At 63.0% G+C, this 230,686-nt stretch carries 199 protein-coding genes, 2 tRNA genes and 2 pseudogenes (2 of these 203 running past the window's edge); 109 read left to right on the top strand and 94 right to left on the bottom strand.

What is annotated here, in order from left to right:
• Window positions 1-857: the 5' portion of a UDP-glucose/GDP-mannose dehydrogenase family protein gene (locus J3A64_RS12330; protein ID WP_210064409.1), read on the bottom strand. The gene continues 529 nt to the left of window position 1, outside the view; the window shows 857 of its 1,386 coding nt (coding positions 1-857); it begins with the start codon at window positions 855-857; its stop codon lies off the left edge, out of view.
• Window positions 854-2,023, bottom strand: coding sequence for a glycosyltransferase family 1 protein (locus J3A64_RS12325; RefSeq protein ID WP_210064408.1), 1,170 nt, complete (start codon window positions 2,021-2,023; stop codon window positions 854-856). The genes J3A64_RS12330 and J3A64_RS12325 overlap by 4 nt, the downstream gene beginning before the upstream one ends.
• 230 nt (window positions 2,024-2,253) lie before the next feature.
• Here J3A64_RS12325 and J3A64_RS12320 point away from each other — a divergent pair, with 230 nt between their 5' ends.
• Window positions 2,254-2,859: a VCBS repeat-containing protein gene (locus J3A64_RS12320; protein ID WP_210064407.1), complete on the top strand. Its 606-nt coding sequence runs from the start codon at window positions 2,254-2,256 to the stop codon at window positions 2,857-2,859.
• A 58-nt stretch (window positions 2,860-2,917) separates the two neighbouring features.
• A pseudogene (locus tag J3A64_RS24125) lies at window positions 2,918-3,034 on the top strand (hypothetical protein); the annotation flags it as partial.
• Window positions 3,035-3,354: 320 nt separating this feature from the next.
• On the opposite strand, the gene J3A64_RS12315 reads toward J3A64_RS24125, so the two are convergent.
• Together J3A64_RS12315 and J3A64_RS23705 are read right to left on the bottom strand one after the other, a co-directional pair.
• Window positions 3,355-6,972, bottom strand: coding sequence for an SIR2 family protein (locus J3A64_RS12315; RefSeq protein WP_210064406.1), 3,618 nt, complete (start codon window positions 6,970-6,972; stop codon window positions 3,355-3,357).
• Window positions 6,973-7,077: 105 nt separating this feature from the next.
• Window positions 7,078-7,575 carry a MerR family transcriptional regulator gene (locus J3A64_RS23705; RefSeq protein ID WP_286176291.1) on the bottom strand — a complete coding sequence of 166 codons (498 nt, stop codon included), beginning with the start codon at window positions 7,573-7,575 and terminating at the stop codon, window positions 7,078-7,080.
• Between the two features lie 153 nt (window positions 7,576-7,728).
• On the opposite strand from J3A64_RS23705, the gene J3A64_RS12305 reads away from it, so the two are divergent.
• The 5 genes from J3A64_RS12305 (at window position 7,729) to J3A64_RS12285 (ending at window position 12,125) form a co-directional block, all read left to right on the top strand.
• Window positions 7,729-8,151 carry an Hsp20/alpha crystallin family protein gene (locus J3A64_RS12305; protein WP_011773920.1) on the top strand — a complete coding sequence of 141 codons (423 nt, stop codon included), beginning with the start codon at window positions 7,729-7,731 and terminating at the stop codon, window positions 8,149-8,151.
• Window positions 8,152-8,283: 132 nt separating this feature from the next.
• Complete coding sequence (locus J3A64_RS12300) at window positions 8,284-8,760, top strand: J domain-containing protein (protein WP_210064405.1); 477 nt, start codon at window positions 8,284-8,286, stop codon at window positions 8,758-8,760.
• Window positions 8,757-9,134: a hypothetical protein gene (locus J3A64_RS12295; protein ID WP_011773922.1), complete on the top strand. Its 378-nt coding sequence runs from the start codon at window positions 8,757-8,759 to the stop codon at window positions 9,132-9,134. The genes J3A64_RS12300 and J3A64_RS12295 overlap by 4 nt, the downstream gene beginning before the upstream one ends.
• A 147-nt stretch (window positions 9,135-9,281) precedes the next feature.
• Entirely contained in the window at window positions 9,282-10,319 is a 1,038-nt protein-coding gene (locus J3A64_RS12290) for a VOC family protein (protein ID WP_210064404.1), read from the top strand.
• Window positions 10,320-10,793: 474 nt separating this feature from the next.
• Window positions 10,794-12,125 carry a DUF6350 family protein gene (locus tag J3A64_RS12285; RefSeq protein ID WP_210064403.1) on the top strand — a complete coding sequence of 444 codons (1,332 nt, stop codon included), beginning with the start codon at window positions 10,794-10,796 and terminating at the stop codon, window positions 12,123-12,125.
• Window positions 12,126-12,178: 53 nt separating this feature from the next.
• Here the strand turns inward: J3A64_RS12285 and J3A64_RS12280 are convergent, their stop codons facing one another.
• Window positions 12,179-12,628: a hypothetical protein gene (locus J3A64_RS12280; protein ID WP_210064402.1), complete on the bottom strand. Its 450-nt coding sequence runs from the start codon at window positions 12,626-12,628 to the stop codon at window positions 12,179-12,181.
• A gap of 11 nt (window positions 12,629-12,639) precedes the next feature.
• Between J3A64_RS12280 and purN the strand changes: the two genes are divergently transcribed.
• On the top strand, window positions 12,640-13,209 hold the full coding sequence (gene purN / locus J3A64_RS12275; RefSeq protein WP_014921038.1) for a phosphoribosylglycinamide formyltransferase: 570 nt from the start codon (window positions 12,640-12,642) through the stop codon (window positions 13,207-13,209).
• A 57-nt stretch (window positions 13,210-13,266) separates the two neighbouring features.
• Here purN and J3A64_RS12270 read toward each other — a convergent pair whose 3' ends face one another.
• Genes J3A64_RS12270 through J3A64_RS12260 form a run of 3 tightly spaced genes read right to left on the bottom strand, consistent with a single transcriptional unit; the run spans window position 13,267 to window position 16,552 of the window.
• Window positions 13,267-14,619, bottom strand: coding sequence for an MFS transporter (locus J3A64_RS12270; RefSeq protein ID WP_210064401.1), 1,353 nt, complete (start codon window positions 14,617-14,619; stop codon window positions 13,267-13,269).
• Between the two features lie 51 nt (window positions 14,620-14,670).
• Entirely contained in the window at window positions 14,671-15,630 is a 960-nt protein-coding gene (murQ, locus tag J3A64_RS12265) for an N-acetylmuramic acid 6-phosphate etherase (RefSeq protein ID WP_210064400.1), read from the bottom strand.
• Window positions 15,605-16,552, bottom strand: a complete 948-nt coding sequence (locus J3A64_RS12260; protein WP_210064399.1) for an N-acetylglucosamine kinase — start codon at window positions 16,550-16,552, stop codon at window positions 15,605-15,607. The genes murQ and J3A64_RS12260 overlap by 26 nt, the downstream gene beginning before the upstream one ends.
• Window positions 16,553-16,828: 276 nt before the next feature.
• Between J3A64_RS12260 and J3A64_RS12255 the strand changes: the two genes are divergently transcribed.
• Window positions 16,829-17,803, top strand: a complete 975-nt coding sequence (locus tag J3A64_RS12255; RefSeq protein ID WP_210064398.1) for an endonuclease domain-containing protein — start codon at window positions 16,829-16,831, stop codon at window positions 17,801-17,803.
• Window positions 17,804-18,089: 286 nt separating this feature from the next.
• Complete coding sequence (purH, locus tag J3A64_RS12250; RefSeq protein WP_011773931.1) at window positions 18,090-19,760, top strand: bifunctional phosphoribosylaminoimidazolecarboxamide formyltransferase/IMP cyclohydrolase; 1,671 nt, start codon at window positions 18,090-18,092, stop codon at window positions 19,758-19,760.
• Window positions 19,761-19,858: 98 nt separating this feature from the next.
• Here the strand turns inward: purH and J3A64_RS12245 are convergent, their stop codons facing one another.
• The 3 genes from J3A64_RS12245 to J3A64_RS12235 all read right to left on the bottom strand — a co-directional run bounded on the left by J3A64_RS12245 (window position 19,859) and on the right by J3A64_RS12235 (window position 22,961).
• Window positions 19,859-20,968, bottom strand: a complete 1,110-nt coding sequence (locus J3A64_RS12245; RefSeq protein ID WP_210064397.1) for a serine protease — start codon at window positions 20,966-20,968, stop codon at window positions 19,859-19,861.
• A gap of 134 nt (window positions 20,969-21,102) precedes the next feature.
• Window positions 21,103-22,062: a hypothetical protein gene (locus tag J3A64_RS12240; protein WP_051025057.1), complete on the bottom strand. Its 960-nt coding sequence runs from the start codon at window positions 22,060-22,062 to the stop codon at window positions 21,103-21,105.
• A 332-nt stretch (window positions 22,063-22,394) separates the two neighbouring features.
• Window positions 22,395-22,961: a cysteine hydrolase family protein gene (locus J3A64_RS12235; RefSeq protein ID WP_286176288.1), complete on the bottom strand. Its 567-nt coding sequence runs from the start codon at window positions 22,959-22,961 to the stop codon at window positions 22,395-22,397.
• A gap of 154 nt (window positions 22,962-23,115) precedes the next feature.
• On the opposite strand from J3A64_RS12235, the gene J3A64_RS12230 reads away from it, so the two are divergent.
• Together J3A64_RS12230 and J3A64_RS12225 are read left to right on the top strand one after the other, a co-directional pair.
• Window positions 23,116-24,093, top strand: coding sequence for a GlxA family transcriptional regulator (locus J3A64_RS12230; protein WP_014921047.1), 978 nt, complete (start codon window positions 23,116-23,118; stop codon window positions 24,091-24,093).
• Window positions 24,094-24,336: 243 nt separating this feature from the next.
• Complete coding sequence (locus J3A64_RS12225) at window positions 24,337-26,556, top strand: NADP-dependent isocitrate dehydrogenase (protein ID WP_210064395.1); 2,220 nt, start codon at window positions 24,337-24,339, stop codon at window positions 26,554-26,556.
• Window positions 26,557-26,619: 63 nt separating this feature from the next.
• On the opposite strand, the gene J3A64_RS12220 is transcribed toward J3A64_RS12225, so the two are convergent.
• The 5 genes from J3A64_RS12220 to J3A64_RS12200 form a co-directional block, all read right to left on the bottom strand.
• Entirely contained in the window at window positions 26,620-27,729 is a 1,110-nt protein-coding gene (locus J3A64_RS12220; protein WP_014921049.1) for an FAD-dependent oxidoreductase, read from the bottom strand.
• A gap of 91 nt (window positions 27,730-27,820) precedes the next feature.
• On the bottom strand, window positions 27,821-28,675 hold the full coding sequence (phnE, locus tag J3A64_RS12215) for a phosphonate ABC transporter, permease protein PhnE (protein WP_210064394.1): 855 nt from the start codon (window positions 28,673-28,675) through the stop codon (window positions 27,821-27,823).
• Entirely contained in the window at window positions 28,672-29,478 is an 807-nt protein-coding gene (locus J3A64_RS12210; protein ID WP_210064393.1) for a phosphonate ABC transporter ATP-binding protein, read from the bottom strand. Before J3A64_RS12210 ends, phnE begins: the two co-directional genes overlap by 4 nt.
• The gene (locus J3A64_RS12205; protein WP_210064392.1) at window positions 29,478-30,392 is read right to left on the bottom strand and encodes a phosphate/phosphite/phosphonate ABC transporter substrate-binding protein; all 915 of its coding nucleotides are present in this window, start codon (window positions 30,390-30,392) and stop codon (window positions 29,478-29,480) included. The genes J3A64_RS12210 and J3A64_RS12205 overlap by 1 nt, the downstream gene beginning before the upstream one ends.
• A gap of 42 nt (window positions 30,393-30,434) precedes the next feature.
• Entirely contained in the window at window positions 30,435-31,652 is a 1,218-nt protein-coding gene (locus tag J3A64_RS12200; protein WP_307807190.1) for a TIGR03364 family FAD-dependent oxidoreductase, read from the bottom strand.
• A 163-nt stretch (window positions 31,653-31,815) separates the two neighbouring features.
• Between J3A64_RS12200 and J3A64_RS12195 the strand changes: the two genes are divergently transcribed.
• The 3 genes from J3A64_RS12195 to J3A64_RS12185 are packed head-to-tail and all read left to right on the top strand — an operon-like array spanning window position 31,816 to window position 33,741.
• Window positions 31,816-32,583, top strand: a complete 768-nt coding sequence (locus tag J3A64_RS12195; RefSeq protein ID WP_011773940.1) for a GntR family transcriptional regulator — start codon at window positions 31,816-31,818, stop codon at window positions 32,581-32,583.
• Window positions 32,580-33,251, top strand: a complete 672-nt coding sequence (locus tag J3A64_RS12190) for a phosphonatase-like hydrolase (RefSeq protein ID WP_011773941.1) — start codon at window positions 32,580-32,582, stop codon at window positions 33,249-33,251. The genes J3A64_RS12195 and J3A64_RS12190 overlap by 4 nt, the downstream gene beginning before the upstream one ends.
• A gap of 49 nt (window positions 33,252-33,300) precedes the next feature.
• On the top strand, window positions 33,301-33,741 hold the full coding sequence (locus J3A64_RS12185) for a DoxX family protein (RefSeq protein WP_014921055.1): 441 nt from the start codon (window positions 33,301-33,303) through the stop codon (window positions 33,739-33,741).
• Between the two features lie 65 nt (window positions 33,742-33,806).
• On the opposite strand, the gene J3A64_RS12180 is transcribed toward J3A64_RS12185, so the two are convergent.
• On the bottom strand, window positions 33,807-34,877 hold the full coding sequence (locus tag J3A64_RS12180; RefSeq protein WP_210064390.1) for a Gfo/Idh/MocA family protein: 1,071 nt from the start codon (window positions 34,875-34,877) through the stop codon (window positions 33,807-33,809).
• A 24-nt stretch (window positions 34,878-34,901) separates the two neighbouring features.
• Here J3A64_RS12180 and J3A64_RS23965 point away from each other — a divergent pair, with 24 nt between their 5' ends.
• The gene (locus tag J3A64_RS23965) at window positions 34,902-35,105 is read left to right on the top strand and encodes an ABC transporter permease (protein WP_210064389.1); all 204 of its coding nucleotides are present in this window, start codon (window positions 34,902-34,904) and stop codon (window positions 35,103-35,105) included.
• Here J3A64_RS23965 and J3A64_RS12170 read toward each other — a convergent pair.
• The 6 genes from J3A64_RS12170 to J3A64_RS12145 all read right to left on the bottom strand — a co-directional run bounded on the left by J3A64_RS12170 (window position 35,083) and on the right by J3A64_RS12145 (window position 42,750).
• On the bottom strand, window positions 35,083-35,775 hold the full coding sequence (locus J3A64_RS12170; RefSeq protein WP_011773943.1) for an ABC transporter ATP-binding protein: 693 nt from the start codon (window positions 35,773-35,775) through the stop codon (window positions 35,083-35,085). The genes J3A64_RS23965 and J3A64_RS12170 overlap by 23 nt on opposite strands.
• A gap of 2 nt (window positions 35,776-35,777) precedes the next feature.
• Complete coding sequence (locus J3A64_RS12165; protein ID WP_210064388.1) at window positions 35,778-37,235, bottom strand: ABC transporter permease; 1,458 nt, start codon at window positions 37,233-37,235, stop codon at window positions 35,778-35,780.
• A gap of 172 nt (window positions 37,236-37,407) precedes the next feature.
• Entirely contained in the window at window positions 37,408-38,505 is a 1,098-nt protein-coding gene (locus J3A64_RS12160; protein WP_014921058.1) for a sugar-binding protein, read from the bottom strand.
• A gap of 54 nt (window positions 38,506-38,559) precedes the next feature.
• Window positions 38,560-39,828 carry a multiple monosaccharide ABC transporter permease gene (gene mmsB / locus J3A64_RS12155; protein WP_011773946.1) on the bottom strand — a complete coding sequence of 423 codons (1,269 nt, stop codon included), beginning with the start codon at window positions 39,826-39,828 and terminating at the stop codon, window positions 38,560-38,562.
• A gap of 44 nt (window positions 39,829-39,872) precedes the next feature.
• Entirely contained in the window at window positions 39,873-41,429 is a 1,557-nt protein-coding gene (mmsA, locus tag J3A64_RS12150; protein ID WP_011773947.1) for a multiple monosaccharide ABC transporter ATP-binding protein, read from the bottom strand.
• A gap of 130 nt (window positions 41,430-41,559) precedes the next feature.
• Window positions 41,560-42,750, bottom strand: coding sequence for an ROK family transcriptional regulator (locus J3A64_RS12145; RefSeq protein WP_011773948.1), 1,191 nt, complete (start codon window positions 42,748-42,750; stop codon window positions 41,560-41,562).
• A 311-nt stretch (window positions 42,751-43,061) separates the two neighbouring features.
• On the opposite strand from J3A64_RS12145, the gene J3A64_RS12140 reads away from it, so the two are divergent.
• Window positions 43,062-43,868, top strand: coding sequence for a carbon-nitrogen hydrolase family protein (locus J3A64_RS12140; protein WP_043471074.1), 807 nt, complete (start codon window positions 43,062-43,064; stop codon window positions 43,866-43,868).
• Here the strand turns inward: J3A64_RS12140 and J3A64_RS12135 are convergent.
• Window positions 43,865-45,478: a PucR family transcriptional regulator gene (locus tag J3A64_RS12135; RefSeq protein WP_210064387.1), complete on the bottom strand. Its 1,614-nt coding sequence runs from the start codon at window positions 45,476-45,478 to the stop codon at window positions 43,865-43,867. The two genes, J3A64_RS12140 and J3A64_RS12135, sit on opposite strands and share 4 nt — an antisense overlap.
• A complete protein-coding gene (gene alr / locus J3A64_RS12130) occupies window positions 45,468-46,700 on the bottom strand; it encodes an alanine racemase (protein WP_286176285.1) in 1,233 nt (410 codons plus the stop codon). The genes J3A64_RS12135 and alr overlap by 11 nt, the downstream gene beginning before the upstream one ends.
• 194 nt (window positions 46,701-46,894) lie before the next feature.
• On the opposite strand from alr, the gene J3A64_RS12125 reads away from it, so the two are divergent.
• Both J3A64_RS12125 and J3A64_RS12120 read left to right on the top strand, forming a co-directional pair.
• Window positions 46,895-48,325 carry an amino acid permease gene (locus J3A64_RS12125; protein WP_286176722.1) on the top strand — a complete coding sequence of 477 codons (1,431 nt, stop codon included), beginning with the start codon at window positions 46,895-46,897 and terminating at the stop codon, window positions 48,323-48,325.
• Window positions 48,322-50,028 (top strand): NAD(P)/FAD-dependent oxidoreductase, encoded by a 1,707-nt coding sequence (locus J3A64_RS12120; RefSeq protein ID WP_210064385.1) that lies wholly within the window; start codon window positions 48,322-48,324, stop codon window positions 50,026-50,028. Before J3A64_RS12125 ends, J3A64_RS12120 begins: the two co-directional genes overlap by 4 nt.
• Window positions 50,029-50,137: 109 nt before the next feature.
• Here J3A64_RS12120 and J3A64_RS12115 read toward each other — a convergent pair whose 3' ends face one another.
• The 5 genes from J3A64_RS12115 to purU all read right to left on the bottom strand — a co-directional run bounded on the left by J3A64_RS12115 (window position 50,138) and on the right by purU (window position 53,475).
• Entirely contained in the window at window positions 50,138-50,851 is a 714-nt protein-coding gene (locus J3A64_RS12115; RefSeq protein WP_210064384.1) for a hypothetical protein, read from the bottom strand.
• Window positions 50,848-51,231: a PadR family transcriptional regulator gene (locus tag J3A64_RS12110; protein ID WP_210064383.1), complete on the bottom strand. Its 384-nt coding sequence runs from the start codon at window positions 51,229-51,231 to the stop codon at window positions 50,848-50,850. The genes J3A64_RS12115 and J3A64_RS12110 overlap by 4 nt, the downstream gene beginning before the upstream one ends.
• A 110-nt stretch (window positions 51,232-51,341) precedes the next feature.
• A complete protein-coding gene (locus J3A64_RS12105; protein WP_210064382.1) occupies window positions 51,342-51,863 on the bottom strand; it encodes a gamma carbonic anhydrase family protein in 522 nt (173 codons plus the stop codon).
• A gap of 73 nt (window positions 51,864-51,936) precedes the next feature.
• Window positions 51,937-52,602 carry a class I SAM-dependent methyltransferase gene (locus tag J3A64_RS12100; protein WP_210064381.1) on the bottom strand — a complete coding sequence of 222 codons (666 nt, stop codon included), beginning with the start codon at window positions 52,600-52,602 and terminating at the stop codon, window positions 51,937-51,939.
• Between the two features lie 21 nt (window positions 52,603-52,623).
• Window positions 52,624-53,475 (bottom strand): formyltetrahydrofolate deformylase, encoded by an 852-nt coding sequence (purU, locus tag J3A64_RS12095; protein WP_014921066.1) that lies wholly within the window; start codon window positions 53,473-53,475, stop codon window positions 52,624-52,626.
• A 237-nt stretch (window positions 53,476-53,712) separates the two neighbouring features.
• Here purU and glyA point away from each other — a divergent pair, with 237 nt between their 5' ends.
• The 5 genes from glyA to J3A64_RS12070 all read left to right on the top strand — a co-directional run bounded on the left by glyA (window position 53,713) and on the right by J3A64_RS12070 (window position 58,899).
• Window positions 53,713-55,005, top strand: coding sequence for a serine hydroxymethyltransferase (gene glyA, locus J3A64_RS12090; RefSeq protein ID WP_014921067.1), 1,293 nt, complete (start codon window positions 53,713-53,715; stop codon window positions 55,003-55,005).
• 155 nt (window positions 55,006-55,160) lie between these two features.
• On the top strand, window positions 55,161-56,054 hold the full coding sequence (locus J3A64_RS12085) for a bifunctional methylenetetrahydrofolate dehydrogenase/methenyltetrahydrofolate cyclohydrolase (RefSeq protein WP_210064380.1): 894 nt from the start codon (window positions 55,161-55,163) through the stop codon (window positions 56,052-56,054).
• 238 nt (window positions 56,055-56,292) lie between these two features.
• Complete coding sequence (locus tag J3A64_RS12080; protein WP_043805892.1) at window positions 56,293-57,222, top strand: ABC transporter ATP-binding protein; 930 nt, start codon at window positions 56,293-56,295, stop codon at window positions 57,220-57,222.
• Window positions 57,215-58,069, top strand: coding sequence for an ABC transporter permease (locus tag J3A64_RS12075; protein ID WP_210064379.1), 855 nt, complete (start codon window positions 57,215-57,217; stop codon window positions 58,067-58,069). The genes J3A64_RS12080 and J3A64_RS12075 overlap by 8 nt, the downstream gene beginning before the upstream one ends.
• Complete coding sequence (locus J3A64_RS12070) at window positions 58,066-58,899, top strand: ABC transporter permease (RefSeq protein WP_011773963.1); 834 nt, start codon at window positions 58,066-58,068, stop codon at window positions 58,897-58,899. Before J3A64_RS12075 ends, J3A64_RS12070 begins: the two co-directional genes overlap by 4 nt.
• A gap of 27 nt (window positions 58,900-58,926) precedes the next feature.
• On the opposite strand, the gene J3A64_RS12065 is transcribed toward J3A64_RS12070, so the two are convergent.
• On the bottom strand, window positions 58,927-60,252 hold the full coding sequence (locus J3A64_RS12065; RefSeq protein ID WP_014921071.1) for an MFS transporter: 1,326 nt from the start codon (window positions 60,250-60,252) through the stop codon (window positions 58,927-58,929).
• Between the two features lie 40 nt (window positions 60,253-60,292).
• The gene (locus J3A64_RS12060; RefSeq protein ID WP_210064378.1) at window positions 60,293-61,372 is read right to left on the bottom strand and encodes a C45 family peptidase; all 1,080 of its coding nucleotides are present in this window, start codon (window positions 61,370-61,372) and stop codon (window positions 60,293-60,295) included.
• Between the two features lie 166 nt (window positions 61,373-61,538).
• On the opposite strand from J3A64_RS12060, the gene J3A64_RS12055 reads away from it, so the two are divergent.
• From J3A64_RS12055 to J3A64_RS12025, 7 genes are all read left to right on the top strand, one after another.
• Window positions 61,539-62,576 (top strand): LacI family DNA-binding transcriptional regulator, encoded by a 1,038-nt coding sequence (locus tag J3A64_RS12055; protein ID WP_210064377.1) that lies wholly within the window; start codon window positions 61,539-61,541, stop codon window positions 62,574-62,576.
• Between the two features lie 80 nt (window positions 62,577-62,656).
• Entirely contained in the window at window positions 62,657-63,223 is a 567-nt protein-coding gene (locus J3A64_RS12050; protein WP_014921074.1) for a hypothetical protein, read from the top strand.
• A 10-nt stretch (window positions 63,224-63,233) separates the two neighbouring features.
• Window positions 63,234-64,067 (top strand): exodeoxyribonuclease III, encoded by an 834-nt coding sequence (locus J3A64_RS12045; RefSeq protein ID WP_011773968.1) that lies wholly within the window; start codon window positions 63,234-63,236, stop codon window positions 64,065-64,067.
• 20 nt (window positions 64,068-64,087) lie between these two features.
• Window positions 64,088-65,212, top strand: a complete 1,125-nt coding sequence (gene trpS, locus J3A64_RS12040) for a tryptophan--tRNA ligase (RefSeq protein ID WP_011773969.1) — start codon at window positions 64,088-64,090, stop codon at window positions 65,210-65,212.
• Window positions 65,213-65,216: 4 nt separating this feature from the next.
• Window positions 65,217-65,894 (top strand): 2'-5' RNA ligase family protein, encoded by a 678-nt coding sequence (locus J3A64_RS12035; RefSeq protein WP_014921075.1) that lies wholly within the window; start codon window positions 65,217-65,219, stop codon window positions 65,892-65,894.
• An 85-nt stretch (window positions 65,895-65,979) separates the two neighbouring features.
• Window positions 65,980-66,906 (top strand): YihY/virulence factor BrkB family protein, encoded by a 927-nt coding sequence (locus J3A64_RS12030; protein ID WP_210066128.1) that lies wholly within the window; start codon window positions 65,980-65,982, stop codon window positions 66,904-66,906.
• 13 nt (window positions 66,907-66,919) lie between these two features.
• Window positions 66,920-67,072 carry a hypothetical protein gene (locus J3A64_RS12025; RefSeq protein ID WP_167532107.1) on the top strand — a complete coding sequence of 51 codons (153 nt, stop codon included), beginning with the start codon at window positions 66,920-66,922 and terminating at the stop codon, window positions 67,070-67,072.
• 28 nt (window positions 67,073-67,100) lie between these two features.
• Here J3A64_RS12025 and J3A64_RS12020 read toward each other — a convergent pair whose 3' ends face one another.
• Entirely contained in the window at window positions 67,101-69,323 is a 2,223-nt protein-coding gene (locus tag J3A64_RS12020) for a hypothetical protein (RefSeq protein WP_210064376.1), read from the bottom strand.
• A gap of 131 nt (window positions 69,324-69,454) precedes the next feature.
• Window positions 69,455-70,417 carry a glycoside hydrolase family 43 protein gene (locus tag J3A64_RS12015; protein WP_210064375.1) on the bottom strand — a complete coding sequence of 321 codons (963 nt, stop codon included), beginning with the start codon at window positions 70,415-70,417 and terminating at the stop codon, window positions 69,455-69,457.
• Between the two features lie 108 nt (window positions 70,418-70,525).
• On the opposite strand from J3A64_RS12015, the gene J3A64_RS12010 reads away from it, so the two are divergent.
• On the top strand, window positions 70,526-71,827 hold the full coding sequence (locus tag J3A64_RS12010) for an ABC transporter substrate-binding protein (RefSeq protein WP_210064374.1): 1,302 nt from the start codon (window positions 70,526-70,528) through the stop codon (window positions 71,825-71,827).
• Window positions 71,828-71,855: 28 nt separating this feature from the next.
• On the opposite strand, the gene J3A64_RS12005 is transcribed toward J3A64_RS12010, so the two are convergent.
• The 5 genes from J3A64_RS12005 to sdhC all read right to left on the bottom strand — a co-directional run bounded on the left by J3A64_RS12005 (window position 71,856) and on the right by sdhC (window position 76,306).
• Window positions 71,856-72,632, bottom strand: coding sequence for a carboxylesterase (locus J3A64_RS12005; protein WP_043805897.1), 777 nt, complete (start codon window positions 72,630-72,632; stop codon window positions 71,856-71,858).
• A 131-nt stretch (window positions 72,633-72,763) separates the two neighbouring features.
• Window positions 72,764-73,546, bottom strand: coding sequence for a succinate dehydrogenase iron-sulfur subunit (locus J3A64_RS12000; RefSeq protein WP_011773975.1), 783 nt, complete (start codon window positions 73,544-73,546; stop codon window positions 72,764-72,766).
• Window positions 73,546-75,345 carry a succinate dehydrogenase flavoprotein subunit gene (sdhA, locus tag J3A64_RS11995; RefSeq protein WP_014921081.1) on the bottom strand — a complete coding sequence of 600 codons (1,800 nt, stop codon included), beginning with the start codon at window positions 75,343-75,345 and terminating at the stop codon, window positions 73,546-73,548. The genes J3A64_RS12000 and sdhA overlap by 1 nt, the downstream gene beginning before the upstream one ends.
• A 100-nt stretch (window positions 75,346-75,445) precedes the next feature.
• Window positions 75,446-75,922: a succinate dehydrogenase hydrophobic membrane anchor subunit gene (locus J3A64_RS11990; protein WP_011773977.1), complete on the bottom strand. Its 477-nt coding sequence runs from the start codon at window positions 75,920-75,922 to the stop codon at window positions 75,446-75,448.
• 3 nt (window positions 75,923-75,925) lie between these two features.
• On the bottom strand, window positions 75,926-76,306 hold the full coding sequence (gene sdhC, locus J3A64_RS11985; protein WP_011773978.1) for a succinate dehydrogenase, cytochrome b556 subunit: 381 nt from the start codon (window positions 76,304-76,306) through the stop codon (window positions 75,926-75,928).
• A gap of 253 nt (window positions 76,307-76,559) precedes the next feature.
• Between sdhC and J3A64_RS11980 the strand changes: the two genes are divergently transcribed.
• From J3A64_RS11980 to J3A64_RS11860, 25 genes are all read left to right on the top strand, one after another.
• Window positions 76,560-77,693: a sugar phosphate nucleotidyltransferase gene (locus tag J3A64_RS11980; protein WP_210064373.1), complete on the top strand. Its 1,134-nt coding sequence runs from the start codon at window positions 76,560-76,562 to the stop codon at window positions 77,691-77,693.
• 110 nt (window positions 77,694-77,803) lie between these two features.
• Complete coding sequence (locus J3A64_RS11975) at window positions 77,804-79,009, top strand: amidohydrolase (RefSeq protein ID WP_011773980.1); 1,206 nt, start codon at window positions 77,804-77,806, stop codon at window positions 79,007-79,009.
• Between the two features lie 121 nt (window positions 79,010-79,130).
• Complete coding sequence (locus J3A64_RS11970) at window positions 79,131-79,565, top strand: MarR family winged helix-turn-helix transcriptional regulator (RefSeq protein WP_210064372.1); 435 nt, start codon at window positions 79,131-79,133, stop codon at window positions 79,563-79,565.
• Window positions 79,566-79,617: 52 nt separating this feature from the next.
• The gene (locus tag J3A64_RS11965; protein WP_210064371.1) at window positions 79,618-80,049 is read left to right on the top strand and encodes an organic hydroperoxide resistance protein; all 432 of its coding nucleotides are present in this window, start codon (window positions 79,618-79,620) and stop codon (window positions 80,047-80,049) included.
• A complete protein-coding gene (locus J3A64_RS11960; RefSeq protein WP_210064370.1) occupies window positions 80,046-81,068 on the top strand; it encodes an NADP-dependent oxidoreductase in 1,023 nt (340 codons plus the stop codon). Before J3A64_RS11965 ends, J3A64_RS11960 begins: the two co-directional genes overlap by 4 nt.
• A gap of 113 nt (window positions 81,069-81,181) precedes the next feature.
• Window positions 81,182-82,420, top strand: coding sequence for a BMP family protein (locus J3A64_RS11955; RefSeq protein ID WP_011773984.1), 1,239 nt, complete (start codon window positions 81,182-81,184; stop codon window positions 82,418-82,420).
• 117 nt (window positions 82,421-82,537) lie between these two features.
• Complete coding sequence (locus J3A64_RS11950) at window positions 82,538-84,055, top strand: ABC transporter ATP-binding protein (RefSeq protein ID WP_011773985.1); 1,518 nt, start codon at window positions 82,538-82,540, stop codon at window positions 84,053-84,055.
• Complete coding sequence (locus J3A64_RS11945; protein ID WP_014921087.1) at window positions 84,048-85,394, top strand: ABC transporter permease; 1,347 nt, start codon at window positions 84,048-84,050, stop codon at window positions 85,392-85,394. Before J3A64_RS11950 ends, J3A64_RS11945 begins: the two co-directional genes overlap by 8 nt.
• Complete coding sequence (locus J3A64_RS11940; protein WP_210064369.1) at window positions 85,391-86,680, top strand: ABC transporter permease; 1,290 nt, start codon at window positions 85,391-85,393, stop codon at window positions 86,678-86,680. The genes J3A64_RS11945 and J3A64_RS11940 overlap by 4 nt, the downstream gene beginning before the upstream one ends.
• A gap of 2 nt (window positions 86,681-86,682) precedes the next feature.
• Window positions 86,683-87,087, top strand: coding sequence for a cytidine deaminase (locus J3A64_RS11935; RefSeq protein WP_014921089.1), 405 nt, complete (start codon window positions 86,683-86,685; stop codon window positions 87,085-87,087).
• Entirely contained in the window at window positions 87,084-88,394 is a 1,311-nt protein-coding gene (locus tag J3A64_RS11930) for a thymidine phosphorylase (protein ID WP_210064368.1), read from the top strand. The genes J3A64_RS11935 and J3A64_RS11930 overlap by 4 nt, the downstream gene beginning before the upstream one ends.
• Before the next feature lie 89 nt (window positions 88,395-88,483).
• A complete protein-coding gene (locus J3A64_RS11925; protein WP_011773990.1) occupies window positions 88,484-89,134 on the top strand; it encodes a DedA family protein in 651 nt (216 codons plus the stop codon).
• Window positions 89,135-89,326: 192 nt separating this feature from the next.
• Window positions 89,327-90,019: a DedA family protein gene (locus tag J3A64_RS11920; protein WP_011773991.1), complete on the top strand. Its 693-nt coding sequence runs from the start codon at window positions 89,327-89,329 to the stop codon at window positions 90,017-90,019.
• Window positions 90,020-90,047: 28 nt separating this feature from the next.
• Window positions 90,048-91,190, top strand: a complete 1,143-nt coding sequence (locus J3A64_RS11915) for an adenosine deaminase (RefSeq protein WP_011773992.1) — start codon at window positions 90,048-90,050, stop codon at window positions 91,188-91,190.
• Entirely contained in the window at window positions 91,168-91,848 is a 681-nt protein-coding gene (locus J3A64_RS11910; protein ID WP_210064367.1) for a MazG nucleotide pyrophosphohydrolase domain-containing protein, read from the top strand. Before J3A64_RS11915 ends, J3A64_RS11910 begins: the two co-directional genes overlap by 23 nt.
• A gap of 116 nt (window positions 91,849-91,964) precedes the next feature.
• Complete coding sequence (gene eno, locus J3A64_RS11905; protein ID WP_011773994.1) at window positions 91,965-93,245, top strand: phosphopyruvate hydratase; 1,281 nt, start codon at window positions 91,965-91,967, stop codon at window positions 93,243-93,245.
• A gap of 132 nt (window positions 93,246-93,377) precedes the next feature.
• On the top strand, window positions 93,378-94,148 hold the full coding sequence (locus J3A64_RS11900) for a septum formation initiator family protein (protein WP_210064366.1): 771 nt from the start codon (window positions 93,378-93,380) through the stop codon (window positions 94,146-94,148).
• A gap of 68 nt (window positions 94,149-94,216) precedes the next feature.
• Window positions 94,217-94,900 carry a DUF501 domain-containing protein gene (locus J3A64_RS11895; RefSeq protein ID WP_187329930.1) on the top strand — a complete coding sequence of 228 codons (684 nt, stop codon included), beginning with the start codon at window positions 94,217-94,219 and terminating at the stop codon, window positions 94,898-94,900.
• Window positions 94,897-95,865, top strand: coding sequence for a Ppx/GppA phosphatase family protein (locus J3A64_RS11890; RefSeq protein WP_210064365.1), 969 nt, complete (start codon window positions 94,897-94,899; stop codon window positions 95,863-95,865). The genes J3A64_RS11895 and J3A64_RS11890 overlap by 4 nt, the downstream gene beginning before the upstream one ends.
• Window positions 95,862-97,268, top strand: coding sequence for a S8 family serine peptidase (locus J3A64_RS11885; RefSeq protein ID WP_210064364.1), 1,407 nt, complete (start codon window positions 95,862-95,864; stop codon window positions 97,266-97,268). The genes J3A64_RS11890 and J3A64_RS11885 overlap by 4 nt, the downstream gene beginning before the upstream one ends.
• Window positions 97,269-97,306: 38 nt before the next feature.
• Window positions 97,307-98,761 carry an NAD(P)/FAD-dependent oxidoreductase gene (locus tag J3A64_RS11880; protein WP_011773999.1) on the top strand — a complete coding sequence of 485 codons (1,455 nt, stop codon included), beginning with the start codon at window positions 97,307-97,309 and terminating at the stop codon, window positions 98,759-98,761.
• A gap of 103 nt (window positions 98,762-98,864) precedes the next feature.
• Window positions 98,865-99,785 carry an N-acetyltransferase gene (locus J3A64_RS11875; protein ID WP_011774000.1) on the top strand — a complete coding sequence of 307 codons (921 nt, stop codon included), beginning with the start codon at window positions 98,865-98,867 and terminating at the stop codon, window positions 99,783-99,785.
• Between the two features lie 21 nt (window positions 99,786-99,806).
• Window positions 99,807-99,880, top strand: a tRNA-Leu gene (locus J3A64_RS11870).
• Window positions 99,881-100,103: 223 nt separating this feature from the next.
• Window positions 100,104-101,459: an ABC transporter substrate-binding protein gene (locus tag J3A64_RS11865; RefSeq protein ID WP_014921096.1), complete on the top strand. Its 1,356-nt coding sequence runs from the start codon at window positions 100,104-100,106 to the stop codon at window positions 101,457-101,459.
• Between the two features lie 112 nt (window positions 101,460-101,571).
• Window positions 101,572-102,510: a lipid kinase gene (locus tag J3A64_RS11860; protein ID WP_210064363.1), complete on the top strand. Its 939-nt coding sequence runs from the start codon at window positions 101,572-101,574 to the stop codon at window positions 102,508-102,510.
• A gap of 79 nt (window positions 102,511-102,589) precedes the next feature.
• Here J3A64_RS11860 and J3A64_RS11855 read toward each other — a convergent pair whose 3' ends face one another.
• Genes J3A64_RS11855 through J3A64_RS11840 form a run of 4 tightly spaced genes read right to left on the bottom strand, consistent with a single transcriptional unit; the run spans window position 102,590 to window position 106,721 of the window.
• Entirely contained in the window at window positions 102,590-103,360 is a 771-nt protein-coding gene (locus J3A64_RS11855) for an ABC transporter ATP-binding protein (protein ID WP_144647612.1), read from the bottom strand.
• Window positions 103,357-104,349: an ABC transporter ATP-binding protein gene (locus J3A64_RS11850; RefSeq protein WP_210064362.1), complete on the bottom strand. Its 993-nt coding sequence runs from the start codon at window positions 104,347-104,349 to the stop codon at window positions 103,357-103,359. The genes J3A64_RS11855 and J3A64_RS11850 overlap by 4 nt, the downstream gene beginning before the upstream one ends.
• Window positions 104,346-105,314: a branched-chain amino acid ABC transporter permease gene (locus J3A64_RS11845; protein ID WP_011774005.1), complete on the bottom strand. Its 969-nt coding sequence runs from the start codon at window positions 105,312-105,314 to the stop codon at window positions 104,346-104,348. The genes J3A64_RS11850 and J3A64_RS11845 overlap by 4 nt, the downstream gene beginning before the upstream one ends.
• A gap of 9 nt (window positions 105,315-105,323) precedes the next feature.
• Window positions 105,324-106,721 carry a branched-chain amino acid ABC transporter permease gene (locus tag J3A64_RS11840; RefSeq protein WP_014921099.1) on the bottom strand — a complete coding sequence of 466 codons (1,398 nt, stop codon included), beginning with the start codon at window positions 106,719-106,721 and terminating at the stop codon, window positions 105,324-105,326.
• 342 nt (window positions 106,722-107,063) lie between these two features.
• Here J3A64_RS11840 and J3A64_RS11835 point away from each other — a divergent pair, with 342 nt between their 5' ends.
• Window positions 107,064-107,975 carry a Bax inhibitor-1/YccA family protein gene (locus J3A64_RS11835; protein ID WP_210064361.1) on the top strand — a complete coding sequence of 304 codons (912 nt, stop codon included), beginning with the start codon at window positions 107,064-107,066 and terminating at the stop codon, window positions 107,973-107,975.
• A 132-nt stretch (window positions 107,976-108,107) separates the two neighbouring features.
• Here the strand turns inward: J3A64_RS11835 and J3A64_RS11830 are convergent, their stop codons facing one another.
• The 3 genes from J3A64_RS11830 to galT form a co-directional block, all read right to left on the bottom strand.
• Window positions 108,108-109,346, bottom strand: coding sequence for an acetyl-CoA C-acetyltransferase (locus J3A64_RS11830; protein ID WP_210064360.1), 1,239 nt, complete (start codon window positions 109,344-109,346; stop codon window positions 108,108-108,110).
• A gap of 63 nt (window positions 109,347-109,409) precedes the next feature.
• A complete protein-coding gene (gene galK, locus J3A64_RS11825; RefSeq protein ID WP_011774009.1) occupies window positions 109,410-110,570 on the bottom strand; it encodes a galactokinase in 1,161 nt (386 codons plus the stop codon).
• Window positions 110,567-111,718, bottom strand: coding sequence for a galactose-1-phosphate uridylyltransferase (gene galT, locus J3A64_RS11820; protein WP_043805900.1), 1,152 nt, complete (start codon window positions 111,716-111,718; stop codon window positions 110,567-110,569). Before galT ends, galK begins: the two co-directional genes overlap by 4 nt.
• Before the next feature lie 80 nt (window positions 111,719-111,798).
• Here galT and J3A64_RS11815 point away from each other — a divergent pair, with 80 nt between their 5' ends.
• The 4 genes from J3A64_RS11815 (at window position 111,799) to J3A64_RS11800 (ending at window position 116,002) form a co-directional block, all read left to right on the top strand.
• On the top strand, window positions 111,799-112,767 hold the full coding sequence (locus J3A64_RS11815) for an aldose 1-epimerase family protein (protein ID WP_011774011.1): 969 nt from the start codon (window positions 111,799-111,801) through the stop codon (window positions 112,765-112,767).
• Between the two features lie 83 nt (window positions 112,768-112,850).
• Window positions 112,851-114,131 (top strand): AI-2E family transporter, encoded by a 1,281-nt coding sequence (locus J3A64_RS11810; RefSeq protein WP_011774012.1) that lies wholly within the window; start codon window positions 112,851-112,853, stop codon window positions 114,129-114,131.
• Between the two features lie 3 nt (window positions 114,132-114,134).
• Window positions 114,135-115,373, top strand: a complete 1,239-nt coding sequence (gene ilvA / locus J3A64_RS11805; protein ID WP_011774013.1) for a threonine ammonia-lyase — start codon at window positions 114,135-114,137, stop codon at window positions 115,371-115,373.
• Window positions 115,374-115,387: 14 nt separating this feature from the next.
• Complete coding sequence (locus J3A64_RS11800; RefSeq protein WP_011774014.1) at window positions 115,388-116,002, top strand: rhomboid family intramembrane serine protease; 615 nt, start codon at window positions 115,388-115,390, stop codon at window positions 116,000-116,002.
• A gap of 92 nt (window positions 116,003-116,094) precedes the next feature.
• Here J3A64_RS11800 and greA read toward each other — a convergent pair whose 3' ends face one another.
• Together greA and J3A64_RS11790 are read right to left on the bottom strand one after the other, a co-directional pair.
• Window positions 116,095-116,589 (bottom strand): transcription elongation factor GreA, encoded by a 495-nt coding sequence (greA, locus tag J3A64_RS11795; RefSeq protein ID WP_011774015.1) that lies wholly within the window; start codon window positions 116,587-116,589, stop codon window positions 116,095-116,097.
• A gap of 152 nt (window positions 116,590-116,741) precedes the next feature.
• Window positions 116,742-117,200 (bottom strand): DUF4307 domain-containing protein, encoded by a 459-nt coding sequence (locus J3A64_RS11790; protein ID WP_011774016.1) that lies wholly within the window; start codon window positions 117,198-117,200, stop codon window positions 116,742-116,744.
• A gap of 76 nt (window positions 117,201-117,276) precedes the next feature.
• On the opposite strand from J3A64_RS11790, the gene mca reads away from it, so the two are divergent.
• From mca to J3A64_RS11775, 3 genes are all read left to right on the top strand, one after another.
• On the top strand, window positions 117,277-118,182 hold the full coding sequence (mca, locus tag J3A64_RS11785) for a mycothiol conjugate amidase Mca (protein WP_043469917.1): 906 nt from the start codon (window positions 117,277-117,279) through the stop codon (window positions 118,180-118,182).
• Between the two features lie 106 nt (window positions 118,183-118,288).
• Window positions 118,289-118,597, top strand: coding sequence for a hypothetical protein (locus J3A64_RS11780; protein ID WP_210064359.1), 309 nt, complete (start codon window positions 118,289-118,291; stop codon window positions 118,595-118,597).
• Window positions 118,575-120,824, top strand: coding sequence for a thioredoxin domain-containing protein (locus J3A64_RS11775; RefSeq protein WP_286176276.1), 2,250 nt, complete (start codon window positions 118,575-118,577; stop codon window positions 120,822-120,824). The genes J3A64_RS11780 and J3A64_RS11775 overlap by 23 nt, the downstream gene beginning before the upstream one ends.
• 15 nt (window positions 120,825-120,839) lie before the next feature.
• Here J3A64_RS11775 and J3A64_RS11770 read toward each other — a convergent pair whose 3' ends face one another.
• Window positions 120,840-121,481 (bottom strand): hemolysin III family protein, encoded by a 642-nt coding sequence (locus J3A64_RS11770; protein ID WP_011774020.1) that lies wholly within the window; start codon window positions 121,479-121,481, stop codon window positions 120,840-120,842.
• A gap of 107 nt (window positions 121,482-121,588) precedes the next feature.
• On the opposite strand from J3A64_RS11770, the gene J3A64_RS11765 reads away from it, so the two are divergent.
• Together J3A64_RS11765 and J3A64_RS11760 are read left to right on the top strand one after the other, a co-directional pair.
• The gene (locus J3A64_RS11765; protein WP_011774021.1) at window positions 121,589-122,395 is read left to right on the top strand and encodes an isoprenyl transferase; all 807 of its coding nucleotides are present in this window, start codon (window positions 121,589-121,591) and stop codon (window positions 122,393-122,395) included.
• Between the two features lie 238 nt (window positions 122,396-122,633).
• A complete protein-coding gene (locus J3A64_RS11760) occupies window positions 122,634-124,028 on the top strand; it encodes a PhoH family protein (protein WP_210064358.1) in 1,395 nt (464 codons plus the stop codon).
• 106 nt (window positions 124,029-124,134) lie between these two features.
• Here J3A64_RS11760 and J3A64_RS11755 read toward each other — a convergent pair whose 3' ends face one another.
• Both J3A64_RS11755 and J3A64_RS11750 read right to left on the bottom strand, forming a co-directional pair.
• On the bottom strand, window positions 124,135-124,788 hold the full coding sequence (locus tag J3A64_RS11755) for a GNAT family N-acetyltransferase (protein ID WP_210064357.1): 654 nt from the start codon (window positions 124,786-124,788) through the stop codon (window positions 124,135-124,137).
• Window positions 124,789-124,820: 32 nt separating this feature from the next.
• Window positions 124,821-125,582, bottom strand: a complete 762-nt coding sequence (locus J3A64_RS11750; protein WP_051024918.1) for a hypothetical protein — start codon at window positions 125,580-125,582, stop codon at window positions 124,821-124,823.
• Between the two features lie 61 nt (window positions 125,583-125,643).
• Between J3A64_RS11750 and J3A64_RS11745 the strand changes: the two genes are divergently transcribed.
• The 3 genes from J3A64_RS11745 (at window position 125,644) to J3A64_RS11735 (ending at window position 127,347) form a co-directional block, all read left to right on the top strand.
• Complete coding sequence (locus J3A64_RS11745; RefSeq protein ID WP_014921108.1) at window positions 125,644-126,195, top strand: prepilin peptidase; 552 nt, start codon at window positions 125,644-125,646, stop codon at window positions 126,193-126,195.
• A gap of 353 nt (window positions 126,196-126,548) precedes the next feature.
• Entirely contained in the window at window positions 126,549-126,866 is a 318-nt protein-coding gene (locus J3A64_RS11740) for an META domain-containing protein (protein ID WP_014921109.1), read from the top strand.
• A gap of 4 nt (window positions 126,867-126,870) precedes the next feature.
• Complete coding sequence (locus tag J3A64_RS11735; RefSeq protein ID WP_011774026.1) at window positions 126,871-127,347, top strand: NUDIX domain-containing protein; 477 nt, start codon at window positions 126,871-126,873, stop codon at window positions 127,345-127,347.
• Window positions 127,348-127,349: 2 nt separating this feature from the next.
• Here J3A64_RS11735 and J3A64_RS11730 read toward each other — a convergent pair whose 3' ends face one another.
• The 5 genes from J3A64_RS11730 to J3A64_RS11710 form a co-directional block, all read right to left on the bottom strand.
• Window positions 127,350-129,020: an MDR family MFS transporter gene (locus J3A64_RS11730; RefSeq protein WP_014921110.1), complete on the bottom strand. Its 1,671-nt coding sequence runs from the start codon at window positions 129,018-129,020 to the stop codon at window positions 127,350-127,352.
• Window positions 129,017-129,703, bottom strand: a complete 687-nt coding sequence (locus J3A64_RS11725) for a TetR/AcrR family transcriptional regulator (RefSeq protein WP_210064356.1) — start codon at window positions 129,701-129,703, stop codon at window positions 129,017-129,019. The genes J3A64_RS11730 and J3A64_RS11725 overlap by 4 nt, the downstream gene beginning before the upstream one ends.
• A 130-nt stretch (window positions 129,704-129,833) precedes the next feature.
• The gene (locus J3A64_RS11720) at window positions 129,834-131,261 is read right to left on the bottom strand and encodes a class II fumarate hydratase (RefSeq protein WP_011774028.1); all 1,428 of its coding nucleotides are present in this window, start codon (window positions 131,259-131,261) and stop codon (window positions 129,834-129,836) included.
• 87 nt (window positions 131,262-131,348) lie between these two features.
• Window positions 131,349-131,963, bottom strand: coding sequence for a carbonic anhydrase (locus J3A64_RS11715; protein ID WP_011774029.1), 615 nt, complete (start codon window positions 131,961-131,963; stop codon window positions 131,349-131,351).
• 70 nt (window positions 131,964-132,033) lie between these two features.
• Window positions 132,034-132,735, bottom strand: coding sequence for a DUF4245 domain-containing protein (locus J3A64_RS11710; RefSeq protein WP_307807189.1), 702 nt, complete (start codon window positions 132,733-132,735; stop codon window positions 132,034-132,036).
• 200 nt (window positions 132,736-132,935) lie between these two features.
• Between J3A64_RS11710 and glpX the strand changes: the two genes are divergently transcribed.
• On the top strand, window positions 132,936-133,958 hold the full coding sequence (gene glpX, locus J3A64_RS11705) for a class II fructose-bisphosphatase (protein WP_011774031.1): 1,023 nt from the start codon (window positions 132,936-132,938) through the stop codon (window positions 133,956-133,958).
• A 300-nt stretch (window positions 133,959-134,258) separates the two neighbouring features.
• On the opposite strand, the gene J3A64_RS11700 is transcribed toward glpX, so the two are convergent.
• From J3A64_RS11700 to J3A64_RS11680, 5 genes are read right to left on the bottom strand one after another with little or no spacing between them, the layout of a single operon-like run.
• Window positions 134,259-135,194, bottom strand: coding sequence for a peptidoglycan bridge formation glycyltransferase FemA/FemB family protein (locus tag J3A64_RS11700; protein ID WP_210064354.1), 936 nt, complete (start codon window positions 135,192-135,194; stop codon window positions 134,259-134,261).
• 3 nt (window positions 135,195-135,197) lie between these two features.
• A complete protein-coding gene (gene manA, locus J3A64_RS11695) occupies window positions 135,198-136,448 on the bottom strand; it encodes a mannose-6-phosphate isomerase, class I (protein WP_210064353.1) in 1,251 nt (416 codons plus the stop codon).
• 50 nt (window positions 136,449-136,498) lie between these two features.
• Window positions 136,499-138,121, bottom strand: coding sequence for an LCP family protein (locus J3A64_RS11690; protein WP_014921114.1), 1,623 nt, complete (start codon window positions 138,119-138,121; stop codon window positions 136,499-136,501).
• 14 nt (window positions 138,122-138,135) lie between these two features.
• A complete protein-coding gene (gene purE / locus J3A64_RS11685; protein WP_011774035.1) occupies window positions 138,136-138,699 on the bottom strand; it encodes a 5-(carboxyamino)imidazole ribonucleotide mutase in 564 nt (187 codons plus the stop codon).
• Window positions 138,696-139,883, bottom strand: coding sequence for a 5-(carboxyamino)imidazole ribonucleotide synthase (locus J3A64_RS11680; protein ID WP_014921115.1), 1,188 nt, complete (start codon window positions 139,881-139,883; stop codon window positions 138,696-138,698). The genes purE and J3A64_RS11680 overlap by 4 nt, the downstream gene beginning before the upstream one ends.
• Window positions 139,884-140,085: 202 nt before the next feature.
• Here J3A64_RS11680 and J3A64_RS11675 point away from each other — a divergent pair, with 202 nt between their 5' ends.
• Entirely contained in the window at window positions 140,086-140,655 is a 570-nt protein-coding gene (locus tag J3A64_RS11675) for a GtrA family protein (RefSeq protein WP_011774037.1), read from the top strand.
• A gap of 16 nt (window positions 140,656-140,671) precedes the next feature.
• Here J3A64_RS11675 and J3A64_RS11670 read toward each other — a convergent pair whose 3' ends face one another.
• Window positions 140,672-141,367 (bottom strand): TIGR03089 family protein, encoded by a 696-nt coding sequence (locus J3A64_RS11670; protein ID WP_011774038.1) that lies wholly within the window; start codon window positions 141,365-141,367, stop codon window positions 140,672-140,674.
• Between the two features lie 377 nt (window positions 141,368-141,744).
• On the opposite strand from J3A64_RS11670, the gene J3A64_RS11665 reads away from it, so the two are divergent.
• Genes J3A64_RS11665 through J3A64_RS11655 form a run of 3 tightly spaced genes read left to right on the top strand, consistent with a single transcriptional unit; the run spans window position 141,745 to window position 147,306 of the window.
• On the top strand, window positions 141,745-142,287 hold the full coding sequence (locus J3A64_RS11665) for a WhiB family transcriptional regulator (RefSeq protein ID WP_014921116.1): 543 nt from the start codon (window positions 141,745-141,747) through the stop codon (window positions 142,285-142,287).
• Window positions 142,288-142,298: 11 nt separating this feature from the next.
• Window positions 142,299-145,658 (top strand): glycosyltransferase family 2 protein, encoded by a 3,360-nt coding sequence (locus J3A64_RS11660; RefSeq protein WP_210064352.1) that lies wholly within the window; start codon window positions 142,299-142,301, stop codon window positions 145,656-145,658.
• Window positions 145,651-147,306 (top strand): DUF5719 family protein, encoded by a 1,656-nt coding sequence (locus J3A64_RS11655; protein WP_210064351.1) that lies wholly within the window; start codon window positions 145,651-145,653, stop codon window positions 147,304-147,306. Before J3A64_RS11660 ends, J3A64_RS11655 begins: the two co-directional genes overlap by 8 nt.
• A 5-nt stretch (window positions 147,307-147,311) precedes the next feature.
• On the opposite strand, the gene J3A64_RS11650 is transcribed toward J3A64_RS11655, so the two are convergent.
• Window positions 147,312-147,830 carry a metallopeptidase family protein gene (locus tag J3A64_RS11650; protein ID WP_011774042.1) on the bottom strand — a complete coding sequence of 173 codons (519 nt, stop codon included), beginning with the start codon at window positions 147,828-147,830 and terminating at the stop codon, window positions 147,312-147,314.
• A 120-nt stretch (window positions 147,831-147,950) separates the two neighbouring features.
• On the opposite strand from J3A64_RS11650, the gene J3A64_RS11645 reads away from it, so the two are divergent.
• The 5 genes from J3A64_RS11645 (at window position 147,951) to J3A64_RS11625 (ending at window position 152,607) form a co-directional block, all read left to right on the top strand.
• On the top strand, window positions 147,951-148,349 hold the full coding sequence (locus J3A64_RS11645) for a DUF3499 domain-containing protein (RefSeq protein ID WP_011774043.1): 399 nt from the start codon (window positions 147,951-147,953) through the stop codon (window positions 148,347-148,349).
• Between the two features lie 145 nt (window positions 148,350-148,494).
• A complete protein-coding gene (locus J3A64_RS11640; protein WP_011774044.1) occupies window positions 148,495-148,713 on the top strand; it encodes a Trm112 family protein in 219 nt (72 codons plus the stop codon).
• A 45-nt stretch (window positions 148,714-148,758) separates the two neighbouring features.
• Window positions 148,759-150,237, top strand: a complete 1,479-nt coding sequence (ahcY, locus tag J3A64_RS11635; RefSeq protein WP_011774045.1) for an adenosylhomocysteinase — start codon at window positions 148,759-148,761, stop codon at window positions 150,235-150,237.
• A 140-nt stretch (window positions 150,238-150,377) separates the two neighbouring features.
• A complete protein-coding gene (locus tag J3A64_RS11630; protein WP_238324555.1) occupies window positions 150,378-151,598 on the top strand; it encodes an Ig-like domain-containing protein in 1,221 nt (406 codons plus the stop codon).
• A gap of 187 nt (window positions 151,599-151,785) precedes the next feature.
• Entirely contained in the window at window positions 151,786-152,607 is an 822-nt protein-coding gene (locus tag J3A64_RS11625) for a pentapeptide repeat-containing protein (protein WP_210064350.1), read from the top strand.
• Window positions 152,608-152,705: 98 nt separating this feature from the next.
• Here the strand turns inward: J3A64_RS11625 and J3A64_RS11620 are convergent, their stop codons facing one another.
• Window positions 152,706-153,512, bottom strand: a complete 807-nt coding sequence (locus tag J3A64_RS11620) for an RDD family protein (RefSeq protein ID WP_011774049.1) — start codon at window positions 153,510-153,512, stop codon at window positions 152,706-152,708.
• Window positions 153,513-153,617: 105 nt separating this feature from the next.
• Between J3A64_RS11620 and J3A64_RS11615 the strand changes: the two genes are divergently transcribed.
• Both J3A64_RS11615 and J3A64_RS11610 read left to right on the top strand, forming a co-directional pair.
• Complete coding sequence (locus tag J3A64_RS11615; protein ID WP_014921121.1) at window positions 153,618-154,613, top strand: stage II sporulation protein M; 996 nt, start codon at window positions 153,618-153,620, stop codon at window positions 154,611-154,613.
• Between the two features lie 139 nt (window positions 154,614-154,752).
• Window positions 154,753-155,928 (top strand): TIGR01906 family membrane protein, encoded by a 1,176-nt coding sequence (locus tag J3A64_RS11610; RefSeq protein WP_210064349.1) that lies wholly within the window; start codon window positions 154,753-154,755, stop codon window positions 155,926-155,928.
• Here the strand turns inward: J3A64_RS11610 and J3A64_RS11605 are convergent.
• The 3 genes from J3A64_RS11605 to J3A64_RS11595 all read right to left on the bottom strand — a co-directional run bounded on the left by J3A64_RS11605 (window position 155,918) and on the right by J3A64_RS11595 (window position 160,233).
• Window positions 155,918-156,415, bottom strand: coding sequence for a hypothetical protein (locus J3A64_RS11605; protein WP_210064348.1), 498 nt, complete (start codon window positions 156,413-156,415; stop codon window positions 155,918-155,920). The genes J3A64_RS11610 and J3A64_RS11605 overlap by 11 nt on opposite strands.
• Before the next feature lie 157 nt (window positions 156,416-156,572).
• A complete protein-coding gene (locus J3A64_RS11600; RefSeq protein WP_210064347.1) occupies window positions 156,573-158,405 on the bottom strand; it encodes a long-chain fatty acid--CoA ligase in 1,833 nt (610 codons plus the stop codon).
• Window positions 158,406-158,415: 10 nt separating this feature from the next.
• A complete protein-coding gene (locus J3A64_RS11595; RefSeq protein ID WP_210064346.1) occupies window positions 158,416-160,233 on the bottom strand; it encodes a dolichyl-phosphate-mannose--protein mannosyltransferase in 1,818 nt (605 codons plus the stop codon).
• Between the two features lie 112 nt (window positions 160,234-160,345).
• Here J3A64_RS11595 and rsmI point away from each other — a divergent pair, with 112 nt between their 5' ends.
• Together rsmI and J3A64_RS11585 are read left to right on the top strand one after the other, a co-directional pair.
• On the top strand, window positions 160,346-161,215 hold the full coding sequence (gene rsmI / locus J3A64_RS11590; protein ID WP_187329952.1) for a 16S rRNA (cytidine(1402)-2'-O)-methyltransferase: 870 nt from the start codon (window positions 160,346-160,348) through the stop codon (window positions 161,213-161,215).
• A 160-nt stretch (window positions 161,216-161,375) separates the two neighbouring features.
• On the top strand, window positions 161,376-162,857 hold the full coding sequence (locus tag J3A64_RS11585; RefSeq protein WP_011774060.1) for an NAD-dependent succinate-semialdehyde dehydrogenase: 1,482 nt from the start codon (window positions 161,376-161,378) through the stop codon (window positions 162,855-162,857).
• A 114-nt stretch (window positions 162,858-162,971) separates the two neighbouring features.
• Here the strand turns inward: J3A64_RS11585 and J3A64_RS11580 are convergent, their stop codons facing one another.
• From J3A64_RS11580 to J3A64_RS11570, 3 genes are read right to left on the bottom strand one after another with little or no spacing between them, the layout of a single operon-like run.
• Entirely contained in the window at window positions 162,972-165,458 is a 2,487-nt protein-coding gene (locus J3A64_RS11580; protein ID WP_210064345.1) for a DUF3488 and transglutaminase-like domain-containing protein, read from the bottom strand.
• Window positions 165,455-166,927, bottom strand: coding sequence for a DUF58 domain-containing protein (locus J3A64_RS11575; RefSeq protein ID WP_210064344.1), 1,473 nt, complete (start codon window positions 166,925-166,927; stop codon window positions 165,455-165,457). Before J3A64_RS11575 ends, J3A64_RS11580 begins: the two co-directional genes overlap by 4 nt.
• A gap of 13 nt (window positions 166,928-166,940) precedes the next feature.
• Entirely contained in the window at window positions 166,941-168,029 is a 1,089-nt protein-coding gene (locus J3A64_RS11570; protein WP_011774063.1) for a MoxR family ATPase, read from the bottom strand.
• Window positions 168,030-168,226: 197 nt separating this feature from the next.
• Here J3A64_RS11570 and J3A64_RS11565 point away from each other — a divergent pair, with 197 nt between their 5' ends.
• From J3A64_RS11565 to J3A64_RS11545, 5 genes are all read left to right on the top strand, one after another.
• Window positions 168,227-169,123, top strand: a complete 897-nt coding sequence (locus J3A64_RS11565) for a TatD family hydrolase (protein ID WP_011774064.1) — start codon at window positions 168,227-168,229, stop codon at window positions 169,121-169,123.
• A 291-nt stretch (window positions 169,124-169,414) separates the two neighbouring features.
• A complete protein-coding gene (locus J3A64_RS11560) occupies window positions 169,415-170,578 on the top strand; it encodes a resuscitation-promoting factor (protein WP_014921133.1) in 1,164 nt (387 codons plus the stop codon).
• Between the two features lie 26 nt (window positions 170,579-170,604).
• A complete protein-coding gene (rsmA, locus tag J3A64_RS11555) occupies window positions 170,605-171,486 on the top strand; it encodes a 16S rRNA (adenine(1518)-N(6)/adenine(1519)-N(6))-dimethyltransferase RsmA (RefSeq protein ID WP_014921134.1) in 882 nt (293 codons plus the stop codon).
• Window positions 171,483-172,475: a 4-(cytidine 5'-diphospho)-2-C-methyl-D-erythritol kinase gene (locus J3A64_RS11550; protein WP_014921135.1), complete on the top strand. Its 993-nt coding sequence runs from the start codon at window positions 171,483-171,485 to the stop codon at window positions 172,473-172,475. Before rsmA ends, J3A64_RS11550 begins: the two co-directional genes overlap by 4 nt.
• A gap of 35 nt (window positions 172,476-172,510) precedes the next feature.
• Entirely contained in the window at window positions 172,511-174,331 is a 1,821-nt protein-coding gene (locus J3A64_RS11545; protein ID WP_011774068.1) for an ABC-F family ATP-binding cassette domain-containing protein, read from the top strand.
• Between the two features lie 238 nt (window positions 174,332-174,569).
• On the opposite strand, the gene J3A64_RS11540 is transcribed toward J3A64_RS11545, so the two are convergent.
• Both J3A64_RS11540 and J3A64_RS11535 read right to left on the bottom strand, forming a co-directional pair.
• On the bottom strand, window positions 174,570-174,986 hold the full coding sequence (locus tag J3A64_RS11540; protein ID WP_043805919.1) for a VOC family protein: 417 nt from the start codon (window positions 174,984-174,986) through the stop codon (window positions 174,570-174,572).
• A 425-nt stretch (window positions 174,987-175,411) separates the two neighbouring features.
• Window positions 175,412-176,011 (bottom strand): TetR/AcrR family transcriptional regulator, encoded by a 600-nt coding sequence (locus tag J3A64_RS11535; RefSeq protein ID WP_014921137.1) that lies wholly within the window; start codon window positions 176,009-176,011, stop codon window positions 175,412-175,414.
• A gap of 288 nt (window positions 176,012-176,299) precedes the next feature.
• On the opposite strand from J3A64_RS11535, the gene J3A64_RS11530 reads away from it, so the two are divergent.
• The 10 genes from J3A64_RS11530 (at window position 176,300) to sufU (ending at window position 191,025) form a co-directional block, all read left to right on the top strand.
• Window positions 176,300-176,371, top strand: a tRNA-Gln gene (locus tag J3A64_RS11530).
• Window positions 176,372-176,494: 123 nt separating this feature from the next.
• Window positions 176,495-177,988: a bifunctional UDP-N-acetylglucosamine diphosphorylase/glucosamine-1-phosphate N-acetyltransferase GlmU gene (gene glmU / locus J3A64_RS11525; RefSeq protein WP_043469936.1), complete on the top strand. Its 1,494-nt coding sequence runs from the start codon at window positions 176,495-176,497 to the stop codon at window positions 177,986-177,988.
• Window positions 177,985-178,965, top strand: coding sequence for a ribose-phosphate diphosphokinase (locus tag J3A64_RS11520; RefSeq protein WP_011774071.1), 981 nt, complete (start codon window positions 177,985-177,987; stop codon window positions 178,963-178,965). Before glmU ends, J3A64_RS11520 begins: the two co-directional genes overlap by 4 nt.
• 319 nt (window positions 178,966-179,284) lie before the next feature.
• Window positions 179,285-179,860, top strand: a complete 576-nt coding sequence (locus J3A64_RS11515; protein ID WP_011774072.1) for a 50S ribosomal protein L25/general stress protein Ctc — start codon at window positions 179,285-179,287, stop codon at window positions 179,858-179,860.
• Window positions 179,861-179,979: 119 nt separating this feature from the next.
• Entirely contained in the window at window positions 179,980-180,564 is a 585-nt protein-coding gene (gene pth / locus J3A64_RS11510) for an aminoacyl-tRNA hydrolase (protein ID WP_210064343.1), read from the top strand.
• A 141-nt stretch (window positions 180,565-180,705) separates the two neighbouring features.
• The gene (locus J3A64_RS11505; protein WP_286176266.1) at window positions 180,706-183,438 is read left to right on the top strand and encodes a LuxR C-terminal-related transcriptional regulator; all 2,733 of its coding nucleotides are present in this window, start codon (window positions 180,706-180,708) and stop codon (window positions 183,436-183,438) included.
• A gap of 41 nt (window positions 183,439-183,479) precedes the next feature.
• Window positions 183,480-186,140 carry an AAA family ATPase gene (locus tag J3A64_RS11500; RefSeq protein ID WP_210064341.1) on the top strand — a complete coding sequence of 887 codons (2,661 nt, stop codon included), beginning with the start codon at window positions 183,480-183,482 and terminating at the stop codon, window positions 186,138-186,140.
• Between the two features lie 472 nt (window positions 186,141-186,612).
• A complete protein-coding gene (locus J3A64_RS11495) occupies window positions 186,613-189,090 on the top strand; it encodes an ATP-binding protein (RefSeq protein WP_210064340.1) in 2,478 nt (825 codons plus the stop codon).
• 88 nt (window positions 189,091-189,178) lie between these two features.
• Window positions 189,179-190,504 (top strand): cysteine desulfurase, encoded by a 1,326-nt coding sequence (locus J3A64_RS11490; protein WP_210064339.1) that lies wholly within the window; start codon window positions 189,179-189,181, stop codon window positions 190,502-190,504.
• A gap of 68 nt (window positions 190,505-190,572) precedes the next feature.
• Complete coding sequence (gene sufU / locus J3A64_RS11485; RefSeq protein WP_011774078.1) at window positions 190,573-191,025, top strand: Fe-S cluster assembly sulfur transfer protein SufU; 453 nt, start codon at window positions 190,573-190,575, stop codon at window positions 191,023-191,025.
• Between the two features lie 22 nt (window positions 191,026-191,047).
• On the opposite strand, the gene nhaA is transcribed toward sufU, so the two are convergent.
• The 4 genes from nhaA to J3A64_RS11465 form a co-directional block, all read right to left on the bottom strand.
• Window positions 191,048-192,367 carry a Na+/H+ antiporter NhaA gene (nhaA, locus tag J3A64_RS11480; protein WP_210064338.1) on the bottom strand — a complete coding sequence of 440 codons (1,320 nt, stop codon included), beginning with the start codon at window positions 192,365-192,367 and terminating at the stop codon, window positions 191,048-191,050.
• Window positions 192,368-192,516: 149 nt separating this feature from the next.
• Window positions 192,517-192,738: an SCO4848 family membrane protein gene (locus J3A64_RS11475; protein WP_210064337.1), complete on the bottom strand. Its 222-nt coding sequence runs from the start codon at window positions 192,736-192,738 to the stop codon at window positions 192,517-192,519.
• Window position 192,739: 1 nt separating this feature from the next.
• The gene (locus J3A64_RS11470) at window positions 192,740-193,237 is read right to left on the bottom strand and encodes a DUF2505 domain-containing protein (protein ID WP_011774081.1); all 498 of its coding nucleotides are present in this window, start codon (window positions 193,235-193,237) and stop codon (window positions 192,740-192,742) included.
• A 47-nt stretch (window positions 193,238-193,284) separates the two neighbouring features.
• Window positions 193,285-194,880, bottom strand: a complete 1,596-nt coding sequence (locus J3A64_RS11465) for an SDR family oxidoreductase (protein ID WP_210064336.1) — start codon at window positions 194,878-194,880, stop codon at window positions 193,285-193,287.
• A gap of 41 nt (window positions 194,881-194,921) precedes the next feature.
• On the opposite strand from J3A64_RS11465, the gene mfd reads away from it, so the two are divergent.
• Window positions 194,922-198,554 (top strand): transcription-repair coupling factor, encoded by a 3,633-nt coding sequence (gene mfd, locus J3A64_RS11460; RefSeq protein ID WP_210064335.1) that lies wholly within the window; start codon window positions 194,922-194,924, stop codon window positions 198,552-198,554.
• A gap of 4 nt (window positions 198,555-198,558) precedes the next feature.
• Entirely contained in the window at window positions 198,559-199,368 is an 810-nt protein-coding gene (locus J3A64_RS11455) for a metal-dependent hydrolase (protein ID WP_014921147.1), read from the top strand.
• 98 nt (window positions 199,369-199,466) lie between these two features.
• Here the strand turns inward: J3A64_RS11455 and J3A64_RS11450 are convergent, their stop codons facing one another.
• The 4 genes from J3A64_RS11450 to J3A64_RS11435 form a co-directional block, all read right to left on the bottom strand.
• Window positions 199,467-199,694, bottom strand: coding sequence for a hypothetical protein (locus tag J3A64_RS11450; protein ID WP_011774085.1), 228 nt, complete (start codon window positions 199,692-199,694; stop codon window positions 199,467-199,469).
• 53 nt (window positions 199,695-199,747) lie between these two features.
• Window positions 199,748-200,449, bottom strand: coding sequence for a deoxyribose-phosphate aldolase (gene deoC, locus J3A64_RS11445; RefSeq protein ID WP_011774086.1), 702 nt, complete (start codon window positions 200,447-200,449; stop codon window positions 199,748-199,750).
• Between the two features lie 115 nt (window positions 200,450-200,564).
• Complete coding sequence (locus J3A64_RS11440; protein WP_210064334.1) at window positions 200,565-201,446, bottom strand: FAD-dependent oxidoreductase; 882 nt, start codon at window positions 201,444-201,446, stop codon at window positions 200,565-200,567.
• A gap of 182 nt (window positions 201,447-201,628) precedes the next feature.
• Complete coding sequence (locus J3A64_RS11435) at window positions 201,629-202,060, bottom strand: hypothetical protein (RefSeq protein ID WP_011774088.1); 432 nt, start codon at window positions 202,058-202,060, stop codon at window positions 201,629-201,631.
• Between the two features lie 109 nt (window positions 202,061-202,169).
• On the opposite strand from J3A64_RS11435, the gene J3A64_RS11430 reads away from it, so the two are divergent.
• The gene (locus J3A64_RS11430) at window positions 202,170-202,766 is read left to right on the top strand and encodes a dihydrofolate reductase family protein (RefSeq protein ID WP_210064333.1); all 597 of its coding nucleotides are present in this window, start codon (window positions 202,170-202,172) and stop codon (window positions 202,764-202,766) included.
• A gap of 63 nt (window positions 202,767-202,829) precedes the next feature.
• Complete coding sequence (locus J3A64_RS11425; RefSeq protein ID WP_011774093.1) at window positions 202,830-203,261, top strand: LexA family transcriptional regulator; 432 nt, start codon at window positions 202,830-202,832, stop codon at window positions 203,259-203,261.
• Here the strand turns inward: J3A64_RS11425 and J3A64_RS11420 are convergent.
• Window positions 203,258-204,268, bottom strand: coding sequence for a LacI family DNA-binding transcriptional regulator (locus J3A64_RS11420; RefSeq protein WP_014921154.1), 1,011 nt, complete (start codon window positions 204,266-204,268; stop codon window positions 203,258-203,260). The two genes, J3A64_RS11425 and J3A64_RS11420, sit on opposite strands and share 4 nt — an antisense overlap.
• Window positions 204,269-204,411: 143 nt before the next feature.
• Here J3A64_RS11420 and J3A64_RS11415 point away from each other — a divergent pair, with 143 nt between their 5' ends.
• The 3 genes from J3A64_RS11415 to J3A64_RS11405 all read left to right on the top strand — a co-directional run bounded on the left by J3A64_RS11415 (window position 204,412) and on the right by J3A64_RS11405 (window position 207,759).
• The gene (locus J3A64_RS11415; RefSeq protein WP_011774095.1) at window positions 204,412-205,878 is read left to right on the top strand and encodes a sugar porter family MFS transporter; all 1,467 of its coding nucleotides are present in this window, start codon (window positions 204,412-204,414) and stop codon (window positions 205,876-205,878) included.
• A 163-nt stretch (window positions 205,879-206,041) separates the two neighbouring features.
• Window positions 206,042-206,218 (top strand): sigma factor-like helix-turn-helix DNA-binding protein, encoded by a 177-nt coding sequence (locus J3A64_RS24120; RefSeq protein ID WP_374100546.1) that lies wholly within the window; start codon window positions 206,042-206,044, stop codon window positions 206,216-206,218.
• Window positions 206,219-206,460: 242 nt separating this feature from the next.
• Entirely contained in the window at window positions 206,461-207,759 is a 1,299-nt protein-coding gene (locus J3A64_RS11405) for a Y-family DNA polymerase (protein WP_014921160.1), read from the top strand.
• 13 nt (window positions 207,760-207,772) lie between these two features.
• On the opposite strand, the gene J3A64_RS11400 is transcribed toward J3A64_RS11405, so the two are convergent.
• Genes J3A64_RS11400 through nirB form a run of 3 tightly spaced genes read right to left on the bottom strand, consistent with a single transcriptional unit; the run spans window position 207,773 to window position 212,617 of the window.
• On the bottom strand, window positions 207,773-208,930 hold the full coding sequence (locus J3A64_RS11400) for a uroporphyrinogen-III synthase (RefSeq protein ID WP_014921161.1): 1,158 nt from the start codon (window positions 208,928-208,930) through the stop codon (window positions 207,773-207,775).
• Between the two features lie 12 nt (window positions 208,931-208,942).
• Entirely contained in the window at window positions 208,943-209,977 is a 1,035-nt protein-coding gene (gene cobA / locus J3A64_RS11395; RefSeq protein ID WP_210064331.1) for a uroporphyrinogen-III C-methyltransferase, read from the bottom strand.
• A 9-nt stretch (window positions 209,978-209,986) separates the two neighbouring features.
• Entirely contained in the window at window positions 209,987-212,617 is a 2,631-nt protein-coding gene (nirB, locus tag J3A64_RS11390) for a nitrite reductase large subunit NirB (RefSeq protein ID WP_014921163.1), read from the bottom strand.
• Window positions 212,618-212,898: 281 nt separating this feature from the next.
• Between nirB and nirD the strand changes: the two genes are divergently transcribed.
• A complete protein-coding gene (gene nirD, locus J3A64_RS11385; protein ID WP_210064330.1) occupies window positions 212,899-213,261 on the top strand; it encodes a nitrite reductase small subunit NirD in 363 nt (120 codons plus the stop codon).
• Window positions 213,262-213,266: 5 nt separating this feature from the next.
• Here nirD and J3A64_RS11380 read toward each other — a convergent pair whose 3' ends face one another.
• From J3A64_RS11380 to J3A64_RS11365, 5 genes are all read right to left on the bottom strand, one after another.
• Window positions 213,267-215,012, bottom strand: a complete 1,746-nt coding sequence (locus tag J3A64_RS11380; protein WP_210064329.1) for a phospho-sugar mutase — start codon at window positions 215,010-215,012, stop codon at window positions 213,267-213,269.
• A gap of 101 nt (window positions 215,013-215,113) precedes the next feature.
• Window positions 215,114-216,727, bottom strand: a complete 1,614-nt coding sequence (locus tag J3A64_RS11375) for a glycoside hydrolase family 32 protein (protein WP_286176263.1) — start codon at window positions 216,725-216,727, stop codon at window positions 215,114-215,116.
• A 94-nt stretch (window positions 216,728-216,821) separates the two neighbouring features.
• Window positions 216,822-218,420: a glycoside hydrolase family 68 protein gene (locus tag J3A64_RS11370; protein ID WP_014921167.1), complete on the bottom strand. Its 1,599-nt coding sequence runs from the start codon at window positions 218,418-218,420 to the stop codon at window positions 216,822-216,824.
• A gap of 75 nt (window positions 218,421-218,495) precedes the next feature.
• Entirely contained in the window at window positions 218,496-218,627 is a 132-nt protein-coding gene (locus tag J3A64_RS23695) for a hypothetical protein (protein WP_272941667.1), read from the bottom strand.
• Between the two features lie 252 nt (window positions 218,628-218,879).
• Window positions 218,880-219,680, bottom strand: a complete 801-nt coding sequence (locus tag J3A64_RS11365; RefSeq protein WP_014921168.1) for a purine-nucleoside phosphorylase — start codon at window positions 219,678-219,680, stop codon at window positions 218,880-218,882.
• A gap of 121 nt (window positions 219,681-219,801) precedes the next feature.
• Here J3A64_RS11365 and J3A64_RS11360 point away from each other — a divergent pair, with 121 nt between their 5' ends.
• Window positions 219,802-221,211 carry an NAD(P)H-quinone dehydrogenase gene (locus tag J3A64_RS11360; RefSeq protein WP_011774125.1) on the top strand — a complete coding sequence of 470 codons (1,410 nt, stop codon included), beginning with the start codon at window positions 219,802-219,804 and terminating at the stop codon, window positions 221,209-221,211.
• Between the two features lie 95 nt (window positions 221,212-221,306).
• On the opposite strand, the gene J3A64_RS11355 is transcribed toward J3A64_RS11360, so the two are convergent.
• The 4 genes from J3A64_RS11355 to J3A64_RS11340 all read right to left on the bottom strand — a co-directional run bounded on the left by J3A64_RS11355 (window position 221,307) and on the right by J3A64_RS11340 (window position 227,330).
• Window positions 221,307-222,038, bottom strand: a complete 732-nt coding sequence (locus tag J3A64_RS11355) for an MBL fold metallo-hydrolase (protein WP_011774126.1) — start codon at window positions 222,036-222,038, stop codon at window positions 221,307-221,309.
• Window positions 222,039-222,156: 118 nt separating this feature from the next.
• Window positions 222,157-223,722: an FAD-dependent oxidoreductase gene (locus J3A64_RS11350; RefSeq protein WP_014921172.1), complete on the bottom strand. Its 1,566-nt coding sequence runs from the start codon at window positions 223,720-223,722 to the stop codon at window positions 222,157-222,159.
• Window positions 223,719-225,917, bottom strand: a complete 2,199-nt coding sequence (locus J3A64_RS11345) for a molybdopterin oxidoreductase family protein (protein ID WP_210064327.1) — start codon at window positions 225,915-225,917, stop codon at window positions 223,719-223,721. Before J3A64_RS11345 ends, J3A64_RS11350 begins: the two co-directional genes overlap by 4 nt.
• Window positions 225,918-227,330, bottom strand: coding sequence for an MFS transporter (locus J3A64_RS11340; RefSeq protein WP_011774129.1), 1,413 nt, complete (start codon window positions 227,328-227,330; stop codon window positions 225,918-225,920). It lies immediately after the preceding gene.
• A gap of 292 nt (window positions 227,331-227,622) precedes the next feature.
• Between J3A64_RS11340 and J3A64_RS11335 the strand changes: the two are divergent.
• Window positions 227,623-229,031 (top strand): annotated as a pseudogene (locus J3A64_RS11335) (MFS transporter).
• A 69-nt stretch (window positions 229,032-229,100) separates the two neighbouring features.
• Here the strand turns inward: J3A64_RS11335 and J3A64_RS11330 are convergent.
• Window positions 229,101-230,686, bottom strand: partial view of a biotin carboxylase N-terminal domain-containing protein gene (locus J3A64_RS11330; RefSeq protein ID WP_014921175.1) — the 3' portion only. The gene runs 286 nt beyond the window's last position; the window shows 1,586 of its 1,872 coding nt (coding positions 287-1,872); its start codon lies off the right edge, out of view; it ends in the stop codon at window positions 229,101-229,103.

The following is a 230,686-nucleotide window of genomic DNA, read 5'->3' as shown; positions in this document are numbered from 1 at the left end:
ACGGACGGCACAGAGAGTTCGCGCGCCTGGGCACGGAAAGAGCGGATGTCCTTGGGCAGGCAGCCGCCGCCGAAGCCGAGCCCGGCATGCAGGTACCGGTTGCCGATGCGCGGATCCAGGCCCATCGCCTCGCTCAGCTCGCTCACGTCAGCGCCGGACGCGTCGCACAGCTCAGCCATCGCATTGATGAAGCTGACCTTTGTGGCCAGGAAGGCGTTCGACGCCGACTTGATCAGCTCCGCCGTCGCAAAATTGCAGACCAGACGCGGGATGCCGGCGCAGATCAGCGGCTCGTACACGGAGTCCAACACGGCGGTAACGGGGGCTCCGGCGGCGGCGCCCTTGCCGCCGGGAACGCCATAAACCAGGCGATCGGGAACCAGGGAATCCTTGACGGCCGTGCCCTGGCGCAGGAACTCAGGGTTCCAGCCGAGCAGCACGTCCGAGCGTCGGGCCAGAACCGCGCGGAGCGTTTCCACCGTGCCAACCGGCACCGTTGATTTACCGACGACGGCGGCACCCTTGGCCAGGTGCGGCAGGAGGCTCTTCGTAGCGCCCATGAGGTAGGAGAGGTCGGCTGTATCGGATGTCTTGGACTGCGGGGTACCGACGCAAAGGAAGTGCACCTGGGCATCGGAAGCAGCGGCGAAGTCCGTGGTGAAAACGAGGCGGCCCGTGGTGCGGCCGTCTTTGAGGAGCTCGTCCAGACCGGGCTCGTGGAAGGGCGCCATCGCCTTGTTGAGCTGCTCAACCTTGGAAGAGTCGACGTCGATGCCCACCACGGTGTGGCCCATCGAAGCGAGCGTCGCTGCATGGACAGCGCCGAGGTAGCCGCAACCGATCACGGAGATCTTCATGAGGAGGGTCCTTTGCTGGAGGTGAATTCGCTGGGCCCGGTTGTTCCGCTGGGCACGCCGGAGATGACTTCGTAGTAGTGGCGCACCAGATCCGCGCTGAGGACAGGCCATGTCCGCCCCTGGACCGAAGCGGTTGCTGCCGTTGCGAACGCCCGGCGCTTGGCGTCGTCGCCAATCAGGTCCTGCACATAACCGCGCAGCTGGGCAAGGTTTCCGGGCTCATACAGCCAGCCCGTGCGCGAATTCTCCACGAGATCCAAGGGGCCGCCACGGCCGGTCGCCACCACGGGAACGCCCGATGCCATGGCTTCCTGGATGGTCTGGCAGAAGGTTTCGAACTCGCCTGGATGGACAAAGAGGTCAAAGCTCGCGACGGCCTGCGCCAGTGCCTCGCCGCCGAGGAAACCGGCAAAGTGGGCGTTCGGCAGGGCCGCTTGCAGTGCTTCCCGTTGCGGGCCATCGCCAACGCTGACCAGCTTGGTGTTCGGCAAATCGGCCAGCACAGCGAGATCCTCAACCTGCTTTTCAACAGCGAGACGGCCGACGTAGCCGATGATGCGGTGACCATCCGGCGCTACCGATCTGCGCCACGCCGTCGAGCGTTTTGCGGGGTTGAAGCGCGCCGTATCCACACCGCGACGCCACATATCCACGCGCAGGATGCCGCGCCCGCGCAACTGGTTCAGCGCGAACGTAGACGGCACAAGGGTTCGGGTGGCCAGAAGGTGGATGTTGTCCACACGGTTCCAGGCCCAGTTCTCCAGGAACGGCACGCCATAGCGGGCTGCGTAGCTGGGGACCTCTGTTTGGTAGATCGCGACGGTGGGGATGCCCAGCTGATGGGCGGCCTGCACGGCGCGCCAGCCGAGGACGAACGGGGAAGCGAGGTGAACAACGTCGGGGGAGAAATCGGCAAGGATTCGCTTGACCCGATTCACACCACCCAACGCAACCCGCACATTCGTGTAACCGGCCAGCGGCACCGAAGGAAGCCGGTGCACATACGCACCCTTCTCGACGCTCGAAACATCAGTGTCCGACGTCGACGGCGCGATCACCATCACCTCATCTCCGCGCTCCTGCAGATGCTCCAGCACCCGCAGTATCGAATGGGTTACCCCATTCATCAGTGGCAGGAATGATTCGGCGACGATTGCGATCCTCACGCCTACAACGGTGGTCGCGGTGGTTGGCTTTGTGGGTTCGAACGGGTGGCTTGTGGGGGAAGAATTGGTTAACAGGTGGGGGTCTGTTGTCGCAGCACTGTGATCAATGGCACCACGGACAAGGTCACGGTCTCGGTTCCAACCGACAACAAGGTGGGAAAATTGGCCGTGAACCCTATAACCAAAACCGTCTAGGTGGCGGCGGACAGCACCTCTCTCTTGACGCCTTTGTGAAAGTCAACAACGCCTCAACGCTCACTCAGGTCGCCGAGCAGCGGACCCCTACCCGAATCCGGGACATAGTGGTCAACTCCGCAAGCAACAAGGCCTACGCGCTCTTGGGCGGCAGGGAAGTGAATGTTGTTGAGGGGATCAACACCGCAACGGCCGTCTTCTCCGGGCAGGAGCCTGTTGATGCGGCGGTCAACCCCACCACTGGCCGGGAATGCCTCTCCAACAGCAACAGTGCCTCGGTGTCCGTGATCGTCGGCTCTGTTTCAGCGCCTGTCAGGAATGACTTCAACGGTGATTCGTTCCCCGATGTCCTGGCTCACGATTTCTCCGGTGTTCTTTGGCTGTACCCGGGCAACGGACCCGGCGGCTGGCTTCAGCGTGGCCAAGTGGGGCAGGGCTGGAACGCCATGACCGCCATGATTGCGCCCGGCGACTTCAACGGGGACTCGAAAGCCGACCTGGTGGCACGCGATTCCGCGGGGACCATGTGGCTGTACCTGGGTAACGGGAAGGCGGTTGGTTCTCGCGCATCCAAGTGGGGTAGGGATGGGAGGCATGAGCGCAATCGAACCCATCAACTTCTTCGGCGACGGCTTTGGTGACGTTGTGGGGCGCGACCGTGTCAGTACGCTGTGGCTTTATCTGTGACGGCAAGGGTGGATGTTGCCCCGCATGTGGGTGGGCTCGGGCTGGGCAGAGATGTCCGATAGTACCGTTGTCGGCGACTTAAACGGCGACGGCGTGACCGATCTGGCAGCCCGCGACAGTGCAGGTGCCCTGTGGCTCTACCGCCCATGGGAAGCAGCGGCTGGCTGCCTCGGCAGCAATCGGGCAGGGCTGGAACGCAATGGATGCCCTACTTGGCCCTGGCGACTTCGACGGCGACTGACGCGAGGACATCTTGGCGCGGAACTCAGCCGACGAGCTCTGGCTGTTCTCCGGCGAAGGCGGATACGCATTGCCATCAGCGAAGCGTGTGGGCACGGGCTGGGGCGGTATCACGGCGGTTCTGTAATCAAGTCGCTAAACACAGCCCCAGCACTATCGTGCAAAGTAGCTTAACGAGACCATGTGGGTCCGTGATGCCCACACGGTCATTAGAGCAACAGTTCTCCTTTTTTATCCACGTACCTCCGGTCGTTCCTACGGCCCGAATCCCGGAGTATTTCAAGAAGCTCCAGTCGCACTCGAGGCGCTAAATCCTCCAACAATAGTGGCAGAAGCTTCTCTGAAACTAGCTTTTCAGATGCCGTCCCAAGAATATTGGGAATGAAGGAAAAGCGATTGTCCTTGCCGAGATCGCTGATAAGCCAATCAACAGTCTCAGCGGGTACCTGATCGAGTGTGAATCCGGGAACCTTTGCCAGAACTTCATGCGCGACCAACCTGCGAACTTCGGAACGACCAGTTCCCAAAATCTCGATGAGCTGGCTTCGACCATCGTCATCGACCATATGCGAGGTGATCATGGCCGCATTTTGCCTCTTTTCCCATTGATCCCAGCCCCAGTCAGAAACGCGGTCCAGAAATTCCCGGAGGTTTGGGATTGAGGGACGTTGCATCGCAGGAGCCTCCGAAAAATCGTGAAAGCTAGCAGTCTCGGCTACTGCCGCTGACAACTCAAAATCGACACCGTAAACAAGATGAACGAACAAATCTTCGTTACCGGTCCAGTCCACCTCACAGCTGCCTAAAAGATCCAACGCCTTCTGACTCCACGAAGAATTACCACTAGGCAAGTCCTGCAGCGTCTTCATGAAGCCGATTCGGTCACCGCGAATATGCTGCCAAGTAGCAACTTCTAGTGCATCGTCACAATCGTTCAGCGAAGGTAAATGATTCGACCACATCGGGACTAATTCGACGATCCTGCAAATGCACCTGCGCGCCCACTTATCTTCGAAATTTGAGAGCAATTCTGCAGCGAGAAGCTCATTGTGGAGGAGTTCAAGAGACTTCGCGGCAGGCGTGTGATACATCAATTGTAGGTAGAGCGAGAACTGAGCCCCACGTACTTTGCGTACCACCGCTTCCACAAGAAACTTCAGGGCTTGGGTAGAACTGTCCGAGCTGCAGCGATCTACGACAATTCTGTCGGTGATGGTCGTTGACCGGTCCAAACACTCGTTTGCACAAATGACATCTACAATAGGAACTTCCCGCAGAACCATAGAGACGGCAGAGACAACCGCCGTGAGCTCATCATCCTCAGGAAAGATGCCTTCTTCTGTGGGGGTGATGGAACTAGCCTCGCTTAGGAAGGAGAGAGCTTCATCCTCGGATAGTGAATCGGAAATGTTCCCTAAGAACTGGGTGAGGTAGTTATAATCTAAGCACGTAGAAATTTGTTTTTTGAGAATAGCTTGATCTTCCGAGTTGCCCAAACACCATATTTTTCCTGCCGCCAAACCCCCTATCGAATCGCCCGATTTAGCTACTTCCCAGAGTTGGGGTAGCGAATCCTGGGTGACTAATAGTCCCCCGAATTCGCCAATAAGGTATAGCGGGTCGGTCCTGTCGGTCGACTCATTTTTCTTCACTAGAATCTGGAGTGCATGGTTTGTCCAAGTCACTCTGTCTGTTTCTATGTAGTTAAGACTACGCAAACCCATCCTTGTATCGACCTCGAAGATACGCTCCATTAGCTTTTCAGCATCGTCTTGTTGCAAGAAGCCAAGAGTCAATAAGAGGGCTTGGTCCCACCTCCGCTTACCGAAACAAGCTTCAGGCGCTGAGGCATCAGATGCGTAGAGGCTTGAAAGGCGATGAGCAGCGAAGTACTCCGGCAGGGAATGGTGGAAAAAGATGACTCTTTTTCGCGGCAGTGCGATTAGTATCTGCTCTTTGAGGAGCCAAGAAACAAGCTGACTAGCGGATACCTGCAAGGGTAGGGACCTTTTCAGCTGCACATGAAGGTCGGTGACGCTGAGTGTTAGGTCTCCTGACTCAATCATCTGATGACCCACAAATGATAGAATTTCTTCAAGTTTAATTACCGTGTTTAGTTGGCGTGAAGCGCGTTCTGAGTAGTGTTCCATCAATTGGGCGTACACATCATGAACATTTGTTATCTTGTTTGGGTCGATAGCCCCTTGCATGAACTGCTGGAAGAACATCGGTCGCTGAAAGACCTGCACAATGCTTGCATTCCGGTAGGTCGAGTCTGGTGCCCGCTTCTTGAGTTGTTCTATAACATACTCTTCGTGGATTGACTCGAGATGCGCACTGGGAAGACCGAGATCCTTAAGATCACTTGCGAATCGGGTCGTAATGACAATTGTGTTATCACCAGCCGCATCAATGAGGCTACGAATGTCTTCAGCAGCTCTCCCGCTTTCCAAGTGATGGGCTGGAATTTCATTATATGCATCTAGAAATATGGCAAGTCGCCCAGCATCGTAAAGCAGTCTGAAAGAAAGATCGTTTGGAAGGGTAGCTTCCAAATACTCCATTATGTCGCCGTCATACTGGTTCAGGGGTGCATAAACGGGGATCTGTGTGTCGCTAACTGTCGCAGCAGAATCCAAACAGACGTCTTCAAGGGCTTTGGCCCTCATGGTTACTGCCTTCTCGACTGCAAACGTTTTTCCTGCACCGGGAGCTCCGTCCATGATGCACTTTCCCGAGAAGCTTGAAAGAGCCTCCGGGGCGACTCGGCCGTGTAAACCCCGGAGAGGATCGGGGGACTCAAGGTTCCTGTCGCAGGTCAGGGTGATGGGGAGGGTCTCTTCAGGGGGGGTTCTGGCGTCGCCGCGGTAGCGGCTGCGAAGTAGCCGAGCATGTCTAGCCAGGGCAAGTGCGTCGTCACCCTTCGGCACTTCGTCATTCGGAGCTCCCGCATGGGAAGTTCCTTGCATTGAAGAAGTCTTCGCGGTTGTGAGGCGAGTTCCTACCTCTTCAAGCAAGCGCAAAAGGGGCTTGTGACGATCACCTGTGTTTTTTGCACCGGTATCCGTTTCGTAAGAGACAAGGTGAATACCGTAGTTGCGACGCCAATAGTCCTGTTCATCGCCGGTAACATCAGGCATTATCGCGTAGTGATCCTGCGGCGAGCCGCCAAAGTCCGACGCGATACTTTCCTTCAGGAGAAGGAAATCTGGGTCACGAAGTCCGAAGCCGATATATATAACAGGTCGGCTCGCTAGGAGCATGCGGTAGGCATTGAATACGTTGCTCCTTAAATTCTTGAGGTTGCTGTAGTCTTCGCGGGTTAATACAACTTTGGCAGTGTCTCCAATATCACCGTGTGGCTTGAAGATAAAGCGTGCTGCTCTGGCCTGCAGTAGATTGGCTACTTCCCAATCTTGAGAAGGTGTAACAACGTCAAAAACTTCTCCTGAACGGTGACGGCGGAGAGCTTGTTCAACAAGCGTGTCATAATTTGTAGTCATGTAGCAGGAGTTGCCCCACGACATGATGAGCTCATGAATTTCTGACGGCTCCGCTGATCGGCAGGCCTCCCGTAGGAATTCTGTTTTTTGCTGCTGAGTAAGCTTATCAAGTCCGTAACTGGCGGCTTGAAGAAGGTCGTTGTTATATAACTCGCGTTTTACCAGGTCGGTCGACTGGTTCAGGTAGTCGAGTCGGGCAATGAGCTGCTCAATCAGCTGGCGCCATGTAGGAAGCCCGGACCATACCGATATTCCAGAACCGACGAATATCACTGTTTCAGGTCTGCTCGCAACGTCCACTAGTGCGGGACTTAGATTTGCCATGTCTCACTTCTTCCGTGCGCCGTCGTGATCTCCGGGCGAGTGCACGACACTCCATCCTCTATTGACTACTGTCGAAGTAGCAACGTGGTTCTCGCCGCCGGTCGTTCAGTCGTTTGCAGTGTCCGTGAACATTTCCGGGCTTTCCCGGTATGTGCCAGGCCCAGCGGCTTGAACCTCAGCCCCACCCCGCGCCCGCTTCAGGTCCTTCCGCAGCCCCCGGTTGTCCTCTCGTAGCCCGCGGTTGTCGTCAGCCAACCCCTTGTTGTCTTCCGTCAGCCCCCGGTTCTCAGCCTCTAACTCCAGCACCAGCTTCACGCCGGCCAGGTTCAGCCCCTCATCCAACAGCACCCCGATCCTGCGCAGCGTCGCAAGGTCACTTTCGCTGTAGCGGCGCGTGCCGCCGTCGGTCCTGTCCGGGGTGAGCAGGCCCTTGCGCTCGTATTGCCGGATGTTCTGCTGCCCTGTGCCTACGAGCTCCGCAGCTACCGAGATCGCGTAGACGCCGCGCGCACCCAGGCCCGCGCCAGAGGTGCCGTCCGCACCAGAAGCCGCCAGTCCGCCGTCGTACTCTTCAGCGGCAGTCTGACCATCCGAAGCTGCCATCAAGAACCTCCAAAAATCCTCCAGAAAACTACTTGCATCCACTCTCTCACCGGTGCTATAAAAAATCTATACCAGCCATCACAGATCGAGCAGGATCGAGCAGGCTGGTACGAACAACAGAATCAGCATCAAGACCAAAGGAGTGAGAACCAAATGCTGATGCGCACTGACCCGTTCCGCGAATTCGACAGGCTCGCCCAACAGGTTTTTGGCACAACAGCACGCCCGGCCGGAATGCCGATGGATGCATGGCAGGAGGACGGACAATTCGTTGTTGCCTTCGATCTGCCAGGGGTGGATCCCCAGACCGTTGACCTGGACGTCGAACGCAACGTCCTCACGGTCAAGGCCGAACGCAAGTCGCCCGCGGGAGAGAACACCGAAATGATCGCCGCCGAGCGCCCCCAAGGCGTCTTCAGCCGCCAACTCATCCTTGGTGACACCTTGGATACCGACGGCGTCCAGGCCAGCTACGACGCCGGGGTACTCACACTCCGCATCCCCGTCGCCGAAAAGGCCAAGCCGCGGCGCATCGAGATCCAATCCAATGGGCAGAGGCAGGAAATCAACGCCTAATCCCGTCCGCCCTGCCGGAAGGCTCACCCGGGGTGGCCAACCGGCAGGGCGCCAGCCGGGAACAACGGAGGCGGCCGCATCGGAATAGTTGGGCGCAGGCCTCGCGCCACGTCACAGCGTTTTTTAGCGCACATGAAAGCGACCCCCGCCCGTCGTCTCCCGATTGATGGCCCCCGGTCCAGGCCGGGGGCCATCGCCAACCCGCAGCAGGAAACCGGAACAGCATTGAGCACCCAACCTGACCACTACGCCACTCTCCACGTGTCGCCGGACGCGACGGCCCGGGAGATCACCCGCGCCTACCGCACGCTGCTACGGACCCACCACCCGGACACACGCCAAAAGGTCGACGACGGCGACACCACCTCCGCGGCCGACCTCCAGGAACTGCACGCCATCATGCAGGCGTACGTCGTTTTGTCGGACCCAGGGAAGCGGGCGGCATACGACAGTGCGCGGCGGACGCCCGGCGGCACGGGCGGAACGCCGCTGAAAGTGCGCTTCCACCGGTCTGAGCCTGGGGCTTCGGGACCCGAACAGTCCCCGCTTTCGTTTGGACCAGCACGCTGGGAACCATCGCCCTTAAGAACCCGAAGGAGAAATTCATGAGCGCTTGGCGTCCGTACGACGGCCACATCATCCCCGCGTTCTACGAACGGTTCGAGAAACGCTGGGGGAGAGGGACGGCCCCGTTCCTGGATCCCGAAGTCCACGAACAGCCCATGCCCCGCGCCCAGTGGATCAACCCGGACACCGGGGCTGCGGTGGCTGTCGTGCCGATTTGGACCGATGACCCCGAGCACCGCTCCTTCGGTGTGTTCTACCTGCCGCCCGCCGGCGATATCTGGATGCTCCGCCCCGGCCCCACAACGTTTATGGAACCCAGCAGCGGAGCCAGCCGCGAGCAAGTGACGCTCCGCAACGACGCCTTCAAGAAGGCCGTCAACCATGCCAAGGAGTTCATCTACGGTCCGCAGCTATAGCAGGGTAGGCGCGAGGGGTTGGATCTCGACCGAAAGCGAGCTCCAAAGTCCCGAGATCCCGCCCCTCGACGGGAGTAAAGCGGACGCATCCTGACCTCAACCAGTCGTAGCCTGAAACCACTGAACCCCCACCACGAGGACACGGACATGACTGCGGCAAACCCGAGCATCAGTACAGTTCCCACAGGCTACTCCAGCATCAGCCCCTGGCTTATCACCCGGGACACCAACGCCCTCTTCGAGTTCATCACGGCAGCGTTCGGAGCGGAGGAGATCGACCGCGTCGTCGGTGAGGACGGCAGCATTGGGCACGCGGAGGCGCGGATTGGCGACTCAGTAGTCCTCGCTTTCGACAGCCGACCGCATTGGCCCGCAACGCCGTCGTACCTCCGCCTCTACACGCACGACGCCGATGCCGCCTTCCACGCCGCCCTCGCGGCGGGCGCAACCATCGTTTCGGTCCTCGACAACAGCGCTTGGGGTGACAGAGGCGCCCGCATCCAGGACCCGCTGGGGAACGTCTGGTGGATCATGTCGCACATGGAGGACGTGTCGGACGACGAAGCCGCCAGCCGTTGGGAGGCTCCCGAGTACACGGCGGGCATGGAATACGCAGTGGAGTCCCTCCGCCGGCACATGACGGGCCAACCCGATGCGCCGGTCCCGGACGAGGTCAAGGCAATGGCCCCGCTGGTCCGGGCCGACGGAATCCGTGCCGTTCCGGCAGGGTACCGATCAGTGGAACCGTGGATCATTACGCGCAGCACTCCCGAGCTCCTCGACTTCATCACTGCTGCTTTCGGCGCCCAGGAAGCGTTTCGCGTGCCCATGGAGGACGGCTCTATTGGGCACGCTGAGGCGAAAATCGGTGACTCGAACGTCCTGGCCTTCGACTCGCGCCCTGACTGGCCTCCGACTCCGGCTTTCCTCCGCGTTTACGTCGACGACGGCGATGCCACCTTCGCTGCCGCACTCGCCGCCGGTGCCACGGCGGTTACGAACATGACCGAAATGTTCTGGGGCGAAGAAGTGGGCCGGGTTCGCGATCCGCTGGGGAATCTCTGGTGGATCCACAGCCGCGTTGCTGAGCTCACTGGGGAAGAGGCCTATGCCCGCGCTGGGGATCCGAAGTTCGTGAAAGCCATGGAGTACGTGTCGGGCGTGGACTTCTTCGCGAGGGGTTAGCTCTCGGCACTAAGGCGGCCACCCGCTGTCGAGCATTAACCCTTGTCGCCGAGGGGCGAGCTCTCGGCAGTAAGTTGGCCTCAAAGTGCTGAGAGCTAACCCCTCGGCGCGGGATCCAACCCCTCAAAGTGCTGAGAGCTAACCCCTCGGCGAGGGAACTAAGGGCGAGCACACAAAAGAAGGCTGGTGCAGCCTATGGAGAGAATCCAAGGCGGCTGCACCAGCTGCTAGTACGACTTTCTGTTGTTAGTTGTGACACCTATCCATTGGCCGCTCCTAGTTCCCGGCTTCGATTGTTTCCGGGCCTTTCAAAGTCTGCGCAGGGCTGGGCGGAGCTGAGGAGGTCATTGAGGGCTCCGTCCCGGGAGAACACCTCCAATTTTACGGCGGCCCATGGCAAAAAGCGCTGGAATTCGCGGTATTTCAGGGGCGCCTGCCGGGGGAGTGCTGCGCACCGTGGCACGATAGATCACGATGAAACTGCGCGCTGATCAGACCGGAAACCGTGGCCTCCCGATGCCCCTTTGGCTGCAGGGTGGTTTGGAAGCGGCTCAGGCAGCGTTCATTTCAGCCATTGTTGTGGTCCTGCCCCTGGTGGGGGTGTGGGCCACCGACGGGTTCCAGAACCGGAACGTAGACGCCTTGGCGCGCTTGGCCGGGCAAGCCTGGCTGTTGATCCACGGTGTCCCGTTGGAACTGGCGCACGTCAACCTCGGCACTGCGGCCCAACCCGGTTCGGGTTTGCTGTCGCTCATTCCGCTCGGCCTGACGCTTATACCGTTCCTGCTCGCATGGCGGGCGGGCCGCCGACTTGCCCGGGCCTCGTACACAGACCAGCTGTGGCAGGCGTTCCTTGGCGCGTTCGTGGTCTATGCAGCATTCGGCACGGCGACCGGCTTCGTCTGCCGAACCCCGGAGGTTGTCATCAACCTTTGGTTCGCTATGACCATTCCGCTGATCTCGTTCGGCCTCGGCATGATCGTGGGCGCCCGACGTGAGGCGGGCTCGTGGAGCCGCCTGATCGGCGTCGACGCCGTCGCCTGGCTCGCGAAGACCAGCCAGCATTCCCGGTGGGCGGGCTCGTATGTGGGCTCGGCGTTGAAGGCTGGCTTCGTAGCGACGATGGCTGCCGTCTGCTTGGCCGCACTGCTCCTGGCCGTGACCATCGTGTGGCATTGGACGGACATTATCGCCGTCTACGAAGGTATCCAAGCCGGTGCCTTGGGCGGAGCCGTACTCACCATCGCGCAGCTCGGCTTCCTGCCCAACCTGGTCATTTTTGCCCTGTCCTGGTCCACCGGCGCCGGATTCTCGCTCGGTATCGGTTCCACCGCGGGTCCGCTGGGCACCGCGGTGGGACCACTTCCAGCCGTACCGGTCCTTGGCGCACTTCCTGCAGGACAGCTCGAGTTCGGTGCAATGGCCCTCGCGCTGCCCGTCGTCGCCGGGATCCTGGCGGGCTGGTGGTTCCTGCGCGAAGGCGAGAACCACTTTGACGAGTGGCTTTCCATCAAGATCAAAGCCCGCTGGTTCACAGCCACCGTTTCCACACTGTTCCTGGGCGCGTTCATTGGCGCCGTTGCCGGGCTTCTTGCCGGGGCCTTGGCATGGATCGCGCGCGGTTCCGCCGGCATTGGACGGCTCACGGAAATCGGACCCCACCCGCTGTGGACGGCGGTCTGGCTGGCCGCCGAAGTGGGCATCGGCGTCGTGATTGGTTACGCAGTGGGGCCGTGGCTGGAACGCCGCCAGAAGCTCCGCGAAGCGAATCTCGACGAAGCAGCGTACGACGACGAACACGCCTGAGCGGGTTCGTTCAGCTCGCGCTGAGGTGCCGCAGCGGTGTTATCGCAACGGTGTTACCGCATCGGTCCCGGCATCGAGTTCTCGAGCTGCGTGAGGCACTGTGTCTTGGCGGACTCCGTGAGCGCCGAGCGTGAGCAGTCCTGGTAGGTGCTGACTTGGTTGAAGAAGAGCGCGGACGTCAGGATCAGGAGGCACATGACGGCCGTGACAACCAGGCCCGAGATGGTGCCGAAAAGCATCAGCTTCGGGTGCTTGTGCTTGAGCGTCCGTACTAAAACGACGATGCCCAACACCAAGCCTGCAAGTGTCAGGATGGCGCTCAACCACACATAATTCACGTTCAGGGAGAACACGAAGAACGCGCCCAAAGCCGTCAAAAGGAAAGCGCGGAAAAGGTTCTGGGTCACGCCGAGGGCGGACTTTTCGGCCTCGGAGCGGGGTTGCTGGCTCGGCCTGGGACCGACGTCGGGATTCATGTTTTCCAGCCTACGCGAGCCGCCCATAAGCTAGTGCAATGCGCATTGTTGTCCTCGTCTCCGGTACCGGTTCAAATCTTCAGGCAGTCATCGACGCCGTGAAGTCGGGTGAACTGGATGTCGAGATCGCTGCTGTGGGCGCCGATCGGCCCGATACGTACGGTGTGGAGCGCTCCGACGAGGCCGGCATTGAGACCTTCGTGGTCAACTTCAACTCTTTCGAAACCCGCGCCGAGTGGGATTCCGCCTTGCGCGACAAGGTCCTGTCCTATAAGCCCGACGTGGTGGTTTCTTCCGGTTTCATGAGGATCGTCAGCGAGGACTTCATCAACGCTTTCGGTGGCAAGTACGTCAACACCCACCCCGCGCTGCTACCGTCGTTCCCGGGCGCCCACGGAGTGCGCGACGCAATCGCGTACGGCGTGAAGGTCACCGGGTGCACCGTCCACTGGGCCGACGCCGGCGTGGACACAGGCCCCATCATTGCCCAGGAAGCCGTGACCGTTCTTCCCGAGGACTCAGAAGAAACCCTCCACGAGCGCATCAAGGTAGTGGAGCGCCGCCTCCTGGTCCAGACCCTGGCGGACCTCGCCGCGGCACCTAACTAGCTGGCATTAGTGGGTGTTCCCAGGGCTGGGAACAACCACTAATGCGGCTCAGTTGGGTTAGGAGAGTTCGCGCTGCTTCGTTTCCGGGGCGAAGAACGCCATCCACAGCACGGACAGCAGCACCAGACCACCGGCCATAGCGAACGACTGCGCCAACCCGAACTCCGGCCAGAAGAACGAGGCAAACACCAGCGGACCTAAGCCTGCCCCGATGCGGGAGAACGTCGAAGCCCAGCCGAAGCCGGAACCGCGAAGTTCAGTGGGATATAGCTCGGACACGTACGCATAAAGCACCGGGATGGCCACCTGGACCACGAAGCCGAACACCAGCAGCCAGAACACAGCAGCCGACGGCACATCCACCACAAAGGCCACGATCACAAGAGTCAAGGCGGACAGTGGGCCGGTGATGGCCAGGATCCACTTGCGGCCCACACGCTCCACCAGCAGCGCTGCCACCACCACGCCTAAAAGTCCGACGGCGGCCATGCTCGCCGTCGTGACGAACGCCTTGTACTCCTCGAATCCGGCACCGATGAGGATCCGGGGCATCCACGTCAGGGACAAGTAATAGACCAACAGAATGCTGAAGAACAGGGCCCAGGCCGCCGTGGTGATCTTCCAGTTGAACTGCCAAATCCGGCGCAACTGGGCCCACGCGCTGCCGGGGGAGAGGCGCGGCGCGGCCTGCGGTTCGGGCAGGCTGTACGCGCGGGGCTCGGCGCCGGTGGCCTCGACCAAACCGTCGATCACCGCCGCAGCTTCAGCACGGCGGCCCGCACGGATCAGGAACAGCGGCGACTCCGGAACCGAACGTCGAACCCAGAAGACCAACAACGCGGGCAGCACCATGATCAGCATGGTGAGCCGCCAGTCGCCAAAAACGGCAACCAGTCCGGCGGAGATGAATCCACAGAGCGCGGCGCCGATCGGCCACCACCCATCCATGGCCGTGAGCACCTTGCCCCTTTGCTTGCGGGGCGTGAACTCACCCACCAGCGCATAATCCACGGGAATGCAGCCCCCCAGGCCGAAGCCGGCCATGAAGCGGAAGAGGCAGAACCACACGATGTCCGGGGCGAATGCACCCAGAACCGTGAAGATGCTGAAAATCAGGAGGGTGGCAGTGAACGCCTTCTTGCGCCCGATGGTGTCCGCGATGGTTCCCCATGCGAATGCACCCACCGCCATGCCGATCAGGTTGGCCGTGCCGATCCACGCGGCATCAGCCGGTTGCAGCGACCAGTGCTTGGACAGCAGCGGAATCAGGATGCCGTTGAGCGTCACATCCCAGGCGTCGAACATGAAGCCGAGCCCGCCGATCAGGAAAATCCTGCCTTGGACTTTCCACCGCCATGGCAATTCCTGCACAACTTGTTCGCCGCTGGGCACGGCTGTGTATGTATTCATTTGCCCTCCTGCAAGCAACTTTATGCGCTGGGGCGAGCACCGCCGTCCGCGTTACTTCTGGTTCTCGATGGCCCTCCGCAGGAAACCGCCGGCTTCTTCCAAAGCGCCCTTGGCCTGACCAGCCTCGATGCCTGTCAGGAGCACCAAAATGGCCGCTTTAACCGAACCACTCACAGAGTCCAAAGCCGTGGCAGCTTCCTGGGCGGACACGCCGGTGGCGTGCTGAACCGTCCGTTGTGAGCGCGCCAGCAGCTTCTCGTTTGTGGCACGCAGATCCACCATGAGGTTCCCGTACGTCTTGCCGAGCTTGACCATCACCAACGTGCTGATCATGTTGAGGACAAGTTTCTGGGCCGTGCCGGAGTTCAGCCTGGTGGAACCTGCGATGAACTCCGGACCCACAACCACCTCAATCGCGGCATCCGCCAGATGACTCACCGCCGAGCCCTTGTTGCACGCCAGCGACGCCGTAAACGCGCCCCGCTTCCGTGCTTCTTCCAGCGCACCGATCACGTAAGGCGTCCGGCCCGAGGCTGTAATACCCACGACGGCGTCGGCTTCGGTCACGTTGATATCGTGCAGGTCGCGTGCGCCCGCCGTAGCGTTGTCTTCCGCGTACTCCACCGGCTTCTGGATGGCCTGTACACCGCCGGCAATAAGTCCGACGACGAGTCCCGGCGGGGTGCCGAACGTCGGCGGGCACTCGCTCGCGTCGAGCACACCCAGACGTCCGGCCGTTCCGGCTCCCACATACAAAAGGCGGCCCCCGCGCTGGAGTCGCTTCGCAACGGCGTCGACCGTTTGAACAATGGCGGGACTCGCGGCCTCAACGGCAGCATGTACTCCTGCACTGTGGGCAAGCATGGCGGCAACGAGTTCTTCGGTGCCCAGGATGTCCAGATTGTCCAACCCCTCGGCTGTGGCCTCGGTCTGCAATCCGGCGAGTTCCGTGCGCAGGCCCGCGAGTTTGTCCGCGTCAGTGGGGCTAGTCGGGCCAGTTTGTTCCGTCACGGTGGATGTACCTTTCCTGGATGAGCCCGCGGCGCGTCGCAGCGAGGGCAGCACCGTCCAAGCCATCGCCGAGCGGGGCCACCACCTCAATCCCAGCCGAAGCGAGGGACTTCCGCAAGAGCGCCGCGAAGAAGTCCGATCCCACCACACCACCCAGCATCGCCACGCGGGGTGTGCCGCCCTCGTCGCCGCCGGATGCAAGCTTCACCGTGTGGGTCAGGATGCGGCAAGCCTCGCCGATGATGTCATGTGCGACGGCGTCACCCGCCTCCGCTGCGTGCAGAACCAGCGGCGCGAAGCGGGCCATTGCCCGGTAGGGGTTCTCGTTCGCGGCGAGCCACCCGGGAAGCATTTCCGCCGAGTCCACCAGAGCGCCAGCCGCGGCTGACAACGACGTAGCAGGGCCGCCGTCGTGCGCTTCAAGAACTGCCTGGAGTCCCTGCTGACCGATCCATCGACCGCTGCCGCGATCACCAAGGTAGGGTCCCCAGCCGTCAGCCCGGTGCAGCACACCGGCCTCATCGAAGCGGAAGGCCACGGCACCTGTGCCCACGATCAGCGTGGTACCGGGGGCGCCTTGGAGCGCGCCGAGTTGGGCGGCCGTGGCATCGGAGAGGACCGCCGCAGGCACGCTGAACCTTTGAGCCAACATGGTGGCGAGTTCCTGCGACTTCTCCGCGGATGCTTCGACGCCTGCCACGGCCGCACCAACGCTGGTGATCGCACCGACGGGAAGCCCTGGCGGCAACAAGCTGACCGTCTCGAGGAGGAGTTCGAACGCGAGGGTAGGCCCGTTATCCACGTGCACCCCGGGGAAACCATGCTGGTCGGCGGCACCCAGCAACTCCGTACCGCTGCGCAACTCTACGCGGCAACGGCTCTTCCCTACATCGGCAGCAAGAACAACCTCGGTGGCTTCCATGGATCAACCCTATGTTGCGAGGCCTGATCTGCAGGGTATGGCTTGCGTTTAGCGTGCGGAGCGGGCCTCTCAGTGGGTGGGCTCTCTGTTGCGAGGCCTGATCCGCAGGGTATGGCTTGCGCTTAGCGTGCGGAGCGGGCCTCTCAGTGGGTGGGCTCTCTGTTGCGAGGCCTGATCCGCAGGGTATGGCTTGCGCTAAGCGTGCGGAGCGGGCCTCGCAACGCGCGCGCAACTTCTGTGGAGGAATAGTCGCAGCGCCTCTCAGGGGCCAAATCTGTGGATAACGCAACGCCGCTGACCGTTTCCGGCAAGCATGGTCCCATGCGGAAACCCATGCCACTGCCGTCGGAGATCGACCCGGAAGGCTTCCTTGTCAGCGATGCGTACGCGGCTGGCGTGCCACGCGGGAGGCTGCAATCGGCAAGTCTCGTCACACCCAGCCGCGGAATCCGGGTGAGCCGGAGCGATAGCCCCAACGTGCCGCTACTTGCACGGCTGCACACGGCCGTCACTCCCAGATGCGCGGCCAGCCACGTGACCTCTGCGCTCCTCTGGTCGATCCCGCTTCCGATATATCTGGAGGAGGAGGCCAAGAACGGCGTTATTCATGTGACGCGACGACACGAAATTGGGCGGGTCAAGCGTCGCGGTGTGGTCGGGCATCGGGCTCCGCTCTTGGCCAGGGATGTTCACGTGGTTAACGGGATCCAACTGACTTCGCCGGAGTGGACCTGGATGGATCTGGCGCGGCACATGGGGCGGTCTTCGCTTGTGGCCGCCGGAGACTTTCTGTTGGCCCGGGAGAATCCGTTGTCCTCGATCGAGGCGATCCAGGAAGTCATTGACCGACGACCCAAGGTCAAGGGAATCAGGATGGCCCGGGAGATTCTGCCGCTGCTGCGCGTTGGGGTCGACTCTCCGCAGGAATCCCGGCTGCGGTTGAAAATCGTCGACGCCGGACTGCCGGAGCCAGCGGTCACACAGCCCGTCTTCGATGAACACGGTAGGTACATATCCACGCCGGACCTCCAGTACAAGGAGTACAAAATTGCCATGGAGTATGAGGGTGACCATCATCGCTCCGACCCCGTGCAGTGGGGTAAGGACATCGAACGTGACGACCGGCTTCGAGCTATGGGCTGGATCGTGCTCAGATTCTCCGATGTCCAGATGAAAGGTGGATGGGCTAACGCTGAACGTAAGGTGCGCGACGCGTTGGTGTCGCGCGGGTGGCGAGGCCCGGCGTCGTAATTCGCGCACGGCTGTGGGTGCAGAGCGGGCCTCGCAACGCAGGGGCGCAATTTGTGGGGCCTGGTGTGCAGGGAATGGGGTGGGTTGTGGGTGCAGAGCGGGCCTCGCAACGCTGGGGCGCAATTTGTGGGGCCTGGTGTGCAGGGAATGGGGTGGGTTGAGGGTGCAGAGCGGGCCTCGCAACGCAGGGGCCACGAGGACGTAAAACCGGGGCGGCAACGAAACACGATAAACTCTCCGTATCCCACCACCCGCGACATCTACGCGAACTAAGACGGAGACTTTTGTGAGCTTGACGCAGCTTGACCGTGTTCCCATCCGCCGTGCACTGATCTCGGTTTACGACAAGACGGGACTGGAGGAGCTCGCGAAGGGCCTGCATGCAGCAGGCGTCGCCATTGTTTCCACCGGCTCCACCGCCAAGAAGATCGCCGCCGCAGGCATCCCGGTGAAGGAAGTCGAAGAAGTCACCGGCTCCCCGGAAATGCTGGACGGCCGCGTCAAGACCCTGCACCCGCGCGTGCACGGCGGCATCCTGGCCGACCGCCGCGTCCCGGCCCACATGGACACCCTGGCCGGTATGGAGATCGAAACGTTCGACCTCGTGGTGGTGAACCTGTACCCGTTCGTCGAGACCGTGAAGTCCGGCGCAGCACAGGATGACGTCGTTGAGCAGATCGACATCGGAGGCCCCGCCATGGTGCGTTCGGCTGCGAAGAACCACGCCGCCGTCGCCATCGTCACGGACCCCAACTTCTACGGCGCAGTAGTCGACGCCGCCGCTCACGGCGGTTTCGACCTGAACACCCGCCGCCGCCTTGCCGCCAAGGCCTTCGCGCACACCGCGAGCTACGACAACGCTGTTGCTTCATGGACTGCCAGCCAGTTCCTGGACGAAGACGGCGACGGCATCATCGACTGGCCCGCCTACGCCGGCCTGTCCCTGGAACGCTCAGAGGTCCTCCGTTACGGCGAAAACCCGCACCAGCAGGCCGCACTGTACGTGGACAAGGCTGCCCCCGCCGGTATCGCCCAGGCCGACCAGTTGCACGGCAAGGCCATGAGTTACAACAACTTCGTCGACGCCGATGCCGCCCTCCGCGCTGCCTTCGACTTCGCGGAGCCCGCGGTCGCGATCATCAAGCACGCCAACCCGTGCGGCGTAGCTGTTGGTTCCGCCGACGCTGCAGACCCGATCGCCGATGCCCACGCCAAGGCCCACGCCTGCGACCCCGTCTCCGCTTTCGGTGGCGTGATCGCCGCGAACCGCACCGTCACTGCAGGCATGGCCCGCACGGTCGCCGACATCTTCACCGAGGTTGTCATCGCCCCGGACTTCGAGCCCGAAGCCGTGGAGATCCTCTCCAAGAAGAAGAACATCCGCCTCCTCGCCCTGCCCGAGGGCTACGGCCGCTACCCCTCCGAGATGCGCCAGGTTTCCGGTGGCGTCCTTGTCCAGATGAGCGACAAGGTGGACGCCGACGGCGACAACCCCGCCAACTGGACCCTCGCAGCCGGCGAAGCCGCCGACGACGCAACCCTCGCGGACCTCGCCTTCGCATGGACTGCTTGCCGCGCTGCCAAGTCGAACGCCATCCTGATCGCCAACCACGGTGCAGCCGTGGGCATCGGCATGGGCCAGGTCAACCGCCTGGACTCCTGCCGCCTGGCCGTCGAGCGCGCCAACACGCTGGGCGTGAAGGTGGAGTCCGACGTCGAAGGTGCGGGCGGCGCGTCAAACGCCAGCGGCGGCGACGCACCTGAGCGTGCACGCGGTGCCGTTGCTTCCTCGGACGCGTTCTTCCCGTTCGCTGATGGCCTGCAGATCCTGATCGACGCAGGCGTCCGCGCCGTCGTCCAGCCGGGCGGTTCCGTCCGTGACGAGGAAGTCATCGCCGCAGCCAACGCTGCCGGCATCACGATGTACTTCACGGGCGCACGCCACTTCTTCCACTAGAAGAGGTAGCCCGACGGGCCCAAGCACCACAACGCAACGGCGGCCGCCCCCGGTAGGGGACGGCCGCCGTCGTATTTAACAGGGACTTGCTGTTTCGGTTATGAAGCCGCCGCAGCAGTGTTGTACGTGGACTGGATCACGGTGCCCCAGTACGGGCCGTACATGGAGGTGGAGTTGCTGCCGTATCCGTAGCTGTTCACGGAGTTCTGGTAGCCGGAGGAGCTGGTGCCGATGAACCACGGACCGCCCGAGGAACCACCGGTCATGTTGCAAGGGATGCCCTGGCTGTTGAACTGCGGGTTGTAGGGATCGTTGGTGGCGGTGCCGGAGCAGCTCTTGAGCGATTCGCCGTTGAAGGGCGAGCCTGCCGGGTAGCCAAAGGCCTTGTAGCTCAGGCCGCGGGCGGCATTGAACTGGACGCCTGAGGAACCAACCACGTCGGCAAGCTTCTGGCCGTTGAGGGTGTTCATGACGGCGAAGGCGGTGTCGTACTGCATGTTGCCGTTGGAGGCCCACTGGGTGGGGGCGTACAGCGCCTTTGCCGTCCACTTCCCGTAGGGTGCTGCACCGTTGAGGTAGGCGGGAACGAAGACGAAGTTGGTGGCGTAAGCGCCGGGGCCTTCGTTGAGGCAGTGTCCGGCGGTAGACACGGTGCTCTTGTTGGCTGCGGTGACGGAGTTGCCTGAGCAGACGTAGTTGGAGCCGCCCAGGGTGAAGAAGATCTTGCCGATGTGCTTGACCGGCGTTTCGCTCTGGTTCACCTTCCGATCGATGGTTTTGGAGTCGGTTGCTGCCGGCTGTCCGGCGATGCTGCTGATGGCGCCCGGGGCTTCAGTGACCGGGGCTTTGCCGAGGTTGAGGAGCTTGCCGCGTTCCAGTGCTTTGGCGGCTAGGATTTCGCCGGACTTGGCATTCTTCATGCGTTCGGGTGTCCAGTAGTCTGCAGCGCCGGCGTCCGACACTACATGGCTGCTGACCGCAGCGCCGCTGGAGTCTGTGGTGTTTACCGGAGCCGCGTTGGCGCTGGTGGTTCCAACCAGCGCCAGGATTGCGGCAGCGGACAGACTCAGCAGGCTTGTGGCCAGGGTCTTGGTTTTTGTCACGTTGTTCCTACCTATCGAGGGAGTGAGGCGGCCAGTGATGGCGACCGCCGACTGACGTGATTGAAGGTACCCAACGTATGACAAGTTTGTAAAGAGATGTTTCATAGTTTGTGATAATTGGCTGTCACTTCTTGTCGAGTGGCAGCGTTGCGTGGTGACACGAGCTCACCTCACGGGGCCAGGCCACTCCTCGTGGAGGTGGCCCGGCCCCAGCGATTCAGTTGGTCACTGACCGCCGACTATTTCTTGACCGGGCAGATGCCCTTGGTGGTGGTGTTGTAACCCGGCAGGGCAGGTTTTGCGGGAGTGCCTGTTCCCAGTTGAGCAAGAATCTCTTCCGAGAGTAGGTCTTGCTTGCCCTTGAGGGCGTCTGCAACGGTGGGGTCCTGCGAAAAGACGAGCTCGGCGGCAATGTTGTCTTGAACGATTCGCGCCAGGTTATCCAATGCCACTGCCACGGGATCGGCGGGCGTTTCCAGTCCCGGAAGGTCAATGAGATGTGTATCTATTTTGGCCGGATTCATAAGATCCTTGATGATGATGGTGTTCTGGTTCAGCTCAGCGGTTGTCCATTGCGATAGCACCACGGTGTACAAATCGGCCCAAGCTGATTCGCCAAGTTTTCGGCGCCACGTCCCCATCACATCCCTGACGCCCGCGATTTGAGCCTCTGAGGCATATTTCATGTTCACCCGAATGTCTGGGTAAACGCTGCTGGCGAATATCTGGAACGAAGCGACGTTGAAATTCTTATTCTTCACTGAATCGGAAATGAACTCCATGCCTCGAGTGAGGATGTTGTGGCACGATTTTTGCAGCTCCGGCACGAGACCGGCTGCGGGTAGTGCTTTCCGAGCGGTCTCGAGTTTGGATCCAAAGTCTTGAAGCGGGAGGATCCAGTTTCTGGAATGGTCGTCGTTAAAAGCAACCAACTTGAGGTCATGCGCGTCGATACGGGCTCCATTGGCAACTTTAGGGACATTGTCGGTGAGGTATGAGGCGACAATGGAGTAGCAGCCGAGGGGAACGTGGGCGATCGATTTCGCCAATTCGAATACCTGGGGGACGGGCTCAACGGACTCCCGTACTCCATTCGTGATGAGTGTAAATTTTCCCCCAGTTGCATTGTTTTGCACAACAATCACCGGCGACAGGTGCTTGATGAGGTCCGCCTTCAAAGCAGCGTAGTTGGATCTCATCCCGGCATTGACAGCCAGGATCGCTTGCTTTGCGTTGAGGCTCGGAGCTCCGGCGATCGTAGGCGTAGCCCTCGCCTGGGACAGCGGCACAGCGGAGGTGATTAGGGCTGTTGCCCCAATGCCGGAGGCGCCTCGGATGAAGCCTCTGCGTGTAGTCATGTGAATCTTCTTCCTGATTCAAGGCACATGGTGTGCCTTGGGATTCTTGGCGCTGATAGGCACCGGAAGATTGCGGGGACACTCTCCGGAGTTCTGTGGTTGGAATCGGCGGGCAACTGGGGAGTGGCAGGGCGCTTGGAGGGGCGCCCTGCCGGCCGCCTGGTTGTGGGACCTTAGGTCAGTTCCTCCTGGGTGGCAACTACCACACCATAAAGATCGGAAATCGTGGCCAACGCCGAATAGTGGACTTGGCACGCGGCCAGTTCGGTGCCGGCGACAGGCAGCGAACGGGTTGCGCTTGCGTCGGCAACGACGGTGGGTTGATTGCCTCGCAGAAATGCACCCTGAGCGGTGTATGCGACGCACATGTGGGTCATGAATCCTGCAATAATCAGACTCTCCCGCCTGGCAGCATCAACATGCTCGGCCAGGTCCGTGTCCAGGAAAGCGTTAGGTGCCTTTTTCACGACGACCGGCTCACCTTCGATCGGAGCTACCTTCGGATGGATTTGACCAATCTCATTCCGAATGTCATAAGGCGTTCCATCTCCGCCGTCGTTAATGACGTGAATAACCTTCGAACCGGCCTTTCGAGCACGTTTAAGCAATTCGGCGGCTTTCTCCAAGGCGTTTTCCCAGCCATCCAACTCCATCACACCAGTGGTGTAGGTGTTCTGATAATCGATAAGAATTAGCGTCGAATCGCCAAGTTGTGCTGGTGTTTCATCCAACCCGTTCAACTGGCGGAGCGTAGTTCTCGGCATCATTTTCTCCCTAATCTGCAGAATGCATCCAATAAATGGACCATTTGATAGGCTAACTTCGCACGCAACACCTCTGCAATGACGCCTAACATGCAAAAACCGACATGGCAGTTGAGCCGAAAGAAACCTGGTGATCAAGAAGCTGGTAGTTATCGTCCTATTCGACAACGTCGATCTGCTCGACGTCACGGGGCCACCCGAAGTCTTTGCACTTGCCAAACGGGAGAACGATGAGGCAGCCAGCTATGAAGTAGTCCTGGCCGCTGAAACGTTGGTGCCGGTGACCACGGGGGCAGGTGTCAGAGTGGTCCCGGATGTCACTTTCGAGGACTTGGGCAGGAGGCGTATTCAAACGCTGATCGTCCCTGGCGCCGTTGAATTCGACACCAACCGCCAAATCCGTCCGGTCGTCCACGCGGCTGTTGTAGATCGGGTGAAGCAGCTCACCGGGCGGGCCGATCGCGTGGCGTCGATCTGCGTTGGTGCGCATATCCTGGCCGCAGCGGGGCTGTTGGACGGCATACGTGCAACTACGCACTGGTCCACGGCAGAGCAGCTTGCTGCAGAGCATCCTTTGGTGGATGTGGATCCAGATCCGATTTTCATCCGCCAAGGCAGAGTGTGGACCGGTGCCGGAATCAGCGCCTGCCTGGATCTGACCCTTGCCCTCATAGCCGAAGACCTGGGGGAGGAAACCGCTTTAAGAGTTGCTCGCCAGCTTGTCATGTATCTGAAACGCCCTAGTGGGCAGAGCCAGTTCAGCGTTCCGTTGGCAAGGACCTCCACCAATAGGCGTATCGAGGACCTCCGCCATTACATCCTGCGCAACGTTGCCCAGACTCTCACCATCGGGAAGCTCGCGGACATCGCCAATATCAGCGAGAGGCAGGTGACCCGAATCTTCAAGAACGAACTCGGCATGACACCCCATAGCTACATCGAGTCCGTCAGGGTGGAAGTGGCGCGCGGCTACCTTGAATCCACCGATGCGACGTTGGAGCGAATCGCTTCGGTCTGCGGCCTCGGCTCGATCGATACCCTGGTCCGAGCTTTTCGACGACGCCTCAACACGACACCTACCGAGTACAGGCTCAGATTCCAGACGTAGTAGCAGAGCACGTTGAGGGGATATCGGCCTGCCGGACCCTACGCGGAAACCACCCGTGCCAGGAAAAGCCGCCGGCGCACGACGTCGGCAGGCAGCGGCGGCGGTCAGGCCGCCGTCGGGCGTAAATCGCTTTCCCGGACGGTAACGCAGAGAGTGATCCCGGACACGAAGAGCCGTCAAAACGGTCTACTCGGGTAAGTTAGAGATGTTGAAATCTGCAGACTTTCAGGGAGAACCCCACCAATGGCCAAGATTATCTATACCCACACAGACGAAGCGCCGATGCTGGCAACTTACTCATTCCTGCCGATTGTTGAAGCGTATGCCTCGACCGCAGGAGTAGAGGTGGAGACCCGCGATATTTCGCTGGCCGGCCGCATCATCGCCGTCTTCGGTGATTTCCTGACAGAAGAACAGCGCACGGGCAACGCGCTTGCTGAACTTGGTGAACTGGCAAAGCAGCCGGAAGCCAACATCATCAAGCTGCCCAACATCAGCGCCTCCGTGCCGCAGCTCAAGGCTGCCATCGCCGAACTCCAGGCCCAGGGCTACGCCCTCCCGGACTACCCGGACAACCCCTCCTCGGACACCGAGACGGATATCCGCTCGCGTTACGACAAGATCAAGGGTTCCGCCGTTAACCCGGTGCTGCGTGAAGGCAACTCGGACCGCCGCGCACCACTGTCGGTGAAGAACTACGCCCGTCAGAACCCGCACTCCATGGGTGCCTGGTCCGCTGATTCGAAGACCAACGTTGCCACCATGGGCGAGAACGACTTCCGCTCCAACGAGAAGTCCGTTGTCCTCAAGGCCGACGATTCCCTGAGCATCCAGTTGGTCCGCGAAGACGGCACCACCAAGGTCCTCAAGAAGGACTTCCCCGTACTGGCCGGCGAGGTTGTGGACGCTACCGTCCTCCGCGCCGACGCCCTGGATGAGTTCCTCAAGGCCCAGGTTGCCCGTGCGAAGGAAGAGGGCGTTCTCTTCTCCGCACACCTGAAGGCCACCATGATGAAGGTCTCGGACCCCATCATTTTCGGCCACGTGGTCAAGGCATACTTCTCCGAGCTGTTCGACACCTACGGCAAGCAGCTCGCAGCCGCAGGCATCAGCCCGAACAACGGCCTCGCTGCCATCCTCAGCGGCTTGGAAGACCTGCCCGAGGACGTCCGCGATGGCGTCAAGGCAGCCATCACCAAGGGCCTCGAAGACGGTCCCGCGCTGGCCATGGTGGACTCTGACAAGGGCATCACCAGCTTGCACGTTCCGTCGGACATCATTGTTGACGCCTCCATGCCTGCCATGATCCGTTCGTCCGGCCACATGTGGGGCCCGGACGGCAAGGAAGCCGACACCCTGGCGGTGATCCCGGACAGCTCCTACGCCGGTATCTACCAGGTTGTGCTGGACGACTGCCGTGCCAACGGCGCATTCGATCCCACCACCATGGGCACTGTTCCCAACGTGGGCCTCATGGCACAGGCAGCCGAAGAATACGGCAGCCACGACAAGACCTTCGAGATCCAGGCAGCCGGCACCGTTCAGCTGGTGGACAGCAAGGGCAACGTCCTCACCGAACACCAGGTCTTCCCGGGCGACATCTGGCGCGCATGCCAGACCAAGGATGTCCCGGTCCGCGACTGGGTCAAGCTGGCCGTCACCCGTGCCCGCGCTTCCCAGACCCCGGCTGTGTTCTGGCTGGACGAGACCCGCGCCCACGACGCCAACCTCATCGCCAAGGTCAACGAGTACCTCAAGGACCACGACACCGAGGGCCTGGAGATCAAGATCCTTTCCCCGGTTGAAGCCACGGCCTTCACGCTGGAGCGCATCCGCAAGGGTGAGGACACCATCTCCGTCACCGGTAACGTGCTCCGCGACTACCTCACGGACCTGTTCCCGATCCTCGAGCTCGGTACCAGCGCCAAGATGCTCTCCATCGTTCCGCTGATCAACGGTGGCGGCCTCTTCGAGACCGGCGCCGGTGGCTCCGCTCCCAAGCACGTCCAGCAGCTGGTCAAGGAAAACCACCTCCGCTGGGACAGCCTGGGCGAGTTCCTTGCTTTGGCCGTCAGCTTCGAGCACCTTGCCACCACCACCGGCAACGCCCGCGCACAGGTCCTCGCTGACACGCTGGACCGCGCCACGGGTACGTTCCTGCTGGAAAACAAGTCCCCGCGCCGCAGCGTCGGCGAGCTGGACAACCGCGGCAGCCACTTCTACCTGGCCACGTACTGGGCCCAGGAACTGGCCAAGCAGACCGAAGACGCCGAGTTGGCCAAGGACTTCGCGGCAATCGCTGAAGCCCTGACCTCCAACGAAGAGGCAATCGTCGGCGAGCTGGCCGCAGTCCAGGGTACCGCCGTCGACCTGGGCGGTTACTACCGTCCGGACGCTGCCAAGGCCGCTGAGATCATGCGCCCGTCGGCTACGTTCAACAAGGTCCTCGCGACCCTGAAGTAGTCCTGGTATAACGCAACAGGCCCGCAGGCATTGCCTGCGGGCCTGTTGCTTTTAAGCGAGGATTCAGCGTTCCGCGTGGAACCGCTCAGGTGCCACGCCGCCGTCGACGATGTCCTTCAGCACCCGGCCGATTGCCGGTGTGAACTTGAAGCCGTGGCCCGAGAAGCCGGCACCCACAACCAACGGACCGAAGTGGTCCAGCACAAAGTCCTCGTTGGGCGTGGTGGTGTAGGTGCAGCTGATGGGAACCGCGGTGGAAGGGTCGACGCCGGGAAGCCACTCTTCTGCGTACCGCACCAAAGCTTCCATCTGGTGGGGGATGGGCTCGAACGTGCGCTCGTCCGGATCCATGACGGGGCCGACGCCGTGCCAGCCGGCCTTCACGCCTTCGCCGGGAGTGAGCATGCCGTAAACGGGGCTGTACCAGTACTCGTACGCTTCGTTGTTCGGATCGGGGTCCGGGCTGTGGTTGAAGCTCGGCCACACCAACGTGTTGTCCCTGGGAGTGAAGTGGGCAGGCTGTTCCTGGGTGACCACCAAAGCCGGGAGATCAGTGAGCTTGCCGATGAGCTTGGGTGTCCAGGCGCCGGCCGTGACCACCACGCGGCTGGCCGTGTACTCCGTCTCCTCCGTCACCACCACCGCTGATTCGCCGCCGGTGACACGAATGTCCCGGACCGGCGTCGAGTACTTGAAAACAGCACCGTGCGCTTCCGCTGATTTCCGCAGCGCCACCAGGGCGTCAGCCGAGCGGATCCGCCCGGAGCCTGGCACGAAGAGGACGTCGGTAGCGAAGTTCATGCCCAGCCAGCGGTTGGCGGCTTCATCAGGGGAGATGAAGTAGCTCTCGATACCGCGTGCCTCGTGGGCTTCCCGCACTTGCTGTAAGCGGGGGACGTTGCCGTGGTTCACCAGCCCCACCATGTCCAGGAGCGGGGCGCCGTGCTCGGCCGCGAGTTCGTCCCAGAGCGTCTTGGACTCTGCCAGCAGGTCCAGGTAATCGGCCTCGGCGTAAGCGGTGTTGAAGTTGCGGGTGGCGCCGTGGGAGGCGCCGATGTGGTGCCCGGCCTCGAACTGCTCCAACAGAACCACTGAGCGACCAGCCCGGGCGAGTTGCCACGCGGCAGCCGATCCCATGGCTCCTCCGCCAACAACTACGACGTCAACCTGCATGCCTGCTCCATCCACAAAGTCCGCGACTCCAACCGGGGCCCCGAAGAGGGCCACCTCCCATTCTGCCCCCTAGTTGCGTTAGCTACGGACGTTACGCAGCCAAGCGCCTGCGGATCCACGCGGAGAACTGGTCCACCACGATGATCAGCACCAGCACGATCAGGATGTGCGTGAGCATGGAGTCGAACTGGAACGACTTGATGGACTGGTTGATCAGCAGGCCAATGCCGCCGGCGCCCACCAGCCCAAGCACCAGCGAGGACCGTACGTTGACGTCGAAGCGGTAGAGCAGCAGGCCAACAAATTGCGGAACCACCATGGGCAGCGTTGCGTTGGCCACCTGCTGGATCCGGTTGGCGCCGGCGGTCCGGAGTGCCTCTTGGGGTCCGGCGTCGATCTCCTCCATCGATTCCGCCCACAGCTTCCCCATCACACCCGTGTTGTGGCAGATCAGGGCGAGCACGCCCGCGAACGGACCAAGCCCGACGGCGGTGACGAAGATCAGCGCGAACACAATGTCCGGCACGGCGCGGAAAAACGACAGGATGGCGCGTGCTGCCTGGTAAACGAGCCGGTGCGGGCTGGTGTTCTCTGCTGCCAGCGCAGCCAGGAGCAGGGCGAACGGCACGGACAACGTAGTCCCCAGGAGGCCGATCCACAACGTCACCAGTGTGGCTTCGAGCCCGGGTTTGAGGGTTTTCTCCCAGCTGAGGTCCGGCGGGAACGCGTCGCCGACGAACGCGGCCATGCCCTGCCAGCCATCAACCAAAAGTTCGGGTTTGAAGTCCGTCCCTTCGATGGCCACGGCGTGAAGTCCGACGACGGCGGCAGCCACTGCCGCCGTCGTGACCCACCGCAGCGGCTTCTTCGGGCGGACCAGTGCCACTCGGGTTTGGGCCGAAGAGCCCCGTCGCGCGACGGCCGGGGTCAAGGTGTGGGGTGTCATGCTGCCTGGGTCCTGTCTGAAACGATCGCGTCTGAAGCGATCCTGTCCGGGGCGTACAAGGTATCGAGGTGGTCCGCCGTGACCTCTGCGGAGGGGAGGTCGAAGGTCATGGAGCCTTGGAGCAGGCCGATGGACCTGTCCGCGTACCGAAGTGCGAGGTCGGGCAGGTGCAGCACAGCGGCCACGGCCAGTCCTTCCGAATGCGCGAGTTCCCGCAGCAGCGACATGACTTGCTCGGCAGCGTGCGGATCCAATGCGGACACCGGTTCGTCGGCGAGTACGACGTCGGCCCGCTGGCAAAGTGCCCGGGCTACGGCCACGCGCTGCTGCTGACCGCCGGACAAACGGCCGACACGGTCGAATGCGCGGTCCGCGAGGCCGACCCGGTCCAGGCAGTCGAGGGCTTCCTGTTGAACGTCGGCGGGGAACAGCAGTGGACTGAGTGAGCGGACGGTGGGGATCCGCGACAGTGCGCCGGCGCAGACGTTGTCCAAGGCCGTGCGGCGGGGGACCAAATGGATCTTCTGGAAGATCATGGCCATCCGCTGCCTCGTCTGCTGCAGTTCACGGCCCTGCAGGTTCTCCAGCGCGGCGCCATCGATGCTGATGCTGCCGGCGTCCGGGGAAGTGATGCCCATGACGCAGCGCAGGGTGGTGGACTTGCCGGAACCGTTAGCGCCCAGGAAAGCCACCACCTCACCGGCTGCAACGGAGAAGTCGACGCCCTGCAGCACGGTCCGTCCGTTGAAGGATTTGCGCAAGCCTTGGACGGAGAGAAGCGGGCCCTGCCCGACGCGAGGCATTACAGGTCCTTCTCGGTGAGGCCCATGGTCTCGGCGAGCTCGAACAACGGCGTGTAGTTGTCCTTGGTGACCTCGAGCAAGGGACCCGGAGGGGTGACGTCCAGGAACTCGCCCACCTTGGCTACGTCGGCGGGAACCAGGCTCAGGAACGCGTCCTTCACGGCGGCTTTGAACGCGGGATCGGCGTCTCCGCGAACGGTGATGGGGTCGTTGGGGATCGGGTTGGACGTCCAGACCTGACGGAAGTCGTCCGGCTTGAACGTTCCGGCGGCAATGGCCGTGGCGAGCGTCTGCGAGTTGATCTGGGCCGCGTCCACCTTGCCGTTGGTCAGGGCCAGCAGGGCCTCGGGATGGCCGCCGGTGTAGTCCATCTTGATGTCGGCATCGGCAATTCCGGCTTCACGGAGGCCGAAGCGCGGCAGGACGTCACCGGACGTCGAACCAACGCTACCCAAAGCCAGCGACTTGCCCTTGAGGTCGCCGATGGCCTGGATGGGGCTGTCCTTCGGCACCCAGATCCCCGCGGTGTAGCTGCTGAGTTCCTTCTCTGCCGTGCCGAAGGAAACCAGCGGCTCAGCACCGGCCTTAGCGTCGGCGAACACGTAGCCCAGCGGGCCGAACTGACCGAGGTCCAGCTTGCCGTTGCGCATGGCCAGGACCTCGGCGGCGTAGTCCTCAACCACCTGGACACTCACCGGGCATTCGAGCTTCTTGGACAGGGCCGCGGCCAGGACATCGTAGGCGGGCTTGAGCTTGGCAGGGTCCTCGTAGGGCTCGATGCCGAACTTGATCTCACCGTTGGGGCAGGTGGCCGACGTCGCCTCGGGAGAGGACTGGGCGGCGCCGCCGCATGCCGTCAGCGCCAGAACGGTGGCGAGGGCAAGCGCGGAACCGGTGAAGAGCGTGGTTTTCATGGGAATCCTTATGCGAAGGGGATTGGAGGGGAGAAGGGGAAATCAGTACAAGCGCGAAACGTTGCGGTGTGCCAGGCCGAATGAAAGGGTCATGCCGACGCCGGAGGTCACCGAGACCACGGTGACGCCGGGCTGGATGTCACGGACCAGGATGGGAGCCACGTCAGACGACGCGTAGACGCCCTGCCAGCGCTGGATGATCTCCAGCGGCTCGCCGATCCTGTCCGTGATTTCGGCGTTGAGGGTGGTGGTCACCGCTTCGTCCAGGAACGGATCGGCGGTGCGGTGGTAGTGGTGCGAGTCGCCCAGAATGACGGTGCCGTCCGGCCGCTGGGTGAACATGACGTTGGCGCCGATCTCCAGCAGTTCGGGCTGGTTCTCCAACACCTCGGAGTGGAGCGCGGCAGCTGCGGGCATATCCGTGAACGCCGGGTACCGGAGCATGGACGTGGCCGTGAGGACAGCAGGTGCGAACTCGACGCCGGCAGGCTTGGCCGCGAGTGACATCTGCAGCGCGCACCGCTGGATCCGGTGTTCCTTGGCAAGGTCCGGAAACAGGTAATCGACGTCGTGGCCGACGCACACGAACACTTGTTTGGCACTGAGCTCGCCGCGCGACGTCCGGACGGTCACGCCTGCAGGACTCTGGCTGAAGCCCAGCGCCGCTGTGTTCCAGTGAAGTTCGACGCCGGGTTGCTGGCTGAGCCATTCGGCCAGCGTTGCGACGGTGGTGCGGGGGTCGACGCGGAGGTCATCCCGTAGGAAGGCGCCACCTACCAGACCGGGCCATGCTGCGCCTGAAGTACCGCCGTCGTCGTGCGCTTCTTCAGTCACGGAAGCCGACGAGCCCAACCGTTCCCGCGTCGCGGCGGGGGAGAGCAGCTCAACCTGTCCCGGTTCGCGCACCGCGGAGAGCTCACGCAAGACCTTCATTTCGGCCTCGGTGCGGGCGAGGACCACGGCCCCGGCTTCGGAGGCCCAAAACCCGGCACGTTCAGCGAACTCGAGCCAGTACTTCCGGGAGGTCTGGGCGAGCTCGTACAGTTCACCGGACTGGGCTGTGATGCAGCAGTGGCCGAAGTTACGAACCGAGGCGCCTGCGGCGTGGTGGTCGCGCTCAATGATGGTGACGGTCAGGCCATTGGCAACAGCGTGCGCGGCATGCGCCAGGCCAACAATTCCAGCGCCGACAATTACGACGTCGGTGGGTTGGCCCGGGCTGTTGTTGATGGGTGTGGGGGAGGTGCTTGGGTTGTTCACACCATTGAGACTGGTGGGCGGATCGAAAGGAATCAAGCTGAATCGGGACTTGTATATACAAGTTAACCTGAACTTAATGTCTGTTCATTTGAGTTCACTTCAAGTTCATCTCAGGGCCCTCAAAAACGGCGTTCTCATGCTGTGGGACTTGTATTATCAACTTGTGAGCACACAGCAGAACGCACCCCTCCACGTCCGTCTCAGTGAGGAATTCATGCGCCGGATCACCGATGGTGACTGGCCGCCGGGTTTCCAGCTGCCCAGCGAGGCGGAGCTGTGCCGCGAGTTCGGGACCTCGCGCGGACCGATTCGCCAGGCGCTCGCCTTCCTGCGTTCCGAGGGCGCGGTAACGGGTGGGCGGGGGCGTCCCCCCATGGTGCGGAGGTCCGTGCCGTCGCAGTCGTTCTCCACCTTCAACTCCTTCACGGAATGGGCCATCGGGATCGGCAAGACGCCCGGTCAACGCACGCTGGAGGTCGCACGCCGCGAAGCCAGCCCGGAAGCCGCCGAGGCACTCGGGCTGGTGCCGGGAACCACCGTGGTGGAGGTCCTTCGCGTCCGCTACCTGGACGAGGCTCCGGCCATGATCGAACGGACCACGTTCATCCTGGATGTGGGGCGAAAGCTCTTCGACTTCGACACCGACTCCGGGTCCATCTTCGCGTTCCTCAAGGAGCAAGGCGTGGACCTGCACAGTGCGCGGCACACCATCGACGCCGTCGCAGCCAGTGACGAGGACGCCGAACTGTTGGAGCAGCCCGAAGGCACTCCGCTCCTGCGCGAACGCCGTATCACCCGTTCCGGCGACGGGCAGCCCCTCGAATACTCCGAGGACCGCTACCTGCCGGCACTGACAAACTTCACCATCGACAACACCGTGGAACGCCGGGCCGCACTGGTCCGCATCCACACTGAAGGAGCCACCCCATGATCAAGCTTGTTGCCTGCGATATGGCCGGAACCACCATCGACGAACACGGCGACGTCTACGTCGCCTTGGCCCGCTGTGTGGAGGAAACCGGTGTGACCACCACGCCCGAGGCCGTGCAGGAGTGGATGGGCGCCGACAAGGTTGAGGCCATCACGGCCCTGATCCAGGCTGGTGGCGGGACTGCGGACCCGGCCACCATCAGCGCTGCGTTTGTCCGGTTCAAGGAACTGCTTGTGGAGCTCTATGACGCCAACCCGCCAGTGGCTTTGGAGGGTGTGGAAGAAGCCTTCCGCGATCTTCGGAGCAAGGGAGTCAAGGTGGCCCTGACTACCGGTTTCTCACGCGATGTGGCCGAGCCCCTCCTTGAGCGGCTGGGCTGGAGCGTCCACGACGATAACCTGCTGGACGCCGTCGTGTGTTCTGATGAAGTAGCCGCTGGCCGTCCGGCACCCCACATGATCCACCGGGCCATGGAGCTGACCGGCGTGCAGGACGTCCGCGCCGTGATCGCAGCCGGCGATACTGTGAACGACCTCGCCGCCGCCAACAACGCGGGCGTCACGGCCGTGGGTGTCCTGACCGGCAAGCTGGACCGCGAGGCCTTGGCTGCACACCCGCACCACCACATCCTTGACGGCGTGAAGGACATCCCGGCGCTGCTCTCGTAGAACACCGCCGGGTTGGCGGTGGGGACGCAGGCATGGAAGATTGGAACCCGTGAAATTCCTTCACCCGTCCCCCAAGTCCTCTGCCCGCGGAGTCACCATCCTGCGCGTGGTGTTCGGCGCGCTCCTCATGGTGCACGGCTTCCAGAAGTTCATGGCCGGGCATGCCGCCTTCGCCGCGTCCGTTGCCGCAATGGGCGTGCAGAAGCCCGAGGTTGTGGCGTGGCTGGTGATCGCCGGCGAACTGGGCCTCGGCCTGCTCTTGGTGCTTGGTGCTCTGACCCGGGTGGCCGGTTTCCTGGCGGCGATCATGTTCGCCGGGATCTGGTTCGTGACGGAAGCGGGCAAACCCCTGCTCACGGACAAGTCAGGTGTCACGGCCGAGCTCCTGATCGTTTACGTCGCCATCTCCGTAGCGTTCGTGTTCCTGGGGCCGGGTGCGTTGTCGCTAGACCGCAAGCTGGCAAGGCAACCGGCCCGCACAGGGCGTTAATACGGCTGGGTTAATTCACGACGGCGGGACGCACCACGCTCGGTGACGTCACCGCCTCGATCGGCTCACCGCGCGTCGTTCGGGTACCGGATGCCCAACTGTGACCGCACGCCGTCAAAGAGACGCATGACGTTGATGGAGTCCTCCAGCGGCATGACCGGGCTTTCTGTCAGGCCTTGCTGGATGCAGCGGGTCACTTCCCGGAGCTCGTAGGTGTAGCCGATGCCCACAACGTCAAAGTGCTCGCGCCGCGGCTCGTCCCAACCAATCCGTATCACCAGTTCGCGGGGGTTGTTCACGGAGCCAACGGTCTGCAGGAACCCGAGCCCGCCCGCCACCGTAGCGGTCCGAGGCCCGTGCGCCATCAACGACGACGTCAGTTGCGCATGTGCACCGGTGTCATAGCCAAGGGTCAAGGCGTTCTGGCTGTCCACGCCGTCCTCGTTGAGTGTGCCGATTGCGGTGACCGACTGCGGGAAGCCCAGCGTACCCAGTGCCCAGAGCAACGGGTAGACGGTGATGTCCAGGAGCGCTCCGCCGCCGTCATTGAGAGCCCAAATCCGTGCGGCGGGATCATAAGGTGCCGGGAAACCGAGGTCGGCACTGACCCACTGGATCTGCCCGAGTTCGCCGGAGGCAGCTATGGAAAAGGCCCGCTGCATGCTCGGCAGGAAACGGCTCCATACCGCTTCCATGAAGAACACCTTCTGTTCCCGGGCCAGTCTCACCAGCTCGGTGGCTTCGCGGGCGTTGATGGTGAGGGCTTTCTCGCAGAGCACGTGCTTCCCGGCCCTCAAAGCGGCCGCGGCAATCTGGAAATGTTGAGCGTGGGGCGTCGCCACATAGACCACGTCCACGTCGGGATCGTTGAAGAGACGCTGGTAGCCGGGGACGCCGTCGTCGTCCCCATAGCCCTTGGAGAAACCAAGGGTGTGGGCGAACGCATCCGCGGCAGCCTGGGTGCGGGAACTCACGGCATACAGCTCGGCATCTTCCAGCAGGGCGAGGTCCTGGGAGACGCTGTTGGCGATGTTGCCTGTGGACACCACTCCCCACCGCAGAGGCTGACCGGTGGCCGACCGGGGATCCTGGTTGGTTTGCGAGGAAAGCCAGGGCACGGCGATAGGAAGTGTCATGCCGTTCATCCTCTCATTTCCCGGTTGTCAGGACGTGGTGCGCACCCTTTTACGCCGAATGAAGGTGCAGTCCGAACGAAATGGCGGACGCGTGGCGAATACCCGGCCTTCCCCTTCGGCGCCGCACTGGTGGGCTTCGGCGCAGCAGTCCTTGTGGGCGCACTCGCCGGAGCCATCCCTGCGGTCGTGGCGGCGCGCGTCAAGGTCATCGACGCGATCCGGTTCTGACCTCCTCGCTAAGCCTGCCCTGCTGAAGCCGGAAGCAACGCTCTGTTTTCTGCGCCAGGCTGCGATCATGCGTAACCACCAGGATGGTGGTGTTGTGATCGCGGCTCAGTGAGCTCAACAATTCGATGATGTGCTCACCGGTTTGCTCATCCAGGTTTCCGGTGGGCTCATCGGCGAGGATCAGCTTGGGCTCGTTGGCCAACGCCCGGGCAATCGCCACGCGCTGCTGCTCGCCGCCGGACAAGCGGTTGGTGCGGCGCGAGTGCTTCTCCGGATCCAACTGCACCTGCTCCAACAGCTCCTTGGCCCGCTGTAAGCGCGCTGCCTTGCGGACACCGGCGAACTCCATGGGCAGCATCACGTTGTCCACGGCGCTGAGGTTCGGGATCAGGTTGAACTGCTGGAATACGAAGCCGATGTCCCGGCGGCGGTACTCGGTCAGCTTGCCGTCCGGCAGCCCCGCCAGGCTCACACCATCCACGACGACGTCTCCCGAAGTGGGCTTGTCCAGCGCACCCAGGAGGGACAACAGCGTACTCTTGCCGCTGCCGCTCTTGCCGACGATGGACGCCAGCGAGCCTTTTTCAAGCTCGAAGCTCACGCCGTTGACGGGCTTGATGGTCCGGTCACCGGACTTGAACTGACGGACCAGGTCCTTGACTACAATCACGGCTATTCTCCTCGGAGTACTTCGATGGGACGGATGCGGGCGGTCAGCAAGGCCGGGACCAACGCCCCGATGATGGCAACCGCGAACACCGCGGCGATACCTGCTGCCAGGACGCCGGGGGAGACGCTTGCGGTCACTGAGGTGAGCAACTGGGAGGCGCCGCCGAAGGGGCCACCCTGACCGCCGCCCGGCATGCCACCGCCCATACCGCCGCCACCTGGGACAGTGCCGTTCGGCATGGCCCCGGCAAGTGCGCCGCCGCGCTGGGTGGTGGGGGCCGCCGTCGTGCTGGTATTGGAACTGATGAGCGCGGAGGCGATGCCGCCGCTGGCCAGCGAAGCGATCACAGCACCCACAACGCTGCCGAGGGCAACCAAGACCAATGACTCGAGGACGAACTGCAGTCCGATGGTGCGGTTTCGGGCACCAATGGCTTTCAAGACCCCGATTTCCCGGCGGCGCTCGCGGACCAACATGACCATGATGAGCAGGATGATGATTCCGGCAGTTGCCAGGGCAGCGATGAAGGCGACCAGCGAGATGTTCTTGACGCTGTCCAGAGAGCTGACTGCGGTTTCGAGGTTGCGCTGGCCCTGGGTGACGTCGGCCTTGTCCGTGCCGAGAGCGTCCTGGACAGCGGTCTTGGTGCTGTCCACGTTTTCCATGCTGTTGACCGTGACGATCATGGTGGAGAGCTCATCCGGGGTTTCGGCCAGAGTCTGGGCTTCCGGAAGCGTCACATAGACGGCGTTGTTCCCAAAAGTGGTCCCGGCGTCAAAGATGCCCGCTACGGTGAAGGTCTTGTCCTGGATGGTGAACGTGGAGCCCACCGTCAGGCTGTTCTTCTCAGCCAGTGACGTGCCCACGAGAGCTTTGGCTTCTGCCTCGGTGTAGTCGCCCAAACCTGTGCCACTGGTGAGTTCCAGGGCCTTGCCCGTGCTGTCCACCTCTGCGCCGATGCCCGTCGCGGTGATCGGCAGCGTGCGTGCGGGCTGGGTGGTTGTGCCGGTGGTGCCGCTTGCGTTGTTCCGGTTGCCGAGCGTTCCGGCGTCGACGGCGGCCGTCAGGTTGGTGCTGACCGTCGCCTGCTGCCCTCCGGGGCCGAAGCCGCCGCCCGGGCCGGCCAGTTGGGTGGTGTCGGTGGTTGCCGTGGTTGCTGTCTGAAGACGAAGAGCCTTCGTGCCAACTACAGACGTCACATTGGCGACCGATGCCGCAGTCTCAGCGTCCGCCGTCGTGAGTGGTTCGCCGCCACCCTCGAACCCCTGGCCGCCTGCCGGGTTAACCGTCAGCGTGGTTCCCACGGAGGCATTGAGCTCCTGGACCTTGGCGCCCACGGCTTGGTTGGCCACGAGCATGGCCAACGCCAGGCCGATGGCTACGGCCAGGACGGCAACTACCGCCGCCGTTCTGATTTTGTTGCGGAAGGCATTGCCTACGCTTCGGGCAAGGACGCTCACGTTTCTCCTCTTGACCTGCAAGTTTGTTTGGCCCACTGGACGTGGGCTGCAGATTCAAGACTCGTGAGTGCTGCTGTGCGGGAAGCCAGCCGAAGCTATGCGTGGGCTGTGAAAGCGAAAGCCCCGGCCCGCCAATGGCGGACCGGGGCTTGCGGTGTAACTCGGGTATCAGTTACTTGGTGATCGGGCCAAGTACCGGATCGTCAACGTAAGCGGTCTTGACGTTCTCCAGGGTCACGATCTGTGGCGGGAGGAGGTAAGCCGGGACGGTCTTGACGCCGTTGTTGTAGGAGTCCTTGTCGTTGATTTCCAGTTCCTTGCCGGCCTGGAGGTCCTTCACCATGGTGATGGCGTGCTCAACGAGCTTGCGGGTGTCCTTGTTGATGGTGGAGTACTGCTCGCCTGCCATGATCGACTTGACGGACTCAACCTCGGAGTCCTGGCCGGTCACGACGGGGAGCGGCTTGCCGGCGGCCTTGACGGACGTCAGCACTGCACGGGCCAGGGTGTCGTTCGGGGAGAGGACGCCGTCCAAGGAAGCGGTGCCGTAGCTGCCGGTGAGCAGCGTGTCAGCGCGACGCTGGGCGTTTTCAGCCTTCCAACCCTGGGTGACAGCCTGCTCGAACGAGGTCTGGCCCGAAACTACCTTGAGGGTGCCGTCGTCGATCTTCGGCTTCAGGACGCTCATGGCGCCGTCGAAGAAGACCTTCGCGTTGGCATCATCCGGGGAGCCGGCGAAAAGCTCGACGTTGTACGGGCCGGAGGCCTTCTTGGCCTTCATACCGTCCAGCAGTGCCTGGCCCTGCAGTTCACCAACCTTGAAGTTGTCGTAGGCCACGTAGTAGTCCACGTTCTCGGTGTTCAGAAGCAGACGGTCATAGGCGATGACTGTAGCGCCGGAGTCCTTGGCCTGCTGGAGCTGCGTGCCGAGCTGCGCACCGTCGATGGCACCGACGATGATGACCTTGGCGCCCTTGGTGACCATGGCGCTGATCTGGTTCTGCTGCTCGGAAACGCCGCCGTTGGCGAACTGTACGTCAGCCTTGAAGCCGGCGCCCGTGAGGCCGTCGTTGAACAGCTTCTCCGCCAGGACCCAGTTTTCACTGGTCTTCTGCGGAAGTGCGACGCCGATCAGCGAGTCCTTGGGGAACGCTTCCCCGCCTGCTGTGCTGCTGCTTGAGCCGCTGTCAGTGCGGCCGCAGGCTGTCAGCGCCAGTGCCGCGATGGCAGCGACTGCTGCTGCCTTTCCTGCTTTACCAAACATTCGCATATCTTGGTTCACTTTCTGTGTGGGTGGGGTGGAGCGAGTCTGTCAGGAAGCGGATTACGCTTCCTTGGAGATGACCTCTTTGGTGGAGGTGGTTTCGTCGGGCTTGATCTCGTTGTTGCGCTGGAAGTTCTTCATCAGCAGCCCGGTAATGGACCGCTTGCCCTGGGACTTGTTGTAGACATCGAAGGCAACGGCTGCCAGGAGCACCAGGCCCTTGATGATCTGGGTGAGGTCGGCGCCTACGCCCAGGAGCTGGAGGCCATTGTTCAGGACGGCCATCACCAAGCCACCCACGATCGAGCCGATCACGGTACCGACGCCACCGGTAACGGCAGCGCCGCCAATGAAGACGGCTGCGATGGCGTCCAGTTCCCAACCGACGCCGTCGAACGGGCCGGAAGCGGTGGAGCGGCCCACGAAGATCATGCCTGCCAGGCCAGCCAGGACGGACATGTTCATCATGACCAGGAAGTTGACCTTCTTGGACTGCACGCCGGACAGCTCAGCTGCGTGGCGGTTGCCACCCACGGCGTAGACGTGGCGGCCGAGGACGGTCTTATCGGCGATAAAACCGTAGATGAGGACCAGGACGGCCAGAATCAGGCCCGGGATGGGGAAGGAAGTACCGGGGCGGCCCGTGGCGAACAGGTACGTGGCGTAGAGGATGGCACCGCAGATCAGGACCAGCTTGGTAACTTCAACCCAGAGCTCGGGAACGTCGGCTCCCAGCGCCTTGTTGGTGGCGCGGGCTCGCAGGGACATGATCACCACGAGCGCGGCGGCAATGATTCCGAGCAGCAAGGTGAGGTTGTTGAAGCCGGTGTTCGGTCCAATTTCAGGCAGGTATCCGGAGCCCAGGAACTGGAATTCCTTGGGGACAGGGATGGTGTTGGACTTGCCGACGAACTGGTTGAAGCCGCGGAACAAGAGCATGCCGGCCAGGGTCACGATGAAGGCGGGTATGCCCACATAGGCCACCCAGAATCCTTGCCAGGCACCGATCACTGCCCCCAGGACCAGACCGAAGAGGACACCGGCCCACCATGGGAAACCCCAATCCCGCATGGCCAGGGCCACGAAGACGCCGACGAAGGCGGCAACGGAACCCACGGAAAGGTCGATGTGGCCGGCGATGATCACCAGGACCATGCCGATGGCCAGGATCAGGATGTAAGAGTTGCCGTTGAACAGGTTGATCACATTGCCGGGGGTGAGCGTACGGCCCTCGGTGAAGATCTGGAAGAAGACGATAAGTGCCACCAGGGCGAAGATCATGCCGAACTGGCGGGTATTGCCACCAAATAGCTTCTTGAGCGCGTTCATTGTTTTGGTCCTTGTGTCAGGAAGGGGCGAGGCTGGGCCAATGGTCAGGCGGATTTGCGGGCGGAAGTCATGAGCTTCATGAGGCTTTCCTGGCTTGCTTCGTTTTTGTCCAGGACGCCGGTGATGGCGCCTTCGAAGATGGTGTAGATGCGGTCGGACAGGCCCAGGAGCTCGGGAAGCTCCGAGGAAATGACAATCACTCCCTTGCCTTGGTTGGCCAGCCTCTGGATGATGCCGTAGATCTCGTACTTGGCACCCACGTCGATTCCACGGGTGGGTTCATCCAGGATCAGGAGGTCGGGATCAGTGAACATCCACTTGGCCAGCACTACTTTTTGCTGGTTGCCGCCGGAGAGCTTGGCTACGCCTTCTTCCACCGACGGTGTCTTGGTTCGCAGTGATTTCCGGTACTCCTCGGCGACCGAGAATTCCTTGCGGGTGTCCACCACCGTGTAATTGCTGATCTTGTTCAGGGCCGCCGAAACCGTGGTGGTCTTGATGTCGTCCAGCAGGTTCAGGCCCAGGGACTTGCGGTCCTCGGTCACGTAGCCGAGGCCTGCGTCGATGGCGGCGCGAACGCTGCGGAGCTGGACCGGCTTGCCGTCTTTGTAGACCTGCCCCTTGATGAACCGACCGTAGGAATGCCCGAACAACGATCGCGCCAGTTCCGTGCGGCCTGCGCCCATCAACCCGGCGAAGCCGACGATTTCGCCGCGGCGTACGTAGAAGTTGGAACCCTTGCAAATCAGGCGGTCCTGGATCTGGGGGTGTCCCACCGTCCAGTCCTTGACCTCGAAGAAGACTTCACCGATCTTCGGCTCGTGATCCGGGAAGCGGGACTCGAGCGTCCGGCCAACCATGCCTTTGATGATGCGGTCCTCGTCCACGCCATCCCGTTTGACGTTCAGCGTCTCGATCGACTTGCCGTCACGGATGATGGTGATCTCGTCAGCGATCTGTTCGATCTCGTTGAGCTTGTGGGAAATGATGATCGAGGTGATGCCCTTGCCCTTCAGGCCAAGGATCAGGTCCAGCAGGTGCTGGGAGTCTGACTCGTTCAGCGCTGCGGTGGGCTCGTCCAGAATCAGCAGGCGAACGGATTTGTTCAACGCTTTGGCGATTTCCACCAGCTGCTGCTTGCCGACACCGATTTCCTTGATGGGGGTGTCCGGGTCTTCCCGCAGGCCTACCCGGGCCAGCAATTCAATGGAACGCTTGCGGGCTTCCGCCCAGTCAATGACGCCCCACTTGGTGGGTTCGTTGCCCAGGAAGATGTTCTCCATGATGGACAATTCCGGAATCAGCGCCAGTTCCTGGTGGATGATCACGATGCCCGCCGCTTCACTGGCGCGGATGTCCTTGAACTGCTGCGTTTCGGCCATGTACACGATGTCGCCCGTGTAACTGCCGTGGGGGTAAACGCCCGACAGTACTTTCATGAGCGTGGACTTGCCGGCGCCGTTCTCGCCGCAAATTGCGTGGATTTCGCCGGCCAGCACGCGCAAGCTCACATTCGACAAGGCCTTCACGCCTGGGAATTCCTTCGTGATCGAGCGCATCTCCAAAAGGACGGGATCACTTTGCGTGTTGAGGGATGTCATCAGCCCTTACGCCTCCAATGCATGACTTCGTTGTCGGCCCCGCAAACGGCGGAGCTGTCTGATGAAAAAGTAAACTGGATCACCTATCTTGTCGTCAAGACTTGAACACAAGATCCAGCTAACGATTTCGTTACCTACCGGTAATACCGGCATGTTGGAACACTAATGCGGCTGCGCCAAGGGCTTCTGCACGGGCCCCGAGGGAGGACATGGCCAGGTGCGTTGTCTCGCCCACCACGGGCACTGCGTGGCGCACCAGGCCCCTGCGGATAGGGTCCAGCAAAAGGTCGCCGAGGCCCGCCAAGGGGCCACCGACCACGATTACTTCCGGGTTGATCAGATTGGAAACGTTGCCGAGCGCGCGGCCAACCGCAAGTCCTGCATCGTCCACCACGCGCTGGGTCGCGGAGTCCCCGGCGAGGCAGTTGCGCACGATGTCCTGCGGCGTCAGGAGTGTCTCCTGGCCACGGCCCAACAGCTCGATCATGGTGGTGGTGGACGCTATCGTCTCGAGGCAACCCCTGTTGCCGCACCGGCACACCAAACCATGTTCATGGATGGTCGCGTGGCCGATTTCGCCTGTGATACCCACGTTGCCGTAGTAAGGAAACCCGTTGAGTATCAGGCCCGCGCCGATGCCCGAACCGATCTTGAGGAACATCAAGTTGGAGACCCCGCTGTGGGGACCCCACGTTACTTCGGACAGCGCACCCAAGTTGGCGTCGTTGTCAACAAAGACGGGGCAATTCAGGGCTTCCTCCAGCCGATGGAGGATGTCGATACCTACCCACTCGGGGAGGATGGCGCCTTGGGCGACCGTGCCGGAGCGTCGATCGATGGGGCCGGGGATGCCCGCTCCCGCACCCACAACGGCTGTGCGATCAATGCCGTTTTCCTCGAGCAGCTTTTCCAGTAACCGCACCGCCGCTGCGATGCCTTCCTCGGCCCGGTGGCCTAGCGGCAACTCAATGTAATCCTCAGCAATCACGTGATAGCCCAACGATGCGAGGACCACCCGCAGGTGGCGGCGTCCAAAGTCGATTCCGACGGCGACGGCCCCGTTGCTGTTCAGCCTCACGTTGGTTGCCCGGCGGCCGGAACTGGTGGTCGGTTCCGTGGAAACCAAGCCGGCGTCCTGCATGATTTTCACGATGTTGGAGATCGTGGCGGTGGAAAGCCCGGTCTGCCGGGAGAGCTCTGCCTGCGTGGACGGCCCGCTCAACAAGCATTCGATGATGCGTTGCTGATTCAGGTGGCGGAGCGCTGACTGCGAGCCGGGTTTTCTTGGGTGGCTCTTCGTTGAGCGCTGCGTAGCGGGCATGACAAGAAGATTGCCCCACAAGCGATGTTGTAGTCAAGAAGTGAACACAGCAAGTCAACCCTGCCCGACATACTCCAACGCAAGAATGTCTCTTAAGTACCCGTTGTGAGGCCCGATATGCACCCTAAGATCCCCCATTTGCGCGCAGAGGTGGCCTCGCAACGCAAGGGAGCGCGGGCATTGCGTCCCGATTTGGGGGCGTGCGGGTCCAATTGCCTCACCAGATGCTCGAGTCCCACGCCTACGCTGGAAGGAAAGATCCTCCCGGGCACGTGAATTTGGCACCGGGATCAGGCGAAACCAAGGTGGTAATGATGCTGCTCTCAGTCCTGCAGGCGAACGCTTCCGTCATGGACGTAGAGGCCAACCTGCGCACAATCGACGACGCCGCCCAGCGCGCCGCTCAAGCCGGGGCCGGGCTGCTCCTCACACCGGAGCTGTTCCCCGTTGGCTACGCACCGCTGCGTCTCCACGCTGAACTGGATCCGGCTACCCTCCCCGGCATCCGCGAGCGCCTGTCCGAGATCGCCCGCCGTCACAGCATCGGCCTGGTGTACAGCCTCCCGGCAGTCGCCGACCATGAGAATGCCTGGCACATCACCGCTTCCCTCCTGGATGCCGAGGGCAACGAAGTCCTCAACTACGCCAAGGTCCACCTCTTTGGCCCGGAGGAGCACAAGGCGTTCGTTGGCGCCCAAGAACCTCCCGCGGTCGTGGATTTCAACGGAATCCGTACATCGATGCTGATCTGCTACGACGTGGAGTTCCCGGAGGCGGTCCGTGCCGCCGCCACCCGTGGTGCCGAGCTCCTGTTGGTGCCAACAGCTCTTTCTGCCGGGTTCGACAACGTTCCGCAGGTCCTCATCCGCGCGCGGGCGTTGGAGAGCCAGCTCAACGTGGCGTACGCCAACCACTCCGGGCATGAGGACGTCTACACGTTCCTGGGCGGCAGCGTCGTGGCCGGACCGGACGGCTCGTTGCTTGCGGCAGCAGGGGAGTCCGCGGCCCTGCTGTTCGCCGAGGTGGGCACGGAGTCGGTCAACGCGGCACGCGAGGAAGTCCCGTACCTGCGCGAACGCCGGCCGAACCTCTATGCAGAGTGGGACAAGCGCGCCTAGTCGCGGGTCCCTTCAGCTGCAGCGCCGGCCACCAGCTCGTCCACGTACTGCAATGCGAACCACAGCTCGGCCCGGACCTGCGCTTGGTTGAGGTCCATGTCCAATAGTTCGCCGAGCACGCCGATCTGCCGCCGGACACTGTTCCTGTGAAGTCCAAGGAGTTTGGCCGAGCCGTCCCAGCTGCCGTTTTCGCTGAGCCAGCCTCGCAGGACACTCAACAGCGGGTCCCGCCGGTCCGCTTCCAGCGAGAGCACGGGTGCCAGGAGTCGTTCGGCCAGCATGGTTCCCGCTTCACGGCCCAGGAGTCCTGTGACGGACCACGTCACCTCGTCCACGCGGGCGCTCTTGCCGGTGGAGACAACGCGGCTGCGCAAAGAACCTGCCCGTTGGTATGCCGCCTGAAGGCCAAGGAGTTCCGTTGGCTCGCCGATTACCAGTCGCCAGCCCAGCTTCTCGATATCCGCAAGCAGGGAATCGTCAACCCTGAGCCGCGTAATGGCCGCGAAACCGTACTCGGTGATCTCCACGAGCTTGGTGTCGAACAGCCGCCGCCACTGGAGCACCTCGCGAACCGGGCCGTCGTCAGCCGCGCCATCAACCCGGACGCCTTGAACCACCCGCATCTGTGCCGACCGGGTGGACGACAGACTCTGGGCGAGCAGGTCCTTCAGCCCGTTGACATGTTTAGTGCCGCCTGACGCCAGCGAGTCCGGGTGCAACAGCACGGCCGTAGCCAGCTGGCTGGGTGCCAACGAGCCACTGGTCCGCTGCCTCACCAGCAACTCCAGCAGACCAACGGCCGCCTGCACCACATTGTTTTGCGCAGGAGTCAGCGGCGCGTCGGAGCCGAGGATCAGGGCGCCGAGGTTTGCATCCTTGGTGCTGCGCAACGGATGCCCGAACACCAGCGCCGATCCCGGCTGCTCAAAACCGTCCATCTCTACACGCGGACCGCTGCCTGACAGCAGCCGCTCCAGGAGCGGTGCCAACAAGGAATGTTCGACGCCGCTGCTGCCGCCGGCGTTGTGCCCGCGCGCCCGGACCCGTCCGTCAGCGCCCACCAGAACAGCCCACACGGGGACCCTCTGCACCAGGGCGGCCAGCAGTTCGTGTTCCGGCCTGGGGGAGAGTACCGCGCGCATGAGTTGGCGGTTGGTGTCCGCCAGTTGCCGGAAGACCCTCGCGTTGTCGGTTTCCAGAAGCTGGGAGAATTCCAGGCCGATCGCCGCGAACGGCACGGACTCAGGTACCTCGAACAATGTGAGGTTGTGCTTGCGGCAAGCATCCAGCAGGACGTCCGGGACGGCGTCGAAGTAGGGCCTGATGCCGAATCCCAACGCAGCCACCTTGGCATCCACCAGCCGCTGGACATAGGCATCCACCTTGGCCGCCGAGCCGCCCTCCCCAAGGAAGGGCAACCCGGCGGTGAGGAGGAACTCGCCCTCCGGCAGGTACGGCGTGGGGTCTTCGAGCTCACTCGGTTCCACCCATCGCAGCAGCGAGGAGCCGCTGCCGCCGTCGTGAAGCATTTTCAACTCCGGCGGCAGCTGCTCCAGGAACTGTTCGAGCGTGACGAAACTGAGGCGGGCGGTGGCGGGCTCAGGCGACATTGCCCGGCCCGGCGGCTGCCGGCTCCTGGTAGTCGGGGCACCGGTAAGCGGTAGTGGCGTAAGCGCGGGGGAGCCGCGGCGCGATCCTGTTGATGATTTCGTCGCCGTGGCTTCCAATCGCGGCGCCCCAGTCGTCGGCGCTCGCCGCCCCGCAGGCCGGGTCACCGAACAGCACCGCCGTGTCGCCGACGTCGATTCCCGACGCGTCCGGCCCAAGGTCCACCATGAACTGGTCCATGCAGACCTTTCCGATCACCGGGACCGTGCGCCCGCCGATGTTCACCACCGAACGGCCGCTGATGCCTTTGGGGATGCCGTCCGCGTAGCCGAGCGGGATGAGCCCGAGGTATCGCGGCTCATAGGTGATGGCCTGGTGTTCGTAGCTGACGCCGGTGCCTGCGGGGACCTTCTTGAGCATGACCAGCGGTGCGGTCACGCTGAGCGCGGGACGCAGGCCAAAGTCGGCAGGGTCCAGGTGATCGGCCGGGGCGAGTCCGTAAATTGCCAGGCCTGCGCGGACCATGTCGAAGTGGAATTCGGGCCGGTCCAGGATGTTCGCAGAGCTGGATACGTGCCTAAGTTCGGGGGCAAGTCCTGCCTGGTGCGCTTCGCGAACAGCGTCCTCGAACTCGGCGACGGCGGTGATGTTGCCGGGGTGCGCTGGTACATCGGCCCAGGCCAGGTGGGTCCAAATGCCGCGTACGCGAAGGTTCCCGTCGAGCTCTGCCTGCCGGGCCTGCGCCACGAGCTCGGCCCAGTCTTCCTTGCGCGCACCGCCGCGGCTCAGGCCGCTGTCCAGTTCCAAGTGCACGACGGCGGGACGGCCCAGGCGTTTCGCGATGCCTGCCAGCACCTCCAGTTGGCCAACGCTCCCGAGCGACACATCGATGTCGTTTTCGAGGGCTTCGCGAATGGTGGCGCTTGTCTGGGATGCCAGATACAACCAGGAAAGTATCGGCACAGTGATGCCTGCTTGGCGGAGCGCAATCGCTTCGCTGAGCTGGGCCGTTCCCAGCCAGTCCGCTCCAGCCTTGACAGCTGTGCGGGCTACTTCCACCAGTCCGTGGCCATAAGCATTTCCCTTCACCACGGCCATGAAGAATGGCGCCTCAGTGCGCTTTTTCAGGGCCTGGATGTTGTCCGAAATCGCCGACAGGTCCACGGTGACCTGCCCCGAAAGGGCTGCCGAAGCAGCCTCTTGATAGTGTGCATTACGTCTCATGGTTGAACACTATAGGTCATTTTGCACCGTGGTGAGAGGTGGCTCACATGCCAGTCTTGTGGAGGGGAAATCGAAACTACTTTGAAGGGACGTCAAGGGTGACTGTGCCTGTGAACACCAAAAACCCGGCTGCGGCCAACGGCGCCAGGCCGAGCCTGGGCGCGCAACTCCTGCGCCGCAAGCCCATTGGCCAGATGGTCAGCGAAGCCGGAAGCAGTGAAAGCGGAACGCCGCTGGTCCGCAGCTTCGGGGTCCTCCAGCTGACCATGATCAGCGTCGGTGCCACGCTCGGCACCGGCATCCTGGTCATCCTGGGCGAATCCGTGCCGCTGGCGGGACCTGCCATCTGGATCTCCTTCGTCATCGCCGGCTTGGCCGCTCTGCTCTCCGCCGTGTCCTATGCCGAAATGGCTGGACTCGTTCCGGTGGCAGGTTCCAGCTACTCCTACTCCTACGCCACCATGGGCGAGGGCATGGCCTGGATCTGCGGCTGGTGCCTGGTGCTGGAGTACGCGGTCTCGGTTGCAGCAGTTGCCGTGGGGGCCGGACAGTACGTCAACGAGACCTTGGCTGCCTTCGGTCAGTTCCTGCCGGACGCCGTGAGCCAGCCGCCGGGGGATGGCGGCGTGGTCAACGTCCCCGCGATGATCATCGTGATTCTGGCCATGGTCCTGCTGGTCCGCGGTGCACGTGAGAGTGCGTGGATCAACACTGCAATCGTGGTGATCAAGGTGGGCATCCTGCTCTTCTTCTGCGCCGTAGCGTTCACCGCGTTCAATGCCGGTAACTTCGAGCCTCTTCTCCCGATGGGTGCCGCAGGGGTATCCGCCGCAGCGTCGAGCGTTTTCTTCTCCTACATCGGCTTCGACGCCGCCTCCACCGCGGGTGAGGAAGCCAAAAACCCCAAGCGGGATCTCCCCAGGGCCATCATGCTGTCCATGGTGATCGTCACCAGCATTTATGTCCTGGTTGCCGTCGCTGCCATTGGCGCCCGGCCTTGGGGTTGGTTTGACGGTACGGAGGCTGCTCTGGTGCAGATCCTGCATGAAATCACCGGGCAGCCCTGGATTGCGCTGGTCTTCTCCATGGGTGCAGTTCTTGCCATCGCCAGCATCGTGCTGACAGTCCTCTACGGTCAGACCCGCATCATGCTCTCCATGTCCCGCGACGGCATGATGCCCAAAGTCTTTGGACGCATTTCCCGCCGAACCGGCACCCCTGTAGCTGGAACGCTGATCGTTGGCGTCGGCGTCGCCCTTGCCGCTGGCTTGGTCCCGCTGGGTGCTCTGGCCGACGCCACCAGCATCGGAACCCTGTTCGCGTTCGCGTTGGTCAACGTTGCAGTGATCTACCTGCGCCGCAACCGCCCCGATCTTGAGCGAAGCTTCAGGGTTCCCCTGTATCCGATCACTCCCATCCTGGGCACGCTGATGTGTGCCTACCTGATGATCAACCTCGGTGCCGATACCTGGATCACCTTCGGTGTCTGGATGCTCGTGGGCATCGCCATCTACTTCGGCTATGGACGCCGGAACTCCAAGGTAGCCGCGCTCAGCGAACAGGACTACCGTGAACTAACCACCAGGGCCGTGAGCCCGGAACCTGTGAAAGCAGCAAACTCATGACCATCGCCACCGAACTCCCGCTCATCGAGGAACCAGGAGCGCCCGCCGCAGCAGCCGGCGCACCGATCACCATGTTGAACCCGGACTTCCCGTTCAGCTACGACCATTACCTGGCGCACCCCAACGGGTTGGGCTCGGTCCCCGAGGAGCTCCACGGCACCGAGGTGGCCATCATCGGCGCCGGGCTGTCCGGCTTGGTTACCGCTTACGAACTCATGAAGCTTGGCCTCAAACCCGTCATCTACGAGGCCGACCAGATCGGTGGACGTCTCCGGACTGCGAGCTTCCCGTCCGCGCCCGGCGTTGTGGCGGACCTCGGCGGCATGCGCTTCCCGGTTTCCGGAAAGGCTTTCTACCACTACGTGGACCTCCTTGGCTTGGACACCAACGATTTCCCTAATCCCATGGCGCCGGCAACTTCTTCCACGGTCATTGAACTTGCGGGTAAGAAGCACTACGCCACCACTGCTGACGAGCTGCCGGAGTTCTTCCTCGAAGTGGCCGACGCCTGGAAAGCCGCAGTGAATGACGGCGCTGCTTTCGCCGAGATGCAGGAAGCCATCAAGGCCCGCGATACCAAGCGGATCAAAGAACTCTGGAACGCACTCCTGCCTGAGTTGGATGAGCAGACGTTCTACGGCTTCATTGCGGCCAGCAAGTCCTTCAAGGAGGCCGGCTTCGCTCACCGTGAAGCATTCGGGCAAGTGGGCTTCGGCACCGGTGGTTGGGATACCGACTTCCCCAACTCCATCCTCGAAATCCTCCGCGTGGTCTACACCGACGCCGACGACCAGCACCGCTCCATTAAGGGAGGAGCGCAAAGGCTCCCCGAGGCACTCTGGAACCACGCGCCGTCGGGCCTTAAGTACTGGCCGGAAGGCACCTCGCTCGCGTCCCTGCACTCCGGTTCGCCGCGCGGAGCCGTGGACAACATCCGCCGGGCGGAGAACGGCGACCTCCTGGTCCGCGAGAACTGGGGGCGCGAGGCCACGTACCAAGCCGTGGTGACCACCTGCCAGTCCTGGCTGCTGTCCACGCGCATCCACACCGAGGAAGCGCTGTTCCCAGCCGAGTTGTGGACAGCGATCGAGCGCTCGCACTACATGCAGTCGTCTAAGACCTTCGTGATGGTGGACCGGCCGTTCTGGAAGGACATCGATCCCGAGACCGGCCGCGAGGTCTTGTCCATGACCCTCACCGACCGCCTCAACCGGGCAACGTACTTGCTCGACGACGGCCCGGACAAGCCCGCTGTCATCCTCCTGTCCTACACCTGGAACGACGACGCCCTGAAATGGCTAGCGCTCACCGCCGAGGAACGCGTGAAGCTCATGCTGCACTCCTTGGAGCAGATCTACCCGGGCGTGGACATTTCAAGCCACATCATCGGGCAGCCGATCACGGTGTCCTGGGAAGCGGACCCCAACTTCATGGGCGCGTTCAAGGCCAACCTGCCCGGACACTACCGGTACCAGCAGCGCTTGTTCACGCACTTCAAGCAGGATCAGCTGGCGGAGCACCAGCGCGGAATCTTCCTCGCGGGGGACGATGTGTCCTTCACCGCCGGATGGGCTGAGGGTGCCGTGACCACGGGCCTGAACGCCGTGTGGGGAGTGGTGAACCACCTGGGTGGCGCATCCGCTGCCGGCAACCCGGGTCCGGGTGACCTGCTGGATGAGCTCGGCCCGATCTCCCTGGACTGATCTCCCCTTATACGTTGCGAGGCCCGCTCTGCACCCTAAACCCTCAGGGAGGCGGTGGGGATGCAGGGCAGGGCCTCGCATTCGTATTTATCCACGAAGGGATGTTCGCCTAGCTGAGGGCTAAGGCGAGGCCAAACATGGCCAGCGCGAATATCGGGAAAAGCCAGTTGGTGACCAGCACGCCGATCTTCTTCCGCGCTCCGGTGTTCGGCTTCGTGTCGGCAGTTGGGTCGATAATGTCGTCGTTATCCGGGCCAAGGTGCCTCATCGTGTTGACGATGGAGAGAAGAACCATGATGGCGGCGCTGCCCATGAGCCAGGGGAGAGGGTTCAGTTCCAGCCATGCATCCGCCCGGTTGGTTGGCGCTACTACTCCGGAGGCAAGCCCTGACGCTACACAAATGACAACAAGGCCTACGAGCACCCAGTGGTGCCGGACCGCTGCGGTGAGATAGAGCGGCAGGAGTGCAATGACTACGAGCGGCGTCGCAACAAGAGCTGCTTGTACCGGCGAAATCAGCATTGGCTCGGAGCGGGCCCATGGCACCACGGCCTGGTTGAAAAGCAAAAAGGCCAAGATGCCCAGCATGGATGGCCAGAGCGCCTTCCTTACCCATTCAAACTTCGGCGCACGTGGAAGTTCGAGCTCGGCCGCATAGCTGCGTGCTGGCCCGAACGCTTCCTCAGCCTGTTGACCGGTGTCTCTGAGGAGTTCCCGGACGCTTGCCACGGTGTCACCGATTGCATCCCCATGTACCTGGCGGAGTCGAAGTTCCAGGACGAGTTCGTCAAACCATTTCTTGTTGGCGGTTTCCTGCATCATGTAGTGGTCTCCTTCGTGTCCTGCCCGTCGAGGTATCGCTTGCTGAGCTCGGTGAATCGCAGCCAGTCCGCGCTGAGCCGTTTCACTTCGGTGCGCCCGCGGTCAGTCAGGGCAAAGTACTTTCGGCCCGGTCCGCCGTCCCCTGCCCGCCATTCGGTGGTGACCAGGCCAGCGGCCTCATAACGGGTGAGGAGCGGGTAGAGAGTGCCGCCCTTGATGGTGCCGAACCCGTGGCGCTCAAGTTCACTGATGATCGCGTAACCGTAGGAGGGGCCAGCGGAGAGGGCATGAAGCGAGAGGAAGCCCAGCGTCGCACGCAGCCAATCACTTGGCCAATCAGCGCCTTCCGACGTCGGCGGACCTGGATGGGAAGCTGTCATGACTACATTGTCACTCTAAGTAGTTAGCCTGTAAAGCCATGGTATGCAGCGAGGCCTGCCCTTCGACCGAACGCTCAGGTTCGGTCGAAGGGCAGGCCTCGCGATTTGCGTCAGTTTGTGTGCATCTCCCTGTGCGCCGCAGCGAGCTCCTTGTAGTGGTCCGCGTTGTGCTTGACACCCTCAAACTCTTCATCGGTAAGTTCGCGGCGGACCTTCGCGGGAACACCGGCAACGAGGGAGCGCGGGGGAATGACCGTGCCCTCCAGAACCACTGCGCCGGCAGCGATGAGCGAACCCGATCCAACTACTGCGCCGTTGAGGATGGTGGCGCTCATGCCGATCAGGCAGTCGTCCTCTATGGTGCAGCCGTGGACCACTGCGCTGTGACCCACGGAGACGCGCTCGCCGACGGTGCACGGGAAGCCGGGGTCGGCGTGGAGGACTACGTTGTCCTGGAGGTTGGACCCTGCACCCACGCTGATCGCGGCCGTATCTGCGCGGACGGAGACGCCGTAGAAAGCACTGGAGTCCTCGGCCAACGTGGCCTTGCCAATAATTGATGCCGTGGGTGCCACGAAGGCGGTGTCATGGATGGCCGGAGTATCCCCGGCGAAAGTGTAAGAAGGAGCCATGGAGCCCAGCTTAGTTCCCCATCAGGTGGCACTTCAGGCCGATATGCCGCCCCAAAACGGCCTGAAGTGCGACTCAGTTGGGCAACGGGGTGCGGAGGACCAGGAACTGGTAGTGCTGATTCCACTGACCCGCGCCGGGGCCGGACTCCACGCCCACACCTTCCGGCCAGGTCCGGAAGTGTTCCACAGCACCGTGTTCGCCAAAAATCCGCTGCACGGTTTCGTCGCTACGGCGGCTGAAGAACCGTCGCGGCTCCTCGAGGTCCTCCGGGTTGAGGACTTCGTCGTCCTCACCTGACCAAAGCCCGACGGCGATTGGCGCACCAGGTGCGGTGACCCGCACCAGTTCGCGGACGACGTCGTGAATTCGGCTGTTGGGAACATGAAGGAGAGTACTCATGGTCCACGCCGCAGAGAACACAGAAGAGGCAAAAGGCAGGTCCCGCCCGCTGGCCACCGAGGCGTCGAGCCCGGCCGAGCGCGCCAAATGAACGCTTTCCGGGGACAGGTCAACACCGGTGTAATGCAGCCCTGCGCGGACGAACTCCACGCCCTCCACCCCGGTTCCACACCCGAGTTCCAGCAATGAGTGCCGGTGCTCGGACTTCAACAGCCGGATGAACCATTCCCTGCATTCAACCCGATGCGGGGTCAATGCCCGGGTGTTCCGGACGGGAGCATGGCGGTCGTAGTAAACCGCCAGGTCAGCTTCATGGTTGGCCTCGGGGATGCCGTGCATACCCTCAGCATAGGAGCGGCGTTAGTTGAACACCACGGTCCGGGTGCCGTCGAGCAGCACGCGGTGTTCGGCATGCCACTGGACTGCTTGGGCCAGCGTACGGCCTTCGACGTCGCGGCCCATCTGCACGAACTGGGCAGCCGTGCGTGCGTGGTCAACGCGGATGACTTCCTGCTCGATGATCGGACCCTCGTCGAGGTCGGCCGTCACGTAGTGGGCAGTGGCGCCGATGATCTTCACACCGCGGGCGTGGGCCTGGTGGTACGGCTTGGCACCCTTGAACGAGGGAAGGAAAGAGTGGTGGATGTTGATGGCCTTGCCGTTCAACTCCGTGCAGAGATCGTTGGAGAGAACCTGCATGTAACGGGCCAGGACCGTCAGTTCGACGTCGTGCTCGGCGATCAGCTTCAGCAGCTCCGCCTCGGCCTGGGGCTTGGTTTCCGGCGTCACGGGGATGTGGTGGAACGGGATTCCGTAGAACTCCGCCAACGACTCGAGGTCGCGGTGGTTGGACACGATGGCCGGAACGTCGATGGGCAAGGTGCCGGTGCGCTGCTGGAACAGGAGGTCGTTGAGGCAGTGCGCGTCCTTGGAGCACAGGATGATGGTGCGGACCTTCTGGCCCACGGGGTTGATCTGCCAGGTCATGCCAAAGGATTCGGCCACCGGCCGCAGGGCAGCGGCCAGTTCGTCTTGGGAGGACGCAGTGGTTGCCTCCACGCGCATGAAGAAGTTGCCGGTGGTGGGACTTCCGTATTGTTGCGAATCGGCGATATTGCACCCGGCGTCAAGAAGTGCGCCGGCGACAGCGTGCACGATGCCGGGGCGGTCGGGGCAGGAGAGGGTCACAACAAAAGCGGTGGAGTCAGTCACACGGACAAGCCTACCGGTGCTGCCTTGTTGTACTGTTAATGGGTCGCAACTGGCGTTGGGTGGACTACCACCAGGGAGCGGCAATCACGAAGACCACGGATCGTACGCCTGGGCCGAGGGTCATGTCTTACCGTCGCACGCACGTGACCGATGCCTCCTGTCATCAAGGGGACGCGGGAATGCTGCTGCCGGTAGCCTGACCTGTAGCACCACCCGTTCCCTAGCCAGGAGATCTCCGTGACTACCACCACTTCAGCGTCTGTCAGCAACCAGTCGCTCGCCGATCTCGATCCCGAGATCGCAGCAGTCCTCAACCAGGAACTTGGCCGCCAGCGCGGCACCCTGGAAATGATTGCGTCCGAAAACTTCGCCCCCCGCGCCGTGATGGAAGCCCAGGGCTCCGTCCTGACCAACAAGTACGCCGAGGGCTACCCGGGCCGCCGCTACTACGGCGGTTGTGAATACGTCGACGTCGCTGAGCAGCTCGCCATCGACCGCGTCAAGGAACTCTTCGGCGCCGAGTACGCCAACGTCCAGCCCCACTCCGGTGCCCAGGCAAACGCTGCAGCGCTCTCCGCCATGATCACCCCGGGCGACAAGATCCTCGGCCTGTCCCTGGCACACGGCGGACACCTGACCCACGGCATGAAGCTCAACTTCTCCGGCAAGCTCTACAACGTAGCGGCTTACCAGGTTGAAGAAGACAACTTCCGCATCGACATGGACAAGCTCCGTGAGCAGGCCATCGCCGAGAAGCCGCAGGTCATCATCGCCGGCTGGTCCGCGTACCCGCGCCACCTCGACTTCGCTGCCTTCCGCTCCATCGCTGATGAGGTGGGCGCGCTCCTCTGGACGGACATGGCCCACTTCGCAGGCCTCGTTGCAGCAGGACTGCACCCGAGCCCCGTACCGCACTCCGACGTCGTCACCTCCACCGTTCACAAGACCCTCGCCGGTCCGCGTTCCGGTGTGATCCTGGGCAAGCAGGAGTGGGCCAAGAAGCTCAACTCCAGCGTCTTCCCGGGCCAGCAGGGCGGACCGCTCATGCACGTCATCGCCGCCAAGGCCGTTGCTTTCAAGATCGCCGGCAGTGAAGAGTTCAAGGAGCGTCAGGAGCGCGTCCTCGAGGGTGCCAAGATCATCGCTGACCGTCTGAACCAGTCCGACGTTGCCGAGGCCGGCGTCTCGGTCCTCACCGGCGGCACCGATGTTCACTTGGTCCTGGTTGACCTGCGCAACTCGCAGCTGGACGGCCAGCAAGCCGAAGATCTTCTGCACTCCGTGGGCATCACCGTGAACCGCAACGCTGTTCCGTTCGATCCCCGCCCGCCGATGGTCACCTCCGGTCTCCGCATCGGTACGCCTGCCCTGGCTACCCGCGGATTCGGTGCTGCTGAGTTCACCGAGGTTGCAGAGATCATCGCCACCGCGCTCAAGGCCGGTTCCTCAGCAGACGTCGAGTCGCTGCAGGCCCGCGTGGACAAGCTCGCCGCCGACTTCCCGCTGTACCCGCAGCACGAGCAGTGGTAACCCGCGCTCCCGCAGCAATCAGTAAACAAGCACAACCCGGGCATTGAACCGGGGCTGACGGGACCCGCCGCCATACCCCACGGCAGCGGGTCCTGTCTGCTTGGGCCTCCCCACGGCCCACTCACGCAGGTCACCCACCAGAAAGAGCAGATGGAATGACACAGTCCACCGCACAGATCCTCGACGGCAAGGCCACCGCCGCAGCCATCAAGGCAGAACTGACCACCCGCGTTGCAGCCTTGGCAGCCAAGGGAATCGTCCCGGGCCTGGGCACCATCCTGGTGGGATCCGACCCCGGCAGCACCTGGTACGTCGGCGGCAAGCACAAGGACTGCGCCGAAGTCGGCATCCAGTCCATCCGCCGCGACCTCCCCGAGGACATTTCCCAGGAAGAGCTCCTGAAGGTTGTTCGTGAGCTCAACGACAACCCCGAGTGCACCGGCTACATCGTCCAGCTTCCGCTGCCCAAGCACATCGACCAGGACGTCATCCTGGAAGCCATGGACCCGGACAAGGACGCCGACGGCCTGCACCCCATGAACCTTGGCCGCCTTGTGGCCAACGTCAACGGCGAAATGAAGTCCCCGCTGCCCTGCACACCCAAGGGCTGTGTGGAGTTGCTTCGCCGCCACAACATTGAACTCAAGGGCAAGCGCGTCCTGGTGGTTGGCCGCGGCGTCACCATCGGCCGCCCCATAGGCCTCCTGCTGACCCGCAAGGAAGTCAACGCCACGGTCATCCTTGCCCACACCGGAACGGCGGACCTGCCCGCGGAACTCAAGCAGGCCGACGTCGTGATTGCCGCCGCCGGCGTGCCGCATATGATCAAGGCTGAAGACCTCAAGCCGGGCGCAGTGGTGCTCGACGTCGGCGTCAGCCGCGTTGACGATGGCAACGGCAAGGCTGTTGTCACCGGAGACGTGGATCCGGCCGCTGCCGACGTCGCTGCCTGGCTGTCCCCGAACCCGGGCGGTGTGGGTCCGATGACCCGTGCCATGCTGCTCGCGAATGTGGTGGAGAGCGCTGAGCGCCAGGCGGGCATCGCGTAGGTTTCCGCGAACACAGCCGTGGCCCGTTTCGGGGCTAAGCTGCCGAAGATGCCGTGCGCACGGCATCATCGGCAGCCAAGCCCCGAAACGGCCTCGCAGCTGACGCTTTCACATATCGGTGGGCGCTACTAGTCTGCTGAGGGTGCACAATGAAGCAACCCGCTCTCCGACACCGTCTCCGACACCGTCTCCGACACCGTCACCAACACAGTCAGAATCGTCGCAAACCAGCTTCGACATGAACCGACCAACCGTTATCAGCGCGCGGAACCTCACCAAGGCCTATGGTGAACTCACCGCCGTGGACAACATTTCCTTCGACGTACCCGCCGGGGAGTCTTTCGGTCTGCTGGGACCCAACGGCGCCGGCAAATCCACCACCATGAAAATGATCGGTGGAGTCTCGCAGCGCACCTCGGGAACGCTGAACATCATGGGTTTGGACCCGGAATCCCACGGACCCGAGGTCAGGGCGCACTTGGGCGTGGTCCCGCAGCAAGACAACCTGGACGAAGAGCTCAGGGTCCGCGAGAACCTGATCGTCTACGGTCGCTACTTCGGCCTGCCCTTGAGCTACCTGCGCCCCAAAGCCGACGAACTCCTGGAGTTCGCGCAGCTGACGGACAAAGCGAACTCGAAGGTGGATGCGTTGTCCGGCGGCATGAAGCGGCGGCTCACCATCGCGCGGTCGCTTATCAACGAGCCGCGCATCCTGCTCCTTGACGAGCCCACCACCGGCCTTGATCCCCAAGCCCGCCACATCCTGTGGGACCGGCTCTTCAGGCTCAAGGAAAGCGGCGTGACGCTGATCCTCACTACGCACTACATGGATGAGGCCGAGCAACTCTGCGACCGCCTGATCGTGGTGGACAAAGGCCGCATCATGGCCGAAGGTTCGCCCGCCAACCTCATCCGCGAGCACTCGTCGCGCGAAGTACTCGAGCTCAGGTTCGGTTCCGAGCGCAACGCGACCATCGGCGTCGAACTTCAAGGCATCGGTGAGCGCCTGGAGACGCTGCCGGACCGAGTGCTCATCTACGCGCACGACGGCGAGGCCGCGCTGGAGCAGGTCACTGCCCGAGGGCTGCGGCCCATGACCTCGCTGGTGCGCCGCTCGTCGCTGGAGGACGTGTTCCTGCGGCTGACCGGCAGGAGCCTCGTTGACTGACAATCAAAGCACGACGGCGGAGCGGCCGTTGCGGGCCCACTCACCCGAGGTGTCGGCTGCCCGGGCGCGACGCTGGGGCTCGTTCTTCTATGCGGAGCAGGTGCTTCGCGTCATGCGCAACTACGGCTGGTCCGTCATCTTGTACAGCGTGGGGCAGCCGGTGGCGTACCTGTTCGCCATGGGAGTCGGGCTCGCCAGCCTGGTGGATGCCAACAGCGAGGCCGCGTTCGGAGGCGTCAGCTATCTGGAGTTCGTGGCTCCGGCCCTGTTAGTCTCCGCTGCGGTGATGACGGCGTCGGGGGAATTCTCTTACCCGATCATGGACGGCTTCAAATGGCGCCGCGTGTTCTACGGCCCGCATGCCTCGCCGTTGATTCCGCAGCAGATCGCCAGTGGCCACATCATGGCCAGTTCCCTGCGGTTCCTGCTTCAGTCGGTGGTCTACTTTGTGGTGGTGGCGCTGTTTGGCGCTTCACCGAGTCCGTGGGGTTGGGTCTCCGCCATTGTGGCCACGGTGGCTGCCCTGAGCTTTGGCCTGCCATTGATGGCCTACGCCGCGAGCATCACCCAGGACAAAGGGCAATTCGCGTTGGTGCAACGCTTCATTGTGATGCCGCTGTTCCTGTTCTCGGGGACGTTCTTCCCGCTGGATTCGTTGCCGATCGCAGTTCGCTGGATCGGCTGGATTTCACCCGTCTGGCATGGAACCGAATTGGGCCGGGTGTTCACCTACGGGATGGACCAGGACCCGTTGCTGACCATCACTCATATTGTGTTCCTGCTGGTGACGGCAGTTGTGGGCTGGGTGCTGGTGCGCCGCCAATTCGTGAAGAGGATGGGCTCATGAGTGTCCTGACAGGTGGCCATAGTGCCACGGACCTGGCCCGCGAGCGGAAGTTCGGTTCCCTGTACTCCCGTAACGCCAAGGCAGTGGTGGGCCGAGGGCTGATGGCGGCCAAGAGCAGCACCTGGCTGGTGATGGTGTCCGGGTTCTTCGAGCCGGTGCTGTTCCTGCTGGCCATGGGCGTGGGCATGGGCTCCATAGTGGGCACGGTCCAAGGGCCGGGCGGCGAGGAAATCAGCTACGCCGCGTACATCGCGCCGGCGCTCCTGGCGGTCTCCGCCATGAATGGGGCCATTTACGACTCCACCTGGAACGTTTTCTTCAAGATGAACTTCGCCAAGCTGTACCAAGGGATGCTCTACACGTCCCTGGGTCCGCTGGACGTAGCCATCGGCGAGATCTTCCTGGCTCTCCTTCGGGGCCTCCTGTACGCCACGGGTTTCACGGCAGTCATGGGGGTGATGGGCCTGCTCACCAGTTGGTGGGCCATCCTGGTCATTCCCGCCTCGGTGCTGATCGCTTTCGGCTTCGCGAGCTTCGGGATGGGCATTACCAGCTTCATGAAGACTTTCCAGCAGATGGACTGGATCAACTTCTTCCTGCTGCCCATGTTCCTGTTCAGTGCCACGTTCTACCCGCTCAGTGTGTACCCGCAGGTCATCCAATGGTTCATCCAGGCCATGCCACTGTGGCACGGCGTGGAACTCCTGCGGCAGATCAGCGTGGGCTCGTTCAGCCCGGCCACAGCTATCCATGTGGGCTATTACGTGGTGATGATCGCGCTGGGCATCATGCTGACCACGGGCAGGCTGCGCCAACTGTTCCTGAAGTAGGAACGGCCGGCGCAGCCCGCCCCGGTTCTAGGCCGTTTCGATGTCGGCCATGGTCAGCTTCGCGTGGTCGCGCAGGCCCCAGGAGCAGAGTCCCATGACTGCCAGCGCGGAGACGGTGTAAATCACGACGCCGATCGGGTCACCGTGGGTGGCGATCAGCAACGCTGTGGCCACGGTGGCTGCCGTACCGCCACCGAGTGCAGAACCAATCTGGTAGCTAGCCGAGATGGCTGAATAGCGGGAGGCAGCTGGGAACTGTTCGCCCAGGAACGCCGGCAGCGGGCCCTGCGGCACTGTGTTGAGCGCGCCACCCAACGTGAACATCAGCAGGGCAATCCATCCGGTGTGTGTCTCGATGGCCGGGAAGAACGCCACGAAGTAGATGATGAGCATCACGGAGCCGCCCACCATCACCGGCTTACGGCCAATCCTGTCCGAAAGGATCGCGGCCAGCGGCGCCGAGATGACGCTGGCCACCGCGCCCCACAGCTGGAATTGCAGTGATTCGCTCCCCGTGTAGCCGTGCTGGAGCACGTAGGACATCAGGAACACTGTGGCGATGTAGGTGAAGGTGTTGTAGCCGTAGCTCACGCCGATGGACATCAGGATTTGTCGCGGGTGCGACTTCATGACAGCGAGCAGCGGAATGCGTGGTGTCTCGCCGGTAGAGGGGCGCTCGTCCTGGGGGAGGGTCAGCCGGGCAATAAGGCCCGCGACCACCAGCAGGCCGCCGATCCAGAAGGGAACCCGCCAAGCGAAGCTGGCCACTTCACCGCCTGCAATGGCGTCGGTGAGCGAAAAGACGCCGGAACCCATCAGCACGCCCAGCCCAATGCCCATGCTTGTGAAGCTTCCCCACAGTCCTCGACGACCTGCCGGTGCTGCCTCGATTCCCACCAGGGCAGCTCCGCCCCATTCACCGCCGGCAGAGAACCCCTGAACCAGCCGCAAGGCAATGAGCAGCATGGGGGCGGCCGCACCGATCGAATCTGCACTTGGCAGGCAACCAATCAGGAAGGTGCTTCCACCCATGAGGATGAGCGTCAGGATCAGGATCTTCCGCCGTCCGAGGCGGTCGCCGAAGTGGCCCAGGACGATCCCGCCCAAGGGGCGGGCCAGGAATCCTGCGCCAAAGGAAGCGAATGCCACCAAGGTTCCGGTCAGGGGGTCAAGGTTGGGGAAGAACAGCTGTGGGAACACCAGCGCTGCTGCCAGGCCATAGATGGTGAAGTCATAAAACTCCAGTGCTGTCCCAAAGCAAGAGATGAAGAAAGTACGCGCAGCGGAGACGGGGCGCTTGGACGATGGACCTTGTGGTTCCAGCGCAACATTGGGCTGAAGGGATTGCGGCAAGGAAGTGCCTTTCGTTGGGTGTTTGTTGGAGTGATGAGGGTTAGAAGACCTGGAAGCCATCGCGTGCGGCGTCGGCAGGGTTGGCAGCGGCGTAGGTGAGGGAGCAATTGACGGCATCAATGCTGATTGTCAGCAGTGTCTGCCACTGCTCGTGCCGGGGTGCCGAGGCATCCGGATGGAAACAGACCACGGAGGACGCTCCCTCGGACGAGCAGAACTGCTTGGCCCGGTCCGCGACGCTCAGGCCCGCCAGCTCCGGCGTTACGCGCCCAAGGTGGGCCAGGCGCTGGGGCGACAACGCACCGTCGTCGATTGCGTCCTCCTCTGCGAGGACGGGATCCAGGAAGTGGTTGGTGTGGAGCAGCCAGCCGTCGCCGCCGGGATCCACGACGGCGGTGCCCGCGGGGGAGGTCTCGATGCTGACGGCCCGGCGTGGGGTGCTTCCAGCTGTGAACACTGTAAAGACCGTGGAAGCGCTGACCCTGGCCGAGGAAGCGATGGCAATGGCTTGTTCGATGCTCGACGCTTCATCCAGGATGCGGCGGGCGATCGCGTGCACCGGCACTCCGGCGGAGTCGTCGTCGCTGGAGTGGGCAAGGATGTTGAAGTGAAGGCCGAGGCCCTCACTGTTGACGCCGATCTTTCCCAGCGTCCCGAACTCCGTGAACGTCTTGGTGGTCCGTCCCCGGGAGGGGTCCAGCTCGAGCAGGAGTCCTTCCGGCGCGAGGTCGTCGTGCCAATCCCAGGTCTGCATGGTTTGCGGCGCCCCAGTGCCGGCAGGTGCGTAGACCGCCGTCGAGCATTCGTGGGAGCTGACCTTCTTAGGCGCCGCCGCCAGGATCTCAGTGCGAGCGTTGACCACACTAAGCTCCCACGTCTCGAGTCCGGCGCCGTCGGCCCAGCCTTCGGCTTCCTCTGCCAGTGCGGGACTCCAAACACGCAAGGCCTCGTGGCTCCGCTCCGCAATGTCGCGGACCTTCTTCGGGGCGACGCCGAGAGTGGTGAAGAAGTCACTGTAGAGCTTGGCGGTATTGCGCGTCTGCGCATCCCAAGTGCGGCCGATGTCCAAGCCGCGCTCGCGGGGATCGTACGCGGTTGATGTGTGGCGGTGAAGCTGCATGGGTCTCCTTGAGGGGGCCTATCCCGTTCGGGGCGAGTGGCTCCGGGATGATGTGGATCACTGGTGACGCTCAAAGTACGGAACAAAAACGTTTTTGTGTAGCTGGCTCAGAAGATTTATTCTGTTTTCTGAAACCAGTTCCCAAGGTGACGGCAGGTGTGGACGCATGGCCCGCGAACTTCAGCAGGGTGCCACCATCTGGGACGTCGCCCGCAAAGCCGGAGTGTCGATCACCACGGTGTCGCACTCGCTCAACGGCAAGGGCAACATCAGCGAGACAACCCGGGAACACGTCCGTGCCGTCGCTGCGGAGATGGGCTACGTCGCGGACGCCATGGCGCGAGGGCTGCGAAGTTCAAAGATGAATGCGATCGGACTGGTGTTTCGCTCCCTGGACAGCCTGGGCAACTACGGTCCCAATGGCGTGGACGTTTTCATGAAACTTGCAGGAGCGGCTGCGGCGGAGACGCTCAACAGGAACCTCGGACTGATGCTGGTACCCGACCTGAGCCGTGGACCCTTGCCGCCGTTCTCCATGTCCTTGGACGGCTATATCGTCTTCGCGCCGCACTTGGATGACCCCGTGGTGGCTTTGCTGGAGAAACGCGGAATTCCCTACGTCACCTGGGACCGCGACCCGGGCCGCCCCGGCTTCCGGAACTGGGTGGCACACGACGATGCAGCGTCCACGCGAACTGTCCTGGACCATCTGGCTGCGGCAGGAGCTGCATCCATTGCCTATGTTGGAGGCACAGACAGGAACGCCTGGAACTTCGATTGCGAGGCCGCCTACGTTGATTGGTGCCTGGAAACCGGCACGGAGCCCCGGATCTACCACGTACCCGAACGTGACGGCGTGGAGGGTGGCCGCGAGGTGGGCGCACGGATCCTGGCTGATGGTTTACCCGGTGCAGTGTTCTGTTTGACGGGCAGACACGCCAGTGGCGCAGCCCAGGCCCTGCAGGAACGTGGCGTCCGCATACCCGGGGAGCTGCTGGTGTGCACGGGCTCGGACTCCGAGCACTCACGGCAGCACCAGCCGCCGATTTCCGCACTCGACGTCGACATCCCGGCCGCCGCTGCTGCCCTGGTGCAGCAACTCGTTGACGTCATGGACGGTACCAAGGATCCCGCGCCGGTCCTGCTCCCCGCCCGGTTCTTGGAGCGCGACTCCACCTTGCCCCACAGGATCCCTTTCCACTAATGGATTTCTGTACAAAACTCCCTTGTTCGCCGTCCGTGGAAGCGGACAGGGCACCTTTGCGCATTTGAGAGAATGGGTTCATGCAATCTCTCGGTGACCCGCACCCGTCCACGTCCCCCGCCGGAAAAGGCCTGTTCAAGGGCTTCCGCATCGGCGGCCTGGGCATGACAGTCGTCATCATCGCCTTCCTGGTAGCCGTCATCTTCGCGGCCAACCAGAACGATGTTGTGGGCTGGGTTGTTGCTGTCGTCGCTTTCGGCTGGTTGGCCTTGGCAACGTTTGTGGTGCTGAGCATTCGCAAGGCCGCGCAGCGGGCCGGTGCCAAACTGACCGAAGCGCAAAATGCCTTCAACGCCGCAGCCGGCCGGGCGCCGTCGTCGTCCGCTGCTGACAGCGGTGGCACGCGCGTTGTTGCCGAACGCAGCAAAGCCGATGAAGTCCGCGACCTCAAGCTGGACCACTCATTCAAGATTGTCCAGGTGCAGGTCCGGGTAGTGGATCAGGAACGTGCCAAGGGTGCAACGGCGGACCAGGACACCATCAACCGCGCACTGGAAACCATCGCCATAACGGCTACGAATGCGCGGGACATGATCAAGTCTTCCGGAGGCTCGGACGAGCCCATGGCCGGCACCATCATCGACTAGAGTAGAGCGGGTGAGTACGGCATTGAAGAAGGACTTCCTTCGCATCGCATCAGTAAACGTCAATGGCCTGCGGGCTGCCTACAAGAACGGCATGGCGGAATGGCTGGAGCCTCGCGAGGTAGACATTCTCTGCCTGCAGGAAGTCCGCGCTCCTGACGACATCGTCAGGAAGCTGATCGGCGAAGGCTGGCACATCCTCCACACCGAAGCCGAGGCCAAGGGTCGTGCCGGTGTGGCCATCGCTTCCCGCGAGGAGCCCACCGCTACCCGCGTTGGCATTGGCGACGATTACTTCGATACGTCCGGTCGTTGGGTTGAGGCCGACTACACCGTGCAAAATGCTGCCGGTGAGTTCACTACTCTCTCCGTTGTGAGCGCTTATGTGCACTCCGGTGAGGTTGGCACACCCAAGCAGGAGGACAAGTTCCGTTTCCTGGATGCCATGACCGTCCGCCTGCCTGAGCTCGCGAAACACAGCGACCACGCCTTGGTGGTTGGCGATCTCAACGTCGGTCACACTGAACTCGACATCAAGAATTGGAAGGGCAACGTCAAGCGTGCCGGCTTCCTCCCGGAGGAGCGGGCATACTTTGACCGCTTCCTCGGTGAAGAAATCGGATGGAGGGATGTCCACAGGGGCCTGGCAGGTAATGTCGCCGGCCCCTACACCTGGTGGTCACAGCGCGGTAAGGCCTTTGACACTGACACAGGCTGGCGCATCGACTACCACCTGGCCACTCCGGGCCTCGCAGCAGCCGCTTTCTCGGCTGTAGTGGACCGGGCGCCTTCGTGGGACACCCGCTTCTCTGACCACGCACCGCTGGTAGTCGACTACCGGCTCTAAGCTTCCTAAGGTAATGCTCCATGACTAGTTCCACCACGACCGAAACCGGCGCATCGGCTGATGCTGCCACCGAACCCAAACCCGTGACGTCCACCAAACTGGCTGTGGGCGCCAAGCACCGGGTCTTGTCCGGAATGCAGCCTTCCGCTGACTCCCTGCACCTTGGCAACTACCTCGGCGCCTTGGTCAACTGGGTCCGGATGCAGGACGAGTACGACGCCGTGTACTTCATCCCTGACCTGCATGCCATCACGGTGCCGCAGGATCCTGCGGAGCTCGCCCGACGTACCCGGGTTACTGCAGCCCAGTACATCGCGGGCGGCGTGGATGTAAACAAGTGCACGCTCTTCGTTCAGTCCCAGGTTCCAGAGCACGCCCAATTGGCGTGGGTCCTGAATTGCATCACCGGCATGGGTGAAGCCGCCCGCATGACGCAGTTCAAGGACAAGGCGCAGAAGCAGGGCTCGGACCACGCCAGCGTTGGCCTGTTCACGTATCCCATCCTCCAAGCCGCCGACATCCTCCTGTACCAGCCGCATGGCGTGCCGGTGGGCGAAGACCAGCGCCAACATGTGGAATTGAGTCGCGACCTCGCCAACCGCTTCAACAGCCGTTTCGGCGAGACGTTCCAAGTGCCCGAGGCCTTCATTCAGAAGGAATCGGCAAAGATCTACGATCTCCAGAACCCCACGGCCAAGATGTCCAAGTCGGCGGAATCACCGGCCGGCCTCATCAACCTGCTGGATGATCCAAAGACTGTAGCCAAGCGCATCAAGTCAGCCGTCACGGACACCGAGACCGAGATCCGCTACGACCGCGAGAACAAGCCGGGCGTATCCAACCTGCTGACCATCTACTCGGCCATCAGCGGCACACCGGTGGACAAGATCGTGGCCGACTACCAAGGGAAGATGTACGGCCACCTGAAGGTTGATTTGGCCGAACTTGTCTCCGGACACCTGGCGCCCATCCGGGAGCGTGCCAACGAACTCCTGGCCGATCCCGCAGAGCTGGACCGGCTCCTGGCCCTCGGCGCGGACAAGGCACGTGAAATTGCGGCCGCAACCCTCGCCGATGTCTACTCCAAGGTTGGTTTCCTGCCCTACCGCGGCGATTCCTCTCACGGGAACCAGGGAGTCCGCTAAGTCCATGTGCTCCGCTGGCCAGCTCAACGTCAAGACCGGCACCCGAGAGGGTGCCGGTCCGGACGACTCCCGCCAGCCCGCTGTTTCCGGCGCCGATTGCGGTGCCGGTGACACCATGTGCGTCGGTGTCATCCTCGGTTTCCCGCCGGAGATCGCCCGTGAACTCCAGGAATGGAGGGCCTCGTTCGGTGATCCGATGGCGGAGGTCATTCCTGCGCACATCACCCTGATCACCACTACGCCCACGCAGGACTGGGCCGCTACCCGGGAACACGTCCGGGAAGTTGCACAGGCCCAGCAACCTTTCGATATCACCATTTCCGGCACGGGTTCCTTCCGGCCCGTCTCGCCGGTGGTGTTCGTCAACGTGGAAGAAGGTTTTGAAGAGTGCGTGCAGTTGCACGAGAAACTTCAAACCGGTCCCCTGGAACGGACGCTGCCCTTCCCGTACCACCCGCACGTCACCGTGGCCCACGATGTTGCCCAGGAAAACCTCGACGAAGCTGAAACGGTCCTCAGGGATTACCGGGCGACGTTCCCTGTGGTTAGCATGGGACTTTACGAGCACGACACCAATGGAATTTGGCAGCTACGGGAAGAGCTCGACTTTGGCGGCGATACTGACGAAACACAGCAAGCGGATCCAGTCCGCAGAGGCGGACGTTCCTCCGCTGCCAACTGAGCTGGCAAAACTCAAACTCCAACTCCTCCGCAAGAGGCAGGATTGGGGCCATGCCAAGCGCGCCGGCGAGGGCCTTCCGAAAAAGATGGGCGCGTTCTTTGCCCTCTTCCTCGCCAGATTGAACACCAACCGGGCCATGCGGGCCTTCCAGCACTACACCCGGCAGCACGGGCCGTTGCTGAGTGCCGGCATCGGCTTCAACATGTTCTTCTCCGTCACGGGTTTGCTCACCACAGGTTTCGCCATTGCCGGGATTGTCCTGGGAGGTAACCCTGCACTGCAGGATGCAGTGATCGACAGTGTGGCTGCTGCTGCCCCCGGGCTACTTCAGGTGAATGGCGGCGAAGGGTTGGTGGATCCACAGTCCCTGCTCAACCCGTCGGGACTTGGATGGACGGCCCTCATCGCTGCGGTGGTGACAGTCTTTGTTTCCCTGGGTTGGATCGCCAGCATCAGGGAAGGTCTTCGGGGGATCATGAAGGCTGACCCTTTGGTGCGCAACCCGATAGTTCAAAAACTTATCGACGCCGGCACGCTGCTGCTCCTGGGCGTCATCCTTGTCATCAGCGCAGGCGTCTCGCTCGTCTTTGGTATTGCGGCGGACTGGCTCATTGCTTTGCTTAAGTTGGACGAGGGAATCACCGAGCCCATAGCGGCCATCGTCAAGATCGTGGTTCCGCTCGTGCTGAACTGCGCGACGGCGGCAGTACTGTTTCGGATTGCCGGTGGCCTCAAGCTGGGGCGCCGCGCGTTCCTGGAAGGCGTGGTGCTGGCGGGCGTTGGCACAACGGTCCTGCAATTCTTCAGCACCGAACTTCTTGCCCGCTCCGGCAACAATCCGGTGCTGGCATCGTTTGCAATCATCATCGGCCTGCTGATCTGGTTCAACCTTGTGAGCCAGGTGTACCTGGTCTCAGCGTCGTGGTCAGCTATTCGTGAGGCTGACACGGAGTCGGGGGAGTCCCCGCGCAAGAAAGTCCTCGGTTCGCGCCGCGTGGCGCCCCGCACCTGATCTGGAGGCCGCCATGAACAACCAACTGTGGATCGCTTGCCTCCTCGGGGCTGCAGCGGGACTCGTTGTTGGCCAGTTGGTTTTCAACTCGCCCTTTCTGGGCATCCTCCTTGGTGTTGGTCTAGGCGCTCTGGTCGGCGCTGCAGTGGGACCCCGCCGCGGATAGCCGGAAGTGTCCCACTTCGGTCAATTTCCTACGGCGCCTTCACCAGCCCTTCCCACGCAACGGTCCAGTCCGAGGGGAATCCCGGTGCGTGCCGCTCCGGCCCGTTGTCCCACCCCGCCGCCATCAGGGCGACAGCCGCCAGAAGTCCGCCGTTGCCCGGTAAATAGAGCGGCAAAGAGTCTGTTTGGCGATTGTGCCCGTTGGGAAGGACCGTGTTCTTGCCGGCGCTCAGGAGGAGCGCATCCACGGCGGCCTCAGGATCCTCGAGCCGCGCGGCGGTCATAGCCATGACGGGGTAGTCCCAACCCCACGTGCTGCCCCAGTCCCAGTCGGCCAGGACGTCGGTTAGGGTCGCGCGCATGATGTCCGGATCAATGATGTCGGTCCGGGGGAGGACACCCAAGGCGCACAGCATGGACGGGTGATCGCTGCGGATGGTGAAGGGCTCCACGTCGATCGCAGCGTACACGCCGTCGATCACCCGCGGGGGCACCATGCCGTCCGCTACTGTCGTCCACGCCTCCGCAGGCCCCAGCCCGAGCCGCGCGCGCCACGCCGCCGCCGTCCGCAGGCCCCACTGCCAGTACGCCAACTCAAACGTGGGGTTGGTGACCTTGGCCCGGATGGAGCCGTAGCTTTCCTGTGCAGGGATCAAAGGAGGGCCCAATTCGAAGCCGCGCGACGTTGGGTGCGCAAAGCTGGCCATGAAGGCAGCCGACTCGAACACGATCTCCGCAAACTCCTCCAGCAGTTCCCGGCTGGGATTGGCCCGGTACGCCAGTTCCGCCAGATGGATGGGGTGAGGCTGTTGCCAGATCAGAAACGTCCCGATGGGACTCGGGCTCTCCCTGCCGTCCGGTCCAACCTGTTTGGGCCAGCGGACGCCGTCGAATCCTTGCGCTTTGGCCGTCTGCCGGGCTGACTCCAGCACGGTGGAGTACCACTGCAACGACGGCAGGAGCAGCTCTGTCCGATTCCACTGCGCAAAGTGCGCGGCATGCCACCAGTGCATCTCCACGTGGAACCGGCCGCGCCATGAATTGCAGACCAGCCCGGTCTCCTGAGGCGGCAACGAGCCCGAGCAATTAACCGCGGTCAGGTACTGCGACAACACGATCCTGCGTTCCAATTCCTTGGCCCGGGCATCAGGCGTCGCATCAAGTTCGATCGCCCCGCCGGAGGACCAGAACCCCGGCCAATAGGCCGCTGAGGCGGCCGCCACGCTTCCCGCCGGTGAAAGCTCGACGCCGGTCCTTCCTCTGGGGGCAGCGTTCCTCTCCGCGGTGTCGCCGGTCAGCCGATTAGTGCCGCGCGGGATGCAGTCGCCGTCGCCTGCGGAAAGAAAGGCAACCGAAAAGTCCATCAGGTTGCCGGCGTCGGCCGTTGCTACTACGAGCCGGTGCTGTCCGGTCTGTTCCACTCCCAGGTGGGGACCGGTGATCACCACTTTGTAGCGGGAGTTGTCCAGCGCACGGTGGACTGTCCATGCTTCACAGCCATTGTGGTCTCGCGAAGCCCCGGGTGCATGGAGCGATGTGGTGTGGGCGTCTGCGCTGCTCCAGTCCGCGGCGTCATGCCACGCCTCAGACCCGTAAGGGAAGCCGACGCTGACAACCAACCCGGCACCAAGCGCCGTTGACTCCACGCGGAAGCCCACCTCATCTCGGTCCGGGTGACACGCCGTGGTGACGTTGACGGGGTGACCCGCCAGCGTAAAGCGGCTGGTGACCACCCCCGTCCACAGGTCCAGTGTTTGCTCGGCCCCGGAAATTTCGTCTTCCGTGATTGCCCTCTCAACGCCGTCCTCGATCCAGCGGAAGCCGATCCGGCCCAAGTCCAGCCTGTGGACATTCGCGCGGAGCCAGGTTTCAGCCAGCGACGTGTCCGTCTCACGGTCATTGACGATGTCGCCCACCATGTCCACGTAGGGCACTGGACCCCGGGGCGAATCATAGAGAACGGTGGAGCCAGCGAGGTCGTACTCCTCCGGTGGCGGCACGGAGTGCCAGCCCCACTGCGCTTGCGTGCCCAGCAGCGTGCCAGGAGGCAGCTCGTCGCGCGCGCCCACTGGATAGGTGTCGGGCAACGACTGCAACCCGGTGAGGTCCATGGTGAACGCGAATTCACCGTTGCCCACTGAAACGGGGCTTCGTGGATCAAAGTGTTCTTGGCGTACGTTGTGTCGCCGGACCAGTGCCTCGCGATTGATGGCGGGGGATTGCGGATGATGGGTGGTGCTTTGGCTGTGCACTGCGCACGCCCTCCTGATGCTGCCTGCTGTGACTGCTGCTGGGGACAATCCGGTCAAGTGGTTCTGGAGCGCGGTCTCCGCATAGGGGCGGTTCGATCCCCAGTTGGCGAGAAACCGTTTTCCGAAACGATTCAATCCTTGTTCCCGGACGAAGCCGTGTCAACCCCCTGGCTCATGGAGGTGCTCGTGGCGCCAGCGGCTGCCTGCAGCAGGACGGTGTCTTTGAGTTCGAGGAGCGGGAAGAATGCCGCCCGTTCGTCGGGGCTGTTGTTGGGCTGATGAAGCGTGAGGAACAAGCCGCCGTCCAAGGTTCGCCCGATCATCCCGTGCCCGCCGTTGGCGCTCCATAGTGCGTCAGGCTCCTGGATCCAAGGGCCCAGGACTGTCCCGGATTCGCTGCGCGCGATTCCCATGGCGTAACCGTCGTCGCCGAAGCTCGACCACAGCATGATGAGTCGGCCGCTGGTAAGCCTGAAGAGATATGGACCATCGGTGACGTAGACGGGGAACTCCCGGTCCTTCACTGAGGGGACATCCAGGGCGCGGGACCAAGGGGCTTCTGAGGCGCTGAAGAGGAAAACGGGCACGCCTTCCGCCCTGCGCAGGTCTTTCGTGAGGCGCTGGGCGAGTATTGCGCCGTCATGCACTTGCTTCCATTCGTGGCAGAAAACCACCCAGGGCATACCCTCTTGGTCCACATGCAGTGTCCCGTCCAGGCATTGCCAATTGCGTGGCGTGACAGGGCCTTCGCTCCAGGGCTGGTAAGGGCCTTCAGGGCGGTCTGCAGAAAGTATCTGTGTTCCACGGAGGCGACCAGGCGCAGTGAAGGTGGCAAACATGAAGTAGCGGCCTTGGTACTCGTGAACTTCGGGAGCCCAATATTGTTCCTGGCTCCAGAAGTCGGAGGATGGTCGGAACGCCGGGAAGGGGCCCTCCCAAGAGGCCAGGTCCTTGCTCCGGTAGCAGTCAAAGCCTGTGGCGGGTCCGGACCAGATGTTCTTGTCCGTGCTTCCGAAGAGCAAGTATTCGCTGGAACCGGGCAGCGACAGAAGGAATGGATCCCGGATTTGGATGTCGTCCAAAAGTGGGGACAAGGTAACTCCTGTGGGTTGAATTAGTTCATGGAGAAAACTATTGACGCATGAGTGGGTCCTTGATACGTTTCAGGAACCGTTTTCTCAGAGTTGAAAGAAGCTTACCCAATGGCGCGTAAATCTCTCGGTCGCATTCGAAAATCAATAGCAGTCCTGGCCACCGTGGGCATGTTGGGCCTCACCGTAGCCTGCTCCAGCCCGTCGTCCAACCAGCCCGAAGACGGCCCTGTCGAGATTCGGTTTTCGTGGTGGGGCAACGCCACCCGTGCTGAGCTGACCAACAAGGCCATCAAAGAGTTCGAGGCTGCCAACCCCAACATCAAGGTGAAGCCCGAGTACGGGGACATTGGAGGCTACTTCGACAAATTGGCCACCCAAGTGGCTGCAAACGACGCACCCGATGTGATCACCATGGGCGGCGCCTACCCGGCTGAATACGCCAACCGCGGGGCCCTGCTGGACTTGTCCAAGGTTGAAGGGTCGCTCGACCTCTCCAAAATGGACCAGGGAGCCCTGGAAAACGGGCAGGTGCAAGGCAAGCAGTACGGTGTATCCACTGGTGCCAACGCCCTGGCTATCGTGGTGAACCCCGCCGTGTTCCAAGCCGCCGGCGTAGCACTTCCGGATGACAGCAAGTGGTCTTGGGACGACTTCGCCAAGACAGCCGAGGACATCACCGCCAAGAGTCCAAAGGGAACCTATGGGACGGCGACCGTTCTCACACATGATTCACTGGATGCCTTCGCCCGCCAGCGCGGCGAATCCTTGTACACGCAGGATGGCCAATTGGGCCTGGGCAAGGAGACCGTACAGGACTACTTCGATTTCTCCGTCAAGCTCAGCGAGTCAGGCGCCGCCCCCAGCGCCTCCGAAACTGTGGAGAAGCTCAACGTCAGCACCGAGCAGACACTCATGGGTATGGGGCAGGCCGGCATGATGCTCACGTGGACCAACTCCCTGTCCGCCCTCAGCAAAGCCTCGGGTGCCGAACTGAAGCTGCTGAAGCTGCCAGGCGAGACGCCCACACCCGGAATCTGGCTCCAATCCTCGCAGTTCTACACCATCTCTGCCCGTAGTAAGCACACGGATGCAGCCGCCAAACTGGTCAGCTTCTTGGTGAACAATGAGGCCGCAGCAAAGATCATCCAGAGCGACCGTGGCGTGCCCAGCAACTCCGGAATGCGCGCGGCCATCCAGGACTTGCTGACACCTCAGGGGAAGGTGGAAGCCGCGTACATTGACCAGATCGGGAAGATGGACTTTGCCCCGACGTTCATCGGTCCCACCGGTTCAACCGCGGTCTCCGAAATCACCGCCCGCATCAACACCGAGGTCCTGTTCAAGAGGCTGAGCCCGGACAAGGCTGCGGAGCAGTGGCTCAGTGAAAGCAAGGCGGCCATAGGCAAGTAGTACCCGTCTGCATGGGTGGTCCGGCCCTTTAGCCGGCGTCGCGGACCTCAAGATAGGGGTCCGCCCAGGCGCCGATGATCCGCGCAACCCGTGCTGCCTGGCCCTTCCCGGTGAGGAGGTGCTCGCTGCCTTCCAAGGAGACAAAGCTCCGGGGATGCCGGGCAGTACGGAAGATTTCGCTGGCGTTGTCGATCCCCACGGTGTTATCGGTGGGGGAGTGCATCACCATCAGCGGCTTGTGGAGGGTACGGATGCAGTCGCGCAGATCAGCGCGCTCCACGTCCTCCACAAAGTGGCGGCGAACCTCCATGGGCCGTCCGCCGAGGTCCACCACGGCGCTGCCATCGCGCAGGATGGAATCAATTTCGGCGTCGAACATGTGCTCAACGTGCTTGGGCTCGTAGGGCGCGCCAACGGTCACCACGGCGTTGAGGCCGGGGATGTCGCGGGCTGCGGCAAGCACCGCTGGGCCTCCGAACGAGTGGCCGACCAGGAGTGAGATTCCCCGGCCTTGCTCCCGCATGAAGTCCGCCGCAAGAATGGTGTCGGCTACCTTCACGCTGAACGACCCCGCAGACCATTCACCAGCGGAGCCACCCAAGCCCAGGTTGTCGAAGCGCAGCATCCCCACACCTTGCTCAGCGAGTCCCTTGCAGATGCGTGAAGCTGCAGGGCTGTCCTTGCCGAGAGTCAGGCCGTGAGAGTACAGGCCCCAACCACGGACGGGACCTTCGGGCACGTCCACGATGCCGGCCAGGGCATCGCCGGTGCTTCCCATGAAGCTGATCTTCTCAGAGCGTGACACGCTGATCTCCTTGCGTTGCGGTGACCGTTACGGTGAGGACCGGTGACGGCACTTGATAAACGACGACGGCGCCACCCACCATCAGTGGTGAGCGGCGCCGTCGTCGTGTGTGTTCTTAGGTGAACGCTGAACTAGATCTTGCGGGCCAGGATGGCCTGCTTGACCTCGGCGATTGCCTGGGTCACCTGGATGCCGCGGGGGCATGCTTCCGAGCAGTTGAAGGTGGTGCGGCAGCGCCACACGCCTTCTTTGTCGTTCAGGATCTCAAGGCGCATGTCGCCGGCGTCATCACGGGAATCGAAGATGAAGCGGTGGGCGTTGACGATCGCAGCCGGACCGAAGTACTGGCCGTCGGTCCAGAAGACCGGGCAGGACGAGGTGCAGGCAGCGCACAGGATGCACTTGGTGGTATCGTCAAAGCGCTCACGGTCCTCGACGGACTGCAGGCGTTCCTTGGTGGGCTCGTGGCCCTTGTTGATCAGGAACGGCATGACTTCGCGGAAGGACTGGAAGAAGGGTTCCATGTCCACGATCAGGTCCTTCTCCACAGGGAGGCCCTTGATCGGCTCGACGGTGATGGGCTTGGTGGTGTCCAGGTCCTTCAGCAGCGTCTTGCAGGCGAGGCGGTTGCGGCCGTTGATGCGCATGGCATCCGAACCACACACACCGTGGGCGCAGGAGCGACGGAAGGAAACACTGCCGTCAATCTCCCACTTGACCTTGTGGAGGGCATCCAACACGCGGTCCGTGCCGTACATGGTCAGCTTGTAGTCGTCCCAACGCGCTTCGTCCGAAATTTCGGGGTCGTAGCGGCGCACGCGCAGCGTGATGTGGAAGGTGGGGATTTCACCGTCGCCGGCAACGCTAGCCGGGAGCTCGATCTTGGAAGCGGGCTCTGCCATTTCGGTGGTCATTAGTACTTACGCTCCATCGGCTCGTAACGGGTGAAGATCACGGGCTTCGTCTCAAGACGGATGCCCGCAACAGATTCCGCCGAGGAGTCGACGGTGACGGAAGTGTCCAGGTACGCCATGGAGTGCTTCATGAACTTCTCGTCATTGCGGTCCGGGAAGTCCTCGCGGTAGTGGCCGCCGCGTGACTCTTCACGGTGCAGCGCACCGACGGTCATGACCTTGGCCATGTCCAGCAGGAAGCCCAATTCCACGGCTTCCAGGAGATCCAGGTTGAAGCGCTTGCCCTTGTCCTGAACGGTGACGTGCTTGTACCGCTCTTCGAAGGAAGCGATGTCGCGAAGGACCTGCTCCAAGGATTCCTTGGTGCGGAACACCTGCATGTTGGCGTCCATGGTGTCCTGCAGTTCCTTGCGGATCTGTGCAACACGCTCGGTACCGTTGCCGGTGAGCAAGCGGTCCAGGATGCCACGGGTCATTGCCTCGGGGTCCTCGGGGAGCTCGACGTAGTCGGCCGTCTTCGAGTACTCCGCAGCAGCAATACCGGCGCGCTTACCGAAGACGTTGATGTCCAGGAGCGAGTTGGTGCCGAGACGATTCGAGCCGTGCACTGACACACAGGCAACTTCACCGGCAGCGTAGAGACCCGGCACGATCGTGTCGTTGTCCTGCAGCACTTCGGTGGTGATGTTCGTGGGGATGCCACCCATGGCGTAGTGCGCGGTGGGGAACACGGGAACAGGATCGGTGAACGGTTCCACACCCAGGTAGGTGCGGGCGAACTCCGTGATGTCCGGAAGCTTGGCTTCGATGTGCGCGGGCTCAAGGTGGGTGAGGTCCAAGAGGACGTAATCCTTGTTCGGACCACAACCGCGGCCTTCGCGCACTTCGTTCGCCATGGCGCGGGCCACGATGTCACGGGGTGCGAGGTCCTTGATGGTGGGAGCGTAGCGCTCCATGAAGCGCTCACCCTCCGAGTTACGCAGGATGGCACCTTCACCACGTGCACCCTCGGTGAGGAGGATGCCCAAGCCGGCCAGGCCGGTCGGGTGGAACTGGAAGAACTCCATGTCTTCCAGGGGGATGCCGCGGCGGAACGCGATGCCCATTCCGTCACCGGTGAGGGTGTGCGCGTTGGAGGTGGTCTTGAACACCTTGCCGGCGCCGCCGGAGGCGAACACAACGGACTTGGCCTGGAAGACGTGCAGTTCACCGGAAGCGAGGTCGTAGGACACGACGCCGGCAACACGCTTCTGCTTGTACGGGGTTCCGTCTTCGCGCACTGCGTCTTCTTCGACGATCAACAGGTCAAGGACGTAGTACTCGTTGTAGAACTCAACGTTGTGCTTGACGCAGTTTTGGTACAGGGTCTGCAGGATCATGTGGCCGGTGCGGTCGGCTGCATAGCACGCACGGCGGACGGGTGCCTTGCCGTGGTCACGGGTGTGGCCACCGAAGCGGCGCTGGTCAATCCGGCCCTCGGGCGTGCGGTTGAACGGCAGACCCATCTTTTCAAGGTCCAACACGGCGTCGATGGCTTCCTTCGCCATGACCTCGGCTGCGTCCTGGTCAACCAGGTAGTCGCCGCCTTTGATGGTGTCAAAGGTGTGCCATTCCCAGTTGTCTTCTTCGACGTTGGCCAATGCTGCGCACATTCCACCCTGAGCTGCACCGGTGTGCGAGCGGGTGGGATAGAGCTTGGTCAGTACCGCGGTGCGTGCTCGCTGACCGGATTCGATCGCGGCGCGCATGCCGGCGCCACCTGCACCGACAATGACGACGTCGTACTTATGGACCTGCATACCAGATGCTCTCTCTTTCAAAAATTCAGATGGTCGGCGGAGGCTGCTCCGCTACGTCAGGCGAACCGGTTTGCTCGAGGGAGCAAACCGGAAGGCGCCGCTACGGGGCCGGGCAGAAACCACCAGGCAACTGAACGCCGTCGACGACGGGGCACGGGTTGAAGGTGAAGATCACCAGTGTGCCAAGGATGATGATGACCAGGGTGGCCGCGTAGAGGACCATCTTGAGCCAGAAGCGCGTGGAATCCTTCTCGGCGTAGTCGTTGATGATGGTGCGGACGCCGTTGGTGCCGTGCAGCATGGCAAGCCACAGCATGGCAAGGTCCCAGAACTGCCAGAACGGATCGGCCCACTTGCCGGCAACGAAGCCGAAGTCGATTGCGTGGATGCCCTCGCCCACCAGCAGGTTGACGAACAGGTGGCCGAAGATCAGCACCACCAGGACGATGCCGGAGAGACGCATGAAGAGCCAGGCGATCATCTCGAAGTTGCCACGGCTGGAGCCGGTGCGGTTGTACTTCGGTGCGATCTTCCCGGATCCGATTTTTCCACTGCGTGGTGTCTCGATGGTTGTCATGGCTTAGTGGCCTCCCAGCGCGAGGGAAAGGTGGCGGATGGCGAAGCCTGCGAACGTGACAAGCCACAGCGCAAGCACGACCCACAGCAGTTGGCGCTGGTACTTAGCGCCCTTCTTCCAGAAGTCGATGGCGATCACACGCAGGCCGTTGAAGGCATGGAAGATGATCGCCGCGACCAGGCCCGTTTCACCCAGGGCCATGAGGGGGTTCTTGTATGCGCCAATGACGGCGGTGTAGGCCTCAGGGGACACGCGCACCAATGAGGTGTCCAGCACATGGACCAACAAGAAGAAAAAGATCACTACACCTGTAATGCGGTGTCCAACCCAGGACCACATGCCTTCACGGCCGCGGTACAAGGTGCCAGCTGGTTTTGTCGGCACTGATTAAACCTTCCTGCAACACAGCGGCGCTGGCATGGGATCCACGCGGGGGGAACGCCTGCTGCGAGAGCACTCGTAGCTCACGCCTAAATCTAGGCTTCGCTCACAGCATATTCAATTTAGGACGGGCTTCTCTGCTTGTTAATTCCATGTTTCCTACCGATATTCAGGCGATTTTTGGCACTGCTTGAGACGAACGCCACAAGTGTGTCCTGCTGCGGGGCTTCCCGCCTGCGTCGGATAAAGTGTTGCGGTGAGTACAGAAGACGCGAAATACCCGGAATCGCCATTGAACCGCTTCCATGCGGTTATTCCGGCGGGCGGTGTGGGGACCCGGCTGTGGCCACTCTCGCGTGCCGCTGCGCCCAAGTTCCTCCACGACCTGACCGGTTCCGGCAGTACGTTGTTGAGGGCTACCTACGACCGCCTCGAGCCGCTGGCCGGCGAGCGGGTCCTTGTTGTAACCGGCGAGGCACACCGTGCCGCCGTGTGCCGCCAGCTCCCCGAGGTAGGGGACGACGAACTCGTCCTCGAAAGCGAGCCGAAGGATTCAGGCGCCGCTATCGGCCTTGCCGCTGCCATCCTGCATCGCCGTGATCCGGACACCATCATGGGTTCGTTTGCGGCCGACCACGTCATCAGCCCGGACCATCTTTTCCAGGAGACTGTTCGCGAGGCGATCTACACCGCGGCCACAGGAAAAATTGTCACCATCGGCATCAAGCCCACCCATCCATCTGTCGGATTCGGGTACATCCGCTCCGGTGCAGCACTGAATGTTGAGGGTGCCCCGAACGCACTCGCTGTTGCCGAGTTCGTGGAGAAGCCCAGCCAGGAAGTGGCCAACAAATACGTCGAAGCGGGGGACTACGTCTGGAATGCCGGCATGTTTGTCGCTCCGGTGGCGCTCATGCTCAAGCACCTTGAGGCCAACCAGCCGGAACTGTTCAAGGGCTTGCAGGAAATCGCTGACGCCTGGGATACCCCGCAGCGCGCCGAAGTGACCGCCCGTGTCTGGCCCACCCTGCCTAAGATCGCCATTGACTACGCCGTGGCTGAGCCGGCAGCGGCAGCCGGCGATGTCGCCGTCGTGCCCGGCACTTTCCGTTGGGACGACGTAGGCGACTTCGCCGCGATCGGCCGCCTTAACAATGCCGGCGACGTTGATGAAGTGACGGTGCTTGGCGAAGGCGCACGTGTGTTCGCGGAGAACGCCAGCGGCGTGGTGGTATCCGATACCAAGCGCGTCATTGCCTTGATCGGCATCAAAGACGTGGTCATTGTGGACACGCCGGACGCGCTCCTTGTCACTACCAAGGAACATGCACAACTGGTCAAGGGCACTGTCGATGCCCTGAAAGCCAGTGGCGACACGGACGTGCTGTAGTACATCTGCTTATACCGTGAGCCACCTCTTTGGTTGTCCTGCGTCTGAACGCAGCGTAACCAAGAGGTGGCTTTCGTTCTTCAGGTGCCGCGCATGGCTAGAGTTGTGACGTGCGCAATTACACGACTGAAACCGAGCCCGCTCCCGTTGTGAGTCCTTGGGTTGATGAACTGCTTCCCGGACTTATCGAGTTCCGGCGCGACCTCCATGCGCACCCGGAGCTGTCTTTCAAGGAGTTCCGCACCACGGACAAGCTCGTGGAGCGGCTGGAAGCAGCCGGGTTGAAGCCGCGGCGTCTGGATGAGACCGGGCTGACGGTTGACGTGGGCGAGGGCCCCATTGCCACAGCCCTTCGCGGGGACATCGACGCACTGCCGATCATTGAGGAAACCGGCCTGCCTTTCGCGTCGAAGAACCATGGCGTTACCCATGCTTGCGGCCACGACGTCCACACCACTGCCATGCTGGGCATTGCTTTGACCCTGCAACGGATGCACAAGAACAACCCGCTGGGTGGCACGGTACGGATCATCTTCCAGCCGGCCGAGGAAACCATGCCGGGCGGCGCCCTGTCCTGCATTGAGCAGGGAGTGCTTGAAGGCGTGCCGCGTATCCTGGCGTTGCACTGTGATCCCCGGATCAACGTGGGCCAGATCGGCACGCGCATCGGTGCCATTACTTCTGCCTCGGACACCATCAAGATTGAGCTCTCCGGTCGCGGCGGGCACACGTCACGGCCGCACCTGACCGAGGACCTGGTCTTCGCACTGGCGCAGATAGCGGTCAACGTGCCGGCTGTCCTCTCCCGCCGCGTGGATGTGCGCAGCGGCGTGTCGGTGGTGTGGGGCCAAATTTCAGCCGGCTCCGCACCGAATGCCATCCCGGGCACCGGGTATATGGCAGGCACCATGCGGTGCCTCGATCGCGATGCCTGGCATAGCGCGGGGGAGTTGCTGGACGACGTCGTGAGGCAGGTTGCTGCGCCTTATGGAGTGGACGTCCACCTTGAACACACCCGCGGCGTGCCGCCCGTAGTGAACTCCGAGCACGAGACGGCCCTTATCGAGGCATCAGCCCGTGCTGAGTTGGGTGAGAATGCAGTGGTCCTCACTCCGCAGTCCATGGGTGGCGAGGACTTCGCCTGGTTCCTGGCCGACCTTCCGGGAGCCATGATGCGCTTGGGTACGCACACCCCCGGCGGCGAAGAATACGATCTCCACCGCGGTGACTTCATCGTTGACGAACGCGCGCTCGGCTACGCAATCCGGGTCCTGACGGCGGCCGCCCTCCGCACCATCCGCGACCTCGAGCAATAGACCCAACTGAGTCGCAGACCAGGCCGTTCGGAGCCCCCAAACGTCCTGATCTGCGGCTCAGTCGGGTGCTTTCGGCCTAGATAAGTTGTGCACAATTGAATTGTGCACTATCGTTTTAGTCATGAGTGATGCACCCCGCCTCCGCCATCAGGTCTGCTTTGCGCTGTACTCGGCGTCCAAAGCGGCGACGGCGGTCTACCGCCCCGTGCTGGAGGACCTCGGCCTGACGTACCCGCAGTACTTGGTAATGCTGGTCCTCTGGGAGCAGGAACCGCGGAGCGTCCGTGACCTCGGCGCGGAACTGGGACTCGACTCCGGAACCTTGTCGCCCCTGCTCAAGCGACTGGAGGCCATGGGTCTGGTTGAACGCCGCCGCTCGGCCGAGGATGAGCGCCGGGTGGACGTGGTCCTGACCGACGCCGGCACCGCCTTAAGTGCCCGCGCCCAGGCTGTACCCCAGCGCCTCGCCGACGCCGCCGGCCTATCGCCTGATGAGATCGGGCAGCTCCACGCCACGCTCGGCAAGCTCACGGCAGCACTCAACGGCTCACTCTGACAAACTTCCGGAAAATCCCGGGACATCCATTCCCCAAGAGAACGGAAACACCATGAAGACTCTCTACATTGCCGAGGCCTTGGCATCCGGCGAAGGCCGCGACGGCAACGCACGCACCAACGACGGCAAACTGGACGTCACCCTCGCCAGCCCCGTAGAACTCGGAGGCAACGGTGAAGGAACCAACCCGGAGCAGCTGTTCGCTGCCGGCTACGCAGCGTGTTTCCACTCCGCACTGCGCCTGGTGGGCCGCAAGGAGCGCGTTGACCTCAGCGACTCGGCAGTTGCCGCCAAAATCCACTTCGGCGCGTTGACGGACAGCGAAGGATATGGACTGGCCGCCGAACTCGAAATCGCGCTGCCAGCCCTGGACCGCGGTACTGCAGTGCAGCTGATGGCCAAGGCGCACCAGATCTGCCCTTACTCCAACGCAACGCGCGGCAACATGGCCGTGGACCTCAAGCTCGTGGAGTTCGCCGCATGAGCGCCGCTACCAGCACCCCCACGGAAACCCGCGAAATCCAACTCGCATCCCGCCCCGTAGGACGCCCGGCTCCTGAGAACTTCCGGTTGGCACAAGCCGAGCTGCCCGAGCTCGCAGAGGGCCAGCTCCTGGTGAAGAACCAGTTCATGTCGGTGGATCCCTACATGCGTGGCCGAATGAACGACGTCAAGTCGTACTCGGCGCCATTCCGCCTGGATGCAGCGCTCGACGGCGGTGCTGTAGGTGAGGTGATCGCGTCCCGTTCGGACGCGCACAAGGTGGGTGACGTCGTCGTGCATCAACTCGGGTGGCGAGAACACGCGGTGGTGGACGGCGCAGCAACTACTCCCGTGCCGTCGGGGCTGGCCCCGACTTCGGCGTTCCTTGGCGCGCTGGGCATGACCGGCCTGACCGCTTACGCAGGCCTGCTCAAGGTTGCCGAGTTCAAAGAAGGCGACGTGGTGTTCGTGTCCGGAGCGGCAGGTGCCGTCGGCTCGATGGTTGGCCAGATCGCCAAGGCGATGGGCGCCTCTAAGGTCATCGGCAGTGCGGGATCGCCGGAGAAGGTGGCCCGCTTGCTGGAACTCGGCTTTGATGCTGCCTTCAACTACAACGATGCCCCCGTGTTGGACCAGCTGAAGGAAGCCGCAGGGGAGCGCGGCATTGACGTGTACTTCGACAACGTTGGCGGCGAGCACCTGGAAGCAGCGCTTGCCACGCTTACGGTCGGCGGGCGTGTAGCCATGTGCGGTGCCATAGCGCAGTACAACTCCACGGAGCCTTCGGTGGCGCCACGGAACCTCGCTGTGGCCATCGGCAAGCAGCTCACCCTGCGCGGGTTCCTGGTGGGCGGACAGCGACAGCACGCCGCAGAATTTGCTCAGAAGATGGCCGGCTGGCTGGCGGACGGTTCGGTCAGCTACGACGAAACAATCGTCGACGGTCTCGAGAATGCCCCGCAGGCCTTCATTGATTTGCTGGACGGCGCGAACACCGGAAAGATGCTCGTCCGCTTGTGAGATGACCGGTAGCCGGGTGTGACTTGCGCACCCGGCTACTGCTTGGTAACAAAAGGTCAACAATCTGACCTGGAGCGGCTCCATGTGCTGTCCGGGTGTGTTGCAGGCCACTAGTGTTGGTTTCATCAATGCGCTTCGGCGCAGCTGCGAGCATCAGTGAAAACAGAATTTCTGCCTCAGGTCTAGGAAACGGACACTCATTGACCATCCGTCGTAGCGCCAATCACTTTCTTCCTGGAGGAAAATTGAAGAAACCACTGCGTGCCACCCTGAAGCGCGGTTCAATGGCCGGTGTTGCAACCCTCGGAGCAGCAGCACTCCTGCTGACCAGTTGCGGCCAGGCTCCCGATGCCGGTTCCGGCACTGCCACCAAGAGTGACTTCCTCGGATGCATCGTTTCGGACTCCGGCGGATTCGACGACCAGTCGTTCAACCAGTCCTCGTTCGAAGGCCTCAAGAAGGCTGAAGCTGACCTCGGTATCGAGGTCAGGTCGGCTGAATCGAAGGCAAACAGCGACTTCGAGACCAACCTCAACGGCATGGTTTCCGCAGGCTGCAACCTGACAGTCACAGTCGGCTTCCTCCTGGGTGACGCCACCAAGGCTGCTGCTGAGAAGAACACGGACAAGCACTTCGCGATCGTCGACTACACGTACGAGACCCCGATCGCGAACGTCAAGCCGATCGTTTACGACACCGCGCAGGCCGCATACCTGGCAGGCTACGCGGCTGCAGCTACCACCAAGACCGGCAAGGTCGGCACCTTCGGCGGCATCAAGATTCCCACGGTCACCATTTTCATGGATGGTTTCTACGACGGCGTCCAGGCCTACAACAAGGCCAAGGGCAAGAGTGTTCAGGTTGTTGGCTGGGACAAGAACACCAAGGACGGCTCCTTCACCGGCGACTTCGAGAAGCAGGACACCGGCAAGCAGGTCACCATCAACCTGCTGGACCAGGGCGCGGACATCATCATGCCCGTGGCCGGACCGGTTGGTAAGGGTGCAGGTGCTGCACTCAAGGAAGCCAAGGCAGCCGGCAAGGACGTCAAGCTCATCTGGGTCGACTCCGATGGCTACCTCACCGCTCCCGAGTACAAGGACCTCATGCTGACCTCCGTGGTCAAGCAGATGGGCGAGGCTGTTGAAGCCGTGGTGAAGGATGACAAGGACGGCAAGTTCAACAACGAAGCCTACGTTGGCACGTTGGAGAACGACGGCGTAGCACTCGCCCCGTTCCACGATCTTGACTCCGCAGTCTCTGCTGAAACCAAGTCCGAACTCGACGCGTTGAAGGCGGACATCGTGTCCGGCAAGCTGGTTGTTGAGTCGGAAGCCAGCCCCAAGAAGTAAGCAATTCCTGGACGCGCCGCCAGTACCGAGCCCCGGTACTGGCGGCGCGTTTTTGCCCTGACTACGCTGGGCTCAATAGCTGCAGCAGTCCCTCGGACTCATAGAACGGTGGGAGTTGTGAAACTCGAATTGAAAGGGATCTCGAAAGCCTTCGGGACCTTCTACGCCAACCAAGACATAGACCTCCTGGTCGAATCCGGTCAGATCCATTGCCTCCTTGGCGAAAATGGTGCCGGCAAATCTACCCTCATGAACGTGCTCTACGGGCTGTACGAGCCTTCGGCCGGCCAGATCCTGGTGGACGGGCAGCCCGTCACCTTCCGCGGACCCGGGGATGCCATGGCTGCCGGAATCGGTATGGTGCATCAGCACTTCATGCTGGTTCCCGTCTTCACGGTTGCTGAGAACGTGGCGCTCGGCGCGGAGCCAACCACGTTCGGAGGTGTCCTCAGCATTGAAGAAACCCGGAAGAAGATCCGGGAGATTTCCGGCAAGTACGGCTTCGACGTCGATCCCGATGCACTCGTCGAAGACCTTCCCGTGGGTGTCCAGCAGCGCGTCGAGATCATCAAAGCGCTGGTTCGGGAAGCCAAAGTCCTCATTTTGGACGAGCCCACAGCAGTGTTGACGCCGCAGGAAACCGATGAACTCCTGGACATCATGCGCCAACTCAAAGCCGGCGGCACATCCATTGTTTTCATCTCGCACAAGCTCCGCGAAGTGAAGGCTGTCTCGGACGTCATTACGGTGATCCGCCGAGGCAAGGTAGTGGGTGATGCTCCACCTACGGCATCAGCCACTGAACTCGCCTCCATGATGGTGGGCCGGCCGGTGAGCCTGAGCCTGAACAAGGCCCCCGCTCAGCCGAAGGAGACCACCTTTGTGGTGGAGAACCTGACGGTCCGTGCAGCCAACGGCACCAACGTGGTGGACGGGATCAGCTTCGACATCGCCCAAGGTGAGATCCTCGCCGTCGCCGGTGTCCAGGGCAACGGCCAAACAGAACTGACGGAGGCCATTCTCGGCATCCAAGAGCATGTGACAGGCTCCGTGATGTTGGATGGCAAGCAACTCCTGGGCCTTCCGGTCAAGGACGTCCTGCGTTCCGGAGTTGGTTTTGTTCCGGAAGACCGCACGGTGGATGGGCTCGTGGGACCGTTCTCCGTTGCCGAGAATTTGGTGCTGGACTTGTACGACCAAGCACCGTTCGCGAGCGGCATCAGCATGAAGCCTGCCAAGGTTGTTGAGCACGCGAAAGCCAAGATCGAGGAATTCGATATCCGTACTCCGTCCGCTGCATCGGCCGCCGGGACACTGTCCGGTGGCAACCAGCAGAAGGTGGTCATGGCCAGGGAACTGTCCCGGCCCTTGCGGTTGTTTATTGCCAGCCAGCCCACCCGCGGGGTGGACGTAGGCTCCATTGAATTCCTGCACAAGCGAATCGTTGCCGAGCGCGACGTCGGAACTCCGGTCATGATCGTTTCTACGGAGCTTGATGAAGTCATTGAGCTCGCAGACAGGATTGCCGTGCTGTACAAGGGCAAGCTCGTGGGCATTGTCCCCGCGGGAACTTCCCGCGACACCCTTGGCTTGATGATGGCCGGAGTCGGCCCGGAAGGAGGCTCTGATGTCTAACAGTGACGGATCAAATAAAGGCCAGACACCCGACGTTCCTACCTCAGAAGTCCGCGCAGCGGACGTCTCTTTGGATACCGCCGGAGGAACGCTGGAACCGTCCATCGTGCCCGTCTCTTCCCAGAGCGGAGACCCGGGACACCAGCAGGGCAGCGTCATGCGGCGGATCGTCATGGGCAACGGCTTCGTGTCTGTCTTGGCCGTCATCGTAGCGCTGTTCCTTGGTGGCCTGCTGATCGCCAGCACGGATGCGCAGGTTGCCAAAACCGCTGGCTACCTCTTTGCACGGCCCACGGACTTCCTGAGCGCGTTGTGGTCAGCAATGACCGAGAGCTACGTTGCCCTCTTCCAGGGATCTGTCTTTAGTCCACGCGAAGGTTTCAAGCCCTTGCTCGAGACCATGACCGTGGCAACACCGCTTATTTGCGCCGGTCTTGGAGTTGCCTTGGCTTTCCGTGCCGGCCTGTTCAACATCGGTGCGCAAGGACAGATCATCATCAGTGCCACGCTGGCAGCCTATGTCGGTTTCACCTGGCACCTGCCGTTCGGGTTGCACCTGCTGGTGGTCATCATCATGGGTGTCCTGGGCGGTGCCGTCTGGGGTGGAATTGTTGGCATCCTCAAAGCCCGTACAGGTGCGCATGAGGTCATCGTGACCATCATGTTGAACTACATTGCGCTCTTCCTTCTCGACTTTCTGTTGAACACGCCCGCGTTCCGGCGACCGGGGGATAACAGCCCCATTTCACCGCGCCTGGACGAGTCGGCCACCTACCCCATCCTCATCCCGGGATCCCGGCTCCACGTGGGATTCCTGGTGGCAATCGCCCTGACGTACGGTGTGTGGTGGATGCTGAACCGATCCACCATCGGCTTCGAGTTCCGGGCCGTCGGTTCCAATCCCATCGCCGCACGGACTGCTGGCATCAAGGTTCCCCGCGCCACCATCCTGGTGATGGCACTGGCTGGAGCCCTTGCGGCGTTCGGCGGTGTGGCCCAGGTTGCGGGCACCGAAAAGGTCCTCACTGGCGGCGTGGCAGCCCAGATCGGCTTTGACGCGATCACGGTTGCCCTGCTGGGCCGCAGTACTCCGTGGGGGACGTTCTTTGCAGGTCTCCTTTTTGGGGCTTTCCGTGCCGGTGCGGTGCAGATGCAGATCCAAACGGGTACGCCAATCGACATCGTCCTGGTGGTGCAATCACTGATTGTGCTCTTTATTGCTGCACCGCCGCTCATCCGGTCGATCTTCCGGCTTGAGGGTAAAAAGAAGAACAAGACAAAGCCACCGAAGGCGGCGCCGAAAGCTGCCCTTGCCAACGCCACCGGAGGTGCCAAGTGAGCGCGACAACTGCTGCACCCAGGTCGGGATCTACGGCCCTGCCGGCATTCCGGCCTTCCATGAAGGTCCCCCTCTCGCTCGGTATCCTCGCGCTGATAGCCCTGGTGTTTTTCGGCTTCCTTGGACCGGACCAGACCGCCGAGATGAAGATCAGCGATGCCGGCGACGCCGTTGCTGTTCCTGCCCTGATGATTCCGGGACAGGTGGGCGGCATTGTCCTCGGCATCCTGTTGCTCGCGATGGCCGCCTACTCGATCTACCTTTGGACGCAGGGGGAGCGGTCACCCAAGTGGCTGCCCATCGCCTTCGCCGTGATGTTCGTGTTCGCCTTGCTCGTCTGGATCGTTGCGGGTGCACGCCAACCCTCCATCTCACTGGCCGGCCTCGTTGCCGGGTCCGTGACATTGGCCGTGCCCCTGGTGTTCGGCTCCCTTTCCGGCGTGCTCTGTGAGCGCGTGGGCGTAGTGAACATCGCCATCGAGGGGCAACTCCTGGGCGGAGCCTTCACTGCCGCGCTGGTGGCTACCATGACGGGCAGTCCGTACATCGGCTTGATTGCGGCCGCTGCTGCCGGTGCCGCGGTGTCCATGGTCCTGGCCGTGTTCAGCATCAAGTACCTGGTCAACCAGATCATTGTTGGCGTGGTCCTGAACGTGTTGGTCTCCGGCCTCACGGGATTCCTCTACGGCACGCTGATGGTGCCCAACAAGGAGCAGTTCAACACTCCGGGCCGGCTGGACATCCTGCCGATCCCGTTGCTTTCGGATATCCCGATCATCGGGCCGATCCTGTTCGAGCAGTCCATCGCGGGCTACCTCATGTACATTGCCGTCGCAGTGGTGTGGTTCGGCTTGTTCAAGACCCGTTGGGGCCTGCGCGTCCGCGCCGTCGGCGAACACCCGCAGGCTGCCGACACCTTGGGCATCAACGTCAACGCAACCCGCTTCTGGAATGTCACCTTGGGTGGTGCCATCGCGGGTATCGGCGGGGCTGTCTTCACACTGGTGACCATCGATTCCTTCACCAAGGACATCTCCGGTGGCCGCGGCTTCATCGCCTTGGCTGCCTTGATCTTCGGCCGGTGGAATCCGATCGGGGCCTTCCTGGCCTCTCTGCTGTTCGGCTTCGCCTACAACCTGCAGTCAATCCTTGGCATCATCGGTACCCCGGTGCCGAGCCAGTTCATGGCCATGCTGCCGTACTTGGTGACCATCTTCGCCGTCGCCGGTTTGGTGGGTAAGTCGCGGCCACCGGCCGCAAGCGGCATACCCTACGTGAAGGGTTGACGATGCCAGCGAATGATATCGACTGGCATGTCCTGGAAGATGCGGCAAAGCAGGCCATGCAACGCGCCTACGCGCCGTATTCCAAGTTCCCGGTGGGGGCTGCGGCCCTCACCGAGGACGGCAGGATCGTCAGCGGCTGCAACGTAGAAAATGCCAGCTATGGGCTGACCCTCTGCGCCGAATGTGCACTGGTTGGCCAGCTCCACATGACAGGCGGCGGCAGGATCGCCGCGTTTTACTGCGTGGACGGCCAAGGCAACATCCTCATGCCATGCGGAAGGTGCCGCCAACTCCTTTACGAGTTCAGGGCACCAGGGATGCAGCTCATGACAACGCAGGGAATCAAAACCATGGACCAGGTGCTGCCGGATGCCTTTGGTCCTGAAAACCTGGAGGAAACCACGTGACAAGCACTGAAGCGTTCGACGCCGTCCAGATCATTTCCATCAAGCGGGACAAGGGCACGCTTACTCCCGAGCAAATCGACTGGACCATCGATGCCTATACCCGCGGCGTCATCGCCGAGGAACAGATGGCCGCACTGAACATGGCCATCCTGCTCAACGGCATGGACCGCGCCGAGATTTCGCAGTGGACGTCCGCAATGATCGCCTCTGGTGAGCGGATGGACTTTTCGTCCCTGACAAGGCCCGACGGCGGCCGGAAGGCTACCAGCGACAAGCACTCCACCGGTGGGGTGGGGGATAAGATCACGCTGCCGTTGGCGCCGCTGGTGGCCGTCTTCGGCGTGGCGGTTCCGCAGCTGTCGGGCCGCGGCCTCGGCCACACCGGCGGGACGCTGGACAAGCTGGAAGCCATTCCCGGTTGGCGCGCCAACCTGAGCAACGACGAAATCATGGCGCAGCTCCAAGACGTCGGAGCGGTCATCTGTGCCGCAGGCTCAGGGCTCGCCCCGGCGGACAAGAAACTCTATGCCTTGCGCGACGTGACAGGCACCGTTGAAGCCATCCCGCTGATTGCTTCGTCGATCATGAGCAAGAAGATCGCCGAAGGTACCGGTTCGCTGGTTTTGGACGTCAAAGTGGGTTCGGGCGCGTTCATGAAGGACGAAGCACGGGCACGTGAGCTGGCTGAGACCATGGTGGCTTTGGGCAAGGATGCAGGCGTACACACCGTCGCGCTGATCACGGACATGTCCACGCCGCTTGGATTGACTGCCGGTAACGCCATTGAGGTGGAGGAATCAGTGGAGGTCCTTGCCGGCGGCGGTCCGGAAGACGTGGTCGAACTGACCGTCCGCCTGGCCGAGGAGATGCTGGCCGGTGCCGGCATCCACGACGCCGATCCCGCAGCCGCGCTGAAGGACGGACGCGCCATGGACGTCTGGAACCGGATGATCGAAGCCCAAGGTGGAAATCCCCGGGCCGCGCTGCCCGTGGCCAGGGAATCCGAGGTTGTCTACGCTCCGGCGGACGGCGTCCTGGTGGGATTGGACGCACTTTCCGTGGGTGTTGCGGCTTGGCGCCTGGGTGCCGGCCGGGCACGCAAGGAAGACCAGGTCCAGGCCGGGGCGGGTGTCCGATTGCACGCCAAGCCTGGTGCGCTGGTCCGTGCGGGGGAGCCTTTGATGACCCTCCTGACGGACACTCCGGAGAAGTTCGAACGGGCAAAGGAAGCACTTCAGGATGCGGTGGTGATTGCGCCTGAGGGTTCCCGCCCGGCGCATCAGCTCATCATCGACCGCATCGCCTAGGCTTAAGTGTTCCGGGCTGTTCCCCGTGGAACAGCCCGGAACACCAGTCATCCGGCGCCTGTGGGGGAGCCGGCTACCGTAAGGAAACCGTGCAGGGCATCAACGATTTCATCCTCGCCGCGGCGGAGCAGCCCTGGGTGTTGTTCCTGGTGCTGGCCTGCTGCGTCATTGATGGTTTTTTCCCGCCCATCCCCAGCGAATCAGTGGTGGTGGGCCTGAGTGCCGTCTCCGGCAGCAGCGGTGCCCCCAACGTGTGGCTGCTGGGTGTGATGGCCGCCGTCGGGGCGTTCTCCGGGGACAACATCGCCTACATCATTGGCAACCGCATAGGCATCCAACGGTGGCGGTGGATGCGCACGCAGCGCATGCAGGGCGCTTTCCGGTGGGCGGGCAAGGAACTTCGACGCCGGTCTGCCTCGCTCATCATGGTGGCCCGCTTCATCCCCATCGGGAGGGTGGCAGTTAATCTGACGGCCGGTGCCACTCACTTCCATCACCGCCGCTTCGTTGCCCTCACTGCGATGTCCGCCATCCTTTGGGCCAGCTATTCGGTGGTCCTGGGTTACTTCTTCGGTGTGTGGTTTGAGCACAACCACCTCCTGGGCGCGGTCATAGCCATCGTGGTGGCCGTGATCCTGGGGGTCATCATCGATCGCATCATCAGCAAAGTCCGGGGTTCCGTGCCCTTGGACGGAAAAAACATCCCCGAGGAAGACGCCCCGACTCCACCCACGGTATGACGTGTCCAGCCCCGGAAGATCAGTCCGGCGGTTGACGACCCCAGCGTCCTCTTGGAGATAGCGTTAAACGCGTGATCCCAAGGCTGGGGCGTAGCGAACGACGCCCCGGCCGTGGGACACTAGAGCGACTTCCGTCACACCGTCAAGTCACATTCGTCTAGGAGCTACCCCCGCGTGGAGTTTTTGAATCAAATGCTCGAGCATGCAGCCGGGCAGCCCTGGATATACCCGGTACTTCTGGTCTTCTTTTTCATTGACGGATTCGCCACCATTCTCCCCAGCGAAACAGCCATAGTGGGGCTCTCGGCGCTGTCCCTTCACAGCGGAGAACCCAATCTGTGGATCCTGGGAGGAACCGCCCTGGTAGGCGCCATGGCCGGCGACAACATGGCTTACATGCTGGGCCGGAAGATCGGCCTCACCCGCTGGAAGTGGATGCGGCGGCCAAAGGTCCAGAAAATGTTCGCCTGGGCGCAGTATGAGTTGGACAAGCGTGGCGCGGTGCTCATTTTTACGGCCCGCTACATTCCGTGGGGCCGCGTGGCGGTGAACTACGTCGCCGGGCAAACCGGATTCCGCCACCGCACCTTTTTCTGGTTGGACGCTTTCGCCTGCATCACGTGGGTGGGCTACTCCATCGGCATTGGCCTTCTGGCAGGTCAGTGGGTGCACCACAACCCGCTCCTCGGCGTGGGCATTGCCGTTGCGTTCGCTGTGGTTCTCGGCATCGTGGTGGACCATGCACTGCGCTGGTGGCACAAGTACCTTGAGAAGAAGGATGTGGCCCGTGAAGCGGCCGCAAGCAGCGAAGTGAAGGTTGCGGAGCCTGCGGATCTGTCGCAGAAAGCAGTTGCAGGCGCGGACCTCTCCAAGCCTGCTGGCTAAGCATCTGCCGTCCCCCTACAGTTAGTACGTGACTGAGCCCATTCTTGACGCTGCCCCTGCCCTTGACTTCGATCTGAAGAGCCTGCCCAAGGTTTCCCTCCACGACCACCTGGACGGAGGACTCCGCCCGGCCACCATTATCGAGCTGGCAGAGGCCGCCGGCCACACCCTGCCCTCCACGGATCCTGTGGCGCTGGGCGAATGGTTCCGTGAATCGGCCGACTCCGGTTCGCTGGTCCGCTACCTCGAAACGTTCGACCACACCGTGGCCGTCATGCAGACCAAGGAAGGCCTGTTCCGGGTCGCCAAGGAATTCGTGGAAGACCTGGCCGAGGACGGCGTGGTGTACGGCGAAGTCCGCTGGGCACCTGAACAGCACCTTCAGCAGGGCCTGACCCTGGACGAGGTTGTCGAAGCCGTCCAGACAGGGCTTGAAGCCGGTATGGATTCCGCCGAAGAACGCGGCCAGCAGATCCAGGTGGGGCAGCTCATCACTGCCATGCGGCACGCTGATCGCGGCCAGGAAATCGCAGAACTGGCTGTCCGCCACAGGGCCAACGGCGCAGTGGGCTTTGACATCGCCGGGGCCGAAGACGGCTTCCTGCCGTCCCGCTTCAAGGACGCCTTCACCTACCTTGCCGAGAACAACTTCCCGGCAACGGTCCACGCCGGCGAGGCAGCTGGCTTGGACAGCATCCAGTCCGCTTTGGTGGACGGCCGCGCCTTGCGCCTTGGCCATGGCGTCCGGATCGCCGAGGACATCTCGGTGGAGTTTGAGGACAACTCCGACGACGACGGCGAGGACACCATCGGCATGGTGACCATCGGCAGCGTGGCAGCATGGGTTCGCGACCGCGGAATCGCCCTGGAAATCTGCCCTTCCTCCAACCTCCAGACCGGTGCCATTTCCGGCTTTGGCGACGGCATCGAAAGCCACCCGGTGGACATGCTGTTCCAGCTCGGCTTCAACGTCACCATCAACACGGACAACCGCCTCATGAGCGGCGTGACGCTTACCGACGAGTTCGAACTCCTCGTGGAGACCTTCGACTACGACCTCGATGATCTGCTCGAGCTGACGCTCAACGCGGCCGAGGCAGCGTTCCTGCCGCTGGACGAGCGTGAAGCCTTGGTTGAGTACATCAACGATGCCTACGCCAACCTCGGCTAATTCTCCGCTGGACCAGCTGCTGGGAACAATTGCCGCGCTGCGTGAGTACTGCCCTTGGATGGGTGCGCTGACGCACGAGTCACTGGTGGAGTACTTGATCGAAGAAGCCTATGAAGTGGTGGACTCGATCGAGGCCGGTGCGGTGGATGAAGAGCTTCGCGGCGAGCTGGGTGATGTGCTGCTTCAGGTGGTACTTCATGCCCGGCTCGCCGAGGAGCGCGGCAGTTTTAACTTCGAGGACGTAGCCCGGGGCATCAACGCCAAGATGGTCCGGCGAAACCAGCACGTCTTCAACGCGGACGGTTCCCTTCGGGAGAGTTTCCCGGCCAGCGTCGAGGAAATCATCGTCAAGTGGGATGCCGCCAAGCGGGCCGAGAAGCCGGAGCGGAAAGACCCCTTCGAGGGTATCCCGCCGCACCTTCCCGCTTTGGCTGCGGCGCAGAAGTCCCTGGACCGAGCGGTACGCGCGGGCTTGGACGTTGACGCTCAAGGTGACTTGGCCGCCGTCGGACTTCCCGTGGTCCCGGCCTCGGAAGAGGCCCTCGGCGAGCTGCTGCTCGCGGTGGTCGCCGGCGCCCGTGAGCAAGGACTCGACGCCGAACGGGCCCTCCGTGCCGCGGTTCGATCGTTTCAGAACAGCCAGGCGCAGACTTCATGACGTGAGCCGTCGGAAGCCGTGCCGTAACGTAAGCCACTCTCGACTACGCTAGTAGCGACGAGGACGTTGAGAATTTCCCTCCACATTCCTGTAATTCGCCCATAAGGAGCACATCCATGGCGCTTATCGATGCCATCCACGCACGCGAGATCCTTGATTCCCGCGGAAACCCGACCGTAGAAGTTGAGGTCCTGCTCTCCGACGGCCAGATCGGCCGCGCAGCAGTTCCCTCCGGTGCCTCCACCGGCGAGCACGAAGCCGTTGAGCTTCGCGACGGCGACAAGGGCCGTTACCTCGGCAAGGGTGTCCAGAAGGCCGTTGACGCCGTTATCGACGAGATCTCACCGGCCCTGATTGGTTTCGACGCCACTGACCAGCGCAGCATCGACCAGGCCATGATCGACCTGGACGGCACGCCCAACAAGGGCAAGCTCGGCGCCAACGCCATCCTGGGTGTTTCCCTGGCCGTGGCCAACGCTGCAGCAGCTTCGGCCGACCTGCCGCTCTACAAGTACCTGGGTGGCCCGAACGCCCACGTCCTGCCCGTTCCGCTGATGAACATCCTCAACGGTGGCTCGCACGCCGACTCCGATGTGGACATCCAGGAATTCATGATCGCCCCGATCGGCGCAGAGACCTTCTCCGAGGGCCTGCGCTGGGGTGTAGAGGTTTACCACAACCTCAAGGCAGTCCTTCAGGAAAAGGGCCTGTCCACCGGCCTCGGCGACGAGGGCGGCTTCGCTCCCAACCTGCCGTCCAACCGTGCAGCTCTGGACCTGATCCAGGAAGCCATCAAGAACGCCGGCTACACCCCGGGCACGGACATCGCCCTTGCCCTGGACGTTGCATCCTCTGAGTTCTACAAGGAAGGTGCCTACCAGTTCGAAGGCAAGGCACTTTCTGCCACCGAGATGAGCGCCTACTACGCTGAGCTCGTTGCGGATTACCCCCTGGTTTCCATCGAGGACCCGCTGGACGAGAACGACTGGGAAGGCTGGAAGACCCTCACCGACACCATCGGTGACAAGGTCCAGCTTGTTGGCGACGACCTCTTCGTCACCAACCCGGTCCGCCTGCAGCAGGGCATCGAGACCGCTACGGCCAACTCCCTGCTGGTCAAGGTCAACCAGATCGGTTCCCTGACCGAGACGCTGGACGCCGTTTCCCTGGCCCAGCGCTCCGGCTACACCACCATCACCTCGCACCGCTCCGGCGAAACCGAGGACACCACCATTGCTGACATCGCCGTTGCCACCAACGCGGGCCAGATCAAGACCGGTGCCCCCGCCCGCTCCGAGCGCGTAGCAAAGTACAACCAGCTGCTCCGCATCGAAGAAGAACTCGACGACGCCGCACGCTACGCCGGCCGCAGCGCGTTCCCGCGTTTCAAGGGCTAGCATTCCGCGAAAACAGCTGACCGGTGGCTATGGTGGAAAGACCATGGCCACCGGTTCTGTTTAACGCGGGCCAGGTCAGAAACAGCAAGCGCAGCAAACCGCCAGGCAAGCACCGGGCATTACAGGAGTGTCATGGCCACCCGTCGTCCAAAGGTTCCCAGGGCCGACGCCCTTGGCCGTCCGTCCAGCGGTGCTGGTCCGTCCAGCGGTGCTGGTCCGTCCAGCGGTGCCCGTCCCGCCGGTGATGCCCTCAGGGGTCCTGTAGCCGCAGGCTCCGAAGGGGCCGATGTCATCAAGGCCGAGTTCGGCGGCGCGCGTGCCACGTCAAAGACACCGACGACGACGGATGGCGGCAAAGCTTCGTCTACTGGCAGCAAGACGTCTACCGCCAGCAAGAGTTCCGCAGGCAGGAAACCTGCGGGACCCTCGACAAAAGCCGGGGACAAAGGTTCGGGAAAACAGGGATCCGAAAAGCCAAGCCCAATAGCCAAGGATGACCGCGATCTGGATCCCGTACCGGCCAAGGCGTTCTCCGGCCGGATGCTCGCACTGGCTGTGGTGATGATTGCCATCACCATTCTGCTGGCCCCCACTGTGAAGATTTTCCTGGAGAAACGCGCCGAAATCTCCGCGCTGGAAGCGGAAATTGCCGGCAGGAAAGCGGAGCAATCCGAGCTGAACAAACAGCTCTCCCGGTGGCAGGACCCCAACTATGTGAAACAGCAGGCCCGCGACCGCATTAACATGGTTATGCCGGGTGAAACAGGTTACTGGGTGTTTGGGGGAGAAGAAGCCGCCGGCACACCGGGTGGCCGCACCGGCTCCGGATCGTCGGCAAACCCGGAGAATCTGCCCTGGGTGGATGCTCTCTGGGAGTCAATCAGACGATCGGCAACTGACTAAACGCGGTGCCCGCCGCCGTCGTGTCCGCATGGGACATGACAAAAGGGGCAGGAAGGTTGGCAGCGCAAGTGGAAGAGAACACGGCAGCCGTGCCGCAGGAATCCCGCCAGCCATCAGCACACGATCTTGAGGTCCTGAGCCGACAGTTGGGCAGGCCGGTCCGGGATGTTGTTGAGATCCCGGCCAGGTGCGTCTGCGGTAACCCCTTGGTGGCCGCTACTGCTCCGCGGCTCAGCAACGGAACACCGTTCCCCACCACGTTCTACCTGACCCATCCGGTCATCACGTCCGCAGTGTCACGCCTTGAAGCGGGCGGGCTCATGACTGAGATGAACGAGCGATTGACCGCCGACCAAGAGCTGGCCGGTGCCTACCGGGGCGCCCATGACGCTTACCTTCAGGCTCGCAACGAGATCGCCGGCCGCTCCGGCACCGGAGCCGTGCCCGAAATCGACGGCATCTCCGCCGGTGGCATGCCCACCCGCGTGAAGTGCCTGCACGTCCTGGTAGGTCACTCGTTGGCTGCCGGACCGGGCGTCAATCCGCTGGGCGACGAAGCCCTGGACGCCATCACCGAGTGGTGGACCAAGGACCGCTGCTATTGCGACGGCGCCTGGGACACTGCCGGCGAGGCTCCTTCGCGGGACTTGAGCCGCCATGGTCCGCAAGGATTGCCGGACATCGTGGGGCGTCCCGCGCCCGTGCGGAAGTCAAAGACCGAATCCCACGGCGAGCAGGAAGGCACCGCATGAGCCGCGTGGCTGCCATTGACTGCGGAACCAACTCCATCCGCCTCCTCATCGCAGACTCCTCGGTTGAGGCGTCGGAGAAGGATGGGCCAGGTCCGCTGACCGATATCGTGCGTGAAATGCGCGTGGTGCGGCTGGGCCAGGGCGTTGATGCCACTGGCGAGTTGGCTCCAGAGGCCTTGGAGCGCACGTTCGCCGCAACCCGGGACTATGCCGCGCTCATCAAGGAACACGGTGCCGGGCGCGTTCGTTTCGCGGCCACGTCGGCCACTCGTGATGCCAGCAACCGCCAAGTCTTTGTGGACGGTATCCGGGAGCTCCTGGGCGTGCAGCCGGAGGTCATTTCCGGTGACGAGGAAGCTGCCCTGTCCTTCGCGGGAGCCAGCAGCGTCCTGCCCGCCACGGGAAAGGACCCCATTCTGGTGGTGGACCTTGGCGGCGGCAGCACTGAATTCGTTGTGGGTGATTCCAGCGGCGTTATCGCGGCCCGCTCGGTTGACATCGGCTGCGTGCGATTGACCGAACGTCACCTCCGCAGCGATCCGCCCACCGCTGCGCAAATCGCCGCAGCAGAGGCCGACGTCGACGCCGCGCTTGATCTTGCCGCGCAGACAGTGCCGCTTGACCGCGCCACTGCCGTGGTTGGTGTCGCCGGTTCCATCACCACCATCACCGCTCACGCGCTGGGCCTGAGCGAATACCAGCCGAACCGCATCCACGGCGCTTCACTGGACCTTGAAACCATTAGCGACGCGTGCACCAGCCTGTTGGAAATGACGCGGGACGAACGTGCCGCGCTGCCGTACATGCACCCGGGACGCGTGGACGTCATCGGAGCCGGAGCCCTGGTGTGGCGCCGCATCCTGGCCAGGCTGTCCGCCGTCAGTAACGGGGCCATCCGTACAGCTGTCTCCAGCGAACACGACATCCTGGACGGCATCGCCCTGAGTATCCTGGATGGCCAATGACATTGCGACATCGTCGTACCCTCTCCGCTGCGCTTGCCACCACCCTGGCCGGCGGGGCGCTGGCGGGTGCGCTGTTGTCGGCTCCGGCCGCCAATGCAGACGCGTGGCGGGACAAGGAGTACTGGCTCAAGGAATCGGGAGTCACCAACGCCTGGCAGGTCTCCAAGGGTGCCGGAGTCAAAGTTGCGATCATCGATAGCGGTGTTGACGGAACCCACCCTGACCTCAAGGGTGTGGTGGTCGGAGGGACAGATGTCTCAGGGGCCGGCGCTCCCAACGGACAAAAGAGCATCGGCGCCAAGACCGAGCACGGCACGCTGGTGGCCACGATGCTGGCCGGGCGCGGCCACACCACGCCCACCCCTTCGCCCTCACCGTCGGCATCTGCGTCAGCGGCTCCAGCGCCGCCGCCACCGCCACCAACTACGCCGCCTGCCGGGGGACCGGACGGGATCACAGGAGTTGCGCCAGAAGCTGAGATCCTGGCCATCTCAACCTGGCTCGGCTCGCCCAACCCGGGCGGCAAGACGGACCAGGAACAAATACCCGAGGCCGTGCGCTGGGCCGTGGACAACGGCGCAAAAGTTATCAACATTTCCCTGGGCAGCACTTCGCCTGACTGGCCGCAGAGCTGGGACGCAGCGTTCCTGTACGCAGAGCAAAAAGATGTGGTGATCGTTGCGGCCGCCGGAAACCGCGTGGGTGGCAACATCCAAGTTGGTGCCCCGGCCACCATCCCCGGCGTTCTCACTGTGGCCGGGCTGGACGGCGAGGGGCGCGCCAGCGTGGACTCATCGTCCCAAGGCATCAGCATCGGAGTGGCCGCCCCTGCGGAGAAACTGGTGGGCGGCATTCCCGGCGGCTCGTATGCCGAGTGGGCGGGAACGTCCGGAGCGGCTCCCATCGTTTCGGGTGTGGCAGCACTCATCCGTTCAAAGTGGCCGGAAATGAGCGCCACCCAGGTCATCAACAGGATCGTCAGCACTGCCAAGGACGCGGGTGCTCCAGGCAAGGACCCTCTTTATGGCTTCGGCATCCTCGACGCTGAGGCCGCGTTGAAGAATGACGTGCCAACCACCAGCACCAACCCGTTGGGTTCCATCGGGGACTGGATCCGTGTCCATCGCCGCGGCGTCTTCTCCGAGCCCTCACAGGCGCCCGTGGCAAGTCCCACAAGCGCCCCTCCCACGCTCGCCGATCCCACCGTCCCTGTTGCGAAGACGCCGGCGACCATGGATGACGCCCTTCCTGCCGCCGTCGTGCTTGGTTTTGGCGCCTTGTTCGCTGCGATTCTGACGGGTGCTGCAATCCAGTTGCGGAGGGTCTCAAAGGACCCGCCGGCGGTGCCCGAGGAAGCTGAAACGGGCGCCCTTTTGAAGGTGGATCCGCCCGGCAGGACGTAGTTAGTGAAGATTTTCACAAAGTACTGTACTCTGGACTCATGGCAACCACCCCAGAGCTCATTGACCGTCCCCGGGTTCTCGTCGTCGGCGGCGGCTACGTCGGCCTGTACGTAGCACTCAAACTGCAGAAGAAGATCGCGAATGCAGGCGGAATCGTCACCGTCGTTGATCCACTGCCGTACATGACCTACCAGCCCTTCCTCCCGGAAGTAGCCGGTGGCAACATCGAGGCACGCCACGCCGTCGTCTCCCACCGTCAGCACCTCAAGCAGACTGAGCTCATCCAGGGCCGCGTCACCAGCATCGACCACGCCAACCGGACCGCGGTTATCGCCCCGTCCGATGGCGGCGAGAACTTCGAGATCCCGTACTTCGATGTCGTGATCGCAGCAGGCGCCATCACCCGTACCTTCCCCATCAAGGGCCTCGCGGACAAGGGCATCGGCCTGAAGACCATCGAGGAAGCCGTTGCACTGCGCAACAAGGTGTTGGAGCGCATCGAAGCCGCGTCCACCATGACTGACCCCGCAGAGCGCGCCAAGGCACTGACCTTCGTTGTTGTTGGCGGCGGTTTTGCAGGCATCGAATGCCTCACCGAAATGGAAGACCTTGCCCGCGCCGCTGTACGGAACAACCCGCGCATCCGTCAGGAAGAAGTCCGCTTCATCCTGGTTGAAGCCATGGGCCGCATCATGCCCGAGGTCACCGCTTCGCAGGCCGAGTGGGTTGTGGAGCACCTCCGCAGCCGTGGCATCGAAGTACTCCTGAACACTTCCCTTGACAGCGCTGAGGGCAACCTCAAGCTGATCAACCTCCCGGACAAGACCCCTGCCGGCGAAGTTGACGCGGACACCTTGGTATGGGCTGCCGGCGTGCAGGCCAACCCGATGATCCGCTCCACCGACTTCCCGCTGGAACCGCGTGGCCGCGTCCGCGTCCTCCCGGACCTGCGTATCGCAGGCGACGAAGGCATTGTGGAGAACGCCTGGGCCGCCGGCGACATCGCCGCCGTTCCGGACCTCACGGGCAAGGGCCTGCCGGACGGCACCTGCGTCCCCAACGCCCAGCACGCACTGCGCCAGGCAAAGAAGCTCGCAAAGAACCTCTGGGCTTCCCGCTGGGACAAGCCGCTGCACGACTACAAGCACAAGAACCTCGGTGCCGTAGCCGGATTCGGCGAGTGGAAGGGTGTTGCAAACATCAACCTGCTCGGCCGCATCGGTCTCAAGGGTGGCCTCGCCTGGCTGGCACACCGTGGTTACCACGGCATGGCCATGCCCACGGTTGAGCGCAAGTTCCGCGTGATCTTCGGCTGGATCCTGGCCTTCTTCGCCGGCCGCGACACCACGCAGCTGATGGACCTGGACAACCCGCGCGGTGCCTTCGTGGCCGCAGCCACCCCGGCTCCCAAGCCCGCCGCCGCACCGGCGCCGGTGGAAGCCAAGCCGGTTGCCGAGGAAGTCAAGACTCCGGTAACTGCTGACGCCAAGTAGTACACGTACGACGGCGGCCGTCCCCTTGAGGGGGTGGCCGCCGTCGGCGTTTAAACCGTCGGCGTAAAACGGTGGCACCGCGGCTGCGCCCTAGACTGTTGCCATGTCAGGTGAAACCGATCTGAAGACACTCCTGGAATCCCTCCATCCGGTAGCCCGCGACGGCGAGTACGTGTATGCCCTGTGGCCGCATGGTCGGCCATTGGAAGGCGGCATTGAAGCGGCCGTTCGTGAGGCCGAGGGCCTGACGGTTGTCCTTCACCGCGATGAAGCAGATTCGTTGGGCCTTAGCTACGATTTCGTGGCTACCTGGATCACGCTGCAGGTCCATTCGGCCCTGGAAGCCGTGGGTCTGACGGCAGCTGTCAGCGCGGCGCTGACGCACGCCGGCATCAGCTGCAACGTCCTCGCCGGTTTCCACCACGATCACCTTCTGGTGCCGTCGGCAGATGCGGGCCGGGCCATGGATGTGCTGCGGCTCCTGGCACGGGGTGTGGTGCTGCGTTCTGAGAAGCCGGAAGATCGGCCGGAGATCCTGGAGCTTACGGCCCGGGCGTTTTCCGTCTCTCCCGTGACTGGCGAACCCGTTGAGGGCACCCCGATTGAAGTGGGGCTGCTGCGGGAGCTTTTCGAGTGCAGCGAGTACATTCCGGAGCTCAGCATCGTGGCGGAGATGGGTGGCGAAATCGTGGGGCATGCCATCAGCACGCGGGGCTGGATCGAGGACCTGGAACTGGTTGCCCTCGGCCCGATCGGCGTGCTTCCTCCCTTCCAGCGCCGTGGAGTGGGTTCTGCATTGATGCGCGAGACAGCGGCCCGCGCCACTGCCCTCGGAGAGCCCGGGATCGCCCTGCTCGGCAGCCCTCTCTACTACCCGCGATTCGGATATGTGCCGGCAACCTCCTTGGGCGTTGAACCGCCCGAAGCGGTGTGGGGCGATCACTTCCAGTTACTGACCCTGCCGGGATGGCCCGATGACGTCCGCGGCACCTTCCGCTACGCGGAGCCGTTCAACCGGCTCTAGCTGGGATACCATGGTCCGGGCGCCCCAGTAGCCCAATTGGCAGAGGCAGCGGACTTAAAATCCGCGTGTTGTGGGTTCGAGTCCCACCTGGGGCACAAATGCAAGGCGAGAGCTCTTTCTCCCTTCCTGTGCGTCCATCCCTTCTTCAGCGCCTTTTCCCAGCAAGCTCGTAGATTCCCCACAGGCAACGAGTGTTATAGGGATGTGACCTGAATCACTTATGTTCGCCCGGCAATTGCACTAGTTTGAGTCTTAATCAGGAACACCTGAGTTATCGCATCAAAGGCAGTTCGCACCTTTCGATCGAGGAGACAACGAATGTTTGATCTTTCCCCAGCGGCGCCCCGAGCCGCCAAGCTAACAGCGCTTGGCATTGGGGTCGCTCTCTTGGCCACGGCTTGTGGTGGGTCTTCTACACCTACCCAGACTGGGTCTCAATCCGCCGCCGCAGCAGGCATCGCCTGCCCGGCACCGAGCGGCGGGGCGGGAGCCGGCAACAGCCAGGCTGCCACCAACACGGGATCCGTACCTCCCTCGACCACCACCACGGCTACGCCGCTTAAGCTTGGATCGCTCCTGCCGACGACGGGGTCGCTGGCGTTCCTCGGCCCACCCGAAATCGCTGGTGTCAACCTCGGCGTCAAGGAAGTCAACGACGCCGGTGGCGTTCTTGGTGCTCCTGTGGAAGTTGTCCACCGCGACTCCGGCGACACCAAAACTGACATCGCTACCCAGTCCACCACAGCCCTGCTGGGCCAGGGTGTGAGTGCAGTTATCGGCGCCGCTTCCTCCGGCGTTTCCAAGACTGTCATCAACCAGATCACCGGCGCTGGCGTCATCCACTTCTCGCCGGCGAACACCTCGCCGGACTTCACCACGTGGGATGACAAGGGCCTCTACTGGCGCACGGCACCGTCCGACGTCCTGCAGGGCAAGGTCCTCGGGAACTACATGGCTACCTGTGGTGCCCAGACCGTGGGCATGATCGTTCTCAACGACGCCTACGGAACCGGCCTCCAGAAGAACGTCAAGGAAGCCTTCGAGGCAGCCGGCGGCAAGGTTGTTGCTGAAGAGCTCTTCAACGAAGGTGACTCGCAGTTCAGCAGCCAGGTGGACAAGGTCCTCGCAGCCAAGCCGGATGCGATCGCCCTGATCACGTTCGACCAAGCCAAGAGCATCGTGCCTCTGATGACCGGCAAGGGCGTCAAGCCCACGCAGCTGTTCATGGTTGACGGCAACACCTCGGACTACAGCAAGGACTTCCAGGCAGGCACCATGAAGGGCGCACAGGGAACCATCCCCGGTACGTTCGCCAAGGATGCCTTCAAGCAGAAGCTCCTCGCAATCGATCCCGCACTGAAGGATTACAGCTACGCAGGTGAGTCCTACGACGCCGTGAACCTGATCGCGCTTGCCTCTGAGGCAGCCAAGAGCACCAAGGGCACGGACATCGCGGCCAAGCTCAAGGAAGTCTCTGAAGGCGGCGAGAAGTGCACGGACTTCCCGTCCTGCGTCACCCTGCTCCGCGAGGGCAAGGATATTGACTACGACGGACAGTCCGGTCCGGTAACGTTCTCCGATGCCGGTGACCCCACCGAGGCATACATCGGTATCTACGAATACCAGGACGACAACACCTACAAGCCGGTCCGCGAAGAATTCGGCAAGCTCTAAGCCGAACACGAGCTAGACCGCAGTCAGCAACAGGTCCCCTTCCTCACAAGGAAGGGGACCTGTTCCGCGTTAACCCCGGCTGTTACACAGGCGGTAGACCTACCATGTCCTCATGAAGCCAACCCGGGAAGCACGCTCCATTGCAGTAGTCATTAACGCCGGTTCACGCAAAGGCTCCGCAGCTCAGAAGCTGGTGGCCGAGAGCCTCGCAAAGGCGGAGCTCCCGGTCTCCGCGGTGTATACGGCGCATGGCGGCGGGGAACTCCGCCGCGCCTTGGAGCAAGCGGTGTCCGATGGGCACGATTTTGTGGTGGTTGGGGGAGGCGACGGAACGGTTGCCTCCGCGGCCGGACTCGTGGCGGGTACCGACGTCGTGCTGGGTGTGCTTCCGCTGGGCACCGCCAATGACCTGGCAAGGACGCTGGAAATCCCCCGGGACCTGAGCCTTGCCTGCGCTGCCTTGGCGGATGGAAAAGTAGTGGACATCGATCTCGGGCGGGCGAACGGCCAACCCTTCCTCAACGTGGCTTCAGCCGGCCTGTCCGTGGCAGTCACGCAGGCGCTCAGTCCGCGCCTCAAACGACTCATCGGGCCCTTGGCATATGGTGTGGCCACGCTTCGCTCCTACGCCACGCACAAGCCGTTCCATGCCCGCCTCGAGTTCCCGGACGGGGACCATGAGCCAGTAGAGCTGGAGGACCTGTTGCAGGTGGCGGTGGGAAACGGAAGGTACTACGGAGGCGGCAACGCGGTCTCTCCGACAGCGGGGATCGATGATCACACCCTGGATATCTATGCGATCCTGGCTGCGCCGCTGCGGGAGCAGGCAAAGATCGCGCGTTCGCTGAAGAACGGCAAGTTTGTGGAAAACGAGCAAGTGCACCACCTCACCAGCCGGAAAGTCAGGCTGGTGACAACTCCGCCACTGCCGGTGAACCTCGACGGCGAGATCACCACCAGCACGCCCACCGACTTCACTGTTGAGCGAAACGCGGTGCACGTGGTGGTGCCGAGGAACAGCAGCAGCGCGACGTTTGAGGGCCGCAGCTGAACTGTCTTGAACGTACCTGGACGCGCCGAAGGCCCGGCTCCGGCGTGACACCGGAACCAGGCCTTCGGGGCTACTGCAGTTAGACCTCGTCCGCCAAGGTGCCCAGGTAAAGCTGGATGACCTTGGGGTCCTTCATGAGTTCACGGCCGGTACCGGTGTACGCATCCTTGCCCTGATCCAGGACATAGCCGCGGTCGCAGATCTGCAAGCAACGGCGGGCATTCTGTTCCACCATGATCACCGAGACGCCGGCGCGGTTGATCTCGTGGACACGGAGGAAGGTCTCATCCTGCTTGACGGGGGAGAGGCCTGCCGACGGCTCGTCAAGCAACAGGACGGCCGGGTCCATCATGAGCGCCCTGCCCATGGCCACCATTTGGCGTTCACCGCCGGACAGTGACCCTGCACGCTGTGCTCGCCGCTTTCCCAGCTCCGGGAAGAGGCTGGTGACAAAATCGAAGCGTTCGGAGAAGTCCTTGGGCCGCTGGAACATGCCCATTTGCAGATTCTCTTCAATGGTCAGCGTGGCGAACACATTGTTGGTCTGGGGGACGAAGCCAACGCCCTGGGTGACCAGTTTGTTGGCCTTCAAACCAGTGAGGTCTTGTCCGCGCACCACAACGGTGCCCGAGTGGACCTTCACCAAGCCGAACATGGCCTTCAGCAGCGTGGACTTGCCGGCGCCGTTGGGGCCAATGATGCCAATCAACTCGCCCTTGCGGGCCTCGATGCTGCAGCCGTTGAGGATGTTGACCCCGGGGATATAGCCAGCCACCAAGTTAGTGACTTTGACGACGGAATCGCCTGCGGGAGCCGCTGCCGAGGCGGGCATTGCACTGGTACTGCTCATTTCCCGTCCTCCTTCTTGGGTTCTTCGATCTCGGACAGGATGCCTGCATCTTCCGTACCCACAACCGACTCTTCGTCGGCCTCGAGTTCAGCCTCAAGCACCTTGATGCCTTCGGCGTCGCCAAGGTCGACGTCATGGTGGGCGCCAAGGTAGGCGTCGATGACTGCAGGGTTCTTCATGACTTCACCCGGAGGTCCTTCGGCCACCACCTTGCCTTCGGCCATGACCACCACCCAGTCAGCGATGTGGCGCACCATGTTCATGTCGTGCTCCACGAAGAGCACGGTCATGCCCTCGGCCTTGAGGTTCTTGATGTGGTCCAGCAGCGACTGCGTCAGGGCCGGGTTCACACCGGCCATGGGCTCATCGAGCATCACCAGCTTGGGCCGAACCATAAGCGAACGGGCCATCTCCAGGAGCTTCCGCTGACCTCCCGAGAGCGACGCTGCGTAATCGTCCTTCTTGGTATCCAGCTTGAACTTCTCCAAGAGGACATTTGCCTGGGCTGTGATCTCTTTTTCGCGCCCGTCCCAGATGCCTTTGAACAAGGCCTTGGAGAGCCGTTCTCCGGGCTGGTCTGCTGCGCCGAGTCGCATGTTCTCCATGACGGTCAGCTTGCCCATGACCTTTGTCAGCTGGAAGGTACGGACCATGCCCATGCGTGCCACCTTGTAGGAGGAAACGCCTGCAAGGCTGTTGCCTTCAAACTGCCACTTGCCCGTGTTGGGAGTATCAAAGCCCGTGAGGAGGTTGAACAGCGTGGTCTTGCCGGCTCCGTTGGGGCCGATCAATGCGGTGATCTTGTGGCGGGGGATCTCAAGGTACTCCACGTCCACCGCGTTGATGCCACCGAAGGAACGCGTGACGTCCTCTGCCACCACAATGGGATCCCGCTTCTTGCAGCCGGGAGTGTTCTCCCCGACGGCGATGGGCCGTGAATCGGTCATGTAGTCAATATTTTCGCTATTGCGTTCGTTGGTCTCACTCATGCGAAAGCAAGCTCCTTCTTATTGCCGAACACGCCTTGCGGGCGGAAGATCATCAGGAGCATCAAGGCAACACCCACCAGGATGTAGCGCAACTGGCCTGCCTGTACGGTGGTCAGCCACGTGATTGCCCCTGACTCGATGAGGCCGTAGAGCAGGCTTTGGGTCAGCGAGAGCACAACCCAGAAAATCATTGCTCCAATGACCGGCCCAAGAACCGTGGCCATGCCGCCCAGCAGAAGGCAGGTCCACAGGAAGAACGTGAGTTCAGTGCCGTAGTTGGACGGTTGGACGGCCCCGCGGGGGAGCGTGAAGATCATGCCCGCCAATGCGCCAAGCACACCACCGATGATCAGCGCCTGCATCTTGTAGGCGTAGACATTCTTGCCGAGCGAGCGGACAGCGTTCTCGTCTTCGCGGATGCCCTTGAGGACACGGCCCCAGGGGCTGCGCATCAGAAGCCAGACCAAGACGCAGCAAACGATGACCAAGCCCCAGCCCACCACGCGGATAAAGAAGTCACGGTTGTTCATGCCCATGTAAGAGCCTTCGGGGAAAGGATTCATGGAGTAGAACGTGCCCTCGAAGGCCGCCAGGCCGTTTGCCGAACCAGTGACGCTGGTGAGCTGGTTGGTAGTGACCACGTAGCGGACAATTTCCGCCGCGGCGATGGTCACGATTGCCAGGTAGTCCGCCCGTAGCCGGAGTGTAGGAATACCGAGGATGAACGCGAAGATCACTGAACACAGAACGGCGATCAGCAGGGCAAGGAAGAAGGGTGCGTCAAAGGTCAAAGTTGAGATGGCGAAACCGTAGGCACCCACTGCCATGAAGCCGGCCTGGCCGAAGTTCAACAGGCCTGAGTAGCCGAAGTGAACCGCGAGGCCCAAAGCGGCAAGTGCGTAGGCCGCCGTCGTCGGGCTGAACAATTCGCCAAGGGCGCTGGAGAAAATAAATCCGAAATCCATGGCCCGCTCCTAACCCACACGCTCACGCCGGCCGAGGATACCCTGCGGTCGGAACAGAAGAACAACAATCATGATGAACAGGGCGCCGACGTACTTGAGGTCGGCGGGGAGGCCGAACACTGTAGTCAGTTCCACGAAGATGCCGACGACGATCGAGCCGATCAGTGCGCCGAACACGGTACCCAAGCCGCCGAGCGTGACGCCGGCGAAGATGAGCAGCAGGATTTGCGAGCCCATATCGAAGGTGACACCCGGGCGGTAGTAGGCCCAGAGGATGCCGCCGAGCGAAGCGAGCACGCCGCCCACGATCCATACGATGCGGATGACGGAGTCGACGTCGATGCCCGAGGCGGCTGCCAGCGCGGGGTTGTCTGCAACTGCGCGGGTTGCCTTGCCGAGTCGGGTCTTCAGCAGGACGATGCCGATCAGGGCGATAACCACGGCACTGATAATCAGGGACCACAGATTGTTCGGAGAGATCGAGACAGGCCCGATTTGGATCTCGCTACTTTGTGCGCCCGGGAGTTGCTGTGTTGCACCGCCGAAGAAGAATTGGATGACATAGCGAATGGCCAAGGCGAGGCCAATGCTGACGATCATCATAGGGACGAGGCCTGAGCCACGCTTCCTCAGGGGGCGCCACAGTCCTGCGTCCTGGACGTAGCCAAAGAGACCGCCGCCTACCAGTGCGAGCAGGATGGCCAGCCAGAAGGGGAATCCGAAGGCATTGAACATAAACACCAGTACCGCACCGAGTGTCACCATCTCACCGTGGGCGAAGTTGGTCAGGCCGGTGGTGCCGAAGATCAGGGAGAGGCCAACCGAGGCGAGTGCAAGGAGGAGGCCGAAGCTCAACCCGGCAACCAGGCGGTTGAGCAGGTTCTGGCCGAAGTCCTGTTGCTGGACCACGATGCCCTCGCCAAAGGCAAAGATCACCGACAGGTTGGACGTCTGGCTGAACGTGACATCGCGGGGATTGTCCTGGCCCTCGGCCAGTGCGATGCCCTCCGGCAAGGTGGAGGTGTCCAGCTCGATGGTGTAGGTGCCCTGGACGGGAACGCCGATGGTCCACGCTCCGTTGGCTCCGGAGGTGGCTTCACCTTCAAACCCGTTGCCCGTGGCTTTGATCTTGACGCCCGGTATAGGGGCCCGGGCATCATCGCGGAGGAACCCGCTGATGTTGTTCTGGAAAGTCGTCGGGGACGGCGAAGGCGAGGGGGTGGTTGCCTGTGCCGAGGGGGCGGCGATCAACAGAGCGGCGATGAGGGCTGCGAACAGCGCCCCCACAGCTCTCTGCAGTCCTTTGGACCGTCTCATGGACGGGTCGCGCAGTGTGCTTCTCAAAATGGAAACCTCCACAGTGGGGGTGGTCCCGGCTGCGCCTTTGCAGCCGGTGCGAACGGTCATGGGGCTTGTGAACAGTTCTTGCCTAGCTGCCTCGTTTGTGATCTAAGTCACCCATGTGTGGTTTATGTTACCGCTCGGTGGGGTCAATGAATGCCCAGTTCGGGGCTGTGAAGATCGCGATCGGATAACAACTGTGAAGCTATAGGCAACTACTGATGTAGCAACGCTTAAGTAAACCTTTGTTGTTTGGGGGTGCTCCTAAACGTTTGGGGGAAGCCGCTGGTCCATTTTCTTGTCACGGTTGAGTTTCGTCTGGGTGAACAAGGGAACTTTCCCTGCCGCGCGCGCGTGGTAATTGGTACCGTGAACTATCACTAGCCCTTTTTCAGGAGGACACCCGCAATGGCACTTGGCGGAAACCCAGTCTTCAACGGAAAGAATTTCCGTGGAGCAACGCAGGCCCCGCCTGTACCGCAGAACCCGTACGGCCAGCAGTTCAACCAGGCACCCGGCCGTGCACCGAGCCAGGTCATGGACGGCCATGCAGCATGGTCTGCCCAGCAGCAGAACATGACCAATGAGCAGCTGCAGCAGATGTACAACCAGCCGGCTGCCGGCCCGGCCGACACCGGCCGCATGACCTATGACGACGTCATCATGAAGACCGTCGCCTGCCTCGTGGTTCTCATCATCGGTGCTGGGGTCACGCTGTTCGTTGCTCCCGGCCTCTCCACCATGCTGATGATCGTTGGTGCACTGGGCGGCTTCGTCCTTGCCCTGGTCAACACCTTCAAGAAGCAGCCGTCACCGGCCCTGATCCTTGCCTACGCCGGACTTGAAGGTCTGTTCCTTGGAGGCCTCACCCGAATCCTGGACGGCATGTACCCCGGCGTCGGTCTCCAAGCCGTCATCGGCACGCTGGCAGTCTTCGGCGTCACCCTGGTGCTCTTCAAGAGCGGCAAGGTCCGCGCCACCCCGAAGATGATGCGCTTCTTCCTGATCGCCACCATTGGTTACGCGGTCTTCGCACTGATCAACATGGTGATGATGTGGACCGGCGCTGTGCAGGAGCCCTTCGGTCTCCGCACAAGCGTCGAGATCTTCGGCATCCCGCTGGGTGTCTTCATCGGCATCCTCGCCATCGGCCTGGCAGCATTCTCGCTGATCATGGACTTCACCAGCATCGAGGAAGGCGTCCGCGCCGGCGCCCCGGAGCGTTACTCCTGGGTTGCCGCCTTCGGCCTGACCGTCACCTTGGTTTGGCTCTATGTGGAAATCATCCGTCTGCTGGCAATCCTGCGAGGCGACGACTAACTCTTCTGAGTCCGTCAACGCGAAATGCCCCCGAAGAGTCTTCGGGGGCATTTTTGCGTTCGTGAGGGGCGAGGTCTCGGGAGTAAGAGGGGCTCAAAGGGTCGATATCCAACCCCTCGCGCGTGGCAGCCCTCAGCTCAAGCGCTCAAAGACCACTGCCATGCCCTGGCCTCCGCCGACGCACAGCGTGGCCAGCCCCAGGGTTCCGTCGCGTTCCTTGAGCCCGTTGAGGAGAGTGCTGGTCATCCGGGCCCCGGTCATGCCGAAGGGATGGCCCAGAGCGATGGCGCCACCATGGACGTTGAGTTTTTCAGGATCGATCCCCAGTTCACGGGCGCTCGCCACCACCTGCACGGCGAAGGCTTCGTTGAGCTCAACGAGGTCGATGTCGTCCATTGTCAGTCCTGCCAGGGCAAGGGCCCGCCGCGTCGATTCCACGGGTCCCATGCCCATGAGTTCGGGGGAAAGGGCACTGACGCCTGTTGAAACCACCCGCGCCAGCGGTTGCAGGCTGAGTTCACGGGCGCGCGCGTCACTCATCACCACCACAGCCGCGGCCCCGTCGTTAAGCGGACAGGCATTACCTGCAGTCACGGTGCCTTCCGCGCGGAACACGGGCTGTAACGCGGAGACGGCTTCCAAAGTGACCCCGGCTCGGGGTGAGTCATCGCGCTCCACCACACTTCCGTCCTTGCGCGTGTAGGGCGAGATGTCGCGGGCATAGAACCCTGAGGCGATGGCGGCTTCGGCGCGATTCTGGCTCAGGACACCCCACTCGTCCTGCTCGGCCCGGCTGATTCCGTAGCTCGTGGCGACGTTCTCGGCAGTCTGGCCCATGGAGATGTAAATGTCTGGTAGTCGCCCGCCGAGCCGAGGGTCGGTCCACGGGATGTTGGAGGCCGCCCGTGCCGCAGTGCGTTGGCCCGCTGCTTCGAACAGCGGGTTGTGGTTGGCGGTATCGGTTTCGCCGGCACCGGACCAGTCCTGATACCTGGACACGCTCTCCACCCCGGCGGACACGATTGCGTGGGCTTCCCCGGATCTGATGGCGTGGAAGGCCATCCGAAGGGTTTGCAGGCTGGATGCACAGAAGCGGTTGATGGTGGCTGCGGGTACGCGGTCCAGCCCGGCGAGTACCGCCACAACCCTGGCCATGTTGGATCCGGCCTCGCCGCTGGGTTCAGCGCAGCCCAGCAGGATGTCGTCCAAGCCTTGGCCGTCCTCCGCGCCGGGATCGAAGCCTGGAACTTTTGCGAGGGCGGCCCGCACCATGGCGGTGGCCAGGTCATCCGGACGTTCGTCCTTGAGGGAACCCTTGAAGGCACGGCCAATAGGGCTTCTGGCAGTAGCAACGATGACAGCCTCAGTCATGGCCCCAGCTTACGCCCGGCATCCGATGGGACGCCGGGCGTTCGCGCGGTGGAACTGAACGCGTCAGGCCAGGCGAAGCGCTCCCGCAGCCGGGGTGACGGTGAAGATGTCCGGTGCGGTGAACCCCGCCTCCGCGAAGGAACGCACGACGGCGTCACGAACCTGCTGCTCTTGGCCCACCGGCGTCAATGCGATGGCTGAGCCGCCGAAGCCGCCGCCCGTCATGCGGGCGCCTATGGCACCGTTGGCCCGAGATGTGTCCACGGCAAGGTCGAGTTCCGGGCAGGAGATCTCAAAATCGTCGCGCATGGAAACGTGGCTGGCGTCCAGCAACTCCCCGATGGCGGCGGGACCCAGCTTGCCCAAGGTTTCCACTGTCTGAAGTACGCGATCATTTTCGGTGACCACGTGGCGGACGCGCCGGAGCGTCGTCTCGTCCAGCAGTCCGGAGGCTTCCTCCAAACGCTCTACGCCGACGTCGCGCAGTGCTGTGACGCCAAGTATCTCGGCACCCAACTCGCAGGATGCGCGGCGGGAGGCGTAACCGCCGTCGGCGTGCGAATGCGACACCTTGGTGTCGATGACCAACAGGACCAAGCCCGACGCTTCTGCGTCGAACGGCACCAGCTCCACATGCTGGTCACGGCAGTCCAAGAACACCGCGTGTCCCTTGGCGCCGCGCAAGGATGCTGACTGGTCCATGATCCCGGTGGGTGCGCCAACGAACACGTTCTCGGCGCGCTGGGTAGCGAGCACCAGGTCTTCGGCAGCGAAACCCGCGCCGGTCAACTCGTTGAGGGCCGAGATGACGGCGCACTCGATGGCGTGTGACGACGACAGACCCGCTCCGGAGGGAACGTCGGAATCCAGCAGGAGGTCAAAGCCGGGGACTTGGATGCCACGTTCCTTGAGTGCCCAGGCGACGCCGAGGGGGTAGCGTGACCACCCCTCACCGGATCCGGGCTCCGAGTCCGCGAGGTCAGCCTCCACCACGCCGTGCCCGCCAAAAGTGGACAGCATGCGAACCCTGGAGTCGTCGCGGACCCGCAAAGCCACCTTTGCTGTCTTGTCGATGGCGAAGGGCAGCACAAAGCCTTCGTTGTAGTCCGTGTGCTCGCCGATCAGGTTGACCCGTCCAGGTGCCTGCCACACGCCGTCGGCAGCTGCGCCGAACGTTTCCTGGAAGCGGGCGGCGAGGACGCCGGTGTCGGTGGTGGTGGTCATGCTCGTGTGCCTTCCAAGGTCTTGTTTGAAGCCGGTGCTGCGGCGACGCTGCGCAGGCGCTCCGCCACCGCTTCGGGTGTGGTGTCGTTGATGAACGCTCCCATGGCGGCCTCGGAGCCGGCCAGATACTTGAGCTTATCGGCAGCGCGGCGAGGTGACGTCAGCTGCAGGTGCAGCTGGCCCGCCGGGCGAAGAACCGGGTCCAGTGGTGCCTGGTGCCAGGCCGAAATGTACGGCATGGGGGTGGGGTAGAGGGAGTCGAGGCGCTTCAGCAGGTCCAAGTAGACGTGGGAAAGCTCATCGCGTTCTTCCCCTGTGAGGGCCGCGAGGTCGGGGACGCTGCGATGCGGAACGAGGTGAACTTCCAAAGGCCAGCGCGCCGCGAACGGCACGTAGGCGCTGAAGTGCTTGGCCTCCAGGACCATGCGGCTGCCGTCCTCGCGTTCAGCCTTCAGGAGCGAGGCCCCGAGCGTTTCTTTCGCGTCGACGTCGTCGTAGTACTTCCGGGCTACCGCCCCGAGCTGGGCGGCACGGGGAGTCACATAGGGGTACGCGTAGATCTGGCCGTGCGGATGGTGCAGGGTGACGCCGATGTCCGCACCGCGGTTCTCGAACGGAAACACCTGCTTGATGCCGGGCAGGGCGCTCAATGCTTCGGTGCGCTGGGCCCATGCTTCAATGACGGTGCGGGCACGGGTTTGGCCGAGTTCGGCGAAGGAGCCAGTGTGCTGCGGTGTGAAGGCAACTACCTCGCAGCGACCGTATGCCGCTCCCTTGAGGTTGTGACCGGAATGCCCGGGAGCCGGAACCGGGGGAATATCGCCCAATGCCGGGCCCAGGGAAGGGAAGCGGTTCTCGAACACCACCACGTCATAGTCCGAGGCCGGGATTTCGGAAGGGTTCGCCGCAGTGGTGGGGCAGATGGGGCACTGATCAGCAGGGGGAAGGTGCGTACGGGTTTGGCGATGGGCAGCTACCGCTACCCAGTCACCGGACAAAGCGTCATAACGCACCTCGCCCGGCTCGCCACGGGCGGGAAGCTCGCGGTGGTCCACCAAGGAATCCGGTGTTCGCTCCGGGGTTCCGGGGTCGTCGAAGTAGATCAGCTCTCGGCTGTCCGCGAGGCGGGTGCTGGTGATGCGGCTCATAACTACATCATTCCACAAGTGACCAAAAACGCATAGTTTCTAACAAAAGCTAACATTTGCCGCGTCATGACGGTTCTCCAATGCAGTACGGTATTGCCATGTCTGCCTCCCCGTCGCCAGCCGATAGCACCCATCAATCCGAGTCCCGCCGCTTCGCCACGGGCCGACAGTTCGAGCTCCGCCGGGGCGATGCGCTCGCCGTCGTCACCGAGCTCGCCGCCGGCCTGCGACTCTACTCCCGGGGCGGAGTCCAGTTGACCGAAAGCTACGGCGACGACGAAATTTCGCCCGGTGCCACGGGCATCACCCTGGCGCCCTGGGCCAACCGGGTAGAGGACGGGATCTGGTACCTGGAAGGCAAGAAGCAGCAACTCGACATCACCGAGGCCTCACGCAACAACGCCAGCCACGGCCTGTTGCGCAACACCGGGTACGTGTTGGTGGACGAATCCGAGTTTTCCGTGACGCTGGAAGCCACAGTCTTCCCCCAGCACGGCTACCCGTTCCTGGTGCGGCACTTGGTGCGCTACGAACTCGACCAGAGCGGAGACCTCCGTGTCTCGCAGACGTTGATCAACGATTCGCAGAGCACGGCGCCCTTTGTCCTGGGTGCCCACCCGTACCTGCGCGTCGGCGATGTCGCCCCCGAGGATTTGGTCCTGACGGTGCATGCGGGCACTCGACTGGTAGCGGACGAGCGACTGATTCCGCGAAGCACCGCTCCCGCAGACGGTCAGTACGATTTCTCCGGCGGGTCGGTGGTGGGCAGCTTGCTGGTGGATGTCGCCTTGACGGACCTGACGTACGACGGCGGCATAGCGCGCCATACGCTGACCGCGCCGGATGGCCGCAGCGTAAGCCTTGAACAGGATGAGAGCTGCCGGTACGTCCACGTCTTCGTCACAGACACCTTCCCGGGCCGATCCAAAGCCGTGGCCATCGAACCCATGACAGGGCCGGCCAACGCGTTCAACAGCGGCGATGGCCTGCGCTGGCTGGCACCCGGAGAAGCTTTCACCATGCGCTGGGGAATTGCGGCATCCCTGTAGGCTCTTCGCCCGTAAATGCCACCGAATGTCTCGGAAGTGAGAGCCGGTTTCCCATACGGCCTGCCCTACGGAATTATGGGTTCATGACGCCAACACCGGACGCCAAAACACGTTCAGACCGCCAAATTGCCGAAGACATCCCCTACGGGGTGCGCATTGCTGCAGCCTGGTCCTGGCGGGCAGGCCTGATCCTGCTCATGATCGGCGCCATGGTCTGGCTGCTGGGCAAGGTCAGCTTCCTCATCATTCCAGTGATGGTTGCTGCGCTGCTGGCCGGCCTCCTGCATCCTGTGGTGGCCTGGCTGCGCAACCGGAAGGTGCCCAACGGAGGAGCAGTCGCCATCACCGTGTTGGGCTTCATCGGCGTGATCGGTGGTGCCCTTGCGCTGGTGGGCAGGCAACTTGTCACGGGCTTCGGTGCGCTCTGGCAAGAGGCGCTGGCAGGCATCCAACAGATTCAGACCTGGTTGGCAGATGGCCCGCTGCACCTCACTGCGGACCAGATAGACCAATACATTTCCGATGGCGCGAATGCGCTCCAGAACAACAGCAGCAGCATCCTCAGCGGGGCATTGTCCTTCGGCAGCACCGCCGGACACTTTGCGGCGGGGCTTGTCCTGGCCCTGTTCATTCTGATCTTCTTCCTGCTGGAGGGCCCCCGCATCTGGGCTTTCCTGGTCCGGCTCCTGCCCAAGAGCGCGCGACGGGCCACCGATGGCGCCGGGCGCCGGGGCTGGACGTCCATGGTCAGCTACGTGCGGATTCAGATGTTCGTCGCGTTCGTGGATGCCGTGGGCATCGGCGTTGGTGCGGCCATCATCCAAGTCCCGTTGGCCCTGCCCTTGGCGGTCCTCGTCTTCATCGGCTCGTTCATTCCGGTGGTCGGTGCCCTGGTCACCGGTGCCATCGCGGTCCTGCTCGCCCTTGTGGCCAACGGACCCATCAACGCGCTGATCATGCTGGCAATCGTCCTGGTAGTGCAGCAACTTGAAAGCCACATCCTGCAGCCGCTGGTCATGGGCAAGGCCGTGGCGCTGCATCCTGTGGCTGTGATCCTCTCGGTTGCCGCCGGTTCATACCTCGCAGGCATCCCCGGTGCCCTGTTCGCAGTCCCGCTGCTCGCCGTAGTAAACACGGCAGTTCGCTACATTGCGGGCCGGACGTGGGAACATGATGAAGGATTGGGCGGTGTGGAACTCCAGCCGGCAGCCGCCTCGGCGGGGCCAGGCGGCGACGCCAACTTCAAGGAGGTCCACCTCCCGCGGCCCGAATCCCGCCTCGGTAAGGGCGTCGCCGGCAAGACCAAGGCTTCGGGGAGCACCTCTGTCGAGGAGCCTCAAGCCAACACCAACAAAGGAGAATAGTCAGTGAATACCCTCGAAACCCTGCCCGTCACGCTGGACGATGTCCTCAAGGCGCAGGAGCTGCTCGAGGGCATTATTACCAAGACTCCCGTGGAGTCGTCCCGTGCGCTTGGCAGCCTCGTGGGCGGCAACGTCTTTTTCAAGTGTGAGAACCTGCAGCGTGCCGGCTCGTTCAAGGTCCGGGGCGCCTATGTGCGCATGGCCCGGCTGACGGACGACGAAAAGAAGCGCGGCGTAGTAGCGGCATCCGCAGGCAACCACGCCCAGGGTGTGGCTGTAGCCGCCAAGAGCCTGGGCATCAATGCCCGCATCTACATGCCGCTCGGCGTGGCCCTGCCCAAGCTGGCGGCCACGCGCAGCCACGGCGCTGAAGTCGTTCTGCACGGCCACAACGTGGACGAAGCGCTTGCGGAAGCGCAGCGCTACGCCAACGAAACAGGCGCTGTGTTTGTTCACCCCTTCGACAACGTGGACGTCGTTGCCGGTCAGGGCACCATCGGGCTTGAAATCCTGGACCAAATCCCCAACGTGGACACCATCCTCATGGGTGTAGGAGGCGGCGGGCTGCTGGCAGGTGTGGCTGTGGCCATCAAGGCCAAGGCCAAAGAGCTCGGCCGCGAAATCAGGGTCATCGGGGTCCAGGCCGAGAACGCCGCCGCGTACCCGCCGTCCCTCGCCGCTGATGCCCTGGTGCCTCTGAAGAAGGTCACCACCATGGCCGACGGCATCGCCGTAGGACGTCCCGGGCAGTTGCCCTTCAGCATCATCCGCGAGCTCGTGGACGATGTGGTCACCGTGAGTGAGGACTCCCTCGCCCGGGCCCTGATCTTCCTGCTCGAGCGCGCCAAGATGGTGGTTGAGCCGGCCGGGGCCGTCGGAGTAGCTGCGCTGATGGACGGCAAGATCGAAAACCCGGGGAACACCGCCGTCGTGCTTTCCGGCGGCAACATCGATCCCATGCTGATGCTCAAAGTCATCCAGCGCGGTCTGTCGGCCGCAGGCCGCTTCATGACGGTCCGCATGATGCTCGATGACCGGCCGGGTTCGTTGGCCACCATTGCCCGTATCATCGCTGAAAACGATGCCAACGTCACTGGCCTGGACCACACCCGCTTGGGTGGTTCCATCAGCATGGGTGACGTCTCCATCACTATCAACCTGGAAACCAAAGGCCACGAACACGGCGAGCAGGTTCTCGGTGCACTCCGGGCCGAGGGCTTCCAACCAATCGTGGTGCACTGACGGGAGGGGCGCCCATGGTGCTCGGAATGCCTGAGGGCTCAAAGGAAGAGGCTAGGGAGTCGCTCGCCGGGCGGGCGAAAGGCGGACTGCTCTTCATGGGCGGATTCGTCATCCTGCTCTACGTCATCGAGATCCTCAACACCTTGATGCGCCATGGGCTCAACTCGACTTTCGGCCTGCGCCCACGTTCCATGGACGGCGTGCTGGACATCCTGACGTTTCCCTTGCTGCACGCGAACCTGAACCATTTGCTGTCCAATACCTTGCCGTTGATCATTTTCGGTTTCCTGGTGTTCCTGTCCGGAATCCGGGTGTTCATCACGGCATTGGCCTTCAGCTGGCTCGGATCAGGGCTGGCGGTGTGGTTGATTGGCGGGGGAGGCGTGACGGTGGGAGCCTCCGGACTGGTGTTCGGTTTCTTCGCGTTCCTGCTGGTGAGGGGATTCTTCAACCGCAGCTGGTGGCAGATCCTGCTCTCCGTGGTTCTGTTCATGGCTTACGGCAGTATCCTCTTCGGGGTGCTGCCCACGGTGCTGGGTTACGTCTCCTGGCAGGCGCACCTCGGCGGGGCCGTGGGTGGTGTGATTGCCGCCGTCCTGCTTCGTCCCAAATCCAAGCTCGTCGCCTGACCCGGTTGGTTGGGCCGGGCACGAAAAAACGCCGGCCCGCCCCGCGAAGGGGTGGGCCGGCGTCGTGTATTTCAGGCCGGTTTAGCCGCTGCTTAGGCGACGTAGGGCTTGGCGGAGACGATCTCCACCTGAATTTCCTTGCCGTTGGGGGCAACGTAGCTCAGGCTGTCGCCTTCCTTGTGGCCGATGATGGCCGCACCCAGGGGTGACTTTTCGCTGAAGACATCAAGATCGGAATCTCCGGCGATTTCGCGGGAGCCCAGCAGGAACGTCTCTTCGTCGCCTGCGATGCGGGCAACAACCAGCATTCCGGGCTCAACGATTCCGTCGTCGGCGGGGGCTTCGCCCACCTGCGCATCACGCAGAAGTGCGGTGAGCTGACGGATGCGGGCTTCGATCTTGCCCTGCTCCTCCTTGGCAGCGTGGTAACCGCCGTTCTCCTTGAGGTCGCCTTCCTGGCGGGCAGCTTCGATCTTCTGGACGATTTCCGCCCGGCCAGCGCCGGAAAGGTGGTCCAGCTCAGCCTGCAAGCGGTCGAAAGCTTCCTGGGTAAGCCAAGCCGCAGTGGCGCTATTGGTGGTAGACACGGATTTCTCCTCTAGATCTGACAATGCAAAAGACCCCGCCGAGTTGGCCACTCATGAATCTCAGTAACCAACTTAACGGGGTGAAGGTTTCATCCATTGTAGTAAATCCTTTGGACGAACCCAAACCGGTTGAGTCGTGGGTCACACGATTGTTATTTACCGCTGTCCACGATCCAGCAATTGTCCACAACTCCGGAGACTGCCGGGGACTCGGTCCTCAGGGCTGTCCGCTGCATGGTGGTGCTGCCGCCATCGGGATCGTCCTGGGGATCGTTGGGGCCGATCTCCACTACCTTCCAGCCAACCACCGCGAACTTGGAATCCAGGGCTTTTATGGCACATTTGGCCGTGGCTCCGGGGTATTTAGTCACCTGGTAGTCCACTTCTGCCTGGGTATCGTCCACGGTGCTGTAACCGATGTCCTTGAACGTGACCGGGGCCTGAGCCGAGCCGGTTGCTACGTACGCGGCGAACGCAATCCCGAGGACCAGGGCGGCGATGACAATGTTCCGCTTGGTTTTGCGGGTCATGGCGCGCTTTTGACCGCCGTATCGATTGGCTAGGCTGTTGCTTGCCGGTACTTGGGTGGCCGATAGGTCCTCTGAAGTCACCCGTCCAGTTTAGTGCCGATCCCGGCGCCCCATCACCGCCCCGCAAAAGCGCGATCCATGAAAGAGGAGCCGTCACGTGACAGCGTCCAGCAGTTCCGAGCAGCAGCTGCGGCTGCTCGCCGTCCACGCCCATCCGGATGATGAGTCCAGCAAGGGCGCAGCAACCATGGCGATGTACGCCGCCGCGGGAGTAGACGTCATGGTTGCCACCTGCACGGACGGCTCGCGCGGCGATATCCAGAACCCCGCCCTGGAGGATGCACCCCACCCCAAACGGGACATGGCCGGTGCCCGGCGCCTTGAGATGGCCAACGCGGCCGAGGTCCTTGGAATCCAGCAGCGCTGGCTCGGTTTTGTAGACTCAGGACTTCCTGAAGGAGATCCCCTCCCGCCGCTGCCGCCGGGATGCTTCGCCCTGCAGCCACTGGAGCGTGCCACGGCGCCCTTGGTTCGGCTGGTCCGTAAGTTCAAGCCGCACGTCATCCTCAGCTATGACGAAAACGGTGGCTACCCCCACCCGGATCACATCATGGCCCACAAGGTTGCCGTGGAAGCTTTTGAAGCCGCAGGCGATCCTGAGCGCTATCCCGGCATGGGTGAGCCATGGGCGCCCAGCAAGCTTTACTACGACCGCGCCTTCAGCCCCGAAAGATTCCGTGCGCTGCATTTTGCGTTGGAAGAAGCCGGGTTGCAATCGCCGTATGCCGAGCGGCTTGCTGCGTGGTTGGAGGCCGACGCGGAAGGTCACACAGCTCCGGTGGCAGGGCACCAAACCACCACCCAGGTTGATTGCGGTGATTTCTTCGAGGCCCGGGACGACGCCCTGCGCGCACACCGGACCCAGATCGATCCCCTCGGCTTCTTTTTCGCGGTATCGCCTGATCTGCAGCGGACCGTCTGGCCGTGGGAGGACTACACCCTGATCAAGTCCACGGTGCCTTCAGAGCTGCCCGAGAAGGACCTCTTCGCGGGGATAAGATAGGAGCGCCGGTAGTTTCTATCGATCGTAGAAATTTCCGTGCGGCCAATCAGCTTCCCGGCTACGCGCTGCCAGTCGGCACGCACCAGCTCCCATAGAAGGTTTGAAAGTGCATCAGTTGATTCTTGCCCTGACCGTCACTCCGTCGCCTGATCCCACGGGCACGCTGCGGCCCGGCCTGTCCGAGGATCAGGTGACGCCGGGTACGTGGGGCTTCGTCCTCACGGCCTTCATCGTGATCCTCACAACCTTCCTGATCGTGGATATGGTCCGCAGGATCCGCCGCGTCCGTTACAGGGCCCAGGTGGAGGAAGCGCGCCTGGCCGCCGAGGCGGACGAAGCCGCCGGGGAAGGGAGCCCTGCCGAGGCCGGCAGCCCCACTGAAGAGAATGGCGATGGCGGCCCTCGGACCCGCTGAAACCGGCGGACCCGCTGAAACCGGCGGCCCCGCTGAAACCGGCGGCCCCGCTGAAACCGGCGGCCCCGCTGAAACCGGCGGCCCCGCTGAAACCGGCGGGCCGGACTGGCCCGGGGCAAGTAACGCCCTGGGGTCGGAACCGTCTGCCTATTTACGCCAGCACGCGGACAATCCCGTCTTCTGGCGTCCTTTCGGCGATGAGGCCTTTTCCTTTGCTGCCGAGCGCGATGTCCCGGTGTTCCTCTCCATCGGCTACGCAGCATGCCACTGGTGCCACGTCATGGCTCACGAATCCTTTGAAGACCAGGAAACCGCCGATTACCTGAACGCCCACTTTGTCCCGGTCAAGGTTGACCGGGAAGAGCGGCCGGACGTCGATTCCGTCTACATGGCGGCTACCCAGGCCATCAGTGGCGAAGGGGGCTGGCCCATGTCCGTCTTCCTCACCCCGGACGGGCTCGCCTTCCACGCGGGGACCTACTTCCCGCCGGTTCCCTTGCCTGGCCGGCCCTCCTTCCGAAACGTGCTGGAGGCCGTCCATGAGGCGTGGGTGGAGCGCCGCGATGCTGTGGAGCAGAACGCAAGGGGACTGGCTGCGAACATGGCCGGTGCCCAGCTGGGCGGCGCTGTCCGGTTCGATGGCCCTCCTGAAGTGCTGGACGCAAACGTTCTCCCGGAGGCCGTAGCGCTGTTGGCCCGCTCAGAAGACCCCGACGCCGGTGGCTTCGGCAGCGCTCCCAAGTTCCCGCCGTCGGCGGTTCTTGAGTTCCTCATCAGGCATGCGGCGGCACCGTCCGATACTGCGGACGAGGCCCGCGACATGGCAGCCCGCGCGCTGGCGGGCATGGCCCGCTCGGCTTTGCGCGACCAGCTCGATGGCGGATTCGCCCGCTACTCGGTGACGGCAGACTGGTCTGTGCCGCACTTTGAAAAGATGTTGTACGACAATGCGCAGCTGCTGCGGCTTTACGCCCACTGGGTCCGGCTTGGCGGCAACGAGGTCTTCACGGCGGGCGAGGCTGCATCCGTGGCCTCGAGGTGCGCCGAGTGGATGGTGGACTCCCTCAAGCTGCCCAACGGCGCCCTGGCCTCCTCCCTGGACGCCGATACCGTAGTGGGCGGCGTGCATCACGAGGGCGCCACGTATCTTTGGACTCCCGAGTCGCTCCGGGAAGCTCTTGGCCCGCGTGACGCCGAGGCTGTGGCGGACATGATGAACGTTGGTGCCCGGGGGACCGTTTCGGAGCTTGGCTCGCCGCTTCACCCTGCGCGGACGTTGACCGACGCCGAGAGCAGGCTATGGCAACGCGTCCGGCCGGTGCTGTTGGCATCGCGTAACCTCCGGAACCAGCCAGCCAGGGATGAGAAAGTGGTGGCCGGGTGGAACGGCCTGGCTGTGGCAGCTCTCGCGGAAGCGGGTGCCATTCTGGACCGCACGGACTTGGTTGCTGCAGCAGAAGCCGTAGCTGAGTACTTGGCGGACGTTCACTGGGACAGCAGTTCGCAGGTGCTGGTCCGGGTTTCGCACGATTCGCGTGCGCGGGGCATTGGTGGTCTTCTTGAGGACTACGCATTCTGCACGGAGGGCTTCTTGGCCCTCTATGCTGTCACGGGCACCAAGCGGTGGTACCGCTTGGCTGAGGAGCTCATCCTGGCAGCATGTTCACGCTTTGTGGAGAACGGTCATCTGGCGGACTCTGCGGGGGAGTCCGCACAGGTTTTCAACGCCCAAGGGCAGCACGCAGCCCTGGACCCGTTCGATAATGCCACCCCAAGTGGCGCCGCCGGGTTCGCTGGCGCCCTGTTGACTTACGCCGCGTACTCCGGTTCCCACCAACACCGGCTCATGGCCGGCAATATCCTGGGCCTGCTCCCGCCCCTCGCCACACGCGCACCGCGTGTGGCCGGTTGGCTGCTGGCCACCGCGCAAGCTGCGCTTGCAGGGCCGGTGGAGGCCGCCGTCGCAGGTTACGACTCGCCGCTGCGGCGCGAGCTGCACAGCGCGCTGTTGAAGTCTCCCAGCCCCGGCCTGGTGGTCGCTTTGCAGTCGGACGACGGCGGGTCCCCGGCGGGGGAGGCCGAGGTCCCTTTGCTGCTCCACAGATCGGGTGCGCCGGACGGATCACCGCAGGTTTACTTGTGCCGCGACATGGTGTGCGAGAGGCCGTTGGGCGATGTGGCTGCGGTCCAGGCCCGTCTGGCAGCCATGGCGTCGGGCGCTTCCTAGCCGGCCAAAGGGAAGCTAGCTCAGCACTGCCAGCATGATCGCCACGAAGTGGGCCGCGAAAGCCAGCACCGTAAAGGCATGGAACAGCTCATGGAAGCCGAAGTGCTGGACGCTGAAGTTCGGTTTCTTGAGGGCGTAGAACACCGCCCCTGCGATGTACAGGGCGCCGCCGACGCAAATGAGGATCGCTGCCGGGGCGTTGGCGGCGAAGAACTGGGGGAGGTAGAACAACGCTCCGCAGCCCAGGGCTATATAGACGGGCACGTACAGCCAGCGTGGAGCGTGTGTCCACAGAATCCGGAAGAGCACGCCGACTATCGCTCCGGACCAGACCAGCCACAGCAAGGTAATGGCCTGTGAGCGCTCCAGCAACGACCATGCCAAGGGCGTGTAGCTGCCGGCGATTACCAGCATGATGTTGGTGTGGTCCAGCCTTTTGAGCAGCATTCGGACCTTGGGCGACCAGTTTCCGCGGTGGTAAACGGCGCTGACGCCAAACAGCAGGAATCCCGTTAGGCCGTAGATGGCGGAGGTGATCTTGCGATCAGGGGTGGGGGCAACCGTCACCAGGATGATCCCTGCCGCCAGTGCAAAAGGAGCGGCAACGGCGTGGATCCATCCACGCCATAGGGGCTTGGTTTCGAGGAGCTCAGCCATGGGTCAAGAATAACTTACGTTTCGGTAAGTTACCTGCTGGTAACAAATAGTGAAGCGATTTTGACCGGCGACTGCACCGGCCCGGTTGCTCGGGACGGTAGCCTTGGATGTGCGCCGTCGTCGTACAAGCAAGGAAGTCAGGTGAGAGTCCGGTGGAGCTGCCCGGTTTCCTCTATGGCTTCTACGAGCGCAAACTGCTGCGCTCCCTCAAGCAGGACAGAATCCCTCGACATATCGGCGTCATGGTGGACGGCAACCGACGGTGGGCGCGCCAGTTCAACGCACCCACCAGCCAAGGGCACCAGGCGGGCGCGGACAAGATCCACGAGTTCCTCGGGTGGTGCCAGGAACTCGGCGTCAAGGTTGTAACCCTCTACATGCTCTCCACGGACAACATGAGCCGTTCCGGTGAAGAACTGGATCTCCTCATGGGCATCATCGCCAACACCATGGACCGCCTCGACGAAGACGAAGACGTCTCCGTCCACGCCATGGGGGCGCCGGAACTCCTGCCGGACTACCTGGCCGAGCGCCTCAACAAACTCACGGCCCGTACCCCCGTCCACGAAAAGATCCACGTGAACGTGGCAGTGGGCTACGGTGGCCGCCGCGAAATTGTCGACGCCGTACGCGAACTACTGCACGACGCCGACGCCAAAGGACGCAAAATGTCCGACGTCGCAGATGAACTTTCGGTGGACGACATCTCCAAGTTCCTCTACACCCGCGGCCAACCCGATCCTGACCTCGTCATCCGTACCTCAGGCGAGCAACGGCTCTCAGGATTCCTCATGTGGCAAAGCGCCTACAGCGAGTTCTACTTTTGCGAAGCTCTCTGGCCGGCCTTCCGCAAGGTCGATTTCCTGCGCGCCCTCAGGGACTACGCCGGGCGCCAACGGCGGTTCGGAACCTGAACGCGCCCCGGTTCACCAAAATTTAACGAACCGGACATACGACTTGCCGACCACGGATTGCGGAAATGAATGTGGCGAGGATTACGTTAATCCCATCAGCAGGCAAAACCGCCCGCTGATCGGGGAGGCCAGTATATGGAGCGGACCATCGCACCAGTTACATGGGAGGCCACGCCCGGCCTTCCGGCCGAGCCGCTTCACCATTAGGCCGGGCGAACTGCCCGGGGCTGGAGTCGATGTGGCTATTTCTGAGCAACTGCCCGCAATGGTTTCCGACGGGGAAAGTGCAGCTACCTCTCGCGCCAAGCGGGTCTCACAAAAAGCGCGGACCACAACGTCCGCCACAGGCCGCAGCTACGTGATCGATACGTCCGTCCTGCTATCCGATCCACACGCACTGTTGCGCTTCGCCGAACACGAAGTCATCGTCCCCATCGTGGTCATCAGCGAACTGGAAGGAAAACGCCACGATCCCGAACTGGGCTACTTCGCCCGAAAAGCCCTAAGGCTCCTTGATGATCTGAGGATCGAACACGGCGGCTTGGACCACGCCATCCCCATCGGGAAAGTCGGCGGACTCCTCAGGGTGGAAATGAACCACATCTCACCGGAGGTGCTCCCCGCAGGATTCCGAGGAGGCGACAACGACAGCCGCATCCTGGCCGTCGCCAAAAACCTGGCCAACGAAGGCCACAACGTCACGGTTGTCTCCAAAGACCTCCCCATGCGCGTCAAAGCCTCCGCCATGGGGCTCCACGCCGACGAATATCGAAACGAACTCGTCAAAGACTCCGGCTGGATCGGCATGGCCGAAGTGGACGCGACCGAAGAAGAAATCACCACCCTCTACGGCCACGAACCAGCCTTCATCCCCGCAGCCGCGGAACTCCCCGTCAACACCGGACTCGTTCTCCTCTCCAACCGCGGCTCAGCCCTCGGCCGGGTAGGGGCAGACAAACAAGTCCGGCTCGTCAAAGGCGACCGCGACGTCTTCGGACTCCACGGACGCTCAGCAGAACAACGGCTCGCCATCGACCTCCTCATGGACCCCGCCGTCGGCATCGTCTCGATCGGTGGTCGCGCAGGCACAGGCAAGTCCGCGCTAGCCCTCTGCGCGGGCCTGGAAGCCGTCCTGGAACGCCGGGAACACCGCAAAGTAGTTGTGTTCCGCCCCCTCTACGCAGTAGGCGGCCAGGAACTCGGCTACCTCCCCGGCTCCGAATCCGAAAAAATGAACCCTTGGGCGCAAGCAGTGTTCGACACCCTCGGGGCACTCGTCAGCCAGGAAGTCGTGGAAGAAGTCATGGACCGGGGCATGCTCGAAGTCCTCCCACTGACCCACATCCGCGGACGTTCACTCCACGACGCCTTCGTGATCGTGGACGAAGCACAGTCACTCGAGAAAAACGTGCTCCTCACCGTCATGAGCCGCATCGGACAAAACTCCAAGATCGTCCTCACCCACGACGTCGCCCAGCGCGACAACCTCAGGGTAGGGCGGCACGACGGCGTGGCCGCAGTAGTAGAGACGCTCAAAGGACATCCGCTGTTCGGGCACATCACGCTGACCCGGTCCGAGAGGTCGCCTATTGCTGCCCTGGTGACGGAGTTGCTCGAAGGGGCGGAGATCTAACCTCGCTGCACGAAAGGCGAAGGCCAGACATCCTCTGCGTGCTAGCTCGTTCCTCGCTTTGACGCACGCTGCCGGATGCCTGGCCTTCGCCTTGCTCGCCGTCCTGTCATGACCCCTGGAGCTTGAGGTAGGTTTTTAGACCTTCGTGGCCTTGGACTTTGAGGGTCCAGGCGGGGCGTTTGAAGGTGGTGGGGGTGAGGTGGACTCTTTGGACCGTTTCCACTTTTTCGCCCCAGCCATCGCGGAAGATGCCGTTGAGTTCGTAGCCCAGGGCGGTGGAGACGCCCAGGGATTGTTGGTTCCAGACAGCTGCCTCGGACTCGGCTACTTCCGCGTCCAGGTAATCGAAGGCGTAGCTTACGACGGCGGCACGCATCTCCTTGCCGAAGCCCTGGCCCTGCGCGGACCGCTTGAGCCATGAGCCCGTGCTGACTGTTTTGAGGGTGTGGAAGTTCTTGGCACCGATGTCCTGAACGCCCAGGAGTTCGTCCTCGTGCCAGACTCCGAGGAGAAGGGTCCAGGATTCCTTCGTGAAATTGGCACGGCAGCGCCAATACCACTGGGCCATGTTCGGGGCGAGTTCGTCGTCTGGAAGTTCTGCCCACGGCATGCTGAACGGGCTCCTTCCGGGTTCGTGCACGCCGGAGCGGGCCGCCGCTACGGCTGAAGGGATGTCGTCGTCAAGAACGGGACGGAGGGTCAGCCTCGGGGTGGTGAGGGTGAGTCCGAACGGGGGCCATATTTCTGCCAGCGATGTCATCGCCGTAGCTTAGCCCGGATGGCGGGTAGCTCTCAGGCGGCCGGGCCGATATCCCATGAGATGTGGCGCCGGACGTCCGTGAGGTTCATCGATTCCGCAAGGAAAAGGTCGTCCAGCATGTACTCGTCCACTGCAAGGATCCTGAGCCAGTGGCCTTTGCCTGCGGAGTCTCCGTCCAGGCTTTCGCTGGCGACACAAACGCCGGTGCCGGTGTCGATCCTGATCATTGTCCGGCCGGAGTGCGCCAAGGGTTCAGTTGGGTCCGAGGGAACGTACGTCCGGCTTGGTGTGACGATGGTTTCCAAAGCCGGGCGCCCCTCATGGTCCACCTCACGGGTTTGTTCGAGGAAGACGGGATTGGTGTCAGGAAACTCCAAAGGGACAGGTGCATTGCCGGCAAGTTCCACGGGATCGAGTGCGGCGGCGAGGCGACCGTTACCAAAGGAGGGCTCACCGTAGGCGGCCTCGGGACGCCGGCGGACCAGGCCGGCGTCGTCATAAACGGGCGTCACAAGATGAGCCGGAAGTAGCCACGAACGCCGTGTGGCACTGACGTAAAGATCGTCCCGGGAATCGTTGATGCCGGTGGTGCTGTGCAGAAGTTGGCCGTCCGGGGTCTCGAGGCGAAGTGCACCCGGGCGCCTGAGCCAGGCCCGGACCATGGTGGCCCCGGACGCGGGCCGTTCAAGGTACTCGAAGCGGAGGCTGGTCCACTTCCACGGCGAAGAACGGCAAAGATTGCGGAATGTGGAGGACAAGTCAAAACCCGGTCCAGCTGCACTATAGCGCCCCATATCCACAGTTTACCCACGCGTTCAAGCGGGCCGGATCGCCAAAGCGGGATAGCATCCGAAGGTGATCCGACGACTCTCAGACCTCTGGACGGACAGCCCGCTCGGCTTTTGGCTCGTGGCGGCCGCGTGCCTGTACTTCATGGTGATGGCAGTGCGGCTCACGGTGATAGACATCCGGAGCCACCTGCTGCCGAACCGGATTGTGTTCCCGTCCTATGCGGTGGCTGGAGTGCTGTTATTGGCTGCGGCCCTACTGGCGTACTTCGCCGATGCACCCACGGAGGGTGCATCGGGGGCTGTGCTCTTGGGTGTACCCGGCCTGGGTGTAATTGCCGGCGGTGCCGTGCTCTGGCTGTTCTACTTTGTGCTTCGGCTCGTTCACCCGCCGGGGATGGGCTTCGGTGACGTGAAGCTGGCCGGAGTGCTGGGCCTCTATCTGGGCTACCTGGGGTGGAGCCACATTTTTGCCGGGACGTTTGCGGCCTTCCTGTTGGGAGGGCTGTGGAGCCTGGGTATCCTGGTGGCCCGGCGAGGCACGCTGCGCTCGGCCATCCCGTTCGGCCCGTTCATGCTGGCGGGCGCGGCTGCCGCAATGCTGATCCTTCCTGCGTGAAGCCAGTCACCACTCGTCCCGGCCCAACTGCGGCCAAATTGCAACGCTCCCCGTATTCTCGGCGTTCACCGGGCTGGGTCATGCTTAGCCCAGCGAGTGTTCGGACGTGGTTGAGGGCGTTGGAGGGTGCAGTGAGACGGAACAGCTTGGGTTTCTTGCTTGGAGCGTCCATTTCCTGTGCCGTCCTGCTGACCGGATGCGGGCAAGCAGTCAACGATCCTGGGGTGACCTCGGGATCCGGGATACAACCGGGGATGACGCAACAACCGGGCACTGAGCAACAGCCAGACCCGACGCAGATACCCTTGACACCCTGTGAAGGCGGCCCGCTGGGCTGTTCCGAGTTTACGTCCGTGCGGGGAACCGATGCCACGGGAGAGGTGGCGTGGCTCGGAACAGACCCGCTCACGGTGAGTTCCAGGAAGGCCAACGGAGAGTGGACCCTTTTCGTCCACACACCGTGCAATTATCTCCAGGTAGCAGTTTCGGTGCAGAACGATGTCCTGACGCAGCTGTGGAGGATGGTCTCCGATAGGGGCTGCCAGGAGCCAACGGACGACTACCAGGCCTGGACAGAGCAGCTCTTTGAACAGCCTGTTCAGTGGAAGCTGGACGGCGATACGCTCACCTTGCGCAATTCACACGCCACCATCGAACTTAGGGAAAGCTGACACCATGGGTGCACCCGAATTTGTGCTCAAACTACGGGAAAAGATCGGCAACGACCCCCTCTGGTTGCCGGCTGTGCGGGGAGTGGTGTTTGACGACGAAGGCAGGGTGTTGTTGGGCCAGCGTGCCGATAACGGCCATTGGACACTCATCACCGGCATGCTGGAACCGGGAGAACATCCTGCGCCCGGGCTCGTGCGGGAAATCTTCGAGGAAACAGCGGTGGTGGCCGAGACCGAGCGCATCATCGGCGTCGGGGTTGTGGGGCCGGTGACGTTCCCCAACGGCGACGTCTGCGACTTCCTGGACATCACGTTCCGCTGCCGTTACGTGTCCGGCGAAGCCCAAGTCAACGATGACGAATCATTGGCCGTCGGGTGGTTCGCGCTGGACGAGCTTCCGGACATGAGCGCCGGAAATCTTGAAGCCATCAGGCTCGCCACGGAGCCCGAAGGCCCCGTGGCGTACCAAGTGGAGGACTAGCGTTACTGGCGTCCCGCGTCAGCACGATCCTTGTCGAATCCCTCCGACGCCAGCAGATCGGCTTCCAAACGCGCAGTCTCCAGTCGCTCTGCTTCGAGACGGTCAGCTTCCTCGCCGCCCACAGCCTCACCGCGTGCCACCATGCCGGCGGTATCGGAGAGGGGGATCTGCTTCAGAGTAATGGCCAGGATCAGCGCGATGGCGATGAACGGAACCAGGTACCAGAACACCGGTGCCAGTGAATTGGCGTAGGCGTTGACGATCGCATCGCGCAGCTGTTCAGGCATCTGTGCCAGCGCCTGGGGGTCCAGCGTGCTGGTGGACTGCGAAGCCTGCTCGGCAGAGGCCCCGGCACCTGTGAAGGCCTCGGTGAGAGACTCGGCCAAGCGGTTGGTGAAGATTGCTCCGAAGACGGCGACACCCAGCGATGCACCTACCTCGCGGAAGTAGTTGTTGGTGCTGGTCGCCGTACCGATCTGGTCAGCGGGAACAGAGTTCTGCACCACCAGGACGATGACCTGCATGATCAGTCCAAGGCCCGCACCGAAGATGAAGAGCTGGACGCAGATGACCCAGATGGGGGTGGAAGCTGCGAGCGTGGTCAGCCACAGCATGGCAGCGATGGTGAGCGCTGCACCCAGGATGGGGTACATCTTGTACTTGCCGGTCTTGGAAATTCGGATACCGGAGTAGATGGACGTGCCCATCAGGCCAACCATCATGGGCAGCATCAGCAGGCCGGATTCAGCCGCGGAGGTTCCGGACGACATCTGCAGGAACGTGGGAACGAAGGCGATGGCCGCGAACATGCCCAGGCCCAGCGTGAAGCCGATGGCCGTTGCGTTGATGAAGATGGGGTTCTTGAACAGGCTCAGCGGAATGATGGGGTCCTCGGCGCGACGTTCAACCATCACGAAGGCGAAGGCCGCCAGGACCATGCCGGCGCCAAACGCCCATGTAAGTGGCGAGTCCCAGCCTTCGTCCTTCTTGCCACCAAAGTCGGTGAAGAAGATGAGGCACGTGGTGGCAGCGGAGAGGAACAGGACGCCGAGGATGTCGATCTTCTTCTCGGCCTTCTTGTTAGGCAGAGTCAGGGTGAACCAGGCGGTGATGAACGCGGCGATGCCAATGGGGATGTTGATGTAGAAAGCCCACTCCCAGGTCAGGTGGTCCACAAAGAACCCACCCAGCAGGGGTCCGGCCACAGCGGAGAGACCGAAGATGGCGCCCAACGGGCCCATGTACTTGCCGCGCTCCTTGGCCGGAACGATGTCGGCGATGATGGCCTGCGAGAGGATCATGAGTCCGCCGCCGCCCAGGCCCTGAATGGCGCGGAAGATCACGAAGCCCCAGAAATCAGTGGCAAAAGCGCAGCCCACGGACGCGAGCGTAAACAAAGCGATGGCCACAAGGAACAAGTTTCGACGCCCCAGGATGTCACCGAACTTGCCGTAAATGGGCATCACGATGGTGGTTGCCAGGAGATAGGCAGTGGTGATCCATGCCTGGTGCTCAACGCCGCCCAGCTTGCCCACGATGGTAGGCATGGCAGTGGAGACGATGGTTTGGTCGAGGCTGGACAGCAGCATGCCTGCAATCAGCGCCGAGAAGATGATCCAGATTCGCTTCTGGGTCAGCAGCAGCGGTTCAGCTGCCTTCGAGAGTGTACTCATGCGGGGTCCTTCGACGTTTCAAGGGGGTTAGGGCCCAGTTGGTGGTTCGTGGCCAACGGCTGGGCAAAAAGTTTCCGTGCGGCGTTGAGGTTCTGTTCGAGGATCCCGCGGTAGGGGCGCTCATTGTCCTCAGAGAAGAACTGCTGTGCTGTCTTTTTGGACACTGCCCCGAACAACACAGTTGCTGTCATGACTTCGGGGTGCTCCGGATCCAGCCCTTCGCGTGCGGCTACCAGTGCGGCGAATTGCCGTTCGCGGGCTTCCCCTTCGAGGGTGAGCCGTGCCAGGAGTTGCGGTTCGGCCGTAATGGCCGCGATGAACTGTTGGACCTCGGTACGGCTGATGGATGAGCGCTCCATGAGGGTCACGGTGAGCACGTGCAGAGCTGCGAGGAGGGACCCGGAGATGCTGTCCGGCGTGCGGGAAGGGTTCCGGTGGAACGCCTCCAGTGCTTCTTCGGGCAGCTCATCCGAGAACGAACCGATCACGGCGTCTTCCTTGGAATGGAAGTAGTTGAAGAAGGTCCGGCGCGAAATCCCCGCCTCTTCGCAGACCTCCTCAACAGTGAAACCGCTCAGGCCATGCGCCGCTGTCATGGAACGCGCGACGGCGGTGATCGAGGTCCGCGTGGCAGCCCGCTTGCGCTCGCGGAGGCCGCCATCAATATTTGCACTATTACTCACAGAGTAAAGTTTTGCACTCTTTGAACCAAAGTGCAAAAAGAGTGTGGAAGTCGCTGTACAAACCTTCCGGGTACGACGACGGCCGGCACCTTTCGTGCGAAAGGTACCGGCCGTCGTCGTGCTTTGGGTATTAGTTCTTGTGAGCGGGGGAGGTCATGGTGGTGACGTCAAGGGCCTTGTCGAGGTCGGCCTCGGTAACCTTGCCTTCGCCCTCGCCGACGAAGCCTAGCTTCTCGGTGGCCTGGCGGATGGTCAGGCCTTCCTTGACGGCGATCTTTGCGATCTTGGCGGCATTCTCGTAACCAATGAACTTGTTCAGCGGCGTCACAATGGACGGGGAAGCCTCGGCCAGGAAGCGGGCGCGCTCCACATTGGCGGTGATGCCGTCGATCATCTTGTCGGCCATGACACGGCTGGTGTTGGCCAGCAGGCGGATGGACTCGAGGAGGTTGGCAGCCATGACGGGGATGCCAACGTTGAGTTCGAACGCGCCGTTGGTGCCGGACCAGGCGATGGCGGTGTCGTTGCCGATGACCTGGGCGCAGACCATGATGGACGCTTCGCAGATGACCGGGTTGACCTTGCCCGGCATGATCGAGGAGCCCGGCTGAAGGTCCGGAATGGCAATTTCGCCGAGGCCCGTGTTGGGGCCGGATCCCATCCAGCGGAGGTCGTTGTTGATCTTCATGAAGGAGATCGCGATGTTGCGCAGCTGGCTGGAACCTTCGATGAGGCCGTCGCGGTTTGCCTGGGCCTCGAAGTGGTCGCGCGCCTCTGTCAGCGGCAGGCCGGTGTCAGCTGCCAGCAGTTCGATGACGCGCTCCGGGAAACCGGCAGGGGTGTTGATGCCGGTGCCCACGGCGGTGCCGCCCAGGGGAACTTCGGCAACGCGGGGAAGTGCTGCGTTGATTCGCTCGATGCCGTAGCGGACCTGTGCAGCGTAACCGCCGAACTCCTGGCCGAGCATTACCGGGGTGGCGTCCATGAGGTGGGTACGTCCGGACTTGACGACGTCCTTGAACTCCACGGCCTTCCGGTCCAGGGAAGCTGCAAGGTACTCCAGCGCCGGGATCAGGTCGTTGATCAGGGCCGAGGTGGCGGCAACGTGCACGGAGGTCGGGAACACATCGTTGGAAGACTGCGAAGCGTTCACATGGTCGTTCGGGTGGACAACTTTGTCGCTCCCGGCGGCCGCGAGGGCGCGCGATGCAAGCTCGGCGATGACCTCGTTGGTGTTCATGTTGGAAGAAGTGCCCGAGCCGGTCTGGAAAACGTCAATCGGGAAGTCGCCGTCGTACTTACCGGTGGCAACCTCATCGGCAGCGGCGGCGATAGCCTCGGCGAGCTCACCATCGAGCACCCCCAGTTCGGCGTTCGCCAGTGCGGCGGCCTTCTTCACGCGGGCCAGGGCCTCAATGTGTGTGCGCTCAAGCGTCTTGCCGGAGATCGGGAAGTTCTCCACAGCACGCTGCGTCTGGGCGCGGTACAGGGCGTTCACGGGGACGCGAACTTCGCCCATCGTGTCATGTTCAATACGGAACTCAGTGGTGGAAGTCATGGGGCTAGCTTATGGCGATTGGACGCCTCACAGAAAACCCGGCGGAGAGTGCTACGTGCTCCGGCGCTGAGGCCGGAGCACGGCTTCCTAGAGCTTGCCGATCCCGGAAACGAGGGCCGCGCGGCCCTCATCGAGTTTGTACGACAGGCCGATGACGGCAACGCGGCCGTCGTCGATGGCGTCGGAAATCACACGCGAGCTGTCAGCAAGACGGGCGGCCGTCTGCTTGACGTGCTCCACCACCATGTCGTTGACGTCTTCCTGGCTGTTGCGCTTGGCCGTCAGGACGGAGGGAGTGATGCGCTCCACGAGGTCGCGGATGAAACCAGGAGGCATTTCACCCGTTTCCACGGCGGCCTTGGTGGCCTTCACGGCACCACAGCTGTCATGGCCGAGGATGACAATCAGCGGAACCCGGAGTTCGCTGATGCTGTACTCGAGGGAACCCAGAACCGCGTCGTCAATGACCTGTCCGGCGGTGCGCACCACGAAGGCGTCACCGAGGCCCAGGTCAAAAATGATTTCTGCAGCGAGCCGTGAATCCGAGCATCCGAAGATCACGGCAAAAGGATTCTGATTCTCAATGAGTGAAGATCGTCGCGAAGCATCCTGGTTGGGGTGCAGGGATTCGCCGGAAACAAAACGTTCGTTGCCTTCGCGGAGACGGCGCCACGCCAAGGCTGGAGTCAGGTAAGTAGGCACGAGCCTTACTTTACGACGCGCACACGGCAGTCTGTGAAACTGTTGCGCCTCATAAGTCGGAGAACCGGAGTCAGGCGGACGGCTGCGCGGAAGGAGACGCAGTAGCCGGTGCGCTTGCAGGTGGAGCCTGCTCTGCGGACTTAACCACCGCAGCCGCCAGCGTTGCGAACTCATCCAGGTTTGCGGTGCCGCTCAGGATGAGGGTGGTACCCCGGTACTCCAAGACCATGGCGCGCTTTTCCTTGCCGGAGTCCCTCAGCTCCCATTCCTGGCCGCCCGCGCTGCGGGTGCCGGTGACAGGAAGGTTCTCCGTCTGCTGCAGAACCCACGTAGCGTTCGCCTGGTTGGTCTGGGTCAGGCCAATGAAGTTTTCCTTGGGAGTCAGGAAACCGATCTCCCACGTAGGAACCCCGCTTCCGGTACCGGACTCCCAGCGCGCGTAGTTGGGCTTGAATGTGTCGCCCGTATCCGGGGTGACCGGTGTGAATCCTGCCACACCTGTGGCATTGCGGGCGATGGCCGCTACATCAACATCGGGCCTGAAACCCTCACCTTTGGGAGCCGGGTTCATCAACACGATGGGGAGGAAAGCCAGCACACAGACAAGCAGCGCAATGACCATGCCGATGACCGAAGCGTTGGCCCGCTTGGCGGCTTTCGCCGCGATGACGGGTTTGTAGGGGGCATTCGGGGCTGCCTGGGCATCGTTTTGCTTGGCCGCTGCAGCGTCAGATTGGTTCTCCGCTGCGGGCTTGTCCTGCGTTTCACTCACCCCTCCATGATCCCTTATCCCAGCGGGGAACACACATCCGGCAACCTCACCGCCGGTATAGCGCCGCGTGGTCATCCAACGACTCACTGACCACGCGGCGACTATGATCGTTGATAGAGGAACCCCGGGTTGCCCCGTGCAACCATGTCCGGTCCCGTGAATCGTCACTCGAAGAAGAGGTTCAAGTGTCTCCTGCACCAATGACCCAGCAGTATTCCACGATTTCGCCGTCGCTCGCCGTCGGCATCGACGAACCCGACCGCAACCTTGCGCTTGAACTCGTCCGTGTCACCGAAGCCGCGGCAATTGCCGGTGGCCACTGGGTAGGTTTCGGCGACAAAAACAAGGCAGACGGCGCCGCCGTCGACGCCATGCGTTCGTTCCTTCACACCGTCCACTTCAACGGCGTTGTGGTCATCGGTGAAGGCGAAAAAGATGAAGCCCCCATGCTGTTCAACGGCGAGCAGGTTGGTGACGGCACCGGTCCCGAGTGCGACGTCGCCGTCGACCCCATCGACGGAACCCGCCTGACCGCCCTCGGCATCAACAACGCCCTCGCAGTTCTGGCAGTTGCTGAGCGCGGATCCATGTTCGACCCCTCCGCCGTGTTCTACATGGAGAAGCTCGTCACCGGCCCCGAAGCCGCCGACATGGTGGACCTGCGCCTGCCCGTCAAGCAAAACCTGCACCTCATCGCCAAGGCCAAGGGCGTCAAGGTCAACCAGCTCAACGTCATGATCCTGGACCGCGACCGCCACCGTCCGCTCGTGGAAGAAATCCGCGAAGCCGGTGCCCGCACCAAGTTCATCATGGACGGCGACGTGGCCGGCGCCATCGCAGCAGCACGCTCCGGCACCGGCGTTGACGCCCTCATGGGCATCGGCGGCACGCCGGAAGGCATCGTTGCAGCCTGTGCCATCAAGTCGCTCGGCGGTGTCATCCAAGGCCGCCTGTGGCCGACGTCGGACGAAGAGAAGCAGAAGGCCATCGACGCCGGACACGACCTCGACCGCGTCCTGTCCACCAACGACCTCGTCACCTCCGACAACTGCTACTTCGCAGCAACCGGTATCACCGACGGCGATCTTCTCCACGGCGTGCGCTACCAGAAGGACCGCGTCATGACGCAGTCCATCGTGATGCGCTCCAAGTCCGGCACGGTCCGCTTCGTAGAGGCCGAGCACCACGCATCCAAATGGGAGACATACGCGCGCAAGCCGTAACCACCCCGTTGCTGTCGCGTCTTTGACGCGAAAAGCGCCCTATCGCTCTGCGGCTATCTCCTCGTACCTCGTCGATTTGATGCCGCTGACGCGAGAGGGCGCTTTTCGCTGTCCGGATGCGATGGTGCCGCGGTCTTCCGGCTTCGCGCTGTTGTGGGGTGGGTAGGGCAGAGCGCGAGGTGTGCCTTCACCACCAACTTTGATTTGGAAACCCTGCCGACATGCCTTGATGCACGGCGTGTCAGAGTGCCCCCGGCTCAAAGTGGGTGGTGGAGGTACAGGTGGATCGCGGGAAAAGGCTTAGCGCAGTTTGTCGCGGAGTTTCCGTGCCAGTTGGTATGCACCGTAGCGGAGCTTGTTGACCGGCAGGTCCCATGTGCCAGGGTAGGAGACTTCGCGGCCTCCGAATGACTTCTTAAATGCGGTGAAGCCCGCCCATTTGTGGTCCGGCTGGTCTTCGGGTGCCACGCCCCAGAGGTCCACGTGTTTGAGTCCCTTTTCCTTGGCGTCAGACATCAAGGTCACCAGGAGGGGGATTCCTGCACTGAGTCTTCGGTGGGTGTCATCCAAGGCTGCGTGGGCGTACACGCGGGTATCAGCAGAGTCATAGGCGAAGGCAGCAGCGATCGGTTCGCCCTCAAGCTCCGCAATAAACAGTGTTCCAGCACCGTTGGGCAGGAGCGAGGCGGCCACCTGGGTAAGGTACTCGTCGCTTTGGGGCTTGAAGCCGTTCCGGGCAGCTGTCAGGTGGAGGAAATGCAGGAGCACCGAGATATCGGCGGGATCCTGGGAGGCGCGGAATGTCACGCCCTTCTTATGGATGTTCCGGTAGAGGTTCCTGTTGGTCGGTTTCATACCGGCCAGGACATCCTTGAAGTCACCCTCAAGATCAACGATCCAGCTGAGCTCCGGCTGCTGGTTGACCGGCGCCGGCTGCAAGCCGCGGGCACGAAGGAGAGCATCGGCGTCGGACGCTGTAAACCCTGCCGCAGCGGGCTCCATCCGCACGAACACCGCATGCTGGTCCTTGGCCAGCCTCACCAGGGCCGCAGTGGCGGCGTCGAAAGCTTCCACGGACTCCGCCACGGGGCCGTAGGGGGCGTAAATCACCTTGCCGGCAGGGTTCTTCTCCTCAATGGCGAGGAAACTCCAACCGGGCCCGGATTGCTCATGGACACGGCGTCCCAGGGAACGCTGGACAGCCGCCCATGCGGGCGTTTGCAGGAAAAACTCCATGGATCAGTTCCCCAGACCGGTGGTCACTGCAAAGGCAACACTCGTGTCCGTGGCGCCTTGCACGGGGTGGACGTTCACGGGTGCCTCGATGTCGGGGATGAACGCGGCGGCACCCCGTTGCAAGCGGAGGTCGCTCTTGGGAGAGTCCAGCATCACCGAACCGGACACCACTACGACGACGGCAGGCCCGTTTTGTGCCAGCGGCACCGGCTCGGCGCCCGGGGCAAGCTCAATGCGCTGGAGCTGGAATTCCCTAAACGGCGGGCGGTACAGTTCCTGCCCGAATTCCGTCCCGCTGGCCTCGACGCGCGGCACACCCAGTGCTTCGAAGCGCACAGTCTTCAGCAGCTCCGGGACGTCCACGTACTTGGGCGTGAGCCCCCCGCGGAGCACATTGTCCGAGGACGCCATGACCTCCACGCCCAATCCATGGAGGTAGGCGTGGATGTTGCCGGCAGGCAGGTAAACCACGTCGCCGGGCTCCAAGGACAGGTGGTTGAGAAGGAGGGAAATGAGGACGCCCGGATCTCCGGGGAAGGCCTCGTTGATGTCCAGCATCGCGGTGAGGGCTTCGCGGTGCGGCTCCAACGGTGCGCCCGCGGATAGGACCGCAACTACCTCATGGATCACGTCGGAGACGTCGCTGCCACCCTGGATCAGCCGGCTGAAGGCAGCCTTCAGGGCTGCGGACTCATCGGATTGGCTGAGGTCTGTGATGACACCGTTAATGACATCGGGAGCATCGACTGCTGCCGAATCAAGGACATGGGCCAGGTGCTCAAAAATGTCTTTGGACGCAGCCGGCGAACGGAAACCGCACAGTGCCTTGAACGGAGTCAGGGCGAAAATCATTTCCGGTTTGTGGTTGTCATCGCGGTAGTTGCGGTCCGCGGCATCGGCCGGGATCCCGGCTGCATTCTCCCGTGCGAATCCTTCCCGTGCCTGGTCCAGGCTGGGGTGCACTTGCAAGGACAACGGCTGCTCGGCGGCCAGGAGCTTGGTGAGGAACGGCAGCCGTGCTCCGAACTCGGCGATGCTTTCCGAACCCAGGCAGCGCAGGGGATCGGAGGCGATCAAGGCATCCAGTGGCTGAGTAACCCCATTGGGATGGATGGCTGTGGAGGGAGAGTCCGGGTGGGCTCCGATCCACATTTCGGCTTCGGGCCCACCTGATGCCGGACGACCCAGCAACCCGGCGATCGCCGTCGTCGAACCCCACGCATAGGGTCGCAAAACATTCTCAATCTGATACACGAAAGAAAGTCCTTATCGTTGCGCTGAACGTGGGGTGGGCGGAAGGCAGCTTACAGCGGCGCGCACTGTCCGTTGGTGGCCACGAGGTCACGGATACCTTGCTCATCGCCTTGGGCCTTGAGGCCATTCAGCAACTCGATGGTGATCGGGGTGCCGTCGGGCGTGGTGGTCACAGGTGTGAAATCGGCCGACGGCGACGGCAGCTGACCCGCGGGAACGGATCCGGCAACCGGGCCAGCGGCCATGACCGCTCCGGCAGCGGCTCCATCGTACGAAACGACGGCGTCACTCGCCTTGGGGGTGTTGGACGACGCCAGGACTTCCTGGACCTTGGAATGGATCACGTCAAAGTCAGGAACCGTGGAGAAGGACGCGTCAAAGTCCGGAGGCCCGATGGTGAGGCGCTTGATGGGCTGGTTCTTGGACTTCAAGGCGAGGTCCACAAAGCTGCCCAGCTGGTTGGACGAGATATTGGAGTCGACCACCTTGGTGCCGGCGTTGGCGATGTCCTCAAACTTGGTGAGGAGGGTGGCAGGATCCAGCTGCTTGAGCATGGCCTGCTGGACGCACTGCTGACGCGCGATCCGGGCGTAGTCATCCACGAATTCGCGGGAACGTCCGTACCAAAGGGCTTGGAAGCCGTTCAAGTGCTGGTCGCCGGCCGCGATCCAGCCATCCGGCATCCCGTGAATTCCGTTGGCCTCGTCAGTGACGGGACCACTGATGGGTACCCAGCCGCCGGCCTTGATGCGGATCCCGCCCATGGCATCGATGAGTTTGGCGAAACCGTCCATGTCAACCAGGACATATGCCTGGACGGTGATGCCCAACGTGCCGGACACGGCTTCGAGCGTGGCCTGCGCGCCGGGATCGGCAACCCCTGGGTAGAGGTTCTGGTAGTTGTTGGTGACCTCGGTGTTGACGGCGTTGATGAGGCACTCGTCGCCGCAGTTGTAGCCGTCCGGATAGACCTCGCGCATCGGCGAGCCCTCGCTGAACTGCGCGTTTTGAAGGTTGCGGGGGACGGAGATGATGGCGCTCTCACCCGTTTTCGCGTCGACGCTGATGACCGACAGGCTGTCCGGGCGACGGCCTGTCCTGTCGTCTCCGGCGTCGCCGCCCATCATGAGGAAGTTGTACCGGCCGTCCACAGGATCTATGGCGGGGCCGGCATTGAAGATGCTGCCGATCGCATTGCGGCTCACGTTCAGGACGTAGGCGAGATAGCCCAGCGATCCGCTCGCAAGGACAGTGGTAACCGCCAGGACGACAGCGATGATGGGCCGCATTCCCGGTGCCAGGAGTGCGGGCCTGATGATTCTCAGGGTATTGAGGAACAGGAAGGCCCAGCCCAAGGCCAACGCCACAAGGATGACGATGATGAACAACGAGCCCACAGGGTGGGTGACAATGCTGAGCAGCATTGTCCGGTTCACCAAGGCTATGAACAGCGTGAGGAGGGCAAGAGCCCATACCGTGATGGTGACCCGCAAGGCGATGCGGCCAAGTTTGCGGTCCCCGGCAACGATTTGTGCGCTGCCGGGAACGAAAAGGGTGAGGAGGACCAGCACGAAGGCGCGTTTGGTCCGCACCGGAGCGCTTGCACCGGTCGGATAGCGGACGGGATCAGTCAGGGCGGAACCGGGCTGACTCGGAGTCTTGTGCATGGTCATCAACCGCTGCCTTCCTAGCGGGAGCTCCGGGCAGAGGCGTTGGCGGGAGAGAAGACCTCTTCCACTTTGTGGCGCAGGTTTTCGCCCTTCTTGGTGGCCACGTCGTTCAGCTCCTGGGCGAAGGTGAGGAGGTCAGCGCGAAGCTTCGAAGCGAGGTCGTCGGTTCCCGAAGCGAGGATGCGAACGGCAAGGAGTCCCGCGTTGCGGGCGCCTGCGATGGACACAGTGGCCACGGGAACGCCGGCAGGCATTTGCACGATGGACAGCAGGGAGTCCATGCCGTCCAATGTTTTCAGGGGGACCGGGACGCCGATGACGGGAAGGGGCGTGACGGAAGCCAGCATGCCGGGAAGGTGGGCTGCGCCGCCCGCTCCGGCAATGATGACGCGGAGCCCGCGTTCGTGGGCCGTCTGGCCGTAGCGGATCATCTCAGTGGGCATGCGGTGCGCTGAAACGACGTCCGCCTCAAAGGGGATGCCGAACTCGGCCAAGGCGTCCGCGGCGGCCTCCATGACCGGCCAATCGGAATCCGAACCCATCACGAGCCCAACGAGCGGGGCTGTTGTTGTCGAAGTCATGCAGTCTCCTCAAGGGTGGTCTGCTCCGGCTTGCGGCCGTCGCGGATGATGTTGGCCACGGCGGTGGCGCGCTGACGGACGGAGTCCACGTCCGAAACCGAACTGCCAACGAGGTTCACGTGGCCGATTTTGCGGCCCGGACGGACGGACTTGCCGTAGGAGTGGACCTTGGCCGCGGGTTCGAAGGCCAACGCCATGGGGAAGGCTTTGAAGAGATCCTGGTTGTCGCCGCCCAGGAAGTTCTTCATGACCACCACCGGGGCCAAAGCATCGGTGGCGCCCAGCGGGAGGTCCAAGACGGCGCGCAGGTGCTGCTCGAACTGGCTGGTGATGGAGCCGTCCTGTGTCCAGTGACCGGTGTTGTGCGGGCGCATGGCAAGTTCGTTGATGAGGAAGCCCACTCCGACTCCCGGAGTTTCGAACAGCTCTGCGGCCATGACGCCGGTGACGCCGAGTTCGTTGGCGATACGCAGCGCGGCCTCTTCGGCGGCGGCAGCCACTTCAACAGAAATGTTTTGGGCAGGTGCGATCACTTCGTCGCAAACTCCGTCCACCTGGATGGTGTGGACAACCGGCCAGGCACGGGATTCGCCACTGGGACTGCGCGCAACCAGGGCGGAAAGTTCGCGGCTGAAGTCCACCTTGGCTTCGGCCAGCAGGGGGCTCATGGCCTGGAACCAGTCGGCGGTTTCCAGGGCGTCGTCCGCGGAATCAACCATCCTGACTCCCTTGCCGTCGTAGCCGCCGCGGGGCGTCTTCAAGACGACGGGCCAGCCGATCCTCTCGCCAAAAGCCACGAGCTCGTCAACGGTGTTGACCGCTGACCATTCCGGGTTCGGGAGTCCCAAGCGGTCAATGGCAGCCCTCATCACCAGCTTGTCCTGGGCGTTCACCAAGGCATCGGGGCCTGGCTGGACGTTGACGCCGGCATCGAGCAGGGCCTGCAGGTGTTGCGTGGGAACGTGTTCGTGATCAAAGGTCATGACGTCCAGGCCCTTGGAGAACTCCAGAAGAGCGTCCAAGTCCTTGTAGTCGCCGATAGGCGCAGTGGCCACTGCTGCCACGGCAGAAACGTCCTCACCCTCGGCCAAAACACGCAGTTCGAAGCCCAGGGCGGTAGCGGGCGGAGCCATCATTCGTGCGAGCTGGCCGCCGCCAACAACGCCAATTACTGGAAAAGTCACAAGGTTCAGCCTACCGAACCGGCAGCGGGATCACTGATTCTGCCGCTCTTTCGAAGCCATTTACAGGAGGAGAAGTCGCCTGCCAACAGGTGAACCGGGTGCGGTATCGGCGTTCTCACAGCCTTTTACGAGGCGACGCTTGGAAATCGGCGCTAAAATGGCTTTGGCCCATCGGCCCATTTTTCAACGGCCATGGAGGGTCATGATCACCACACTTGCAGATCGCATCCGCGGACTTGCCTCGCTTTTTTGGCGCGAGGTGGCCAAATTCGGCGCCGTCGGCGGAGTTGCCTTTGTCATTGACTCGGCTGTCTTTATTTGGCTCTTTTCGGGCCCGATGCACGGCAGCGAAGTCTGGGCGAAGGCTATTGCGACGATCGTGGCAAGTGTGTTCTCGTGGGTTGCCAACCGGTTCTGGACGTTCCGTCACCGCAAGCAAGCCAATGTGGTTCGTGAAGCAGTGTTGTTTGGCGTCATGAACGTCATCGGGCTCCTGATTGCCTCCGGATGCGTGTGGTTCGCCAAATACATTTTGGAGCTGAATGACAAGCCGTCGCTGTTCATCGCGGGGAGCGTAGTCGGCCTGGTCCTGGGCACCATCTTCCGCTTCTTCGCCTACCGATTCTGGGTCTTCAACGAAGAGCTGGATGCCGAGCCCGAGTTCTCTCACGACCATGAGCTTCTGGACCTCCACCACAAGCCCAAGGGTCCAAGCGAAGCCGGCGCTGCAGGCCCGGCAACCGGCGAGGTTCCGTCCATCAAGAACGTCTGACAGTACACCGCGCAGGCTAGGAACGGCTGACGCGCTCGTTCTCCAGCAGGTGCTCGGTCACGTCGAGGTCCGGATGTACCAAGACCACGGAGCCGTCTTCTTTCCAGGCGCCCAAGGATGCTGCCAGGCATGACTCCAGGCCGTCGGCCGCGCGTACCAGCAGGCGGACACCTGTGTCCTGCGCGGCAGCAAAGCCGTCAATGAGTTCTTCATGGGTGAGGCCTGCAGTCCCGCGCACAGCGGGCAAGCTCGCTTCGGGTTCGTTGTGTGCCATGAAGACGTCGCCGTGGGAGCGGACTTCAGCCGCGTAGTCCACGACGCCGGGAGGCAGCTCCCCGGGCCAGCGCATCGCAAGTGCCGCCAGCGGCACCGCAACGATCGCGCCGAAGCCGGCCCCGGCGCCGTCGTCGGGCTTGTCCGTCGCCAGGAGATCCGCAGAGGTGTCGTCAAAGACCACCTCCATTCCCAGTTGCCACGCAGCCAGGGCCCAGACGAAGGATTTCCAGTGCGCCGGGAGGTCCAGCCTGATGGACGTTCCAGGCTCGGCGTCCAGTTCGTCCTGCAACAGGTTGCTGGTCTTGGCTACCCAGTTATCCAGGACGCGACCTGAGAGCTCAACACGCTCGGAGTCGGGGCCGTACCAAGTGAGTCGTGGTGACGTTGAATGACCGGATCGCAGGGCTGTCATCAGGTTCGCTGCCGGGATGCTCATGCGTCAATCTTGCCACGGTGGTTCCTTGACGTCCTTGGGCTTAGCGCCGCAATTGTGAAATGCAACACACTCAGTATTTCCAATCGTTGGGGTGCGTGCCTTGTCCGGGACGAATTTCCGCGGGAATTCAGTGAAAGTTCACCCGAACCGATTCAAGGCTTCCATTTGCCGGCACGACACGCGGCGACCAGAGGCAAAATGTTGGGCGTGGCGCATCCCACGTTTCCACAGGTTCTTGATTATTATCCCGGCGCGGCTTGACTGGCGGGTAGTTACACGCGTGTAATTAGTAATCAACGCCGCTGCACAGAAACCCGGAACGCCACCGGGAATCGGAAACACATCCAAGCAGCAGCTGCAAAATCAGGAGGGACGCCATGGGGCAAGCGTTGCGTATCCAGGAAGATGCAGTCGTCGCAGAACATGCGTCGGTGAAATACCGTTCGCGGGAAGTACCGGGGGATTGGTACGTAGACCCGGCGGACCCGGAAGCGGCAGACCGATATAACCAGAATGTGCAGCAGTCTTTGGAGGATCAGGCAACTGCCCTCCTGGCCGCACATGAGGCATTGATCGGTGACCTGCCCGCTGGGCCGGACGAAGATCTTGACGACCCTCCCATGGAGCTGCGTCGTCCGCTTGAAACTCCGGGGCAACCCGTGTGGATCGGCCTGCCCCAGGGGGACTTCGACGACGAAGGCGAACTCGGCTGGCAGACTGACGCACTCTGCGCACAGACTGATCCCGAGGCTTTCTTCCCCGAAAAGGGTGGATCCACACGGGACGCCAAGAAGGTCTGCGGGGCGTGCAACGTCCGCTCGCAGTGCTTGGAATACGCTCTTGCCAATGACGAGCGGTTCGGAATTTGGGGCGGACTCTCTGAGCGGGAACGTCGTCGGCTAAGGAAGCGAGCGGTCTAATTCTCAAGGAAGTGCACGTTACCGCCGTCGTGGTTTCCCACGACGGCGGCAACTATCTGCCCAGGACACTGGCGGCACTGACGGACCAGACGCGTTCGGCAGATGCCGCCATTGGCATTGATACAGGTTCCACGGATAACTCGCTGGAGTTGCTTCGCGAGGCCCTCGGCCAGCGCAACGTCACCTCGTTCCAGCACGCGAAGTCAGGTTTCGGGGCAGCTGTTCACGCTGGCCTCCAAGAGCTCGCGCCCACCGCCGGCAGCGACGCCAGGGAAGCGGACGCCGTCCAATGGATCTGGCTCCTTCATGACGACGCCGCGCCTGCGCCTGATGCCTTGGCGGAGCTTCTCCATGCAGTGGAACGCGCCCCCTCGGTTACTGTGGCGGGCTGCAAGCAGCTCGGCTGGGACAACGAGCGGCACCTGGTGGATGTGGGACTTTCAACGAGCCGCTGGGCCGAACGCCTCACCTTGATCGACGCCGACGAAGTGGATCAGGGGCAATACGATGCCCGCAGCGACACTTTCGCCGTGAACTCAGCAGGAATGTTGATCCGCCGCGACGTCTGGGAGCTGCTGCAGGGCTTTGACCCCGCCTTGCCCGGAAGCGGCGATGACGTTGACTTCTGCTGGCGCAACTGGCTTGCGGGCAACCGCGTAGTGGTAGTCCCCAGTGCGCGCATGTTCCATGTGGAGCACCGCCCACATGGTTTGGGCACCTCCTCTGCGGCACGTAAAGCCCAGATCCATCTGCGGCTCAAGCACACGCCTTGGTGGAACGTGCCGTTCCAAGCCATGGGCGCCTTGTTCGGTGCGGTTATCCGCCTGGTGTTGAGCATTCTGGTCAAAGAACCGGGATACGGCATCTCGCAGTTCACCGCCACCATCGCCGCGCTCGTCCGCCCCATGGCCATCGCCAGGGGCCGCCGCGTTGCGGCGAGGACGCGACGCGTGCACAGGTCGGTTGTCCGTGGCCTGCAGACGCCCACGCGGGAGGTGCGTGCCAACAGGCGATCGTTGTTGGAAGCGATCCGCCCGGCCGACGAAACCCCGGCCGTCTCCGACCTTTTAGCCCCGGAACCCAGCGGGGATGCTTCGGACGACTTCGCAGCGCTGGCCACCAACGAACGTGGCTGGGTGGGCACAGGTGCCGTCGCGGCCGCACTGATCGCCTTGGCCGCAGCACTCGTGGGACTGCTGGGGCTGCTCCGCTCAGGCACCGTTGCCGGTGGTGGGCTTATCCCTCTTTCGGCGTCACCGGGAGATATCTGGGCCAATGCGTCAACTTGGTGGATCTCCTTGGGCGCAGGCCTGCCCGGACACGGCGACCCGTTCGGCTATGTGCTGTGGCTGCTCTCCCTCTTTGGAGGCGGCGACGGCAACGCCGCGATGGTGTGGCTGCTGATACTTGCAATGCCCCTGTCCGCCTTGGGCGCATGGTTCGCGGCCGGCGCGCTGACTACCAAACGCCGGTTCCGGATTGCGGCCGCTATGGCGTGGACCGGTGCTCCCGCACTCCTGATCGCGATCAACGAGGGCCGTGCCGGCGCCGTCGTGGCGCACGTGATGATGCCGTTGCTGCTCTTGGCGCTGTTGCGCGCCTCGGGATCGGCCGTGGCCCAAGGGCCCGCCTTCACCGGAACCCAACGCAGCCGCCGTCCGGCCCCGATAGTAGGCAAGCCGGGCATCAACGGAACACCATCGTGGACTGCTGCAGCTGCCGCAGGTCTTGCCATGGCCGTAGTCACCGCCTCTGCGCCGTCGTTGTTGGGTCCCATCGTCGTTGCGGTGATCCTGGCCGCGGTGGTCCTCGGGCAGCGTGGCAAAACACTGTGGTGGGCGCTGCTGCCAACGGTCGCGTTGTTCCTGCCCTACGTAATATCCGTTCTGGACAGGCCGCGCTCGTTGCTCGCCGATCCCGGATTGCCGTTGACGTTTGAGGCAGCGCCGTTGTGGCAGCAGCTTCTCGGCCAGCCGCTGGCCTTCGATATCGACGGCGGCTTGACCGGTTTGGCGCTCTTCGGTCCTGGCGCTGTGCCTTGGGCCCTGTTGCTGGCTCTGCTCGTCATCGCACCAGTCCTGATCCTTGCCGTTGCTGCGTTGTTCCTGCCGGGAAAGCGCGCGGGGCTGGCCCGGGTGTTCTGGTTGGTTGCCTTGGCTACCCTTGCCAGCGGTTGGCTGGTAGGTCATGTGGCTACAGGCGTCAACAACAACGTGATTGTTGGGCCTTTCACCGGCCCGGCCGTATCGGCGGCGGGCATATTGCTGCTGGGCGCTGCCATTCTCGGAGCCGAGAAGCTTTTCGCTGCACCGCGACGGACACCGCAAGCATCACGGCGTCACCTTCCAGTGCGGCGCATTTCTTCGACCGTGGCCATTACGCTGCTGGTCGTGGGCCCTCTTGCAGGAATGACCGCATGGGCTGCCCAGAATGTTCTTCAGCCCACACCGACTGCCGGCGCCATTGCGGCGCCCAAGGCTGCCGAACAGGTGCCGTCCCTTGGGGCCAGCCGCCACGTATGGCCGGTGGACGCGGGCACGTTGCCGGCCACCGCCGTCGACCGTGGCCAGGGACCCGAACGAACGCGAACGCTGGTCATCACCAGTGGTGAGCACGGCGCCTACTCCACTTCGCTAATGCGTGGAGCCGGGACCACGCTGGACAGCTTGTCCACCATTGCCTCGGCGCGGACCATCATTGGTGCACCTGGACGCGAGGAAATTGCGGCCGATGACGCTGCCACTGCCTCCCTCCGCAGGGCCGTGGCCACCATCGTGGCGGGCACGGGCGTTGACCCCCGCGCGGACCTTGAACAACTCGGCGCCGGCTTCGTGGTCCTCAAGGCTGCGGACAACGCCGCGCAGCTGACGGCCAGCAGGATCGACGCCGTCCCCGGACTCGTGGCTGTCGGCCAGACCGACGCCGGGTGGCTGTGGCGTGTGACGCCGCGGAACCAGCCAGCGGCTACTGCCGCCGACACTACCCACCGGGTACGCATCGTGGACTCCCAAGGTGCTCTCATGAGTGCCCTGCCATCCGAAGATGTGACCGTGGATGCCACTGTGCCATCGGGCGAGGAGGGCCGGAAGGTGGTCCTGGCCGAACGGTCCGATCCCGGCTGGAGCGCCTGGATGAATGGCCGCCAACTGCAGGCCACAACATCCGGATGGTCACAGGCCTTTGAGCTACCGGCCAGCGGCGGCGACCTTGAAATCCGCTACAACAACCCTTGGGCCCTGTGGTTCGGAATTCTGCAGGCTGTGGTGATTGGATTGACGGTCCTGTTGGCCGTTCCGATGCCCGCACGCCGCAGCCGAACCGGCATGTCGAGGGACGAAGTGTCCCTCCGTAAGGAGTACAGCAGTGTCTGAGGACCAGAAAAACGTGTCCGGCGACACGCGGGGTTCCACGTCCCGGAGCTCCGCCACGCGGGGTTCCACATCCCGGAGCTCCAACAAGGGAATCATCACCGGCGTGCTGTCAGCAGTGGTCATCCTTGCGGCAGGCGGAGGCGCAGTGGCGGCGACGTCCATGGTGCCCGAACCTTCCGGCGGGACCACCATGGACATCCGCCAGGCTGATGTACCCGCGGGCCGAGCCCTGGGTGTCTGTCCCGAACCAGCGAGGCTTGTGAATGGAACCGTGGTGGGAACCGACGCGGACTTCAGCCCGGTGTCCACCACTGCTGCCAGTGCCCTGAACGCTGTGGTGCTCAGCAACCCGGCCGGAACGGTGCCCGGGAGTAACGTGACATCTCTGGATGGCGAGACGGTGGCCGAGATCGCCAAAGCTCCTGCCACCACGCCGACGCCTACAGTTGGGCCGCCAGTACTGGCGGCCGGTGTGGCGTCCATCAGCCCCGTGAATTCTCCGGCAGTGGTGGGCGCCGAGGCCCTTGGAAACGAACAAGCATCCTTGGCTGCCAACCTTAGCTACTCAGCCTCGGACGGCGATCTCCGTGGCCTCGCGTCAACCCAATGCCAGGCACCGGGCAACGACGCATGGCTCTTGGGAGCCAATACTGCCGTGGGTCGGACAGCTGTCCTGAACGTGAGCAACGCCTCCGAGACGCCGGCCACGGTAAACCTTGACCTGTATGGACACGAAGGGCAGATCCAGGCTCCCGGAGCCCGCGGTCTCTTGGTGGCTCCCGGAACCACCCGCTCGGTGAACCTCGCTGGACTCGCACCGGGTGAATCGCAACTCGCAGTGCACGTGCGCAGCACGGGCGGCCCGGTTGCCTCCACCATCCAGCAGAGCGTGTTGCGTGGAATCGCTCCAGGTGGTGTGGAGTACCTTTCGCCGGGTACGGGGCCGTCCAACCTGCAGGTGATGTCCGGAGTGGACATCCAGGACCCGGCGGCCATCAAGGCGCTGGCCGGCAAGTCAGGCTTCGCGGACGCCGTACCGGCTCTCCAGATCGCAGTACCCGGATCCACCGACGCCGTTGTGCAAGTAAGCCTTTATGGCGCCAACGGTGAACGCAAGATTCCCAATGGGGGAGTGGTGACGGTCAAAGGCGGAACTGTGGCCACCCTTAACCTTGACGGTGTTCCGGCCGGCAGTTATACCGTCAGCGCCAGCTCCGATGTTTCGTTCCTGGCATCAACCAGGCTGACCCGCGGCGCCAAAGCGGAGGAGCCAACGGACTTCGCCTGGTCACCGTCATCGGCCCGTCTCGGCAGCCAGCACCTGGTGGCCGTTCCCCGGGACGGCCAGCGATCCTTGAGCTTTGGTGTCCCCGAGGGGCGCGGCACTGTCACTTACGCTCCGGTGACCGCCGACGGAAAAGTCGGCAAGGCCGTTGACGTGGACATGTCCGGCGGGACCACCTCCCTGATCGAGCTTCCGGACAAGTCCGGCGGTTCGGCTGTGGCGGGCTACGTGGTGTCCGCTTCCGGCGATCCGGTGTACGGCGCCTTGGTACTAGGAAGGCAAGGACGGACAGACGTCTCAGTCGTGGCGATTCAGGACGCGGCGGCGGGACTTGAGAAGGTCCCCGTTTCGGTGGGCTACTAGCGACGTTATTGGTATCGACGCCGGTAGACCGGATCCAGCGTCTCCGGCGGCACGCCGAGCATCTCTGCGGTGTACTCCACCACGACGTCATGGACCAGGTCCTGCAGTTCCTCGCGCGTGGAAGCGCCCTGCTCAACCACTCGACGGTAAACGGTGATCATGGGTGCCTCGCCGCGGCCACCGGGCGTATAGGACCCCATGGGGGCAGTGTTTCCCGTAGCGACGAGTTGCTCAAGGTTGGGTGGAATTTCGTCCACCGCAAAGAGGACGCCGTCCAGCTGTTTGCCCCACATGTCCTGGAGCCGCTCCGCGGAGTCCAGCACCATGTCGTCGAAGCGCTCTGAGCGGGTGCGGAAGCCGGGAAGGTTGGGGAGCATCAGTTCTCCGCGCAGTCCCCGTCCGTGCCGGTTACGCCGGCGTCGCCGGAAACCCCGCGCTTCCGAACCGGCGTGTTCCTCGGACTGATCGCCATCGGCGTCAGTCCACCGGATAGTGAACCCGGGAACATGTGGCTGTGACTGCATATATCGACTTTAGTCCCGAGGAACCGTCAACGCGACCTCATGGCCCGGAGCGCGCCGCGTCGGTTGTTACTGCAGGGAGTTAGCGGGGCGCGGGCGGGCAATGCGCAATGTGCGTGCAGAATGGCGCTAATCTGGGATGTTGTGGGTGCCATTCGTCAATGTTCAAGATCAGCCTGCCGCCAGTCCGCGGTGGCCACTTTGACGTACGTGTACGCAGAGTCCACCGCAGTCCTGGGTCCTCTGGCCACGTACGCGGAACCGCATGCGTACGATCTTTGCTCGCAACACGCAGAGTCCCTCACGGTTCCGCGTGGATGGGAAGTCCTGCGCCTGGCTATGCCCACCACACCGCAGGAGCCCGGCCCGGATGATTTGCTGGCGCTTGCCAACGCGGTCCGGGAGGCGGCTTCGGCCCCCAGTGAAACCCCGGCCCGGCACAGCCACCCCCACATGGAACCGCCCGCTGGTACCGAAGGCACCCGCCGAGGACATTTGCGTATCCTCCGCGAACCGTCCTAGCCGGGCCGTTGCAGCGGCACCATGCTTGGGCCTCGGACGCAATTCGTCGTTCGCATCAAAACAGGATCTCCCTGCGCGGTAGTCTGGAATCTGCAGATATATCCGCCAGCGGCGCCTAGCCGGCGCCATCCAGGGAGCATCATTCATGCCAAAGGTCAGTCCTGAACTGTTGTCCATCCTGCGCTGCCCCGTGACGGGTTCACCGCTGGTCCAAGAGGGCGATGAGTTGGTTTCCACCGATGCCGCTGCGGACGGCGAAAAGCTCCGCTACTCCATTGAGGACGGCATCCCGCTGCTCCTGCCTCCTGAACTGCTGGCCGCAGCCAACGCGGCAACCTCGGGCCAGCACGATTCCAAGGCCTGACACGCTTTCTTTCATCAATTCCGCACGGTACCCCTAAGGACTTCCATGACTTTCGACTTCAAAGTGGCTGATATCACTCTTGCGGAGGCCGGCCGCCACCAGATCCGCCTCGCCGAGCACGAAATGCCGGGCCTCATGTCGCTCCGGGCAGAGTTCGGTGCCTCGCAGCCCCTCAAGGGTGCGCGCATCGCCGGGTCCCTGCACATGACGGTCCAAACTGCAGTGCTCATCGAAACCCTCACTGCCTTGGGCGCGGAAGTTCGATGGGCTTCCTGCAACATCTTCTCCACCCAGGACGAAGCCGCTGCCGCCGTCGTCGTCGGCAAGGGCACTCCGGAGAACCCGCTGGGTGTTCCGGTTTTCGCCTGGAAGGGCGAAACCCTTGAGGAATACTGGTGGACTGCTGAGCAGATTCTCACGTGGCCTGGTGCGGACACCAACCCGGAGTTGGGTCCCAACATGATTCTCGACGACGGCGGCGACGCCACGCTGCTGCTGCACAAGGGCGTGGAATTCGAAGCCGCAGGCGCCGTGCCCACCGCCACCGAGGATGATCCGGAGGAGTACGTCCTCATCCTGGATCTCCTTCGCAGGACCCTTGCCGCGGATCCGCAGAAGTGGACCCGCCTGGCCGCCCGCATCGAAGGGGTCACCGAGGAAACCACCACCGGCGTGCACCGTCTGTACCAGCTGGCGGAACAGGGCAAGCTGCTGTTCCCGGCCATCAACGTCAACGACTCCGTCACCAAGAGCAAGTTCGACAACAAGTACGGCATCCGCCACTCCCTGCCGGACGGCATCAATAGGGCCACGGACGTCCTCATGGGCGGCAAGGTGGCCGTCGTCTGTGGTTATGGCGACGTCGGCAAGGGCGCGGCTGAGGCGCTGCGGGGCCAGGGCTCGCGTGTCATCGTCACGGAGATCGACCCCATCTGTGCTCTGCAGGCCGCGATGGACGGTTATCAGGTTGCCAAGCTGGAGACAGTACTCGCCCAGGGTGACATCTTCATCACCACCACGGGCAACAAGGACGTCATCATGGCCGAGCACATGCTGGGCATGAAGAACAAGGCGATCGTTGGAAACATTGGCCACTTCGACAATGAGATCGACATCGCCGGGCTTGCCAAAATTGCGGGCGTCAAGAAGGTTGAGATCAAGCCGCAAGTCCACGAGTGGGTCTTCGAGGCCGGCACCGCTTCCGAACGGTCCATCATTGTGCTGTCCGAGGGCAGGTTGCTCAACCTGGGCAACGCCACCGGCCACCCGTCGTTCGTGATGAGCAACTCTTTCGCCAACCAGACCATCGCGCAGATCGAGCTCTGGACCAAGAAGGACCAGCCCGCCGGTGAGCGCGAGTATCAGAAGCAGGTCTACGTCCTGCCCAAGATCCTGGACGAGAAGGTTGCACGCCTTCACTTGGATGCTCTGGGTGTGGAGCTCACGGAACTGAGCAAGGACCAGGCGGACTACCTCGACCTGGATGTCGCGGGGCCGTACAAGCCAGAGCATTACCGCTACTAGGCTGCACTAGTACCAAGCTGGGCCCGCATCGGCGGTACCCAAATCGATGGTGAAAGGCCGGACACGCGACCAGCGTGTCCGGCCTTTCCGCTAGAATTGGGTGTTCGGTAACGCTTGCGGGGGACAGGATGACGGGAACCATGACGGAAGTCGCCAAACGGAAAAAGGGCAAGATCCTTGCCATCATGGGAGTCTGCGCAGCTATTGTGGTGGGCGGAATTGGCGTCGTCACGGTGCCCGGGCTGCTTGCAGGTTTCACGCAGGACGCCGCTGTAGCGCCGTCGCCCACTCCCACCGTGGAAGCCAAACCCGTAGAGCTCGGTATCACCCCGCTCGATGGCGCTGTGGAATGGAACCCTGTTGTTGGTCCCCAGATCAAAGCAATCAACGGCAAGCTGAAGGACGTTGTGCTGGCGCCGGTTAGCGGCGGCGCACCTGTGCAAGGCCAGACCAGCCCCGATGGCAGCACCTGGACCACCCTGGAAGTCCTGAAGTTCAAAACCCAATACAGCTACTCCTTCACCGTGGTTGATACTGCGGGGAAAGAGACCAGGAAGTCACAGACCTTCACCACGGTTTCCGCGGCATACGAGGCCGACGCATCCATCTACCCCCGCAACGGCACCACGGCCGGCTCCGGGCAGCCCATTGAAATTAACTTCAGTGAGCCCGTTGTGGACAAGGCGGCAATGGAAAAGCGCGTCGCCATCACCGTTTCCTCCGGCCAGCCCGTGGCATGGCACTGGTACTCGGACAAGAAGGCCAGGATCCGGCCGGAGGCTTTCTGGGTGTCCGGTACCACCGTCACCGTAGACATGAAGCTTTTGGGCGTGGACTTCGGGAACAACATGATCGGCAACGCCGACGTAGTCTCAACGTTCACCACCGGACCCCAGCGTGTGGCCGTGGTGGACGACATCACCAAGACAATGAACGTGTACTTCGATGGCCAGCTGGTTCACACTGCCCCCGTATCCCTGGGTGGGGAGGACTGGCTTTCGCCTACCGGGTACGCGGTGATCATGGAGCAAGAACGCCACTCCAACTTCAACGCCGGGACCATTGGCCTGAAGCCGGGCGACAAAGGCTACTACCCGCCCCTGGTGGTGGAATACGCCAACCGGCTGACGTGGTCCGGCGTGTACGTCCACCAAGCTCTTGAAGCGGCATGGAGCTCCATTGGAGTGGCCAACGTCTCGCACGGCTGTGTGGGCCTGCTGCCGGCGGATGCTGCATGGTTCTTCAACAACATGAAGACCGGTGACGTGGTCCAGGTCCTCAACACCGGCGCACCGGCAGTTGAACCGCTGGAGGGCTTCGGCGACTGGAACATTCCCTGGGCGAGCTACGCTCAGCGGTAGTCCCGCAGTTACGATTGTTGCAGTGATTATTTCCTGCGCGCTTTGACCCACCTTTTCAGCGCTGACGTCTCGTCGGTCCTGCTCTTTGTGCTGCCCTCCACGGTGATTCCGGGTGTCCCTCACGGGAACCCGTTCACGGGTTCCCCGGCTTCTTCCACCGGACCCTTTTTCATCACCTGGAGCACGCATGACCTCTTCACCTACACTCAGCCCAGACTGCGGCAACTGCTTTGCCCTGTGCTGCACCGCGCTCGGATTTTCCCGCTCGGCTGACTTCGCCATCGACAAACCTGCTGCTACGCCGTGCCCGAATATGGCCGGCGACTTTTCCTGCACCATTCACCAACGCTTACGGCCCCGGGGCTTCCGCGGTTGCACAGTGTTTGATTGTTTCGGTGCCGGCCAACTGGTGTCACAACACACTTTCGCCGGTACCAGCTGGACTCAGGACCCTTCATCCAAGTCCTCGATGTTCGCCGTGTTCAAAGTAGTCAGGCAACTTCATGAGATGCTCTGGTACCTCGCAGAAGCCCGGCAACGAACGTTCGATCCGGACCTGGCGACCGCTGCGGACAACCTGTCCGAGTACATAACAGCCACCGCCCACGGTGATGCATCCACGGTCCTGGCCGCCGACGTCGAAACACTTCACGGCGAGGTCCGGACACTCTTGATGGAGGTTAGTGAGGAACTGCGAGCCTCCTACGGCGCCGAGGACAAGCAAACGCTCGACGGCGGCCTCCACCCGGGTGCCGACCTGATGGGAGCCAACATTTCACACCAAAGCCTCTGCGGATCAGACCTCCGCGGTGCATACCTGATCGGAGCCAATCTGAGGAAGTCCGACCTCACGGCCGTCGACCTCCTGGGAGCCGATCTACGCGGGGCGCAGCTCCACAACGCAGACCTCTCCAAGGCGCTCTACCTGACCCAACCGCAGATCAACGCCGCCGAAGGGGACCGCAACACCCTCCTACCCCCACGACTCACAAGACCGGCTCACTGGTGACTTCGACTGGTGCGGCGGTCGCCAGCCGTCCGGCAGCGTGCGTCTAAGCGAAGAATGAGCGAGCACGCCGAGGACGGCTGGTAACAGCCGCACCAGACCTAAGACTCATCAGTGAACGGCAGCTTCCTGAGCCGTTCCCCTACGGTCGCGTTCCGCTGCTCCGCTTGGCGGAGCCGCGTGAGTTCGCGGTTGCGCCGTTCCCCGAGGACTGCGCCTATGTAGTCTTCGGGGATGGTGCCGGCCGGCGGGGGTGGTGCGACGTATCTTGCGAGTTCTGAAGCGAGGGAGGCCGCCATGTTGACGCGTGAGGCTGGTGCCATGAGGTAGGCCTGCTGCACGAAGGTTCCGGCGCGGCGGGCGGTGGCATCCGGTACCCTGCCGATGTCTGCCATCGCGACCCATGCTTGGAGATGGTGCGGCGCTACGGGCATGATCCGTGGCGTTGAGGGTACGCGTTGCCGGAGGGAGTAGGTTCCTGCAACGATGTCACCGAGGCGCTTGGATTTGTCGTTGAACAGTGCCACACCGATTGCGAGACCGCCGAAGGTCAAGTAGATCTCCAGGAATCCGAGGAGCCCGCGGATGAGGGCGTGCCGGAAGCGGATGGACCCGCCGTCGTCGCGCACTATGCGTAGTCCTGTGGCGAGCTTCCCCAGGGATCGCCCGCGTGTGAGGGTCTCGACAGTCACAGGGACGATGACCACGGAGAAGATGACGCTGCTGAGGACGAGCGCCTGAATGGCGGCGTCGTCGAGATCCCGGGAGGCCGACGTGATCAGGATGATCAGGAGTATCGCGAGGATGATGTGGGATATGACGTCCAGGATGAGCCCCAGCGCACGCGCGGCGAAGGACGCCGGGCGAAGCTCGAGGACCACTGCCTCGCCTGTGATGATTGAACTCATGCCCGCCCCCGTGGTTCGCCAACGCAGCGGGCGCCCGGAGCGCCCGCACCATCGAGTCTAGCGGCGGGCTGACTCCTTGGTGGATACAGGCGCTAGGGTGGTGGCGTGGACATCGATGCCTTCTCGGCCGTACATGGGGACAAATGGTCGCGGCTTCATTTCCTGGCGCATAAGCGCAGGCTCACGGGTGCTGAGGCGGACGAACTTCTGCGCCTGTATCAAACGGTGTCCGGGCACCTGTCCTTGATCCGTTCTGTGGCACCGGAGACGGGGTTGTCGGCTTCCTTGTCGGCAGCACTGGCCCAGGCGCGGACGAGGTTCACTGGGGCCCGCTCGAATTTCATGGAGGACCTGGCACGGTTTTTCGTCATTTCCCTTCCTGCGGCCTTCTACCGGATCCGGTGGTTGACTGTGTGGTGCGGGCTGGCCTTTGTCCTGGTGGCAGGGGCTTACGCCTTGTGGATTGGCACGTCACCGGAGGCGCTGAGGGCTGTCGCGTCCAGTGATGCCAAAGTGCAGCAGTATGTGGAGGAAGACTTCATCGACTACTACTCCGAGAATCCCGCGGCCTCATTCGCCGGCGCCGTGTGGACGAACAACGCCTGGATCTCCGCGCAAGCAGTGGCCTTTGGCATTACCGGATTCTGGGTGCCGTTCATCTTGTTCATGAACGCGCAGGGGTTGGGTATCGCGGCGGGACTCTTCCTGGCAACAGGGAAGATGGACATTTTCTTCAGCTACATCCTTCCGCACGGCCTCATGGAACTCACTGCCGTCTTCATTGCGTGTGCTGCAGGGCTGAAGATTTTCTGGGCCATGGTGCGTCCTGGCCCGAGGACGCGGCTTCAGGCTGTGGCTGATGAAGGCCGTTCCCTCATTACTATTGCCCTCGGGTTGGTGCTGGTTTTGCTGATCTCCGGCATTGTGGAGGGTTTCGTGACACCGAGCCCGCTGCCTGTATGGGCCAAGATCGCCATTGGTGCGCTGGTTTTGGCCGGTTACTGGGTCTACACCTTGGTGCTCGGTAGGAAGGCAGTCCGAGCAGGCGTCACAGGAGATATGGACGCCAACGACGCCGGTTACCGCAGCATTGCAGCATAGACCTTACAGTTACGTTTCAATCTGGTCGCAGCCGGGGTGGCACCGCGTGTCTCTGTAATGCCGGGCGGTAGGCTCGAATGCAGACAAGAGAGCCGGCAGCAAGCAATCGCCGGTGGATGCCTACGGAAGTGAACCCGCTGTGAGCGACAAGAGCCCAAAACCACAAGAACCGGACACGGACGTCCACGAGGACCCCAACGAACCGGCCTTCGACTGGATGAAGCCCAAAACGTCCAGTGGCGCTTCCGCGACCACTCCTGCAGCGAAGACCGGACCCACACCTGTGGACGCAAAGCCGTCCGTGAGTCCCACTACTGCGACGCCCGCCAACGGCCAGCCTGAGAGCCGCGCGGACCGGAAGGCTGCTGAGGCCGCCGACAACGGGGCTGAGCCGCCGTTGTTCGCTGACACCCTGGCTGACGCTTCCACCGCCAAGCAGCCGTCGCACTATTCGGAACCTTTGCCGACGTCGGCCCTTCAGGTCCGTCCGCCGGACGACGAAGTGGCGCGACGAAACGCCGAACGCGAGCAAGCCGCAAAGGTAAAGCCGATGGGCCCGCGGATTTTCCAAGTGCTGTTGGCTGTTTTCTACCCGGTGATCCTCTTGGTGCTCGCCGTCCGGGCAGTGACCAGCCCGCTGTTCCTGTGGGTGGAGTACAACCGTCCGGGTTTCCCCGGCGACGGCTACGGTTTCAGCACTGACGACCGCATGACGTACGGTTCCTACGCCGTTGACTACCTCAGCAACTGGGCCGGTCCGCGCTACCTTGGGGGCCTGGTCAACCAGGACGGCGCAAAGCTCTTTACCGACAGCGAAGTCTCGCACATGGCCGACGTGAAGCTGGTCATTCTGTCCTCCTTCGGAGCAGGGCTTTTGCTCATCATCCTGAGCATCATCGGCATCCTGTATCTGCGTAAGCGAAGCACCGGCGGGATCCGCCGCGGCCTCTTTGCCGGATCGATCGTCACGCTGGTCATCATCATTGCCCTCGCTGTTTTGGCAGCCCTGAGCTGGCAGCAGTTCTTCACCGAGTTCCACCGGCTCTTCTTCGCCAACGGAACGTGGACATTCTCGCTGGAGGACACCCTGATCCGGCTCTTCCCGGGACAGTTCTGGATCGACGCGGGCATTGTCATCGGCGCCTTGGTGTTCCTGGCTGCGACGGTGACGTTCATCCTCACCTGGCCTACCAAGCGGCGCCGTGGCGTGGGCTCCACCTCATCGGCCGACGAAGCCGGGGACCCTGACGAGGCAACTGCCGATGCCGATGATGCCGACAACCTGAGCAAGGAACCGACGGGCATTACCCGCTAGAAGGCGCTTCCGAGCCCTGTCCGGCATGCCGGGTGAGGACACCCATAAGGCGCTCAGGGCCGTCCGTGCTGGCAATAATCGTCGTGCCGTTTTTCATCTCGATATTGATCTCGGGACCGCCGACGAGGTACCCGACCATGCCGGGCCCCATGTATCGGAATCCGTAACCACTGGGACCGGCCGCGTTGTCCGTGGTCAACATCGCGATTTCATCCCTGGGTAATGTCCGTTTGAAGATGTCGCAGAAGGCGATCACGACGTTCTGCGAGTCGACCTTGACGGTGACGGTCATGAACGCGATGAATGAACCAGCTGCGGTGATGACCAGCGGTGCGAAGAGCACTTCCGGTGTGTTCTTCAGGACGATCAGCACGAACAGCACCGGGCCCAGCGCAACCATTGTGAAACCCGCAACTCGAGGTACCAAGGTAGCCCGGACACGCGAGTAGTAGAGCGTCGGTGTTGGTATGCCTGATGGTGTAGCCATGAGTTCCCCTTTGAACGTTTGGTTCGTGAGGAAACGCTACGGGCACAACAACGGCACCTAGGGAGAAATTGGCCCAACTAGGTGGCGATTTTGGCCGAATTGGGTGCCGAATTGGTAGCACTAGGTGGTGATCCGAGCCCTGTGCTAGGTGGAGCCCCTACTTCTCGTAGAGTTTCTCCACAGCCGCCGAAAAGTCGCTGAGCACCGCGGCCCGCTTCAGCTTGAGCGAGGGCGTCAGGTGTCCTGACTCCACGCTGAGTTCGGCCGTGATGAACGCAAACTTCTTGATCGACTCAGCAGCTGAGACGAGCTTGTTGGCCTCGTTAACTGCCTGTTGAACGGCCGACCTGACGCGGTCATCTCCAGCGGCTTCGTCGGGTGTCATTGCGCCCACTTTGTTCTCGGCGCACCACTCCGCAAGCCCTTCGGGGTCCAGGCCGATCAGTGCGGCGACGAAGGGCCGCCCATCGCCCACAACCACTGCATGGCCCACCAAGGGGTGTTCGCGCAGCTTTTCCTCCAAGGGAGCCGGGGCTACATTCTTCCCAGCGGCCGTGACCAGGAGGTCCTTCTTCCGGCCGGTGATGGTCAGGAAGCCGTCGGCGTCGAGTTCGCCCAGGTCTCCGGTACGGAAGAAACCGTCAACGAAGGCAGCCCGGTTGGCCTCTTCATTATTGTGATAGCCCTTGAAGACACCGATTCCCTTGACCAGCACCTCGCCATCCTGAGCAACCCGGATGGTGGTTCCGGGGAGGGGAATGCCAACAGTGCCGATGCGGGACATGCTGGGCGTATTGACGGTGCAGGGCGCCGTGGTTTCCGTCAGGCCATAGCCCTCCAGCACCGGAACGCCTGCGCCGTGGAAGAAGTGGTTATCCCGGAGGCTGAGGGGGCTGGCGCCGGACACTGTGTAGCCCACGTCGCCGCCGAAGACCTCCCTCACCTTGGGATAGAGGAGCTTGTTGAATGTGGAGTGCTTCAGGCCCAGAAGCCAGCCCGGACCGGTCCCTTCGCCACGTGCGGCGAGGTCCACCGCCGTCGAATATTCCACTGCGGTGGCGGAAGCGGCCGAGAAGAGCGCGGACTTGCCGCTCATGGCCGCTTTGTGGCTGGCGCCGGCGTAGACCTTCTCGAAAATGCGGGGCACGGCGAGCAGGAAAGTGGGCTTGAAGGACCCAAGGTCCGCCATGAGTCCGCTGGCGCCTGCACTGTGTCCCAGCGTGATGCCGGCCGTGAGGCAAACAACCTGGACCGCCCTGGCGAGGACGTGCGCCAGCGGCAGGAACATCAGCGTCCGTGCGCCTTGCTGCATGAGTAGCTCGGGAAGAAACGGGATGACGTTTCGCGCCACGAGGACAAAGTTGCCGTGGGTGATTTCGCAGCCCTTGGGCTTACCGGTTGTTCCGGAGGTGTACACGATGGAGGCGACGCTGGCCAGGTTCGCTGCGCTGCGCTGACGTTCCAGTTCGGCGTCCATGATGCCGATTCCGACGGCGGAGACGCTGGTCAGGTTGGGTGCGTCGCCGTCGTGCTCCATCCGGACGATGGTCACGGGGTCCTCGCCCAGGACAGACGACTGCTCAACCAGGGCATGGACCTGATCTGCTTTGGCGGCGTCCTCCACAAAGATGCGCCGGGCTCCGGAATCCGTGAGGATCCATTCGATCTGGCTTGCCGACGACGTCTCATAAATGGGCACGGTAACTCCGCCGGCCATCCAGATGGCGAAATCCACCAGGGTCCACTCAAAACTTGAGCGGGAAAGCACAGCCACTGGATCGCCCGGGTTCAGCCCGCCTGCGATCAGTCCTTTGGCCAAAGCCGTGACGTCGGCAAGGAACCTCGCCGCGGAAACGTTCAGCCAACCATTCGCCGTCTTGTGCGCGTACAGGTTACCGAAGGGATCCTTGTGGCAGCGTTCCAGGAGGAGGTCCGTCACGTTGGTGTTCGGGTCCGCCTCGACCAGGAGCTCCGTGCTTGCTTCCCTCACTGTTTGCCTCCTAGATCCACGATGGCATCCACATTCTCATCCGCCACTCCTGGTAGCTGATCACTTCCGCCGTGAGCACCGGATAGAAGAAGGCTGTTGCCAACACTGCCAACACCAGGACCAGAGCCACTATGTACAGTCCGGATCGTCGCCGCCAGACGGGGTCGCCGCTGCGTCCCAACACCAACCCCAACACATACGTCAGGCCCAAAACCAGGAATGGTTCGAAAGACACCGCATAGAAGATGAACATGGTGCGTTCCGGGTACATGAACCACGGAAGATAGCCGGCGGCCACTCCGGCGAGGATGGCGCCGGCGCGCCAGTCGCGACGTCCGGCCCACCAGAACAGCAGGATGGCCAGGGCGATGGTTCCACCCCACCACACCACGGGATTTCCTACCGGCAAGATGGCAGAGGAACACGTCTCAACAACGCAGCCCGGGGTCCCCTGTTTGGGGGTCTGGTAGAAGAAGGAGGTGGGGCGGCCCATGATGAGCCACGTCCACGGGCTGGACTCGTACGGATGATCGGAGCTGAGGCCCTGATGAAATTTGTAGGCCTCTAGGTGGTAGTGCGCCAGGGAGCGCACCGAGTTAGGCAGCCAATCCAGTCCGGGTGCCGGGTTGGCGGCAGCCCATTGCCGGTAGTAGGCGTCCTTCGAGAGGAACCAACCCGTCCAGCTGGCCACGTAGGTGACGGCGGCAATCGGAATGATGGTCACGAAGGCGGGGATGCCGTCCTTGATGATGCCGGCGCTGAACCAGCTCCGGATGCCTGCGATACGCCGGGCGCTCAGGTCCCACAGCACGGTCATCAGCCCGAAAGCGGCCACAAAGAACAGTGCCGACCATTTAGTCCCCACGGCCAGGCCAAGGCAAAGACCTGCAACCAGACGCCACCACCGCATGCCAAGCCACGGTCCGGCTACCAGTTGGGAGGGCTTGGGACGGCCTCCCGGCGAAGCAGCCGCTTGCGCGGCGAGCCGGGAAGCCAAACGACGGCGGCCGTCGTCGCGGTCCATTAACAGGGCGCCGAAAGCGGCCAGGATCCAGAGCGCCAGGAAGACGTCCAGCAACGACGTACGGGAGAGCACCAGATGGTGGCCGTCGATGGCCAGCAGGAGTCCGGCAACGGCGCCGAGGGTGTGTGAGCGGAACAGCTTCAGTGCAATGAGCGAGACGAGGAAGACCGTCAGTGTGCCGGCCAAAGCCGCGCTGAACCGCCAGCCAAAGGGATTGTCCCCGCCGAACAGCCACATTCCGAAGGCAATCATCCACTTGCCGACGGGTGGGTGGACTACGTACTCAGGAGTGTTGAGGAGAATATCGGGGTTGCCGGCATTGAAGGAATCGTTGGCGTTGGCAGGCCAACTGCGTTCGTAGCCGCTCACCACATAGGAGTAAGCATCCTTGACGTAATACGTTTCGTCGAAAACCAGGCTGGGTGGGGCATCCAGTCGGAAGAATCGGAGAATGCCGCCCAGGATCGCTGTGATGGCGGGGATGAGCCAGAACCATAGGCGCAAGGAAACAGGGTAATCCCGCCAGCTTTGAACACCACCGATCAGACGTTCCTTCAATGCCTGGGCAGTGTAGGCCTCGGACGGTCGGGCGATCCAACGGTGCCCCTCCAACCCGCGGCCGGGCAACGGACCAACGGTGCTGTCACTCAGGTGCGCCGCCCGCCGGGGCTGTGGCTCACTAACGGGTTTCGGCGTATCCGGCTGATCGCTGCTTCCCTCCACAGCTGAGTCTCCGGGTTCCGGGGTCGCCGGGGACGCCGCCGGGGATCCGGAAGCGGTGACAGGAACGGGCGACTGGTTCACCCGCCCATGCTACCTTTCCATCCTTGCTGCATCCTTGAACCCCGCGCGGCATTAGGCTTGGCAGGTGGACGAACAACGCAGCACCCCGGACGAGGCTCCCTTTAACGACGATCTGGAGGAGGCCGCTTCTGCTTCCGGCGCAACTCCCGGGGTGGGCAGGATTGTGCTTGCGGCGACACCCATCGGCAACGTGGGCGATGCTTCCGCGCGTTTGATTGAGCTCCTGGGCACCTCGGACATTGTGGCTGCAGAGGACACCAGGCGATTGCACCGGCTGGTGACGGCGCTCGGCGTTGAAGTCACTGGTCGGGTCATCAGCTACCACGAGCACAATGAAGTAGCCAAGACCGGTGAGCTCCTGGACCACGTGCGCGCCGGCAAGACCATCCTGATGGTCAGCGACGCCGGAATGCCGGCGGTTTCGGACCCTGGATTCCGTCTGGTGGAGGGCGCGGTTGCCGCCGGACTGACGGTCACGGCCGTTCCCGGCCCCTCTGCGGTGCTGACGGCCTTGGCGCTGTCCGGCTTGCCCACCGACCGCTTCTGCTTTGAAGGATTCCTGCCGCGAAAGTCGGGGGACAGGAACTCACGTCTGGCCGACCTCGCCGACGAACGCCGCACGATGGTCTTCTTTGAGGCCCCGCACAGGCTTGAGGTCATGTTGCGGGCACTCCATGAGCGCTTCGGGGCCGATCGCCGCGTCGCCGTGTGCCGTGAGCTGACCAAGACCTACGAAGAAGTCATTCGCGGCACGTTGCGTGAATTGCTGGAGTGGGCAGAGAACAACGAGGTCCGCGGCGAAATCGCGGTTGTGGTGGGCGGTGCGCCTGAACAGGAACCCGGCAAGCCGGAGGACCACGTGGCCGCGGTGAACGAACTCATTTCCCAGGGCATCCGGTTGAAGGAGGCCGTGGCCGCAGTGGCCGACGACGCCCGTGTCAGCAAGCGGGAGCTCTATTCGGCGGTACTGGCGGCACGCTGACGCGTGCTGTGCAGCTGCACAAAATGGCGACCATGCGGCAGTGCGTGAAGGCGTAGACACTGCTTCTCGCGGGGCAGTACCGTGGCAGTAATTCAAGCCACTTCCGGCAACGAACCCCAGTGGTGCAATTCTCCAAAGCACCCAAGACGAAGGAGTCGCCATGACTGTCACGGTTGAACGCGAAAGCGAACTGCTGGCTTCCGTCCCTACCGGCCTGCTGATCAACGGTCAGTGGCGCCCGGCCGGATCCGGAAAAACCTTTGATGTTGAGGACCCGGCAACGGGCAAGGTCCTGCTCAGCATCTCCGACGCCGGTGCTGAGGACGGCGCTGCCGCACTCGACGCCGCCGCTGCCGCCCAGGCTGATTGGGCCCGCACCGCACCGCGCGAACGCGGCGAAATCCTGCGCCGCGCGTTCGAACTTGTCACCGAGCGTGCCGAAGACTTCGCACTGCTGATGACCCTGGAAATGGGCAAGCCCCTGGCCGAAGCCCGCGGTGAAGTCACCTACGGTGCCGAGTTCCTGCGCTGGTTCTCCGAGGAAGCCGTCCGCGTGTCCGGCCGCTATTCCGCAGCACCGGATGGCAAGAACCGCCTCCTCGTGCAGAAGAAGCCGGTGGGTCCCTGCCTGCTGATCACCCCGTGGAACTTCCCGCTGGCCATGGCCACCCGTAAGGTAGCCCCCGCCGTCGCCGCTGGTTGCACCATGGTGCTCAAGCCCGCAAACCTGACCCCGCTGACCAGCCTCCTGTTCGCCCAGGTCATGCAGGAAGCCGGCCTGCCCGCCGGTGTCCTCAACGTCATCCAGACCTCCACTGCGGGCGCCGTCACCGGCCCGCTGATCAAGGACGACCGTCTCCGCAAGATCTCCTTCACCGGCTCCACCCCGGTGGGCCAGGCGCTGATCCGCGAAGCCGCGGACAAGGTCCTGCGCACGTCCATGGAACTGGGTGGCAACGCCCCGTTCGTGGTCTTCGAAGACGCCGACCTGGATAAGGCTGTTGAAGGTGCCATCGCAGCCAAGATGCGCAACATGGGCGAGGCCTGCACCGCAGCGAACCGCTTCATTGTGCACGAGTCCATCGCTGATTCCTTCGCGGAGAAGTTCGCCGCCAAGATCGGTGCACTGACCACTGCCCGTGGCACCGAGCCGGAGTCCAAGGTTGGCCCGCTGATCGACGGCAAGGCCCGCGATGGCGTGCACGCACTGGTTTCCGAAGCCGTAGCGGGAGGTGCCACAGCAGTCACAGGTGGTGCCGCCGTCGACGGTCCCGGCTACTTCTACCAGCCCACCGTGCTGAAAAACGTCGCAGCTGACGCCCGTATCCTCCAGGAGGAGATCTTCGGGCCCGTTGCCCCGATCATCACCTTCTCCACCGAAGACGACGCCGTTCGCCTGGCCAACAACACCGAGTACGGCCTGGTTGCCTACGTCTTCACCAAGGACCTCAACCGCGGGCTTCGCATCAGCGAAAAGATCGAAACCGGCATGCTCGGCCTCAACGCCGGTGTGATCTCCAACGCCGCTGCCCCCTTCGGTGGCGTCAAGCAGTCCGGCCTGGGCCGCGAAGGCGGCTCCGAAGGCATCGAAGAGTACCTCTACACCCAGTACGTAGGTATCGCGGACCCGTACGCCGACTAGGCTGCACAGGATCCGGTCCGCCGCTCTCGCAACAAGAACGGCTGACACATGCAAAGGGCCCGGCCCCGGAATCACAAGTTCCGGCGTCGGGCCCTTTGCTGTCTGTGCGCTGAGCTAGCGGCGCTGGGGGAGCAGGCCCCTTAGCCTGCGCCACCACCGGACAATCGCCCACCCTGTGGCTTTGGCGAGCCTTCCCACCGCCCGGAACGGTGCGCCGAGCGCATGGACCCAACGCTGCATCATCGACGGCGGCAGCCAGTCAGCGCGGAAGCGCACCAACCAGCGGGCGTTGTTTCGCAACGCCTCACGGACGACGGCGATGCGGCCGGCCGCTGCCGGCGCTGCCGCCGCCGGGCGACCGTAGCGTTGCCGTTCGAAGTCCGAGGTGAGGGATGCGACTGCTGTATGTGCGGCGTCGTCGAGTCCTCCCGTATCACCCAGTGCGGTGCTGGAACGCAGCCGGGCGGAGAAATGCCTGGGCGTTTCGCTGGGCGTTGAAGGCACACCGTAATCGGTGGCCAGGTCCTGCAATTCCGCCCATGCGAGTTCAGGGGCGGGATCCTTATAGCCCAGGACGTCGGCATCATCCGGAGGCTTTCGGTTCAGTCGACGCCGCCGGAGGACCGTCCGGCTCAGCCTCGGTGACCATAGGAATCCAGCAAGCAGCAGTACCCCGGCCGCTGCCGCGCCGATCGTGGGAAGCGGGTTAGCGGTGGCCGACCCTCCGGCGGGAGTCTCCACTCCGGGTATCGGTATCGGCGCTGCCGCCGGCGGTGCAGGGGTAGTGAGGACGTCCTTCTCATCCGCGTTGGTGCTGAGGTTCCCGGGTACTGAACTTTCCATCGCGTACTCGGGAGGGACGCCACGGGACGGTGTCGGCTCGAAGGGGACCCAGCCCAGGCCCTCGAAGTACAGCTCGGGCCACGCATGGGCATCCCGGGCGTCAACCTCGTACTCAGGGAAGGAACCCTGGCCCACCAGCGCCACCGACTCGCCCGTCAGGCGGCCCGGTGCGTAGCCCACGGCGATCCTGCTGGGGATGCCTTCAGCCCGCGCCATGACCGCCATGGCGGAGGAGAAATGAACGCAGTAACCGCTCTTCACGGCGAGGAAATCAGCCAGGACCGAGAGTCCGTTGCCGTCATAACCGTTCTGCACGGGAGCTTGGAGGGAGTAAGTGAATTCTCCGGAACGCAGGTACTTTTGGATGGCCAGCGCCTTGCCGTAGTTGCTGCCGGCAGAGGCCGTGACGGAGTCGGCGGTTTGCCGCACGATGTCCGGAAGGTTGCCCGGAACCCGGAGGAAGTCCTCTGAAATGCCCTGCGGGAGGGCAGAGGCCTGGGACAGGGACTGTGCCGTGATCTTGGGGGCTGCGGAAAAAACGACGTACCGCTGCGCGCGTGTGGTGGTCTCCGTGCTCATGATGCTCAACGTCGCTGGATCCCAGGTCCAGCGCCCGTTCAGGCCGTTCACGGAGGCCGGAGCAAACGGAGCAGGGAGGTAAGGGCTGGTGAACAGGCCCGCATTGACGGAAGTCACGGCGTTGACCACCTCGCCTTGCACGGCGTACCCCGTCTCGATCCTGTCGGCACCAACACGGCGCTCGGCGGCACGATCATCGGGCGCCCAGGTTTCGCCGTCGAAGTGGTCGATGGTAACGGACCTGAGGTACAGGGGACCGCTGGCGCTCGTTGCATAGGTGATGCGACCCGAACCGGTGGGGCTCCGGAGGCTGTTGCCCAAGGTGATCATGGGGTTGAGGCCATTGGACGTTCCCCACGGGCTCAGCCGTGAACCCTGCGGAAAGGTTCCGGTCTCGAACCCCGGAATGGCCAGGGGGACAGTCATGGTCAGAGCCAGCGCCAGCCCTCCGGTGACCACCGAGCGCTTGAACTGGCCGGCGCCACGTCCAGAACCGGACTGGAGCCTGGCATCAGGGGCGAACCAGTGGCTGCAACCGAGGATGAGCAGGTAGCCCACTGCCGCGCCGATGAATCCAGCCACTCCCACGCTCTGGGGTTTGATGGTGGCCGGGACCACCATAACCGCCAGGAGTCCAATGCCGCTGGCCGCAGGCATGGACAGGGGAACGGCCAGGGCATCGATCAGGATCACCAGGAGCCCAAGGCAGGCGCACATGACAAAGACGATCCCGGCGTTGGGGGCCACAGGTGCACTCTCGGACACCACCGTCTCGGCGGCACGTTTAATATGGCGTCCGACGGCGGCGAAGGTTCCGGTAGTGGGGATGAACCCCGCCAGACTTTCCTGGCGGCAGAAGATGAAGCTGAGCACACCGGCGAGTGAAGCAAAAGAGGCCAAAGTGGCAATCAGCGGCTGGGCACGGATTGCCCGGAGGACAGCCAACGTCAGCGCAACCACTACCACCGTGGTGACCAGCGGCATGAACCAGGCCCAGCCCCTGAGGACACCGTTCAGGGACAGTGCGGCGCCAAGTATAGCTACCACCACTGAACCTGCCATGGCCCACGGATACGGCCCAGGGCCCGGGACATGGGGCCGAGGAGGCCTACCGGATGCAGGGGTGCCGGCCGGTTTGGTAGGGACGCCGGGGGAGTTGCGGTGGGACGTAGCGGTCATCGTGGCACCGCCGCTCCACGCCGGACATCCATGGCGGCATCCGCGGCAGCTACGATGCCGCCCTCATCGAAGGATGACCAGGCAGCCGTCAACTGGGTCTTTGACGTGACAGCGGCCGCCCTCCAACCTGCGAGGCGCAAAATCTCCAGTACTTCCTCGTTGTTCCGTGACGTATCGGTCATCACCAAGGCGAACGCGTTGGCGCCGTAGCCGGCCGCCGGGGCAAGTGACCTTGCCTCGGTGAGCGACAGGTTGCCCACCAGGGCAAGCAGGGGACCGCGCAAGCGATGCGCCGAGAGCTTGTCCATCAGGCGGTCATTGAAAGGAAGGTCGGCACTTTCCGTGCCCGCCGGACCGATGTGTTCTGCGCCGTGCCTGTGTTCTGCAGTGTGCTTAAGTTCGGCATTGTGATCGGTCCGGTGGTGCTCCACCCTGACGTGCCTGGGTCCGCTCAGTTCCACGGCCGCCAGGCCTTCGGCGATGGCCTGAAGGCCGCCCGTGCCGGCAAACTCCTCCGCATCCGGGTCCGGCGCCGAGCGCGAACGGAGGAAAGCCGGGCTGCCAAAGGAGTCAAGGAGCCGCAACGAATAGTTCCGTTCCGCCAAATGCGCCGTGATGGACATCGCGGCCGTGACAACCCACTCAAAGTTGGTGCTGGTGACCAGGTCCGAATCTTCGTCGTGGCTCCCGAAGACGGACCCGGTTCCGGCGGCAAAAGCGGTGAATCTCTGGTCAAGAATGAGGGTGGCTTCCGGTGTGGTCACGGACTCCTCCTGGCGCACCATGAGCTGGCCGTGGCGGGCAGTCGCCGCCCAGTGAACGCGGCGCATGGGATCACCGTGCCGATACTCGCGGGTCATGATGTCATCGTCGCTCGGGTTGGCGCGGATGCGGGTCGCAGTGACGCCATCGTTGCCGCGCGCACCGGCAAGGCCTGTGACGGGAAGTTCGACGGCGGCCGGCGTCACGGTGAGGATATCGCCGTCGTCAATTGCATGCCGCCGCAGCGACAAGCCGAACGGGTCACTGAACTCGGCAGTCACCGGACCAATCCGGAACTGCCCACGCTTGCCGGAGCGGAGGTGATACTCATAGCGGCTGGTCCCTCCGGATGCTGACCGGGCGGGAAAACGGAAAGCGGGCGGCTCGCCGAAACGGGGAGGCAACTGCTCCTCCATGATGACGTGCCCCGTGGAATACGAAGACCGGGCAACGGCCAGGCGAACTGTGGTGGTGCTGGAGGTCTCCACCGTGGACGGGTTGAACTCCCTGTACACCTGGAATTTTGGTTTGAGCACCCGGACGCCGGCAAGCGCCACCAGCGGCAGGACAATCAAGAGAACGGACAGCGTCAGGAGATCACGCCTGCCCATGACGTAGGCGCACCCCAGAGCAAGCGCCCCGGCAGCCAAGAGTCCCCAGCCACGGTTGGTGAATAAATGCTTGGGAAGCCGATCCATGAGCGCCATTCCGGCATGTCTCCTAAACGCTGTGCCTGTCCCTGCCCCACGCGCCCGGCGGTTCCTGGGCAACGGGCAGGGAAGCGAAGATGCCCCGGAGAATGCTCTGCGGGGTATCGCCCGAACTCGCAGCCTTGCGGTCCAGGATGATGCGGTGGGCCAGCACCGATTCGGCTACGTCCACTACGTCATCCGGAAGGACAAAATCGCGACCGTCCAGTGCTGCCGTGGCCTTGGCCGCACGCAGCAGCTGCAGCAAGGACCGCGGGCTGGCTCCAAGGCGAAGGCGGGCGCTGTCCCGGGTGGCCCGTCCGATGGCCACGGTGTACTCCTTAATGGCTGCGGAGACGTAGACCTGCTGGACGGTGGCGATCATGGCGGCCACATCAGCGGCCGTGACCACGGGAGTCACCTTGGTCAAGGGTGAAGACGCCTGATGAGTCTCCAGCATCTCGATCTCTGCGTCCTTGTCCGGGTAACCCATGGAGATCCTGGCCATGAAACGGTCCCGTTGTGCTTCGGGCAGCGGGTACGTGCCTTCCATTTCGATGGGATTCTGTGTAGCTACCACCATGAACGGCAAACCCAGCTGGTACGAATGCCCATCCACAGTCACCTGATGCTCTTCCATGCATTCGAGGAGCGCGGACTGGGTTTTGGCCGAAGCCCGGTTGATTTCGTCACCGATGACGATGTTCGCGAACACGGCGCCGGGCCGGAACTCGAACTGCCGGGACGACTGGTTATAGATGGACACTCCGGTCACATCGGAGGGCAGCAGGTCCGGGGTGAACTGGATGCGGGACACCGTGCAGTCCACAGTGCGGGCCAGCGTCTTCGCAAGCAGGGTCTTGCCGACGCCCGGCACATCCTCCAACAGGAGATGACCCTGGGCCAGCAGTACGGTGAGGGCAAGCTTCGCGGCATCGGCTTTTCCGTCGATGACCTTATTGATGGAGCCAAGGATGCGTTCGCTGGCATCGTGGAACCGTTCCGCGTCCATGACGTGCGGCCTATGCCCGTTGAGCCCCGCGCCGTCACGTGGCAGGGGACTGTAATCCTCGCCCTGAACAGGAGAAGGTTCAACGGTGACTTGTCGCTTGGACTCCATGGATTGCCCTTCAGCCGTGGCCTCGGCAGCAGCTGTCTTCGCTGAGCGCTGCTGGTGTTGGCCGCTTGTCCGTTCCAGACTACCCAGACTTTGGCCCGCGCTAACATACTGCTCCGGAATTTATGTTCCGCTGGGAATTTACCGTGTAGTCGTCCTGCGCCGCCCAAGGAGGACCGCGGTCCGATTAAGGTGGAAGCATGTGCAATTCTCTCGCCCCCGCACCCTACCGGGCGCCCGCCGGCGCAGCAGACGAAAAAGAGTCGCGCCGGGAGTACCCGCCAGCGCCCGAACCCCTTCCCGTACCCGTGATGGACAATCACACGCATCTGGACTTCAGGCACGGCCTGATAGAGGTCTCGGTCCGGGACGCGATGGACTCCGCGGAAGCCGTGGGTGTCCAGGGCGCTGTCCAAGTGGGGTGCGACCTCGAATCGTCACGATTCACGGTACAAGCGGTGGAAGCTGATCCCCGGCTGCTCGGAGCCGTAGCACTTCACCCCAACGATGCCCCCGAATACGCGGCCCGCGGTGAACTGGAATCGGCACTCGCTGAAATCGAGGCGCTGGCCGGCCATCCGCGGATCCGGGCCATCGGCGAGACCGGGCTGGACTTTTTCCGGACCCACGGCGAGGGATTGGCCCATCAGCGGTACTCCTTCCGGCGCCACATCGACATCGCCAAACGGCTCGGGCTGACGCTCCAGATTCACGACCGCGACGCTCACGACGACGTTGTGCAGGTCCTCCGGGAGGAAGGCGCCCCGGACCGCGTGGTTTTCCACTGCTTCTCCGGAGATGAGGAACTCGCCCGGATCTGTAACCAGAACGGCTGGTACATGTCGTTCGCCGGCACCATGACCTTCAAGAACGCAGGAAATCTCCGCGCCGCCCTGGCCATTGCCGAGCCAAGCAGGATCCTGGTGGAAACCGATTCGCCGTTCCTCACGCCGCATCCCCACCGCGGAAGGCCAAATGCGAGCTATATGGTTCCCTACACGGTCCGCTCCATGGCGGACGTGACAGAAGATGACTTGTCCGAGCTATGCTCGCGATTGGCCGAAAACACCCTGAATGCCTACGGATCCTGGGCCTAGGCCGCCCTTTTTGCACACCGGCGGAGCCGACTGCGTGGATACCCGGTATGCACCTTTCTTGGTTCGTTTATAACGGATCGGTTACTGTGTTAAACAAGTAGCCGGGGTCGGGGAAGGCCTTCGGACAACTGTTCCGGATAATTTCGGGGCAATAAGTTGAATGTTTTTTGGCGGCGCAGATGCCGGCAGCAAAGGTGGGACCAGGCTTTTTGCCTGGCCCTCCGTTTTTGCGGTCGGCATTACTTTTGCGCTTTTCCCCGTGCCCGGATGGTCTGAGAGTAATGGGCGATCGTGATCAAGTTCTTCACAACGGATGGCAAGTTCAGCTTCCTCAAAGTAGGTACCCAGTTGCTGGTAGTCGCAGCGCTGGTAGTTGGTGTCGTGGCATTTGTCGGCAACAACAAGACCGTCACCCTCAACGTGGACGGCAAAGTGAGCTCCATCCAGACCTTCGGCGGCACTGTTGACCAAGTGGTCAAAGCAGCCAAGGTCGAGTTGAAGGACGCGGACCGCGTTTCGCCGGCTCTCGACGCACGGGTCGACAACGGATCCGTAGTGAACGTCAACCTGGCCAAGGCCGTGTCCATTGAACTGGACGGCGCCCGGAAGACGGTGAACACCACCGCCCCTGACGTTGCAGGACTGGTGACCGAACTCGGTGTAGCGAGCTCCTCCGAGATCTCCCAGCCCAAAGAGGCATCCTTGGAAGTGACCGGCTCCTTCGTTTCCATCTCCACGCCCAAGACCATCAGCGTGGTGGCAGACGGCAAGGACACCAGCACCACCACGACGGCGACCGACGTCGCCACCGTGCTCAAAGACACCGGAATTACCGTTGGCGCCAACGACCACATCTCCCAGCCGGGCAACGCACCCATCGTCCAGGACATGGTGATCAAGGTCTCCCGCGTGGACACCAGCAAGACCGCCGAAGCCACCGAAGAAGTTCCCTTCGAAAGCGTGAAGAGCGATAGTGCCGAGCTCTTCAAGGGCGAAGAGAAGGTGACCCAGGAAGGCGTCGCAGGATCCCTGGTCAAGACGTTCAAGCTGGTCCTCGTGGACGGCCGCGAAGCTTCGCGCACCTTGGTCTCCAGCAACGTAGCCACCCAGCCGGTAGCCGAAAAGATCAGCGTCGGTACCAAGGCCCGCCCCGTCCCGGCTCCCACCCCCCAGGCAGCAGCCGCAGCCCCCGCAGCCAGCGGCCCCACCGGCGCTCCGAACGAAGCCATGTGGGACAGGATTGCCCAGTGTGAATCGGGTGGAAACTGGTCCATCAACACCGGCAACGGCTACTACGGCGGCCTGCAGTTCTCCAGCCCCACCTGGCTTGCCAACGGTGGTGGAGCCTACGCTCCCAACGCCAGCCTTGCCACCAAAGCACAGCAGATCGAGATCGCCAACCGTCTCTACGCCAAGAACGGCCTCAGCGACTGGGGCTGCGCCCACGCGGCCTGACCCCGCACAGGCGATACGATACCTAGGTGACTGAACCGAATTCCGAACCCGCCGCCGTCGCGCCTTTGATGGGCGCCACAGATATCCGACGGCTCGCCGAGGAAATCGGTGTACGCCCCACAAAAACCCTGGGGCAGAACTTTGTGATCGACGGCAACACGATCCGCAGGATCGTGGCCGCCGCCGCCATTGGCGATGATGAAACCGTGTTGGAGGTAGGCCCGGGGCTGGGCTCCTTGACCCTGGGTTTGCTGGACGCGGCCAAAGCTGTCGTCGCTGTCGAAATCGACCCCGTGTTGGCAGAAAAGCTGCCGGAGACCGTGCGCGCCTGGCGGCCCGGGGCGGAAGAGAACTTCCACCTGGTGCTGTCCGACGCCATGAAGGTCACCGAACTGCCTCTGCCTCCCACAGCGTTGGTGGCCAACCTGCCCTACAACGTGGCTGTTCCGGTGGTGCTTCACCTCCTGCAGCACTTCCCAAGCCTCCAGCATGGCCTGGTCATGGTGCAGGATGAGGTTGCCGACCGCCTAGCCGCAACACCTGGTTCCAAGATCTACGGAGTCCCGTCGGTCAAGGCGGCCTGGTACGGGCACATGCGCAAAGCCGGTGTCATTGGCATGAACGTGTTCTGGCCTGCTCCGAAAATCCATTCCGGCCTGGTTGCCTTCACCCGGCACGACCCCCCGGAAACGCATGCAACCCGTGAGCAGGTCTTCGCCGTCATTGATGCAGCCTTCGCGCAACGGCGGAAAACACTTCGTGCCGCACTTGCCGGTTGGGCCGGCAGCGCCTCGGAAGCTGAGCGATGCCTCGTGGCCGCCGGCGTTGACCCTACGGCGCGCGGCGAGGTCCTGGACATCAATGCCTATGTCAAGATCGCCGAAGCCCGCCACCCAGTGGACGCATGAACCCGGGTAACCGCAAGCCAAGCAGCCTCCCGTTCGTGGGGGAGCGCTTCCATGCCCGCACAGTCCGCGTCAAAGCCCCGGGCAAGGTCAACGTCTCCCTGAGCGTCGGGCCGTTGCGGCCCGATGGATACCACTCGGTAGCCAGCGTGTACCTCGCCGTTTCCCTGTACGAGGAAGTGGCGGCCACCAGCACAGAGGCGCCAGGAATCACTGTCAGCATCAGCCCGGACAGCACACTGGACCTGGACGGCGTGGACATCCCCCTGGACGAGCGCAATCTGGCGTACAAGGCTGCAGCCATCATGGCTGAAATGTCAGAGAAGCCAACCGGCGTGCACCTGGAAATCACCAAGCGTGTGCCCGTGGCCGGTGGCATGGGCGGCGGTTCTGCCGATGCCGCAGCCACCCTGTTGGCCTGCGATGCACTCTGGAATAGTGGTCTTTCACGCGAGGAACTCGCGCACCTGGCCGCCGAGTTGGGCGCAGACGTGCCGTTCTCGCTCCTGGGAGGCACCGCCGTCGGGCTTGGCGTGGGAGACAAACTCTCGCCGGCCCTGGCCAAGGCCCAAATGGATTGGGTGCTGGTTTTTGCCGACTACGGGTTGTCCACACCTGACGTGTTCCGCACGCTTGACGGACTTCGGGATTCGGAAGGCGTCGAGATTCCAGAGCCCGTTGACGTGGATCCCACCATCCTCCAGGCCCTGCGTAAGGGTGACCCTGAGACCCTCAGCCGCGTGCTGATCAACGATCTCCAGCGGGCATCCATCACACTCGCGCCCCAACTTCGCGACACCATAGGACTGGGTGAAGCGCGAGGCGCCCTTGCCGGCATGGTCTCAGGCTCGGGACCAACCATCGCACTCCTGGCCCGGGATTCCGTCTCAGCCAGCGTTCTTGCCGAAGAGCTGACTCACCGTGGACACAATGCCCTGGCCGTTCACGGTCCCGTGCCCGGCGCCCGGATCATCTCCGATACCCTCCTTTAGTACCTCCGCATTCCAGCAGTAGAAAGTAGTACCCATTGGCCCACCTGCTTGGCGGCGAAAACCTCACCGTTTCGTTCGCGACCCGCACTGTCCTCGACGGCGTCACCCTCGGCTTGGAAGATGGCGACCGCATCGGCATGGTGGGGCGCAACGGGGACGGTAAATCGACGCTCATGCGTCTGCTCGCCTTGCGCTCGACGCCGGATTCCGGTCGCGTCACCAAGCGCGGGGACGTCAACGTCGGCTACCTGGACCAGGGCGACGTGCTCGACGGTGACCTGACAGTAGGCGCTGCGATCGTCGGCGACCGCGCGGACCACGAATGGGCGGCCAACGCCAAGATCCGCGAAGTCATGGGCGGACTGGTAGGCGACGTCGACTGGCACGCCAACGTCCACGCGCTGTCCGGTGGACAGAAACGCCGCGTAGCACTTGCCAAGCTCCTCATCGAAGACCACGACGTCATCATGCTGGACGAACCTACCAACCACCTCGACGTCGAAGGCGTCGCCTGGCTGGCCCGGCACCTCAAGACACGCTGGCGCGCCAACCAGGGCGCGTTCCTCGTGGTCACCCACGACCGCTGGTTCCTCGACGAAGTCTGCAACTACACCTGGGAAGTCCACGACGCCATGGTGGACATGTTCGACGGCGGGTACGCCGCGTACGTTTTGGCGCGCGCCGAGCGCGACCGCATGGCCGCCGTCGTCGAAGGTAAACGTCAGCAGCTCGTCAAAAAGGAACTGGCGTGGCTTCGGCGTGGTGCGCCGGCCCGAACTGCCAAGCCCAAGTTCCGGATCGAAGCTGCCAACGACCTCATTGCCGACGTACCCGATCCCCGCGACTCCGTAGCCCTCAGCAAAATGGCCACCGCGCGCCTGGGCAAGGACGTTCTGGACCTCGAAAACGTGACGCTGGACTTCGAGGGCGGCGAAACCGGGCAGAAGCTGTTCGACAACATCACCCTGCGACTGGCGCCGGGCGAAAGACTTGGCCTGGTGGGCGTCAACGGAGCCGGGAAGTCCACGCTCCTCAAGCTGCTGAACGGTGAAATCCAGCCGAGCTCCGGCAAGGTCAAGCGGGGCAAGACCGTGGTCACCGCCGTGCTCACCCAAGACGTCAAAGAGCTGGACGAAGTATCGGACCTGCGCGTCATCGAGGTCATCGAACGGGAAAAGCGGTCCTTCAGCGTGGGCGGCAAGGAATTCACCGCGGGCCAGCTCGTGGAACAACTCGGTTTCACCAAAGAAAAGCAGTGGACCCCCGTCAGCGACCTCTCCGGCGGTGAGCGGCGGCGACTCCAGCTCCTGCGCCTGCTCGTGGGGGAGCCCAACGTCCTCATGCTCGACGAACCCACCAACGACCTCGACACCGACACCCTTGCCGCCGTCGAAGACGTCCTGGACGGCTGGCCCGGAACGCTGGTGGTCGTCAGCCACGACCGCTACCTCCTGGAACGCGTCACCGACAACCAGATGGCTCTCCTGGGAGACGGCAAACTCCGCGGCCTGCCCGGCGGCGTGGACCAGTACCTCGAACTGCGCGAAGCTGCACTGGCCTCGGGCGCCGTTGGGGGCGGCTCCGGCGCTCCGACCGCCGCCACCGGCTCCGCCGCTCCATCCGGTGCCAGCGAAGCCGAAAAGCGCGAAGCCCGCAAGGACCTTAACAGGATCGACCGCCAACTGGGCAAGATCTCCCAGCAGGAAGAAAAGCTCCACACCCAGATGGCCGCCAAATCCGAATCCGGCGACTTCGATGCCTTGGGGGAGCTCAACGCCAAGCTGCAGGAGTTGCTCGAGGAGAAAGAGGGCCTGGAGCTGGAATGGCTGGAGGCTGCCGAAGTCCTCGGCGAATAGGGGTGCTGCGGCCCGTCAGTGCCGCTTCGCCGTCGCTTAGCGGTGGTCAGCGCCGTTTCGGCGTCGCTTAGACCCGGCGCATAGGGGCTCCTGCGGTCGCGGGGCAACCTGCGTTTCCCGATGCGCCGCGATGCGCTCCTACGCGAAACGCCACTGACGATTACCAACCCTCTCTCACATCCCTCGGGTTTGGGGTGGATCCTCTCTCACATCCCTCGGGTTTGGGGTGGATCCTCTCTCACATCCCGTCGGTTGACGACGCCGGCTCGTAGCCTATGAGCCAGCGTAATCCGTGACGATCGACGACTTGGCCGTCTGATGCACCCCAGGGCTTCGGCTCCAGCGGGTCCAGAATCCGGCCGCCCATGGCGAGCTTGTCGAACCACTGGTGGAGGACTGCCGGTTCGGCTGCTCCCAGCAGAGAGAGCATGGCCCCTTCGATCTTGACGGACTCCTCGCCAGCCGCTGCGTCAGATCCGCTTAGGGATACGACTCCGCTGAGGACTCCATGGGCGACCGCGTCCGGCGGCCCGTCGGTGCGTCCAAAGTCCTGGTACGAATGCAGGGAAAGTTCGCCTCCGAAGACCTCGGCGTAAAAGCCAAGAGCATCTCGTGCTGTGCCGGGAAAGCTGATGTATAGCTGGGGCGCTGTCATGAGCAAAGCTTACAAAAGCACCGGGGCAGGGGGATGTGAGAGAGGGTGGGGCTCAAGGGCGTGGGATGTGAGAGAGGGTTGGCTGGAAGGGCTGGGGATGTGAGAGAGGGTTGGCTGGAAGGGCTGGGGATGTGAGAGAGGGTGGGGCTCAAGGGCGGGGGATGTGAGAGAGGGTGGGGCTCAAGGGCGGGGGATGTGAGAGAGGGTGGGGCTCAAGGGCAGGGGATGTGAAAGAGGGTGGGGCTCAAGGGCGTGGGATGTGAGAGAGCGTTGTGGCAGGCATCCGGCAGCGTGCGTCAAAGCGACGAAGGAGCAGCACGCAGAGGATGGCAGCCCCAACGCGGATGGCGGCCCCAACGCGGATGGCAGCCCCCAACGCGGATGGCGGCCCCAACACGGATGGCGGCCCCAACGCGGGAATAGACCTAGTCCTCGCTGCGGAGCTCGGGCTCTTTTTGCAGCCCGGTGAGGCCGTTCCAGGCCAGGTTCACCAAGTGGGCGGCAACGGCCCGCTTGTCCGGTGTGCGGCTGTCGAGCCACCACTGGCCCGTCATCGCCACCATACCGACGAGCATCTGCGCATACATCGCTCCGTCTGCCGCGCTGAATCCACGGCGCGCGAATTCGTCGGAGAGAAGATGTTCCACCCGGGCGGTGACGTGGGAGAGCAGTGTGGAGAAGGCGCCCTCGGGCTGTGAGGGCGGGGCGTCACGCATGAGGATGCGGAAGCCGTCGGTGCGGTCTTCGATGTAGCCAAGGAGTGCCAGGGCAGCGCGTTCAACCAGTACCCGAGGCTTGGCTTCGGTGCTGAGGGCCTCGGTGATGGAATCCAGGAGGATCCGGAACTCGGTCTCCACCACCTGGCGGTACAGGCCTTCCTTGGAGCCGAAGTGTTCGTAGATTACGGGCTTGGAGACTCCGGCGGAGGCGGCGATTTCCTCGATGGTGGTGCCGTCCAGTCCACGTGCCGCAAAGAGGGCGCGTCCGATGCCGATGAGCTGTGATTTGCGCTGCTGCCCGGTCATCCGTACACGCGCTGCCGGACCGCTGGCGGCGTGTTCTGCGGGCTCGGATGCGGCTGCCGGCCGGGGGAGTTCAGTGCGGTTGCTCACGTGACCATCATGCCCTAAATGCCTTCTGGAAGGGGCGCTGGGCGGGTCCTCCGGGGGCGGAACAGTGGGTCGTGGAGCGGGCGCAGGGCGGTCAAGTCGCGAAGCACGCATGGGTCATGGCAAACTAGATTCTTGTGTGTGCATCCCGGTGATCCGGGAAACCCTCCGGGCCGCAAGATCCGGGGGATGAATCATGCACGGTCCGCTCTGGTGTAATGGCAGCACCCCGGCCTTTGGAGCCGTGGAGTATAGGTTCGAATCCTATGGGCGGAACGGTCGGAAAATGCGCTCCTTCTCTGTACCTGTAGCGGCTCTCACGGTGCCTGGGTCCATTGTTAGATGGCAGCAATCCGAAGCCGGGTTACCCGGGACATACCGAGCAAGGAGAGCCAGTACGTGAGCCCCGAAACCATCGGTCCCGCAGCGGTGATCGTTTTGGCCGCAGGTGCCGGAACGCGCATGAAGTCGCGGACTCCCAAGATCCTCCACGAAATAGGCGGCCGCTCCATGGTGGGCCACGCTCTTCTCGCCGCGCGTGCCATTAATCCCCTGAAGCTGGCCCTGGTTGTCCGCCACGAGCGGGACCGCGTGGCTGAGCACGTCACGGCCTCGGATCCGGAAGCCCTCATTGTTGACCAGGACGACGTTCCGGGCACCGGCCGGGCAGTGGAAGTTGCCCTCAAGGCGCTCGACGCCGAAGCGGAGCTGACCGGCACCGTGGTGGTCACTTACGGCGACGTTCCCCTCCTGACCGGTGAATTGCTCGGAGAGCTTGTGGCAACGCACGAGGCCGAGGGCAACGCCGTCACGGTCCTCACAGCAGTCCTGGACGACGCAACCGGTTACGGCCGGATCCTGCGCGCCGAAAACGGGACAGTCACCGGCATTCGCGAGCACAAGGATGCCAGCGAAGCCGAGCGCACCATCCGCGAGGTCAACTCCGGCATCTACGCTTTCGACGCCGCCGTGCTGCGGACCGCCCTGGAGAAGGTCACCACGGACAACGCTCAGGGTGAGATGTACCTGACCGATGTCCTCGGCTTGGCGCGCGACGCAGGCGGCCGTGTTGCCGCCGTCGTCACTGAAGACCGTTGGCAGGTTGAGGGTGCCAACGACCGCATCCAGCTGTCCGCCCTTGCTGCCGAACACAACCGCCGCATCATCGAGTCCTGGATGCGTGCAGGCGTAACCGTGGTGGATCCCGCCACCACCTGGATCGATTCCACCGTCACACTGGACGAAGACGTCCGCTTGTTGCCCAACACCCAACTGCACGGTTCAACCACGGTGGCGCGGGACGCCGTCGTGGGTCCTGATACAACCCTGACCGACGTCAACGTTGGCGAGGGCGCCAAGGTGATCCGTACGCACGGCTCCGGTTCCACGATCGGTGCCAAGGCGAGCGTTGGACCGTTCACTTACCTCCGCCCGGGCACGGTCCTGGGCGAGACCGGCAAGATCGGCGCGTTCTATGAAACCAAGAACGTGACAATCGGCCGCGGCTCCAAGCTTTCCCACCTGGGCTACGCCGGTGACGCTGAGATCGGCGAAGACACCAACATCGGTTGCGGCAACATCACCGCCAATTATGACGGCGAGAAGAAGCACCGTACGGTGATCGGCTCGGGCGTCCGCACGGGTTCGAACACAGTCTTCGTAGCACCCGTAACAGTTGGCGACGGCGCGTACAGCGGCGCCGGGGCGGTCATTCGCAAGGATGTTCCCGCGGGAGCCCTGGCCCTCAGCCTGGCCGCACAGCGGAACGCCGAGGGCTGGGTAGCCGCCAACCGGCCGGGCACCGCCTCCGCGAAGCTGGCCGAAGCCGCGCAAGAACTGGCATCCACATCTTCACAATTCCCGGCAACCATAGAAGAAGGCAAACAGGCATGAGCGAAATTACCGCACACGGCGAGAAGAAACTGATTCTCGCCGCCGGAAGGGCGCATCCGGAGCTGGCGCAGGAAATCGCCAAGGAGCTGGAGACTGAGCTCCTGCCCATCGACGCCTACGACTTCGCAAACGGGGAAATCTACGTTCGTTCGGCCGAGAGCGTGCGAGGCACCGATGCCTTCGTCATCCAGGCCCACCCGGCTCCGCTGAACAACTGGCTCATGGAGCAGTTGATCATGATCGATTCCCTCAAGCGCGCCTCCGCCAAGAGGATCACGGTTGTCTCGCCGTTCTACCCGTACTCCCGCCAGGACAAGAAGGGCCGCGGCCGCGAGCCCATCTCCGCCCGCTTGGTTGCCGACCTGTACAAGACTGCCGGCGCAGACCGCATCATGTCTGTTGACCTGCACACCTCGCAGATCCAGGGCTTCTTCGACGGTCCCGTGGACCACCTGATGGCCATCCCGTTGCTGGCCGACTACATCCGCACCAAGGTGGAAGCCGACAACATCACCGTTGTTTCGCCCGACACTGGCCGCGTCCGCGTTGCCGAGCAGTGGGCTGAGCGCCTGGGCGGCGCCCCGCTCGCGTTCGTTCACAAGAGCCGCGATCTCACTGTCCCCAACCAGGCCGTCTCCAAGACCGTGGTTGGTCAGGTTGAAGGACGCACCTGTGTCCTCATCGACGACATGATCGACACCGGTGGAACCATCTCCGGTGCCGTCCAGGTCCTGAAGAACGCCGGCGCCAAGGATGTCATTATTGCTTGCACGCACGCGGTCTTCTCCGATCCCGCCGCACAGCGCCTCGCTGATTCCGGTGCCCGCGAAGTTGTGGTCACCAACACGCTGCCCATCCCGGCTGAGAAGCGCTTCCCGTCGCTGACGGTGTTGTCGATCGCACCGTTGATTGCCCGCGCCATTCGTGAAGTGTTCGACGACGGTTCGGTCACCAGCCTGTTCGACGGCAAAGCATAGCGCCGGACTGCTGAATTTGAGCGGGTCATCCGCCGCCTTCGGGCGTGCGGGTGGCCCGTTTTCCTTGCCGTTTTCAGAATCGGCGCGAACCGCTGCTAAACTCTTGGGGATACCTTGGCGAGGGAGAGCACATCCGGTTCGCATTTTGTGAACCAGGGTTGCGGGTCTCCGTTATCGACTGGGTCTGCATCTCCTTCAACACAGGCGGAACGGCTGCTCGGCGGCCGATCTCGGCCGGGCGTAGAAGGTCTCCAGACCTCCGCCCTTGCTGATAGACCAGCCCGGACTTTCCGGGTGCCACAGTAATCAAGGAGTACATATGTCTGAGCAGAAGCTCACCGCAGAACTGCGCACCGAATTCGGCAAGGGTTTCGCCCGCCGTGCACGCATGGCCGGCCAGATCCCGGCTGTCATCTACGGTCACGGCGCAGAGCCGATCCACATCAACCTGCCGGGCCGCGCCACCACGCTGGCAGTGCGCGTTTCCAACGCCCTCCTCGCAATCGACGTCGACGGCGAGCAGCACCTGACGCTCGTCAAGGACATCCAGCGCGATCCGGTAAAGCAGATCATCGAGCACGTTGACCTCCAGACCGTGAAGGCCGGCGAGAAGGTTACCGTCGACATCGCCATCCACGTTTCCGGTGAAGTTGCTCCGGGTGCTGTCGCCAGCCTCGAAGCCACCACGGTTTCCCTCGAAGCCGAGGCAACCCACGTTCCCACCGCCGTTGAGGTCACCATCGATGGCCTCAAGGCCGGCGAGAGCATCCACGCTTCGGACCTGGTCCTGCCGAAGGGTTCCACCCTGCTCACCGAAGGCGACACCCTGGTGGTCCGCATCGCTGAAGCCGCTGGTGCAGAAGAAGAAGAGAGCACCGAAGCTGCAGCCGAGTAGTCTTCTGACTGCTTGAGGCTTATGCCGTTGAGTGGCCGGGCACCCTTGGGGTCCCGGCCACTTTCTTCTTTGCCCCCACAATCCCTGCTGATTAACCGAACGCTCCCTAGGATGAGACCATGACTGACACTTGGCTGATTGTCGGCCTCGGCAACCCCGGCAGTGAGTACAGCAACAATCGGCACAATGTTGGCCAGATGGTGCTGGATGAGCTGGCTTCCCGCATGGGCGGGAAGTTCAAGGTCCACAAGGCGCGCGCCCAGGTGGTGGAGGGCCGGCTCGGCATCGGGGGTCCCCGCGTGGTGCTGGCCAAACCCATGACGTACATGAATGTCTCCGGTGGACCGGTGGCCGGGCTGTGCAACTTCTTCGATATCGCGCCGGACCACGTCATAGCTGTCCATGACGAGATCGACATCCCTTTTAACACAGTCAAGCTAAAAATTGGTGGCGGTGAAGGCGGGCATAACGGCCTGCGGGACATCTCCAAAGCACTTGCCACTAAGGATTACCTGCGCGTCCGCGTAGGGGTGGGTCGGCCGCCAGGCCGGATGGAGACAGCCGACTATGTCCTCCGGGACTTCGCCACTGCGGAGAAGAAGGAACTGCCGTTCCTCCTGGACGAAGCGGCCGACGCCGTGGAGTTGCTCATGGACCAGGGCCTGCTCGCCGCGCAACAGAAACATCACCCTGCCAAAGCTTGAGCAAATCTTGAGGAAAGCCTGATCAAAGCCTGACGGTCCCAAGGACCTTAAGGCCTACACACAGTGGGCGCCCAACGGTAGTGTGCAAGTTACGCAAGTAAGCGGTGGGGGACTGTCGCGGATGTGTAGCTAAGGATGCAGATGTCGGCGGAGTTGCTAAACAGGAGCGGGGGAGGCGTAGCAAGGGCTGCGGCTCCCGATCTTGTGGGCGGCCCAACGGACCGTCAAACATGGTCTCTGTTGGCCCGGAGCCACGATTTGTCCAAGGCGGGTAAACATCTCGAATCACCCGATTCCTACGGAGTGGTCCTCACCGGGGAGCGAGGAATCGGCAAGTCAGGCCTGGCAAGGGCGGTGGTGTCATCCCTCGGCCCCAAAGTCCATAGCCTTCAATTGCGCAATACCGTAGCCAGCGGACAAACCCCTTACGGTTGCCTTGGTTTCCTTCTGGCCCGCTTGCCGTCCGGTGCCGTGGGTTCGCCCACCGGTATCCTGCACGCGGTCACCAACCTGATCAGGTCGGAAGCCGCTGGCCGGGACACTGTCTTCATCGTGGACAACGCCGGGGGTATGGACCCCATGAGCACAGGCGTGCTGCTGAACCTCATGGCTACCGGCACCGCGAAGGTCATCGCCACCGCCCAACGCGCCAGCGACCTCCCGGCGGATTTCCATCGGCTGGTCCTTGAAGGTGCGCTGGGTGAGGTGCATCTGAATACCCTCACTGAGGAACAAACCAAGCAAGTCCTGGGCTCGGTCCTTGGCCATTATGTTTCTTCAACATTGGTGGGTTCACTGCACTCCGCCGTAGGTGGAAACCCCATGCTCCTCCACGCGCTTCTTGAAGAGCAGCGGCACACGGGCAACCTGGTCCTCAACGACTCCGTCTGGACACTCCGTGACCGGATCAAACTGGAGGGCGCCACGGTAGTGGAGGACTTTGTCCGCTCCAGACTGGCGCGCGAAGCGCAGGCCAACAGGACCGTCGTCGAAATCCTTGCCTGCGCGCAGCGCGCAACACTGTTGGATCTTGCAGCCATCTTCGGTACCGAAGTGCTGGTGGAGATGGAAGAGTCGGCACTGCTGACCATTGAAAAAGGTGGCGACCACTGGGTCTCGCTCCGGGACCCGTACGTAGGGGAAGTAGTCCGTGGCTGGCTGAGCACCCGCCGCATGCGCGAGCTGCGGTTGATGCTCCATGGTCCCAAAGAGCCGGAACTTCAAGCCTTGGCACCGCAGGACCTCTTGAGCTATGCGGCGTGGATGCATGCCTGTGAGGACGAGCCCGCGCCGTCGCCGGCGCATGCACTTGCGGCAGGGCGGGCCGCGTTGGATGACTACGACCCCAACTTCGCTATTCAGTGCACCCTTTCATTGGACCCGAAGGACAGCGAATGGGTGCCAGGGCAGCGCCTGAAAGCTGCGGCCTACCTCATGCTGGACCTGCCGTTGCACGCGGCCCAGGCATTGGACGAGGTGTCCGAGTCTCACATCGAGGCTCTGGAGCCGTTGGAGTTCGCTGAGGTCATCGCAGCAAAATGCCAGGCAATGACGTGGATTGACGGTCGTTCCGGAATGGTGCCGGGAGTGATCGCCGCCGGTCTGGAGACGCTCGAGGCCAAGGCCGCGGACCATCCCGCACACGCCATGGCCCGGGCGCGAAACCGGCTCCGGCTTTGCGGCTACGAGTACAAAACCTATATGGGCGAGTACGCGGCAATGATTGACGCCTTGGAAGAGGAGCATGCCAAGGACCCGTCGGATGACCGCGAACACTGGCTTAAGTCCTCCTTCTTCCTCATCGAGGCCCGCTGCATGTTGGGCAGGGAGTTGGAGGCGCAACAACTCGCGCGGACCGTTTCGCGGCACCTGGGGGACACGGACCGCTCTTCGCAGTTGGAGGAATCCTTTGCCAGGCATGCATACTTGGTCCTCCTGTTGTCCGGGCAGTGGCGGAAGTGCATCGAACTCATGCGCCGAACCCCCTCCGGGTCGTCACGCCTTCAGTACCGGGGTGCGCTCACCGAACTCGGCGTAGGGCTCGCGTTCGCCTATGCGGGCAAGCCCGCCAGCGCAATCGAACCCCTGCGTTCGGCCGTGGCCCAACTGGAGCTCCGCCCGAGCATGAACATGAACAAGGTGGCCTACGCAGCCACCGCTTTTGCCTACGCTCAACTGGGCAACTCCGTGGAGGCCGGCCGATACCTGGACCTCTACAGAACCTGCAGGGGAGTGGGAACGTGCTTCTCCGAATCCGTTGCTGAGTTTTGTGCGGAGATGGCCGGGCGGTGGATGGGTGACCCGGATGTGAAACAGCGGCTTCTGGCCCGGGTACGCAGCCACCTTGACCAGCAGCGCTTCACCACGGCCGGCATCTACCTTTTTGGCGCCACTGTGCAGGGAACGGACGAGGAATACCGGTTGTTGGAAGACATTGCCGCCCGTCGGCAGGGCCCATTGGCCAAGATCTCCGGCGACCTTGCGCGCGGCGCCCTGACCAAGAGCTCCCGATCCCTTTTGGCGGCCGCTGATGCCGCAGCATCCCTCGACTTGCTGGTGGTTGAAGCCCGGTGCGTGGCCATGGCACTTGATTACGCCAGGGAAGCCGGCGAAACAACAGCAGCCCGAACGGCGCAGCTCAGGCTTGAACGGCTGGAGCATTCCGTCCCTGCGTTACCCATCCAGCCACGCAGCGACGCGCCGGTACTGACCGAACGGGAACGCCAAATTGCTAAACTCGCCGGAAAGGGTGTCAGCAACCGTGAAATCGCGATGGATATTGGGGTGTCTGTGCGAACTGTAGAAGGTCATCTGTATCAAGTGTTCACCAAGCTCGGCGTATCGTCTCGGGGCGAGCTCAATGGGCTGCTATGAGGCAAGGCAAGGAACTTCCGTAGACCTGGCGTGGGTTGCCCATGCAGGCTGAGCACCTTGTAGGCCGGGACGCTGAACTGGAACTGGCCACGGAGATTCTGAGGCAGGAAGGCGCCGGGGCCGTACTTCTGGTTGCGGATCCCGGCATCGGTAAAACTGCTCTGGCCGCCGAAATCGCCGCCCGGCTGGCCGGGGAAATGGTGGTGATGCGCGTTCATGGCAGCCCCGCATTGTCCGCCGTTCCCTACGGCGTGCTGGCCCCGTATCTGCTGGACCTTCCGCTGGAGCAAGCAACATCGCCGGTAGCGATCCTCCGCGAGTTCTGGTCCCAGTTCGAGAAGCGGCGTGGAGGCGAAGGCGCGCGCCTGCTGTTGATCGTGGACGACGCCCACAACCTCGACGAAGGCAGCACGCAGATCCTGGCCGAGCTGGTCACTGCCGGATGGGCGCGGCTCGTAGCAACCAGCAGGCCCAGGCCCGGCCTGCCCGCGGCCTTGCTGCAACTCTGGTACGACGGACTCGCAGAGCGGCTGGAGCTGCATCCGCTGGATAAAGAAACCGTCACCGAGCTTGCGGAAAAGACCCTCGGCGGAACGGTCATGTCCAGCGCCGCCGAAGTCCTGCATTCAGTGTCCGAAGGCAACCCGCTGCTGCTGCACTGCCTCCTTGAAGACTCGAAGGCTGATGGAAACCTGGTCCGCCGGAACGGAGTGTGGCTGCTCACGCGTGCACTCTCCGGCAGCGGGGAAAGCTTGGCCGAGGTAGTCCGGAACAGGGTTCTCAGGACCAGCGAAGCTGAACGGGAGGCGATGTATGTCATTGCCTTATCCGAGCCCGTCCCTGCCGCCGTGCTGGACACGCAGGTAGGCAGGGACACCGTACGGGCATTGATGGACAGCCGGCTTGTCCTCTCCGCCAACGGACCCGGCGGGCCCCTGAAAATGTGGCACCCCATGTACAGCGAGGCACTCCGCAAGATCGTTTCACCGGCCCGCAGCCTCCAGATCCGCCAGCGCATGGTGCAGCAATTGCCCCCGGAGCCGTCCACGGCGGAGGGACTGCTCCGGATGGTGAGCTGGGCGCTGGACTGTGGTGCCGACGTCGATGATGAACGGCTGCTGCAGGCCGCATTCCTTGCCGCCAAACTGCTCCAGAACGCGTTGGCAATGGCGGCTGCGGGCAAGGTTCGCTCGGAGGCGCTGCGCCCGTGGGCACGCGCAGTCATGGCCTTGGTCAACTACAACGACGGCGACTACCGCGCTGCCGTGCGGCTGCTGGAGGAGGGTTCGGGGTTCCTGGACGCTGATCCTTTGGGGCCAGTGGGGGCGGGTCTCTTGTGGGCGGCTGCCAGATTTGCCCTGGGGGATTCGTCCGCCGACATCGCAGCTGCTGCCCGGACAGCCGCAACTGCCTTGATCCACGGTCAGCCTGCCAGCGACCCCGCTGTCCAACTGATCAGCAGGCATGCCCATGCCATTGGGCTGCGCGCATTGGCCCACGAGGGCAGCTTCGAAGATCTCCGAAAGGGCCTGGAGAGGTTTGCCGAAGCGCTCGGATCGGAGGGGCCCGATCTTGCCATGGACCGGATCTTCCTGCTTGCAATGCAGTGCGAGCTCCTGACCGTGGAGGGCCAGGCGGTGCAGGCGTTGGAAGCCGGCCGTGAAGCCTTGCTGGTGCTTGAAGAGCACCACAAGGACCTCCTGTACTTCAGCGACTTCGTTCTGCTGCGTTACACCTTGGCCGCTTTGGAAGCCGGAGATTGGGAAGCTGCTGAGTCTGCTCTCGACCGCCACGCCGCCGGTTCGGCCATGGGACTCATCTACTTTGGCGCAGGCATTGAAGTGCTCAAAGGCATGTCAATGCTGCGCCAAGGCCGTCTGGAGAAGGCCGCCGAGCTGCTGACGCCCGCCGTCGAAGCGCTACGGGTCAAAGATCCACTGCAACTGAGAAACCTCGGAAACGCCTTGGCTTTCTACGCCGCAGCAAAGTCCGGCAACGCAGTGCTTGCCCAACGGTTGGCGAGCGAGCGGGGGGAAGCTGCCGCCGGTGGTGCCTACGTGGAGGCCCTCGCGGAGCTGTTCAGGCTTGCCGGCGAGGAACTCGTCACCAAGGGCACAGGACTGCAGTCATTGCGTCGTCTACCGGAATCAGAAGACCTGCATCGGCTGCCAGGCATATTGATGCAGAACCTGGTCCTCAGGGCCGAGCTGGGGGACGTGCAGGCCATGGAGTCCATCCAGGAAACAGCGTCATCGATGGCCGGAGGCTGGGCAGGCGGCTGGCAGTCGCTCGCAGCGGCACAGTTGGGCGGCGAGGGCCAGGGATTCGTGAATGCGGGCAACCTCCTGGCAGCATCAGGAATGCCCGGACCGGCCGCGGTAGCGTTCGACAAAGCCGCTGTGACGTTTGATGCCGAAGGCAAACGCCCGGAGGCGCGGCAGGCAGCGGTTCTGCGCGATGTCAGCGAGGCCAGCTTGGGTGACGCCCTGGTTCATGATCCGCACACCGAGACGGACCGATCCGTGCCGCTGACCCGACGTGAGCAGGACATCGTGGCCTTGGCCGTCTCCGGACTGACCGACCGCCAGATTGCCGAGAAGCTCATGGTGTCGGTCCGGACCGTGGAAGGTCATTTGTATCGGAGCTACGCCAAACTGGGCATTCGCCGCCGTGAAGATCTGGGCGCTGCCGTCCGTCACTGACGCCCGCTCCTGAGTACCTGCTAAACGAGGGCCCAGCCCACCTATCCCCGGAATGCCGCGGAATATACCCATTCATTGGAGTAATGTGCGGGTAGTCGGTGCTGAAACCAAGTAGTGCCCCGTCCGGGGACTGAGTACAACAGAGTACCGGGGCATCAAAAGCGGCCCACTTTTCGAGTACCAACTACTGATGTACGGCATGTTGCGTCCCGGCAGTATTGATCTTGGAAGAACGGTTCAGCCCCAAGCATCACCGGGATTCCGAAAGTTGCACCACCCGCATCGGAGGTCTCTTGATCCGATGCTCCGGCCGCCGAAAGGTGGTCCGGCCCTGTACGAAGCCGGCGGCGACAGAGTCTTCTGAGACCGAGACTCTCCCCCCAGCCGCCGCCGGCTTCTAGGCCAGGGACCCCGCACATCGCGGAACCCAAAACCCCTCCCGCATCATGGGACTGCTGCTATTGGAGTGTGCATGTTGCCGGACCCCTGGCTGGACGAAGACACCGTCACAGCAGGTCTGAGGCCATCAACATTCCCGGACAGGGCGCAGCTGCTCGAACTCATCCTTTCCGCCGTTCCTTCGGCCTCCACCAGTGGCATCGTGGTGGTGGGGGAGCGGGGATCCGGAAAGAGCCACCTTTTGCTCTCCATCAAAGCCGGCCTTCCCAACACCGTGGATGTCCGCACCTTCACCGGAAAGCCGGAACTCAAAGCCCTTCAGTTCGGGGCGTTGGGAACCCCTTCCGGAGCTGAGGCGGACGAGTCGGTAGCGCCGGGCCTCCACGTTCTCCGGGCCCTTACCAGTACTCTGGGGCCAGCGGACTACCTGTACACACCACCAGTTGGACGACGGCGGAACAGGCGGCACGCTCAACCGGCACGGCCCCAGCTGGTCCTGTTGGTGGACGACATCCACTACATTGATCCGGCCTCGCTGGCGGTCCTGCTGCAACTCATCCCCGGCTTCGGCGCAACCCTGGTAGCCACGGCGGAAAGCCGCCACCCCCTCCCGCAGGACCTCTACCAGCTCTGGGAAGACGGCTTCCTGGAGCAGTACTTCCTGCCGCCCTTTACCTTCAGCGAGGCACACGCCCTGTGCGAGTCCATCTTGGGCGGGCATGTCCAGCGACGCGCCAGCAGCCTCCTGGCCGCCATGAGCGGCTTCAACGTAGGTTTGCTGTGCCTTGCAGTGAACGATGCCCGCCGCGCAGGCTTCCTGGCGCAAGTGGATGGTTTCTGGACCATCGATGTCAGGGCACACTGCCACTGGCCCGGCATCGTTGAACACATCCGGGCGGAAAACGCTGCGCGCTCGCCGGAAGAGCGGCAGGCACTGGAACTCATCGCGCTCGCAGAGCCCGTGGCGCTTGACGTGGTGGAGCGCCACTTCGGCCAGAAGGCCATGGAGCACCTTCTCGCGAACAACGACATCAGGCTGCTTCCCGGCCTGCCCCCGCTGCTCCGGACCAGTTCCTGGCTGCGAGGAGAGGGAACCCGTCTGTCCGTACCGCGGTCCCGGAGCGTGGCGCTCAGACTCGGGGTGGAAGAACCTGGGCTGACCCCGGAGACTGCGCCCACCATGCTGCGATGGATGACGTGGACCCTCGACTGCGGCCTGACGCTCTCTGACGAGCTCCTCCTGGCTGCCGCTCCCGCCGCTGACAGGCCCTCCACTGCCGAACTTGCCCGAAGGGCCGCCTCAGCGGTGACGGGGGTGGATCACGCGGACGAGGCAAGGCTGCTCAGGGCGCGGGCGCTGATCGCCGAGGGCCAACTCCGGGAAGCAGCGCCGGAACTTCGGCAGTTGGCAACCGCGGGCGGGTCTTCTGGAGTGAAGGTGGACGCCACACACCGGCTATTGGCTCTGGGGCTGCTGGGCGCGGTACCTCTTGAAGCGGACCCAGCCGGGCCGGACCCAGCCGGACCGGCGCCTGCCGACCGGGGCTCCGGGGAACCGACGGACCCTGCCGCACTGATCGCATGGAATGTGCGCGAAGCCGAGCGCCTGCTGCTCTCCGGGGCCGCGCCGGAAGCGCTGCTAAGGTCTTCTGCTGCGATGGAGGCCATCAGTGCCGACCAGGCCTTGGAGATCTTCATGCCGGGGACGCTGCTACGGCATGTGATGAGCCTCCGGTACAACCTCGCGTGGGGGCTGGTAGACCCGCTTTTGGACTGTCCCGCCGACTACACCATGCCGCCGCACCTTTCGGCATGCTTGGGTGTCGCCCGCGGTTACGCCCAGCTCAGCCAAGGCCTCCCGCGCGCTGCCCGCGCCACTTTGGAGCCCGCCCTTGCGGAACTGCACGACGCCGGCCTGCCGCCGGTACTCGCTCTGGGTGCGGCCCTGCTGGCCTACTCCGAGGCGCTGTGCGGGAACCCGCGTCAGGCGTTGTTGAGGGTCAGGCAGAGCTTGGCCGCGCAGGAAACCGCGCAGAACAATGTGAGCTCTGTTCCCGCCGGCCTCTTGCCGCAGCTCACTGCTGTATTTGTCGCCGCCGCGCAAGACCAGGCTTCGGGTACGTCACAACAGCTGGTGGCACTGGCGGCAAGGCTCCACTCCCAGGACAGTATCTTGATGGAGACGGAGGCGTTGTCCCTCCTGACACTCAACGCGAGCAGTGCCGCCGTCGACGATCTTGGGATACAGCGCCGCCTGGGCGCCCTGGCCGCGGCTGTTCACGGTCCGGCCGGGGCAGCGCTGGGGACGTTTGCCGCGGCTTTGGGGGACAACGACCCCAAGACCTTGGAGTCGGCGGGGCGGAGCCTGTCCGCAGACCGGCAGTTTGCTCATGCAGCCCTTTGCTATTCGCGGGCAGCCAGCGGCTACGAGGCAAGGACACGCGCCGCTGCGAGCCGCCGGGCCTCGGTGCTCGTCGAGCGGCTCCGGAGCGCCTTCGACAGCGGAATGGTTCCGCCGCTCGGATGGGTGCCGGGGAGGGCCGGGAGCTGACGTGCTGTACGGCACACCTGCGGGACCGCACGTCGAGGACCACCGTGGGATAATGAAGAGTCCCTGAAGGATTTCCAAGGAGCGTCCCTTGACTGCCGTATCAACTCCCGCGTCACTGCAGCGGTCCATGCATGCCATGGACAACGCGGAGGTGTTGCGGATCCGGAATGATTTCCCGGTGCTGGACCAGCTGGTCAACGGCAAACCCTTGATCTACCTCGATTCCGGCGCTACATCGCAGAACCCGCTCAGCGTGATCGAAGCTGAACAGGAATACTACGAGCAACGCAACGCCGCCGTTCACCGCGGCGCACACCACCTTGCTGTGGAAGCCACCGAAGTATTTGAGGACGCCCGTCAGACCGTGGCGGACTTTATTGGTGCGCAGTACGAGGAAACCGTCTGGACCTCCAACGCCACGGAGGGCCTCAACCTCATCAGCTACGCGCTGTCCAACGCTGCCCTGTGGGCTGCGCAAGGCCGTGGCGGTTCCGCCCTGAAGGACCTCGCGATTGGTCCGGGCGACGAGATCGTGGTCACTGAGATGGAGCACCACGCCAACCTCATCCCCTGGCAGGAACTGGCCTTCCGGACAGGGGCCACTCTGAAGTACATCCCCGTGACGGACCAGGGGACCCTCCGCCTCGATGCAGCCGCCGACATCGTAGGGGAGCGAACCAAGCTCCTGGCCTTCACCCACGCCTCGAACGTGCTGGGCACCATCAACCCCGTAGCCGAGCTTGTAGCCATGGCCCGACGCGTGGGCGCGTTGGTGGTCCTGGACGCTTGCCAGTCCGTTCCGCACATGGCCGTAGACGTCAAGGAGTTGGACGTCGACTTCGCCGTATTCTCGGGGCACAAAATGCTGGCGCCCACAGGAGTTGGCGTTCTGTACGGCAAACAGGATCTCCTGGATGTCATGCCACCATTCCTGACGGGCGGCTCCATGATCACCACGGTCACCATGGAACGGGCGGAGTACTTGCCGGCACCGCAGCGGTTCGAGGCCGGAACCCAGCGCATCTCCCAGGCCGTGGCGCTCGCAACCGCCGTGAACTACCTCACCGAGACTGGCATTGACCGTATTCACGCTTGGGAAACGGCTCTTGGCCAGCGCCTGGTCAAAGGCCTTGAAAGCATCGACGGCATTCGCGTGGTGGGCCCGGCATCCGGTGCCGAGAGGATCGGCCTGGCAGCCTTCGACGTCGCCGGTGTGCACGCGCACGACGTCGGACAATTCCTTGATGACCGCGGCATCGCCGTCCGCGTCGGTCACCATTGCGCCCAGCCGCTGCACCGCCGCCTGGGCCTGACGGCAACCACCCGGGCGAGTACCTACCTTTACAACACCACTGACGACGTCGACGCTTTCCTCGACGCAGTTTCGGGCGTCAGGGCCTACTTCCAGGCCTGACACGCGGCACAGGCCCCTGGCCGTCCAGCCGTCAACCAACGATTTTCCCCAGATAGGCAACAAGCATCATGAGTCTTGACCAGCTGTACCAGCAGATTATCCTGGACCACTCCAAGCAGCGGCACGGCAGCGGGCTGGCACAAACGGATGCCCCGGCCGATACTTCCACCGGTCAGTCGCACCAGCTGAACCCCGTATGCGGGGATGAAGTGACGCTGCGGCTCGCAGTCTCCGACGGAACTGTCCAGCAGATCCGCTGGGACGGTGCCGGCTGCTCCATCTCCATGGCTTCGGCGTCGGTGCTCAGTGAACTCGGTGAAGGCATGTCCGTGGAGGAACTGCACGCTGTCATCGACAACTTCCGCGAGGTTCTCCGTTCACGCGGAAAAGTACAGGCTGACCCCGAGATTCTGGGCGACGCCGCCGCGTTCGAAGGAGTGGCCCGCTACGCGGCCCGCGTGAAATGCGCCATGATCTCCTGGGTTGCCGCTGAGGACGCCCTCAACCAAGCCACCGCGTAGCTTCTACCGGAGCACCCCCGCATCAGGAGCGGGCAAAGACGTCGGGTACCCCGTCGCCGTCGTCGTCCCGTTCTTCATCTGCCTGCACTTGGCGGTAGCGCCGATTGCGGGCCCTAAGCACAACGGCGGCCAGCAGCGCCGAGATCAAGGAACCTGCGAGGATGGCCACTTTGGCGTGGTCGTTATGGGCGGAGCCGGCGCCGAAGCTCAATTCGCCGATCAGCAATGAGACCGTGAAGCCGATGCCAGCCAGCAATGCAAGCCCGAAGAGGTCGATCCACGCGATGCTGGAATCCAGGCTTGCGCGGGTGGTTTTGGTGACCAGGAACGTGGTGCCGAAGACACCAACGGCCTTGCCCACCACCAATGCTGCAACAATCCCGAGCGCCACGGGGTCCCTGAGGGCGGCTCCCATGCCGTCCAACCCGCCCAAGGCCACGCCTGCGGAGAAGAACGCGAAGACAGGTACCGCAAAGCCTGCCGAGAAGGGGCGTAGTTTGTGTTCGAGGTGCTCGGCCAGGCCCTCGGCTGGTTCTCCCTTTTTCCCGCTGGCCAGAACAGGGACGGCGAAGCCCAACAACACACCGGCCACGGTGGCGTGGATGCCGGAAGCGTGGACGAAGCCCCACGTGGCCAAAGCAAGGGGCAACAAGAGGTACCAGCTACGGATCCGCTTCTGCACAAGGAACGTGAAGAGGGCAAGCGGCACCAGGGCGGCCAAAAGCATGAGCGGCTGGAGCCCTGTGGAGTAGAAGAAGGCGATGATTCCGATGGCGATCAGATCGTCCACTACGGCGAGGGTCAGTAGGAACGTCCGGAGGGCGGCGGGCAGGTGCGTGTTGATGACGGCCAGCACCGCAAGGGCGAAGGCAATGTCCGTGGCTGTGGGAATGGCCCAGCCTTTGAGCGTTTCTCCGGCAGTTCCGAGGTTGAAGAGAACGTAGATCAGGGCCGGCACCACCACTCCGCCAACGGCTGCGGCGACGGGGACTACGGCGCGGGCTGGTTTTCGGAGTTCGCCCGCAACGAATTCACGCTTAAGTTCAAGCCCAGCGAGGAAGAAGAACACCGCCAGCAGGCCATCTGAAGCCCAGTGGCCAAGGCTCAGCTCAAGATGCCAGGGTTCGTAGCCGATCTTGACGTCTCGGAGTGCGAAATAGCTGTCCGCTGCAGGGGAGTTCGCCCAAATGAGCGCGACCACGGTAGCTGCAAGGAGGAGGGCGCCGCCCACGGTTTCCGTGCGGAGGATCGAAAGGATCCTGCGGTACTCGGGGTAGCTGGAGCGGGAGAAGACTTTGCCGGTCTGGGAAGAGTTGTTCGGCAGGCGGGGACGGTCAGCCACGAAGGCTCCTTCTATGGTGTGCGGGCATGGATAATGACTCCGCCGACCAGACTTCCCGGCACACCAACAACCATCTTACCAACTGGGGGACAGCACATGTTCCAATGAGGGCTCATAGAGCATGTGCTGTCCGCCGGTTGGGACGAGCGTTAGGCGACGAGGCCCGCGATCCCGATGGCCGCCGTCGCGAGCCCGAGCACCATGGAGATGGTGACCAGCACAACGTGGACCGTGAAAAACTTGGTGGCTTTCCCGGCGGCGTCGCGGGCGCGAGGGTCCTTCATGACGCGCTTGAGGAACTGCGGCCACACAACCAAGGACCAGACACCGGCAACGATCAGGACAACCGCCAGGATGCCGGGGATCTCCACGCTAGTGGCTTTCGAGCCAGGCCTGCGCCTGCTGCGACTGGATGCCCAAGGCTTTGCCGACCATCGGCTCGGCAGCGTCAGCGATCTTGCCACCGAGGAACGGAACTGAGGAGGTCACGTTACCCTCGAGCTCGATCCGGGTGCTGCCGCCCTCGGCGACCAGGCGCTGGACCGCGGTGACATCGAGCGGAGCGCCCGAGATCTTGAGGGCAATGGTGCTGGCACGTGAACCGTCGGCAGCCGGGGCTTCCCACTTCTCGGTTTGGGTGACTTTCAGGGTCTCGCCAACGAACTTGCGGGCGATGTCCGGCAGACGGGTTGTGGGCAGCGTGCGAACCGTGGTGGTGGTGAACGCGCCTGCAGTGTCGCCGTCGACGGTGAACGATTCCAAGGAGCCGCCCACGTATTCGCTGGTGTGACGCAGGAAATCTTCGTTGACGAAGACGGCAGCTACGCGGTCAACGCTGTGGGGCAGGGTGGTGGATGCACTCAGGGCCATGGGTCCTCCGTGGTGGTTTGTGGTGAAGCTTTTTAGCTCCCAACATCCTACGGGGTCTCGGTGGACACGCCTGAACCGGCCTCTTGGAGGGTAGTGGCCGCGGCCGAAATGTTGCGGGCCATTGAGGGAAAGATGAACCCGTGGAAGGGATACACGCCAAGCCAGTACAGCCTTCCGGCCAGGCCACGCGGAAAGAAGATGGCGCGTTGCTTGTAGAGGCTGCCGGCGCCGTCGGGCTCCACAGCCAACTCAAGCCAGGCGCCGCCCGGGGCACGCATCTCGGCTCGCAAACGCAGCAGATGCCCGCGGTCGATCGCCTCCACCCGCCACCAGTCCACTACCTCGCCGGTGTTCAGCGTCCGGGGGTGTCGGCGACCCCTCAAAAGCCCTGCACCGCCCTGCAGTTTGTCCAGCCAACCTCGGACCCGCCAGGCCAAGGGAAGGGAGTACCAGCCGTTCTTGCCGCCGATGCCCTCAATGATGGTCCACACATGTTCAGGCTTGGCCTCGCTGTGGAAGGTCCGTTCGTCAAGGAACACTTTGTACCCGGCCCAGTCGGGGTCGCTCGGCAGGGGATCGGCGTCAATGCCCGCGTTCGCCCACGTCGTCTCAACCTGTCCGTCCCGTTCCTTACCCAGCGCCAAGGCGACGGCGCGCCGGTAAGGCGTCAGGCCGCCGTCGGGCTGTGGAAAGTAATCGTCCACGTCGTGCTCCCGCGACACCGCATCGTGCTGCAGCGATTGCACCAGCGGCAGGGACATGGACAACGGAATGGGCGTCACCAAGGCCACCCACAAGCCCGCGAGCTTGGGCGCCGGCACAGGAAGCGCAATCACCAGCCGCCGGGGGAGCCCTCGTTCCACGGCGTACTCGTTCATCATGTCCTTGTACTTCAGGACATCCCGCGAACCGACGTCGAAGGAGCGGTTCAGCTTCTCCGGAACGGCCGCGGCCGCCACCAGGTAATGCAGGACATCACGGACGGCAATGGCTTCAATCCGGTTATTAACCCAACTGGGTGCCGGCATCACGGGCAAAGTATCGGCCAAGTGGCGGATCATCTCGAACGACGCAGAGCCCGAACCGATCACCACACCCGCCTGGAACACAATGGAACCAACCGCGGATTCAAGGAACACCCGGCCCACTGTCTCCCGGGACCGCATATGGGTGGACAGCTCCGTGTTCTCCGGGTGCAGGCCGCCCAGATAGACGATCCTGTCCACACCGGCGTCAGTGGCCGCGCCAGCCACGAGCCGGGCCATCGCTTCTTCCTTCGCCTCAAAACCGCTGCCCGACGCCATGGAATGGACCAGGTAATACAGGACATCGACGCCGGTCAGGGCTTTCGCCAGGCTTTCGGCCTCGGACAGGCTGTCCTGGATAATCTCCACCTGATCGTGCCAGGGAACATCAGCGATCTTTTGGGGCGTGCGCACCAGGACCTTGACCCGGTGACCCGCCTCCAGGAGCCGGGGCACCAAACGACCGCCGATGTAACCGGTAGCGCCGGTGACCAGCACGGTCTTGGTGTCCTGCGGGGTATTGGAATGCGTAGCTTCCGAAGGCTGCAAAAGGAACTCCTGTGGCTGGGGGTAGAGGTAGGCTGGAATGACCCGGCATTCATCTGAATTTCCGGGCATTTGTGTTGCCTGCCCTTGGACCCACCCTAGGAGTTTCTGCCATGAGCCTCAACGGTCTGCGCCGCGCACTGGCGGAGGACAAGACTTTTGCGCGTGTTCGCACGGAGGCGCAGCGGTCCTTCAACGACCGGAACGCCGACTACCAGATCAGCGCCCCCCAAGGGATGCGCGCGGTGTTGCTGGCCGAAATGGCCGACGCCCTGGCTGCCGTTGGTGCTGATGGCGCGGGCGCTCCTGTGGTCCTCGCCGTCACCGCAACCGGCCGTGAAGCCGAGGACCTCACCGCGGCGCTCGCCTCTTACCTCCCCGCAGAGTCCGTGGCCACGTTCCCCAGTTGGGAGACGCTCCCCCATGAGCGGCTTTCGCCACGCTCGGACACCGTGGGCCGCCGGCTCTCCGTCCTGCGCCGTCTGACGCACCCCGAAACCTCGACGACGGCCCCCTTGCGTGTGGTGGTGGCTCCGGTCCGCGCCGTGGTCCAGCCCATCGTTGCCGGCTTGGGTGACTTGGTGCCGGTGACATTGCAGGTGGGACAGGAGCGTTCCTTCACCGAAGTTGTCCGTGCCCTGTCCGACGCCGCGTATGCCCGCGTTGACATGGTGACGCACCGCGGCGAGTTCGCGGTCCGCGGCGGCATCCTCGACGTTTTCCCACCCACGGAGGACCACCCCATCCGCGTGGAATTCTTCGGCGATGAAGTGGACCAGATGCGCTGGTTCGCCGTGGCGGACCAGCGCTCGCTGTCCGCACCCGGAATCCACCACCCCACCGAACTGCACGCCCCGCCATGCCGGGAAATCCTGATCACCGCGTCCGTCATGTCCCGTGCAGCCAAGCTCAAGGCAGACATGCCTGCCGCGGCAGACATGCTCGAGAAGATCGCCGGCGGAATCGCTGTTGAAGGCATGGAATCATTGGCACCTGTTTTGGTGGATGCCATGGTGCCGTTCGTGGATCAGCTCCCCGCCGGTTCGCTTTCCGTGGTCATCGAACCGGAGAAGGTGCGCACCCGCGCGCACGACCTCGCAGCGACCAACGAGGAGTTCCTGGAAGCTGCTTGGTCAACGGCGTCCGACGGCGGTGCGGCGCCCCTTGACCTCTCATCCCAGGCGTCCACCGATTTGCACGCTGCCAGCTTCCGTTCGCTCACCGACACCCGCTCGGCCGCCCTGGAACATGGCGTGTCCTGGTGGTCCATCACCTCGCTCGCCTCGGACGAGGACCTGGTCCTGGACATCGATGTCCTCAACATGCGTGCACGCGAACCTCGTGGCTACCAGGGTGACGTGGCTGAAATGTTGGAATTCATTGGCTCCCGCGTCCGCGAGCAGTGGCGTGTGGTGGTGGTGACCGATGGTCCCGGACCCGCCCAGCGCCTGGCTGAGTTGTTCCACGACGCCGAGATTCCCTGTTCCCGCGTTGACTCGCTGGATAAAGAACCCCAGCCGGGCATCATAGAGGTGACCACCGCCGCCGTCGGACGTGGTTTTGTCCTGGACGGCCTCAAACTGGGCCTGCTGACCGAAGCCGATCTGTTGGGTCGCGCCACGGCGAGCTCCACCAAGGACATGCGCCGCATGCCGTCCAAGCGACGCAACGCCGTGGACCCGTTGCAGCTGCATGCCGGCGACTTCGTGGTGCATGAGCAGCATGGCATCGGCCGGTTCGTGGAGCTCATCCAGCGCAGGGTGGCCGGTACGTCGTCGTCCGATGCCGGGCTGCGCGAGTACCTGGTGCTGGAGTACGCGCCCTCCAAGCGCGGTGCGCCGGGTGACCGGCTCTTCGTCCCAACGGATCAGCTGGATCAGGTGACCCGCTACGTCGGTGGAGATGCGCCGGCGTTGAGCAAGATGGGCGGCGCGGACTGGGCCAGCACCAAGTCCAAGGCACGCAAGGCCGTCAAGGAAATAGCCGGAGAGCTGATCCGGTTGTACTCCGCCCGCATGGCGTCCCGGGGCCACGCTTTCGCACCCGACACCCCGTGGCAGCGAGAGCTTGAGGAAGCGTTCCCCTATGTGGAGACACCGGACCAGCTGACCACCATCAACGAGGTCAAAGCGGACATGGAGCGAGAGATCCCCATGGACCGGCTGGTCTCCGGCGACGTGGGCTACGGCAAGACCGAAATCGCCGTCCGGGCTGCCTTCAAAGCCGTCCAGGACGGCAAGCAGGTGGCGGTCCTGGTGCCCACCACTCTGCTCGCACAGCAGCACTACGAAACGTTCACCGAGCGTTTCTCCGGCTTCCCTCTGCGCGTGAAACCACTGTCCCGGTTCCAGAGCAGCAAGGAAGCCAAGGAAACCGCCGAAGGCGTCAAGAGCGGCGCTGTGGACGTGGTGATCGGTACCCACCGGCTGCTGTCCAAGGACTTCCAGTTCAAGGACCTGGGTCTGGTGATCGTTGACGAGGAGCAGCGCTTCGGGGTGGAGCACAAGGAAGCGCTCAAGAAGATGCGCACCAACGTGGACGTGTTGGCCATGAGTGCAACGCCGATTCCCCGAACACTGGAAATGTCGCTCACGGGCATCCGGGAAACGTCCACCCTGGCGACGCCGCCGGAGGAACGCCACCCCGTGCTGACCTACGTGGGCCCGTACACCAACAAGCAAACCTCCGCCGCGATCCGTCGTGAACTCATGCGCGAAGGGCAGGTCTTCTTTGTCCATAACCGCGTCTCGTCAATTGAGCGCATCGCCGCGCAGATCCGCGAGCTTGTCCCCGAGGCCAGGGTGGAAGTGGCACATGGCCAGATGTCCGAGAGCCGCCTTGAGAAGATCATTGTGGACTTCTGGGAAAAGCGTTTCGACGTCCTGGTCTGCACCACCATCATTGAGACCGGCCTGGACATCTCCAACGCCAACACCCTGATCGTGGACGGGGCCGACAAGTACGGCCTCTCGCAGCTCCACCAGCTCCGAGGCCGTGTTGGCCGTGGCCGGGAGCGTGCCTACGCGTACTTCCTGTACCCCTCGGAGAAGCCCTTGGGCGAGGTGGCCTTGGAACGCCTCAAAGCCGTGGCAGCGCACAACGAGCTCGGCGCCGGCATGCAACTGGCCATGAAGGACCTGGAAATCCGTGGCGCAGGAAACCTGCTGGGCGGTGAGCAGTCAGGCCACATCCAAGGAGTGGGCTTCGACCTCTACATCCGCCTGGTGGGAGAGGCTGTGGCCGAATACCGCGGCGAGGCCGAGGAGAAGGCAGCCGAAATGAAGATCGAGCTGCCCGTCAACGCCCACCTGCCACACGACTATGTGCCCGGCGAAAGGCTCCGCTTGGAGGCATACCGGAAACTGGCATCCGCCATCACGTACGAAGCCATCGACGAAGTCCTGGCGGAACTCGTGGACCGCTACGGCGAGCCCCCGCTGCCGGCCCAAAACCTCATTGCCGTGGCCCGCTTCAGGGTAGGTGCCCGCGAAGCCGGTCTGTCCGACGTCGCACTCCAAGGCAACTTCATCCGCTTCTCGCCGGCGCAACTGCCCGAGTCCAAAACCATGCGCCTCAACCGCATGTACCCGGGCTCGCAGGTGAAGCCTGCCCTGGATGCGGTGCTGATTCCCAAGCCCAAGACGGCCAGGATCGGTGGACGCGATCTGCAGGACGCCGAGATCCTGCAATGGGCCAATAACGTCATTGAAGCGATTTTCGCTGAAGTACCTGTAAAGGCTGGCTAACTGCATGATGGGAGGACATCACGCCGCGTCGGGAGCCGCGGCGTGGATTGCTATTGCCTCGACAGGCCCGTACGCCTTGGGTTGGTACCCGTTGGACTCCACCGGGATCCTGATCGGCGCCATGGCGACGGCGGGAACTGCTTTGGTGGTCGACTGGGACCACCGCCACAGCACCATCGCGAATTCGCTGCCGCCGCTGTCCAATGTGATTGCCGTGGGGATCGAAAAAGCCAGCGGAGGGCACCGCCAAGGGACACACTCGCTGTTGGGGGCTTCCGCGTTTGTGGTGCTCGCAGCCATGGCGGCCCAGTTCCAAATGGTGACGCCGGTAGGCAAGCTCTCCATAGGAGCCGGGCTGCTGTGCATGTTCATGATCAACCTGGCGGCCAAGGCGTTGAACCTGTTTCCAAAGTCCGGCTGGATCACCAACTGGCTGTTCGCTTTGGTGATGGCCGGCCTAGTGACGTGGTTTGCGCCGGATCAATGGGGTTGGTTGCCGTTGTCCATGCTCACCGGGGTGGTGGTGCACATTGTGGGGGACATGATCACTGTCGGCGGGGTGCCGCTCTTATGGCCCATCGTCATCAAGCCACCCAAGTTCCTGCGGAAATCCATGATCCGGGGGATTTGGCGGCCCAACGGAGCCTTCTCCATCCCGCTGCTGGGGCGGGCCGGTTCCCGCCGTGAGTGGCTGGTCCTGATACCCGTCAGTGGTTACGCCATGGTGGGCATGGGAGCTGCGGCGTGGACGCTGGCGCAACAGCATTGGCCTGGGGTTCTTGCAGCCCTGGGCGGAGTCGTGCAGCTGCCGTAGAGGGACGCCTTCGGCGACAAATTTGGTCGACAAAAATTTGGTCAACATAAAGGAATGGCCCGGGCGAGTGCCCGGGCCATTCAACGTGATAAGAGGGTTTAGCTTTCGCCGGCGGAATCTGAGCGGCCAAAAATGGTCTGCGGGATCCAGAAAGCGAGGGCGAACAGGCCGAGGCAGACTGCCATGGGCCAGGGGTTATCCAGGGTGAGGAACGACAACGAGTAGATGGCACCCAGGAAGAGCACGATCATCACCAGGAACAGCACAATGCTGGTGCCCAGGTTGTTCTCTCGTTCAATGGGGGCGCTTGTGGCGTTCTTGGACATTCATTCCTCCTCGGCCCCGCAGGGCTCAAAAATCTCTGACGGCAGCGGAAGCCTTAGTAGGCAGATGAACCCTGTTCACCCTTGACGATCGCAATTCCGGAACTCGCTCCGATACGTGTTGCACCAGCAGCAATCATAGCCTGTGCATCGGCGAGGGAGCGCACTCCGCCTGAGGCCTTCACCCCCAGGTCCGGTCCGACGGTCTTGCGCATCAAGGCAACGTCTTCAACGGTGGCGCCTCCGCCGTTGAATCCGGTGGAGGTCTTGACGAAGTCAGCGCCCGCTTCCACGGCCGCTTCGCAGGCGATGACCTTCTGCTCATCTGTCAGCATGGACGTCTCGATGATGACCTTCAAGATGGCTTCACCCGCGTGAACAGGCTCGGATACGGCCCTGATGTCATCCACCAGCGCACCTTTGTCGTTGGCGCGGGCGGAGGCCATGTTGATCACCATGTCGATTTCATCCGCGCCGTCCAACACAGCTCCGCGGGCCTCGAATGCCTTGACGTCGCTGGGAGTGGCACCCAGCGGGAACCCGATCACCGAGCACGTCAGCACGCCCGAACCCTTGAGGGCTTTGGTGACGGTCTTAACCCATACGGGGTTCACGCATACTGACTTGAACTTGTACTCGATAGCCTCGGCGCACACCTTGAGGACGTCAGCCTCGCTGGCCTCCGGCTTCAACAGAGTGTGGTCAATGTAGGAGGCGATATTTGCGATGTTTGCAGGGGCGACGGCTTCGTTGCTCATGGGATCCTTCCGTGCAGGGCGTGGCCGGCCCGGTGGCCGCAGGGTTGTCACTGCCCGTCAAAGGACCATCTTGCCACATGGGCCGTTGTCCGCTGGGGCCGCCGCCGGCGGCAGGTTAGGCGGCGATCAGCGCCTGCTGATCTTCCTTGCCCGCACCCAGCAGCAAGCCTGAAGCGCACAGCATTGCAGAGGACTCGGCGGAAAGGAGCAAGCCCAGGCGAAGTCCGTCGCATGATGCGGCATCGCCAATCGCCCAGATGCCCGGGACGGATGTGGCGAGGTCGCGCCCCACTGCAATACCGCCGTCGGGGGCTGTTGTGAGTCCGGCACTTTCGGCGAGGTCATTGCGGGCTGTGCGCTCCTCGGCCAGGACCACCAGATCGCCCTTCATGCTGCTGCCGTCTTCGAAGAGGATGCCGCTCGCCGGCAGCAGGCCGCCTGGCGCGGCGGTACCGGTGGAAGGAACGACGGCGGTAGGGCGGAGGGTGGTTCGTACGGGGCGGACTCCGCGGGCCCGCAGCACAGCCTCGGCCTGGCCAGCCGCTGGTCCGTTCCCGACCAGGATCCCCAGGGGGCGGCGGCCCACAATGCGCGTGACTTCCTTGACCGCTTCGCCGATGTTAGCGGCGTCGTCGATGGTGGAGTAACTGAGGCCCGACTCGGAGCCCGCCACCGGGGGGAGGGTCGGGGCAGAACCGGTTGCTATGACCAACTGGTCGTAGGAGAACTCCATGCCGTCCACGGTGGTGACTATTTTCGCGTCGGAGTCAATGAAGCTGGCCGCCTGCCCGAAGCGAATTGAGACCTGGGGGAGTTCTGCGAGTTCCAGCAGGGCGTCCGGGCACTCGTCGCGGTTGCTGAGCACGGTGATGGTTCCGTGGAAAGCGCGTTGCCGGGAGTCGGATCCTCCGGCAAGTCGCCGCACCAAAGACTGGGCCGCGGGACCTGCCCCTGCGATGACGATGTGAAGGGAAGATGCGGACGGGATGGCGGACATGTTTGGCCCTTTCGCTCATGTGACCTGCTGTTGGTCTTCAGCGTAGGTGGCCGGTTTTTCGCGGGTGTTTCCCCGCTGTTGCCATCTTTGGCTGATCCGTAGCGTGCCGTTTACCCGCCGGTAATAACGTGGATCACATCGCTTTGGAAAAATGAGGTTTCCGATGAGTGCGGTGGTGGCCTCTAACGTGCCCGGACCCGGCTGTACACCATATCGAAGTCGTGCTCCAGCGGACCCCCGGGGTAGGTTCCCCGTTCCAGGCGGGCGTGGATGGTATTTCCGTCCTCGCTCACATGGCCCACGAATCGCTGGGGCCAGTCCGGGCCATCCCGGAATATCAACAAGACATTGTCCTTTAGCACCACGTCGTAGATCCGGGCGACGCCTCGTGAATCGAAGTAGTGCTGCTGCAGTGCCCCATCGGAGCCTGTTGCACCGATGACGCTGATCGAGTCGGGGTAGTCCGGTTGTTGAACCGTGGAGCGCTGGATCAGGAAGCCGCCGCTTTCCAGCCACTCGAACGTTGTCCGGCCCTGCACGTCCCTCTCCGGAACGGTGGTTTCCCACTCGCCGATCAGGATGTTCAATTGGTCCACGTTTGATGAGCGTGTCATGGGTCCTCCTGAAGGTATAGCCATAGTGTCCGCCTCGCTGAGCCCTTTGGCGAGCTTTGGACTTCGACGGGGGAAGGAACATCAGGGTGGTAGCTGTCATGATGGGCGCATGAGCCGAGTCACATGCGATCTGACTGTTTCACTCGATGGATTTGTTGCTGGCCCCAACCAGCGCGCGGAGGAGCCGTTGGGCGACGGCGGAGAGCTGCTGCACAGATGGATGTTTGAAGACCCGGAGGCGAACGCACCTGAGATCGAAGGGATTCTCGCGGCCGGTGCCTTCATCATGGGGCGGAACATGTTTGCTGGGCCTGGTCCCTCGGTATGGGACAAGGGCTGGAGGGGATGGTGGGGCGAGGAACCGCCTTATCACGCACCTGTCTTTGTCCTTACGCACCATCAGCATGAGCCGTTGGAAATGGAAGGCGGGACCAGCTTCCACTTCGTAACCGACGGCATCGAATCGGCGCTGGCCCAGGCCCGGGAAGCTGCCGGGGACCGGGATGTGGCCATTGCCGGGGGAGCACAAACCGCACGCCAGTTCCTCTCAGCCGGGCTCATGGACGAGCTGCGGCTTCACATTGCACCCATGATCCTGGGCGGTGGCGAGCGATTGCTCGACGGTGTGGGGGACGTGAAGCTGGAACAGGCCGAGGTGCGCGGAACCGGCCTGGTCACGCATGTGCGGTATCTGGTGGTCCGCTAGCCCAAATGTCCGCCCTTAGCTGTACACTCAATTATCGAACATATATTCGAATAAAGGTGTGTTGTGGGCGTGATAGTCGGCCCCCGCGTGATAGATGCGGGCTTCTCCCTAATGTCAGTACTGCTGGCGCCTATACCGGTGGCGGCGGGGTATCCGTCACCTGCGCAGGACTATTTTGATGGCCGCATCGATCTCAATGAGCACTTGATCAAGGATGTCACCAGCACTTTCGTGGTGAGGGTGACGGGTCAGTCCATGGAGGGCGCCGGGATCAGCGACGGCGACGAGTTGATCGTCAACCGGGCCCTCGAGCCCAAGGATGGGTCCGTCGTCGTGGCTGTCCTTGATGGCGAGCTGACCATCAAGAGGCTGCGCGTCACGCCGTCAGGTGTAATCCTGCAGGCGGACAATCCCAAGTATCCGGACATTCGCGTTCCGGCGTTGTCTGAGCTGACCATCTGGGGCGTCGCCACCACGTGCCTGCATCACATCTAGGTGACGCGCGCCGGTGGTGCTGTCGAGTTTCTCACCACCAGTTTCGGCGTGACTCGCCTGTCAGCGACGGGCGCCTCGGGATTGCTGAGGCGTTCCAGCGCGACGGTGCCCGCAATCTGTCCCAGCTCAGTAGCGTGAAGGTCGACGGAGGTGAGATCGATGCCGTGGAGTCCGGAGGTCCTCGAATTGTCGTAACCCACCAAGGAGAGCTCGGATGGCACCGAGAGGCCTTTGGCATACGCGGCCTCCCGGGCACCCAGCGCCAGCTGGTCGTTGTGGGTGAAGATTGCCGTTGGTCGCTCGGTCATGCTGAGCAGTTCGGTGGCCGCGCGCTGTCCGGCGTCCTGGGTGAAGTCCTCGGCCGCGAGCATAAGTGGCTTCAGCCCGGCGTCGCGCATGGTTTTCGCGTAGCTCTGCCTCCGGACCGTATGCCCGTCGTACACGGGCCCGGCCAAGTGGGCGATTCTCGTGTGACCCAGCCCGATGAGGTGTTCAGTGGCGGCGCGGGCGCCGGCAGCGTCGTCCGAATAGACGCTATCCACTCCCTCTACGGGGCGCGTCACGCTCACGAGCGGGACAATGTGGGCCAACTCCCGGACCCGCTCCTCGGAATCCAGCAGCGTGGCGGCGATGATGATGCCCACCCGTGCCTCAATCAGCGACTCCAGCGCGCCTTGATCCTCACCGTCAATGGACCGCGAGACGCTGAGAATGAGTCTGTTACGGTCTTGGGGCAGTGCCGTGCGGACACCACTGAGGATGTCCGCGTAGACCTCATTGCGGATGTCCATGAGATAAAGCCCGACGGCGGAGCGATGCTTGCGTGCGAGATCGGCGGCTACTGCGTTGGGCCGGTAGCCCAGACGCTTGGCGGCTTCGAAAATGGCCTGCTTGGTTTCGTCGCTGACGCCAGGCGCGCCGCGGAAGGCAAAGGACACGAGGGTTCGCGAAACGCCGACTTCCTTGGCGACGTCGCTTTGCGTGGCCGAACGATGGCGGTGGTCCATAACCATGTCCTCATCCTCCCATGGAGGAGAAACTGCAAAATTAAGTCATTTGTAAGTTTGACCTTACATTTAAGCCTTTCGCGCGTTAGTCTGTATTCAGAGCGGGTGGATATGACCCGCGCCACACTGACAAAGGAGTCCTGATGTCTGCTACGCAAACGCAGCGGGGAGGCGCCAACGGCGTTTCGCTCCCTCCGCTGACCAATGGCCCGCACCGAAAGCGCCTGGGGCTCGTCGCACTGGTAGCCACCTTCGGCGGTCTCCTCTTCGGCTACGACACGGGCGTTATCAATGGCGCACTGCGGCCTATGACGGCCGATCTCGGCCTTACGCCGTTGACTGAAGGGATTGTCACCAGCTCGCTTTTGTTCGGAGCGGCTGCCGGTGCAGTCGGCGGCGGTCGGTTGTCTGACGGTTGGGGTCGCCGCAAGACGATCATCCTGCTGGCCGTGCTGTTCTTTGCCGGAACCGTCGCCTGCGTTTTCGCGCCGAGCTTTGAAGTGATGGTGCTGGGGCGCGTCATTCTCGGCCTGGCCGTGGGCGGCGCCTCCACGGTGGTCCCCGTATTCCTCGCAGAGTTGGCACCGTACGAAATCCGAGGCTCCCTGGCCGGCCGGAATGAACTCATGATCGTCATCGGTCAGCTCGCGGCCTTCGTGGTCAACGCCATCATTGGCAACGTCTGGGGTGAGTTCGGGGGAGTGTGGCGCATCATGCTCGCCATCGCCGCACTGCCTGCCATCGCTTTGTTCTTCGGCATGCTGCGGATGCCCGAGTCGCCGCGTTGGCTCATCTCGAAGGGGCGCTGGGAAGAAGCCTTGGTGGTCCTGAAGACCATTCGCTCCGAGGAGCGGGCCGAGGCTGAAATGGCCGATGTAAAGCACCTCGCCGACGAAGAGCGGGCCTCCAAGGCCACATCCTGGGGCGCGCTGAAGGACAAATGGATCCTGCGCATCATCCTGGTGGGCATTGGCCTGGGTGTTGCCCAGCAGCTGACGGGCATCAACTCGATCATGTACTACGGCCAGTCTGTGTTGGTTGAGGCAGGGTTCGACTCCAATGCTGCCCTCATCGCCAACATCGCACCAGGCGTGATCGCCGTAGTTGGTGGCGTGATTGCGTTGACTCTCATGCAGCGCGTCAATCGTCGCACCACGCTGCTTTTGGGCTTCACGCTGACCACCGTGTGCCACTTCCTCATCGGCATCGCATCCATCGTCCTGCCGGTCGGCAATGCCGCACGCCCGTTCGTCATCTTGTTCCTGGTGGTCGCGTTTGTAGGATCCATGCAGACCTTCCTGAACATCGCCGTGTGGGTGATGTTGTCCGAGATCTTCCCGCTGCATGTTCGCGGTTTCGCCATCGGCCTATCGGTGTTCTGCCTCTGGATCGCCAACGCACTCCTGGGCCTCTTCTTCCCCACGCTGGTAGCCGGCGTCGGGATCACGGGAACGTTCTTCCTCTTTGGAATAGTTGGAATCCTGGCCCTCATTTTCATCTACACGCAGGTTCCCGAAACCCGCGGACGCACGCTGGAGGCACTCGAAGAAGATGTGACCACGGGTGCCATCTACCTGGTGCACAAAAAAGAATCGGCTGGAGTTTCCTAGCCTTTCCGCCCCGCAGCGTCCCGGCTTTTTCGTATCGCCGCATCCCGCCCGCCGGACTTTCCACAGTCCGGCGGGCGGGATGCTTTTTGTTGGCTGCCAGCTCTCCGGTTCTTTATCCGGATCCCTCTAGGCTCTGCCTACGCCTCCGCTGAATGGGTCGTGAATGCGGGTCCCCAGTTCTTGGTCTATGTCTTCGAACCTCAGGACTGCACGCTTGTGGGATGGCTTCGGAGTGGCCGAGGCCGGCGCCCTGTTGGGATTGTCGGCAACGGCTGCCAGGACTCGCTACTCAAGAGCCCGGAAACACTTGAGAGCCAGCATGGCCAGTAACGGCAGCTAAATCCCTGCTCAGAGAACGGCAGGTTCCTGACGTAGCTGGCTAATACGGCGTTGTTCCAACGAACTGCGGTCAGACGGTTGAGGAACACGGAAGACTCCATGAAATCCTCTGGATCCATTGGGCAGCGAAGTTTTTGTCGGGGCCAAAAGGTACAGTAGAAGTATTCGAATATATGTTCGAATGCACGGCGTGTCCTGCACTGAAACAGGGGCGCGCGTGCTATTGCCGATCAAGGGATGGAAATGTCCAAGCCAGCGCTCATGCACCGGATGCAGGAGATTGCCCACGTGGATATCAACTGCTTCTATGCCTCGGCGGAGCGGGCCTTTAACCCGGCGTTGGAGGGCAAACCGCTGATCGTCCTGTCCAACAACGACGGCTGCGCCGTGACAAGGTCGCCGGAGGCCAAAAAGCTGGGGATAGGACTTGGGGAGCCGTGGTTCAAGCTTGCTCCGCGCGCCAAGGAGTGGGGGCTCGTGGCACTCTCAAGCAACTACGAACTGTATGGAGACATCAGCTCGCGGGTCATGGAGCTTCTGGCCCGGTACTCGGCATGGCAGGAGGTGTACTCCATTGATGAGGCGTTCCTTGGAGTGAAGGGACAACCGGACGATCTGCTGGAGCTGGGACGGACTATCAAGGCCGCGTGCCAGCAGCACGTTGGGGTTCCCGTCTGCGTAGGAATCGCGCGCACCAAGACCCTGGCCAAGCTTGCCAACAAGTGGGCCAAGCACAATCCGGCCTTCAAGGGAGTGTGCCGTTGGGACTCCATCCCGGAAGTCCAACGCGAAGCACTGATGGCACGGCTTTCGGTAATCGAGATCTGGGGCGTGGCCACCAGGCTCACCAAACGCTTGAATGCGATGGGAATCTTCTCGATCCTGGACCTGGTCCGCGCCGACCCGGTGGCGTTGCGGGACAAGTTTTCCATCGTCATGATGCGGACCATTTTGGAACTGCAGGGCACGCCCTGCATCCCCATGGAGGAGGAACGGATAGGACGGGACCAGCTAATTTTCTCCCGTTCCTTCTCCACACCGATTACCACTGCAGCCGAGTTGCGGCAGGTGCTCAGCGTCTACGGCCAAATGGCCAGTGCCAGGCTGGCCAAACATGATCTTCAGGCCAAGCTGCTGACTGCCTTTGCCGCAACATCGGTCTATAACCCGAACGACAAATCATTCCCCACAGTCAACGTCAGGCTGCCCATGCCGACCTCGGATCCCGTGCTGCTGACCAAGGCCGCGCACGCACTGGTTCCAAAGATCCAGGAAGGCGTGAAGTACGCCAAAGCCGGGATCATGGTCACGGATCTCCGGCCAAGCGGCAACCAGAAACCGTTGGAGATCTTCGAGAACCGGCATGAGGAACGCGGGATCGGCACCTTGCTGGAGCAAGTCAGCAAGCGGTACGGCCGCGGTTCCATCGGTCTGGGTCATGCCGGAATCAAGGGCGGCCCGGACTGGTCCATGAAACGCGACATGCTCAGCCCCCGCTACACCACCAACTGGGACGAACTCCCCTTAGTGAAGGCGGCGTAGCGTGTCAGAGAATCTAAGCCCGCAGCCGGTAACCGCGCTTCACCACGGTTTCCACGAGCTTGCCGTCCGGAAGAGAGGACCGCAGCCTGCTCACTGTCATATCCAAGGCGTGCACCGAACCGCGCAGGTCCAACAGGTCAGAAAGAGCTTCCCGGGACAGGACAGCCCCACCCGCGCCGAGCAGCGCTCGCAGCAGGAGCAGGGGAGCCGGTGCGAGATCCACCACCTCACCGTTGATACGCAAGCAGCGCCCGCGCAACTCAATGGTGGCGCTCTTGGTCTCCAAACGCCGCACATGGTTGAGGGACAAATGTTCGGTCACCAGCCTGATGAGCGCACCCATCCGGTAACGGTCGGGAATCAGTGGCGTCAGCCCGGCGTCGACCAGCGGCTGTGCGGTGACCGGTCCAACGGCCGCAACAGTTACCGGACCCTTCAAGGCCTCGATGAGCTGGCGGTAGAGGCCCATTTCGTGCGCAGTGCTCCACATCGCGTCCACGGCCGGGGCGCTGGTAAAGGTCAACACATCGAGGTTGCCGCTGACCACGGCTTCGATCAGGCGCGGCAGTTTGTCTTCGCCGTCGGGCTTCACCCAACGGTACGGAGTCACTGTAAGGACAGTGGCCCCGGACATGCGGAGCCGTTCCAGCTGGCGCACATCCGTGTATCCGTGCAGTTGCACGGCCACCGTCTTGCCGCGCACGCCTTCGGCCAGCAGCATGTCCACCAGCGTCGCGGTGGTTTCGTCACTGCTGATTCCGACGTCGGCAAGACCGGCCGCCCGCACGGCGCCGCGGGCTTTGGGCCCACGGACGAACATGCGGCAGGCGGACAGGGTTTCCAGGAGTTGCTCGCCGATGCCAAAGGAATCGGCGGCCTCACACCAGCGACGCATCCCGTAGGCCGTAGTGGCGATGCAGATATCAGGCTTGGCCGCGATGATGGTGCGCGTGTCCTCGATGAGGACCATGTCCTCCTGCACAGGGGCGATCTTCAAGGCGGGGGCGTGCAACACGCTCGCACCGCGGCGCTCCAGTGCCTCGATGAGGTCACGGGAACGGCGGTGCGAGGTGACGCCAATGCGGAATCCATCCAGCGGCGCTTCTACGGCTTCGGAAACTTCCGGTGCGGCAGTAGCGTCCTGGACTTCGATGGCACGTGCAACAGTCATGTGTTCTTACCTTCAGGCTTCAAGGAGCGAAGCCGCGAGTCGGCTCAGTTCAGCGGATGCTTCGGCATGATTCCGGTTGGCTTCAGCCACCCGGACCACCTCGCCGATGACCAACACGGCCGGGTTGCTGCAGCCGGTGGCTGCTGTTTCGATGGTACCCAGATCGGCGATGGTGGTGCGCTGTCCCGGGCGGTACCCGCGTTCCACCACGGCCATGGGCATGTCCGAATTCATGCCCGCACCGCGCAGTCCGGCCGCCAGCTGGGGCAAGGTCCCAATGCCCATGAGGACCACGATCGTCCCACCAAGGCCGGCAAGGTGTGTGTGTTCCTTCTCCGTCAAAGGAGCGTGGCCGGAAACCACGGTGAACATGTGGCTCACCTCGCGGTGCGTCACCGGAATTCCGGCTGCGGCCGGAACAGAGATGGCACTGGTGACACCGGAGATGACTCTGACCGGGACCCCGGCAGCAACACAGGCAGCCACTTCTTCGCCGCCGCGGCCGAACACGTACGGATCGCCGCCCTTGAGCCGGACAACATTCTTGCCCAGCAGCGCAGCTTCCACCATGAGCTTCTCGATGTCCCTCTGCGTCACCTTGTGGAGCCCGGGCTGCTTTCCAACGTCCACCAGTTCCGCAGACGTCAGCTCTGCCAACTTCTGATAGGGAGCCAGCCGATCATAAAACACCACGTCGGCATCGCGCAGGGCGTCCACGGCACCCACCGTGAGCAGATCCACGGCTCCCGGACCTCCACCCACAAGGGTCACATGGCCGTCGGCGCCAGGTGCAGGCTCAAACGCAACGGGAATCCCGGCGTCGCGGCAGCGTTCCACCAACGGCAGCCAGCCAACCTCGCCGTCGTCCACTACCGCCACCAGGAACGGGCGCTCGGGGAGCTGACCGTCGCCCGGTACACCTTCAGGGGTGCTGAGCCGGTAAACGTTGGCGCCGGAGCTCTGGTAGCGGCGCACCGCTTGGCGGGCGGACTTTTCAGATCCCGTGACAAGGACGTCACGGCCGGTGAGATCAATGGTGAGCTGCATGGTGGACCCCTAGTTTTCTGCGCCGACGGTTTCGCTGCGGACCGGGATAGTGGAAGCGATGAGCACGCCGCCCTTTTCCTCGTTGGTGGCCGGACGGATCTGGCCGCGCTCCGGAACGAAGGAGATGGACTCGTCCTTCTGGTTGGGGGCGTTGACGAAGGAACGGAAACGGCGGAGGCGCTCCGGGTCCTTCAGGGTCTCGGCCCACTCGTCCTCATAGGTATCGATGTGCTTGGCCATGGCGGCTTCAAGCTCTTCGGCGATGCCCAAGGAGTCGTTGACCACTACTTCTTCCACGTGCTTGATGCCGCCGTCGAGCTCTTCCTGCCAGCGCGCGGTGCGCTGGAGGCGGTCAGCGGTGCGGATGTAGTACATGAGGTAGCGGTCGATGTACTTCAGCAGGGTTTCGTCGTCCAGGTCCTTTGCGAGCAGTTGGGCGTGCGCCGGGGTGGCACCGCCGTTACCGCCGACGTAAAGGTTCCAACCATCAGCCGTGGCAATCACGCCGACGTCCTTACCGCGGGCTTCGGCACACTCACGGGCGCAACCGGAAACACCCATCTTCAGCTTGTGCGGGCTGCGGAGGCCGCGGTAACGCAGCTCCAAGGCGATGGCCATGGCCACCGAATCCTGCACACCAAATCGGCACCAAGTAGAACCAACGCAGGATTTCACCGTGCGAAGGCTCTTACCGTAAGCCTGCCCGGACTCGAAGCCGGCGTCCACCAGTTCCTTCCAAATGTCCGGGAGCTGCTCAAGCCGGGCACCGAACATGTCGATACGCTGGCCGCCGGTGATCTTGGTGTAGAGGTTGTACTTCTCAGCGACGGCTGCGATGACGCCCAGGCCCTTCGGCGTGATCTCACCACCGGCGATGCGGGGGACCACCGAGTAGGTGCCGTCCTTCTGCATGTTCGCCAAAGCACGGTCGTTAGTGTCCTGCAGGGAGCCGCGGCCGGCATCCAGCACATAAGCGGAGTGCTGGCTGGCCAGGATAGAGGCGATGGTGGGCTTGCAGATATCGCAACCCGCGCCCGTGCCGTACTTGGCCATAATGTCCTCGAAGGACGTGAGCTCCAGGACGCGGATGGCGTCGAAGAGTTCCTGGCGGGAGAGGCTGATGTGCTCGCACAGTGCCTTGGAAACCTCAATGCCGGACTTCTTCAGTTCGCCTTCAAGGAGCTTTTTGAGCATGGGAACGCACGAACCACACTGGGTGCCGGCCCGGGTGCAGCCCTTCAGCTCGCCGAGTTCCTGCACGGGGGAGTTGCCCTCGCAGGCACCGCAGCCGTTGATGGTGTCGCGAATGGTTCCGGCGGCCACGTTGTTGCAGGAGCACAGGATGGCATCGTCCGGAAGCTCGGTCTCCGGAGCCTCACCACCACCGGCAGCGCTCAGGTATGCGCCGGGCTCGGCGGACAGCTCGCGGCCCAGGAGCGGGCGGAGGCTCATGTACGGTGAAGCGTCGCCCACGAAGATGCCGCCCAGGAGAGTCTTCGCATCATCGGTGGTGACAATCTTCTGGTAAACGCCACGAGCGGGGTCGGCGTACACGATTTCCAGGGAGTGCTCGGTCCGGGCAAACGCGTCGCCGAAGCTGGCCACGTCAACGCCGGACAACTTGAGCTTGGTGGCCGTATCAAAGCCGGGGAACGTTGCTTCGCCGCCGTGCAGGCGGTCGGCCACGATCTCAGCCATGGTGTTGGCAGGAGCCACGAGACCCAGGCACATGCCCTCGAAGTTGGCCACTTCACCGATGGCCCAAATGCCGTCCACTTCGGTGGCACAGAAATCATTGATGACAACGCCGCCTCGCTGGCCAAGGCTGAAGAGCTGCTCTTCGCCCTCCGCCGCACGGAAGAGGTCGTCGCGGGGCTTGACGCCGATAGCCACGATCACGAGGTCCGCGTCAATGGTGCGGCCGTCGGCCATCAAAACACCGGTGACGTTGCCGTCGTCGTCCGTTACTACCTCGGAGGGGAACACGCCTCCGTGCACTTCGAAGCCCTTGGCTTCAATCAGGCGGCCGAGCGCCTGGCCCGCGCCCTCATCCAGTTGGGTGTTCATCAGCCACGGTGCGCCGTTGATGACGATCGGTGTGGCGCCCAACTGCTCGGTACCGGCAGCGGACTCAAGTCCGAGCAAACCGCCACCAATGGTGACCGCGTTGACCTTGCGGCCCAGCTTTTCGCGCAGCTCGGCGATGGCCTTGTTAATGGCCCAGACATCCTCGAGCGTGCGGTAAACGTGGGTGTGTTCGGAACCCGGGATGGGGAGTCGGGCCGCGTCGGAACCGGAAGCCACCACCAGGTGGTCGTATTCGTACTTGTTGCCGGCGGCGGTGAGGACGCTCTTGGCAACGGAGTCGATCTTCACGGCCCGCTCGCCGGTGACCAAAGTCAGGGCTTCGTGGTCCCACATGGACGCATCGCCCAAGGTGAGGTCCACGTCGGTTTCCGTGAGGGCCTTGCTCAGCGCAACGCGGTCGTAGGGGAGGTGGGCCTCTTCGGTGAGCACCGTAACCTGCCAACCTTCAAGTCCGCGATTGACCATGGCATCGGCGAAACGGTGGGCAGCGGGGCCGCCGCCGACGACGACGATGCGGCGCGGGTTCTCTGTACTTGAAGTGTGTCCGGTCACTGGTGGGCCTTTCGCAGATGTTGCAGACGGATCTCCGCAACTTGTGCTTCCAGCCTAGGGACGGGCAGTTTCGCTTCAGTTTCCCTTATGTTTCGTGATCTTAACTTCTGCATCACGAACGCATTTCGCGAGGTGTGAGGTCTCTTTTACGCATTGGACACAAACCCGGACAACCGATGAAACACCCGGGTCCTAGCTTGGAGTAGTGGCCGCAAGTGTGGCCCGGTCCGGGGGAGTGACGGTGGAAATGCCAGCACCCGGACACAGTGAGAGGGGCTGAAATGACCGTAATTCTTGACAGGGCCGAGGACCTGACCACCACCGCCACATGGCACCGTGTTTGCCCGGTGGATGAACTCGAACTGGCTTGGGGCGAGGCTGCGCTGATCGCCGGCCGTCAAATTGCGCTGTTCCGCACAGCGCCCACCGAGGTCTTCGCTGTGGCACAGCAGGACCCGGCGACTCTCGCCAACGTCATGGCCCGCGGAATCATTGGATCCCGCGGAAGCCGTCCGACCATCGCGTCGCCGCTGCACAAAGAGGTCTACGACCTCGAAACCGGCGAATGCTTCACCAACCAGGAACTCAAGCTCGCGGCCTTTGCCACCCGTTTGGTGGATGGCTTCATCGAAGTTGAACTCTAAAAGTCCTACAAGCCCAACGCTTCGCGGACATCCCTGAGAACATCGTCCAGGGATGTTCGCGCTGCTTGGCGTGCAGCGGGAAGCTCCGCGGCCGACTCCACGGCTTGGATGACTTCCAGGTAGCACTTGAGTTTTGGCTCCGTGCCACTGGGGCGGATGATGACGCGGCTCTGGTCCCGTGTCAGGTACAGCAGGCCGTCCGTGGGCGGCAGGTTTTCGCATCCTTCCGCGAGATCAGCGGTAACCTCGACGGCGGAGCCCCCGAACGCTTCCGGCGGATTGACCCGCAGGCGGTTCATCATGGCGTCCAAAAGACCCAGATCCGCCACCCTGATACTGAGCTGGTCGCTCGCATGGAGCCCGTGCACCAGATACAAGTCATCCAGGGTGTCGAAGATCGTCTTGCCCTCAGCCTTGGCAGTTGCCGCGAGTTCCGCAATCAGCACTGCTGCTGAAATGCCGTCCTTGTCGCGCACCAGGTCCGGTGCCACGCAGTATCCCAGCGCCTCCTCGTACCCGTAGGTGAGACCGGGGACCCGCGAAATCCATTTGAAGCCTGTGAGTGTTTCCTCGTGGGCGTACCCTGCTGCGGCCGCGATGCGCGAGAGCAGCCGGGAGGACACGATCGAGTTGGCGAAGACGCCGGTCTGCGGCTCGTCCCCGGCCCCGGCAGCCATACGCGCCACGACGTGCGCACCCAAGAGCGCCCCCACTTCATCACCCCTGAGCATCCGCCAGGCTCCCGTGGCGGGATCCAACGCAGCAACCGCAGCCCGATCGGCGTCGGGATCGTTGGCCAAAACGATGTCCGCACCCGACTCAGCGGCTGCCGCAAGGGCCAGGTCCAGCGCGCCGGGCTCCTCCGGGTTGGGGAAGGCGACGGTGGGGAAGTCCGGGTCCGGCTCGGCCTGTTCGGCCACGAGCGTGACGTCGGTGAAACCGGCGGCGTTCAACACGGAGACGGCCGTTTCGCCGCCGACCCCGTGCATGGGCGTCAGGACGATCTTGAGGTCGCGGGCCGGAAAGTGTTCCCGATCCACCAATCCCGCCATCGCGGCTTCATAGTCGGAGGCGATGGTTGTTGGCAGCACAGTCCATCCGCTGTCCGCGAGTTCAATCGAATCCAGCGCGCCTACGGCTTCGATCTTCGCGGCGATCTCGGCGTCGTACGGTGCCACGATCTGCGAACCGCGCCCGCTTTCGGACACGGCGTGCCGCCCAAGGTAGACCTTGTAGCCGTTGTCCTGCGGCGGGTTGTGGCTCGCTGTGACCATCACGCCGCCGTCGCAATCCAGTGACCGGACCGCATAGGCGAGCAACGGCGTCGGAAGCGCTGCCGGCATGAGGAACGTCTCGATGCCGGCGGCTGTGAAGATCGCGGCCGTTTCTTCAGCGAAGATGTCCGAGTTGTAGCGGGCATCGTAACCGACGACGGCGCGCGGCCGGGTTCCCGGCGCAGCTGCGGCCACCACTTCGGTGAGGAAGGCTGCCAAGCCTGCCGCTGCCCGGCGGACGACGACGCGGTTCATCCGGTTGGGGCCCGGGCCGAGCGCTGCGCGGAGACCGGCTGTGCCGAACTGAAGCGTGCCGTTGAAGCTGTCGCCCAGTTCCTGGACAGCTCCCGCGTCACCGCCGCTGGCGAGGTCGGCCAGCTCGACGAGAGCGGCCGACGTCGCCGGGTCCGGGTCTTGGGAGGCCCATTGGCGGGCGTCGGTGATCAGCTGTTCAAATGCGGCATCGCTGGATGTCATAGGGACAAAACTATCCTCAATGAGCGCTTCAGGGGCAACGAGGAGTGAGATCTCGCCTTTAAGAGTGGTTGTAAAGGGTGAGATCCCGCCCCTCGGCGGGTCTAGAGAGTTCGGGACGTGACCGTGAAGTCCGTGTCGCCCTCCATGCTGAAGACCGAGGCACCGGTGTTGTCCCAGTCCGGGAAGAAGGTGTCCGAAACAACTGCCCTTCCACCCGCAGCGAAGACTTCCACCGAGGACGAGTCCAGGAGGATCGTGAGATGGACCTTGCTGCTGGGGGAGGGCAAGGCCACTTGGTGAAATGGGCTGAATTTCTCGGAGAAGTTGCTGGTTCCGGCCTTGGAACGGTCCACCCTGACAGTGCGTGTTTCCTTGTTATAGGAGATGCGCAGCCCGGAGTCGGAGCCGGATGATTGGCGGAGGAGAACGCCCGCCTCGCGAGCGGAGGCCAGGTCCATCTCCAGCTCGATCAGTTGCGTACGGCCCTTGAAGTCCTGGCCAAGGTCCTTCGGTGAAGAGCCGACGGTGAGGTTTTTGCTCTTCACTTCACCGGAGTGTTCCATCGCTTCCCGCGCAGCGCCGGCAATGGCGGATCGCAACTCAAACCTCTTGTCGCCCCGAACTAAGGTGAGTTCGCGGGGAATTGCCATGGAGCCGCGCCATGGCGTGGTGGGCACATCCTGGGCGTAGTCCCAATTGCCCATCCACCCCAAAAGAACGGGTTTGTCCCCGGGCGCGCCCGAGATGGAGTTCGCGGCGTAGTAGTCGGCGCCGTGGTCCAGCCACTGGGATTCGTCGAGCGGCGCGTCGGGAGCGGCCGCATCTTCGGCCGTAAAGCGCGTCCCGTCGAATTCGCCCACGAAGTACTGCATGCCCGAACCGCCCGCAATGCCGCCGGGGTTGATGCTCAGGAGCATCACCCACTTCTTCGCGGTGGAGTCCTCCACGTTCATCTGGATGAGTTCAGGTACTTCCCAGAGCCCGCCTTGGGCACCGACGCCGGAGAAATCGCTCAGGTATTCCCAGCGGAGGAGGTCCGTGGACTTGAACATCTTGACCACCTGGGCGTCGGCCACCACAGTGGTCATCACCCAGTAGCGACCGGGCTCGTACCACGTGACTTTGGGGTCGCGAAAGTTGTTGTTGGTGGGTGCGAGGTTCAGAACAGGGTTTCCTTGGTACTTCTGCCACGTGGTTCCGTTATCCAAGCTGAAGGCCACCGACTGTGCCTGCGCGCCTTGCGGGAGAGCGCCGTTCTTACCGTACGCGCTGGTGTAGATAGCCACCATGGGTGGGTTTTTGGCTGAGCCGAGACCGGAAGCGTTGTTCTTATCCATCACGATGCAGCCGGAGAAGATTTCTTCTTCAGGGCTCGCCTCCATGGCCACGGGCTGCTGTTCCCACTGGATCAGATCCTTGCTGGTGGAGTGCCCCCAGGACATGTTGCCCCACGAGTTTCCACGCGGGTTGTATTGATAAAACGCGTGGTAGGTCCCGTCGTGATAGACGAGCCCGTTGGGGTCGTTGAGCCAGTTCTTCTCAGCCGTCAGGTGGGCTACGGGCCGCCAAGGGTCCGAAGCGGTGGGTGCCGGACCCGAGGGTGTTGGCACCGGCGTCGGGTTTGCTGTGCAGGACGCGGCAGAAAAGGCGACCACGACGGCGGCACTTGCGGCCAGCATGTGGCGGCGGGACAGGTGGGGGTTGGGGTAAGTCATGGGGGAGAAATCCTGAAGGTTTGGGGGTGGCAGGGATGCCGACTCTTCTGGAGCCAACACCCCTGCCGCGGCCTCATGGCCAGGGTGTTACGGCCTACTTGTAGTGGCCTTCGCCGCCAACGCGGAGGTTGGTGGGCAGGTAGCCGAACGGGCCGAGGCCGTTCTGGCCGAAGCTGCGGTCAACCTGGGTCACGCCGGCCTTGAAGTTCATCTTCACGGTGGGTGACAGGGAACCGCCGCGGACGCCGTCCACGTTGTCGATGAAGGACTGGACGAGGCCGCCGGGCTGCACATAGTGCGAATAGGCCTGGAACTGGCGGCCGTTCTGCCGTGGATCCGGACCCTCCGGCGCGTTGGCCGGCATGTTCAGGTCCGTCGGGGAGCCCAAGGCCAATCCGCTGTTGTTGACCGGCTGGTAGTCCGAACGGACGCCGTTGCCGACAAAGCCGTACACGCCGTCGGGGCCGCGCATTCCATCTGCATACGTGAACTGGTGGCTGATGGTGAACAGGTAGTACTTGTTCTTGCCGTTCTCGTTCTGGATGTAGATCTGCGGACGCTCAGTTTGGTCGTTGACGCAGTTGGCGGACAGGATCGGCGGAAGGAAGCTCCACTTGGTGAGGTCCTTGTTGTCCGCCACTGCCAGGCCCACGTTTGCGGTCTGGTACCAAGCGCCGGTGCTGTTGACCTGGGCCACGGTTTCGGCGTTGGGGTCGCCCGGCTGGTAGCCGAGGTCTTCCTGCTTGCACTTGTAGGAGCCGCGGGTGCCGCCGGTGTTGCCCTCGAACACCATGAAGGTCTTGCCCGGATGTGCCGGGTCCGCGAAGGTGTACGGGTCACGGAACGCGAAGCCGGGGTTCTGGGCTTTGTTCTGGTACAGCTTTCCGTCCGGCTCCAGCAGTTTGGTGTGCTGGAAGCCGTCGAAGGTCACGCCGTTTTGGTTGGCATGGATGTTACCCAGTGCCTTGGCAATCACGGCATCCGGAGCGATACCGCCGCCGCCCGCATTTCGCTCAGCGACGTCGTAGAACGTGGTAGCGGTGTAGAAGACGTTGATCTTGTTGCCCTGCATGAGGCGCGTGGAACCGGACCACTCAGTGTTGCCGATGGACGTGTTGTCCAGGAACAAGTGTCCGCCGTAGTTCCATTTGTCCTTGGCAGGATCGGCGTTGGTCTTCCGGAAGAAGTAGCCGATCCGCGCGTTCCAGTGGCGCTGGTCGAAGCCGTATCCGGCGTGCCGGTCGGCAACCAGGGCGAAGATGACGTCCCAGCCCTTGTAGCTGATCTGGTTTGCGTTCTCGTCCGTCAGGGACCAGGTGTCCCAGACCCAGACGTCGTCGTTCATGGCCGGGAAGTCCTTGGGGATTTCCGGCATGGTGACGTTGGGGCTCATGGAGTTCTGGCCGGGGGCAACGTTGGGGTTGCTCTGGGCCATGATCTGTTTGGCGTCAGCTCGCGTCCATTTGGACGTGAAGTCAGCCGCGGGATCGTATGCCTGCTGCGTGTGGGTGGTTGGCAGCGGGAAGCCGGGCGTGGGTGCCGGCATAGTGCTCGACGGCGGGTCTGCCGGGAGGTTGGCCTGCGCGGCTGGCGTCACCAGCAGGATGCTGCCGGCCACGCCTGCCGCCGCTGCGAGGGCTACGGCCTGTCGCAACCGGCGGCGCGGCCGTTGAGGGGTTGAGTGCGTGTTCATGCTTGCTCTTCTCGCGGAGTGTTGGACTTCGTGGAGTGGGGCGCATGCCCTGACCCCCTGTTGGGGGTTCTCTACTCAGGCGTCCATCGATCCGCTGTAGGCGTCATCGAAGGACGCCATCGTTTCGAGGTGCGGGGAAGCTTTGTAGCTATCCGCCGCGGTGGCTCCGGCACGTCGACTTACCGGAACGCTCTCCACGCTAGACACGTGTTAGGTCCCAAATCAAAAGGGTGTTTCGCAAGCATTTGCGGTTACCCGCCGGTACTTGCGCAAGCGCTTACATTGCCAACGTGCGCGCGTGACATTTCTGTGCGATGCGGGTCAAATGTTGCGTCACCTACCGGATTCTTCCTGAGAATTTACTGTGCGTTTACTTCCGCTGTGGAATTGTTAGCGCACACCCTTAAACAGCAATGCGGGGCCACCCGTAAGGTGACCCCGCATTGTTGTAGGTAGCGGTCAGAGCTTGGCGATGATCTCCGCCAGAAGCGTGGAGATCCGCTTGCCCGCTGCGTGTCCGGCTTCCAGGACTTCCGCGTGGCTCAAAGGAACCGGGCTGATGCCGGCTGCGAGGTTGGTGACCAGGGAGATACCGAAAACTTCCATGCCTGCATGGCGGCCGGCGATGGCTTCCAAGGCGGTGGACATGCCCACCAGGTCTGCGCCGATCCGCTTGGCGTATTGGACCTCTGCCGGAGTCTCGTAGTGGGGCCCCGTGAACTGCGCGTACACGCCCTCCTGCAGGGAGGAGTCGACTTCGCGGGCGAGCTCGCGGATCCGGGAGGAGTAGAGGTCGGTGAGGTCAACGAACGTTGCGCCCTCAAGGGGTGAGGTTGCGGTGAGGTTGATGTGGTCACTGATGAGAACGGGTGTGCCCGGGGTCCAGTCTTCATTGAGCCCGCCGCAACCGTTGGTGAGGACCAGAGTCTTGCAACCGGCAGCCGCGGCCGTGCGGACGCCGTGGACTACGGACCGTACACCCCGGCCTTCGTAGTAATGGGTCCGGGCGCCTAACACCAAGGCGCGCTTGCCCTCCTTGGTGAGGACGGAGCGGATGGTGCCAACATGGCCCACCACCGCTGGTTTGTGGAAGCCCGGGACCTCGGATGCGTTCAATGTGGCGGTGGTTTCGCCGATCAGATCGGCAGCCTCCGCCCATCCGGATCCGAGCACCAGGGCCACGTCGTGGGACTCGACGCCGGTCTCCGCGGCGATGAAGTCCGCGGCGGCCTTCGCGGCCTCAAAGGGGTCAGTGTTCATCAGCTCAGTGTTACTCACTGGTACAAGCTACCTTGCGGCTACAGCACTTTGGTAGGGACCCGGGTGGAGTGAGGTTCGGCTGGGTGGCAACCGGCGTGGCAATGAGCGAGAATTGAGGACTGTGACCACCCAAGTTGACTTTAGTGCCCCCCGTATCGCGATCCTGGGAGGTGGTCCCGGTGGATATGAAGCTGCCATGGTGGCCGCCTCGCTCGGCGCGCACGTCACGATCATCGAGCGGGCAGGCCTCGGCGGCTCCGCGGTGCTGACCGACGTCGTGCCTTCCAAAACCCTTATTGCCACCGCCGACCTCATGACCCGCGTCGGTGAGGCGGACGAACTCGGTGTGAAGTTCGACGGCGACGGTACGGCTTCGAAGCCCCGTGCCGACCTCAAGCACATCAACGATCGCGTGCTTAATCTGGCTCATGGGCAGTCCGATGACATCCGTGCAGGCCTTGAGCGCCTGGGTGTGGAGATCGTTATTGGTTCCGGCAAACTGCTGGACAACAACACCATCGAGGTCCTGACCATCGACGGAATCCGCACCATCGATGCCGATGCCATTCTGTTGGCTGTCGGCGCTCATCCGCGTGAACTCCCCACCGCCAAGCCCGACGGCGAACGCATCCTCAACTGGGCGCAGATCTACAACCTGGACGAGCTTCCCGAAGAACTGATCGTGGTGGGTTCGGGCGTCACCGGTGCCGAGTTCGCATCCGCCTACAACGGCCTGGGCTCCAACGTCACGCTGATCTCCAGCCGCGACCAGGTTCTCCCGGGCGAGGACACGGACGCCGCCAAGCTGCTGGAAGGCGTCTTCGAACGTCGCGGCGTGCGCGTTCTGTCGAAGTCCCGTGCAAACGCAGTGGAGCGAACGGACGACGGCGTTAAGGTCACCTTGGGTGACGGATCGATCGTGACAGGTTCGCATTGCCTGGTATGTGTCGGCTCCATCCCCAACACCGCCGGCATCGGCCTCGAAGAAGCCGGCGTGACGCTCACAGAGTCCGGGCACATCAAGGTGGACGGCGTTTCCCGCACCACTGCCCCCAACATTTACGCTGCCGGCGACTGCACGGGTGTCTTCGCCCTGGCATCCGTTGCCGCCATGCAGGGCCGCATCGCGATCGCACACTTCATGGGCGACGGCGTGAAGCCGCTCAAGCTCAATCAAGTGGCGTCGAACATCTTCACGTCTCCGGAGATCGCCTCGGTGGGTGTTTCAGAAGCAGACCTCGCTTCGGGCAAGTACCAGGGCGACGTGGTGATGTTGTCCTTGCTGAGCAACGCCCGAGCCAAGATGCGCAACACCAAGGACGGCTTCGTCAAGATCATTGCACGCAAGGGATCCGGGACCGTAATTGGTGGCGTGGTGGTGGGCCCGAATGCTTCGGAGCTCATCTTCCCGATCTCCGTGGCTGTCACCCAGAAGCTCCACGTGGATGACGTAGCCAGCGCCTTCACGGTGTACCCGTCGCTGACCGGGTCCATCTCGGAGGCCGCGCGGCGCCTGCACGTGCACATGTAGCTCCAACGCCGGCGCCCGTTTCGGGGGTTCCCTGCTGATCATGCCGTGCGCACGGCACTCCTGGCAGGGAACCATCGAAGCGGGCTCCGCAGGCCCTACACTTGCAGCACGGCGAGGGCCTCAGTCAATGGCATATGCAGGGCAGTTCCGTGGCCTGGCAGGATCACCTTCGCCTGGACAGCAGCGAGGGAGCGTGCCGAAGCGAGCGCGGCGGCCGGGTCCGAGTGGTACATCCGGTGCAACATCTGCGGGCCGGACGTGGTGCTGATCGGGTGGCCGCTGACGAACGAGTCGCCCACGGCGATCGCCCCGGCTGTTGGCAGCAGCAGGGCCACGTTGCCGGGGGTGTGCCCGGGTAGAAGGATCGCTTGGGGCTGCCCCGGAAGGTCCTTGAGCTTTTCGGGCGTCCAGGCTTCGGCGTGCGTGGCCGGCTCTGCCTGAAGGGCCTTGGCCTTGATGACGTGCAGCATCCACCGGAACACCGTGGGACGCCAGGCCCTGACGAGGACCTGCCCGAACGTGACCTGGTGCTTCTCCTTGCCCTGAACGTGGGCAAGTTCCTCGGGGGAGCAGAGGATGGGTGTGCCAAAGGTCCGGGAGAAGTAAGCCGCGGATCCTGTATGGTCCACGTGTCCGTGCGTGATCAACATTGCCTTGGCGTCGGCGGGATCGAGTCCGAGCCCTCGGATGGACTCTAGGACAAGCTCGCGGTCCGCCGGATAGCCGCCGTCGATCAACATGAAGCCTGAAGCGTCACGGACAATGAGCCAGTTGGACGCAGGCCCCTCAACAAAATGGACGCCGGGCGCGGGTTCGGATACCTTCACTCGGGAATTCTAAACCAGCGAGATCGCCGGAAAGCTGCGAGACCGCGGTTCCGGACCGGCGATTTCGCAGCCTTTCAGGGTGCTGGCAACTGTACGGCGTAGAGGGGGCTATGCGGCCTCAGGCGGCAGCCGCTTGGAAATGTTTTTCGATGATCCCCTTGATGTCCTCGTGGCAGCCCCCGCAGCCTGTTCCGGCGCGGGTGGCCTTGGAGACCTCGCCCACGGTACTGCAGCCCTCCACCACGGAAGTCTCGATGCTGGCCGCGCTCACTCCGGCGCAGCGGCACACGGTCCGCTGGGGATCGTTGCTGGTGGCGGCTCCGGCATCGAGTTGGTCGGGTCCATCCAAGCGGAGCAGCAGGGACCGGTCAGCGGGCAGCTCCGAGGAACGCTCGAAGAGCACCACAAGCTCAGCAGCGGTCCGGGGCATGCCCACCGCTACCAAGCCTTCCAGCACTCCGCCGCGGGTGGTCATCTTCACGTAGCGGCCGTGTTCAGGATCAGCCCACTGGGAGATCTGCCGGCGGGCACGCCCGGACGCGGCACCGGCTTCCAGGAGCTCCTCATCCCAAGGATCGGCCTGGTTGTCGCCTGCCACCGCAAGGTTGATGCCCCGCGCCTTCAAGACCACCACTCCGGGCTTCTCCATGGGCAGGGCTTCCAGTGCCTCGGCGGCGGCCTGGCCGTCACGGGCCAGGACCACGAGGTACTCAGCCAACCATTCGGCCTGACGCCAACCAGGACCCACCAAACCTGAGGGCCCGCCGGCTGTTCGGCACTCGACACAGGCAGCATCCGGGCACCGCACTTCCGCGCAGTCTCCAATCGCGAACATGTGGGGCTCGTGATAGGCCCGCAGGTGGTGGTCCACCAGGATTCCGGACCCCACAGGAAGGCCACAGCCCTCAGCCAGTTCAATGCGGGGGCGGACGCCACAGGACAACACCAGCAGGTCGCCGTCGATCGCGGAGCCGTCATCCAGCAGCAGAGCGGAGAAGCTGCCGCCGGGACCAGCCGTTTCCACGCCTGTAGAACGCGCGTTGCCGGCTATCCGGACGCCGCCGGCGCGCAGGCTGCTGGTGAGCACGGAGCCACTGCCGCGGTCGATGCTGCGCCCCAGCGGGAAGGGACCGTTGTGAACCACAGTGGCCTGCGCGCCTTCTTCGGCGGCCGCGAGCGCAGTCTCCAGGCCCAGCACGCCGCCGCCAAGCACCACCACTCGCTTGCCGTCAGCGACGGCGGCACGGACCACGGCTGCGTCCTTCAGATCGCGCAAAGCAGTAACGCCGGCTGGAAGCACAGGTCCGGAAGGATCCGGGTTGAGTCCGGTCAGGTTAGGAATCACGGGACGGGACCCGGTGGCGAACACCAGACGGTCGTAGTGTTCAGTGCTGCCATCGGACAGCGCTACGTTCTGGCGGGCACGGTCGATCCTTTTGACCTTGACGCCCAACCGCACTTCCACGCCGTCGGACTCCAATTCGGACGCATCAGCCATGGCCAAAGCCTCGGCAGTGGTGCGGCCGACAGCGAGTTCAGCCACCATGACGCGGTTATACGCAGCTTCGCTTTCCTGCCCGATGACCAGCAACTGCACCAGCCCGGTGCGGACAGCGGGGAGCAGTTCGTCCACGAGCCGGGCAGCGACCGGCCCGAATCCAACAACAACAATGCGCTCGCTCATGATGCCTCCTTGACGTGCAGTGGCAGCCGCGTGCCCTCAGGGACGGTGTAAGAGTGCGGGTCCTGGGTGGAAACCGCGCGCCGGACCCATACCCGGCTGGTCTTGAACTCCGGCATACCGGAAATGGGATCTGTGGCCGCCTCCGTGAGGCGGTTGGCGTTTTCCTGGCCGGGAAAGTGGAACGGCAGAAAGACGGTGTCCGGGCGGACCGAGTTGCTGAGCTCGGCACGGCAAAGCACTTCGCCGCGCTGGTTCGTGACGGTGGCGTAGTCGCCGTCGGCAATGCCGCGCGAGGCCGCCGTAGCCGGGTGAATAAGGAGCCGGGCCTGGGGCTGCGATGCGAGGAGTTCGCTCACGCGGCGCGTCTGGGCGCCGGACTGGTAGTGCTCCAGAAGCCTGCCGGTGGCAAGGGCCAGGGAGTCGTCCGCAAAGGAACGGACAGCCCGCTTGGACGGGGTCACCGGCACCATGACGGCCCGGCCGTCAGCATGGGCGAATCCGTCGCCGAACAGCCTGGGGGTACCAGTGCTGCCCACCGGATACGGCCAGTAGGCAGCTTCACCGCGGTCCAGCATGGCGTAATCGATGCCCGAGTAGTCAGCCAGGCCGCCAGCAGAAGCCAAGCGCAGCTCTTCGAAGACGGTCTCGGGGTCATCGCTGAACGTTGAAGGAGCGTCAAGCATCCCGGCAAGCCGGGCCATGAGCCACAACTCGCTGCGGACACCCGGGGGAGGGGTTAGCGCGCGGCGGCGACGAATCACACGCCCTTCAAGGTTGGTGAGCGTTCCTTCTTCCTCGGCCCACTGCGTGACCGGCAGAACCAAATCCGCTTCGGCAGCCGTCTCGGACATGAAGAAGTCGCAGACCACCAGGAAGTCCAGGCTGCGGAGCCCCTGGATCACTGCATTGGTATCAGGAGCGGACACCACCACATTGGCGCCGTGCACGAAAAGGCAACGGACGCCGTCGGGCTTTCCCAGCGACTTGAGAAGTTCGACGGCGGGCAGGCCGGGTCCGGGGATCAACGACTCGTCGACGCCCCACACGCCGGCGACGTGGGCGCGGGCAGCGGGATCGGTGATCTTGCGGTAGCCGGGAAGCTGATCAGCCTTTTGGCCGTGCTCGCGGCCGCCTTGGCCGTTGCCCTGGCCAGTCAACGTGCCGTAGCCGCTGCGGGCCGAGCCGGGGAGACCAAGGAGAAGGCTGAGGTTGATGGCTGCGGTGGCGGTGTCCGTGCCGTCCACGTGCTGTTCCACGCCACGGCCGCTGAGGATGTAGCTGCCACCGTCGCGGGCCCCTTGGGCGAGCCGGCGTGCGGTTTCGCGGATGAGGGTGGCCGGTACGCCGGTGATGGACTGGACGCGCTCCGGCCAGAAAGCGTTGAGGCTGCGCACCACGGCTGCGTAACCGCTGGTGTTCTTCTCGATGTACGAGGCGTCGGCGAGTCCCTCGTGCACCACCACGTGGCTGATGCCCAAAAGGAGCGCCAAATCGGTGCCGGGCGTCGGCTGCAGGTGGAGGCCGCCGCCGTCGCCCGTGAAAGCAGCAGTAGCCGAGCGTCGAGGGTCCACAACGATCAGCCCGCCGGCGTCGCGGGCGCTTTGCAGGTGCTGGACGAACGGAGGCATGGTCTCGGCAACGTTGGAACCGAGCATGAGGATCACGGACGCGGTGTCCAGGTCCGTGACGGGGAAGGGGAGGCCGCGGTCCACGCCGAACGCCCGGTTGCCTGCAGCCGCTGCCGAAGACATGCAGAACCGGCCGTTGTAATCGATCCTTGACGTGCGCAGGGCCAGCCGGGCGAACTTGCCCAGCAGGTACGCCTTCTCATTGGTGAGGCCGCCGCCGCCGAAGACTCCGACGGCGTCGTTCCCGTACTGCTGCTGGGTGTCTTTGACGGCGGCCGTGATGAGCATGAGCGCCTGGTCCCAGGAGATGGGCTGGTGCACGCCGTCCGATCCCTTGAGCATCGGCTCCGTGACGCGCCCGTTGTGACGCAACAACGACGCCGATGTCCAGCCTTTGCGGCACAGCCCGCCCCGGTTAGTGGGGAAGTCACGCCCGGAAACTTCCAGGGGCGCGGCGGGTGCTGCGTCCGGCGCGGGCACTGCCCCGGCTGCAGGTGCAGCCGGGGTCAGCGTCATGGCGCACTGGAGCGCGCAGTAGGGGCAGTGGGTATCGGCGCCGTTGGGCATCTAGATGTGTCCGATCGTGTTGCGCTTCTGGGCGGGGCGGATGTAGCAGACCCAGCAGACGGTGAGCATCAGGACGTAGGCTCCAACGAATCCGTAGAACGCCGGTGTGTAGGAGCCGCTGGCGCTGTTGGAGGCATTGAGCACCTGAGGGATGACGAAGCCGCCGTAGGCGCCGATCGCGGAGATCAGGCCCAACGAGGAAGAAGCGAGCCGTGCGGTGGTGGCGCTCGTGGCGCCTGAACGGGCTGCTCGGCTGGACGTTGCAAAGATGACCGGGATCATGCGGTACGTCGCGCCGTTTCCAAAGCCGCTGGCCAGGAAGAGTAGCAGGAAGAGGGTGAGGAAGAGCCAGAAGTTCTTCAGTGGCAGGGTCCAGATCATGGTCAGGGTGATGACGGCCATGGAGGCGAACGAGGCGATGGTCATCCGGGCGCCACCCATACGGTCGGCCATGCGTCCGCCGTAGGGACGGGCCAAGGATCCGACCAGCGGGCCGAGGAATGCAAGGGACAATGCAACGGCACCGACGTGGATGGAGGAGAAGTCCGGGAAGTAGTCCTTGATCAGCTTGGGGAAGACGCCCGCGAAGCCGATGAATGAGCCGAACGTACCGATGTAGAGGAACGCCATGATCCACAGGTGAGGTTCCTTGAGGGCGGCCAGGGAACCGGCCACATCACCCTTGGCGCTGGTGAGGTTGTTCATGTACTTGTAGGCGCCGAATGCGGCGATGATGATCAGTGGGATCCAGATGATGCCCGCCATCGGCAGGTTGACGGTCCCGGCAGCCAGCAAGGTGATGGCGATGGGGACAACAAGCTGTGCGACGGCTGCACCAAGGTTTCCGCCGGCCGCGTTCAGGCCCAGCGCCCAACCCTTTTCGCGGGCAGGGTAGAAGAAGGTGATGTTGGCCATGGAGCTGGCGAAGTTGCCGCCACCGAAGCCGGCGAGTGCGGCCATGAGGAGCATGACACCGAAGGGCGTCTCCGGGTTGGACACACAGATGGCAAGGCCTGTGGTGGGGATCAGGAGCAGGAGCGCCGAGACGATGGTCCAGTTCCGGCCACCGAACTTGGGAACCATGAACGTGTAGGGGATTCGGAGTGTTGCGCCTACGAGGCTGGGGATGGAGATGAGCCAGAAGATCTGGTTGGTGTCGAACGTGAAGCCTGCTGCGGGGAGCTGGACCACCACGATGGACCACAGCTGCCAGACGACGAAGCCGAGGAATTCGGCGAAGATCGACCAGTAGAGATTGCGCTTGGCGATGGACCGGCCTTCGGCTTCCCACTGGCCCTTGTCTTCGGCGTCCCAGTTGGCAATCCAGCGGCCGGGGCGGTGCTCAAGGGTGGGGGTGGCGGTTGCAGTGGACTGGACGGGGGCCAGTTCTTCTGCGGAGCGGTCAACAGTCACGGAGTGCCTCCTTGGTGGGGGACGTTGTTATTCCAAGGTAGGTTTCGCGCATTTCGTGGACGGGCGCCGTTTGTAAACGTGCTGTGACATTTCCCTATCGGCGGGGTCACCGGCGCGTGAGGCAATGGTGAGGTAATGTGGCGCGGACCACAAGGTGAGATTTTCTTGTGTGTCCGCATGTTGGACTTGGTTGTCCGGTCAATGGACAGCGGGAACTATTATTGAACTCTCGAATAATCCGTCGCCGGTAGGTTCTGGGGCATCGGCCGGCGCAAAAGAAAGCTGCAAATACATGTCTTCCACCGCACCATCCAAGGAAGGTGAGTCCACTAAGCCAGTGAACTCACGGGGCAAGGTGATCTTCGCGAGCCTGATCGGCACGACGATCGAGTTCTACGATTTCTACGCCTACGCCACCGCGTCAGTACTCGTCTTCCCCAAGCTCTTCTTCCCCGACGCCACTGACATCAACGCGCTGCTCAGTGCGTTCGCCATCTTCGGTGTTGCCTTCTTCGCCCGACCCATTGGCGCAGTGGTGTTCGGCCACTTCGGTGACAAGATCGGCCGCAAGGGCACCCTGGTCGCCTCGCTGTTGACCATGGGTATCGCCACGTTCCTCATCGGTCTCCTGCCCACGGCCTCCATGCCGGGATGGGCCATCCTTGCCCCGATCATGCTGGTTATCCTCCGCTTCTTCCAGGGCCTTGCTTTGGGCGGAGAGTGGTCAGGCGCAGCGTTGCTGGCCACCGAGAACGCCCCCGAAGGTAAGCGCGCCATCTACGGAACGTTCCCTCAGTTGGGTGCACCCATCGGCTTCATCATCGCCAACGTCATCTTCATCTGGATGAACGTGTCGCTCAGCGCGGAAGAGTTCCTTGCGTGGGGTTGGCGTGTTCCGTTCATTCTCAGCGCGGTGCTGGTTGTGGTGGGCCTTTACGTTCGACTGAAGCTGGTGGAGAGCGCCTCCTTCACCAAGGTGATCGAGCAAGAAAGGTGCAGAAGGTGCCCCTCGCCGCCACCCTCAAGAGCCACTGGCGCCCCGTGGTGGCCGGTACGTTCATCATGTTTGCCACCTACGTGCTGTTCTACATCATGACTACGTTCACGCTGTCTTACGGCACCAAGCCCACCCTGGCGGGTGCGCAGGCAGCCGCTGAGAAGGCCGGCACACCCATGACGGCAGAACAGATCGCGGCGTTCGTCCCCGGCCTGGGAATCACCCGGTCCGATTTCCTCTGGATGCTGATCATCGGCGTCGTCTTCTTCGGCATCTTCACCGTGGTCTCCGGACCGCTCGCTGAGAAGTGGGGCCGCCGCAAGTTCCTGCTGGGCGTCACCGCCGGCATCTTCGTGTTCGGTGCGCTCTGGTTCACCATGTTTGGTCCCGGCCAGGCAGCGGCGATGGTTGGCCTCATTGTGGGCTTCACGCTCATGGGCCTGACCTTCGGTCCCATGGCGGCGATCCTTCCGGAACTGTTCCCGGCCAACGTCCGCTACACGGGCTCGGCTGTGGCGTACAACCTGTCCTCCATGATCGGAGCCGCCCCGGCATCGTTCGTGGCAATTGCCCTCTGGTCCGCAGCCAACGGCAGCACGTGGCTGGTAGGTGTCTACATGGCCGCCGCTGCGGTGGTCACCTTCATCGCGCTCTGGCTGACCCGCGAAACCAAGGACATGGACTACGAGAACAACGTCGCCTAAGTACCCCGCTTACGACGTCGGCCCCGCACCAAACGGTGCGGGGCCGGCGTCGTTAAGAGGTTCTTGGCGTTAGTCCTCGATGGTCGCGATGACTGCGCCGGCGGCAACGGTCTCACCGGCGGTGGCAGCAAGGCCACGCACAGTACCGGCCTTGTGGGCAGTCAGGGGCTGCTCCATCTTCATGGCTTCCAGGACCACGATCAGATCGCCCTCGGCCACAACATCACCTTCCGAGGCTGCCACCTTGACGATGGTGCCCTGCATGGGGGACGTCAGGGCATTGCCACCGGCAGCTGCAGCCGTGGCACCAGCCGAGCGGGAGCGTTTCTTGGATTTGCCGGACTTGGAGCCTGAACCGCTGGAAACCGCGGCGACGCCGCCACCCAGGCCGGACGGCAGGACGACCTCAAGGCGCTTGCCGCCAACCTCGACGACGACGCGCTGGCGCTCACCGGCGTCGGGCGTTTCAGTACCGGCACCGCTTGCCGACCATGCCGGGAGGCTGTTGACGAACTCGGTCTCGATCCAGCGCGTGTGAACCTTGAACGGTCCTTCCGCCGGGGCAAAGGCGGGGTCGGTGACCACGGCGAGGTCGAACGGGATGACGGTGGGAATACCCTCCACCACCATCTCTTCAAGGGCGCGACGTGAACGCTGAAGGGCTTGCTCGCGGGAAGCGCCAGTGACGATCAGCTTGGAGAGCATTGAGTCGAAGTTGCCGCTGATGACGTCGCCCTGCTCAATGCCGGAATCGATCCGGACGCCGGGTCCCGTCGGGTTCTTCAGAGTGGTGATGGTGCCGGGGGCGGGCATGAAGTTGCGTCCCGGGTCCTCGCCGGTGATGCGGAACTCGAAGGAGTGGCCGCGGACCTCGGGGTCGTCATAGCCAAGCGCTTCACCGCGGGCGATGCGGAACTGCTCGCGGACGAGGTCGATGCCCGTGACTTCCTCGGAGACGCAGTGCTCCACCTGGAGGCGGGTGTTGACCTCAAGGAAGGAAATAGTGCCGTCCTGGCCCACCAGGAACTCGCAGGTGCCCGCGCCTAAGTAGTTGGCTTCCTTCAGGATGGCCTTGGAAGACTCGTACAGTCGCTTGTTCTGCTCTTCGCTGAGGTAAGGAGCGGGAGCTTCCTCCACGAGCTTCTGGTTGCGGCGCTGCAACGAGCAGTCGCGGGTGGAAACCACCACGACGTTGCCGTATGCGTCGGCCAGGCACTGGGTCTCAACGTGGCGGGGAGCGTCGAGGAAGCGCTCGATGAAGCATTCGCCGCGGCCGAAAGCTGCGACGGCTTCACGGACTGCGGATTCGTACAGCTCCGGGATCTCGTCCATGGTGCGGGCAACCTTGATGCCGCGACCACCACCGCCGAAAGCTGCCTTGATGGCAACGGGGAGGCCAAACTCCTCAGCAAACTTCAGGATCTCGTCCGCGGACTCAACGGGGTCGGCGGTGCCGGGGACCAGGGGAGCGCCCACCTTTTCGGCAATATGCCGGGCCTGAACCTTATCGCCCAAGGCCGAGATGGCCTCGGGGGACGGGCCGATCCACGTGATGCCAGCTTCAATGACCTTAGCCGCGAACTCGGCGTTCTCCGCGAGGAACCCGTAGCCGGGGTGGATGCCGTCGGCGCCTGACTGCTTGGCGACGTCGATGA

The organism is Pseudarthrobacter sp. PvP004, from assembly GCF_017876035.1.
GTDB lineage: Bacteria > Actinomycetota > Actinomycetes > Actinomycetales > Micrococcaceae > Arthrobacter > Arthrobacter aurescens_A.
This window is presented reverse-complemented; position numbering and strand designations above follow the sequence as displayed.

Excerpts from the sequence above, each read along its gene's own strand:
- J3A64_RS12315 (WP_210064406.1), bottom strand. The coding sequence starts at position 6,972 with ATGGCAAATCTAAGTCCCGCACTAGTGGACGTTGCGAGCAGACCTGAA.
- J3A64_RS23705 (WP_286176291.1), bottom strand. The coding sequence starts at position 7,575 with ATGGCAGCTTCGGATGGTCAGACTGCCGCTGAAGAGTACGACGGCGGA.
- J3A64_RS12305 (WP_011773920.1), top strand. The coding sequence starts at position 7,729 with ATGCTGATGCGCACTGACCCGTTCCGCGAATTCGACAGGCTCGCCCAA.
- J3A64_RS12300 (WP_210064405.1), top strand. The coding sequence starts at position 8,284 with ATGAAAGCGACCCCCGCCCGTCGTCTCCCGATTGATGGCCCCCGGTCC.
- J3A64_RS12295 (WP_011773922.1), top strand. The coding sequence starts at position 8,757 with ATGAGCGCTTGGCGTCCGTACGACGGCCACATCATCCCCGCGTTCTAC.
- J3A64_RS12290 (WP_210064404.1), top strand. The coding sequence starts at position 9,282 with ATGACTGCGGCAAACCCGAGCATCAGTACAGTTCCCACAGGCTACTCC.
- J3A64_RS12285 (WP_210064403.1), top strand. The coding sequence starts at position 10,794 with ATGAAACTGCGCGCTGATCAGACCGGAAACCGTGGCCTCCCGATGCCC.
- J3A64_RS12280 (WP_210064402.1), bottom strand. The coding sequence starts at position 12,628 with ATGGGCGGCTCGCGTAGGCTGGAAAACATGAATCCCGACGTCGGTCCC.
- purN (WP_014921038.1), top strand. The coding sequence starts at position 12,640 with ATGCGCATTGTTGTCCTCGTCTCCGGTACCGGTTCAAATCTTCAGGCA.
- J3A64_RS12270 (WP_210064401.1), bottom strand. The coding sequence starts at position 14,619 with ATGAATACATACACAGCCGTGCCCAGCGGCGAACAAGTTGTGCAGGAA.
- J3A64_RS12260 (WP_210064399.1), bottom strand. The coding sequence starts at position 16,552 with ATGGAAGCCACCGAGGTTGTTCTTGCTGCCGATGTAGGGAAGAGCCGT.
- J3A64_RS12245 (WP_210064397.1), bottom strand. The coding sequence starts at position 20,968 with ATGAAACATCTCTTTACAAACTTGTCATACGTTGGGTACCTTCAATCA.
- J3A64_RS12240 (WP_051025057.1), bottom strand. The coding sequence starts at position 22,062 with ATGAGATCCAACTACGCTGCTTTGAAGGCGGACCTCATCAAGCACCTG.
- J3A64_RS12225 (WP_210064395.1), top strand. The coding sequence starts at position 24,337 with ATGGCCAAGATTATCTATACCCACACAGACGAAGCGCCGATGCTGGCA.
- J3A64_RS12220 (WP_014921049.1), bottom strand. The coding sequence starts at position 27,729 with ATGCAGGTTGACGTCGTAGTTGTTGGCGGAGGAGCCATGGGATCGGCT.
- phnE (WP_210064394.1), bottom strand. The coding sequence starts at position 28,675 with ATGACACCCCACACCTTGACCCCGGCCGTCGCGCGACGGGGCTCTTCG.
- J3A64_RS12210 (WP_210064393.1), bottom strand. The coding sequence starts at position 29,478 with ATGCCTCGCGTCGGGCAGGGCCCGCTTCTCTCCGTCCAAGGCTTGCGC.
- J3A64_RS12205 (WP_210064392.1), bottom strand. The coding sequence starts at position 30,392 with ATGAAAACCACGCTCTTCACCGGTTCCGCGCTTGCCCTCGCCACCGTT.
- J3A64_RS12190 (WP_011773941.1), top strand. The coding sequence starts at position 32,580 with ATGATCAAGCTTGTTGCCTGCGATATGGCCGGAACCACCATCGACGAA.
- J3A64_RS12180 (WP_210064390.1), bottom strand. The coding sequence starts at position 34,877 with ATGACACTTCCTATCGCCGTGCCCTGGCTTTCCTCGCAAACCAACCAG.
- J3A64_RS12160 (WP_014921058.1), bottom strand. The coding sequence starts at position 38,505 with ATGCGAATGTTTGGTAAAGCAGGAAAGGCAGCAGCAGTCGCTGCCATC.
- mmsB (WP_011773946.1), bottom strand. The coding sequence starts at position 39,828 with ATGAACGCGCTCAAGAAGCTATTTGGTGGCAATACCCGCCAGTTCGGC.
- mmsA (WP_011773947.1), bottom strand. The coding sequence starts at position 41,429 with ATGACATCCCTCAACACGCAAAGTGATCCCGTCCTTTTGGAGATGCGC.
- J3A64_RS12145 (WP_011773948.1), bottom strand. The coding sequence starts at position 42,750 with ATGCCCGCTACGCAGCGCTCAACGAAGAGCCACCCAAGAAAACCCGGC.
- J3A64_RS12140 (WP_043471074.1), top strand. The coding sequence starts at position 43,062 with ATGATGCTGCTCTCAGTCCTGCAGGCGAACGCTTCCGTCATGGACGTA.
- J3A64_RS12135 (WP_210064387.1), bottom strand. The coding sequence starts at position 45,478 with ATGTCGCCTGAGCCCGCCACCGCCCGCCTCAGTTTCGTCACGCTCGAA.
- alr (WP_286176285.1), bottom strand. The coding sequence starts at position 46,700 with ATGAGACGTAATGCACACTATCAAGAGGCTGCTTCGGCAGCCCTTTCG.
- J3A64_RS12125 (WP_286176722.1), top strand. The coding sequence starts at position 46,895 with ATGGTCAGCGAAGCCGGAAGCAGTGAAAGCGGAACGCCGCTGGTCCGC.
- J3A64_RS12120 (WP_210064385.1), top strand. The coding sequence starts at position 48,322 with ATGACCATCGCCACCGAACTCCCGCTCATCGAGGAACCAGGAGCGCCC.
- J3A64_RS12115 (WP_210064384.1), bottom strand. The coding sequence starts at position 50,851 with ATGATGCAGGAAACCGCCAACAAGAAATGGTTTGACGAACTCGTCCTG.
- J3A64_RS12110 (WP_210064383.1), bottom strand. The coding sequence starts at position 51,231 with ATGACAGCTTCCCATCCAGGTCCGCCGACGTCGGAAGGCGCTGATTGG.
- J3A64_RS12105 (WP_210064382.1), bottom strand. The coding sequence starts at position 51,863 with ATGGCTCCTTCTTACACTTTCGCCGGGGATACTCCGGCCATCCATGAC.
- J3A64_RS12100 (WP_210064381.1), bottom strand. The coding sequence starts at position 52,602 with ATGCACGGCATCCCCGAGGCCAACCATGAAGCTGACCTGGCGGTTTAC.
- J3A64_RS12085 (WP_210064380.1), top strand. The coding sequence starts at position 55,161 with ATGACACAGTCCACCGCACAGATCCTCGACGGCAAGGCCACCGCCGCA.
- J3A64_RS12080 (WP_043805892.1), top strand. The coding sequence starts at position 56,293 with ATGAACCGACCAACCGTTATCAGCGCGCGGAACCTCACCAAGGCCTAT.
- J3A64_RS12070 (WP_011773963.1), top strand. The coding sequence starts at position 58,066 with ATGAGTGTCCTGACAGGTGGCCATAGTGCCACGGACCTGGCCCGCGAG.
- J3A64_RS12060 (WP_210064378.1), bottom strand. The coding sequence starts at position 61,372 with ATGCAGCTTCACCGCCACACATCAACCGCGTACGATCCCCGCGAGCGC.
- J3A64_RS12055 (WP_210064377.1), top strand. The coding sequence starts at position 61,539 with ATGGCCCGCGAACTTCAGCAGGGTGCCACCATCTGGGACGTCGCCCGC.
- J3A64_RS12050 (WP_014921074.1), top strand. The coding sequence starts at position 62,657 with ATGCAATCTCTCGGTGACCCGCACCCGTCCACGTCCCCCGCCGGAAAA.
- trpS (WP_011773969.1), top strand. The coding sequence starts at position 64,088 with ATGACTAGTTCCACCACGACCGAAACCGGCGCATCGGCTGATGCTGCC.
- J3A64_RS12035 (WP_014921075.1), top strand. The coding sequence starts at position 65,217 with ATGTGCTCCGCTGGCCAGCTCAACGTCAAGACCGGCACCCGAGAGGGT.
- J3A64_RS12030 (WP_210066128.1), top strand. The coding sequence starts at position 65,980 with ATGGGCGCGTTCTTTGCCCTCTTCCTCGCCAGATTGAACACCAACCGG.
- J3A64_RS12025 (WP_167532107.1), top strand. The coding sequence starts at position 66,920 with ATGAACAACCAACTGTGGATCGCTTGCCTCCTCGGGGCTGCAGCGGGA.
- J3A64_RS12010 (WP_210064374.1), top strand. The coding sequence starts at position 70,526 with ATGGCGCGTAAATCTCTCGGTCGCATTCGAAAATCAATAGCAGTCCTG.
- J3A64_RS12000 (WP_011773975.1), bottom strand. The coding sequence starts at position 73,546 with ATGACCACCGAAATGGCAGAGCCCGCTTCCAAGATCGAGCTCCCGGCT.
- sdhA (WP_014921081.1), bottom strand. The coding sequence starts at position 75,345 with ATGCAGGTCCATAAGTACGACGTCGTCATTGTCGGTGCAGGTGGCGCC.
- J3A64_RS11990 (WP_011773977.1), bottom strand. The coding sequence starts at position 75,922 with ATGACAACCATCGAGACACCACGCAGTGGAAAAATCGGATCCGGGAAG.
- J3A64_RS11970 (WP_210064372.1), top strand. The coding sequence starts at position 79,131 with ATGAGTGATGCACCCCGCCTCCGCCATCAGGTCTGCTTTGCGCTGTAC.
- J3A64_RS11965 (WP_210064371.1), top strand. The coding sequence starts at position 79,618 with ATGAAGACTCTCTACATTGCCGAGGCCTTGGCATCCGGCGAAGGCCGC.
- J3A64_RS11960 (WP_210064370.1), top strand. The coding sequence starts at position 80,046 with ATGAGCGCCGCTACCAGCACCCCCACGGAAACCCGCGAAATCCAACTC.
- J3A64_RS11945 (WP_014921087.1), top strand. The coding sequence starts at position 84,048 with ATGTCTAACAGTGACGGATCAAATAAAGGCCAGACACCCGACGTTCCT.
- J3A64_RS11935 (WP_014921089.1), top strand. The coding sequence starts at position 86,683 with ATGCCAGCGAATGATATCGACTGGCATGTCCTGGAAGATGCGGCAAAG.
- J3A64_RS11920 (WP_011773991.1), top strand. The coding sequence starts at position 89,327 with ATGCTCGAGCATGCAGCCGGGCAGCCCTGGATATACCCGGTACTTCTG.
- J3A64_RS11910 (WP_210064367.1), top strand. The coding sequence starts at position 91,168 with ATGCCTACGCCAACCTCGGCTAATTCTCCGCTGGACCAGCTGCTGGGA.
- eno (WP_011773994.1), top strand. The coding sequence starts at position 91,965 with ATGGCGCTTATCGATGCCATCCACGCACGCGAGATCCTTGATTCCCGC.
- J3A64_RS11900 (WP_210064366.1), top strand. The coding sequence starts at position 93,378 with ATGGCCACCCGTCGTCCAAAGGTTCCCAGGGCCGACGCCCTTGGCCGT.
- J3A64_RS11890 (WP_210064365.1), top strand. The coding sequence starts at position 94,897 with ATGAGCCGCGTGGCTGCCATTGACTGCGGAACCAACTCCATCCGCCTC.
- J3A64_RS11885 (WP_210064364.1), top strand. The coding sequence starts at position 95,862 with ATGACATTGCGACATCGTCGTACCCTCTCCGCTGCGCTTGCCACCACC.
- J3A64_RS11880 (WP_011773999.1), top strand. The coding sequence starts at position 97,307 with ATGGCAACCACCCCAGAGCTCATTGACCGTCCCCGGGTTCTCGTCGTC.
- J3A64_RS11875 (WP_011774000.1), top strand. The coding sequence starts at position 98,865 with ATGTCAGGTGAAACCGATCTGAAGACACTCCTGGAATCCCTCCATCCG.
- J3A64_RS11865 (WP_014921096.1), top strand. The coding sequence starts at position 100,104 with ATGTTTGATCTTTCCCCAGCGGCGCCCCGAGCCGCCAAGCTAACAGCG.
- J3A64_RS11860 (WP_210064363.1), top strand. The coding sequence starts at position 101,572 with ATGAAGCCAACCCGGGAAGCACGCTCCATTGCAGTAGTCATTAACGCC.
- J3A64_RS11855 (WP_144647612.1), bottom strand. The coding sequence starts at position 103,360 with ATGAGCAGTACCAGTGCAATGCCCGCCTCGGCAGCGGCTCCCGCAGGC.
- J3A64_RS11850 (WP_210064362.1), bottom strand. The coding sequence starts at position 104,349 with ATGAGTGAGACCAACGAACGCAATAGCGAAAATATTGACTACATGACC.
- J3A64_RS11845 (WP_011774005.1), bottom strand. The coding sequence starts at position 105,314 with ATGGATTTCGGATTTATTTTCTCCAGCGCCCTTGGCGAATTGTTCAGC.
- J3A64_RS11840 (WP_014921099.1), bottom strand. The coding sequence starts at position 106,721 with ATGACCGTTCGCACCGGCTGCAAAGGCGCAGCCGGGACCACCCCCACT.
- J3A64_RS11835 (WP_210064361.1), top strand. The coding sequence starts at position 107,064 with ATGGCACTTGGCGGAAACCCAGTCTTCAACGGAAAGAATTTCCGTGGA.
- J3A64_RS11830 (WP_210064360.1), bottom strand. The coding sequence starts at position 109,346 with ATGACTGAGGCTGTCATCGTTGCTACTGCCAGAAGCCCTATTGGCCGT.
- galK (WP_011774009.1), bottom strand. The coding sequence starts at position 110,570 with ATGACCACCACCACCGACACCGGCGTCCTCGCCGCCCGCTTCCAGGAA.
- galT (WP_043805900.1), bottom strand. The coding sequence starts at position 111,718 with ATGAGCCGCATCACCAGCACCCGCCTCGCGGACAGCCGAGAGCTGATC.
- J3A64_RS11815 (WP_011774011.1), top strand. The coding sequence starts at position 111,799 with ATGCAGTACGGTATTGCCATGTCTGCCTCCCCGTCGCCAGCCGATAGC.
- J3A64_RS11810 (WP_011774012.1), top strand. The coding sequence starts at position 112,851 with ATGACGCCAACACCGGACGCCAAAACACGTTCAGACCGCCAAATTGCC.
- J3A64_RS11800 (WP_011774014.1), top strand. The coding sequence starts at position 115,388 with ATGGTGCTCGGAATGCCTGAGGGCTCAAAGGAAGAGGCTAGGGAGTCG.
- J3A64_RS11775 (WP_286176276.1), top strand. The coding sequence starts at position 118,575 with ATGGCGGCCCTCGGACCCGCTGAAACCGGCGGACCCGCTGAAACCGGC.
- J3A64_RS11770 (WP_011774020.1), bottom strand. The coding sequence starts at position 121,481 with ATGGCTGAGCTCCTCGAAACCAAGCCCCTATGGCGTGGATGGATCCAC.
- J3A64_RS11765 (WP_011774021.1), top strand. The coding sequence starts at position 121,589 with ATGTGCGCCGTCGTCGTACAAGCAAGGAAGTCAGGTGAGAGTCCGGTG.
- J3A64_RS11755 (WP_210064357.1), bottom strand. The coding sequence starts at position 124,788 with ATGACATCGCTGGCAGAAATATGGCCCCCGTTCGGACTCACCCTCACC.
- J3A64_RS11750 (WP_051024918.1), bottom strand. The coding sequence starts at position 125,582 with ATGGGGCGCTATAGTGCAGCTGGACCGGGTTTTGACTTGTCCTCCACA.
- J3A64_RS11735 (WP_011774026.1), top strand. The coding sequence starts at position 126,871 with ATGGGTGCACCCGAATTTGTGCTCAAACTACGGGAAAAGATCGGCAAC.
- J3A64_RS11730 (WP_014921110.1), bottom strand. The coding sequence starts at position 129,020 with ATGAGTACACTCTCGAAGGCAGCTGAACCGCTGCTGCTGACCCAGAAG.
- J3A64_RS11720 (WP_011774028.1), bottom strand. The coding sequence starts at position 131,261 with ATGACTTCCACCACTGAGTTCCGTATTGAACATGACACGATGGGCGAA.
- glpX (WP_011774031.1), top strand. The coding sequence starts at position 132,936 with ATGACCCAGCAGTATTCCACGATTTCGCCGTCGCTCGCCGTCGGCATC.
- J3A64_RS11700 (WP_210064354.1), bottom strand. The coding sequence starts at position 135,194 with ATGGAGTTTTTCCTGCAAACGCCCGCATGGGCGGCTGTCCAGCGTTCC.
- J3A64_RS11690 (WP_014921114.1), bottom strand. The coding sequence starts at position 138,121 with ATGACCATGCACAAGACTCCGAGTCAGCCCGGTTCCGCCCTGACTGAT.
- purE (WP_011774035.1), bottom strand. The coding sequence starts at position 138,699 with ATGACTTCGACAACAACAGCCCCGCTCGTTGGGCTCGTGATGGGTTCG.
- J3A64_RS11675 (WP_011774037.1), top strand. The coding sequence starts at position 140,086 with ATGATCACCACACTTGCAGATCGCATCCGCGGACTTGCCTCGCTTTTT.
- J3A64_RS11670 (WP_011774038.1), bottom strand. The coding sequence starts at position 141,367 with ATGAGCATCCCGGCAGCGAACCTGATGACAGCCCTGCGATCCGGTCAT.
- J3A64_RS11665 (WP_014921116.1), top strand. The coding sequence starts at position 141,745 with ATGGGGCAAGCGTTGCGTATCCAGGAAGATGCAGTCGTCGCAGAACAT.
- J3A64_RS11650 (WP_011774042.1), bottom strand. The coding sequence starts at position 147,830 with ATGCAGTCACAGCCACATGTTCCCGGGTTCACTATCCGGTGGACTGAC.
- J3A64_RS11645 (WP_011774043.1), top strand. The coding sequence starts at position 147,951 with ATGGCGCTAATCTGGGATGTTGTGGGTGCCATTCGTCAATGTTCAAGA.
- J3A64_RS11640 (WP_011774044.1), top strand. The coding sequence starts at position 148,495 with ATGCCAAAGGTCAGTCCTGAACTGTTGTCCATCCTGCGCTGCCCCGTG.
- ahcY (WP_011774045.1), top strand. The coding sequence starts at position 148,759 with ATGACTTTCGACTTCAAAGTGGCTGATATCACTCTTGCGGAGGCCGGC.
- J3A64_RS11630 (WP_238324555.1), top strand. The coding sequence starts at position 150,378 with ATGACGGAAGTCGCCAAACGGAAAAAGGGCAAGATCCTTGCCATCATG.
- J3A64_RS11625 (WP_210064350.1), top strand. The coding sequence starts at position 151,786 with ATGACCTCTTCACCTACACTCAGCCCAGACTGCGGCAACTGCTTTGCC.
- J3A64_RS11620 (WP_011774049.1), bottom strand. The coding sequence starts at position 153,512 with ATGAGTTCAATCATCACAGGCGAGGCAGTGGTCCTCGAGCTTCGCCCG.
- J3A64_RS11605 (WP_210064348.1), bottom strand. The coding sequence starts at position 156,415 with ATGGCTACACCATCAGGCATACCAACACCGACGCTCTACTACTCGCGT.
- J3A64_RS11585 (WP_011774060.1), top strand. The coding sequence starts at position 161,376 with ATGACTGTCACGGTTGAACGCGAAAGCGAACTGCTGGCTTCCGTCCCT.
- J3A64_RS11580 (WP_210064345.1), bottom strand. The coding sequence starts at position 165,458 with ATGACCGCTACGTCCCACCGCAACTCCCCCGGCGTCCCTACCAAACCG.
- J3A64_RS11575 (WP_210064344.1), bottom strand. The coding sequence starts at position 166,927 with ATGGCGCTCATGGATCGGCTTCCCAAGCATTTATTCACCAACCGTGGC.
- J3A64_RS11570 (WP_011774063.1), bottom strand. The coding sequence starts at position 168,029 with ATGGAGTCCAAGCGACAAGTCACCGTTGAACCTTCTCCTGTTCAGGGC.
- J3A64_RS11565 (WP_011774064.1), top strand. The coding sequence starts at position 168,227 with ATGTGCAATTCTCTCGCCCCCGCACCCTACCGGGCGCCCGCCGGCGCA.
- J3A64_RS11550 (WP_014921135.1), top strand. The coding sequence starts at position 171,483 with ATGAACCCGGGTAACCGCAAGCCAAGCAGCCTCCCGTTCGTGGGGGAG.
- J3A64_RS11540 (WP_043805919.1), bottom strand. The coding sequence starts at position 174,986 with ATGACAGCGCCCCAGCTATACATCAGCTTTCCCGGCACAGCACGAGAT.
- J3A64_RS11535 (WP_014921137.1), bottom strand. The coding sequence starts at position 176,011 with ATGACCGGGCAGCAGCGCAAATCACAGCTCATCGGCATCGGACGCGCC.
- J3A64_RS11520 (WP_011774071.1), top strand. The coding sequence starts at position 177,985 with ATGAGCGAAATTACCGCACACGGCGAGAAGAAACTGATTCTCGCCGCC.
- J3A64_RS11515 (WP_011774072.1), top strand. The coding sequence starts at position 179,285 with ATGTCTGAGCAGAAGCTCACCGCAGAACTGCGCACCGAATTCGGCAAG.
- pth (WP_210064343.1), top strand. The coding sequence starts at position 179,980 with ATGACTGACACTTGGCTGATTGTCGGCCTCGGCAACCCCGGCAGTGAG.
- J3A64_RS11505 (WP_286176266.1), top strand. The coding sequence starts at position 180,706 with ATGTCGGCGGAGTTGCTAAACAGGAGCGGGGGAGGCGTAGCAAGGGCT.
- J3A64_RS11500 (WP_210064341.1), top strand. The coding sequence starts at position 183,480 with ATGCAGGCTGAGCACCTTGTAGGCCGGGACGCTGAACTGGAACTGGCC.
- J3A64_RS11495 (WP_210064340.1), top strand. The coding sequence starts at position 186,613 with ATGTTGCCGGACCCCTGGCTGGACGAAGACACCGTCACAGCAGGTCTG.
- sufU (WP_011774078.1), top strand. The coding sequence starts at position 190,573 with ATGAGTCTTGACCAGCTGTACCAGCAGATTATCCTGGACCACTCCAAG.
- J3A64_RS11470 (WP_011774081.1), bottom strand. The coding sequence starts at position 193,237 with ATGGCCCTGAGTGCATCCACCACCCTGCCCCACAGCGTTGACCGCGTA.
- J3A64_RS11465 (WP_210064336.1), bottom strand. The coding sequence starts at position 194,880 with ATGCCCGGAAATTCAGATGAATGCCGGGTCATTCCAGCCTACCTCTAC.
- mfd (WP_210064335.1), top strand. The coding sequence starts at position 194,922 with ATGAGCCTCAACGGTCTGCGCCGCGCACTGGCGGAGGACAAGACTTTT.
- J3A64_RS11455 (WP_014921147.1), top strand. The coding sequence starts at position 198,559 with ATGATGGGAGGACATCACGCCGCGTCGGGAGCCGCGGCGTGGATTGCT.
- J3A64_RS11450 (WP_011774085.1), bottom strand. The coding sequence starts at position 199,694 with ATGTCCAAGAACGCCACAAGCGCCCCCATTGAACGAGAGAACAACCTG.
- deoC (WP_011774086.1), bottom strand. The coding sequence starts at position 200,449 with ATGAGCAACGAAGCCGTCGCCCCTGCAAACATCGCAAATATCGCCTCC.
- J3A64_RS11440 (WP_210064334.1), bottom strand. The coding sequence starts at position 201,446 with ATGTCCGCCATCCCGTCCGCATCTTCCCTTCACATCGTCATCGCAGGG.
- J3A64_RS11435 (WP_011774088.1), bottom strand. The coding sequence starts at position 202,060 with ATGACACGCTCATCAAACGTGGACCAATTGAACATCCTGATCGGCGAG.
- J3A64_RS11430 (WP_210064333.1), top strand. The coding sequence starts at position 202,170 with ATGAGCCGAGTCACATGCGATCTGACTGTTTCACTCGATGGATTTGTT.
- J3A64_RS11420 (WP_014921154.1), bottom strand. The coding sequence starts at position 204,268 with ATGGACCACCGCCATCGTTCGGCCACGCAAAGCGACGTCGCCAAGGAA.
- J3A64_RS11415 (WP_011774095.1), top strand. The coding sequence starts at position 204,412 with ATGTCTGCTACGCAAACGCAGCGGGGAGGCGCCAACGGCGTTTCGCTC.
- J3A64_RS24120 (WP_374100546.1), top strand. The coding sequence starts at position 206,042 with ATGCGGGTCCCCAGTTCTTGGTCTATGTCTTCGAACCTCAGGACTGCA.
- J3A64_RS11405 (WP_014921160.1), top strand. The coding sequence starts at position 206,461 with ATGTCCAAGCCAGCGCTCATGCACCGGATGCAGGAGATTGCCCACGTG.
- J3A64_RS11400 (WP_014921161.1), bottom strand. The coding sequence starts at position 208,930 with ATGACTGTTGCACGTGCCATCGAAGTCCAGGACGCTACTGCCGCACCG.
- cobA (WP_210064331.1), bottom strand. The coding sequence starts at position 209,977 with ATGCAGCTCACCATTGATCTCACCGGCCGTGACGTCCTTGTCACGGGA.
- nirD (WP_210064330.1), top strand. The coding sequence starts at position 212,899 with ATGACCGTAATTCTTGACAGGGCCGAGGACCTGACCACCACCGCCACA.
- J3A64_RS11380 (WP_210064329.1), bottom strand. The coding sequence starts at position 215,012 with ATGACATCCAGCGATGCCGCATTTGAACAGCTGATCACCGACGCCCGC.
- J3A64_RS11375 (WP_286176263.1), bottom strand. The coding sequence starts at position 216,727 with ATGACTTACCCCAACCCCCACCTGTCCCGCCGCCACATGCTGGCCGCA.
- J3A64_RS11370 (WP_014921167.1), bottom strand. The coding sequence starts at position 218,420 with ATGAACACGCACTCAACCCCTCAACGGCCGCGCCGCCGGTTGCGACAG.
- J3A64_RS11365 (WP_014921168.1), bottom strand. The coding sequence starts at position 219,680 with ATGAACACTGACCCCTTTGAGGCCGCGAAGGCCGCCGCGGACTTCATC.
- J3A64_RS11350 (WP_014921172.1), bottom strand. The coding sequence starts at position 223,722 with ATGAGCGAGCGCATTGTTGTTGTTGGATTCGGGCCGGTCGCTGCCCGG.
- J3A64_RS11345 (WP_210064327.1), bottom strand. The coding sequence starts at position 225,917 with ATGCCCAACGGCGCCGATACCCACTGCCCCTACTGCGCGCTCCAGTGC.